This is a genomic window from Paraflavitalea pollutisoli (assembly GCF_029360705.1).
Classification (GTDB): Bacteria; Bacteroidota; Bacteroidia; order Chitinophagales; family Chitinophagaceae; genus Paraflavitalea; species Paraflavitalea pollutisoli.
In genome coordinates this window covers 57,672-288,357 of record NZ_JARKMX010000002.1, presented here as the reverse complement: position 1 = coordinate 288,357, position 230,686 = coordinate 57,672, and the positions used below count along the sequence as shown (strand labels likewise).

General features: G+C 50.4%; 180 protein-coding genes, 1 tRNA gene, 1 pseudogene and 1 riboswitch (2 of these 183 only partly in view). Of the genes and pseudogenes, 107 read left to right on the top strand and 75 right to left on the bottom strand.

Going from position 1 to position 230,686, the window contains the following annotated elements; all coding sequences use genetic code 11:
• From P2W70_RS05885 to P2W70_RS05830, 12 genes are all read left to right on the top strand, one after another.
• Nucleotides 1–70 carry the 3' portion of a heme ABC transporter ATP-binding protein gene (locus P2W70_RS05885; RefSeq protein WP_276480507.1) on the top strand. Its footprint begins 749 nt before the window's first position, so 70 of the gene's 819 nt are visible here — the last part of the coding sequence; its start codon lies off the left edge, out of view; the stop codon is at nt 68–70.
• A 6-nt stretch (nt 71–76) separates the two neighbouring features.
• Nucleotides 77–1,108, top strand: coding sequence for a hemin-degrading factor (locus P2W70_RS05880; protein WP_276480506.1), 1,032 nt, complete (start codon nt 77–79; stop codon nt 1,106–1,108).
• 25 nt (nt 1,109–1,133) lie between these two features.
• A complete protein-coding gene (locus P2W70_RS05875) occupies nt 1,134–1,472 on the top strand; it encodes a DUF6686 family protein (protein ID WP_276480505.1) in 339 nt (112 codons plus the stop codon).
• Nucleotides 1,473–1,812: 340 nt separating this feature from the next.
• Entirely contained in the window at nt 1,813–2,694 is an 882-nt protein-coding gene (locus P2W70_RS05870; protein ID WP_276480504.1) for a MerR family transcriptional regulator, read from the top strand.
• A 153-nt stretch (nt 2,695–2,847) separates the two neighbouring features.
• The gene (locus P2W70_RS05865; RefSeq protein ID WP_167286381.1) at nt 2,848–3,348 is read left to right on the top strand and encodes an RNA polymerase sigma factor; all 501 of its coding nucleotides are present in this window, start codon (nt 2,848–2,850) and stop codon (nt 3,346–3,348) included.
• 74 nt (nt 3,349–3,422) lie between these two features.
• Nucleotides 3,423–4,892 carry a phytoene desaturase family protein gene (locus tag P2W70_RS05860; protein ID WP_276480503.1) on the top strand — a complete coding sequence of 490 codons (1,470 nt, stop codon included), beginning with the start codon at nt 3,423–3,425 and terminating at the stop codon, nt 4,890–4,892.
• 61 nt (nt 4,893–4,953) lie between these two features.
• Nucleotides 4,954–5,790, top strand: a complete 837-nt coding sequence (locus P2W70_RS05855) for a phytoene/squalene synthase family protein (RefSeq protein ID WP_276480502.1) — start codon at nt 4,954–4,956, stop codon at nt 5,788–5,790.
• A 42-nt stretch (nt 5,791–5,832) separates the two neighbouring features.
• Nucleotides 5,833–6,369: an isopentenyl-diphosphate Delta-isomerase gene (gene idi / locus P2W70_RS05850; RefSeq protein ID WP_276480501.1), complete on the top strand. Its 537-nt coding sequence runs from the start codon at nt 5,833–5,835 to the stop codon at nt 6,367–6,369.
• A gap of 12 nt (nt 6,370–6,381) precedes the next feature.
• Complete coding sequence (locus P2W70_RS05845; RefSeq protein ID WP_276480500.1) at nt 6,382–6,864, top strand: sterol desaturase family protein; 483 nt, start codon at nt 6,382–6,384, stop codon at nt 6,862–6,864.
• Nucleotides 6,861–8,003: a lycopene cyclase family protein gene (locus tag P2W70_RS05840; RefSeq protein WP_276480499.1), complete on the top strand. Its 1,143-nt coding sequence runs from the start codon at nt 6,861–6,863 to the stop codon at nt 8,001–8,003. Before P2W70_RS05845 ends, P2W70_RS05840 begins: the two co-directional genes overlap by 4 nt.
• A 211-nt stretch (nt 8,004–8,214) precedes the next feature.
• The gene (locus tag P2W70_RS05835; protein ID WP_276480498.1) at nt 8,215–10,161 is read left to right on the top strand and encodes a T9SS type A sorting domain-containing protein; all 1,947 of its coding nucleotides are present in this window, start codon (nt 8,215–8,217) and stop codon (nt 10,159–10,161) included.
• A gap of 90 nt (nt 10,162–10,251) precedes the next feature.
• Complete coding sequence (locus P2W70_RS05830) at nt 10,252–11,601, top strand: sigma-54-dependent transcriptional regulator (protein WP_276480497.1); 1,350 nt, start codon at nt 10,252–10,254, stop codon at nt 11,599–11,601.
• A 113-nt stretch (nt 11,602–11,714) separates the two neighbouring features.
• Here P2W70_RS05830 and P2W70_RS05825 read toward each other — a convergent pair whose 3' ends face one another.
• Nucleotides 11,715–12,974, bottom strand: coding sequence for a dicarboxylate/amino acid:cation symporter (locus P2W70_RS05825; RefSeq protein WP_276480496.1), 1,260 nt, complete (start codon nt 12,972–12,974; stop codon nt 11,715–11,717).
• Between the two features lie 439 nt (nt 12,975–13,413).
• Between P2W70_RS05825 and kdpF the strand changes: the two genes are divergently transcribed.
• The 11 genes from kdpF to P2W70_RS05775 all read left to right on the top strand — a co-directional run bounded on the left by kdpF (nt 13,414) and on the right by P2W70_RS05775 (nt 24,610).
• The gene (gene kdpF / locus P2W70_RS34410) at nt 13,414–13,494 is read left to right on the top strand and encodes a K(+)-transporting ATPase subunit F (protein WP_420832387.1); all 81 of its coding nucleotides are present in this window, start codon (nt 13,414–13,416) and stop codon (nt 13,492–13,494) included.
• A gap of 18 nt (nt 13,495–13,512) precedes the next feature.
• The gene (gene kdpA / locus P2W70_RS05820) at nt 13,513–15,225 is read left to right on the top strand and encodes a potassium-transporting ATPase subunit KdpA (protein ID WP_276480495.1); all 1,713 of its coding nucleotides are present in this window, start codon (nt 13,513–13,515) and stop codon (nt 15,223–15,225) included.
• An 82-nt stretch (nt 15,226–15,307) separates the two neighbouring features.
• Entirely contained in the window at nt 15,308–17,356 is a 2,049-nt protein-coding gene (gene kdpB / locus P2W70_RS05815; protein ID WP_276480494.1) for a potassium-transporting ATPase subunit KdpB, read from the top strand.
• A gap of 19 nt (nt 17,357–17,375) precedes the next feature.
• Complete coding sequence (locus tag P2W70_RS05810) at nt 17,376–17,939, top strand: K(+)-transporting ATPase subunit C (RefSeq protein ID WP_276480493.1); 564 nt, start codon at nt 17,376–17,378, stop codon at nt 17,937–17,939.
• A gap of 80 nt (nt 17,940–18,019) precedes the next feature.
• Nucleotides 18,020–19,093, top strand: coding sequence for a porin (locus P2W70_RS05805; protein WP_276480492.1), 1,074 nt, complete (start codon nt 18,020–18,022; stop codon nt 19,091–19,093).
• A 255-nt stretch (nt 19,094–19,348) separates the two neighbouring features.
• On the top strand, nt 19,349–19,708 hold the full coding sequence (locus P2W70_RS05800; RefSeq protein ID WP_276480491.1) for a DUF7674 family protein: 360 nt from the start codon (nt 19,349–19,351) through the stop codon (nt 19,706–19,708).
• A gap of 18 nt (nt 19,709–19,726) precedes the next feature.
• Entirely contained in the window at nt 19,727–20,332 is a 606-nt protein-coding gene (locus tag P2W70_RS05795; RefSeq protein WP_276480490.1) for a GNAT family N-acetyltransferase, read from the top strand.
• Nucleotides 20,316–21,440 carry a universal stress protein gene (locus P2W70_RS05790; protein ID WP_276480489.1) on the top strand — a complete coding sequence of 375 codons (1,125 nt, stop codon included), beginning with the start codon at nt 20,316–20,318 and terminating at the stop codon, nt 21,438–21,440. Before P2W70_RS05795 ends, P2W70_RS05790 begins: the two co-directional genes overlap by 17 nt.
• Before the next feature lie 7 nt (nt 21,441–21,447).
• Nucleotides 21,448–23,148, top strand: a complete 1,701-nt coding sequence (locus tag P2W70_RS05785) for a sensor histidine kinase (RefSeq protein ID WP_276480488.1) — start codon at nt 21,448–21,450, stop codon at nt 23,146–23,148.
• Between the two features lie 53 nt (nt 23,149–23,201).
• Nucleotides 23,202–24,011 carry a helix-turn-helix domain-containing protein gene (locus P2W70_RS05780; RefSeq protein ID WP_276480487.1) on the top strand — a complete coding sequence of 270 codons (810 nt, stop codon included), beginning with the start codon at nt 23,202–23,204 and terminating at the stop codon, nt 24,009–24,011.
• Between the two features lie 110 nt (nt 24,012–24,121).
• The gene (locus P2W70_RS05775; protein WP_276480486.1) at nt 24,122–24,610 is read left to right on the top strand and encodes a DUF6265 family protein; all 489 of its coding nucleotides are present in this window, start codon (nt 24,122–24,124) and stop codon (nt 24,608–24,610) included.
• 295 nt (nt 24,611–24,905) lie between these two features.
• Here the strand turns inward: P2W70_RS05775 and P2W70_RS05770 are convergent, their stop codons facing one another.
• The 4 genes from P2W70_RS05770 to P2W70_RS05755 are packed head-to-tail and all read right to left on the bottom strand — an operon-like array spanning nt 24,906 to nt 32,014.
• Nucleotides 24,906–27,317, bottom strand: coding sequence for a hypothetical protein (locus tag P2W70_RS05770; RefSeq protein WP_276480485.1), 2,412 nt, complete (start codon nt 27,315–27,317; stop codon nt 24,906–24,908).
• Between the two features lie 33 nt (nt 27,318–27,350).
• The gene (locus tag P2W70_RS05765; protein WP_276480484.1) at nt 27,351–28,496 is read right to left on the bottom strand and encodes a DUF4249 domain-containing protein; all 1,146 of its coding nucleotides are present in this window, start codon (nt 28,494–28,496) and stop codon (nt 27,351–27,353) included.
• Nucleotides 28,497–28,506: 10 nt separating this feature from the next.
• Complete coding sequence (locus P2W70_RS05760) at nt 28,507–31,287, bottom strand: TonB-dependent receptor (protein ID WP_276480483.1); 2,781 nt, start codon at nt 31,285–31,287, stop codon at nt 28,507–28,509.
• 1 nt (nt 31,288) lies between these two features.
• On the bottom strand, nt 31,289–32,014 hold the full coding sequence (locus P2W70_RS05755) for a hypothetical protein (protein WP_276480482.1): 726 nt from the start codon (nt 32,012–32,014) through the stop codon (nt 31,289–31,291).
• Between the two features lie 228 nt (nt 32,015–32,242).
• Here P2W70_RS05755 and P2W70_RS05750 point away from each other — a divergent pair, with 228 nt between their 5' ends.
• Nucleotides 32,243–32,788, top strand: coding sequence for a hypothetical protein (locus tag P2W70_RS05750; protein WP_276480481.1), 546 nt, complete (start codon nt 32,243–32,245; stop codon nt 32,786–32,788).
• An 88-nt stretch (nt 32,789–32,876) separates the two neighbouring features.
• Complete coding sequence (locus P2W70_RS05745) at nt 32,877–34,076, top strand: DUF5009 domain-containing protein (protein WP_276480480.1); 1,200 nt, start codon at nt 32,877–32,879, stop codon at nt 34,074–34,076.
• Nucleotides 34,077–34,162: 86 nt separating this feature from the next.
• On the opposite strand, the gene P2W70_RS05740 is transcribed toward P2W70_RS05745, so the two are convergent.
• The 4 genes from P2W70_RS05740 to P2W70_RS05725 all read right to left on the bottom strand — a co-directional run bounded on the left by P2W70_RS05740 (nt 34,163) and on the right by P2W70_RS05725 (nt 38,544).
• Nucleotides 34,163–35,719, bottom strand: a complete 1,557-nt coding sequence (locus tag P2W70_RS05740; RefSeq protein ID WP_276480479.1) for a M20/M25/M40 family metallo-hydrolase — start codon at nt 35,717–35,719, stop codon at nt 34,163–34,165.
• A 118-nt stretch (nt 35,720–35,837) separates the two neighbouring features.
• A complete protein-coding gene (locus tag P2W70_RS05735) occupies nt 35,838–37,058 on the bottom strand; it encodes a hypothetical protein (protein WP_276480478.1) in 1,221 nt (406 codons plus the stop codon).
• Between the two features lie 10 nt (nt 37,059–37,068).
• Complete coding sequence (locus P2W70_RS05730) at nt 37,069–37,623, bottom strand: RNA polymerase sigma factor (protein ID WP_276480477.1); 555 nt, start codon at nt 37,621–37,623, stop codon at nt 37,069–37,071.
• A 162-nt stretch (nt 37,624–37,785) separates the two neighbouring features.
• A complete protein-coding gene (locus P2W70_RS05725; RefSeq protein ID WP_276480476.1) occupies nt 37,786–38,544 on the bottom strand; it encodes a rhamnogalacturonan acetylesterase in 759 nt (252 codons plus the stop codon).
• 169 nt (nt 38,545–38,713) lie between these two features.
• Here P2W70_RS05725 and P2W70_RS05720 point away from each other — a divergent pair, with 169 nt between their 5' ends.
• The 3 genes from P2W70_RS05720 (at nt 38,714) to P2W70_RS05710 (ending at nt 46,487) form a co-directional block, all read left to right on the top strand.
• Nucleotides 38,714–41,302 (top strand): T9SS type A sorting domain-containing protein, encoded by a 2,589-nt coding sequence (locus P2W70_RS05720; RefSeq protein ID WP_276480475.1) that lies wholly within the window; start codon nt 38,714–38,716, stop codon nt 41,300–41,302.
• Between the two features lie 202 nt (nt 41,303–41,504).
• Entirely contained in the window at nt 41,505–44,690 is a 3,186-nt protein-coding gene (locus P2W70_RS05715) for a SusC/RagA family TonB-linked outer membrane protein (RefSeq protein ID WP_276480474.1), read from the top strand.
• Between the two features lie 15 nt (nt 44,691–44,705).
• Nucleotides 44,706–46,487 (top strand): RagB/SusD family nutrient uptake outer membrane protein, encoded by a 1,782-nt coding sequence (locus tag P2W70_RS05710; protein ID WP_276480473.1) that lies wholly within the window; start codon nt 44,706–44,708, stop codon nt 46,485–46,487.
• Between the two features lie 153 nt (nt 46,488–46,640).
• Here the strand turns inward: P2W70_RS05710 and P2W70_RS05705 are convergent, their stop codons facing one another.
• Complete coding sequence (locus tag P2W70_RS05705; RefSeq protein WP_276480472.1) at nt 46,641–47,399, bottom strand: glucosamine-6-phosphate deaminase; 759 nt, start codon at nt 47,397–47,399, stop codon at nt 46,641–46,643.
• Between the two features lie 32 nt (nt 47,400–47,431).
• The gene (locus P2W70_RS05700; protein WP_276480471.1) at nt 47,432–48,844 is read right to left on the bottom strand and encodes a Gfo/Idh/MocA family oxidoreductase; all 1,413 of its coding nucleotides are present in this window, start codon (nt 48,842–48,844) and stop codon (nt 47,432–47,434) included.
• Nucleotides 48,845–49,029: 185 nt separating this feature from the next.
• Between P2W70_RS05700 and P2W70_RS05695 the strand changes: the two genes are divergently transcribed.
• From P2W70_RS05695 to P2W70_RS05685, 3 genes are read left to right on the top strand one after another with little or no spacing between them, the layout of a single operon-like run.
• Nucleotides 49,030–50,385, top strand: coding sequence for a sugar MFS transporter (locus P2W70_RS05695; protein WP_276480470.1), 1,356 nt, complete (start codon nt 49,030–49,032; stop codon nt 50,383–50,385).
• On the top strand, nt 50,372–51,568 hold the full coding sequence (gene nagA, locus P2W70_RS05690; RefSeq protein WP_276480469.1) for an N-acetylglucosamine-6-phosphate deacetylase: 1,197 nt from the start codon (nt 50,372–50,374) through the stop codon (nt 51,566–51,568). The genes P2W70_RS05695 and nagA overlap by 14 nt, the downstream gene beginning before the upstream one ends.
• Nucleotides 51,565–52,779 (top strand): Gfo/Idh/MocA family protein, encoded by a 1,215-nt coding sequence (locus P2W70_RS05685; RefSeq protein ID WP_276480468.1) that lies wholly within the window; start codon nt 51,565–51,567, stop codon nt 52,777–52,779. The genes nagA and P2W70_RS05685 overlap by 4 nt, the downstream gene beginning before the upstream one ends.
• Here P2W70_RS05685 and P2W70_RS05680 read toward each other — a convergent pair.
• On the bottom strand, nt 52,763–53,776 hold the full coding sequence (locus P2W70_RS05680) for a LacI family DNA-binding transcriptional regulator (RefSeq protein WP_276480467.1): 1,014 nt from the start codon (nt 53,774–53,776) through the stop codon (nt 52,763–52,765). The genes P2W70_RS05685 and P2W70_RS05680 overlap by 17 nt on opposite strands.
• A 164-nt stretch (nt 53,777–53,940) precedes the next feature.
• On the opposite strand from P2W70_RS05680, the gene P2W70_RS05675 reads away from it, so the two are divergent.
• Nucleotides 53,941–55,449 (top strand): serine hydrolase, encoded by a 1,509-nt coding sequence (locus P2W70_RS05675; RefSeq protein ID WP_276480466.1) that lies wholly within the window; start codon nt 53,941–53,943, stop codon nt 55,447–55,449.
• 577 nt (nt 55,450–56,026) lie between these two features.
• Here P2W70_RS05675 and P2W70_RS05670 read toward each other — a convergent pair.
• From P2W70_RS05670 to P2W70_RS05650, 5 genes are all read right to left on the bottom strand, one after another.
• Nucleotides 56,027–57,034 (bottom strand): bestrophin family protein, encoded by a 1,008-nt coding sequence (locus P2W70_RS05670; protein ID WP_276480465.1) that lies wholly within the window; start codon nt 57,032–57,034, stop codon nt 56,027–56,029.
• Nucleotides 57,034–57,585 carry a DsbA family protein gene (locus P2W70_RS05665; RefSeq protein WP_276480464.1) on the bottom strand — a complete coding sequence of 184 codons (552 nt, stop codon included), beginning with the start codon at nt 57,583–57,585 and terminating at the stop codon, nt 57,034–57,036. The genes P2W70_RS05670 and P2W70_RS05665 overlap by 1 nt, the downstream gene beginning before the upstream one ends.
• A complete protein-coding gene (locus P2W70_RS05660) occupies nt 57,582–58,052 on the bottom strand; it encodes a redoxin domain-containing protein (protein ID WP_276480463.1) in 471 nt (156 codons plus the stop codon). The genes P2W70_RS05665 and P2W70_RS05660 overlap by 4 nt, the downstream gene beginning before the upstream one ends.
• 295 nt (nt 58,053–58,347) lie before the next feature.
• Nucleotides 58,348–59,112, bottom strand: a complete 765-nt coding sequence (locus P2W70_RS05655; RefSeq protein WP_276480462.1) for a CBS domain-containing protein — start codon at nt 59,110–59,112, stop codon at nt 58,348–58,350.
• An 11-nt stretch (nt 59,113–59,123) separates the two neighbouring features.
• Nucleotides 59,124–60,830, bottom strand: a complete 1,707-nt coding sequence (locus tag P2W70_RS05650; RefSeq protein WP_276480461.1) for an amidohydrolase family protein — start codon at nt 60,828–60,830, stop codon at nt 59,124–59,126.
• Between the two features lie 145 nt (nt 60,831–60,975).
• Here P2W70_RS05650 and P2W70_RS05645 point away from each other — a divergent pair, with 145 nt between their 5' ends.
• The 4 genes from P2W70_RS05645 (at nt 60,976) to P2W70_RS05630 (ending at nt 68,513) form a co-directional block, all read left to right on the top strand.
• Nucleotides 60,976–62,652 carry a glycoside hydrolase family 32 protein gene (locus P2W70_RS05645; protein ID WP_276480460.1) on the top strand — a complete coding sequence of 559 codons (1,677 nt, stop codon included), beginning with the start codon at nt 60,976–60,978 and terminating at the stop codon, nt 62,650–62,652.
• A 208-nt stretch (nt 62,653–62,860) separates the two neighbouring features.
• A complete protein-coding gene (locus P2W70_RS05640; RefSeq protein WP_276480459.1) occupies nt 62,861–63,391 on the top strand; it encodes a hypothetical protein in 531 nt (176 codons plus the stop codon).
• Nucleotides 63,392–63,865: 474 nt separating this feature from the next.
• Nucleotides 63,866–67,030 (top strand): SusC/RagA family TonB-linked outer membrane protein, encoded by a 3,165-nt coding sequence (locus P2W70_RS05635; protein WP_276480458.1) that lies wholly within the window; start codon nt 63,866–63,868, stop codon nt 67,028–67,030.
• Nucleotides 67,031–67,049: 19 nt separating this feature from the next.
• Nucleotides 67,050–68,513, top strand: coding sequence for a RagB/SusD family nutrient uptake outer membrane protein (locus P2W70_RS05630; protein ID WP_276480457.1), 1,464 nt, complete (start codon nt 67,050–67,052; stop codon nt 68,511–68,513).
• A 145-nt stretch (nt 68,514–68,658) separates the two neighbouring features.
• Here P2W70_RS05630 and P2W70_RS05625 read toward each other — a convergent pair whose 3' ends face one another.
• The 13 genes from P2W70_RS05625 to P2W70_RS05565 all read right to left on the bottom strand — a co-directional run bounded on the left by P2W70_RS05625 (nt 68,659) and on the right by P2W70_RS05565 (nt 82,411).
• Nucleotides 68,659–70,593 (bottom strand): tetratricopeptide repeat-containing sensor histidine kinase, encoded by a 1,935-nt coding sequence (locus tag P2W70_RS05625; protein ID WP_276480456.1) that lies wholly within the window; start codon nt 70,591–70,593, stop codon nt 68,659–68,661.
• 263 nt (nt 70,594–70,856) lie between these two features.
• A tRNA-Arg gene (locus P2W70_RS05620) sits at nt 70,857–70,931 on the bottom strand.
• A gap of 40 nt (nt 70,932–70,971) precedes the next feature.
• Nucleotides 70,972–71,550 (bottom strand): MarC family protein, encoded by a 579-nt coding sequence (locus P2W70_RS05615; RefSeq protein ID WP_276480455.1) that lies wholly within the window; start codon nt 71,548–71,550, stop codon nt 70,972–70,974.
• 97 nt (nt 71,551–71,647) lie between these two features.
• Nucleotides 71,648–72,253, bottom strand: coding sequence for an alpha-ribazole phosphatase (gene cobC, locus P2W70_RS05610; RefSeq protein ID WP_276480454.1), 606 nt, complete (start codon nt 72,251–72,253; stop codon nt 71,648–71,650).
• A gap of 32 nt (nt 72,254–72,285) precedes the next feature.
• Nucleotides 72,286–73,098, bottom strand: a complete 813-nt coding sequence (locus P2W70_RS05605; RefSeq protein WP_276480453.1) for an adenosylcobinamide-GDP ribazoletransferase — start codon at nt 73,096–73,098, stop codon at nt 72,286–72,288.
• Nucleotides 73,095–74,165, bottom strand: a complete 1,071-nt coding sequence (gene cobT, locus P2W70_RS05600) for a nicotinate-nucleotide--dimethylbenzimidazole phosphoribosyltransferase (RefSeq protein ID WP_276480452.1) — start codon at nt 74,163–74,165, stop codon at nt 73,095–73,097. The genes P2W70_RS05605 and cobT overlap by 4 nt, the downstream gene beginning before the upstream one ends.
• Complete coding sequence (locus tag P2W70_RS05595) at nt 74,162–74,878, bottom strand: Dph6-related ATP pyrophosphatase (RefSeq protein WP_276480451.1); 717 nt, start codon at nt 74,876–74,878, stop codon at nt 74,162–74,164. Before P2W70_RS05595 ends, cobT begins: the two co-directional genes overlap by 4 nt.
• 62 nt (nt 74,879–74,940) lie before the next feature.
• Nucleotides 74,941–75,471, bottom strand: coding sequence for a bifunctional adenosylcobinamide kinase/adenosylcobinamide-phosphate guanylyltransferase (cobU, locus tag P2W70_RS05590; RefSeq protein ID WP_276480450.1), 531 nt, complete (start codon nt 75,469–75,471; stop codon nt 74,941–74,943).
• Nucleotides 75,458–75,682 carry a cysteine-rich CWC family protein gene (locus P2W70_RS05585; protein WP_276480449.1) on the bottom strand — a complete coding sequence of 75 codons (225 nt, stop codon included), beginning with the start codon at nt 75,680–75,682 and terminating at the stop codon, nt 75,458–75,460. The genes cobU and P2W70_RS05585 overlap by 14 nt, the downstream gene beginning before the upstream one ends.
• Nucleotides 75,669–76,610: an ABC transporter substrate-binding protein gene (locus P2W70_RS05580; RefSeq protein ID WP_276480448.1), complete on the bottom strand. Its 942-nt coding sequence runs from the start codon at nt 76,608–76,610 to the stop codon at nt 75,669–75,671. Before P2W70_RS05580 ends, P2W70_RS05585 begins: the two co-directional genes overlap by 14 nt.
• Before the next feature lie 215 nt (nt 76,611–76,825).
• Entirely contained in the window at nt 76,826–77,416 is a 591-nt protein-coding gene (locus P2W70_RS05575) for a DUF6580 family putative transport protein (RefSeq protein ID WP_276480447.1), read from the bottom strand.
• A gap of 19 nt (nt 77,417–77,435) precedes the next feature.
• A complete protein-coding gene (locus P2W70_RS05570; protein ID WP_276480446.1) occupies nt 77,436–79,418 on the bottom strand; it encodes a TonB-dependent receptor plug domain-containing protein in 1,983 nt (660 codons plus the stop codon).
• Between the two features lie 125 nt (nt 79,419–79,543).
• A riboswitch (cobalamin riboswitch) is annotated at nt 79,544–79,784 on the bottom strand.
• A gap of 578 nt (nt 79,785–80,362) precedes the next feature.
• A complete protein-coding gene (locus P2W70_RS05565) occupies nt 80,363–82,411 on the bottom strand; it encodes a TonB-dependent receptor (protein ID WP_276480445.1) in 2,049 nt (682 codons plus the stop codon).
• Between the two features lie 129 nt (nt 82,412–82,540).
• Here P2W70_RS05565 and P2W70_RS05560 point away from each other — a divergent pair, with 129 nt between their 5' ends.
• The 5 genes from P2W70_RS05560 (at nt 82,541) to P2W70_RS05540 (ending at nt 89,371) form a co-directional block, all read left to right on the top strand.
• Complete coding sequence (locus tag P2W70_RS05560) at nt 82,541–83,878, top strand: APC family permease (RefSeq protein WP_276480444.1); 1,338 nt, start codon at nt 82,541–82,543, stop codon at nt 83,876–83,878.
• 2 nt (nt 83,879–83,880) lie between these two features.
• On the top strand, nt 83,881–85,059 hold the full coding sequence (locus tag P2W70_RS05555) for a trans-sulfuration enzyme family protein (RefSeq protein ID WP_276480443.1): 1,179 nt from the start codon (nt 83,881–83,883) through the stop codon (nt 85,057–85,059).
• Nucleotides 85,060–85,295: 236 nt separating this feature from the next.
• Nucleotides 85,296–86,759, top strand: coding sequence for a TolC family protein (locus tag P2W70_RS05550; RefSeq protein WP_276480442.1), 1,464 nt, complete (start codon nt 85,296–85,298; stop codon nt 86,757–86,759).
• Between the two features lie 66 nt (nt 86,760–86,825).
• Entirely contained in the window at nt 86,826–88,202 is a 1,377-nt protein-coding gene (locus P2W70_RS05545) for an efflux RND transporter periplasmic adaptor subunit (protein ID WP_276480441.1), read from the top strand.
• Between the two features lie 134 nt (nt 88,203–88,336).
• On the top strand, nt 88,337–89,371 hold the full coding sequence (locus P2W70_RS05540) for an NAD(P)H-dependent glycerol-3-phosphate dehydrogenase (protein WP_276480440.1): 1,035 nt from the start codon (nt 88,337–88,339) through the stop codon (nt 89,369–89,371).
• Between the two features lie 144 nt (nt 89,372–89,515).
• Here P2W70_RS05540 and hemW read toward each other — a convergent pair whose 3' ends face one another.
• Nucleotides 89,516–90,637 carry a radical SAM family heme chaperone HemW gene (gene hemW, locus P2W70_RS05535; RefSeq protein ID WP_276480439.1) on the bottom strand — a complete coding sequence of 374 codons (1,122 nt, stop codon included), beginning with the start codon at nt 90,635–90,637 and terminating at the stop codon, nt 89,516–89,518.
• A gap of 47 nt (nt 90,638–90,684) precedes the next feature.
• Here hemW and P2W70_RS05530 point away from each other — a divergent pair, with 47 nt between their 5' ends.
• From P2W70_RS05530 to porN, 8 genes are all read left to right on the top strand, one after another.
• On the top strand, nt 90,685–92,496 hold the full coding sequence (locus P2W70_RS05530; RefSeq protein ID WP_276480438.1) for a BamA/TamA family outer membrane protein: 1,812 nt from the start codon (nt 90,685–90,687) through the stop codon (nt 92,494–92,496).
• Nucleotides 92,497–92,626: 130 nt separating this feature from the next.
• Nucleotides 92,627–93,685, top strand: a complete 1,059-nt coding sequence (locus P2W70_RS05525) for a DUF4271 domain-containing protein (protein WP_276480437.1) — start codon at nt 92,627–92,629, stop codon at nt 93,683–93,685.
• 76 nt (nt 93,686–93,761) lie between these two features.
• On the top strand, nt 93,762–94,520 hold the full coding sequence (locus tag P2W70_RS05520) for a uroporphyrinogen-III synthase (RefSeq protein ID WP_276480436.1): 759 nt from the start codon (nt 93,762–93,764) through the stop codon (nt 94,518–94,520).
• A 99-nt stretch (nt 94,521–94,619) separates the two neighbouring features.
• Nucleotides 94,620–96,686 (top strand): thioredoxin domain-containing protein, encoded by a 2,067-nt coding sequence (locus tag P2W70_RS05515; protein ID WP_276480435.1) that lies wholly within the window; start codon nt 94,620–94,622, stop codon nt 96,684–96,686.
• Between the two features lie 102 nt (nt 96,687–96,788).
• Nucleotides 96,789–98,114 (top strand): T9SS ring complex lipoprotein PorK/GldK, encoded by a 1,326-nt coding sequence (porK, locus tag P2W70_RS05510; RefSeq protein ID WP_338119819.1) that lies wholly within the window; start codon nt 96,789–96,791, stop codon nt 98,112–98,114.
• A 142-nt stretch (nt 98,115–98,256) separates the two neighbouring features.
• Nucleotides 98,257–99,027 carry a type IX secretion system motor protein PorL/GldL gene (gene porL, locus P2W70_RS05505; RefSeq protein WP_276480434.1) on the top strand — a complete coding sequence of 257 codons (771 nt, stop codon included), beginning with the start codon at nt 98,257–98,259 and terminating at the stop codon, nt 99,025–99,027.
• Nucleotides 99,028–99,111: 84 nt separating this feature from the next.
• Entirely contained in the window at nt 99,112–100,695 is a 1,584-nt protein-coding gene (gene porM, locus P2W70_RS05500) for a type IX secretion system motor protein PorM/GldM (RefSeq protein ID WP_276480433.1), read from the top strand.
• A 23-nt stretch (nt 100,696–100,718) separates the two neighbouring features.
• A complete protein-coding gene (gene porN, locus P2W70_RS05495) occupies nt 100,719–101,753 on the top strand; it encodes a type IX secretion system ring subunit PorN/GldN (RefSeq protein WP_276480432.1) in 1,035 nt (344 codons plus the stop codon).
• A 328-nt stretch (nt 101,754–102,081) separates the two neighbouring features.
• On the opposite strand, the gene P2W70_RS05490 is transcribed toward porN, so the two are convergent.
• The 7 genes from P2W70_RS05490 to P2W70_RS05460 form a co-directional block, all read right to left on the bottom strand.
• The gene (locus P2W70_RS05490) at nt 102,082–102,819 is read right to left on the bottom strand and encodes an MBL fold metallo-hydrolase (protein WP_276480431.1); all 738 of its coding nucleotides are present in this window, start codon (nt 102,817–102,819) and stop codon (nt 102,082–102,084) included.
• A gap of 40 nt (nt 102,820–102,859) precedes the next feature.
• A complete protein-coding gene (gene mrdA / locus P2W70_RS05485) occupies nt 102,860–104,845 on the bottom strand; it encodes a penicillin-binding protein 2 (protein WP_276480430.1) in 1,986 nt (661 codons plus the stop codon).
• A gap of 6 nt (nt 104,846–104,851) precedes the next feature.
• Complete coding sequence (rodA, locus tag P2W70_RS05480; protein WP_276480429.1) at nt 104,852–106,189, bottom strand: rod shape-determining protein RodA; 1,338 nt, start codon at nt 106,187–106,189, stop codon at nt 104,852–104,854.
• An 8-nt stretch (nt 106,190–106,197) separates the two neighbouring features.
• On the bottom strand, nt 106,198–108,264 hold the full coding sequence (gene mrdA / locus P2W70_RS05475) for a penicillin-binding protein 2 (RefSeq protein WP_276480428.1): 2,067 nt from the start codon (nt 108,262–108,264) through the stop codon (nt 106,198–106,200).
• A 72-nt stretch (nt 108,265–108,336) separates the two neighbouring features.
• On the bottom strand, nt 108,337–108,873 hold the full coding sequence (locus P2W70_RS05470; RefSeq protein ID WP_276480427.1) for a rod shape-determining protein MreD: 537 nt from the start codon (nt 108,871–108,873) through the stop codon (nt 108,337–108,339).
• Nucleotides 108,866–109,717: a rod shape-determining protein MreC gene (gene mreC, locus P2W70_RS05465; RefSeq protein WP_276480426.1), complete on the bottom strand. Its 852-nt coding sequence runs from the start codon at nt 109,715–109,717 to the stop codon at nt 108,866–108,868. Before mreC ends, P2W70_RS05470 begins: the two co-directional genes overlap by 8 nt.
• 79 nt (nt 109,718–109,796) lie before the next feature.
• Entirely contained in the window at nt 109,797–110,822 is a 1,026-nt protein-coding gene (locus P2W70_RS05460) for a rod shape-determining protein (protein ID WP_119053129.1), read from the bottom strand.
• A gap of 613 nt (nt 110,823–111,435) precedes the next feature.
• Here P2W70_RS05460 and P2W70_RS05455 point away from each other — a divergent pair.
• From P2W70_RS05455 to P2W70_RS05445, 3 genes are read left to right on the top strand one after another with little or no spacing between them, the layout of a single operon-like run.
• The gene (locus tag P2W70_RS05455; protein ID WP_276480425.1) at nt 111,436–111,987 is read left to right on the top strand and encodes an RNA polymerase sigma factor; all 552 of its coding nucleotides are present in this window, start codon (nt 111,436–111,438) and stop codon (nt 111,985–111,987) included.
• 35 nt (nt 111,988–112,022) lie between these two features.
• Nucleotides 112,023–112,898, top strand: a complete 876-nt coding sequence (locus P2W70_RS05450; protein ID WP_276480424.1) for a hypothetical protein — start codon at nt 112,023–112,025, stop codon at nt 112,896–112,898.
• Nucleotides 112,899–112,911: 13 nt separating this feature from the next.
• A complete protein-coding gene (locus tag P2W70_RS05445) occupies nt 112,912–113,337 on the top strand; it encodes a hypothetical protein (RefSeq protein ID WP_276480423.1) in 426 nt (141 codons plus the stop codon).
• A 136-nt stretch (nt 113,338–113,473) separates the two neighbouring features.
• On the opposite strand, the gene uvrC is transcribed toward P2W70_RS05445, so the two are convergent.
• The 5 genes from uvrC to gpmI all read right to left on the bottom strand — a co-directional run bounded on the left by uvrC (nt 113,474) and on the right by gpmI (nt 120,625).
• Nucleotides 113,474–115,423: an excinuclease ABC subunit UvrC gene (gene uvrC, locus P2W70_RS05440; protein WP_276480422.1), complete on the bottom strand. Its 1,950-nt coding sequence runs from the start codon at nt 115,421–115,423 to the stop codon at nt 113,474–113,476.
• 124 nt (nt 115,424–115,547) lie between these two features.
• A complete protein-coding gene (locus P2W70_RS05435; protein WP_276480421.1) occupies nt 115,548–116,168 on the bottom strand; it encodes a hypothetical protein in 621 nt (206 codons plus the stop codon).
• A 105-nt stretch (nt 116,169–116,273) separates the two neighbouring features.
• Nucleotides 116,274–117,767, bottom strand: a complete 1,494-nt coding sequence (locus P2W70_RS05430; RefSeq protein ID WP_276480420.1) for an outer membrane beta-barrel protein — start codon at nt 117,765–117,767, stop codon at nt 116,274–116,276.
• Between the two features lie 72 nt (nt 117,768–117,839).
• Nucleotides 117,840–118,421 carry an RNA polymerase sigma factor gene (locus P2W70_RS05425; protein WP_276480419.1) on the bottom strand — a complete coding sequence of 194 codons (582 nt, stop codon included), beginning with the start codon at nt 118,419–118,421 and terminating at the stop codon, nt 117,840–117,842.
• 677 nt (nt 118,422–119,098) lie between these two features.
• Nucleotides 119,099–120,625 (bottom strand): 2,3-bisphosphoglycerate-independent phosphoglycerate mutase, encoded by a 1,527-nt coding sequence (gpmI, locus tag P2W70_RS05420; RefSeq protein WP_276480418.1) that lies wholly within the window; start codon nt 120,623–120,625, stop codon nt 119,099–119,101.
• Nucleotides 120,626–120,760: 135 nt separating this feature from the next.
• Here gpmI and P2W70_RS05415 point away from each other — a divergent pair, with 135 nt between their 5' ends.
• The 4 genes from P2W70_RS05415 to P2W70_RS05400 all read left to right on the top strand — a co-directional run bounded on the left by P2W70_RS05415 (nt 120,761) and on the right by P2W70_RS05400 (nt 122,763).
• Nucleotides 120,761–121,156: a DUF4783 domain-containing protein gene (locus tag P2W70_RS05415; RefSeq protein WP_276480417.1), complete on the top strand. Its 396-nt coding sequence runs from the start codon at nt 120,761–120,763 to the stop codon at nt 121,154–121,156.
• Between the two features lie 76 nt (nt 121,157–121,232).
• Nucleotides 121,233–122,087 carry a carboxylating nicotinate-nucleotide diphosphorylase gene (gene nadC / locus P2W70_RS05410; protein WP_276480416.1) on the top strand — a complete coding sequence of 285 codons (855 nt, stop codon included), beginning with the start codon at nt 121,233–121,235 and terminating at the stop codon, nt 122,085–122,087.
• A 98-nt stretch (nt 122,088–122,185) separates the two neighbouring features.
• Nucleotides 122,186–122,533: a translation initiation factor gene (locus tag P2W70_RS05405; RefSeq protein WP_276480415.1), complete on the top strand. Its 348-nt coding sequence runs from the start codon at nt 122,186–122,188 to the stop codon at nt 122,531–122,533.
• Nucleotides 122,534–122,535: 2 nt separating this feature from the next.
• Complete coding sequence (locus P2W70_RS05400; protein WP_276480414.1) at nt 122,536–122,763, top strand: hypothetical protein; 228 nt, start codon at nt 122,536–122,538, stop codon at nt 122,761–122,763.
• Nucleotides 122,764–122,840: 77 nt separating this feature from the next.
• Here the strand turns inward: P2W70_RS05400 and P2W70_RS05395 are convergent, their stop codons facing one another.
• The gene (locus tag P2W70_RS05395; RefSeq protein WP_276480413.1) at nt 122,841–123,302 is read right to left on the bottom strand and encodes a (4Fe-4S)-binding protein; all 462 of its coding nucleotides are present in this window, start codon (nt 123,300–123,302) and stop codon (nt 122,841–122,843) included.
• Nucleotides 123,303–123,499: 197 nt separating this feature from the next.
• Nucleotides 123,500–124,951, bottom strand: coding sequence for an NADP-dependent isocitrate dehydrogenase (locus P2W70_RS05390; RefSeq protein ID WP_276480412.1), 1,452 nt, complete (start codon nt 124,949–124,951; stop codon nt 123,500–123,502).
• 155 nt (nt 124,952–125,106) lie between these two features.
• Between P2W70_RS05390 and apaG the strand changes: the two genes are divergently transcribed.
• A complete protein-coding gene (apaG, locus tag P2W70_RS05385; protein ID WP_276480411.1) occupies nt 125,107–125,493 on the top strand; it encodes a Co2+/Mg2+ efflux protein ApaG in 387 nt (128 codons plus the stop codon).
• Between the two features lie 238 nt (nt 125,494–125,731).
• Here the strand turns inward: apaG and P2W70_RS05380 are convergent, their stop codons facing one another.
• Together P2W70_RS05380 and P2W70_RS05375 are read right to left on the bottom strand one after the other, a co-directional pair.
• Nucleotides 125,732–127,795 (bottom strand): OPT family oligopeptide transporter, encoded by a 2,064-nt coding sequence (locus P2W70_RS05380; RefSeq protein ID WP_276480410.1) that lies wholly within the window; start codon nt 127,793–127,795, stop codon nt 125,732–125,734.
• A 77-nt stretch (nt 127,796–127,872) separates the two neighbouring features.
• Nucleotides 127,873–129,594, bottom strand: coding sequence for a peptide MFS transporter (locus P2W70_RS05375; protein ID WP_276480409.1), 1,722 nt, complete (start codon nt 129,592–129,594; stop codon nt 127,873–127,875).
• A gap of 197 nt (nt 129,595–129,791) precedes the next feature.
• Between P2W70_RS05375 and purD the strand changes: the two genes are divergently transcribed.
• The gene (gene purD, locus P2W70_RS05370; protein ID WP_276480408.1) at nt 129,792–131,072 is read left to right on the top strand and encodes a phosphoribosylamine--glycine ligase; all 1,281 of its coding nucleotides are present in this window, start codon (nt 129,792–129,794) and stop codon (nt 131,070–131,072) included.
• Nucleotides 131,073–131,150: 78 nt separating this feature from the next.
• Complete coding sequence (locus P2W70_RS05365; RefSeq protein ID WP_276480407.1) at nt 131,151–132,149, top strand: tryptophan 2,3-dioxygenase; 999 nt, start codon at nt 131,151–131,153, stop codon at nt 132,147–132,149.
• Between the two features lie 90 nt (nt 132,150–132,239).
• Here P2W70_RS05365 and P2W70_RS05360 read toward each other — a convergent pair whose 3' ends face one another.
• The gene (locus P2W70_RS05360) at nt 132,240–133,301 is read right to left on the bottom strand and encodes a helix-turn-helix transcriptional regulator (protein WP_276480406.1); all 1,062 of its coding nucleotides are present in this window, start codon (nt 133,299–133,301) and stop codon (nt 132,240–132,242) included.
• Nucleotides 133,302–133,531: 230 nt separating this feature from the next.
• On the opposite strand from P2W70_RS05360, the gene P2W70_RS05355 reads away from it, so the two are divergent.
• Both P2W70_RS05355 and P2W70_RS05350 read left to right on the top strand, forming a co-directional pair.
• On the top strand, nt 133,532–136,561 hold the full coding sequence (locus tag P2W70_RS05355; protein ID WP_276480405.1) for a SusC/RagA family TonB-linked outer membrane protein: 3,030 nt from the start codon (nt 133,532–133,534) through the stop codon (nt 136,559–136,561).
• Between the two features lie 52 nt (nt 136,562–136,613).
• On the top strand, nt 136,614–138,134 hold the full coding sequence (locus P2W70_RS05350; RefSeq protein ID WP_276480404.1) for a SusD/RagB family nutrient-binding outer membrane lipoprotein: 1,521 nt from the start codon (nt 136,614–136,616) through the stop codon (nt 138,132–138,134).
• A gap of 88 nt (nt 138,135–138,222) precedes the next feature.
• Here the strand turns inward: P2W70_RS05350 and P2W70_RS05345 are convergent, their stop codons facing one another.
• The 5 genes from P2W70_RS05345 to P2W70_RS05325 form a co-directional block, all read right to left on the bottom strand.
• The gene (locus P2W70_RS05345) at nt 138,223–139,176 is read right to left on the bottom strand and encodes a transketolase family protein (protein WP_276480403.1); all 954 of its coding nucleotides are present in this window, start codon (nt 139,174–139,176) and stop codon (nt 138,223–138,225) included.
• Between the two features lie 38 nt (nt 139,177–139,214).
• A complete protein-coding gene (galE, locus tag P2W70_RS05340; RefSeq protein WP_276480402.1) occupies nt 139,215–140,270 on the bottom strand; it encodes a UDP-glucose 4-epimerase GalE in 1,056 nt (351 codons plus the stop codon).
• Between the two features lie 152 nt (nt 140,271–140,422).
• Nucleotides 140,423–141,295: a glucose-1-phosphate thymidylyltransferase RfbA gene (gene rfbA / locus P2W70_RS05335; RefSeq protein ID WP_276480401.1), complete on the bottom strand. Its 873-nt coding sequence runs from the start codon at nt 141,293–141,295 to the stop codon at nt 140,423–140,425.
• A gap of 188 nt (nt 141,296–141,483) precedes the next feature.
• Nucleotides 141,484–142,500 carry an inorganic phosphate transporter gene (locus tag P2W70_RS05330; protein ID WP_276480400.1) on the bottom strand — a complete coding sequence of 339 codons (1,017 nt, stop codon included), beginning with the start codon at nt 142,498–142,500 and terminating at the stop codon, nt 141,484–141,486.
• Nucleotides 142,501–142,576: 76 nt separating this feature from the next.
• Nucleotides 142,577–143,206, bottom strand: coding sequence for a DUF47 domain-containing protein (locus P2W70_RS05325; RefSeq protein WP_275824880.1), 630 nt, complete (start codon nt 143,204–143,206; stop codon nt 142,577–142,579).
• A 145-nt stretch (nt 143,207–143,351) separates the two neighbouring features.
• On the opposite strand from P2W70_RS05325, the gene P2W70_RS05320 reads away from it, so the two are divergent.
• The 3 genes from P2W70_RS05320 (at nt 143,352) to P2W70_RS05310 (ending at nt 149,173) form a co-directional block, all read left to right on the top strand.
• On the top strand, nt 143,352–144,665 hold the full coding sequence (locus tag P2W70_RS05320; protein ID WP_276480399.1) for a porin: 1,314 nt from the start codon (nt 143,352–143,354) through the stop codon (nt 144,663–144,665).
• 207 nt (nt 144,666–144,872) lie between these two features.
• On the top strand, nt 144,873–147,674 hold the full coding sequence (locus tag P2W70_RS05315) for a TonB-dependent receptor (protein WP_276480398.1): 2,802 nt from the start codon (nt 144,873–144,875) through the stop codon (nt 147,672–147,674).
• Between the two features lie 26 nt (nt 147,675–147,700).
• A complete protein-coding gene (locus P2W70_RS05310; protein ID WP_276480397.1) occupies nt 147,701–149,173 on the top strand; it encodes a hypothetical protein in 1,473 nt (490 codons plus the stop codon).
• 63 nt (nt 149,174–149,236) lie between these two features.
• Here the strand turns inward: P2W70_RS05310 and P2W70_RS05305 are convergent, their stop codons facing one another.
• Nucleotides 149,237–150,439 carry a hypothetical protein gene (locus P2W70_RS05305; RefSeq protein ID WP_276480396.1) on the bottom strand — a complete coding sequence of 401 codons (1,203 nt, stop codon included), beginning with the start codon at nt 150,437–150,439 and terminating at the stop codon, nt 149,237–149,239.
• 871 nt (nt 150,440–151,310) lie between these two features.
• Between P2W70_RS05305 and P2W70_RS05300 the strand changes: the two genes are divergently transcribed.
• Nucleotides 151,311–151,499 (top strand): hypothetical protein, encoded by a 189-nt coding sequence (locus P2W70_RS05300; RefSeq protein WP_276480395.1) that lies wholly within the window; start codon nt 151,311–151,313, stop codon nt 151,497–151,499.
• 80 nt (nt 151,500–151,579) lie between these two features.
• Here P2W70_RS05300 and P2W70_RS05295 read toward each other — a convergent pair whose 3' ends face one another.
• Nucleotides 151,580–152,614, bottom strand: a complete 1,035-nt coding sequence (locus tag P2W70_RS05295; protein WP_276480394.1) for a glycosyltransferase family protein — start codon at nt 152,612–152,614, stop codon at nt 151,580–151,582.
• 15 nt (nt 152,615–152,629) lie between these two features.
• Complete coding sequence (locus P2W70_RS05290; protein ID WP_276480393.1) at nt 152,630–153,466, bottom strand: UDP-2,3-diacylglucosamine diphosphatase; 837 nt, start codon at nt 153,464–153,466, stop codon at nt 152,630–152,632.
• A gap of 197 nt (nt 153,467–153,663) precedes the next feature.
• Here P2W70_RS05290 and P2W70_RS05285 point away from each other — a divergent pair, with 197 nt between their 5' ends.
• From P2W70_RS05285 to P2W70_RS05250, 8 genes are all read left to right on the top strand, one after another.
• Nucleotides 153,664–154,233 carry a helix-turn-helix domain-containing protein gene (locus P2W70_RS05285; RefSeq protein ID WP_276480392.1) on the top strand — a complete coding sequence of 190 codons (570 nt, stop codon included), beginning with the start codon at nt 153,664–153,666 and terminating at the stop codon, nt 154,231–154,233.
• Nucleotides 154,234–154,464: 231 nt separating this feature from the next.
• Nucleotides 154,465–157,611, top strand: coding sequence for a SusC/RagA family TonB-linked outer membrane protein (locus P2W70_RS05280; protein ID WP_276480391.1), 3,147 nt, complete (start codon nt 154,465–154,467; stop codon nt 157,609–157,611).
• A 23-nt stretch (nt 157,612–157,634) separates the two neighbouring features.
• Entirely contained in the window at nt 157,635–159,209 is a 1,575-nt protein-coding gene (locus tag P2W70_RS05275; protein WP_276480390.1) for a SusD/RagB family nutrient-binding outer membrane lipoprotein, read from the top strand.
• A gap of 224 nt (nt 159,210–159,433) precedes the next feature.
• The gene (locus P2W70_RS05270; RefSeq protein WP_276480389.1) at nt 159,434–160,513 is read left to right on the top strand and encodes a sulfatase-like hydrolase/transferase; all 1,080 of its coding nucleotides are present in this window, start codon (nt 159,434–159,436) and stop codon (nt 160,511–160,513) included.
• Between the two features lie 5 nt (nt 160,514–160,518).
• The gene (locus P2W70_RS05265) at nt 160,519–161,103 is read left to right on the top strand and encodes an HD domain-containing protein (RefSeq protein WP_276480388.1); all 585 of its coding nucleotides are present in this window, start codon (nt 160,519–160,521) and stop codon (nt 161,101–161,103) included.
• A gap of 56 nt (nt 161,104–161,159) precedes the next feature.
• Nucleotides 161,160–162,443: a DUF5690 family protein gene (locus P2W70_RS05260; RefSeq protein ID WP_276480387.1), complete on the top strand. Its 1,284-nt coding sequence runs from the start codon at nt 161,160–161,162 to the stop codon at nt 162,441–162,443.
• Entirely contained in the window at nt 162,443–163,567 is a 1,125-nt protein-coding gene (locus tag P2W70_RS05255; protein WP_276480386.1) for a TIGR03364 family FAD-dependent oxidoreductase, read from the top strand. Before P2W70_RS05260 ends, P2W70_RS05255 begins: the two co-directional genes overlap by 1 nt.
• 124 nt (nt 163,568–163,691) lie before the next feature.
• On the top strand, nt 163,692–164,480 hold the full coding sequence (locus tag P2W70_RS05250; protein ID WP_276480385.1) for a mechanosensitive ion channel family protein: 789 nt from the start codon (nt 163,692–163,694) through the stop codon (nt 164,478–164,480).
• Here P2W70_RS05250 and P2W70_RS05245 read toward each other — a convergent pair.
• Complete coding sequence (locus tag P2W70_RS05245) at nt 164,477–165,532, bottom strand: sensor histidine kinase (protein ID WP_276480384.1); 1,056 nt, start codon at nt 165,530–165,532, stop codon at nt 164,477–164,479. The genes P2W70_RS05250 and P2W70_RS05245 overlap by 4 nt on opposite strands.
• Nucleotides 165,533–165,586: 54 nt before the next feature.
• Nucleotides 165,587–166,273: a response regulator gene (locus tag P2W70_RS05240; protein ID WP_276480383.1), complete on the bottom strand. Its 687-nt coding sequence runs from the start codon at nt 166,271–166,273 to the stop codon at nt 165,587–165,589.
• Between the two features lie 168 nt (nt 166,274–166,441).
• Between P2W70_RS05240 and P2W70_RS05235 the strand changes: the two genes are divergently transcribed.
• From P2W70_RS05235 to P2W70_RS05195, 9 genes are all read left to right on the top strand, one after another.
• The gene (locus tag P2W70_RS05235) at nt 166,442–168,655 is read left to right on the top strand and encodes a hypothetical protein (protein WP_276480382.1); all 2,214 of its coding nucleotides are present in this window, start codon (nt 166,442–166,444) and stop codon (nt 168,653–168,655) included.
• A 59-nt stretch (nt 168,656–168,714) separates the two neighbouring features.
• Entirely contained in the window at nt 168,715–170,526 is a 1,812-nt protein-coding gene (locus tag P2W70_RS05230; protein WP_276480381.1) for an ABC transporter ATP-binding protein, read from the top strand.
• Between the two features lie 120 nt (nt 170,527–170,646).
• The gene (gene atpB / locus P2W70_RS05225; protein ID WP_276480380.1) at nt 170,647–171,738 is read left to right on the top strand and encodes a F0F1 ATP synthase subunit A; all 1,092 of its coding nucleotides are present in this window, start codon (nt 170,647–170,649) and stop codon (nt 171,736–171,738) included.
• 51 nt (nt 171,739–171,789) lie between these two features.
• Nucleotides 171,790–172,032, top strand: a complete 243-nt coding sequence (gene atpE / locus P2W70_RS05220) for an ATP synthase F0 subunit C (RefSeq protein ID WP_275824903.1) — start codon at nt 171,790–171,792, stop codon at nt 172,030–172,032.
• A gap of 95 nt (nt 172,033–172,127) precedes the next feature.
• Nucleotides 172,128–172,622 carry a F0F1 ATP synthase subunit B gene (gene atpF, locus P2W70_RS05215; RefSeq protein WP_276480379.1) on the top strand — a complete coding sequence of 165 codons (495 nt, stop codon included), beginning with the start codon at nt 172,128–172,130 and terminating at the stop codon, nt 172,620–172,622.
• A 96-nt stretch (nt 172,623–172,718) separates the two neighbouring features.
• The gene (gene atpH, locus P2W70_RS05210) at nt 172,719–173,282 is read left to right on the top strand and encodes an ATP synthase F1 subunit delta (protein ID WP_276480378.1); all 564 of its coding nucleotides are present in this window, start codon (nt 172,719–172,721) and stop codon (nt 173,280–173,282) included.
• 88 nt (nt 173,283–173,370) lie between these two features.
• Nucleotides 173,371–174,948, top strand: coding sequence for a F0F1 ATP synthase subunit alpha (gene atpA, locus P2W70_RS05205; protein WP_276480377.1), 1,578 nt, complete (start codon nt 173,371–173,373; stop codon nt 174,946–174,948).
• Between the two features lie 352 nt (nt 174,949–175,300).
• Nucleotides 175,301–175,966, top strand: coding sequence for a T9SS type A sorting domain-containing protein (locus P2W70_RS05200; protein ID WP_276480376.1), 666 nt, complete (start codon nt 175,301–175,303; stop codon nt 175,964–175,966).
• Between the two features lie 775 nt (nt 175,967–176,741).
• Nucleotides 176,742–177,686, top strand: coding sequence for a hypothetical protein (locus P2W70_RS05195; RefSeq protein WP_276480375.1), 945 nt, complete (start codon nt 176,742–176,744; stop codon nt 177,684–177,686).
• A gap of 110 nt (nt 177,687–177,796) precedes the next feature.
• On the opposite strand, the gene mfd is transcribed toward P2W70_RS05195, so the two are convergent.
• Nucleotides 177,797–181,294, bottom strand: a complete 3,498-nt coding sequence (mfd, locus tag P2W70_RS05190) for a transcription-repair coupling factor (RefSeq protein ID WP_276480374.1) — start codon at nt 181,292–181,294, stop codon at nt 177,797–177,799.
• A gap of 629 nt (nt 181,295–181,923) precedes the next feature.
• On the opposite strand from mfd, the gene P2W70_RS05185 reads away from it, so the two are divergent.
• Nucleotides 181,924–182,682, top strand: coding sequence for a ferredoxin--NADP reductase (locus tag P2W70_RS05185; RefSeq protein WP_276480373.1), 759 nt, complete (start codon nt 181,924–181,926; stop codon nt 182,680–182,682).
• Nucleotides 182,683–182,775: 93 nt separating this feature from the next.
• On the opposite strand, the gene P2W70_RS05180 is transcribed toward P2W70_RS05185, so the two are convergent.
• Both P2W70_RS05180 and P2W70_RS05175 read right to left on the bottom strand, forming a co-directional pair.
• A complete protein-coding gene (locus P2W70_RS05180; RefSeq protein ID WP_276480372.1) occupies nt 182,776–183,054 on the bottom strand; it encodes a hypothetical protein in 279 nt (92 codons plus the stop codon).
• A 275-nt stretch (nt 183,055–183,329) separates the two neighbouring features.
• A complete protein-coding gene (locus tag P2W70_RS05175; RefSeq protein ID WP_276480371.1) occupies nt 183,330–184,769 on the bottom strand; it encodes a glycine--tRNA ligase in 1,440 nt (479 codons plus the stop codon).
• A 193-nt stretch (nt 184,770–184,962) separates the two neighbouring features.
• Between P2W70_RS05175 and P2W70_RS05170 the strand changes: the two genes are divergently transcribed.
• Complete coding sequence (locus P2W70_RS05170; protein ID WP_276480370.1) at nt 184,963–185,295, top strand: hypothetical protein; 333 nt, start codon at nt 184,963–184,965, stop codon at nt 185,293–185,295.
• A gap of 251 nt (nt 185,296–185,546) precedes the next feature.
• Here P2W70_RS05170 and P2W70_RS05165 read toward each other — a convergent pair whose 3' ends face one another.
• From P2W70_RS05165 to dtd, 3 genes and pseudogenes are all read right to left on the bottom strand, one after another.
• A complete protein-coding gene (locus P2W70_RS05165; RefSeq protein WP_276480369.1) occupies nt 185,547–186,554 on the bottom strand; it encodes a hypothetical protein in 1,008 nt (335 codons plus the stop codon).
• A 14-nt stretch (nt 186,555–186,568) separates the two neighbouring features.
• Complete coding sequence (locus P2W70_RS05160) at nt 186,569–186,901, bottom strand: nucleotide pyrophosphohydrolase (protein WP_276480368.1); 333 nt, start codon at nt 186,899–186,901, stop codon at nt 186,569–186,571.
• 23 nt (nt 186,902–186,924) lie between these two features.
• Nucleotides 186,925–187,376, bottom strand: a pseudogene (dtd, locus tag P2W70_RS05155) (D-aminoacyl-tRNA deacylase).
• A 62-nt stretch (nt 187,377–187,438) separates the two neighbouring features.
• Here dtd and arfB point away from each other — a divergent pair.
• From arfB to P2W70_RS05140, 3 genes are read left to right on the top strand one after another with little or no spacing between them, the layout of a single operon-like run.
• Nucleotides 187,439–187,849: an alternative ribosome rescue aminoacyl-tRNA hydrolase ArfB gene (arfB, locus tag P2W70_RS05150; protein WP_276480367.1), complete on the top strand. Its 411-nt coding sequence runs from the start codon at nt 187,439–187,441 to the stop codon at nt 187,847–187,849.
• 15 nt (nt 187,850–187,864) lie between these two features.
• Nucleotides 187,865–188,671 carry an MbnP family protein gene (locus P2W70_RS05145; protein WP_276480366.1) on the top strand — a complete coding sequence of 269 codons (807 nt, stop codon included), beginning with the start codon at nt 187,865–187,867 and terminating at the stop codon, nt 188,669–188,671.
• A gap of 2 nt (nt 188,672–188,673) precedes the next feature.
• Nucleotides 188,674–189,723, top strand: a complete 1,050-nt coding sequence (locus tag P2W70_RS05140; RefSeq protein WP_276480365.1) for a cytochrome-c peroxidase — start codon at nt 188,674–188,676, stop codon at nt 189,721–189,723.
• Between the two features lie 41 nt (nt 189,724–189,764).
• Here P2W70_RS05140 and mce read toward each other — a convergent pair whose 3' ends face one another.
• A complete protein-coding gene (gene mce / locus P2W70_RS05135; RefSeq protein WP_276480364.1) occupies nt 189,765–190,175 on the bottom strand; it encodes a methylmalonyl-CoA epimerase in 411 nt (136 codons plus the stop codon).
• Between the two features lie 80 nt (nt 190,176–190,255).
• Between mce and P2W70_RS05130 the strand changes: the two genes are divergently transcribed.
• Nucleotides 190,256–191,425 (top strand): IscS subfamily cysteine desulfurase, encoded by a 1,170-nt coding sequence (locus P2W70_RS05130; RefSeq protein ID WP_276480363.1) that lies wholly within the window; start codon nt 190,256–190,258, stop codon nt 191,423–191,425.
• Between the two features lie 20 nt (nt 191,426–191,445).
• Here P2W70_RS05130 and P2W70_RS05125 read toward each other — a convergent pair whose 3' ends face one another.
• A complete protein-coding gene (locus tag P2W70_RS05125; RefSeq protein ID WP_276480362.1) occupies nt 191,446–193,041 on the bottom strand; it encodes a c-type cytochrome in 1,596 nt (531 codons plus the stop codon).
• An 11-nt stretch (nt 193,042–193,052) separates the two neighbouring features.
• A complete protein-coding gene (locus P2W70_RS05120) occupies nt 193,053–193,412 on the bottom strand; it encodes a BlaI/MecI/CopY family transcriptional regulator (RefSeq protein ID WP_276480361.1) in 360 nt (119 codons plus the stop codon).
• Between the two features lie 709 nt (nt 193,413–194,121).
• Between P2W70_RS05120 and gldF the strand changes: the two genes are divergently transcribed.
• From gldF to P2W70_RS05090, 6 genes are all read left to right on the top strand, one after another.
• On the top strand, nt 194,122–194,844 hold the full coding sequence (gene gldF, locus P2W70_RS05115; RefSeq protein ID WP_276480360.1) for a gliding motility-associated ABC transporter permease subunit GldF: 723 nt from the start codon (nt 194,122–194,124) through the stop codon (nt 194,842–194,844).
• 69 nt (nt 194,845–194,913) lie between these two features.
• Complete coding sequence (gene gldG, locus P2W70_RS05110) at nt 194,914–196,626, top strand: gliding motility-associated ABC transporter substrate-binding protein GldG (RefSeq protein ID WP_276480359.1); 1,713 nt, start codon at nt 194,914–194,916, stop codon at nt 196,624–196,626.
• Between the two features lie 190 nt (nt 196,627–196,816).
• On the top strand, nt 196,817–197,779 hold the full coding sequence (locus P2W70_RS05105) for a TerC/Alx family metal homeostasis membrane protein (protein ID WP_276480358.1): 963 nt from the start codon (nt 196,817–196,819) through the stop codon (nt 197,777–197,779).
• 8 nt (nt 197,780–197,787) lie between these two features.
• Nucleotides 197,788–200,286 (top strand): bifunctional UDP-N-acetylmuramoyl-tripeptide:D-alanyl-D-alanine ligase/alanine racemase, encoded by a 2,499-nt coding sequence (locus tag P2W70_RS05100; protein ID WP_276480357.1) that lies wholly within the window; start codon nt 197,788–197,790, stop codon nt 200,284–200,286.
• A gap of 67 nt (nt 200,287–200,353) precedes the next feature.
• The gene (locus P2W70_RS05095) at nt 200,354–201,031 is read left to right on the top strand and encodes a lipoprotein signal peptidase (protein ID WP_276480863.1); all 678 of its coding nucleotides are present in this window, start codon (nt 200,354–200,356) and stop codon (nt 201,029–201,031) included.
• A gap of 120 nt (nt 201,032–201,151) precedes the next feature.
• Nucleotides 201,152–202,408: a hypothetical protein gene (locus tag P2W70_RS05090; protein ID WP_276480356.1), complete on the top strand. Its 1,257-nt coding sequence runs from the start codon at nt 201,152–201,154 to the stop codon at nt 202,406–202,408.
• An 84-nt stretch (nt 202,409–202,492) separates the two neighbouring features.
• On the opposite strand, the gene P2W70_RS05085 is transcribed toward P2W70_RS05090, so the two are convergent.
• On the bottom strand, nt 202,493–204,784 hold the full coding sequence (locus tag P2W70_RS05085; protein ID WP_276480355.1) for a T9SS type A sorting domain-containing protein: 2,292 nt from the start codon (nt 204,782–204,784) through the stop codon (nt 202,493–202,495).
• Nucleotides 204,785–204,967: 183 nt separating this feature from the next.
• Between P2W70_RS05085 and P2W70_RS05080 the strand changes: the two genes are divergently transcribed.
• Nucleotides 204,968–206,722, top strand: a complete 1,755-nt coding sequence (locus P2W70_RS05080; RefSeq protein ID WP_276480354.1) for a PQQ-dependent sugar dehydrogenase — start codon at nt 204,968–204,970, stop codon at nt 206,720–206,722.
• A 375-nt stretch (nt 206,723–207,097) separates the two neighbouring features.
• Nucleotides 207,098–209,521 carry a TonB-dependent receptor gene (locus P2W70_RS05075; RefSeq protein WP_276480353.1) on the top strand — a complete coding sequence of 808 codons (2,424 nt, stop codon included), beginning with the start codon at nt 207,098–207,100 and terminating at the stop codon, nt 209,519–209,521.
• A 143-nt stretch (nt 209,522–209,664) separates the two neighbouring features.
• Here P2W70_RS05075 and fumC read toward each other — a convergent pair whose 3' ends face one another.
• Complete coding sequence (gene fumC / locus P2W70_RS05070; protein ID WP_276480352.1) at nt 209,665–211,062, bottom strand: class II fumarate hydratase; 1,398 nt, start codon at nt 211,060–211,062, stop codon at nt 209,665–209,667.
• A 40-nt stretch (nt 211,063–211,102) separates the two neighbouring features.
• Complete coding sequence (locus tag P2W70_RS05065) at nt 211,103–212,116, bottom strand: LacI family DNA-binding transcriptional regulator (protein ID WP_276480351.1); 1,014 nt, start codon at nt 212,114–212,116, stop codon at nt 211,103–211,105.
• Nucleotides 212,117–212,239: 123 nt separating this feature from the next.
• On the opposite strand from P2W70_RS05065, the gene P2W70_RS05060 reads away from it, so the two are divergent.
• The 4 genes from P2W70_RS05060 (at nt 212,240) to P2W70_RS05045 (ending at nt 218,906) form a co-directional block, all read left to right on the top strand.
• Nucleotides 212,240–214,966: a DUF1553 domain-containing protein gene (locus P2W70_RS05060; protein WP_276480350.1), complete on the top strand. Its 2,727-nt coding sequence runs from the start codon at nt 212,240–212,242 to the stop codon at nt 214,964–214,966.
• Between the two features lie 16 nt (nt 214,967–214,982).
• Nucleotides 214,983–216,491: a DUF1501 domain-containing protein gene (locus tag P2W70_RS05055; protein WP_276480349.1), complete on the top strand. Its 1,509-nt coding sequence runs from the start codon at nt 214,983–214,985 to the stop codon at nt 216,489–216,491.
• A 79-nt stretch (nt 216,492–216,570) separates the two neighbouring features.
• Nucleotides 216,571–217,500: a sugar phosphate isomerase/epimerase family protein gene (locus P2W70_RS05050; protein WP_276480348.1), complete on the top strand. Its 930-nt coding sequence runs from the start codon at nt 216,571–216,573 to the stop codon at nt 217,498–217,500.
• On the top strand, nt 217,500–218,906 hold the full coding sequence (locus P2W70_RS05045; RefSeq protein ID WP_276480347.1) for a c-type cytochrome domain-containing protein: 1,407 nt from the start codon (nt 217,500–217,502) through the stop codon (nt 218,904–218,906). The genes P2W70_RS05050 and P2W70_RS05045 overlap by 1 nt, the downstream gene beginning before the upstream one ends.
• A gap of 1 nt (nt 218,907) precedes the next feature.
• On the opposite strand, the gene P2W70_RS05040 is transcribed toward P2W70_RS05045, so the two are convergent.
• On the bottom strand, nt 218,908–219,681 hold the full coding sequence (locus P2W70_RS05040) for an enoyl-CoA hydratase/isomerase family protein (protein WP_276480346.1): 774 nt from the start codon (nt 219,679–219,681) through the stop codon (nt 218,908–218,910).
• A 19-nt stretch (nt 219,682–219,700) separates the two neighbouring features.
• Nucleotides 219,701–220,198, bottom strand: coding sequence for a hypothetical protein (locus tag P2W70_RS05035; RefSeq protein ID WP_276480345.1), 498 nt, complete (start codon nt 220,196–220,198; stop codon nt 219,701–219,703).
• Between the two features lie 362 nt (nt 220,199–220,560).
• Here P2W70_RS05035 and P2W70_RS05030 point away from each other — a divergent pair, with 362 nt between their 5' ends.
• From P2W70_RS05030 to P2W70_RS05010, 5 genes are all read left to right on the top strand, one after another.
• On the top strand, nt 220,561–221,334 hold the full coding sequence (locus P2W70_RS05030; RefSeq protein WP_276480344.1) for a hypothetical protein: 774 nt from the start codon (nt 220,561–220,563) through the stop codon (nt 221,332–221,334).
• 28 nt (nt 221,335–221,362) lie between these two features.
• The gene (locus P2W70_RS05025; protein WP_276480343.1) at nt 221,363–221,683 is read left to right on the top strand and encodes a hypothetical protein; all 321 of its coding nucleotides are present in this window, start codon (nt 221,363–221,365) and stop codon (nt 221,681–221,683) included.
• A gap of 65 nt (nt 221,684–221,748) precedes the next feature.
• Nucleotides 221,749–222,219, top strand: a complete 471-nt coding sequence (locus P2W70_RS05020; protein WP_276480342.1) for a globin domain-containing protein — start codon at nt 221,749–221,751, stop codon at nt 222,217–222,219.
• A gap of 39 nt (nt 222,220–222,258) precedes the next feature.
• Nucleotides 222,259–225,339: a sensor histidine kinase gene (locus tag P2W70_RS05015; protein ID WP_276480341.1), complete on the top strand. Its 3,081-nt coding sequence runs from the start codon at nt 222,259–222,261 to the stop codon at nt 225,337–225,339.
• Between the two features lie 24 nt (nt 225,340–225,363).
• Nucleotides 225,364–226,134, top strand: a complete 771-nt coding sequence (locus tag P2W70_RS05010) for a LytR/AlgR family response regulator transcription factor (RefSeq protein ID WP_276480340.1) — start codon at nt 225,364–225,366, stop codon at nt 226,132–226,134.
• Nucleotides 226,135–226,189: 55 nt separating this feature from the next.
• Here the strand turns inward: P2W70_RS05010 and P2W70_RS05005 are convergent, their stop codons facing one another.
• Together P2W70_RS05005 and gltX are read right to left on the bottom strand one after the other, a co-directional pair.
• Complete coding sequence (locus tag P2W70_RS05005) at nt 226,190–226,609, bottom strand: cobalamin B12-binding domain-containing protein (RefSeq protein ID WP_276480339.1); 420 nt, start codon at nt 226,607–226,609, stop codon at nt 226,190–226,192.
• A 72-nt stretch (nt 226,610–226,681) separates the two neighbouring features.
• Entirely contained in the window at nt 226,682–228,208 is a 1,527-nt protein-coding gene (gltX, locus tag P2W70_RS05000; protein WP_276480338.1) for a glutamate--tRNA ligase, read from the bottom strand.
• A 93-nt stretch (nt 228,209–228,301) separates the two neighbouring features.
• Between gltX and P2W70_RS04995 the strand changes: the two genes are divergently transcribed.
• Both P2W70_RS04995 and P2W70_RS04990 read left to right on the top strand, forming a co-directional pair.
• Nucleotides 228,302–229,252 carry an ARPP-1 family domain-containing protein gene (locus P2W70_RS04995; protein ID WP_276480337.1) on the top strand — a complete coding sequence of 317 codons (951 nt, stop codon included), beginning with the start codon at nt 228,302–228,304 and terminating at the stop codon, nt 229,250–229,252.
• Nucleotides 229,253–229,274: 22 nt separating this feature from the next.
• On the top strand, nt 229,275–229,919 hold the full coding sequence (locus P2W70_RS04990) for a polysaccharide deacetylase family protein (protein ID WP_276480336.1): 645 nt from the start codon (nt 229,275–229,277) through the stop codon (nt 229,917–229,919).
• A 151-nt stretch (nt 229,920–230,070) separates the two neighbouring features.
• Here the strand turns inward: P2W70_RS04990 and P2W70_RS04985 are convergent, their stop codons facing one another.
• Nucleotides 230,071–230,686, bottom strand: partial view of a hypothetical protein gene (locus P2W70_RS04985; RefSeq protein ID WP_276480335.1) — the 3' portion only. Its footprint extends 299 nt past the window's final position; only the last 616 of its 915 coding nucleotides appear in the window; its start codon lies off the right edge, out of view — the gene reads right to left on this strand; it ends in the stop codon at nt 230,071–230,073.

Here is a 230,686-nt window from a genome sequence, read left to right as displayed (position 1 = left end):
ATACGATTTCCCGATTCTCGTGCCGGCCGCGCATATCAGTAAACCCGTATTAATCAGATCAATAAAATAAGTAATCATGAGCATCGCTGTCAATAATAATGTGAAAGAGAAGTGGATCGCCTTCCGCAAAGAGAACCTCCGTGTTCGTATCCGTGATGCGGCGAAACAATTGGAAACTACCGAAGCGGAGATACTCGCGGCTTTTGCCGGTAGCAGTGTTATCCGGCTCAATGCCGAATACCAGGAGCTTTGGAAGCGCCTGCCCGAACTGGGCAAAGTAATGGTGCTGACACGCAATGAGGCCTGTGTGCACGAGCGGAAAGGCATCTTTGAAGAGGTAAATGTCAACAGCAAACACGTAGGTATTGTAGTGGGCAAAGACATCGATCTGCGTATGTTCTTCAGCAGTTGGGCTTTTGCTTTTGCAGTGTTCGAGAACGAAGAAGCTGGCTTCAAGAAATCACTCCAGATCTTCGACTACCAGGGGGTAGCCATCATCAAGATCTACCTGCAGGCCGACAGCGACGAAACGGCCTTCGATCATATTGTGCGCGACTTCCAGGAGTCGGTACAGGCAACGGAACTGGCCATCCGGCCCGCGCCACAACCACCGGTCTATGCCAATGCGCAGGCCGATATTCCTGCTTTTGTAAAGTCGTGGAGTGAACTGCGTGATACGCATGATTTCTTTCCGCTGCTGCGGAAGTTCAATATCTCCCGCCATTATGCACTGCAGGTGGCTGGTGACTTTGCCCGCAAGGTGAGCAATGACAGTGTCACGAAAATGCTGCAGCATGCTGCCGAAACGGGGCTGGAGATCATGGTGTTCGTTTCGAACCACGGCAATATCCAGATCCATACCGGGCCCGTTCATAAGATCGTGGAGATACCAGGCTGGATCAACGTGATGGACCCCGATTTCAACCTCCACTTGAAGCTGGAGCCGATTGCAGAGACCTGGGTGGTGAAAAAGCCTACCGATGATGGCGTCGTGCATTCTATGGAGTTGTTCGATGCAGCAGGTGAACTCATCGTGCAGTTCTTCGGTAAGCGCAAGCCCGGCAATCCGGAGCTGGCAGCCTGGACCGACTACGTCAATGCCTTATAAGTTGTGAACTATAAATCCGAATATTATGTGTCAGTACCAAACCTTGTTTTATGATGATAAGATAGGATACGTGATCCGTTGTTTGCATTGTGAGAATTTTCAGATTGGATATGGGAATGTATTGATCAACCTGGCCACGCCCGATTTCTATGATTTCGTAGAGTGGATCCGTGACTGCCCGATCGATGATTATGGCGCTACTGACCCTTCGATCAAGTCTATCATCATTCCCACGCCCTGCGATGGTTTGAAGTTGTACCTCAGTCAGCGTGAGCTGAAAGAACTGCACAACATGCTCGAATCGGCCGATTCGGAGTGGAAGTCGCAGGAAATGCTCCAGTTGTTTACCAACCGTCCGGCCTAATCCATCCCCCCCACATTTACCCGCCCCCGATAAACAGCTTGCTGCCAGACGTGAGTGCTGGCAGCAATGCCTCTTTTATAGCACTTTTGTACCAAAAGTTGTACGGCTTTATATTTTTGAGCAACCTCAAAATCTGACATGGTCATTATTACCGTACATTCATTGTATTGATTTCCAATTGCTCGTTGCACCGATCGTTACTTGCTCTCCCAAACAACAAGGTTAAATCATTGTATTTGTAAAGGCTTGGTTAATAGCATTTTTTGGCTTAATATTTATTATATTTGATTAGTAGTTTAAGATTAGGGTATTCAAGCTTAAACAAATTACCTGTAGATATATGATAAATGCGTTTACCATCAAAGACCTGGAAAACCTGTCGGGTATCAAGGCTCATACGATCAGAATATGGGAACAACGTTATTCTTTTCTCAAGCCGCGTCGTACGCAAACGAATATCAGGTATTACAACAACGATGAGCTGAAGGCTATTTTGAACATTGCCTTGCTGAACAAATACGGGTATAAGATCTCGCACATCGATAAGATGAATGCGGATGAAGTAAGGCAGAAGATAGTTTCGCTCTCTCACGTAGAAGCTCAGCAGGAGCGACTGGTCAATGACATGCTGCAATGCATGGTCGATCTTAACATCGATAGGTTTGAAGACATCCTGAATGATTATATCAAGGCCAGGGGTATTGACCGGGCAATCAGTTACCTGATCTTTCCCTTCCTGGATAAGATCGGTATTCTCTGGTTGACCAATCATATCAATCCTGCGCAGGAACACCTGGTATCAAATGTCATCCGGCAAAAGCTGATCGTGGGTATTGAAAGCACTACTTCACATATGGTGCTCGATAAAACGGTGATCCTGTTTCTACCCGAAGGCGAACACCATGAGCTTGGCTTGCTGTACATGTATTACCTGTTGAAGAACCGGGGTGTGCAGGTTATCTATCTCGGCGCAAATGTACCGATCCGGGACCTGGAGTTCATCACTAACCTCAAACAACCAGACTACCTGTATACGCATTTGACTTCTGCAGTAGGCAGCACCAATGTGGAAAAGTTCTTTCATCAGATACACCATAAAATGCCACAGATGCCCGTGGTCATTTCCGGGCAGCTGGCCCCCACCAGGTTCAAAAAAATACCCCCGGGGGTGCACCTGAAGAAGTCCCTGACGGAGGTTTTGGAGTATGTTTCGGCGTCATGATTGCGTACCATATAGAAAATACTGCTTCTGTAATTGCTTGTCGTTCCGTTGTTTGTGATTTTAACATATCGTAATCAACAATGATATCGCCCGGAATTAAACAATTGTTTAAATTTGGGGTGGATTTAATTTAACCGAGTAAATTAAGAAGCCATGTCGACGATAGAATTTAATCAAATGCTGGTGAACAATGCAGAGTTTTTGAAACCTTTTGCTATTACGCTTACGCGTGATACGGAAGCTGCGAAAGACTTGTTCCAGGAAACTTTATTCAGGGCGTTAGCCAATAAAGATAAGTACAACGTTGGTACCAACATCAAAGCATGGTTGTATACCATCATGCGCAATATCTTTATCAACAACTATCGCAGAAAAGCGAAGCAGAATACGATATTCGACAGTACGCCCAATGATTTCCTGCTCAATCACAACCAGGCGGTAACCGCCAATGAAGCAGAAAGTAACCTGCGGTTGAAAGACATTCAGCACGCGATACACAACCTGCCCGAGATCTTCAGGAATCCGTTCCTGTTGTACTTCGACGGTTTCAAGTATCACGAGATCGCTGAAATGCTCGATGAACCACTGGGTACCATCAAGAGCCGCATTCACTTTGCGCGCAAATTGTTGAAAACACAAATGCACAGGTTCTAAGCAGCATACCTAAAAGTTTCAAAGGGTGGGCATCCTTCAATGGGTGACCCACCCTTTTTGCGTAATTTAAGGGCGTGGGAAAAAAAGTTATTGTAATCGGTAGTGGATTTGCCGGCTTGTCGGCCGCCTCTTTTATGGCCAAAGCTGGTTGGGATGTGACTGTGCTGGAGAAGCAGGCAGGCCCGGGTGGTCGTGCCCGGCAACTACAGGCCGACGGTTTTACGTTCGATATGGGCCCCAGCTGGTACTGGATGCCCGATGTATTTGAAAGATATTTCAACCAGTTTGGCAAGTCGGTGAAAGACTACTACAGCCTGCAACGGCTCGATCCCTCTTACCGCATTTATTGGCAGAACGACTTCACGGATCTGCCGGCCAACCTCGATGCTTTCAAACAAATGCTGGAAGGGTGGGAGCCCGGTGCCGCCGGCAAGCTCGATCATTTTCTGCGAGAAGCAGCTTATAAATACCGCACTGGTATGCAGAAGCTGGTTTTCAAACCAGGGCAATCTCTTATCGAATTCTTAGATGCAGACGTGATGAAGGGGCTTTTTCGGCTCGATCTGCTTTCTTCCATCAGGAAGCACGTCCATAAACATTTTAAGCACCCGCGCATCCGACAGATACTGGAGTTTCCCATTCTCTTTCTGGGGGCATTACCCGAAAATACGCCTGCACTGTACAGCTTGATGAATTATGCGGATATCGTGGGCGGCACCTGGTATCCGCAGGGAGGTATGTACAGCATCGTTGCTGCTATGCACCAGCTGGCCACGGAGCTTGGTGTGCAGTTCTGTTTCGGGGAAAATGTACAGCAGATCATCGTAGAGGCCAATGCCGCTAAAAAGGTAGTCACGGATCGGCAGGTGCGTGATGCCGATGTGGTGATTGGTGCTGCCGATTACCAGTTCATCGAATCGCGGCTGTTGACGGCCAGTCATCGTTCTTACAGCGAAAACTACTGGGACCAGCGGCTCCTCGCGCCTTCGTCTTTATTATATTATGTGGGGCTCAACAAACGGCTGGATCATATCCGCCACCATATGTTGTTCTTCGACGCGCCATTTGAGCAACATGCGCAGCAGATCTATACGACCAAAGAGTGGCCTACCCATCCGCTGTTTTATGTGTGCGCCCCGTCAGTAACCGATGCTACAGTGGCGCCACCGGGCTGTGAAAACCTCTTCTTTCTTATACCAGTTGCGGCCGGACTTACCGGCGACGATGAAGCCCTGCGCAACCGCTACTTCAACGAAGTGGTCGGGCGTTTTGAACAACATATCGGGCAGTCTGTCGCAAATTCTATCATCTTCCGGCAATCTTTTGCCAATAGTAATTTCGTACATGAATACAACTCCTACAAAGGCAATGCTTACGGATTGGCCAACACGCTGGGGCAAACGGCCATTCTGAAGCCCTCGTGCAGGAGTAAAAAAGTTGGCAACCTTTTTTATACAGGACAATTGACTGTGCCCGGACCAGGCGTACCACCTTCATTAATCAGTGGAGAAGTGGTTGCCGGCGAAGTGTTGAAGCGTTTCTAAGGCTATTAACACAAAAGCGTAACAGACCGTGTTCAGTCATCAAAGATTGTAAATTGTAATCATGATGGAACTATTTCATAAGGTTAGTGACCGGTGCAATCAGCTCACTGCTGCTGCTTATAGCACTTCCTTTTATTCAGCCATCAGGTTATTGCATCCCGATCTGCGCCCAGCCATCTGTAATATTTATGGATTTGTGCGCTTTGCAGATGAAATCGTAGACACCTTTCACGATTATAAGCGGGCCGAGCTACTGGCCCGGTTCAAAGACGATACTTACCGGGCTATCGAAGAAGGCATCAGCCTGAATCCTATCCTGCATGGTTTTCAACGCACCGTGCGTCAATACCAGATCGATCTTGACCTGGTAGCCGCCTTTTTCCGGAGTATGGAAGCCGATATCGATCCGCAACAGCACGATTGCGCCAGTTACGAACAGTACATCTATGGCAGTGCCGAGGTGGTAGGGCTGATGTGCCTGTACGTGTTCTGCAACGGTAATAGCGAGTTGTACAAAAAACTGGAGGCGCCAGCCCGCTCATTGGGCGCTGCCTTTCAGAAAGTGAATTTTCTGCGGGATATGAACGCAGATTATACACAACTCAACAGGCGCTATTTTCCCGAGGTGGATTTCAATAACTTTACTCCCCGGATGAAGCAGGAAATAGAGGCCGATATCGCCCATGACCTTCAACTCGCCTATGTAGGCATATTGCGGCTTCCCGTGAAAGCAAGATTTGGCGTATATGTAGCTTATAAATATTATAATTCCCTGTTCTCCAAAATAAGAAAAACCAAGCCTGCCATTATTTTAACGCGGCGTATCAGGATTCCCAATTACCGGAAGGCCCTGATCGTGATGCGGGCGGGGGTAAAAAATCGACTAAATTTGATCTAGCAACCAGGCTTTTCGGGCCGGTTTTTTCAAAAAGGATATTGTATGGAAAGCAGGTTACAGGTTATACTAGTCAACGAACAGGATGAAGCAGTGGGTGTTATGGAGAAATTGGAAGCGCACCAGAAAGCCGTTTTACACAGGGCCTTCAGTGTTTTTATATTCAATAGCCGGGGCGAAATGCTGTTGCAGCAACGGGCTTTTTCAAAATACCACAGCGGCGGCCTCTGGACCAATGCCTGCTGTGGCCATCCTTCCCCCGGCGAGCAGACGGCCGATGCGGCCGCCCGTCGATTGGGAGAAGAGATGGGCTTTACTACGCAACTCGACGAATTGTTCGATTTTATCTATCGGTCGGAATTGGACAATGGCCTTACGGAATATGAGCTGGATCATGTATTCGCTGGTACCTGGGATGCGCCGGTTTATCCTGTGAAGGAAGAAGTGAATGATTTTTGCTACCTGAGCCTGGACGAGATCAAGCAACGCCTGGACAGCAACCCGCAGCAGTATACTGTTTGGTTCAGGATCATTTTCCCCCGGGTAGAGGCCTGGGCCCGCAAATCCGTATTGACCGCTTAAAGATTACAACACATGCAATGGTTATTATATATAGGTGTTCTGGTCGCTACCTTTCTCCTTATGGAAGGCATCACCTGGCTTACCCACAAGTATGTCATGCATGGCTTTCTTTGGTACCTGCATGAAGACCATCACCAGCCACAACCAGGCTTCTTCGAAAAGAACGACGCCTTCTTCGTGATCTTTGCCATCCCCAGCTTCCTGTGCATCCTGTTCGGCACCTTACAAGAAATGTACTGGCTGCAGGCCATTGGCTTTGGCATCATGGCCTATGGGTTCGCGTATTTCCTGGTGCACGATGTGATCATCCACCAACGGTTCAAGTGGTTTACCCGGTCCAACAATACCTACGTGCGTACCATCCGCTGGGCACATAAAATGCACCACCGCCACCTCAATAAAGAACACGGCGAATCGTTTGGGATGCTGTACGTGCACAAGAAATACTGGGATAAAGTGCGAAACGATAAAAAACGCGCAGCCGCCAACAAGTGACCCACTACGACTATATCATCGCTGGTGCGGGATGCGCCGGCCTCAGCTTCCTGGTTCGTTTGCTCCAAACGGAACGCTTCTCCGACAAAAAGATCCTGCTGATCGACCGGCAGCCGAAGACCTCGAATGACCGTACCTGGTGTTTCTGGGAAAAAGAAACCGGTTACTTCGACGAAGTTGTGTACAAGCGCTGGCAACAATTGAGGTTTGCACACCCCAATTATACAACCCAATATGAGATTTTTCCGTACACCTACAAGATGATACGGGCAATTGACTTTTATCAACATTGTTTTTCCATCGTACATAGATACCCGAATGTTGACATACGTTACGAGCCGGTAATGAGTATCGGGAACAATTTGTCAGGAGCCTGCGTGACGACCGATACAACCACCTACCAGGCCACACAGGTATTCAACAGCATTCAGTTACAACCACCGGTACTGGCGAAGAACCAATACTTTTTACTACAGCATTTCAAAGGGTGGTTCATCGAAACACCCACGCCGTCCTTCGATCCGGCTTGTGCAACATTGATGGACTTCAGGGTCGACCAGTCCCCGGGGACTTCCTTCGTCTATGTCATGCCCTTTACACCAACCACGGCCCTCGTCGAGTATACGGTCTTCTCTCCCAGTGTGCTCAGCCAGCCCGCATATGACGCAGGTCTTAAAGATTACCTTCAAAACATCATAAACATTGGGAATTATAAGATCTGCGAAGAAGAAACAGGTGCTATTCCGATGACCAACTACCGCTTTCCGCGCAACGACGGAGCCATCACCTGGTTGGGTACTGCGGGCGGACAAACCAAATCTTCCAGCGGGTATACCTTTCAGTTTATTCAAAAGCAGGCCGATCAATTGGTGCAGGCACTGCTGCAACAACAACCGCTTTCCCACCGGCAAACCTTTTCCGACAAACGCTTTGGTTGGTACGATGCTATACTGCTGAATATCCTTTCCCACAACACACTGCCAGGCGATGTCATCTTCAAAGATCTCTTCCTTAACAATAAGATAACCGACATCCTGCAATTCCTCGACAATGAAACTTCAGTACTGCAGGAAATGAAGATCGTATGGGGCTTGCCAAAAAAAGTTTTCCTGCGTGCAGCATGGCAACAACTATTATAGGTAGTGGCTGTGAGCATTCTGATTAACAGGGATTAAGTGTCTAACTGACATGCTTGTATCAGGTCAGACATTTATCAAATCCGCTCCCTGTGTGGGTTTCATAAGATCGCTAATTTGCACGTTTTCGTGTGAGAGGTACATTTTGGCAGAATAATTGTAGAATCTTCTCCTCGAGTAACAAAGTGTATTCATTAATCAGGAGCGAATTCTTATGAGAAACCTCTTTCTATGTGCCGTTGCATGGATATGCAGCCACACAGCCCTATTTGCGCAGGTCAACTTTACAGCCAACGACGTTGTTCCACCCTATTCTGAGTATTTTTATTATGGCACCAATGGTGGTTATTATTGGACCTGGGATAATACCAGCATTGCCGACATCGCCGCCGGAAACCGATCCAAAGGGATCGTCGGTATCGAGAGCCGCACTTTCCGGCCACCTATTCCTGCAGAGTTTGTCGCTTATTATAATAATTACAATATTAGTCTACCTGGTTTCCAGTACGCCTATGGATTGGGCGTACGGGAGATTACTGTGATCCTGAACTCACCGGCAGCCAATGAGCGCGATCCTACTTTTTACGACCAGAACAGTAAGCCCGCTTCTACCAATGCCTGCGGTCAGTCTTCCTGGTTATTCAAGAATATGTACACGCCCATCTGGGATGGAGGCTTGAACGGCACGCCGTACAACGATACCAACTATTGTGCGAAGTACATTTACGAGATCGTGAGCCGGTACAAAGGCTACACAAGGTTCTGGGAAATTGTGAACGAGCCCGACTACGATCAGTCGCAACTGGCCTGGCGTTTACGCGGTCAGGCAGGCAACTGGTGGGAGAACCTGCCCGATCCCTGCAGCCTCACGAACCTGCGCGCACCCGTTTTTCACTACATCCGCTGGCTGCGCATCGCGTATGATATCATCAAAACACTGGCGCCCGATACCTATGTATGTCCTGGGGGAATTGGGTATTTGTCCTTTGCCGATGTACTGTGCCGCTACACCGATAATCCGGTGGATGGTAGTGTGACGCCCGAATATCCATTGAGCGGTGCTGCTTACTTCGATGTACTCAGTTACCACAGCTACCCGCAATATGCTTTAGGGTATTGGAGCAACGCCAACGGTGGCGGGTTCGTTTACGAAAGGCATTCTGATAAGGCGGCCGAGAAGTATATCGAGGGAAAGATCCTGTATGACAGCCTCTTCGCCCTGTATGGATACGATGGGGTACAGAAACCAAAGAAGAAGTATATCTGCACAGAAGTGAATATCCCATCGGCCTCTTTCGACAATATGATCGGATCCGATCTCGCGCAAGCCAACTTTGTGCCCAAGGCCTTTGTATTGAGCCAAAAGAATGATATTCTCCAGACCTATTTCTTCGTATTGGGCGACGATCACCCGAATGGACCTGCTACCAGTTCCTTCCAGGTCATGGGCATGTATGAGAACCTGACCAATAATGGTCCCGTCAACAATGGGCCAGGCTACCGTCATGTATTGAAGAATTCGGGCAAGGCCTTTAAAACGATCGCTAACCTGTTGTACAAAGCAAGGTATGATGCGGCAAAGACGACGGCCATGAACCTGCCTTCGAATATTGAAGGAGGGGCCTTCAGGGACACGCTCGGTAAGTATATCTATGTATTGTGGGCAAAGACCAACACCGATTTCAGCGAAACAGCCAATGCCACGTACAGTTTTCCGGCTGCCATGAATGTTACGCCCGAGTTGGACCTGCGTCGGTTCGACTGGAGTGTAACACAGACGGTGAGCCGTATTGCCCCTACCAATATCGCCTTGACCAGTTCACCGATTTATTTGTCGGAAGACCTGGATATATTGCCGATTGACGACGATAAGCCCGGGCCTCCACCGCCCACCAACAATACCTTTGCGGTCAACGTGTATCCCAATCCGGCAACAGCTGCCACCACCCTTACGTTCACCATACAGGGCAAGGCCACGGTGAATGTGAAGATCTTCAATGCAGAAGGTCAGCTGGTTAAAACGGTGGTATCGGGCAAAGCCTATGCCGCAGGCACCCACATCGTGCCGCTGCCCATCACCAGTTTACCCAGCGGCGCTTATTACTGCCGGTGGGAGAGTGACAAGATCCAGGAGATGCGGAAGTTTGTCGTGAGTAAATAAACCACTCGATACCAGGATGAGCTGGCCTCCCGGGATAACCGGGACCAGCTCATTTTCTTTTACGTAGCTTTGACCCCATAAAGCACACCTATGCCCGGTACCATATTGCTCATCGACGACGAAGAAAAGCTGCGCGGACTGCTGAAGCGTATCATCACCCTCGAAGGGTTTACGACCCTGGAAGCAGCAGCCCTGAAGCCAGCCTTGAAACTGCTGGATAAAGAGCCGGTCGATGTCATACTGTGTGATGTGAAATTACCCGATGGCAGCGGGGTAGACTTTGTAAAAGAAGTGAAAGCCAAATATCCTGCCACGGAAATCATCCTGTTGACGGCCTATGGCAATATTCCCGATGGCGTACAGGCCATGAAAAATGGAGCCTTCGACTACATCACCAAAGGTGATGACAACGACAAAATTATTCCCCTGCTGATGCGGGCCATGGAGAAGGGGCAGCTGCAAAAACGCATCGAACAACTGGAGCAGCAGGTAGGAAAGAAATACAACTTCGACAATATTCTTGGCCAGTCGACCGCCATCAAAGAGGCAATTACCCTGGCGCGTAAGGTAGCAGCCACCGATGCCACCGTGCTATTGCTGGGAGAAACCGGCACCGGAAAAGAAGTCTTTGCGCAGGCCATTCACGCCGGCAGCAAGCGGGCGGGCAAGCCCTTTATCGCCCTCAACTGTGGGGCCTTCAGCAAAGAACTGCTCGAAAGTGAATTGTTTGGCTATCGTGCAGGTGCTTTCACGAGTGCTGTGAAAGACAAAAAAGGATTGATCGAAGAAGCCAACAACGGTACCCTCTTTCTGGATGAGATCGGTGAAATGCACATCGACCTGCAGAGCAAGCTGCTGCGGGTACTCGAAACCAGTGAGTTCATAAAAGTAGGCGATACCAAAACCACCCGCGTGAATGTGCGTATCATCGCAGCCACCAACCGGCATCTGCAGGAAGAGGTGGACGCGGGAAAATTCCGGGAAGACCTTTATTACCGGTTGAATGTATTCATCATCTCCCTCCCGGCCCTTCGGGACCGCAAAAAGGATATACCGGCGCTGGCCAATTACTTCATGCAGGTGGTGGCCAGAAAGTCGAACCAGCGCATCACAGCGATGAGCACTGCGTTTGTAGAACAATTGGAGCGTCATGCCTGGAAGGGGAATATCCGGGAATTAAAGAACATCATCGAGCGTTCGGTGATCATGTCCGACGGGCCGGAGCTACAGTTGACCGACCTGCCCCTCGAGCTGCAGCAGCAACCCGCCTTGGGTGCCAATGGCCATACGCTGTCAGCCTTTTCACTGGCCAGCATGGAAAAGCTGCATATACAACGCGTACTTAATCACACCCATGGTAATAAAACAGAAGCCGCCCGGCTGCTGGACATCGGTCTCACTACCTTATACAGAAAAATAGAAGAATACAAGTTGAACTAAGTGATCACAGCAAGTTGAAGGAGAAACCGGCAAGGGTAACCATCAATGGTAGGAGATCTCTCGCAGATCATCGTCTGCTGGCACCCATCGAATGCGCTGCGGAAGGGTCAGCCCTATTGCAACAATTCCCGGGCTTTCTCTTTGTCCAGTTCCTTCTCCCAGTTCGATACGAAGATGGTCGCCACCGCATTGCCGATGATATTGGTGAGCGCGCGTGCTTCACTCATAAAGCGGTCGATGCCCAGGATGAGGGCAAGACCTGCTACAGGAATATTGCCCGCTGCCGGTAACGTGGCGGCCAGGGTGATGAAGCCACTGCCGGTAACGCCCGCCGCCCCTTTGGAGGTAACCATCAATACCACCAGTAGCGTAAGTTGCTGGCCAAGGTCCATCGGGGTATTGGTAGCTTGCGCAATAAAGATAGCGGCCATCGTGAGGTAGATGGAGGTACCATCCAGGTTGAAAGAATAACCGGTGGGTACCACCAGGCCTACTACCGATTTGGAGCAGCCGGCATTTTCAAGTTTCTCCATGAGCGTTGGCAGTGCCGATTCGCTCGAAGAGGTGCCCAACACCACCAGCAATTCTTCCTTGAGGTAGGCCAGCAGTTTGAAGATATTGAGGCGCATGCTATACATGATAGCACCGAGTACCACTACGATAAACACGATACAGGTGAGATAGAAAGTGCCCATCAGTTTGGCCAGCGACTGCAGGCTGCCTGCCCCGTACTTACCAATGGTAAAGGCCATGGCGCCCAGCGCGCCCAGTGGCGCCACCCGCATGATAATATGAATAATGCCAAACAGGATGTCCGAAAACCCTTTGATGAAGGTCATGACGGGCTGCACCCGGCTGCCAAGGCGCAGGGCAGCGGAGCCAAACAATACAGAGAACAACAGTATCTGCAACAGATCTCCTTTGGCAAAAGCCTCGACGATCGTGTGGGGGATAATATTCAGGAGGAACTCAACCGTCGTTTGAGGTTTCTGCACCACGGCAATGTCTTTCAGGGCCGAAGGGTCGAGTTTGGTGACGTCGACATTCATGCCCTCACCCGGGCGCAGGATATTGATGGCGACCAGTCCGATCAGCAAGGCGATAGTCGTAAGTACTTCAAAATAGAGCAATGCTTTGACGCCCACCGTTCCTGCCCGCTTCATATCGTCCATGCCCGTCATACCGGTCACGATCGTACAGAAGATGACGGGGCCGATCAGCATTTTTACCAGGCGGATAAAACCATCCCCCAGGGGTTTAAACTGCACCGCAAAATTGGGATAAAAATGGCCGAGCAGAATGCCGATGACGATGGCTACAATGACCTGGAAATATAGGGTTTTATAGAACTTTTTCTTGCCTTGGGGGATCATGCCGAAAAGATAAAGAAATTAATTGTATCCCCTTCGCTTTCCATTATGGAAAGCCACCCTTTCATTTTGAAAGGGTCGATGATTACCGGTATGCTGCCGTTTCATATCCCTTCTCCTTCTAATGGATTAGTAATCAGTTCTTAAGTGGTAATTTAAAATTAAGCCTCGTCGTCGGTATGCCCTTTGTCAATTGCTATGTCAAAAACAGCTATGAAAGCAACCAAAAAAGCATTCGCCGATAAACTCAAAATGCACATCGTAGTACCTGTACTGTATGTAGCGGTATTGATTGCCTTGCTGGTATCGTCAATCATCAATTAATACAATAGATATGTTAACCCTCATTTTGTTCCTGGCTGGTATTGTCAGCTTCGCGCTCTTTTTTAAATGTGTAGACTTTTTCGAAAAAGTGTAACCCAAACCAGAAAACACACAAGTTATGATGAATGTACTATTTGCAGTGTCCATCCTCGTATTCATATACCTGGTATACGTACTGCTGAAACCCGAAAAATTTTAACGCTAAACTGTTTGGACAATGAATACAGAATTAACCGGCGTCGTCGTGACCTTCCTGCTCAGCGTGTTGCTGGCATTCCCATTGGGAAGGTATATCGCCAAAGTATTCCGCGGCGATAGAACGATCACCGACTTCATGAACCCGATCGAAAAGTTCATCTACCGTATCTGCGGTATCGATCCTGCAAGGAAGATGAACTGGAAGGAATTCCTCAAAGCCATGCTGACCATCAATATGCTGTGGTTCGTATACGCTTTGTTTCTCCTCATCTTCCAGGACAAATTGCCGCTCAACCCCGATGGCAATCCCGGGCAAACGCCCGACCTGGCTTTTAACACCGCCATCAGCTTCCTGGTCAACTGCGACCTGCAGCACTATTCCGGTGAGTCGGGCGTCACCTACCTGACCCAATTGCTGGTGATGAACTTCCTGATGTTCGTCAGTGCCGCCACCGGTATTGCAGCGCTGGTGGGTGTGCTCAATGGGTTGAAAGAAAAGACCACCAATAGCCTGGGCAATTTCTGGAGCATCTTCACCAAAACCATTACCCATATACTGTTGCCGCTCTCTATCGTTACGGCACTGATCCTGGTGTTCAATGGTACCCCCGCCAGCTTCGACGGAAAAGATACGATCACCACTTTGCAGGGAGATACGGTACAGGTATCACGTGGACCCGCAGCTGGTATGATCGCCATCAAACACCTCGGCACCAACGGTGGTGGTTGGTTTGGCGCCAACTCGGCCCACCCACTCGAGAACCCCAACTACTTTACCAATATGGTAGAGATGATTGCGCAATTGATCATACCCATCGCCATGATCTTCGCACTTGGTTTTTACATCAATCGAAAGAAAATGGCCTGGGTGATCTTCGGTGTCATGACAGTAGGGATGCTGTTGTTGCTGATACCGACCCTGAACTGGGAAATAGGGGGTAGCCCGGCCATTGCGAAATTGGGCGTAGCGCAGCCAATGGGGGCGATGGAGGGTAAGGAAGTGCGGTTTGGGCCAGCAGCTTCTGGTTTTTGGAGTATTATGACCACCATCATCTCTACAGGGTCAGTCAATTCGATGCACGACAGTTCTATGCCATTGTCGGGCATGATGCAAATGCTCGGCATGATGATCAATGCCTTCTATGGCGGTTGTGGGGTAGGTATACTCAACTATCTTATATACATCATCATCGCAGTATTCATTGCCGGACTGATGGTGGGTCGTACGCCTGAGTTCATGGGCCATAAAGTAGAAGCACGGGAGGTGAAGATCGCCGCCATCGTGACGCTCTTCTCGGCCTTCCTGTTGAAGGCGGGTGTTGCCCTGGCGGCCTATTATGTAGCTCATCATCCGGAAATGGATTGGGCAGTAAAACCCGGCAGCTGGCTAAATAATCCTGGCTATCACGGATTCTCGGAAATGCTGTACGAATTCACGTCTGCCAATGCCAACAATGGTAGTGGTTTCGAAGGGCTGGGTGACAACAATATCTTCTGGAACGTATCGACCGGTATCGTGTTGATCCTGTCGCGGTTTATTCCCATCATTGGTCCGGTGGCCATCATCGGCTTACTGGCCAACAAGAAATACATACCAGCATCACCCGGTACCCTGCGCACCGACTCGATGACCTTTGGTATGATGACATTCGCTGTAATCATCATCATTAATGCCTTATCCTTCTTCCCGGCGTTGACGCTGGGACCACTGGCCGAATACTTCAGCCTGTAGTGATGCGACCGGAAGTGGCAGGGCCCTATACCTGCCACTTACCCCTCGCAGGCATTTCGTAGCAACTAAATGACTATACACAATGAAAAATAATAAAACAGCTTTATTTCCCCGGGATATGGTGGTGGCTGCCCTGAAGCAGTCATTCGTAAAGCTCAATCCCCGCACCATGTTCCGCAACCCGGTCATGTTTACCGTAGAGCTGGGTACTATCGTCATGCTGGGCGTATGTATCTGGATCGCCGCCGGCGAAACATCACAGGGTAGCCTCGCCTACAATGCATTCATCACGGCCATTCTTTTCGTTACCGTACTCTTTGGCAATTTTGCCGAGGCCATCGCTGAAGCACGTGGTAAAGCACAGGCCGATAGCCTGCGCAAGACACGGGAAGAAACACCGGCCAAAAAGATCTTTCCGGTAGGGGAGATCTATACCAACGAAGTCAAGGTGGTGCCTTCCTCTCAATTACGCAAAGGTGATATGTTTGTGTGTGAAGCCGGTGATATGATCCCCATGGATGGGGAGATCATCGAAGGGCTCGCCACGATCGATGAATCGGCCATCACCGGCGAGTCGGCCCCCGTGATCCGGGAGTCGGGTGGTGATAAATCATCCGTCACCGGTGGTACTAAAGTACTCTCCGACAGAATTGTGGTGAAAGTGACGACGGATCCCGGCGAAAGTTTCCTCGACAAAATGATCGCACTGGTAGAAGGCGCCTCCCGCCAGAAAACACCTAATGAGATCGCCCTGACGATCCTGCTCGCCAGTTTCACGCTCATCTTTATCATCGTATGTGTAACCCTGAAACCTTTTGCCGATTACGCCAATACCTCTATCACCATCGCGGCCTTCATTTCTTTGTTCGTATGTCTCATTCCTACCACCATTGGCGGACTGCTTTCCGCCATCGGTATAGCCGGTATGGACAGGGCCTTGCGCGCCAACGTCATCACCAAAAGTGGTAAGGCCGTTGAAACAGCCGGCGACCTCGATACCCTGTTGCTCGATAAAACAGGTACCATCACCATCGGTAACCGCAAGGCCACCCATTTCTGGCCATCGGGTAATGTACGCGAGCAGGATTTTATCGAAGCCTGTGTGATGGCTTCCCTGGCAGATGAAACTCCGGAAGGTAAGTCCATCATCGAGCTGGCGGCCAACAAGAACATAAAACATACGCCCTCGGCCAACGGTATCAAGTTCATCCCGTTCACGGCTGAAACGAGAAGCAGCGGCGTCGATCTGCACGATGGTACCCGCATCCGCAAGGGCGCTTCCGATGCCATCAAAACCATGGTCAAAAAGAATGGCAATGGCTTTCCCGTAGAAACGGAAGACAGGGTGAAAGAGATCGCGCAGAACGGTGGTACGCCGCTGGTGGTAAGCCGCAATGAAGCCGTGCTGGGTGTCATAGAGCTGCAGGACATCATCAAACCCGGTATCCAGGAACGTTTCGAACGCCTGCGTAAGATGGGTGTGAAAACGGTGATGGTAACGGGTGATAACCCGCTCACGGCAAAATACATCGCCCAGAAAGCCGGTGTAGATGATTTCATCGCCGAGGCCAAGCCCGAGGATAAGATGAACTACATCAAACGCGAGCAACAGGGTGGTAAGCTGGTAGCGATGATGGGTGATGGTACCAATGATGCGCCTGCCCTGGCACAAGCCGATGTCGGTGTAGCCATGAACAGTGGTACGCAGGCAGCCAAAGAAGCGGGTAACATGGTGGACCTCGACAACGACCCCACCAAGCTCATCGAGATTGTCGAGATTGGTAAACAATTGCTGATGACACGTGGTACGCTCACCACGTTCTCCATCGCCAACGATGTGGCCAAATACTTTGCCATCGTGCCGGCACTCTTCATTACTTCGATACCCGCCTTACAGGCGCTTAACATCATGCACCTGCAAAGTCCGGAAAGTGCGATCCTGTCGGCCGTGATCTTCAATGCCATCATTATCCCGGTATTGATCCCGCTCGCGCTGCGTGGCGTAACGTACAAGCCCATCGGTGCCAGTGCCCTGTTGCGCAGAAACCTGTTCATCTATGGCCTGGGTGGTATCATCGTACCATTCATCGGTATCAAGCTCATCGATATGCTCCTCGCATTATTCTTATAATTCAATAAAAAGTAACAAGATGAAAAAGTATATATTGCCCTCCCTCAAATTGACGATCGTGATGGTCGTATTGCTGGCGGTGATCTACCCGATCCTGATCGCAGCGGTGGGCAAAATGGCACCTGGTGAAGGTGCCGGTCAAAAACTGGTGGTGGATGGTAAAGTGGTAGGCTATGCGCTGGTAGGACAAAAGTTCACCGACGACAAATACTTCCAGGGACGGCCCTCTGCAGTAGACTACAATGCTGCTGGTTCCGCCGGTTCCAACAAAGGGCCTTCCAATCCCGACTACCTGCAGGTAGTGCAGGACAGGATCGATAGTTTCCTGGTACACAATCCGGGTGTAAAAAAAGAAGAGATCCCGGCGGAACTGGTAACGGCTTCCGGTAGTGGCCTTGATCCCGATTTATCGCCTGCCGCCGCCAAAGTACAGGTAAAGCGTATCGCCGCCATCCGGAGTTTGGATGCCGCGAAGCTCACCGCCCTGGTGGATCAGCAAACGGCAGGCCCCTTCCTGGGCATGTTTGGTCCGGCAAAGGTCAACGTACTTCAACTCAACATCGCCCTTGATAAATTAAAGTAATCCCTCCCGGCGTGCCCGGTTGCCGGGCACGCTTTCCATCGCATTCTTAACAACAAGCACCTATAAACAAAGAACGAAAGATGAAAAAGCTTTTGGCAGGAGCCCTCATGCTTACCGGTATCGGCGCTATGGCGCAGGATACCAAACCTTCACCACTCACGATCAGTGGATATGCAGAAGTGTACTATACCTATGATTTCAACAAGCCGCTCGACAACAACCGACCCGGGTTCATTTACAGCCACAACAGGAACAATGAGTTCAACCTCAACCTCGGTTTCCTCAAAGCGGCTTACAGTACTGAGTATGTACGGGCCAACCTGGCGATCGCTGCCGGTACCTACATGAATGCAAATTATGCAGCAGAGCCTGGTGTATTGAAGAACATCTATGAAGCCAATGCAGGGGTAAAGCTGTCGAAGAAAGCAAACCTGTGGTTGGATGCCGGCATCTTCGGATCACATATTGGATTCGAAAGCGCCATCTCCAAGGATTGCTGGACACTCACCAGGAGTATACTGGCCGATAACTCACCCTACTATGAGGCGGGTGCCAAACTGACCTATACCAGCAACAACAACAAGTGGATACTGAGTGCAATGGCCCTCAATGGCTGGCAGCGCATCAAAAGAGTGGATGGTAACTCCCTCATGAGCTGGGGTACCCAGGTGCAATTCAAACCCAACAGTACCACCACTTTTAATTACAGCACCTTCATCGGCACCGACAAACCAGATAGTGCCCGCCTGATGCGCTATTTTCATAACCTCTATGCCATCTTCAACCTGAGCCCCAAACTGGGTGTCACAGCAGGCTTTGATATCGGCACCGAGCAAAAGACCAAAGGCAGCAGCGACATGAATACCTGGTACTCACCCGTCGTGATCCTGAAGTACGCCATCAACGACAAATGGGCCATCGCCGCCCGCGGAGAGTACTATGAAGATAAACAAGGAGTGATCATTGCCACCGGCACTACCAACGGTTTCAAAACAACTGGCTATTCCCTCAACATCGACTATGCCCCCGTATCCAATATCCTAATACGACTGGAAGGCAGGAACCTGAGCAGCAAAGACGCTATTTTCACCAAAGCGCAAACCACACAAAAGAACAATGCTTTTGTTACTGCGTCCGTCGCGGTAAGCTTCTAAACTGTGCTTATTCCTTTCTAAGCAAGCGCTCCTTTCCCCCGCGGGAAGGAGTTTTGCTTTTTCTGGCAGCCCCCCTGTCAAAACGAAAGCCACCCTACCAAAATGAAAAGGTTCGACCGGGACGGTTTTCATTCCTAAAAAGAGACAGCTCGCCAAAGGCCCGCCCCTGTTGCATTGCAGCGGTAGATCGCCAAAACGGCCAGGATTGGAATGCCGTTTGGCATACAGACGGTGTTCATCAAAACAAGGAGCTATATGATCACACAATACGAAGTGCCTTCCCTGCTGAAAGCCGAGTTGCCCAAGATCACCGGCGATGAGTATCCCGCCCGCTTTACGATGGATATCTACAAATCGGTACAGTGCTTCTCGGAGTTCACCAAAGCAGCAGTACTTGGTCACAATCTCACCTTGGCCCGGAAATGCTTTGCAGTAGCAGAGAAACTGTATCGCCAGGGCGATAACATCGTCCGCAATACGATCGAAAACACCTTCATATTTTCCTTCACTGCCTTCATGCCCAAAGACCGGGTAGAAAAGCTGATCCTTTGTTCGCTGATACCCGCACCCCTGTATGCGGCTTATCTTAAACAGGTAATGGGTACAGGTTGCTAACCCTATAAAAGAAACACCATGGACACAGATAGTAAAACCGAACCAGATAGTATTATCGTCCGCGTAGCGGACATTTATGACGGGCAATATGCCCAGGAGATCGTTGATGAAATGGAAAGCTCTGCCAGGAAAAGAGGTACCGGTATCTCCAAACGATCGCCTGCTTCGATCGTAGACAAAATGAAAGACGGTAAAGCCGTGATTGCCCTCACCAGCGGTGGACAATGGGTGGGCTTCTCCTATGTCGAAGTGTGGGCCAATGGCGAGTTCGTATCCAATTCTGGCCTCATCGTCAACCCCGCTTACCGGGAGATGGGCGTAGCCCGGACCATCAAAGAAAAGATATTCGAACTGTCGCGGGAAAAATACCCCAACGCCAAGTTGTTCAGTATCACCACCAGCGCGGCCATCATGAAAATGAATACCCGCCTGGGCTTCGAACCGGTCACCTTCGACCAGATCGTGCACGACGAGGCCTTCTGGAAAGGTTGCCAAAGCTGTGTGAACTATGATATCCTGCGCCAAAAGCAGCACAAAGTATGTCTTTGTACGGCCATGCTGTTTAGTCCCGTACAGAAAAAAGTTAACTTAGAATCCAATCTGTCGTATGCCCGATCGAGATAAGAATGTGGAACATTTTATCGAGCTCATCCGCCAGTCGCGGCGGGGCAAGTTCAAAATATACATTGGCATGAGTGCCGGTGTCGGCAAAACCTACCGCATGCTGCAGGAGGCACATACCCTCCTGCGCAATGGGGTCGATGTCAAGATCGGATACATCGAAACCCATATGCGGCGGGAAACCCATGCCTTACTCGATGGGCTGCCCATCATTCCCCGCCGCAAGCTTTTCTACAAAGGCAAGGAACTGGAAGAGCTGGATGTGCAGGCCATCCTCAACCTGCACCCGGAGGTGGTGATCGTCGATGAGCTGGCCCATACCAATATAGAAGGTAGTAAAAATGAAAAGCGCTGGCAGGATGTGATGGACATACTCGATGCCGGTATCAATGTGGTCAGTGCCGTCAATATACAACACATCGAAAGCCTTAACGAGGAAGTCAAAGGGATCACCGGCATTGAAGTGGCCGAGCGGATTCCGGACAGCATTCTCAAACAGGCCGACGAAGTGGTCAACATCGACCTGACCGCCGATGAACTGGTCACCCGCCTGCGGGAAGGAAAGATCTATGCGCCCGATAAAGTGGAAACCGCGCTGCGTAACTTCTTTCAGTCGGAGAAGATCCTCCAGTTGCGCGAACTGGCCCTCAAAGAGGTGGCCAGCCAGGTAGAGCGAAAGATCGAGCATGTGTTGCCCCGCAATGCCAATGCCCGGCAGGAGCGATTCATGGCCTGCATCAGCAGCAACCACGAAATAGCGAAGAAGGTGATCCGGAAAACCGCCCGCCTTTCCAGCTATTACAATTCCAAATGGTACCTGCTGTACGTGCAAACGCCCCGGGAAGACGGTGACAAGATCGGACTGGCAGCCCAGCGTCACCTCATCAACAACTTCAAACTGGCTACCGAGTTGGGGGGAGAGGTCATTAAGATCAAACACAGTAATATTGCCAAAGGGATCATCGAGGTGGCGGAGCAACGCAAGGTAACAACCATCTGTGTAGGCAAACCCCACCTCAACCTGTTCAGTGTGATATTGAGCACGGCCGTATTCAACCAGCTCCTGAACAAGCTGTCGGCCGCCGATATCGACATCGTCATCCTTTCATAATACAATTATGGCTGTCCGTTTAAAAACAAAACTATCCCTGGGTCTCGGATTTCTCTTCCTGGTCATTCTCACCTTTGGGATATTGAGTCTATACTATGTGCACCGCCTCAGCGGCGATGCCGAGCAGATATTGAAAAACAACTACGAGTCGTTGGTGTATTCCAACAACATGTTGAAGGCCCTGGAAGACCTGCCCAGTGACACCAGTGCCTTTACCCGCTTCGAAGCCAACCTGCGCAACCAGGAAGTCAACGTGACCGAGATGGGAGAGCGGGAAATGACGGAGACACTGCGCAAAGACTTCAAAGAGTTACGTTCCATGCCTACCGATTCATCCAATTATGCACAGCTGCGCACCACCATCAGAATGGTCAACGAGATCAACCAGCAGGCCATCCTCCGGAAAAATGCCATTGCCGGCCTTACGGCTGATAAAGCACAATTGTGGCTCACCGTCATCTTTACCAGCCTGATCCTGATCGTCATCACCTTCATCTATAACTTCCCCGGCATCATTGCGGAGCCCGTGGCCAAACTGGCAGAAGGTATCCGGGAAATCGCCAACAAGAATTACAGTAAGCGTATTTATCTCAAGCAGGAAGATGAGTTTGGCGAGCTGGCGAATGCTTTCAACAGCATGGCCAGTAAACTCGATGAATACGAGAACAGTAACCTGGCCAAGCTGACTTTCGAAAAGAAGCGCATAGAGACCATCATCAATCAAATGCGGGATGGTATTATCGGTCTCGATGAAAACCGGCATATCCTGTTCCTGAATGCCGTAGCAGAGAAACTGCTGGGCCTGCGGGAAAAAGAGATGATCGGTAAATATGCACCCGACCTAGCCTTGAAGAATGACCTTATGCGTACCCTTCTGCAGGAAGACAATAGCAAAAAGGAATTGAAGATCTTTGCCGACGAAAAGGAAAGCTATTTCAGTAAGGATGTGCTGGATGTGCTAAACAATGGCGCCATGGCGGGGCAGGTGATCGTGCTGCGGAACATTACCCCTTTTCATGAGCTCAATGAAGCCAAGACCAATTTTATCGCTACCGTATCGCACGAATTAAAGACACCCATCTCGTCGATCAAGATGAGTGCACGACTACTGACCGATAACCGTATAGGCCCCTTCAATGCAGAACAGCTGGAGCTGACGAAAGGAATTTCCGAAGACGCCGACCGGCTGTTGAACATCACCAGCGGATTGCTCAATATGTCGCAGGTAGAGACAGGGAACATTCAACTCAAGCTGCAGCCCGCTGCGCCGCAGTCGATCGTAGATCAGGCTGTACAGGCCGTTCAGTTTCAGGCCGTGCAGAAGAATATCGTCTTACAGTCCAACCTGCCTGCCAACCTGCCGGCTGTATTGGCCGATACGGAAAAGACCTCCTGGGTACTGATCAATTTTCTGACCAACGCTATACGCTATTCTCCAGACGCCACCAGTATCGATATAGCGGTGGTGCCACAGGGCAACCGATTGGCATTTACCGTAACCGATCATGGCAGGGGCATCGATGAGAAATACCTGCCCCGCTTGTTCGATCGTTACTTCAAAGTGCCGGGTACCCACGAACGCAGCGGTACCGGCCTTGGCCTGGCCATCTCCAAAGAATTTATTGAAGCACAGGGGGGCAATATTTGGGTCAAAAGCCGCATCGGTGAAGGCAGCCTCTTTGGTTTCGATCTGCTCGTAGCTAAATGAGCTGGTAAGGCGAAGATTCCCGAAGCGTCTGCACTTTTCGGTAACTTCAGGGCATGATCTTCAAACGGATTGCTCCGGCCAAAGGCCTGGAAAAATGGATCGAGTGTTATTGGGTCATCGAAAACGATGATCCACAACCCGTCCGGCAAAAGATCTTGCCCGATGGGTTCCCGGAGATCATTTTTCATTACGGCGACCATTATCGCATTTGTCTGCAAAATACCTGGGAGCAACAAAGCCGGCAATTACTGGCCGGTCAGATCAGCACGCATTTTCTGTTGGAGAATACCGGACGGTCGGGGGTGTTGGGAATTAAAACAAGGCCAACGATGCTGCATCACTTCTTCCAGCTGGATATGCAACAATACACCGATCGGGTGGTAGACCTGGAGCAGGCAATAGGCCAGGGCTTACAAACACTTTGCCCGTTGACAGATGAAGCCGTCGACCATGACCGCTGGATCGACCAGTGTAATGATAAATTGCTACAGCTGCTGCAGCAGCTGCACATACAAGGATCGCCCGTCGATGACGCCGTTGACATGATCCTCGCACGCAATGGCATGGTAGCCGTCAGTGATATCAGGGAAAATCTGGGCATGGGCGAAAGGCAGCTGGAACGGTTGTTTAAGAAACAGGTAGGGCTGACGCCGAAATACTTTGCACGTATCATACGATTCAGTACCATATTTCGCCTGATCGAAAAAGGGGATTCCAGCTGGGCAGGCCTGGCTTACGAATCAGGCTATTACGACCAGGCACATTTTATCCGCAATTTCCAGGCATTCACCGGAGAAGATCCTTCCCGCTATGGGTTTGATGAAAAAACAATGGCTAACTTTTTCTTGAAGAAAAAGAGCTGATGGCCATCGCCGGTCGCTCCCGTCTATAAGCAGGCTGCTTTAACCGGTGCTGTCGGTTTCGTACAATACCAGGCCAACGATTGCTACTATTTTTGTGCAAAACCAGTTGTATGAACAGTAAACAACATTGTTTAGCAGCCCTCTTTATAATGGCCATCGGCATGGCAATGGCCCAGGATACCCCTTCGCAAAAGCTCACGGCAGAAAAACAATTGCAGCAGCTCACCTGGCTGGAGGGTTATTGGACCCGCCTTGATATGAAGCCTGGACGTACCGCACACGAGCGCTGGGAGCGAACAGGTGAAAAGTCGATGCGTGGATGGGGTGTCACCTTACAGGAAAAAGATACGGTCTTCGTCGAAAAACTGCAATGGGTGATTAAAGATGATAGTCTGTGGTATGTAGCCGATGTGACTGAAAACAAAGAGCCGGTTTGGTTTAAATGCACAGCAGTCACACCGGATGGATTTACGGTTGAAAACCGGGCACATGACTTCCCGAAAATGATCACCTACCGGAAAGACGGCGAAAAATTACTGGCAACTATTTCGGGAAATGGTCGTTCGATGGACTTCCATTTCATGCGGAAGACACCATAAGGATATAATATCCTTGTTGTGTATATTATATCCCCAACATGGGTAGGGATGCCTTTTGAATGGTACTATCTTTAGGTGACCTGAGCCCAACCAATCAATCATCCTGCTCTCCTGACTCCTTTTTGACATGATCATGTAGGCAAGAAACTCACCTGGGATTCCCTGTTTTCTATGAAGCTATCCAATGAAGGCGGCTGTTCTTCCAACAACGTTTTGTGTAAAGTCGGCGTATAGTAAGCTAAAAAAAGGGCTCCACTGCATGGGAGCCCTTTGTTGTATGGTAGCAAACCGGTGCTTATTTTACCTCAAACGAAAAACTAGTACTGCCGGCGTGGCCGGTATTGTCCATACCCTGCAGCACCACTGCGTAACGACCTTTCAGGTCGGAAGAGAAAAAGTGCAATTTTGCTTTGCCGCTGGCATCTGTTACCACATCTGGCGACCAGTACAGCAGGTTCCTGAAATCGGGCAGCCGGCTAGCCGACTTCTCCGGGGTTTCATAGCTGGGTGAATAGAACTCCCTTTGCAACTGCAAGCCATCATAGTCGATGATAACCGCTTTATTGTCGAGCTTCAATTCGGTAAGATCACCATGGTAGGTAGAAAAGCTGATGATGCCGTCGAACGTAAACTCACCGGTAACATAACGATCGGTGACTACCTGAAGTTGGCGAAGCTTCATAGGGTCATAGGTCATGATCTTTTGAATGCTCACAGGTACACCATCCAGCAGTACCAGTGGGCTGCCGCGGTAATGTCTTTCGATCTCCCAATTGAAAATGTAAAGCTGGAATTCACCGCCGCTTTTGCGTACCGCCACATCCGGCACATACTCACGCAGGATCTCTTCTGTCGTGGTAAACCGTACATAGTCGTCCATCAGGTATTTGGGATAACCGTTGCCATAAAAAGGCATCGTGTCGATGCGGGGTAGCCCAAACTGTGTCAGGCGGTCGCTGTAATAAGCATTTTGTACCTGCATGTTGATGCTGCCTTCTGTCAGGGCACCCTGTAGGGATGGCGACAGGTAAAAAGGCGCCGGCTGGTAGTCGGAATATTTATCGAAATACGGATTCTTGATATCTACATGAAAGTTGCTGTCGGTCTGGTCTTCGGCCTGCACAATGATCTCGCCAGGACCATAATAATTACGTACGTCGAATTGTACTTCCCCCTGGGCTCCACTCATCACCGGGTAAAAATGCAGTTTCGTGCCAGCGATCGAAAGAAAGGCTTTCGAATTGGCTACAGGCTGACCGGTATTGGCATGCGATAATTTACCAACGATCTGGTGTCCTGCGTATTCAGGGGCAAATTGAAAAGCGGGAGCGTCGTTGCCAAGCACCTGTTTCCAGTCAAACCTTCTCCAGCCGTGTACCAGCATCAGGTTGTCGAGGGCTGCCAGTACTTCTGGTGTTTGCGCCGAGAAATAATATCCGGGCGATTCGATCTGTCCCTTCAGGTCCGAGCTGAGCCAGAGATAGCTGAGGATATCATCCTGCTCATGACCGGGTAAGGAATCGATCCGGTATACGGAAACGGACAGGTTGGAAGGGATGGTTTTTCCCGAGGCGAAGTTGTATGTCTGCAGCGACAGGTCGACTGCAGAGCGCCTATTGTATTCGCCTTTGTTGCCTGCCGTATTGATCGTGAGTTTTTCTTTTACAGGTTTAAAGTACAGCCGCTCACAAACAGGTTGCCGGCGATCGTTGAAGACGGTAAGCTGAGACACACCTTCGCTCAGTTTGTTTTTATCGATCGTAAACCGGCCCTCACCGTTCTGCAGGGCTTTCTTAACGGCCGCCTTGACCTCTTCATGTCCTTGCACAAACAGGAAGATTTCCTCGCCCGAAGCCGCGCCCGGCATATTGGATTGTACAATTACCTGCAGCTGATCATTGCCCGCATCTTCTACCCGCAACACATAGCCCTGGTCAAAAACGCCAGGCAATTCGCGGGTAACCGTTTTACCGTCATCGGTAGTAATATTGGCCGTGTAGCTGTCACCGGCAGCTGGCACAAAACTGAAATGTCCAATGCCAAACCGGCTAGGCGCAAAGCTCAGGATGGTTTCATTCCGCTGGTTGGTGAGCGTGCCGGTAAAGGCATGTCCTTTGCCATACTGGTCGGTTACCTGGAAAGCAACCTTGCTGGTAAGACCTTTGACCAGGTTGCCGCCCTCCGGGAAAAAACGGGCGGTGTACCGGGTAGTCGTATCGACGGCCTGTGCCGGTAAAGGCTTGAGCGAATTGACAACGGTCACCGGTTGTTCATAGAAGCCGTCGGCGCCGAAGTTCTTCATCCAGTTGGTATAGGTGCGCAGCGTGTAATTACCGGCGCTGACGGAAGAAGGCAGGTAAAAAGAGCCGCTGCCATAACCTTCGGTCAAAGCCACCTTGCCTTGCATCACCGGGCGATGATCTTTGTCCAGTAACTCGACATAGGCAATCTTACTCAGGTTGGTGGGTTTGTTGTTGTTGCCATTGACGTAATACAGCTTGAACCACAATATTTCACCGGCGAGGTAAAAGGTCTTGTCCGTATGCATGAAAAGCTTTTCAGACAGGGCCTTGGAACGGTAATTGTCGAATTTGGCCTGGATGGCACTGCCAGGGTCTTGCGACCGCAACGCAAGCGGGTTCAGCAAGCAACAGCAGGCCATTGCCAGCAAAGCCAGTCTGTTGATATAGTTGGATGCACGGTACATCAGTATGAATTTAAGTTGTACAGGTTAGTGTTGTTAAGGCCAGAAAGGAGGTTTCAGGTGAACGCCCCGCATGGTGCAGAGTACACAGATCGGGTCTGCAGCATAGAAGGACTTTATAGCCCCCATACCAGTATACTCGGCAACATTCGTGGGCTGCAGGTAACTGTTCGCCAGAATGCTGTCGGGATGGTTCTGAACCGTCGTCTCCTGGCAAGGGCTGCGGAAGCCCCATTGCTTCAGCTCAGACGGTCTGATAAATATTCTCTTTTCCTGTTTGTCCGCCGCTTCCACAAATCCGATGATGATCTCGTTGGGATCGCTCTTGGAGTGAACGTTGCCGACCAGCTCCGACGGTTGAGCGTCGAACAGGGTACCGGTCTGCTCCGTATTCTTTTTCATCCGTTGCAGGAATTCATACCCTTTTTTGCTGACGGCATACTGCTTCACGAGCAAGCTATACAATACCGTGATCTTCTCCGATCGCTGCAATACTTTATGAATGGGAAGATCTATGCTGTCCTGCGATAATTTAATCGAAGATCCGAACAGCAGGTTGGTAGAGGCTTCCGTCCGCCAGCAGATATAATTGGTGGTATCATGATTCCGGTCAGGATACAGGTAATCGATGCCGGTCGCTTCCCCGCGGGAGTTTTTTACGTACTTAAGCGTCGTGGTATACGCCGAGTGAAATTCCCAGGTCTCTTCCCAGTCCCATCGGTAATAACGGGTATTGTTTTGTGGATCATGCGTATTGATGAACAACTGCAGGTCGTTGGGCTGCTCCCAGCGAATATTGTCGATCGCCGGTGTTTTGATCGGGGTCGCAAAATCGGAAGTATATTCTTTCCCCTCGGTAGTCCTGATGTACAACCGGTATTTTACATTGCTGTTGAGGTTCAGCTGCGGCGATGAATACACACCTGCCCCGGTTTCGCTAAGGGGGTAATTGCTGTTGTTCTCGCCTTCTACCCGCACCACCGCATTACGTTCATATTTTACCAGGCTGGTATCGGAAAGACCGATGGCCCGGGATATCCGGAAACTGGTAGGGCCCACGCCGCTATTGATGACACCGTCAATCACCAGGTAGCCGTTCTTAGGGGCTGCCACCGGAGGTTCAAACCGCTGCTTGCAGGACCAGGCCAGCAAAACAAAGTACACATACAAAAGCTTTTTCATAACGCGGTATTTAGAAACGAATGTTGTAATTGATAAAGGGAATGATATTGCCGAAGATCGACAGCCTGTAGCCGTTCACGCGGCCATTCTCCGACGTGAAATACACCGAATACGGGTTCTTCCGGCCGGTGATATTGTACAGGCCGATGGTCCAGGAGTTGTGAAACTTCTGGTGCACCTTGTGGTTACCATCGATGATCATGGCAAAGTCGGTCCGGAAATAATCAGGGATCCGGTAAGCATTACGGTCGGCATACAATGCCCTCCAGGAACCACCATAGTAATAACGTCCAATCGGCAGCGTCACGGGACGGCCGGTACTGTACGTCGCATTCAGTGAAATGCTGAAGCGGTGCGTAAACCGGTAATTGCTTACCATGGTCACATCGTGCGGCTTGTCGTAGTTGGCCGGATATTCCTCACCCCGGTTGATCTGCTCGCCCGATGTGGGATCATCCATCTTCAATAAAATACGTGAATAGGTATAGCTGATCCACCCGTTCAACTTACCATTCTGCTTTTTGATCATCAGCTCCAGTCCGTATGCACGACCTCGCGTGCCGATCACATCCGTTTCGATATGATCATTCATGATCAGGTTAGCGCCGCTCTTGTAATCCAGGTAGTCCTTGATATTTTTATAATAGACCTCCACCGAAGTTTCAATAGAGTTGGAGCGCAGGTTCTTATAGAGGCCGAAAGAGACCTGGTCGCCAAACTGGGGTTTGATGTTGGGATCACTCAGCTTCCAGATATCCGTAGGAGATATGGCTGTCGTATTCGAAAGCATGTGGATGTATTGACGCTGCGTATTGTATCCGGCCTTGACCGAAAACGTCGGCGTAATACTGTAGCGGGCCGATACGCGCCACTCCGGACCATGGTAGGTCTTGATCACATCGCCTTTGCCATAAGTTCCCACGCCGGTGATGTTGTCTTCGGTTTTGGGAATCCCGGGAGCATATTGGTTGATATTGCCAGGGCCCAGGTATTGATAGAACGAATAACGGGCACCTGCCTGGATCGACAATTCAGGTGTCACATTCCAGCGTTCCGACAAATAAATGGCGCTTTCCTGCGCCTGCTCGGTGGGCACCTTATCCGGCATGATCATGGATGTTTTGTCCAGTGGCTCGTAGTTGCCGGGATTGAGCTTGTAACGGATCGTACTGGCGCCAAAATCGATCGTATGTTCGGGGCTCAGGTACCAGGTAAAGTCGGCCTTGGCATTCAGCTGATTGATGTCGAAGCCCAGTTTATAGGCGTTGAGCTTATTTTTTTCGCTTTGGATATGGTAGGCATACCGGTCATAACCTGCCGTCAGGAAACCGGTCAGCTTGTTGTTGAAGATATGCTTCCACTTCAGCACCACGTTGCCGTTGTTGTACCCATAGGTGGTGTCGTTGTTCAGATTGAAGCGGTCACCGCTGATATACCCCGTGGCATACAGGTAATCTTTCTTATTGTCAAACTGGTGGCTGATATTGAGATTCACGTCGTAGAAAGACGCCTTGCTGTTCTCGTATTCATCGGGCAGCAGGTTCAGCAGCCATCCGGCATAAGTAGTGCGCGCCCCAAGGATAAAAGATGTTTTGTCTTTTTGGATCGGACCTTCAATATTGAAGCGGCTGGTGATCAGACCGATACCTGCACTGCCGGTGAACTCTTTTTTGTTCCCTTCACGACTCGATATATCCAGCACGGATGCCAGGCGACCACCATATTTGGCAGGTATACTGCTCTTGTACAATTCCACATCTTTCACGATATCGGGGTTGAAGGCCGAGAAGAATCCGAAGAAGTGCGAAGGATTGTAGATCGTAGCATCGTTGAACAGGATGAGGTTCTGGTCGGCAGAGCCGCCGCGCACGTTGAAGCCCGTGCTCGCCTCGCCCACCGATTTTACACCGGGCAAGGTCAACACAGCCTTGATGATGTCGGCCTCACCGAAAGCGGTGGGTATTTGCTTGATGGCACGGATCGTCAGGCGCTCGGTACCCATTTGCACATTACGTACGTTAGCTACCTTGGCGGCCGATACGATCACTTCCTTCAGGGAGGTGACCCGCTCGTCCATCTCGATGTTGAGGTTGCCAGCGGTATACAATACTACCTGGCGTTTGGTGTCTTTCATGCCAAGACCCTGCACGCTGAATACATAGCGCCCTTTTGGAATGGTCAGCGAGTAATAGCCGTATTGGTCGGTAGCGGTGGCAATGGATGTATTGGGAATGGCAATGGTTGCGCCTACCACAGGTTCGCCGGTTTTTACATTGCGTACCACCCCCGCCAGCGTCACGTTGCCGGGAGCCGGGTTGTTCTTATTGCCGATCTCAAAAAGCCGGTTTTCGACAGAGGCATCGACCCGTACTTTTTTCTTATCGCCGAAGTCTGGTACACCTGCCACCTCACGGATGGTAGTATCCCGGGCAGCTTTGGCAAAGAAATTCTCCGGTAGCGAGGTCTTGATACTGACCCCTTTGGTGATAAAAACAGATTGCCGATCGGCCATGATCGTGAAGTGGAACTGCGTATTCTCAAAGGTTTGTTCCAGCGCTTTCTGCAGCGGTTGGTTGCTGATCACAATGCTGAATCGCAGGCTGTCGAACTGCGCCCGATCGTAGTAGAAATGATATCCGGATTGTTTTTCAAACTCCTGGAGGATCACGTCGATGGTGGTATCGTTTAAGATCAGGTTCACCGGTTTGGGAGCAGGCTGTTGGGCAGCGAGTCGGCCGCAACACAACAACAGGAAAAGGCCCGTTGCCAGCAATAAAGGCAGTCGTCTCATATCAGTGTTTTAAAGAATCGTAATGAATGGCGGCTTGAACGATCGCGTTCTCTTTATCTTTTCTGAACTTGATCTTGTTTTTCCGCAGATGTTGTTTGACCTCACGGGCATGGTCCTTTAGTAAGGAAAGCAGTCCCTTTTGTGTTCTGACGGTATGGTAGCTGCCATCCTTGAAAACGTAATAGGAGTACTGTTCCAGGAATTTCCGTTCAAGCGTTTCTTTAACTGTCTCTTCGATGATCTTACTACGTTTGGATAATACACTGGTAGGGCCGGTATACAACTGGTCATAGAAGCCGGTTGTCAACGGAGACCTGCGCAGGCTGTCACGTTCTATCCGGATAAACTGATGTCCCATTACGGAAAAGGATTGCACCTTGTCGCTAAACAGAGACACGCGGAAGAAATTGTTGAAGTGAAGAATGACGACGCGGTCTTTGACGATATCATACATCATTTGGACGGTGTCGAAGGTGATGCCGTCATACACGATTCGGCCTCGCTGCCAGGTATTCTCGAGGTAATAGGGGATGCCCTCGATCTTGGGCGAATAACCGAAGAACTCAACGCCATTGAACAACCGGGATTGTCTGTCCGTGTAATGGTGATAGTTCGTTACCGCATTGTGCATCGCGACTTGGTTGAAACTGGTGTCGGCAGGTGTGTTCTGGGCTACTGCAGCATAGCCCGTTAAGGCAAGAAAAAGTAGAAGCAGTTGTTTGGGCATTAGTTTTAATATGAAGGTTAACTGGTTTGCCAATTTACGTGATTTCCGGGGAGTCATCACCGTTTTTTGATGATCGTATATATGCAGGTATTAATGATTTTTTAATCTCCCGCAACGTTTGGCAGACCAGGGCTGTCATACGACAGTTCAACCCCGTAAATAGCCGGTTGTGCAACAATGCCGGCGGGATTCATCCCTACGGTATTTATCTTTCCTGAAATAGATGGTATGAAAAAAATAATGCTGCTCGGGTGTCTGGTGTTCAGCGAAATGCTCGCCAGCGCACAGTATAAGACCTTCCGTAGTCCATTGACCATCGGGGTCGACCTGGGTATCCCGGCCTATACAGCGGTTGGCGATATGACCGGCGTGCTAACGGGTATGCATATCAAAAAGGAATGGAGGGCAAGCACACACTTTGCAGCATCGCTCAGCGCCGGCTATAATTATTTCAGTGGTAAAGTGAGGTCGTTCGATGACAAAGAAGTGCAGCATTTTTCCATTCTGCCTGTACTGGCTGGGGTAAAATATTACGGCTGGAAGAAATATTTCCTGGGCTTTGAAACAGGACTCAACATTGGGCTTGATGCCAATACCTCCACCAGACTGGCACTGGTACCCTCCCTGGGAGCCATGTTGCCTGTCGGTAAAAAACAGCTCGAGGTCGCCCTGCGCTACAGCGGCACCAAATTAGGATCAACTTTTCCTGAGGCATCGTTGCTGAACCGGGGAGGCTATAGCTTTCTCGCGATCAGACTGGGCTGGCAGCTATAAAGTATACCATTAACGGAGGGGGTTGATGTTCCTGCGCGGAAAATCAGTTGCTTCATTGTATATTTAGCACAACCCAACAATCTCCTGCATGAAGTACAATACGTTGACAACGGAACGTATTCTTTCCATCGATGTATTCCGCGGCATTACTATCCTTGTCATGATTTTTGTCAATGACGTCGCAGGCGTCGGCGGTATCCCCCAGTGGATGAAACATATGCCGGCCGATGCAGATGCCATGACCTTTGTAGATGTCGTCTTTCCCGCTTTTCTGTTCATCGTCGGTATGTCCCTTCCCTTTGCGATCAATAACCGGCTTGCCAAAGGAGATTTCTTCTGGCAGCTGCAGCAGCACATTGTGTGGCGTACCGTCGGATTGCTGGTACTCGGTGTTTTTATGGTCAATGGAGAAGGCGGGTACAATGAAGAAGCGATGGGTATGTCCATACATGTATGGTCGCTGCTGTTCTACGGGAGCGCGATCCTCGTCTGGAACAATTATCCCTTCCGCCAAAAATCATTGACCTGGGCATTGAAAGGAGCCGGGATGGTCGGATTGATCATATTGGGGTTCCTGTATCGGGGCGGCGAAGCCGGTGAGCATGGCCTTACCACCCAGTGGTGGGGAATACTGGGCCTGATCGGATGGGCCTACCTGATTGCCTGCGTCATTTATCAATTGGTCGGCGGAAGCCGGTTTGGATTGATGGTGGCCATCACAATGTGCGTGCTCTGGTATATATTGGGTCGCCTGCCTGCCTTGCAGGCCTACGGCATTTTCCAGTGGATGGGCGCACAGGCCGGCCATATGTCGCATGTCAGCATTGTGCTCAGTGGCATCGTATTGTCCCTGATATTTTTTGAGCGCAAAGGTATTCGTACCAATACCCAGCGCTTCATGCAGGCCATCGTGCTCACGGTCATTGCTGCCACCGCTGCCTGGTTACTACGCCCCATGCACGGTATATCGAAGATCTATGCTACGCCTCCCTGGTGCCTCTTCTGTGTCGCCATTTGCTGTATCTTGTTCAGCCTGCTGTATTGGTTTACCGATGTCAAAAAGATCAGCGGCTGGACCGCCTTCCTCAAACCCGCCGCTGCCAACCCCTTGCTGATCTATATATTGCCCGCCATCCTGTACCATATTCAATCGGTACTGGGCTGGTACTTTATGCCGCATGCCTTCCACCATGGCTGGCTGGGCGTTGCCTGGTCACTCTGTTATGCCGTGATCATCATGGGCATTGCCATCCTGCTCAACAAAGCGAAGATCAAATTGCAGTTGTAGTTTCCACCTGATCACCACCTGCACAACAATAAAAAGGGCTGTTCACTTCATTGTGAACAGCCCTCTTACGATCAGGTTACCCGATATTAATTCACGCCACCCTTCCTGGTTGGTTTCACAGGAGCAGGCCAGATGCCGGGAGCGCCGGTACGTGGATTGTTGGGCAGTACACTTTTTTCGTTGGAAGTCTTGACGGGATCTTCCGAAGCCATATAAGCCAGGATAGCCGTCAGGATAGCATTGCTGCGTACATCGTCGAATACGATCTTGTCATACGTGTCGCGGTTGGTATGCCAGGTATAGTTGCCATACGACCAGCTGGTAGAGCTGAGCGAAAATGCAGGCGCACCAGCTGCTACAAAAGAAGCGAAGTCCGACCCGCCGGCACCAGGAGCACCGGGCCACCGCGTTTCAATCTGGCTGCGGATATCGTTGGGTACCGCACCCAGCCAGCGGCCGAGGTATTCATAAGCACGCAGAAAGCCCTGGCCCGAAAGATTCACTACGCGGCCGGTGCCATTATCCTGGTTAAACAATACCTGGATATTCTTCACGATCTCCGGATGATCTTCTACAAAAGCCCGGGAGCCGTTGAGGCCCTGTTCTTCACTACCCCAGTGACCCACCAGGATGGTGCGTTTGGGATTGGGATATACTTTTTTGAGGATGCGCATAGCTTCCATCATGGTCAGCGTGCCAGTACCATTATCGGTAGCGCCGGTCCCGCCATCCCAGGAGTCGAAGTGAGCAGAAAGGATCACGTACTCATTGGGCTTTTCAGAGCCTTTGATCTCGGCAATCGTATTGAAAGTTGGCACCATACCCAGTTCTTTCGAATCGGCGCGTACACTGATCTTTGGTTTCTGACCACCTTCAGTAAGGCGATACAGCAGGCCATAATCTTCCAGGGCAATATCGATCGTAGGCACCTTGGTGGTATTGGCGCCGAAGATCTTGTTGACACCAAATCCATTAGACCAGTAAGACATGACCACACCAGCAGCACCGGCTTTTTCCAGGGCTACAGGTAAGGTACGGGCCGTCAATCCGGTTTTAGTGATGCGGTTGCGCCAGGCATCCGTCTGGGCAGCACGCTCTTTCTTCATTTTTTCAAACGATTCCTTGGTGGCATACTCTTCCCAGTTATAATCGGGACGGCCGGTTGGCTGGTTCATCGAGATCATGACGAACTTGCCTTTCACCGACGGCAGCCATTGTTGAAAGGCTACCGAATCGGCCAGATCGGCCAGGATGATCACTTCGCCGGTAACCGTCTTGCCGCCGGTAGAAGGGCTCCAGGCCAGTTGCATACCTTCCAGCGATTTTACACGAGGGTACACCATGTCGATATGGGTTACACCTCTTTCCCAGCCGCGCCATTCGCCCCACTGTTCATTTTTAGCAGCAATGCCCCATCCCTGGTATTTCGCGACGGCCCAGTCATTGGCCTGCTTCATCTGAGGACTGCCCACCAGCCGGGGGCCGATGCCATCCATCAATTCACGACCCAGGGTCTGGAGTTGTGAGCGTTGAGTAGCTTCTTCAATAATGCTTTTTACCATCAGGGAGTCTTTGGATTGAGCAAAGACTCCGTTCCCTGCCAACAGAAGGGCAAGGGCCAATAAGGTCGGGTTTCTTCTCATAATGAACGATTAGGTTGAGCTTGAACCCCCGAAAATATTAAGGATTGCAAGAAAACCCATTCCGTTCATAATTAAAATTCGGTAAGTCGGTAGGTGGCGATCGTATCGGCGAAGGGATTTATTGGAAGTCGGAGGCGGATTGCCACAACTGGTAGCGTACACCAACGCGGCTCCAAACCATCAGCTTGCCCGTATTGCCAGTCCCAAACGGCGATTCTACCTGCAGCATACCTTGCCAACGGCCGGTGGCATAAGCCACCTGAATAGTAGCGCCAATAGCCGCGGGGCGGAAAGGCTCGCCCTGAAGCGCTATGGGGGAAAGATTGACCTTTGGCGGAGCAGGATAGTTTTCCAAAGAAGCAATACCTTTTCGCCATACGGAGCCCACGATACTGGCGCCCAACCACCAATGCGCATCGATCCGGTACGAATAGCCAAGACCTGCCTGCATGCCGAATACCTTTACGAGTGAACGGCCCTCGAGATTCGTTGAGTCCAGTTGATCATGACCCGGCAACAGTGCGTGGGAAAAAGGTTTAAGTTCCAATAGCAACCGGTGCCGTCCTTTGGTAACACTCGCCCAGGCACCTGGAATAAAGGGGATATAAAAGCGCTCCCGCAACTGGAGATCGGTAAAGTAGACATAGGGCGAGGCTACGGGCAGCGATAATTCCGTTTGCAATCCCACCGCCCATTGATAGCGGCGGGAAGGGAATACCTCGCAAAGGGCATTCAGCGGCTGTGGGATCTGTAGCCAGCCATAGGCCATCGGGCGAGGGCTAAGCACCCGGATGGGAGAACCATAATTTGAACGGGAAACCGACGCTAACTGGATAGGTTTTGATACGGTTGCGGCCCTGCCAGTCTGCTCGGCAGTAGTGGCGGGTAGCTCCTCTCTGCGGGCAATCGGATAGTTGATCCGGGATGCTTTGGGAAGGGCCCGATGTCCCAAACTGTGTTGACGGGTAACTGGTCTTGTCGATGACTGGGCAGCCTGCCCGGATACAGCCACGCCTGGATTTACAGGTTCGTTGATATTTTTTATTGGTTCAGTAGCAGCGGTGAGTGAATCAGGCGAAACGACGGGCTGTTTTTCAGTAACAGCGGGCGGAGCAGATTGGGTCATCCACCAAATGCCGGCACCACTACCCACCAGCAGGAACAGCAGCGCTGCGCAACCTACCGGCGACAACCAGAACGTTCCCCGCCGTTTCCTGCCCGCAGCAGCCTGTGCATCGAGGCGGGCACGCATCGAACGCCAGGCGTCAGCAGGTGGCACTGGCGGCACCGGGCTATCGTCGTTGGTGAAGAAAGGAGAGGATGGTCGTTCTTGTTTCACAGTATAACCTTTAAATGGTGAAATGCTTTTTAAGTACGGGATGCAGCAGCCTTCTGCCTTCGCTCAGTTGCCATTTGACCGTGCCTGGAGCGATCTGCAACTGTTTGGTAATGGCAGAGATATTGAAATGCTCCAGGTAAAAAAGGCTGAATACGGCCCTGGTGGCAGGGGGCAGCAGGTCGAGGTAATGATATACATCACGCCACTCCAGGTCTTCCAGGATATTGCCGGTGGGTATCTCCACCTCTTCTTCACTCACGGCAGCGACCGGTACTTTCACCGAAGTTTTTAGTTTATCCAGCGCGGTATTGCGCACCACCGTATATACCCAGTTGAACAAAGCACCTTTGTCGGGATGATAGTCTTTTAACCGGTTGAAAACTTTGAGCATGCCGTCATTCACCGCTTCCAGCACGGCATGGTCATCCTGGAAGAATTTTTTGCACAGGCAGAACATGGAAGGATAGAAGTGCCGGTAAAATTTCTCCTGCGCCAGGCGGTCGTCGCGCATACATCGTTCTATGATCTCATACTGATCCTCCAACACGAAATGATTTTTTGACAAGGTGTCGTTAATGATCGTACGCTCACACAGGGTGGAAGGTCCATCATCACCTGGTACCCATAAAAAAGACCGGGCAATGAGGTTCAGGCAAAAAGCCCTACATCAATGAACGGTCATACAACCAGGAAGGGTTGGGTAGATCGGAAAATAAATAGGCCGGGACTATTGGTCGGTATTGATTACGTAGGAAGAAAGGGGCAGTCGCAGGCTTTTGATGCTTTTGGCGGCCAGGCGGGCATATTGTTCGGCGCCGTATACGCACAAATGCGTATCGTCCTGTTTTCCCTCCGGCAATTTGGGAGTGACACCGGGTTGTACGTAGAGGTACAACTTTTTAGAGTCTTCCACACCCATTTTTTCCACCAGCTGGCCGGTAAGCTGCGTCATATCCACCAACGGAATATGCAGGCTGTCGGCCAGGGCCCGTACCACCGTTACATAATCACCATGGGTATCCTTCAGTTTGCCATCGGAACCAAAACTGCGACGAACAATCGAGGTAAAAAGAATAGGAAAAGCACCGCGGGCTTTCGTCTCTTTAGTATAGCGAATAAGATTGGCTTTGAACGAACTGTTGGCATCCGTATGCCTGGCGGTGTCGGGCTTCTGGTCGTTATGCCCAAATTGGATAAATACAAAATCTCCGGCTTCTATTTTCTGAAGGGCTTTATCCCAATGCCCCTCCGAACGAAAACTTTTCGAGCTCCTGCCGCTGCGGGCAAAATTATAAATCTCCACATCGTTCGAATAGTACGGGCGAGCCAACTGCATCCACCCTCTGCCCGGATAATTGTCTGCCGGTGAAGCCTCCGCCATGGTAGAGTCGCCAATGGAAATGATCCTGGTTTTCTTACCGGGCGCGATGAATGCAGCCAGTGCTACAAAAACAACAGCAAAAAGCAGGCAGGTAGCAATACGCATACGAAACAGTTTTCAGCAAGATAGGGGTACCCGTGTTAAAATGATCCATAAAAGTCCGGCAACGTTCTCGGCACCATTTCGAGAACGCTACCGGAGATAAACCCCTGTCCGGTGTATCGGAAAACAGAAATAAGGGCGTAGACTTGAAGGAACCAAAAAAAGACTGGTTATGGTTCAGGTTAAGGCATTGCTATTATCGCTGGCAACAGCGATCGGATACCACCATGCTTCCGCACAGGCTACCGCGTCCTGGCCGTTGACGGCGACCCAGCAGTCAACGGTCTCCGGCCAACTCTCAGCCGGTGCACAAACACTCACCGGACTTGTCGTTAACAATTACCTCTCCGCCAATGGAGGGCAACGCATACTGCCCGATGGCACCGGCGCGTGGCCTGCCGAAACGGGCTTCAACAACAGTCGCTACGTGGAATATACCGTAGCCCCCAACGGCGTAGCCAATTACTACATCAATACGATCGGCCTGTCACTAAGCTTCAATTCTTCTTCTGCAGGCCGGGCCCGTATCTGCTGGTCGGTAAATGGTACCACATTCAATGACCTGGCCGCCGCACAAACCCTGGTGTCTGGTAGCGTTCCCTCGGCACTTACCTACAGCGGACTGAATATCGCAGTGCCAGCCGGCAATACCTTTCGCCTGCGGGTATATCCCTGGACGACCACCGCGTTGACAGGCCGATACCTCGTTTCGAAAGATGTACAGATTGCCGGCATGACGGCTGATTCGCTGCAGGTCGCCTTCCCGGGTGCAGAAGGGGGCGGCCGTCATAGCAGTGGCGGCAGAGGAGGCAGCATTTACTATGTGACCAACCTCAACAACAGTGGCGCCGGCAGCTTACGCGATGCCGTGAGCCAGCCCAATCGTACCATTCTCTTCAAAGTGTCTGGTACCATCAACCTGCTATCGCCCCTTACAATGCAGCGCGACAATATCACCATTGCCGGGCAAACAGCCCCGGGAGATGGCATCTGCCTCGCCAACTATGGCGTACGCATCATGGCCAATAATATCATCATCCGTTATCTGCGCAGTCGTCCGGGTGATATCATCATCAATCCCGGCGATACGACCAAAGTGGTCGACGCGATGTACAACAGCTTCGGCAGTCCGGCCAGTAACCCCTACCGCAACATCATCATCGATCATTGTTCGCTGAGTTGGTCGACCGATGAGTTGGGGTCGTTCTATGCCATTGCCGATTTTACCCTGCAATGGAGCATGCTCAGCGAAGCCTTGTACCAATCCATTCACGACAAAGCCACACCGCACGGCTACGGAGGTATCTGGGGTGGACAAAATGCCTCCTTCCACCACAACCTCATTGCCCACAATGGCAACCGCAATCCGCGTTTCTCTGGCAGCGCAGCTACCGGGCAGCCGGAAAAAGAATACGTCGACTTCCGCAACAACGTCGTCTACAATTGGGTAGGCTCCGCCTACGGTGGCACAGGTGGTCAGCACAATATGGTCAATAATTATTACAAACCCGGGCCAGCTACCACCGGCAGTAGCAGTTGCGCTACGTCCAATCGCCGGCATCGGATCCTCTTGTACACAACCTATACCGTAACCGGTGGCGATACCACCCGAGGCGGTAAGTTTTACATCAAAGGGAATTACGTCGATGGCTATAGCTGTGTCATTGAAACCACCGACACGGCCACCAATAACTGGCGTTTTGGTGTACACCCCGATAGTTCGCCCGGTGCCGCGGTGGCCCTGGCCGCTGGCAAATCCGATACGGCCTTCCACATCGCACCCGTAATTACAGAAACAGCAGTGGCCGCTTTTGAATCCGTCACGGCCACTGCCGGCGCTTCCCTGCCACGCCGCGATACCGTCGACCGACGCATCATACACGAAACCCGTACCGGCACTGCTACCTATGGCGACAGCAGCTACCAGGCAGCAGGGATGGGTACCCCTTCCGGCATGATCGACAGCCAGAACAGCGTAGGGGGATGGCCGGTATTGTCGTCGACCACTTACGCCGACGATACCGATAACGATGGGCTTCCCAACTGGTGGGAAGCCATGGTTAAAGGCAACAACGATACACTCGGGGTCAATGCGAATGACTGGGCCATAAATGGATTTACACAATTGGAGAACTACCTAAATGGCGTTCAATCGCCCGATCAGCCCGTGGCATTCACAACCGTACAGGCTGCCATCGTGGGGGCAGACAGTGTTCGCCTGACAGTTCAGACCGATTGGGCCAAAGACCAGTTCCGGTTGGCCCTTTACCGTTCAACAGACAATGTGAACTTCACCAAACTCAGCGAGACGGATGCCAACATCAATACGGTGCGATATGCATTCGACGATTATGCAGCTCCTGCACAACAGCTCTATTACAAGATCGGCAGCCAGCGCATCGATGGTACGGGTAGCACGGTATTCAGCGCTACGCAATCGGTGAACAACGCCCACGAATTGCTTACCACAAAACCGGTACTGCAATCCGCTGTACACGCAGTTGCCGGCGAGGCGGCGATACCGGCACTCACCGTTTATCCCAATCCTGCCGGGAAACAGTTGTTTGTAAAGCACCAACCCGCTGCCGTACAGGCCCGCATCCGTATCTTCACCATCACCGGTAACCAGGTAGCTGAGCAAGCAGTGCCTGCAGGCCGTGATCGCACCAGCATCAACATAGACCAGTTGTTGCAAGGGACCTATGTACTTATTTTCCGGAATGGACAACAGCAGGAAAAAACCGTGTTCGTCAGACAATAATGGCAGCCTGAAATACCGAGAACGTTACCGCGAATAAACCAGGCCATTCTACCTCCTCCTATTGAATATCTGATTAAACTTGTTATTCACCACTAACTCTTGAATTATGAGGTATTTGGAACATTATGCCTGCGTACGAATGCTTGCTTGCCACCGGTGGTTAAGTGGTGTCCTGTTACTGCTTGCCTGCTTGCTCCACCCAATGCTTACCATCGCGCAAACGCCAACGACCGTTAAAGGCGTTGTTACATCCGCCGAAGACAATAAACCCATCGCTGGTGTCACCGTGAAAATCAAGGGCGGCACGACCTCCGCACTAACCGATCAGCAAGGCGCCTTCACCATCAAGGCGGATGGAACCAACACCGTACTGGTATTTTCGCACGCGGGTTTTACCACCCTGGAAGAAGCGGTAAAAGGAAGAACGGAACTCTCCATCCAATTGGCCATCGATATCAAAGAGATTGAGGATGTGGTGGTAATAGGTTATACCACCGTGAAAAGAAAAGACCTCACTGGTGCCGTCTCCTCCGTCGGGGCCAAACAGCTGCGCGATGTACCCGTCAATTCCGTAGCCGAAGCCCTGACCGGTCGCCTCGCCGGTGTTCGCATCACCAGTGCGGAAGGACAGCCCGGTTCCGATTTTTCCATCAGGATCCGTGGCGGCGGCTCCATTACTCAAGACAATTCGCCACTCTATATCATCGACGGCGTACAGGTAGAAGATGGCTTTGCCGGCTTGTCACCGCAAGACATAGAATCAGTCGATGTTTTGAAAGATGTTGCGTCTACAGCCATCTATGGCGCACGCGGCGCCAATGGCGTGGTGATCATCACCACCAAAAGTGGAAAAGAGGGCAAAACAAAATTGACCTACAATGGCATGGCGGGCATCCGCCAGTTGCCCCGGTCGCTCAAACTCCTGAGTCCTTCCGATTTTATCAGCTACCAGTTTGAACGCAGCCGGTTTACCAACGAAGAAACCAATGCTTTCACCACCCTGTATGGCGATGATCTGGAACGCTACAAAACAATACCAGCCGTAGATTGGCAGGATAAAATATTCGGCCGCAACGCCCTCATGCAAACCCACAATGTGGGGCTGTCGGGCGGCAACAAAACAACACAGTTCAACCTCAGCTTTACGCACAATGAGGAAGATGGTATTATGATCAACTCGGGCCTCAAGCGAACCCTGTTCAACTTCAAGCTCGATCACAAGGCAAATAATAAATTACGCGTAGGACTAAACTTTCGCTATAGCCGCGAAAACATCACCGGGGCCGGCTCTTCCGACGAAGGCGGATCTACCTACAATGGATTGCGTCATACGGTCAAGTACCGTCCTTTCATGCTGGAAGAAGGCAATGTCGAGGTGGTAGATGACGAAGATTACTACGATGCTACCAATACCGGCAATGGGCTGGGCATCATCAACCCCATCCTGCTCAACAATGCACAGTGGCGCGAAAGAAGGACCGAGGTAGTAAACATTGGCGGATACCTCAACTACGCCATCAGCAAGCAGTTCTCCTTCCGGTCAACGGTTGGGGTAGACCGAAATACGCAAGACAGACGCTCTTTCGACGGTAGCATTACCTCCAATGCACGCCTCAACGGAGCCTCACTGCCCCTGATCTCGATGATCGAGTTGCCCCGCACCTCCTTCAACAATTCAAACGTACTGACCTTCAAACATACAGCGGGCAACTCCCGACTCTCTGTAATGGCGGGACAGGAACTGTATACCACCAACACCCACAGGGAAGAAAGCAGGCTGCGCTATTTCCCCGAATCGGTGACCCCGGAAAAAGCCTTTGGCCAGTTGAGTCTGGGATCAACGGTGCCACTGTATCCACAGTCGCGTATTACAGAAAGCGCCCTGCTGTCTTTCTTCTCCCGGGCTGATTATGATTTTGACGGGAAATATATTGCGAGTGTCAGCATCCGGGCAGATGGTTCCTCCAAATTTGCCGAAGACCAGCGTTGGGGATATTTCCCCTCGGCTTCGCTCGCCTGGCGCATCTCCAAAGAATCCTTTATGGATAAAATGACCTGGCTGTCCGATCTCAAACTGCGGGCGAGCTACGGACAGGCAGGAAATAACCGCATCGATGATTACCTCTACCTCAATACCTATTCAGCCACGGTGCAATATCCGCTCAATGAAGGACTCAATCCCGGCTATGTAGCCAATAGTTTGGCCAACAGCCGCCTCAAATGGGAAACCACTGTGTCGAGGAACATTGGCCTCGATGTCGCCCTCTTCAACAACCGCATCCAGTTAACGGCAGACGCCTACAAGAATACCGTGCATGATCTGCTCATTCCGATTCGCATCCCAGTCAGTTCCGGACAGATCGAACAATTGCAGAATGTAGGAACCACCTCCAATACAGGAATTGAACTCAACCTTAGTGCAGCCATCGTGCAGGCAAAGAGTTTTTCCTGGAACAGCAATTTCAATATCGCCTTCAACCGCAACAAAGTGGAGAAACTGACAGGTTATCTCGATTACTTCTATGCCAGTTCGGGTTTTGGTATTTCGGGCCAGCCGGCAGATTTTATCGTGAAAACAGGGTCCCCGGTAGGCTCCATGTATGGGTATGTAAATGATGGTTTCTACACCGTCAATGACTTCGATTACGATGTGGCTACCACTACCTATACCCTGAAGAAAGGGGTGACCGATGTCGGCGGAGCAATCGGGATCGCCCAACCCGGCTGGATGAAGCTCAAAGACCTCGATGGCAACGGCATCATCGATGAGAGCGATAAGACCATCATTGGTAATGCTACGCCCAAATTCGAAGGAGGCTGGTTGAACCAGTTCAATTACAAAAACTTCGACCTCAGCATATTCGTCAACTTTGTATATGGAAATACCATCTACAACGCCAACAAGATTGAGTTTACCAACGCTTATTCCCGCCACACCAATATGCTCGAGATCATGAAGGACCGCTGGCGTACCGTGGATGACGCGGGTGATATCGTACAGCGCGTAACGACAGTTGGTGGCAAACAAGTGGTGACCGGCGTGGCGCCCGACCTACTGGCGGAACTGAACAAGAATGCACAGATCTGGCAACCCATCGCCGGTGCTGGGGCCTTCTATCCGACCTCCTGGGTCATGGAAGACGGCTCCTTCCTGCGCCTCAACAACATTACCCTCGGATATGCCTTCCCGCAAAGCCTTTTGAAGAAAGCAAAGATGGGTAACCTGCGTGCTTATGTCACGGTCAATAACATTGCCGTACTTACCGGCTACAGTGGCTACGATCCGGAAGTGAATGCACGAAGGCAAACACCGCTAACGCCTGGTGTCGATTATTCGGCCTATCCAAGAAGCCGTGCCTTCTTCTTCGGTCTCAATCTTTCCTTATAATGCAAATCTGAACCAATGAACACACTTTCCCTATATCGCACTGCAGCAGCCTGGATCACCGCCGGTGCCTGCTTGTTCATCACCACCACCTCCTGCAAGAAGCTGCTCAACAAAGAACCTAAGTCGGCCTTTGATGAAGAATATGTATTCAATAGTGTAGCCAATGCTACGTCGGCGGTAATGGGCGCCTATGAAGCCGTTACCGGGTTGCAGGGCTATGGCAGCCGTCTGAGCCTCATGTATCCCTACGATACCGACGAAATGATCGGGGTGACCAATACCTCGGCGCCCGACAACAGTTCACGCGATCTCTCCCGGTACAACTACCGGTCAACGAATGCACAACTACCCGGCCCTTTCCAGCTGCTCTATGTGGGCATCGAACGCGCCAATACCTGCATCAAGAACATCCCGGGTATGCAGCAGTACACGGGTGGCAGCGCGCTGGAACAGCAACAACTAAAACGCCTGCAGGGTGAAGCGCTGACACTGCGCGCCTTGTATTACCTCGAACTGATCCGCAACTGGGGCGATGTGCCGGCACAGTTTGAACCTTCCATCGACCAGGTCGACCTGTTCCTGCCCAAAGCAGACAGGGACAGTATTTACGATCGGCTACTCGCTGATCTCAAAACGGCTGCGGACCTCGTGCCCTGGCGCAATGAAGCCGGTGTGAACATCGATGAGCGGATCACGAAAGCGGCGGTGAAAGGATTGCGTGCCCGTATTGCGCTCTTCCGGGGTGGTTACTCGTTACGCCGTGGTTCCAACCAAATGGAACGGCGGTCCGACTTCCCGACTTATTATAAGATCGCCCGCGATGAATGCTTCGATATCATGCAGCGCCGCGATATTCATACCCTCAATCCCAGCTTTCAGTCAGTCTTCAAAGATGGTCTCGACTCGTACAAAATAGACCCCTTCGGCGAGGTGATCTTTGAACTGGCCATGGCCAAGGGACTTACGGGTAATCTTGGATATTACGATGGGCCACGCTTCTATGTAGAAGGTAATTCTGGTCAGCTCGGCAATAGTTCTATCCGGATCGTGCCTACGTATTTTTATTCCTTTGATTCGCTCGACCAGCGCCGCGATGTGACGACGGCGCCCTATTACAACAACGCCGATAAAACCAAGACCTTGCAGACGCTGGTCAACATGACCAGTGGAAAGTTTCGGGCCGACTGGATCAATCCGGCGCCCACCTCTACTACCCAGCAACTGGGCATCAACTGGCCTTTGCTGCGTTTCTCGGATGTGTTGCTGATGTTCGCGGAAGCGGAGAATGAATTAAACAATGGGCCTACCCCCGCTGCCACAGCGGCCTATGAAGAAGTCAGGAAGAGAGGGTTTGGGGCCAATGCGGGTAACATCGGTGCCACACCCACCGATAAGGCTGCCTTCTTTACGGCTATTGTAAACGAGCGGTTCTGGGAATTTGGCGGAGAAGGGATTCGTAAATACGATCTCATCCGCTGGAACCTGCTCGCACAGAAGATCGAAGAGACCAGGGCCAACTATACGAAGCTATTGAACCGGCAGGCACCCTATGATAAAGTGCCCCAGCACATGTTTTACAAGACGGGCTCCGCCACCATCGTCTATGGTAATTCGTTGTACAAAGCATCACCATCGGCGATCAGTGGATTTACCCGCATCAACTGGGTAGCGTCTATTACCAGCGCCTGGGTCACCAATGTGGCGCAATTGTTTACGCCCAATAAAGGAGAGCTGATGCCCATACCGCAATCGGCCATCGAGTCCAACTACCGTCTTTCGCAAGACTACGGATATTAAGATCTGTCACTACCGAAAACGAAGACGGCCGTCCAAACTGGGCGGCCGTTGATTTTTTGCAGGTGGTTCTCCTGTGCATTTGTCATCAAACGGGTACTTATGACCAACAGTGAACCGGCCCACACCTGATCGGTACAGGCCAGTCCTTAAAAACTACAATACTTTTTCGCCCGCTGGCTGCAGCAACGAAGCTGAAGCGCTATCGAGATAGTACGCGCAATCCGCATGTTCGCGCAGAATACTGGCCGGGAATTGATTACTGATCTCACGCTCGAGGCAGTTGCGTACCGCAGTAGCCTTTCTTTCATCCGGTACAGAACAGATGATCGCTTTCGACTTCATGATCTGGCGTACCGACATGCTGATCGCTTGTTTCGGAACGTCATCGATCGTCGCAAACCAACCTTCGGCAAATTGCTGGTTGCGGCATTGGGCGTCGAGGTTCACGACGATATAAGGAGCAGGAGTAGCGAAGTCGGCGGGAGGATCGTTGAAGGCCAGGTGTCCATTTTCGCCAACACCGACCAGCGCTATATCGATGGGGTGTTCGGTGATCAGCTTGCCCAGGCGGTTGCACTCTGCCTCGATATCGGCCGCCTCGCCGTTCACGAGATAAGCGGCTTTCAGCGGAGCTACCTTGTCCAGGAAACGCTCCTGCAGGTATTTGCGGAAACTGGCGGGGGCCGTCACCGGCAGTCCTATGTATTCGTCGAGGTGAAACATCACCACCTTACTCCAATCGATATCGGTTTGATCGATCAGGTAACGCAGGGTTTCAAACTGACTCGTACCGGTGGCCAGGATCACATTGGCCTGTCCTTTTTCGGCGATCACCGTTCGGATACGGTCAGCAGCATCCTTTCCCGCGGCTGCGCCAAGCGCTGCCGGAGTTTCTTTTACAACAATCTTCATGTTACGCGGAGATTATAGGTTTAATAATTGTTTTAAACGATCACTTTGGTACTGCCGGCTTGGGTGAGTAAAATGTCTACCGGATTATTGGTTTTCCAGGCGCCCCGGGTAAAATCAGGTACATCGATCGAGTTGGAACGATGGGCTACCGACCATTCACTCAGCGGGCCGATGCAGCTCCATGCCGCCGCATCATATACATCCATGTCCACGGGCAGACCGTTGCGCAGGCAGTCGATGGTACGCCAGTCCATCAGGAAGTCCATGCCGCCGTGCCCACCAAACTTGCGGGCAATATCACCCATTAAGTTGGTGATGGCCGGTTGGAATTTTTTCTTCAGTTCATCCAGTTCGGCTTCCTTCATCCAGTCATCACCTACGGCAATGCGTTCGGGCAACGGATATTTCTGGGCCATCGCTTTTGTGCCGCTTACGAGGTGCAGGCGGGAGTAGGGCCGTGGTGTGGTCACATCATGTTGTATCATGATCGAGCGGCCCTTGGCGGTCTTCACTACGCTGGTATTCATATTGCCCCGGAAATGTCGGTTGGCGTAGGGAGCATAGGTAGCCTTGTCTTTTTCCAGCAGTTCCTTTTCCATCGCACCCATCATGAAATCATTGCTCTGCAGCGACACCAGGTAATCCATCTTGTCGCCGCGGTTCAGGTTCATGATCTGACTTACAGGCCCAAGACCATGGGTAGGGTAGAGATTGCCATTGCGTTTGCTGTTCTCTTCCAGTCGCCAGAGCTTATAGTATTTGTCTTTCGAGAAATTGCCGGCTGCCAGATCATGGATATACGCGCCTTCGCAATGCACGATATCCCCAAAGAAACCCTGACGGGCCATATTGAGGGTCAGCATCTCGAAGAAGTCATAACAGCAATTCTCGAGGATAATGCAATGTTTCTTCGTTTTTTCAGACGTGTTCACCAACTGCCAGCATTCCTCGATGGTCTTGGCAGCAGGTACTTCCACGCACACATGTTTGCCATGCTGCATCGCATACACGGCCATCGGCGTGTGCAGCGCCCAGGGCGTAGCAATGTAGATGAGGTCGATATCGTTGCGGTCGCACATTTTCTTCCAGGCATCCTCCTGGTCTGTGTAAAAGGTGGGCTGATGACCCGGGCGCATATCTTTGGCCGCACCCTGGGCTTTTTCCGGCCGCAGGTCGCAGATACCTTTTACCTCCACGCCTTCGATAAATGACATACGACGTACCGCAGCCTTTCCCCGGTTGCCCGTACCGATAAAACCAATGCGGACAGTATCCAGTTTGGGCGCCGCAAACCCACACATATTGAAGACGGCTGGTTGGCCCTCCTCGGCATAAAACGTGTCGATCGCCTGCTCTGCACCCAGTACGCCCGAAAAGCCGCCGCTGGCCAGCCCGGCACCCAGGGCGCCTGATAGTTTGAGAAAATTCCTGCGCGTATTGTTCATCAGTAAGTCATTTAACCTCCAAATGTATCAATTCACACCGTCGGAAGGACGGGCAACAGCGAATAAATGACCGATAACGTTCTCGCTTATTTATCGGGTCCGCAGGGCTGGCAACAGCCCGATAATCCATAATTTAGAAATCGGCACAATAACAGGTTTCGATCCCCAAAAACGTACTCATCAACATGCAACAACAGGCTACTGGCGATATTGCTTTGCTCTCCCGGCGCGACACCATGATCTCCATGCTCATCATCGGTGTGCTCTTCTTTATTTTTGGTTTCGTTTCCTGGATCAACGCTATCCTCATCCCCTATTTCAAGATCGCCTGCGAGCTGACCAACTTTCAATCCTACCTCGTCGCCTTTGCCTTTTACATATCGTATTTGCTCATTTCCGTTCCGTCTTCTTTTCTGCTCAAAAAGATCGGGTTCAAGAAAGGCATTATGATTGGCTTCTGGATCATGGCCGTCGGCGCCTTCATTTTTGTGCCCGCCGCTTTTTTCCGTACCTACTGGATCTTCCTGGTAGGCTTGTTCTCACTGGGCGCCGGGTTGGCAGTACTGCAAACGGCTGCCAATCCCTACATCACCATCCTGGGTCCAATAGAGAAGGCGACACAACGATTCAGCATCATGGGCATCTGCAACAAAGGCGCGGGCATCATTGCGCCGATCATCTTTGCAGCCATTATCCTGCGCTCGACCGATGCGGAGCTGTTTAAAAGTATTCCGTTGATGGCAGAGGCCGAACGGGCCCAGACCCTCGACCAGCTGATCAGAAGGGTAGTGGTACCCTATTCCATTGTTGGCAGTGTGTTATTCCTCCTCGGCGTGATGGTGCGTTATTCACCCCTGCCCGAGATCGATACGGAAAAAGAATCGGCCTCGGTGGCCGAGCAGAACCAGGGTAAGACCAGCATCTTCCAGTTCCCCTACCTCATACTGGGCGCCATTGCCATCTTTGTGCACGTAGGTACACAGGTCATCGCCATCGATACCATCATTGGTTATGCCGGTTCCATGGGGCTCACCTTGCTCGAAGCCAAAACATTTCCTTCCTATACTTTATTCGCCACCATCACCGGGTATTTCATCGGCATCTGGATCGTGCCCCGGTTCGTAAGCCAGCTCACCGCCTTCCGTTTTTGTGTGATCCTCGGACTGGTACTTACCTGTTTCATTGTGCTGACCCACGGCAAGGTGAATATCCTTGGTCACGAAACGGATATCTCTATCTGGTTTGTTGTATTGCTGGGCCTGGCCAATTCACTCGTATGGCCAGGTATCTGGTCGCAGGCCCTGCGGGAGTTGGGGCGCTTTACCAAACTAGGTGGCTCCATCATGGTCATGGGCCTCTGTGGCAATGCCATCCTGCCCCTGCTCTACGGTTATTTTGCCGATAAATTTCACGTACGTGACGCCTATTGGGTACTGGCTCCCTGCTATGCCTACCTTATTTTTTATGCATTCCGTGGATACCGGTTGAAAAAGTGGAACTTTAAACAGACAAACGGGAATGCCCCCTATGCAAAAGCTTAAAATATTCAACGGCACAGTGCTGACGCCCCGCGGCCGGCTTCGAGATGGTATCGTGTATGTCGAAAACGGGAAGATCGTGGAGGTGAGCGACCGGCATACAGACGCAGCGGATTATACATCAGTCGACGCAGCCGGTAAGTATATTACGCCCGGCTTTATCGATATACACGTGCACGGTGGCGGCAATGCGGATTTCATGGATGCCACCCCCGAAGCCTTTATACAGATAGCTGCTACCCATGCACGCCATGGTACCACGAGCATGACGCCCACCACCCTCACGGCCGAAGCAAGCGGACTCTACAAGACGCTCGACGCGTACGACATGGTAAAGGGGATGCAGTACCTGGGAGCTGATCTCATCGGTATGCACCTCGAAGGTCCTTACTTCGCGCTCAACCAGCGTGGTGCCCAGGATCCGAGATACATCCGGAATCCTGATCCCGCCGAATACCGCGCTATACTCGATTATTCACCGCATATTGTACGCTGGAGCGCTGCGCCTGAACTGCCGGGAGCCATCGAGTTTGGACGATATATCAAAGAGCGCGGCATCTTGCCCGCCATCGCCCATACAGATGCCTTGTACGACGATGTGGTAAAGGCACGCGCAGTAGGTTATACCCTGGCTACACATTTTTATTCGGCCATGTCGGGCGTTACGCGCAAAGACATGCGCCGTTATGCCGGCGTGATCGAATCGGTATACCTCCTGGATGATATCGATGCAGAGATCATAGCAGATGGTGTACACCTGCCCGCCGCCCTGCTGCAACTTATCATCAAGGTGAAAGGGATCGCACATACCGTCCTCATCACTGATGCCATGCGGGCGGCGGGGATGCCGCCCGGCAAAAGCATACTGGGGCCGCTGGAGGGCGGATTGGAAGTGCTCGTAGATGAAGAGGTGGCCATGTTGCCCGATAGAACCTCCTTTGCCGGCAGCATCGCCACCGCCGACCGCCTGATACGTACCATGCTCCGCCTGGCCGGTGTCTCATTGGAGGATGCCGTAAAAATGATGACAGAAAATCCTGCCCGCGTAATGGGGATAGCCGATACAAAGGGTGCGCTCACAAAAGACCGCGACGCAGATATCATTATCTTCGACGACAACATCAACATCGATACAACGATCGTAAAGGGACACACCGTCTACACCACACAAACCGCAGCAGTATGAAACCATATACAAGAAGAGCCTTTCTCGGAACCGGTGCGCTGGCCCTGACCGGTACAGCCTTAGCAGCGGGCATGCCGGCCTGGATGCAAGCCGGTGCAGCAACACCCGTTAAAATAGGATTGATCGGCTGCGGCACCCGTGGTGGCGGTATTGCCCGCCTGCTGAAGAACGTGCCCGGCTTGCAACTCGTTGCCTGCTGCGATACCTATGAGCCCAGCCTTACCAAAACAATGGCTCTGGCTGCACCTGGCGCCCAATCCTACAAAGACCACAAAGCCCTGCTCGCGAATAAGGAGATAGAAGCAGTGATCATCGCCACTCCGCTGTACCTGCATTATCCCATGGCCATCGATGCACTCAATGCCGGCAAGCATGTATACCTCGAAAAGTCGATGACCTACTCCATACCACAGGCTATTGAACTGGAGAAAGCTGTCAGAAAGCAAAAGAAAGTATTGCAGGTCGGCCACCAGTACCGGTACTACGCGCTCTACCACCGGGCAAAGGAAGTGATCGACGCGGGATGGCTGGGGGAAGTCACACAGTTTGAATGTCAGTATCACCGCAACTCCAACTGGCGTTTCCCCGTACCCGAACCGTCGATGGAGCGGGCCGTGAACTGGCGTATGTATAAACAATATTCCGGTGGACTGATGGCCGAGCTCTGCGCGCACCAACTCGACATGGTCAACTATATGCTCGATAAACATCCCCTCAAAGTAATAGGTATGGGCGGTATCGACTACTGGAAGGATGGACGGGAGACCTGGGACAATATCCGTACGATCTTTCAATACCCCGGTGGCGTAAAAGCTACTTTCTCTTCCATATTGTCCAACGCGTTCCGTGGTTATTCCATTCGTGTGCTCGGCACTAAAGCCACCCTCGAGATACAACGGGAAGAAGCATTCCTGTATGCCGAAGGGGCGAAGAAAGCAACAGGCGTGGTCGATGGCGTTACCGGTGCTACCGTGTCCAACTGGTCGCAGGGTGATGCCGTGCCCTTGAAGTTCGACAACAAAGGCATCGATGAACCTACCACCTCGGCCCTGATTGATTTCGCGGTTTGTATCCGGGAGGGCAAACAGCCAGCCTCCAACGTGACCACCGGTAAAATAGCCGCCATTGGTGTACACATGGCCAATAAGGCCATCGAAACAGGTACTACGCAAATATGGAAACCTGAGTATGGTATTAACCCCTCTTTGTAGAATCTCCGATAAATAAAGTGCCGGGAAGAGTAATCTCTTCGGGGATAAAATTTTTCTTGCCAATATGCTTGAGCAGCAGCTCACAGCTTTTTCGCCCGATCTCGAAGGCGGGCTCTGCCATCGTAGTCAGCGTTGGCGTGATGAGTTTAGAAACCGGGTCACCCGTAAAGCCAGCTACACCGATCTCAGGACCGATGGCAATACCATGCTTTTTGAGGGTAAGCATACAGCCGATGGCTTTGCGGTCATTGGCGGCAAAGATAGCATCTGGTCTTTCAGGTAAAGCCAGCAGGCGTTCAGCATCCTGCTCACCTTCCTCCTGCGAAAAGCCGGAAAAAAGTACCCATTCTTCCCGGATGGGCAACTGGTGTTTTTCCAGCGCTGCGAAATAGCCCCGCAGTCGTTGGGCGCTCATGGCCAGTCCCACTGGCCCGGATACATGGGCGATCTTCCGGTAGCCTTGCTCGATCAGGTGTTCAACAGTCGCAAAAGCGCCATTGAAATCATCCTGCATCACTTTAGAAGTATAAATATTGGTCGCCACCCGGTCAAAGAAAACGACGGGCACCCCCTCTTTGATCACTTCCTGGAAATGAGCAGACGTTTCAGCCGCAGACGAAGTAGAGACCAATAAACCATCCACACTGGTCAGCGACAGGTTGTGCAGAATATCCAGTTCCCGTTCGGGCGAATCATCCGTCAGGTAGAGGATGATATGATAACCTTTCTCCAGGGCTACCTGCTGAATACCGGTAATGGCAGTAGAGAAATAATAGTTGGTAACGCGGGGCAGCAGGATGCCGATATTATGGGTGCTGCCCTTGGCAAGACCCGTCGCGTTGAAATTAGGCTTGTAATGCAGTTTGGCCGCCATGGCCAGCACTTTATCCCTGGTCTCTTTACTTACATCATAGGTGTCACGCATCGCCCGGGAAACGGTAGATACGGATATGTTGAGTTCACGTGCAATGTCCTTGATCGTCACAAAGTGTGGCATGAAGCGCTGATTTGACAAACCCACCCTCAGGGGCAGAAAAACTAAAGATAGGAATTGTTATATTTAGGACAGTCGAAACGGGTGTGCTTTGTTTCCGGGACCTTGGGGAACCCGCTAAAGTGACATCACCAGTGAACTGACTCGCACAGCCAAATCTTCAAGCCATGAATAAAACAAAACTCTTGCTCCTGCTTGCTTGCCTACCCATGTCTCTGTGGGCCCAGGCCGACAGATCCACACAGCTTAAAAACAGGTTAAAAGGGATTGATACGCTCGTGCAGCGTGTGATGAGCGATTGGAAAGTTCCGGGTATTGCCATCGCCGTCGTATATAAAGACCAGCTCTTATATACGCAGGGATTTGGTTACCGCGATCTGGAAAACAAGTTGCCCGTTACGCCACACACCGTTTTTCACATAGCATCCTGTTCAAAAGCATTCACCGCCATGTTGGTGGGCATGGCTGCCGATCAGCAGCTACTCGATATCGGCAAGCCGGTGCGGGACTATTTTCCGGAGCTGGCATTTTATACACCGCAGCTTACCAGCGATGTCACGGCAAAAGACATGTTGCTGCACCGCACCGGCCTCCCCCGACACGATTGGGCCACCCATGCCAAAGATCCCTTGCCGATGGATACAGTGATCCGTCGGATCCGCTACCTGCCGCCTTCCAAAACCTTTCGCGACGAAGTACAATACAACAACCTGCTGTATATGGCACTCGGCGAACTAACCAGTAAAGTCACCGGAAAATCCTGGGAAAGCCTGATACAGGAAAAGATATTCATACCCCTGCAGATGGAGGAAAGCAGTGCCGCTTTCAATAAACTATACGACAGCAAGGAATACAGCAAGGGCTACACGCTACGCGCCGATACATTCGCTACCTGGGGGCCACCAAAGGAGGGAGCCAATGCAGCTGGAAGCCTCAATGCATCGGTATGGGACATGAGTCATTGGTTGATGGCATGGATTAACAACGGTGTCTACAAGGGTTTGCAGGTACTACCGGCCAGGTTTGTACGCGAAGCATCGATGCCGCAGATGAGTACACCGTCACGGCCCAATCCCAACTTTCCGGCCTACCCCGATCATCTCTTCGGTGATCTCGGTTATGGATGGAATATACATGCCTATAGAGGTCATTTCCAGGTAGAGCACAGTGGAGACCTGCCCTTGTTTTCCAGCAATACGGCCTTTTACCCCACAGATAGCATCGGTATAGTAGTGCTCGCCAATAAATTCAATGCAACCGTGCCGGAACTGATCAGTTATAGCCTTGCCGACCGGCTGCTGGAATTACCCTACAAAGATTGGAATGGTTTGTTGTGGCGGCGGCAACATCCGGTCACCACACAAAATGCGCAAGCTGCATCCGCCAGCCCCGCACCGGCACCTGCCATGACATGGCCCCTGCAATCTTATGCCGGCACTTACTACCACCCTGGCTATGGATTTATCAAGCTTGCCCTGGTGGATGGAAAACTGGTGGCCACCCACAATGAAGCAACGTTTACCTGCAAACCCGCCGGCAACAATACCTTCAAAGCCGACGTGCCCGGCGGCACACTGACAGCTACCGAAGATGCACAAGGGCGTGTCATCGCCTTAAGCGGTTTGTTTTATGACGTGCCGGAACGCATCGTATTTGTGCGCCAGCCCGGCAAATAAAGCGTGGTGCCTGTTGCCTGTCTTGCCCTTTCCCGTACCGGGTAAGCGCTTAACCGCAACCCTTTGCAACAGGGCGACAAATGTCATGACATTTTATGCAGTAGTTGGAAAAGGCCTGGTGGTGACCGTACATTTGCACCGTTTCAACCTGGTTGTGCAGGTGCCGTACCCCAGGCGTTCCCGTACCCATCCCGTACCGTTCCCGTATCGAACCCGTATAGATAGCTCAATGTTTAAAACGAGTCCATTTTCACTAAAAACGGACGGGGTAGATATGCCGGGTTACAACGGGAAAGGACAAAAACAAGTAGTTGAGCATGGCCGGAAGGGTGCCGCTCCCTACTCGCTTCCGTACCGCTCCCATGGCGCTCCCATGGCGCTCCCATGGAAGTGTAATGAAAATAGCACAACTTTTCTAAATCAATCTCTTGCACCAAAAGCGATAGGGCGGCTCGTGTAAGTTCCATCAATAGTGATTCATCACAACCGGTAGAAGCCTTGTTCGTAGCATAGGATCGTCACGACACGATAGGTGCTGCCGGTAGTATTGCCCGGGGTGGACACTCACATGCCCGGGTTACAACACGATATTGTTGCGTGGTTGCAGGGCCGGTGGCAGGTCGGTTTCACCCAGCATCTCCAGCATATCGATCTCTGCCGCACGGCTCATTTGAGAAATAGGAATGCTGTTCGCGCTGCCCTCAAAAGGGTTCTCGGTACTCGCACCTACCTGTTCCAGGGATGTATAGACCCAGGAGATCAGCGCACTGAAAGGGATCGCCAGCCAAACCATATGACCTTTCAGCAGGCCCGTTACATGTTGATCCAGCGCCGCGAATTCTTCCAGCAAGGCAAAGGGCAACAGCAAGGCAAAGAGTTGCACGAAGAGCCGGTTGATGGTCGCATATTGACGGGGATAAGGAAAGTTCTTGATGCGCTCGCTTTTACCCTGGTGACCGGTGAATTCCCGCAGCGCCGCATGCATGTCGAGAAACCGGAAATGTTCGAGATAACCTTGTTCATTGAACTCCTTCAGCCTTTCACCTTGCAGGCTCAGCAATTGGGTAGCCCGGTTGTTACCCGACCATATCCGCGCAAGGTCGGCAGGTGAAAGGTATTTCGCCAGTTCCTGCTCCAGGGGTGTCTCATTTTCAGGAACCGTAAAGCGTTGCTGGTATTCTTTGTTGTACGATTTGTTCGAGCTTTCCCAGCCGCGGTGCGAGCGCAATTGGTAGCGCAGGGCCGTAAGCCAGGCCAGTTGGCGATAGATCAATTCCCTGCTCAAGGCTGGATCGTGCAGCAAATCCCGGCTCATCATAGCCCATGCGCGGCAGGCGCCGACGGCGCCACCCCATATCTGTCGGGCTTCCCAGGTACGGCTATACGATTGCGCATTTTTAAAGCCGACGATAAAAGCGGTGGCCGTGCCCAGCATGGCCACGACGGGCCAGGGTACCGTCAGCCAGTGCAGCCCAAACACCTCGTAGAGAACGGTCGGGATGGTGCCGATCAGCAACAGCCAACCAATACTTCGGCGGGTCCAATGGAGGAATTCAGCAAGCCCGTATGATTTGCCGGTATGCATTACAGCTGACCATTTAAGCGGTGGGGTAATTGATTTTTCAGGTATTCCAGCAATACGACGCCCTGCCAGTCGCCGGTGTACAGGTTGCCGTTGATGAAGAAGGAGGGCGTTCTGTTCACGCCACTCCGTACGCCACTTTCAAAATCGCTTTTCACTTTTCCGATAACGGCCGGCAATTGCAGGTCTTCTTTAAACCGATCCGTGTTCAATCCGATGGATCGGGCAAGCTGAACGATATTGCCCAACTCGAGCGAGTGCTGGTTTTCGAAAATGATATCGTGCATCTCCCAGAATTTACCCTGAAGCGCAGCCGCTTCCGCGGCAACAGCGGCGTCAAAGGCGTTGGGGTGCACCTTCGATAAAGGGAAATTCCGGAACCCGAAACGAAGGGCAGACCCCAATTGCTCCTGAATGTTTTTAATGATCGGGTACGCGCGCCCACAGTAGGGACATTGATAATCGCCATACTCAACCAGTTCGATGACGGCGTTTTCGTTGCCGTATACATGATCTTGCGGGCCTATCGATGGGGTAAGGAAGCTACTACTCATGGTTGGTTGTTTGTATGGATGGTTTCTAAAGCGGTCAGGATACCGTCGGCGCCGGGGTTGATGCCGATGGGGGAGAGATAGCTCCAGCGGATGATGCCGTCGCCATCGATCACGTAGAGCGCGCGCCGGCACTCACCGGTGCTTTCGTCGAAGGCATCGTACAGTTTGCTCACGGCGCCTTTCGGTTCGAAGTCGGCCAGTAAGGGGAAATAGAATCCGTGCTGTTCGCTGTAGGCGGCGTGGCTCCAGCGGCTGTCGACGGAGATGCCGATCAGTTGCGCCTGTTGCCGCGTGAAGAAAGTTTCCATCTCATTGTACAAACTCATCTGGTCACCGCATACCGGGCTCCAGTCGGCGGGATAAAAAGCTAGAATGACATTCTTACCACGCAGGTTGCTTAAACGCAGTCGGCTGTCGGGTGTCTGGTAAAGTTCAAAATCGGGAGCGGCAATGCCTGTAGTTAACATGTAAGCGTATTTAGCCTAAGGAAAGGCAAGCTATACGCCAAACAGTAAGATGCTAGGAATGAGTTGTTTAGATGACTTCTGGCAAGGTTAGGCTCACTGTATTTCGTGAATTTCTGAGTGGATGCACTAAATATCGTGTAGGCGGGTTGGTGGGCCTGCCGTAAGGTATGCATATCATAGGACAGCGGCAGTCTGGTCCGGTTCCTGTGGCATGCTTCAGCGATGAACTCTACCTGGTAGCGTTACAACAGAGGGGCATGATGCCGGCCCTTCCAGCATGTTTGATCGTTAACGGTTAGCCCTGTTTGTTGTCGTAATCTTTCAGAACGGCGTCTGCTAGTGCCTTTTGAAGACTGGTTTCTGTAGCATACCCTACAAATGTCATCTCCTTATTTACAACTGCAATAAATGGATGTACAGATCTGTGGAGCAGCCTCAGCGTATCTATTACGGTTTCTGTTTCCGGAACGTATTCTTTTGAATAGGAAAAATTGAAGTTTGTTAAGCTGTTTTCTTCGATCATCCTGAGGAATGAAGAAATGAATTGATCTTTCCTACTCTTTTCTCCATTTTCTGGGAGTGGAACTAGTGCGATGAACTCATGATTTTGGTCTACAACCGCGAAATATTTGACGTTAGGGAGCTTTCGTAGATATTCTTTCACCACTTGCAATTTGTAGTAGTCAAATTTGCCCAGCACGAAGGTTAGTACAGTTACTTTCTGTTTGCTTACTTCCGGAATGTTTTCTAAAGCTTCGATGCCCAGTTTTTCCATTACGCCTGTTGGTTCTATAGACTCTACATTTTTCTTGATTGACTGGCTGCTGATAATTGGTTTTGCTGCCTCCGCAGCCACCGAGAGCTCCACCCCAAACCCCTTGAATCCATGGATAAACCGCCCCACCACCAACGCGATCAGGATCGGCAGCGCAGCCACCACCAACCATTTTACGTCGATATCCAGCAATGTCGGCTGGTACAGACGCATAGCAAATAAAGCCACCAGTAGGGTCAGCGAGAGTATACAGCCATAAAACAAATAAAGTCGGTTGGTGCTCATGGGTATTATTTTTATTGAGCTGCTAGTATGCGGTCTTCGAAATCGTCCAGGTCCTGCTCCAGCTTTTTCAGCAGACTGGCTTTCAAAGCAGGCTCTTTGATAAAGCTGTATTCAATGCTGTTTACGATGAATTGTCTGATATCACTGTACCGGAACGAAGGATAACGCAGCGCCAGCAGCACAAACTGTTCCGTGTGATTGGTCCTTAAGATGCCCGCGTCGTCTGTACTGATGACGATCGGTACGCCGTGGTCTGCGTAAAGCGTTACCGGGTGACGCTGGCCCTTTACCTTCAGAATAAATTCATTGCTGACCAGGTTGATCTCCACAGCGATCTTTTTATCACGCATATGCTTCAGCAACGCCAGGTTGTCTCGCTCATAAGCGATATCTACCCCGTGGCCAATGCGACGGGCGCCCGCGGTATACACCGCGTCACTGATATGCCAGCTCAGGTCTTCCGGCTTTACCGTGCCCATTGTAAGCTCTCCGGCGTGCATGCTATAGCGCACCGCAGGGTAGATGGTATGCATGTATTGAAACATCTTCATGTGCAGGGCATAGTCGCGCATGGAGAGTGGTCCGTCTTCCCGGTTAACGATGTTGACGCCTACTACCAGCGAATCCTGGCTGGCGGCTTCAAATACTGCGATCAGGTCCCTGAATACTTCCACCGGGCGTTTCTCCCGGCGTATATTGGCCTGGTAGCGCATCGTGAAATCGGAGTCATCGATGCCTGCATGAAACCGCCGGAGTTGCCGGCAGTACTTTCTTGCTGAGTCTGCCGTACTATCACACAAAGCCACATAAAGCTTTGTGAAAAGCGTGTCAAGGCGGGCCATATCTTGTAGGCGCATCGCGAGCATTAACAGGCTATCCTCTGGTAAATACTCGCGGGTAGCATATTGTTTGCCAGGTATACTCCACGTCATCAGTTCGATATATTGCACGTGTTCTTTCTTTGCCCGTTCTTTCAGTTCCCAAAGCCCTTTCGCCTCAGGCATGCTCGGGAACTTACCAAACGCATCAAAGAAGTGCTTGTCCGAAGGACTGAAGGCATCATAATAATCTTTCACACTCCACTCCAGCATCAGGCGTTGGCGCAGCCAGCTATATTCCTTTTTGTTGACAAGCGTGTCCAGTCGAAGTACGTTTGGGTCAGGTATGAAGCTATTCGCCTTGTTCTTTTTTTGGTCTTTTTGTTCCTTTTCCGGTTTCACCCTTATCTTAAAACTGTTGCTATCGCTATGCAATTTAAAGGTGACTATATTAATCCAGAGATGCTGCCTGATCGCCTCCTCGATCAACGTTTCCGTGTAAATGGCACCGGTAAAATGACTATGCAGATCACCCCCTTTTGGCATTTGGGAAAAGAAAGCGGTGAGCGCGGCCTCGTTGCTGCGGATCTTTTCAAAATAGCCATCCATTCCAAAAGATAGCTGCCGGTTAGTGGTTCCCCGGGCAGGTGCCAGCAATTGGAAGATCCAGTAAATCAAGGAGATCGACGCGATGAGGAATAGTATCAGATGTGCCCAGGTGCGAAAAGAAGGGTGGGTGGTGATCGTCATCTCCTTGGCAAGCATAAGCAGGCACAACAACAATAAGGCGGTGCCCAGCCCTGCATAGATAAAGCCGTTCCACGGAACAAAATAATGCAACACTACCAGCGATAGCAGCAGCGATAAGACGACAGTAGGAAGTAGCCGTAGTTGATACATAGTAAGTCGTTCGGCCAGACGATACCAGCCAGCACAGCCAAAACTAGAAAGCCGTCCTGTTGTCGTCTACCGTTAAAACACCTATTTTGTACCGACTGCCCCACGCTTTATCGCCACTTCACACAGTAGGGCAACAAACAACAGTATGACACAGTTACGACGATTCGCTTACGTGATTACCTTGCTCCTGGCAGGCGGTACCCTGGCCGCTCAACCCTCCTTCGATCAGTATTTTACCGCCGAAAAGAAGTTTCTCCAACTGCCCGTAAAGAATGGCGCACCCAAAAGAAACCTGGAGATCTGGAAAGACGGTGTGCGTGTACGCTTCTTCGATATGGAATTGGCAGAAGGCACCCCAGATTGGTACGCCTACCTCGATATCAGTGCGTGGAAAGGCAAGTCACTGGAAATACGGGTAGACAAACTACCGAAAGAAGCAAAGGCCTTCCGACCCATTCTGCAAAGCGATGAAGATGTCCTGGAAGGAACACCTTATGCCGAGCAATTTCGGGGACAGTTTCACTTTTCGCCCAAACGGGGATGGATGAATGATCCCAACGGATTGAGCTACTACAAGGGGCAATACCACCTGTTCTATCAACACAATCCCTACGGCCGCGAATGGGGCAATATGACCTGGGGGCATGCCGTCAGCAAGGATATGATCCACTGGAAAGAAATAGGCGATGCGATCCATCCGGATGGCTACGGACCCATGTTCAGTGGCTCGGCTATCGTAGATAGTCAGAATACCAGTGGCTTTGGCAAACCCGGCGATCCCGCCCTGGTGATGTTTTTTACAGGAGCAACCTGCTGGTGCCAGGGATTGGCCTGGACCAACGATGGTGTACATTTCAATAAACTCGACCGTGCAGCGGTACCGCGCATCAACAAGGATAACCGTGACCCGAAAGTGTTCTGGTACGAGCCAGGCAAGCATTGGGTCATGTTGTTCTGGGTAGAGCGGGAAGGTGGCTTGCATACGCAGCAATTCCTGCGTTCCGATAACCTGAAAGACTGGACACCGACCAGCATCGTAAAAGGCGGTACGGGCAACGATCGCTACCTGTTCGAATGCCCCGACTTTTTTGAATTACCCGTAGATGGTAATCCCGCCAATAAGAAATGGGTACTGTCGGCTGCGAATACAATGTATGCCATCGGCCGCTTCGATGGCAACACCTTTACCCCGGAGGAAGAGCGCTTGCTGGGCCAGTTCGGGCGAGACTACTATGCAGCACAAACCATCAGCAATGATCCTACCGGCCGGCGGATAGAGATTGGTTGGTGGAGAACGAATACCGCCAAAGAGAACATGAACTTCAACCAGAGTATGAGCATTCCCATGGAACTCAAACTGGTAACAACACCGGATGGTATCCGCATGACGCGCACCCCGGTGAAAGAACTGCAGTCCCTGCGGTCAAAGACCCTGATCACCGGAGTCCGGACACTGACAGAGAAGACGGTCAATCCACTAAAGGACATCAAAGAAGACGGGTTAGAGATACAAGCTACCCTCGAACCAGGTAAGGCCAGGCAGGTCACCATCCAGGTCAATGGGCTGGACCTGGTGTATGACGTCGTGGCGCAGCAACTGCGTGTAGACGGATTGAAGGCCACCCTGCCCCTGCAAAAAGGACAGCTGCAGTTGACCATCTATGTTGACCGCACAGGCATGGAGATCTTCGGCAACAATGGGCTGGTATTTATGCCGGTCAACAAGAACCTGACCACAAAGGAACTATCGGTTACTGCCAAAGGTGGTAAAGCCAGGTTTACGCAGTTGGACGTGTACAGCCTGCAAACAGCTTGGCAATAGCGACGGTAACTACCTGGCAATAAATGTTCAATACACCGCTGGCAATAGGGGCTCCGGATCAGGAAATGATCCGGAGCCTTTTTTGTTGATAGGATTTGCTGCGCACGCTAGTACATATCAGTAAGTTTTTGTACTCTTGACGGCGGCAGGGTATGCGCGATCATCCCGCCTTTAAAACTAATATAACCCAACTCTACAATCCAATCTTATGAACATCGAAGAGTACGAACAACAGGAACGACAGGAAAAAGCCCAACGCAAAAAGAAGATCCTTTCCTGGGTCGTGATCCTGGTTCCGATTCTCACCGTTGCTACCTGCAATTTCTACATCAACACACACCAGGAAAATGCCATCATCGAAAACCCCGAGCCGGGCGATTACTTCGTGTTCAGGGGCCTGATCGGTGACGGCGACCAGCCGTTCAAACTAAAGGCCATCGACAACGATTCCATGGAGTTTTATGTACCTAAGTACGAGCTCATGAACTTCAAATTCGGCAAGTCCGAATCCAAAGTATACGAGATGGAAAAGAAAGGAGAGTTGTACGAAGAAGGGCTCACCATGAAGCTCGCCAGGGCTAAAGTGGATAGGCTGCGAAAAAACTCCGAAATAAGCGAGCGGATGGGCCACAACGGCCGGGATGTATACCTTAAAACCGTATTTGGCAGAAGCCGGGGCAATGCCGTAGAGTCTGCACTGGAGAAAGTGGCAGGCAAAGAAGGAGAAAAAGCAAAGTAAACAACGATCTATAATGTCATTGAGGAAGCCCGGGGCAAGCAAGCCCCGGGCTTTTTTTATATGGGTGCCGGTTCCAGCCACATGCGTTTCAAACCGCCGAACAGCCAATAGTACCTCCTCAACTGTCGGGAATAATGCCCCAACGCACGGACTACCGGGTGCATCACCCGTCAAGCCATTTCCTCCGCTGCAACTTTCTCTGTGTTTATTGCAGTAAAACAGAATTACATGTGAGCGTTTTGCAGGTTTTTGCGGGTAGAATAAATGGTTAGGTGTGCATTTTTTAGTTAAGTTTACCTGACTCAGGATTTTCGGACAAGTTGTGATTTATTCTCATATTACTGTAAAGCAGCAGTTTTCGACACAAATACGCAAGCTCAGGTGTTGTGCAGAGGCTGGTCCGGGTCCTGTGTAGCATGCATCTGATCGCATAGGAACCTTTCGTAAAAACATTAATTAACCAAAACGCTAGCTATGAACAAACAAATGCTGGTCCTATTGTTTGTACTCGTAACGGGGAGTCTTACAACTTTTGCCCAAACCAGTATCAGAGGTGTCGTTACTGATAACACCACCAAGAGCCCGGTTCCATCAGCCACAGTACAGGTCAAAGGAACGTCAACAGCCGTCATTACCCGTACGGATGGCAGTTATGAAATCACCCTTCCTGCTCAAGCTACCACCCTGGTATTTATGGTGACCGGTTATATTCCAAAAGAAGTGACTGTTGGTGGCCGTACCGAGATCAATGTTGCCCTGGAAACAGACTGGAGCTCGCTAGACGAAGTAATGGTAGTCGCTTATGGTACTGCCAAAAAAGGTACCTATACAGGCTCTGCTAACGTGATCAAGGGAAGCGAGATCAAAGATCCACCGAATACCTCCTTCCAGGGTGCCCTGGTGGGTAGAGTGCCCGGTGTGCAGGTAACGGCTCCAAGCGGTCAGGCCGGCGCCACACCCAGCATACGTATCCGGGGCATTGGGTCCATCAATGCCAGCAACGAGCCCTTATATGTGATCGATGGGGTTCCCATGATCTCTGGTGATCAGGGCAACCTGAGCGGCTCTTACATCGGTTCCAACAACATCATGAATACGCTGAATCCTGCCGATATTGAAACCATCACCATCCTGAAAGATGCGGCGGCCTCCTCCCTGTATGGATCCAGGGCAGCCAACGGTGTTGTGCTGATCACCACCAAGCGCGGTAAAAAAGGAAAACCTGTCGTACACCTGGCCTCATCAGTAGGTATCACCCCTTCATGGGCTACCGACAACTATGAAGTAGGCGGAGCGCAGGAGCAGATCAATATGTTGTATAGGATCTTATACGATAACAAAACGTCTGCCGGACAAACTGCCGCACAGGCCAATACCTATGCGCTCGGTCAGCTCAACTCCAAATTCAACAGACACGGTTATAAATTCTCTACCGCTGGTACGGCGCTGTCCGACAATGTGAACATTGCCGGTATGACCGACGGCCTGGTAAACCGTGAGGGTACTTACTTCGATTGGGACGATGCCTATTTTGGAACCGGTATCTACCAGACAAACGATCTGTCGGTAAGCGGCGGTGACCAGAATACCACCTATTATACCTCGCTGAACTATACCAAAGACCAGAATAGGGTCCGGATAAATAAGTTTGACCGTATTTCTGGTCGGGTCAATCTGTCGCAGAAGGTCGGTAAGTACCTGGAGTTTACCACCAATATCGGTATTGCCCGCAACAAGCAGGTAGGCTTCAATGATACCCGAAATACTGGTGCCAACTACTTCTTCCAGGTAAGAAACCTGCTTTGGCCCTTCTATTGGCCCACCGACTACAAAACAGGGCTGCCCTTTACCGCACGGTACGGAAGCCTGGCGCAGAACAACCTCTACTACAATGATCAATGGGACAACAGTTCTATTACCAAGCGTTTTTCTATCAACGAAACGGTGCAGCTAAATATCCTGCCGGAGTTGAACATCAAGTCGGTATTCTCCTTCGATAACTCCGAGATCAAGGATCATTTGTATTACAGCCCCACGCATTACAACGGCGTGGCAACGAATGGAACTATCTCGGAAACGGGTACCACGATTACAAAACTGGTATCCTCCAATACCGCCAATTATGCGAAGAACTTCGGACTACATAATGTGAGTGTATTGGGCGGTTTCGAGGTAGAGAAAAATAGAACGAACTTCCAAAACTCCATAGGAACCAACCTCCCCTCCAGCGTATTGACCACCTTGTCTCCGGCAGGTGCTTTTACGGCGAGTGGCTTTGAGTATGGTAATTCCATCGTGTCGCTCTTATCGCGGGTGGAGTACAACTACAACCAGAAATACTTCCTGTCCGGATCATACCGCCGGGATGGCTCCTCCAAACTGGCGCCTGAAACCCGCTGGGGTAATTTCTGGTCAGTGGCTGGCTCCTGGAAGATCAGCAACGAAGAATTCATGAAGAACATTACATTCCTCAGCAATTTAAGGCTGCGGGGTTCTTACGGTATCAATGGTACCTTGCCTACACAGAATTTTGGATGGAGATCATTGACCAGCTACACACTGCGCTACAATGGCAATGCAGGTGGTTTCCTGTCTACCAATGCCAACCCGGATCTTACCTGGGAAACAAACTATACCACCAACATCGCATTGGAGTTTGGTTTGTTCAAGCAACGTTTAACAGGTACCATTGAATATTTCAACCGCGATTCCAGAGATCTCTTACAGGATGTTCCAACCTCTACGACTACCGGCTTTTCCAGCAACCTGGCCAACGTAGGAGAGATCAACAACAAGGGTATCGAATTGGAGCTCGGTGGAGATATCATCGACAACAAAACGTTTAGGTGGAGCGCTTCGGTGAATGCTTCCTTCATTACCTCCAAAGTGACCAAATTGTATGGTGGTCGCGATATCATCTGGTACGATCCGACAGGGGGTGATTCCAGGGCACAGTTCATTTACCGGGAAGGTTCCTCTACCCTGAGCTACTATGGCTATGAGTGGGCAGGGGTCGATCCAAAGAATGGCAACAACGTGTGGTATGTGAACAATCCAACGGATGCAAAGGCAGGCGACTTCTTATACAATGACAGAGGCGCTACGTACACGTTCAACAAGGCCAACTATAAAATTATCGGCGATGCCATGCCCGATGTGTATGGGGGGTTGAATACAGATGTCTCCTACAAAGGAATTACACTGGGCTTCAACTTCATCTACAAAATTGGTGGCAAGTTGTACGACGGTGCCTTCAAGGATGTGGCAGATGATGGTTACTACTGGGAGCGGATCCGTGTGAAATCTTTGTATGGTGATATGTGGACACCCGAAAACACAGGCGGTACGATGCCCCTCCTCAGAGGTACCGATCTGACCGATCCCATGCAATACAGCACCCGGCAAATGTCCAGTGCCAGCTTCCTGCGGTTGAAAAATATCAACCTGTCGTACGACCTGCCCAGGAATGTGATTGGTAAAGTGGGCATTTCCACGGCAAGGGTATTCTTCAACGGAACTAATTTGCTGACGTTCTCAAAGTATAAAAATGCCGATCCGGAAGTAAATCAGTATGGAACCCGTGGCTGGGAAACGCCCTTCGGGAAAACCTACACCTTCGGGATCGAGCTTAATTTCTAATTATTAAATGCTTTAAAAGATGAAAAATATACTGAGAATATATATGTTCAGCGTGTTGGCAATGGGCTTGTTTGCCTGTAATAAAACACTCGATGTAGTACCTACCAACCAGGTAAACGCCGATGAATCCATTAAAACGCCTGCCGATGCCCAGATCATGATCAATGGTATTGTGCGCAGCATGGGCAGCGCCGATTACTACGGAAGGAATTTCCTGCTCTACGGTGATGCAAAGGGGGGTGATATGACCATCCCTTCACAGGGAAGGGGCAACGATGCCTTGTATACTTTCAACCACTCGGCTACCAGCGGCAGCTACTCCGGATACTGGTCACAGATTTATTTTTCCCTGCTGCAGGTGAATAACCTGCTGGAAAATATCGCCCGGTTGGAAGCCACGGGTGCTACCGGCTACAACAGTTTTAAAGGGCAAGCACTGACACTGCGTGCGATGATGTATTTTGACCTCGTACGGTTGTATGGAAAGACCTATGACCTGGACAAGAACGCCTTCGGTGTTCCCAACGTCACAACGCCCTTGAAGCCGTCGGCACAGCCGCTCAGAAATAAGGTGAATGAAAACTATACACAAGTTCTTTCCGATCTCACAGCTGCAGCTCCATTACTGGGGAAAACGAAAGCCAATGGCTTTATCAATTACTACGGTAACCTCGCATTGCAAGCCAGGGTCTATCTGTATATGAAAGACTACCCCAATGCCTTGAAAGCAGCGGAAGAGATCATTACGAGTAATGTGTATACATTGTACAGCAATGCGGCCTGGCTCGATTCCTGGAAAGCGCAATTTGGATCAGAGTCCATCTTTGAGATTGGTGTTTACCCCCTCGAAGGTGACCTGGGCGCGGGTTCTATCGGAGCCTACCACAGGAAGAAGGGAGATGGTGGCAGCACCATTTTGGGTTGGTTCATCGCCAGCGATTATTTCCTCGACAGGCTGAAACAAGATGCTACGGACGTACGATGGGGCGTGATGAATGATGACGAGCTCTCTACGACGACCAAGCCCAGAAAAGGGTCTTTGTATAAGTTTAGTGGAAACACGGCACTGGCGGGTGATGGTAAAGCAACGGCTACAGCAGTCAATCTGAAGTTGATCAGGTTGTCGGAGATCTACCTGATTGCTGCGGAAGCTGCCTTGCCGACCGATGCGTTGAAAGCAGCGACCTACCTCAATGCCATCCGCAAGCGTGCTCCTGCGCTGGCACCGGCCACTGCGCTGACCGTTTCGGTGGATATGATCCTCGATGAAAGAAGCAAAGAGCTGTATGGTGAAGGACAAAGGTTCTTTGATATGATCCGGCTAAACAAGTCGATCACCTTCAACGATGAGGTCATCGGCATCTCAGTAGCCACACGCCCTAAAACAATCGACAGAACATTCTATAAAACACTGTTGCCGATCTCGCAGGCAGAGATCAATGCCAACCCCGGCATTCAGGCACAGCAGAACCCCGATTATTAATAGATATACTATTGGCGATAAAATGCGAAGACCGGCGCTCCTGCGCCGGTCTTCGCATTTTATAGGTTGTCTGCCGCAAGGGCAAGTAATATTGAGTAGCGAGGGGTGTGACAACCGTTCGACGATATGCCAGCCTGTTGTGGGGTTACGCACCTGTATTAAACTCTATCCACACCGAAGTGCCCTTGCCGGGCTCAGACATTATATCCAGCTTCCCTTTCAGGTAGTCGACACGGCTTTGGATATTGCTCCAGCCCATGCCTCCCTGGTACGAGAGGGTTTTTGTATCGAACCCTTTGCCATCATCCTCTACGGTCAAAGACACTATGTCTTCATTGTCTGATACCTGCACCAGGGCGTTTTGGGCGCCCGCATGTTTGATGATGTTGTTCAGTAGTTCCTGTACGATACGGTACACATTGATGGCCGTGGTTTGATCCGGCTCCTTATAGTGCGTGCCGATATACTGGTAGTTTACCTGCAAGGCGCCGCTTTGGTTGATGTCATGGCAAAAGTCCTTCAGTGCTGCATCGAGCCCATATTTGACGAGGATCTCAGGCATCATGTTGTGCGCTACGCGACGCATCTCCAGGATGGAGCTGTCGAGCATGTCTATACTGCGCTCCATAGCCTGTGCATGGTCTGGTGTCATCGTCAGGTTGGTTTTCAACGTACTTAAGGAGTGCTTGATGCTACTGAGCATACCGCCCAGGCCATCGTGCAGGTCCTTGGCCAGGCGGGTGCGTTCCTGCGCTTCGCCTTTGAGCACGGTTTCGGTGGCGGCCAGTTGCTTGTCGGCTTCGAGTTCTTCAATTTTCGCCTGCTGTAGTTTTTGCTTATGGTGATAGTTGCGGTATAGCAATAGTGAAATAACGACCAGCGTGGCGAGCCCCCAGAGGAGAAACCAGATCGTGAACTTTTTTTGCTGGATATCCTTTTCCTGTATGGCGAGGTAGGCTTCCTTCTTTTGTACCTGGTACCGGGCTTCCAGTTCCATCACCGTTTTCCGGTTGTTGCGTTCTTGTAAGGTATCATTCACGGCGAGCAGTTCGCGCAGGTATTGACTGCTTTCTGCCAGACTGCCGGTTTTCTCGAGCGCAAGGGAGAGGTCTTTCAAGGTGTAAAACAATACCTGGTTCAGGTCCAGGCGCCTGGCCAGTTCGGTCGCTTTTTTCAGGTGGCCGATCGCTCCTTCATAGTCCCCTTTTTTCAGGTAGAGATTGCCAAGATGTTGTAATACCAATGCCTGTTCAAAGGACAAACTGTAGCCGGTAAAGATGTCGAGCGCGGCACGGTAATGGCTCACGGCAGAATCGTAGCGGGTAATATCATCCGAATAATACTGGCCCAGCTGAGCATGAAACATACCCGTGGCGAAGGGCATGTTGAGGGTGGAGGCCATGGGCATGCCCGTTTGGGCGATCGACCACACACTATCTCTTTGCCCGGCCAGCACAAAGGCGTCGCCCAATACGATCAGGCTACGCAGCACGTATACGGGATTGTTGGTGGCAGCGGCAATGGAATGGGTTTGCCGGGCATAGGCAAGCGCCCGGCTGGTATCATTCAAATAGCGATAGATGCCGGATATATTGTAGTAGGCAATGATGCTCTTATCGGCATAGGTGGTAGCTGCCTGCAAATAATAGTAAATGGCCGAATCGGTGTTTTGATGCTGCTGAAACAGCCCGGCCTTCCGCATTAGCAGGGAGGCATACAGATCCCTGGACGCAGAGTCGGTTTTGCCGGCCAGCAAACCGGAAGCCTGCTCCATCAGCAGGCGGCTGCTGTCCAGTTTCATTTCGTAGAAGTACATGCTCGACCGAAGGAACTGCGACGAAGCCAGACCATAGTCATACCTCAGTTTGCGGGAGAGGTCGGCCGTCAGGTTCAGTATGGATATCGCGTTTTGCGGGGAAGCTGATTGGATGTTGCGTGCGTAATTGTTCAGTTGGTTTACCTTGGCTGTATCATCGGGCAAGCCCAGCAACCGAGATGCTTTTTGCTGGTCGTAATGTTCCTGCGCGCCGGAGTTCGTCGCCAGCAACATAAGCCATGATATGATAAGCGTATACTTCATACTACATAGTCTGGTATATCCGGCCGCCAGCCCGTTTACAGATCCGATATCAGTTCAGCTACTGTTTCGGCTGGTTCAGACTGGCCGGAAGGCAACTGAGCACCCCTCAAAAATCTATGTTTTACGGCAACTATGCAAGTCTTAATAAATACTGGATATGAAATCAGGGGAAAGCAGGGCTGGTGTTCGGATGAACAGCCAGGTAAGGAACCGGAAATTCCTTAAATAAGAAAACCCGCTACTTTGTAGCGGGTTTGTCAGGCTGGTGGCTTCGCCAGGAATCGAACCTGGATCTGGAGCTTCGGAAACTCTTATACTATCCATTGTACTACGAAGCCAAAAAAGATCGAAAGGGGTCTCAGAGAACGCTGTCGATCCTTATTTCAGCAGTCCTCCTACATTGCTCGCGAAGATCTTTACGGCAATGGCCAGCAAAATTACGCCAAAAAACTTTCTCACCGCTAACAATCCTGCTGGTCCCAAAAGCTTCGCAATATAGTTCAGGGATTTCAAAACCAGGAAAACAATTATGAGATTCAGCAAAATACCTATAAAAACAGTCCACTTGCTGTAGTTGGCCGATAGCGAGATGATCGTTGTGAGCGTACCCGAACCCGCAATGAGGGGAAAGGCAATCGGCACTACCGTGCCCGATTTATGATCCGCATCGCTCTTGATAAACTCCACGCCCAGCACCATCTCCAGGCCAAGGATAAAGATCACGATCGAGCCGCCCACCGCAAAGGAACCTACATCAAGTCCCAATACCTTTAAAAACTGCTCACCCGTCAGCAAGAAGAGCAACATTAAACCGCCTGAGATACCAGTCGCCTTGGCTTCATCGATGCCGCCCATCTTTTTCTTCAGACTGATCAGCAGGGGAATAGATCCCAGGATATCGATGATGGCAAACAACGTGAAAGTCACGGTGATCACATCGTCCAATCTTAATTCCATAGCCTTCGATTTATACAGCAATTGATGGTGCAAAGGTACGGGTCACCCGGCAAATGGGAAGCCTGGCCCCGGCGGGCAGATAAGGCGTGTTGCCACACTACTGCCGCGCACTCGGTTTGTGCTGTTCTTTGCCGGTAAAAATATTCGACAGCATCTCGTAGCGGAAACCCGCTCCGGCCCGGTCGATCTTTACCACGCAGCCATAGTGCAGCGAGAAGGCCCCGAATGAATCTTTCAGCGGTGTTTGCGTGATATGCGCCAGAATGCTTCGGATCACTCCGCCATGTGTAACAATCGCCGAGGGCACCCCACGGGCTGCCACGGCTTCAAAGCAACGGCGCACCCGCTCAAAAACGTCCACATAACTTTCGCCACCCGGAATACACACATTCACAAAATCATTCATCCACGGATCGACGACTTCGCGGGGTATATCGTCCCAGCGTTGCAGCTCCCACTCACCGCAATTGATCTCCTTCAGGTTGTCTTCATGGATGACATCGTAACTGGGAAACAGCTCGGCCGCCAGCCGGCTGCAGCGTTGCAGGGGGCTGCTGTACACCGCCTGCAGGTGTGGGGGAATATGCTGCCGGATAATGGCCGCCTCTTCCGCAAAAGCGTCCGTCACACCAATATCAGCCTGCCCATAGCAGGTGCCTTTCTCGATCAACGGTGTCGTATGACGGATCACGTAAATACTCATGGTACAATAATAAGGAATTCAATAGCCTACACTCAAAGTACAAAACGCCAGATGATCAGGGCCGACAGGTAAAAGGTCAATTCACTCACCTGCTGAATGGCGCCCAGGCAATCGCCCGTATACCCACCGATCCATTTCTTAAAATATCGGGCCAGTTGATAAGCCACTATAATCACAGGTACGATCGCGAGCGCAAAATGCCAGCTGAGGAAAACAACGGGCAGGCCCGCACACAACACCGCCACCAGGATCGTCACCACCGAAGGTCGCCGGGCAGTAACGGGCTTCGATTTGCTGCCATCCGGGTCGGTTACATAGTCAAACAGGGATATAGTGAATACACCCATCAACCGACTGATGGCATGCGCCGCTATTAACAGCAACAGGAAATGCCGGTAGTTGTAAAAGATATTGATCGATGGATTGGCGATATCAGGGGTAAACTTGGGCAGCTCTTTTAGCAGGAGGAATTTGGCCCCCAGGATACTGATCAGTCCGATCACACCATAAGTGCCCAGCCGGCTGTCTTTCATGATCAGCAAAATCTTTTCTTTTGTCCAGCCGCCCCCAAAGGCATCGCATACATCGGCAAAGCCATCTTCATGAAAGGCGCCGGTGGTCAGAATGCCGGCAATGATAGAGGCAAGAATAGCTATGTCTTCACCCACGTATTTGTTGAATACCAGAAAAGTCACGCCGCTGATGATTGCCACCATCCAGCCGATGAGGGGAAAGTAACGGGCCGATTTCTCCAGGTACTCCTGCGAATGATCGGTCATCTTCGGCACTGGCAGGCGCGTCAGGAACATCATAGCCGTAAAGAAGATGCGTATTTCTTTTTTCATATGCCCCCCTCCTTATTCGAAACCCCGGCCGATTCAAAAGAAGCCATCTCTTCGAGAAAAGCTGCCGCCGATTGGATCAAGGGGATCGCCAATGCCGCACCGGTACCTTCACCCAGCCGCATGCCCAGGTGCAACAGCGTATCGGCTTTCAGAAAAGCCAGCATTTTTTCATGACCCAACTCGCCACTGGTATGGGCAAAGAAGCAATAATTCATCACTGTCGGATCGAGCTGCCTGGTCAACAGCAGGGCGGCTGTCGTAATGAAGCCATCCACCACGATCACCAGCTGCCGGGCAGCCGCTTCGAGATAAGCGCCTGTCATCATCGCAATCTCAAAACCGCCCACTTTCGAGAGCAACGCAATGGGCTGGTTGTGCAGTTGGGTCAACTGATGCAGTGCGTGTACCTGTTCCAGTGTTTTGATCTTGGTATCGAGTTGCTCATTGTTGACGCCAGTGCCCCGGCCAACACAGGCTGCCACAGGAATGCCGGTTACAGCACTCATGATCAGCGAAGCCGAAGAGGTGTTGCCAATGCCCATCTCACCAAAGCCAATGCAATTGCTGCCCCGGTCGGCAATGGTGCGTACAATGGCGCGACCCTTGTCGATGGCCGACAGCACAGCAGCTTCCGGCATGGCAGGGCCTTCCAGGTAATTGTTGGTGCCTGGCCCCATGCTGGCGTTGATAAACACCGCTGGTTCTTTCAGTGCAGCGGCTGCCGCCGACAGGTCTGCATTCACACCGGCATCTACCACCTGCAGGGCGATCTGGTGTTGACGGCAGAATACATTGATGGCAGCACCACCCCGCAAAAAGTTGAGCACCATCTGGGCTGTTACCGCTTGCGGATAAGGATTTACCAGTCCCGTGGCGGCAATGCCATGGTCACCGGCAAACACTACGATATGCGGCGCACGGATGACCGGCGAGGTGGTTTGTTGTATTAGCCCCAACTGAAGCGCCAGCGTTTCCAACATGCCCAAGGCACCCAGTGGTTTGGTCTTGTTGTCGATCTTGTGCTGCAGAGCTGCCTGCAGCGATGTGGTAGCAATATTTGTTGTCATGGTAATAGATCACAAAAGTAAAAGCCATAGGAAGACGGTTGATCCATGGCATTGTTGGTTTGACTGGTTTGAGGGGCGTCGTACCGCCTGTAAACAGACTCTCCTTTGGTAAAAGGTATTGGTTGACGGAATATAGGTCCGTCGAATACAAACGAATGGTACTCGCCGTTCTCGCCACATACGTCAACATGGTCTGGTAGATCCTGTACAAAGGACGCATCGATCACCCGGCCACAGAAACTTTTATCGAGGTACTTTTCATTCACACACACGATGATGGCCTTGAAACCCAGCGACAGAAACTCCTGCATCAGTACATCCGTTGGGATCTGCCACAGCGGAAATACCGTTTCCAGGCCAATATCGGCCAGTTTTTGTTCGCGGTATATGCGGAGGTCTTCGAGAAAGATATCACCAAACGCGGCGTGGGTATAGCCATCTGCTTTCAACGACAATACCTGCTCCTGCATGGCCTGTTCGTATTCCGCCATGCCAGGCTGTTCGGGCAGCTCGATGGTGTGCAAGGGTAGGCCGATCGACCTCGCCTGCGCTTCCAGCAGCTCCCGGCGCACACCATGCATCGAAACTCGGTTGTGCACAGCATTGACACTGGTGAGCAGGCTACCCACAGCATGGCGATCATCCTGCAATATCCGGTGTAAGCACAGCGAAGAGTCTTTGCCTCCGCTCCAGTTCATGTATGATTTGAGCATGTTGTTTGTTGTTGGACAGCCATAGGCCGACCGCAAGTGCCTTTCCCGCAGCCTTGCTGTTATTATTGTTTGATCACCATCGGGATACCACTCACCATGAATACAACCTGGTGGGCCCTCGCTGCAATGAACTGGTTCATCCAGCCCTGCAGGTCGGTAAACTTACGCCCGATCTCCGTTTCGGCATGTACGCCCATGCCGATCTCGTTGCTGATGATGATAAAAGTGCCCGCTTGCTGCAGCAGATTTTCTATTTCCTGTTTGCAGTCGGCCAGGCAGGCCTCGATATCATATTGGTGATCGACAAAGAAATTGGTGAGCCACAGGGTTACACAATCGATCACCGCTACCTTGCCGGTTAGTGGCAGTTGGCTGATCTGTTTTTCTGCTTCAATGGATGTCCAGCGTTCATCGCGGTCGGCCTGGTGCCGGTCGATGCGTTGCTGAAATTCAGGGTCCCATTTACGGGCGGTGGCGATATAGGTAGGGGTGGGACTCAGTTGCAGCGCCAGTTCCTGCGCATAACGGCTTTTGCCACTGCGGGCGCCACCGGTTACGAAGATGATGCCGGGCTGCAGGTCATTTATTGGCATCCAATGAATATTTCTCGGTAAATAAAACAGGTTGCTGTTTCAGTTCCAGCAGGCATTTACGGCAAAGGCAATCCTGGTAGCGACCCTCGATATAGGCCTTTTCTTCCTCATTGAAGGAAATGCCGAAACACTGGCAATGCAGCACATCGCCCACCTTGCACTCAAATGGTTGCTGGCAGCGTGGACAGCTTTTGGGTTCATGCTTGCACATGGGTCATGGTTTTAGACAGCGGGGCACATTTGTGTTGCAAGTGAGCGGGCACATTGAACAAGGTTGGGTGAAACATCGCTGCCAGTACCTCGATACCATCCACCAGGGTGCTGGCGCTGGGTTGCGTGAATAGGTCATAGTCGGCAATATGTACTGCCTGTTGTTGTACCGCCGCCAGTCCCTGCCACTCGGGCTTGCTGGTCAGCAGGTGCAGTTCTTCCATCGTGCGTGATACGGTAAACCCACAAGGTGCAATCACCAGTACTTCCGGGTTGTACCGTACGATCTTTTCCCAGGGCGTCACGATGCTGTCGCCTGCCGGGTTAGACAGCATGTCGATACCGCCGGCATAAGCGACCTGGTACGGTATCCAGTGACCGCAGTTGTAAATAGGTTCTACCCACTCCATCACCATCACCCGTTTGGGCGGCGCTTTGTGGGCGCGTAAGGTATCGATGATCACATCGATGCGGGCCTGCAGGGCAGCGAGATAGGTGTAGGCCGCTTCTTCCTGCCCCAGGGCCGTAGCGATCGTGATGGCCGTTTCAAAAACATCCTGCAGGTTATTGGGGGTAAGGGCGATCAGTTCTGGCTGCTTGTCCAGTTTGGATACGGCAGCTGCGGTACAGGCGGTATCGATCTGACATACTTCACACACGTCCTGCGTAAAGATCACATCGGGACGAATGGATTGCAACAGCTCTTCATCGACGTAATACAGGCTCTTGCCCTGCGCCTTGGAGGCGGAGAAGATGCGGTCGATCTCGATGCTGCTGTATTGCTTGCCTTCCAGCACGCAGCGCACCACCTTGCTTTTTTCAGCCAGGGCGGTCGGCGGGCATTCAAAGGTGATGCCGTGCAACAGGTGCTGCAGGTTCATATCATAAATCATCTGGGTAGCGGCCGGTAAAAAAGAACAGGCAATCATGCGGTCAAATTGTTTGGTGAAGAGAACCTTTTTCTCTGATCGGGTATTTGCCGGCGATGGGTGGTGAAAAACTCTCAGCATTGTCAACCTACTGAAATACCAATTTCGATGGCGGCGTATCAAAAGCGGTAATGCTTACATGAAGAAAGCCAGTGGAAAGTGGCCTGCCGCGCTTCGCTGCCAACCACCCGCCACCGGCTTCCGCTTATTGTAGATTAAGCTTTTGGCTGAGCGATCTGCAACAGCGAATATCTTTTCTGCAACAGTTCAAAACCACCAAACAGGATACCGCTATACACGGCTGTGCCTACCAGGAAATTCCTTTCGTAAGGAATAGCTGCCCAAAGGCTGGTAAAATAACCGCCCCATGTTTTAGGATAGATCGAGTTTTCTACCATAAAGCAGCCCGGACTGGTACCGATCCAGTGGATCAGCGTGGCCACAAAAGCAGCCAGCACGATATTGGTAATGTTCACCTTCTTGATGATCCAGGGAGCTACCAGGGCCATCAGGGCAAAAGAGCCATAGGTCCAGTAGAAACCTTCATAGAAGAAACGCCATTCGCCATAGTACACCATCCGGTTGAGGAAGATGTCGCTGAGCCACAGCGTGAGCAGGGGGAAAAGCACGGCTTTATAGCTTTTGCTGAAATACGTGCCGCCAAACAGGGCCATGGCACCGAGTGGGGTAAACGTGGCCAGCGGGCTCATCGTGGCTTCCTTCGACAGGAATATCCGCCAGGCAGCTACTACCAGCATAAAAGCCAGCAGGATCAGCATGCGGGGATTGAATTGCTTCAGAGACATATCTTGTTGATTTACTGATTTACAAACGTACGGATAATCCTGCATTGAAGTTACGTCCAAGTGTGTTATAACCAAGCACCTCGTTGTAGGAAGTATTGGTAATATTCTTCACATCGACGAATAACTTCAATTGTCTGATAACCTGGTATTCTGCGTAGAAATTGACCAGGGTGTACGCCTTCATATCGGCGATGGAGCTGGGCGTAGTGCTGAAGTCGATGTCCTGACGTTTGCCAAAACTTTGTACACCGGCACTCGCAAACAGCTTTTTCGTGATATGATAGTTCAGGGTAGCACCAAAACTGCTTTTGGGTCTGCGCAGCAGGTTGAAGTAGGTTGTATCCTTCGCGCCATTTTTGGTAGTCACTTCACCATCTACATACGAATAGGAGAGGATCAGCTTGATCTTATCCTTGAAGTTGATCGTCGGCTCGATTTCGAAACCCCAGTCATTCTGTTTGTCCTGGTTGATGTAATAGCTGGCCCAGGTGGTGGGGTTGCTATAGAACACGATCGCATCTTTCACATCGCGTTTGAACACAGCCACCCGTGCATTGACCAGGTTATTGGTGGAGAAATACTGCACGCCACCTTCGTAGGTGATGGCTTTCTCTGGTTTCAGGTCTGTATAAGGGTTCTGGTACTCCGAGTACAACTGGTACAGGGTCGGTACTTTGTAGGCAGATGAGAAATTGGCAAATACCTTGAACTGGCGGTTGATCAGGTACGAAGGGTTGAAGTTGAAAACGCCATTGCTGCCATACACCGAATGATGGTTGAATCGGCCACCGGCTTCCACATTAAAACCACCTTTGCTGTAGTTGAAAGCACCGTAAATGCCTACCTGGTTTTGCTTCGCCGAATCTGCGTCGATGGTGCTGCCGTAAGTACCGGTTTGGATGACACCCTGGTCCATGTATTTGTAGGCACCTGTTGTTTGGACGTCGATCAGGCTGCTGCGAAAATCAGCGCCGCCGGTAAAGCTAAGGCCACCAGCGATAGGCAGGTGTACATAGGCGTCGACGAATTGCTCGTTGCTTTTGTAGAACCCGCTGAGGTAACCATCGAAGGGCGATTCCTTGATCGTAGAGTCGTCGAGGAAGTTTCTTTCAGTACGGGTATAGTTGTACAGCAGGTTCAGTTTGGCCCTGCCGATATTGAACTCGCCGCGTAAACCGGTTTGCAGGTTATCCTGGTTATAGGTGTAATCCTGGTCATCGGCGAAAGCCCCGGCATCCAGCTGGCTGTTGAACTTGCTGTAGCGCAGGTAGGGGGATATTTTGCCAAAGTTGGGAATGCTGAAACCGAAGTTGGCCAGCACGGAGTTTTGTTCATACCCATCCTTGTCAAACTTACCGGTATTGCCGGCATCGGTCGCTTCGCTGATCCCATTGGTCTTGAAATGGGTGAGGCCTACATTATAGGTAAAGATGCCCGCGCCGCCATTGGCACCTGCATTGATCTTGCGGGTCTCGTAGCTGCCGTAAGTAGCAGTTGCGTAGGGTGATACCACCTTTTGACCACCGCCCTGGCGGGTAATGATATTGATAACGCCAGCCATCGCATCGGAGCCGTAGAGGGTAGATTGGCTGCCTTTCAATATTTCGATGCGCTCGATGTTGTCGATGGGCATCATGCGAAGGTCAAAATTGCTGGTGGTACCTGTTGCGTCGTACACCGGTACCCCATCCACCATGATCAGGGTATAATCGGCCTTGGCTCCACGCAGGTATACTGCCTTGTCTTTGCCGGGGTTGCTGTTGGCACCGTTGACGTAGATGCCAGCTTGCTCGTTCAGCAGTTGCGAGAGGTCTTTGCCAGCGCTGCGATCCAGTTGCGCCCGCGTGATCACAGTGATCACTTTACCAGTTTCGGAGGTCTTTTTGGGATACTTGGAGCCAGTAACGACAACTTCGTCCATCGACTTTGTTGTTGTAGAATCCTGCGCCTGTGCGGCCATGGCAGCCAGCAGGGCAGTAAGAGAGAGTAACCTTTTTGTCATGCTCATAGTTTGTTTGAAATGATGAACTATGAACCTTCGGAATAAAAAATAGAACACAAACAGAAATGAAAAGTCTGTAGCAATAAGACCCTTTCATCCCGGCTTTTCACCCGAAAGCTCGTCGATGTCGATGCGTATAACTGGCAGGTCTTCTGGCTCGTTTCACCGTTCAACACCTTCCCATCGCACGCGACAGTGGTTTGAAGATTGAACGTATAGGAGATCGTTGTCCAAGGCGGCATAACCCGCCAGGCAACAGTTCCTCCAAAACTTACAGCTACGGGGATAGCACCGGATTTACACCGGTTTCCCTTTTAATCCACGCCACCCATGGGGTGCGTAGAAACCAATTACGGCGGCAAATGTAATAAAGAGTTTTAATGCCTGCTAATTATGAATGCCTGTTATCGGTATCGCGGCGGGGTGCCTGTATGCGATCAATTGAGCATGCCAAACAAGGGGATTGGTTCTAACTAAACAATTTCTGCCGCCGGAGGAGGTTCCAGTTGCAGATCAAAAGACTCCAAACAGGGTAGAATTTTTATGCCTGCTTTTTGCTAAATCGCACCTCAAGCAGATACATAATCAAATATTTATAATTGTTTAAATATCGTTATATTTTATTTACTGCCGAGCTATTGCCGAGCTCATGCCGAGGTACTGCCGAGCTGGTCCCGGGCTTTAGATCCTCGATAGGTTCTCGGTAGGTCGTCGATGGGTCCTCTAAATATCCTCTGGGCCCAGCCACCACTCCGCCTACAACTTGCCCTATAGAAAGACGGGGTTTAGGCAATAACCAGAGAAGTTGTAGAACAGTCGCTGCCGGGTGGTGGAGCATCGCGGGTGGGAGGTAGGTCCATCGCCGTACAGGTAAGGAACGAAGGGCATAAAAAAGGGGCCGGCTGGCGGTCCCTGTATTCGTTGATCTCGGGTGTATCCTATATCTATTTTACATACTTGAGGATGATGCCACCATAAAAATTGGCGGCTGCAGCCGCATTGTAATAGCGGCCGGCGGCGGCATTGATATCATTGCCCAGGCTGTAACGAACATCGAAGAGGTTATCGGCACCGGCAAAGAAGTCGGCTGCCAGGCCGCCGGCCAGCCGGGTACGCCAGCCAATGCGGCCGCCCGATAGCTGATACGATGAAGCTATCTCCGTATTGGCATCATTGAGCGCAATAGGGTCATTGTAATACCAGGTGAGGTTGGCATACAGGCCGGGGCGTGTGGTGATATCCAGGCCCGCCGCCACGACATGCGGCGCCACGCTCGGCAATTGCTTACCCGAAAAATCAGTACTGCCCTGTTTGAAATCGTTGTATTCAAACTGGCTCCAGGTATGGCTTACCCACAGGCGGGCTGCAGAAACAAATCCGCCCCGGCCGGGTAGCAGTTGATAATAAGCCTGCGATTCGATACCGAATTGTTTGGTAGACCCGGCATTGACAAAATAGTCTGCATTGCTGGCGTCGCGGCGCTGCACAATGGCATTGCGGAGGCGGTAGTCGAATACATTCACTTCAACATACAACCGTTGTTGCAGCCAACTGCTTTTGATGCCTGCTTCATAGCTCACGCCACGTTCCGCATTGAGGCCGGTACTGATCACCGAAGTAGAAGGCAGTACCTCCTGGGTGGTGGGCGGTGAGAAACCTTTCGCTACGCTGGCATACACCAGCAGTTCGGGGATCAGCTTTTTGGACAACGCCACCCGCGGTGCCCATTCGTTGCTATAAGTACGTTTGACCGGTACAAATGAAGGCACCGACAACCGGGTAATGGTAATGCTAGACTGGTTGAAGCTGGCGCCCGCATCGAGGCTCCAGTTGCCGGGCAGCCGTAACGAAGCCTGCGCGAAAACGGAATAGAGCCAGTTGTTGATATCGTCGTCGGTTAATACTGAGTCGGGGTTGCCGGCTTTGTTCTGGAAGGTCTTGGTATTGAAAAATCCTTTCTGGGCTTCGGCGCCGGCAGAGATCTTCAGGTGTGTACCCTTCCAATGCTGGTTCCAGTTGAATACGGTACGGCCGCCAAAATGTGGCTCCGTTCTCTTCTCGTAGTTGCGGAACGTCGGGTTTTTGATGACGGAGAAGGCGCCATAGACGACCGATTGGTTATCGAGTTGCTCGCTGATCCGGTACTGGTGCGAGAGACCGGCCAGAAAAGTTTGCTGGTAAATCGCCGCCTTGAGTGCATCGGCGTTGGGACGGGTACCCCGTGGGTTGTTCTGAAATTCGGTTTTCGTCAAACCACCGGGCGTTTGATAAAAAAGATCGCCATAGAGCACGCTGGCTTGCAGGGTTTGCCGGTCGTTGATCTTGAGGCTGGTTTCCCAGGTGGCCACATCGCGCCGCATATTGGTATGGTCACGGTACCCATCGCTGGTCTGGTGGGTGAAGCCAAAGCTATTGCGGTTGTCGTCACCGCCCACGCGCACCTGCGCATTGAGGTTGTTAAGGTTGTAACTGCCATGAATATAGCCGACATCGACCCCGCGGGTCCAGGTGTCGGGCTGGCTGTTGAGCAATACTGCCCCGCCCGTTCCGGCGCCATACAGGCTGCCGGCCGGTCCTTTGATCACTTCGATGGAGTTGAGGTTGTAGTAGCTGAGTTGATTGAGGTAGGTATTGCCGCCGGGATCGGTAAAAGGAATACCATTCCAGTAAATCTTGATGTTGCGAACGCCGAAGGGCGAGCGCAAGGTGCTTCCGCGTATGTTGAGGCGGAAACTGCCGGGCGACCGTTCTTCCATGTGCACACCAGGCGTACTGTTCAGGGCGGGCAACAGGCTGGTATTATTGAACCGTTCCAGCTGGGGTTTGCCGATATAATTGATGGCGCCGGATACTTCCTTCAATTGCCGGTTTTGTTCGTAGGCTTTTACGGTAACGGATTGCAGGTTGCCGGCCGTGTCGGTTGCCGGCGTTTGTTGCGCAGTAGTGGCCATGGCCGTCAATACAGTCAGCAGCAATAGTACGATGTTCTTCATCAGAGGGTTTGCATGTATTTGTAGGGTAAAAATACACAAAAACAGCAGCTGGATACTAACTAATACCTGTAACGGATCAGGTTGAAAATGGAAGGGGTAAAGATCAACAGTTTTCTTTATCTTCCGCGGATGAAGGCCAAACTAAGCCTGTTCGATCTCACCATGATCGTCATTGGACTGGTGATCGGTATGGGTATCTTCCGAACTGCTTCGAACTCTGCTAAAGACGCTTTAACCCCGACTGTATTTTTTGCAGCCTGGATTGTAGGTGGGCTGGTGGCGCTCTGTGGCGCCCTTACCTATGCCGAAATAGGGTCTCGGCATCCGGCCACCGGTGGTTACTATCGCATCTTTTCTTATGCTTATCACCCCTCACTGGCTTTTTCCATCAACTGCCTCATCCTGGTATCCAATGCCGGCTCCTTATCGGGCGTGGCCTTGATCGGAGCGGGGTATATCAGCAAGGTGATCTTTTCCGGACCGGTATCTGACCTGACCAAGGTAGGGATTGCCGCCGTGGGGGTGATCATCTTTTATGGGGTCAACCTGCTGGGGTTGCGGATGAGTGCAAAAACCCAGAATGTGCTTATGGTGATCAAGATCGGGATGGTCCTGATGCTGATCGCGGCTTTGTTTTTCCCTGCGCTGTACCACGACAACAGCACCACCATCGTGGCGCCGCCGGTCGATGCGGGCTGGGACCAATACATCAAATCATTTGGCCTGAGCCTGGTGGCAGTCTCGTTTACCTACGGAGGCTACCAGCAGACGATCAATTTCGGGCATGAGGTGAACAATGCTTCGCGCAATATTCCCCGGGGTATTTTCATCGGTATTACGGCCATCATCGCGTTGTACCTCGCTGTCAATTATAGTTACTATAAGATCGTTGGTTTTGAGAACCTGAAAAATACCAATGAGATTGCTTCGGTGATCGCCGGCAAACTCTTCGGCCAGGATGGTGCCGATGTTTTTTCCGGACTGCTGTTCCTGTCAGTGCTGGCGTATGTGAATGTAAACCTGTTAAGTAATCCCCGGGTGATGCTGGCGATGAGTGAAGATGGGGTATTGCCGGCTGTGTTCAAGAAGAAGTCATCGCAAAACGAAGTGGCTGTGATGTCGCTCACGGTCTTTACGGTGATCTGTATCATTGTACTGTTTTTTGCCAAGACCTTCGATGAGATCCTGAGCTTTACCATCTTCCTCGATTGTTTCGGGATGGCCCTGTCTGCCGGGTCGATCTTCATGTTGAGGAAACGCACCAGGCACCTCGACGGCACGGGTATCTATTCCATGAAGCTGTATCCTTTGCAACCCCTCATTTTCATCGCAGCCTATATATTCGTCAGCATCAGTATCATCATCAACAAACCCATGACTGCCCTGATCGGTGTGACGGTGCTGGCCGGATTTATGTTGCTCTATTTTTTAATGCCGAAAAGAAGCCCAACGAAAACTGAAAACTAGTTATGCTACCAGAACATGACCTGTCGTACATTTTGAATGAACTCGGAGAAGACCGCGACCAGTATTTTCGTGCGATTGCGCCTCCCATCATGCAAACCAGCAATTTCGCTTTCAAGAAAGTGGATGACCTGCGCAAGGTATTTGAAGACGAATACAGCAATTATCTCTATACAAGGGGGCTGAACCCTACGGTCGATATCCTGCGGAAAAAGCTGGCTGCCCTCGACGGGGCAGAAGATTGCCTCGTATTCAACAGCGGCGCCTCTGCCATTTTCGCTTCGGTATTTGCCAACGTGCAATCGGGCGACCACATCGTGTCGGTCAACAAGCCCTATACCTGGGCGCAGAAGATGTTTGACAATACATTGCCCCGCTTTCAGGTGTCAACAACCTATGTGGACGGCACAAATATCGACAACTTCGAACGGGCCATTCAACCCAATACCAAAGTCATTTACCTCGAATCGCCCAATAGCTGGGATTATGCCATCCAGGACCTGAAAGCGGTGGCCCAGCTGGCGCGCTCGAAGGGCATCGTGACCATCGTCGACAACAGCTATTGCACACCGCTTTACCAGAAGCCTATCGAACTGGGCATCGACATGGTGCTGCAGTCTGCCACCAAATACATCGGGGGGCACAGCGATGTGGTAGCCGGCGTATTGACCGGCTCCAACGCCATGATGAAAAAGATCTTCGACAACGAACTGCTCAATATGGGCAATGGGGTCACGCCCTTCAATGCCTGGCTGCTGATCAGGGGCCTGCGTACCCTGCCGGCGCGCCTGGAGCGGATCACGGCCACCACGCACAAGGTGATCGCTCACCTTCAACAGCATCCGTTGGTAGAGGAGGTGGTCTTCCCGCTCGATCCGGGTTTTGCCCAATATGACCTGGCCCGTTCCCAAATGAAAGGGGCCTGTGGCCTGCTGACGATCGTTCTGCAAGCAAAAAAGATGCAGGAAATTGTAACCTTCTGTGAATCACTGCGACATATTATGATGGCCGTCAGCTGGGGTGGATACGAAAGCCTGATCATTCCCAAGTGTGCTTCTTTGCAACCGGAGGCCTTTGATCCTGCTGTTAGGGACCACCGCATGCTTCGGATCTATGTAGGTCTCGAAGAGCCGGAATACCTGATCGCCGATCTCGATCAGGCATTGGCTGCCGTCGGCCGCTAGTGTCTGATACTGCTGATAGCAACCCGTAGACTGGCCATCGCCGATGGTCAGTTCAAGTCATTTCAGCAGGAGGAAATGGCTGGTCATCGCCTTCAGGGCCATACCGTGCATCAATTTTAACGGGATTTTTTTTCCTGCTTTGGCACCCATGCAGTATTTTGTGGGGTTAGACTCGCTGTTAATCTGCCTGTGAAGTACCCTGCAACTGTAAAAACTATTAATTACTGATTTGTTCTATGAGAAAACAGATTCTATTACCCGTTTTACTGCAATTAGGACTGGTGGGTACGGCTGCGGCACAGGAAAAGTGGGGCCTGCAACGTTGCGTGGAGTATGCGTGGGCCAATAACATTACGATCAAGCAGAGTACGATCGACAAGGAAATTGCCGATGTCGACCTGAAGCAAAGCAAATGGCAGCAGTACCCCGGGGTCGATTTCAATACGAGTACGGGTGTGCAGTGGGGCCGCTCGATCGATCGTACCACCAACGTATATACCAACGTCTCCAATGTATTCCAGAGCTTTAATGCGAGTGCCGGTGTAACTGTCTTCAACTGGCTGCGCATCAAGAATAACATTCTCGCTACCCGTCAACTCAACAGCGCCGCCCAGATGGATGTGGAGAAATCCAAAAATGATGTGGCGTTGAATGTGGCCACTTATTTCCTCCAGGTATTACTGGCGCGTAAGCAAATGGAAATTACCCGCGTAACCATGGAGCAGACCAAGAGCCAGATCGATTTTACCCGCAAACGGGTAGAAGCGGGTACGGTACCAGAGCTGGACGCGTTGACACTGGAAGGCCAGTATGCTACCGATAGCTCCGCCTATATCGGGGCTATGGCCAATATTGACCAGGCGATGCTGACGCTGAAAGTGGCGCTGAATATCGATGCGGGTGCTCCGTTCGATATCGAGAATCCCGCTGTAGAGGATATTCCGGTTGATCCGATCCTTCAATTGCAGCCGGAGTCGGTTTTCAATATTGCGACGAAAAGTCAACCGGCCCAGAAGGCGATCGCCTTCAGGATTCAGTCGATGGAGACCTCCCTCAAGGTAGCGCGTGCGGCGACCTATCCTACCATTTCTGTTTTTGGAGGCCTGGGTACCAACTTCGCCAGTCCCACCAAAACAGTGGTTGGCGATCCCGTTCTCGCGGGCGCCGATTTGATTGGTTATGCGCAACAGAGCCCCACCGTTACCTATCCGGTATATGTGCCCAGGTTTACGCAGGCCACCGGACGTAAGTCGTTTGGCGATATCTGGAGTGGCTGGGGCAGCCAGCTCAACAACAACTTTGGTCAAAACCTCGGCTTTCAGATCGCCGTACCGATCCTGAGTGGCGGACAGGCCAGGTTCAATTACCAACGTGCCAAACTGAACCTGAAAGGGGCGCAGGTGACGAAGGAGCTGATCGATCAGACATTGAAAAATGATATCTATAAAGCCTATTACAGTGCCTCTGCGGCCCTGCAAAAGTTAAATGCCTCTAAAAAGTCGGTTGAGATCAACCAACGGACCTTTGATTTTGCCAACAAAAGATATGAAGTGGGCTTGTTGAATCCTTACGAGCTGCTGATCACCCAAAACAACCTGAACCGTGCCAAGGTCGACAAGGCTTCTGCCGAGTTTGACTATGTGTTTAAGATGAAAGTGCTGGAGTTCTATAAAGGAGAGGGCATCAGGTTGACGAAATAGACGCATCGCACCGGCAATCCGGTAAATGAGAAAAGACTGACTAACTGAACAACCAATAAACGTATTATGAAGAAGAAAAAACTCCTGTGGATCATTATTATCATCATTGCCCTGGTCCTGCTGTTGTTGGGCCTGAAGTCGGGTGGTGTGATCGGTAAGGAAGAAGGGATCAAGGTGTCTACAGAGAAGGTGGTAAAAAGAACAATCATAGAGACGGTCAATGCCAGTGGCAAAGTATATCCCGAAGTGGAAGTAAAGATCAGCCCGGATATTTCGGGGGAGATCGTGGAGTTGAACTATGATGAAGGTGATAGTGTAAAGAAAGGGGCCGTGCTGGCACGTATCTATGCCGATATCTATTCTTCACAACGTACGCAGGCTGCTGCTGTCGTTGATCAGCAACAGGCTACGGTGGCCAACAGCCAGGCGCAACTGGCCAGTCTGTTATCAGCACGCGATCTGGCCAAACGTACTTATGACAGACAAAAGCAACTGCGGGATGAAAAGGTGATCTCGGCGGCAGAATTCGACCAGGCGGAGAATGGTTTGCGTACGGCGCAGGCGAACTATGATGCAGCTTTGCAGAATATCCGTAGTGGCCAGGCGTCGATTGCCAGCGCCCGTGCCAGCCTCGAAAGAGCCGATAAAGACCTTAGCCGTACCGCCGTACTGGCTACCATGCATGGCGTGGTGTCGCTCATGAATGTGAAGAAAGGAGAGCGGGTAGTTGGTAATTCCATGATGGCAGGTACCGAAATGATGCGCATTGCAGACCTCAGCGTGATGGAAGTGCAGGTGGATGTAGGCGAGAACGATATCCCCAAGGTAAACCTGGGCGATTCGGCGCTGATCGAAGTGGATGCTTATAACAACCGTAAATTTAAAGGCATCGTCACCAAGATCGCCAGTAGCAATACGACTGCAGCCAGTGCTGCGGCCACTGCCACCAGCAATGACGTTACCAATTATAAGGTACATATCCGGATTCTGAAGGAGTCTTACCTGGACCTCATCGATCCTGCCAAGCCCAAGAAATTCCCTTTCCGCCCGGGTATGAACGCCAGTGCGGATATTCAGACACTCACCAAGACCAATGTGCTGGCTGCTGCCATCAATGCGGTAACCACGCGTGAGAAGGGTACCGATAAAGTGGCCAACAACCAGGCCGATAAGAAAGAGGAAGAAGGCATGCAGCAGGAAACGAAAGCCGGTTTGTCCAGCGACCTGGATGAAGTGGTATTCGTGATGCAGAAAGACGGTACTGTAAAGAAAACAAAGGTGCGCACCGGTATACAGGATATCAATTATATTGAAATTCTGGGCGGCTTAAAAGAAGGCGAGGAGATCGTAACGGCGCCTTATAACCTGATCAGTAAAACGCTAAAGGATGGCGCCAAGGTACAGGTAGTGCCGGCCGACAAATTGTTTGAAACGAAAAAGTAGCGGATGACGGCGGGCAGATGAACGCCGCCTGACGCACAAATAAATAATTTTCAAGAAGGTACAAGGCCCGGGCAATTGCCCGGGCCTTGTACCTTGCACCCGTTTGCTTACTTTTGAGGCAAATAACGATATCCATGAGAGTAGGAGTTATAGGCAGCGGAAGCTGGGCAACAGCGTTGGCAAAGATCCTGACCGACAATAAAAACGTGATCCAATGGTGGGTGCGTAAGGAAGAGATCGTCAGGCACCTGCAGCAACGGCACCACAATCCGCACTACCTGCACTCCGTATCGTTCGATACTTCCCTGTTACAGGTCAGCACCGATATCAATGCGGTGGTGGCTGCCAGCGACTGCCTGCTGCTGGCGGTGCCCTCCGCGTATATACTCGACACGCTCAAGCCTTTGGATAAAGGGGCGCTCAAGGGCAAAAAGGTGATCTCTGCCGTGAAAGGCATCATACCGCAAAAGAACCTGTTGCTGAATGATTACCTGGCTGCGGAGTATGACCACCCGCAAAGCGACTATTTTACCGTTATGGGTCCCTGCCATGCGGAGGAAGTAGCCGCCGAAAAACTCTCCTACCTGACTTTTTCGGGCGTGGATGTAACCGCCACCGAGGAAATCGCGTCTTATTTCAAGACGGAATACATCAATACGATTGTGAACCACGATGTGTATGGGGTGCAGTATGCGGCGATATTGAAGAATATCTACGCGCTGGGCGCCGGTGTGGCCCATGGCCTTGAGTATGGTGATAATTTTTTGAGTGTACTGATCGCCAACTGTGCCGATGAGATGGCCGGGTTTCTCAAAAAGGTGGGTATCCAGCACATAGAAGTGGGCAGCCACGAAGAAGACCCGGTTACGCATCGCCGGTCGGCCAATTACTCGGCTTCGGTGTACCTGGGCGACCTGCTGGTGACCTGTTATTCGCTGTACAGCCGCAACCGCACTTTTGGCAATATGATTGGGAAAGGGTATTCGGTGAAGGCTACGCAGTTGGAAATGAACATGGTGGCGGAGGGGTATTATGCCTGTAAGTGCATGTTTGACATCAATCAAACGGTGCTGGCGGATATGCCGATCGCTACGGCCGTGTACCGTATTTTATGGGAAAATGTTAAACCCGGGGTTGGATTTAAACAAATAGAACAGGGACTTGTCTAAATAATGTAACTTACATACAAGCTATGCCATTCTCTTACTCCACATATGGTCCTTTTGCCGTCCTGATCATTATTGGGATCCTCTCCATTGTAGAGCTGGTCAAGTACCTGAAGGGGCACAACAAATCTCATTAACCGATATTGATTATTGAAACAGGTCGCCGGCAATGCCGTCGGCAAATAGTTTACCCTGGCGGGTAAGTACAAGGCATCCATCGCTTTCTACCAGCCATTGTTTGTCGATAAACGACTGGCTTTCTTTCCGGACCACCCCCACTATTTTCTCTCCGCCCAATCGCTGCAATTGTTGCAGATCGAGGCCTTCTACCGTGCGCAGGCTGGTCATGATGTATTCGTTTACGCGCTGTTCGGGCGTTAGCACTTCTTCTTCAAAGGGCACCGTGTCTTTGGCCAGTGATTGTATATACAGGGCGTTGTTGGCAATATTCCATTGCCGGCCTCTGCCGTTGAAGCTATGCGCGGAAGGGCCAAGGCCCAGGTATTGTTTGCCCTGCCAGTAAGCACTGTTGTGGCGGCTGCGGTGGCCGGGCCGGGCGAAATTGGAGATCTCATAGTGTTCAAAACCTGCCGCGGCGGTCCATTCCATCAGCAGCAGGAATTGCCTGGCCTGGTCTTCGGGCTGTACATCGCTGAGCTTGTGTTGCCGGATCATTTTATCGAGCGCGGTTTTGGGCTCTACCGTCAAAGCATAACAGGAGAGGTGCGTAATGCCCAGTCCGATAGCCCGCATCACGTTTTCTTTCCAGCGTTCATCCGACAGGGTGGGGGTGCCGTAGATCAGGTCGATGGTGATGTTGTCGAAATGCTGCCGCGCCAGTTGCAGGTTGTCGATGGCCTGGCTGGCCGTATGGGCCCGGTTCATCCATTGCAGGTCTTCTTCGAAGAAGGATTGCACACCGATGCTGAGGCGGTTGATACCGGCGGCTTTCCATTGCAGGAGGGCGGTCTCGGTGATATCGTCGGGGTTGGCTTCGAGCGTGATCTCTGCACCTGGCGCTATCGTGAATTGTGCGGCGAGCGCGGCAAGAATTTGTTGCAGTTCTTCGATGGTCAGGAGGGAAGGGGTGCCACCGCCAAAATAGATGGTCTCCACCACCTCGCCGGCGAGGTAGGGTTGCTGTAGTGCAATCTCTTTCAATAAAGCCGTGACAAAATCGTTCTTGAGTCGTAGCGTTGTCGAAAAATGGAAATTACAATAATGACATGCATGTTTGCAAAAGGGTATGTGGAGATAGATGCCTGCCATTGGGTTCCGTATTTTTATCGGATATTACACGTCAATTGATGAAACGGATGAGGACAAAGGTAGCAGTATATCGGCAAATGTGCGGAGGGACCCTTTTCGTTGCCCTGCTGCTGTTGCCCTGCCTGCTCCGGGCGCAATACCAATTGAAGATCACTCCGGTAGATAAGGATACGTTATTCATTCACCAACTGAAGCTGCAGACCGATTTCAAGAACCGGGAAGGCTGTATCGGGTATGTGAATGCCCTGCCCGGGGTACTGAGCGGCAAGGGCTATCCAGGCGCTTCCATCGACAGTGTGCGGTATGACAGTTTATCTGCCGACCTGCAGTTGTACGTGGGGGAGCCCCTGGCCTGGACAAAGCTGCACATCGATTCGGCCGACCGGAAATTGCTGGACCAGGTCAACTGGTCAACGAAAAAGGGGGGCACTTCGAAGCCTGTCGATTTCGTGGCGCTGCAAAACCTGCAACAGAAGTTGCTCGATTACCTCGAAAACAACGGGTACCCATTTGCGAAGATCCAGCTGGACAGCATCCGCCTCGATGGGGAGACTTTTGAAGCCACGCTCAAGGTCGATAAGGGGCCCCTGTATAAGATCGACAGTATTTCCAACCTGGGCAATGCCAAGCTTACTTCCACTTTTCTGCAACATTACCTGGGTATTCCCAACGGCAGTATATTCCGCAAAGACCGGTTGCAGACGGTCAGTAAAAAGATTTTTGAGTTGCCTTACGTGCAGGAACAGCAGCCCTGGGATATGACCATGCTGGGCACCGGCTCCATCCTCAACGTGTACCTGGCTCCGAAAAAGAGTAGCCAGATCAACGTGCTGGTCGGGTTTCTACCGGCCAATGACCAGCTTCTCAACAACAAATTGCTGGTGACGGGCGAGGCTACCATCAACCTAAAAAATTCGCTGGGGGCTGGAGAAACGATTGGGCTCAACTGGCAGCAGATCCAGGTAAAATCGCCGCGGCTCGATATTTCGTTCGCCTATCCTTATCTTTTCAATTCGCCTTTTGGGATCAATTTTGGGTTCAACCTGTTCAAGAAGGATTCTTCTTTCATCAACATCAGCCTGTTGTTGGGCATGCAATATGCCCTGGCCTCCAATCATAGCGGGAGTGTCTATATTCAGAACCTGACTTCCAACCTGCTCTCTGTAGATACCAATGCGGTGAAGTTCACCCGGCGACTGCCGGTGGAAGCGGATGTGCGGTCGGTGAACATTGGGGTGAATTACGAATGGTTCAATACGGATTACCGCTTTAATCCACGAAGGGGAAATGAGCTTATGATCAATACGTCGGCGGGTACCAAAACCGTCAACAAGAATAGTGCGATCGTGAAGTTGCACGACGCCGGTGATCCTTCGTTTGATTTCAACAGTCTTTATGATACGGTGAAGCTAAAAGGTTACCAGTTCAGGGTAAAACTGGCGGCTGCCCATTTTTTCCGGCTATCCCGGGCATCTACGTTCAAGCTGGGACTGAATGGCGGCTGGTTCGAGAGTCCGAATATCTTCCGCAACGAATTGTTTCAGATTGGTGGTTACCGCCTGTTGCGTGGTTTCGATGAAGAGAGCATTTTCGCCTCTCAATATGGTGTGGCAACGCTGGAATACCGATACCTGATCGGACAGAATTCTTTCTTCTTCGGGTTCAGCGATCTTGGATGGGCGAAAAATTCAGTGCCGACCGTAGCCCTGAGCAATACATATCTCGGGGTAGGGGTGGGGATGGCCTTCGAAACCAAGGCGGGTATCTTCAACATCTCTTATGCGGCCGGTAAACGGGATGATGCCAAATTCAATTTGCGTCAATCGAAGATCCATTTTGGTTATGTAAACTACTTTTAGCGTCCGGCAGGCGGGTTATTCCTGTTATTGTGCCATTTTGCGTAAACTTCTTGCTACTTCAAATAATGAATTGATCCACTTTGTCGTTCTCCAGAGATTCTTAATACTTTTGCACACCCAATTATTGCTGGTGAAAAAAATTGTACTACTTGTTGTTGGCTGTATCCTGTGTTCGGTGCTATCCTTTGCTCAAGACCAGGATACGACGGCGCGTCCTCCGCAAGTGACGGCGCCGGTGCCGGCAATCAGGGATACGGGCGTCCGCAAGGCGCCGGTAGTACGTAAAAAGAACGATTCACTGGTAAGGGTGGCCCAGGCATTGGCGGCGGCTCGCCGTGATTCGCTGCAGCGCGACTCGTTGGCGCTGGTGGCTGCCAGGCAACGCGACAGTGCCATGACAGCGCAAATGCAGGGGGCGGCGCCCCATCCGGTGGAAAACACCCTGGCGGGCTTTCAGGCCACTGTACGCAATCATCCTTATTATAATACCAAGCCTGGTAACCGGGTGCTGCTACTGAAAGATTCCGGTCCGTTCAATACCGATGGCATCTTTTATTTTCTGTTGGGACTGGTCTTTTATTTTGCGATCGTTCGCCTGTTCTACCATAAGTACTTGCATGATATCATGACCCTGTTTTTTCGCGCCAGTATGCGGCAGCAGCAACTGCGTGAGCAATTGTCGCAAATGCCGTTGCCTTCGCTTTTCCTGAATATCCTTTTCTTTTGTGCGGGGGGGATGTTCCTGGCCTTCGTGGCGCTGCATTACCAACTAGTGCCGGAGCCAAATCTGTGGTTGTTGTGGGGGTATTGTTGCGGTCTGGTACTGGCGGTATACCTGGGAAAGTTTATTATCCTGAAGGTAGTGGGGTGGATATTCAACGTCAGCAATGCAACCGATACCTACATCTTTGTCATCTTTATGGTCAACAAGATGATCGGCATTTTATTGCTGCCCGTGTTGTTCATGATAGCGTTCCCCTATCAGCAGTTTTTACCGGTAATTCTTACCCTGGCATTCATTACACTTGGGTTGGCATTGGTCTATAGATTCATAATAGCTTATAAACCAATTAGAAACGAAATAAAGGTAAGCCGGTTCCATTTTTTTATATACCTTTGCGCCTTCGAAATAGCACCCCTATTGCTGATTTACAAGGTGTTATTGAATTTTGTGGAAAGAAGTTATTAATTTTGCAAATCCATACGGCACAAATATGGTAAAAAACGGGGCTAAACACGTAGCAACTGATCTTAATTCGATTAGTGTGATTAAAAAAATATTGATCACCCAACCCAGACCAGAGACCGACAAATCACCGTACTTCGAGCTTGCGAAGAAGTATAGTGTGGACTTGCAGTTTCATCCTTTCATCCGTGTCGACGGTATTCCTGCCAAGGAATTCCGCCGCCAGAAAATTGAAATTGCCCAGTTCTCTGCTGTGATCTTCACCAGCCGCAACGCTATTGACCATTTTTTTCGCATCTGTGAAGAAATGAAGGTTAGTGTCTCTCAGGACACCAAGTACTTCTGCATCACCGAAGCTGTTGCTTTATACCTCCAGAAATTCATCCTCTACCGCAAACGCAAAGTGTTTTATGGTGCCGACGGTACCAACAAGAGCATGTTCGATGTGGTCAACAAACACAAAGAGAACGAGAAGTTCCTCTACCCCTGCTCCGAAAATCAGCAGGACAATGAGATCGTGAACTGGCTCAAGAACAACAATTGCGGGTTTGCCACTCCCTTCATGTACCGCACGATCAGCAACGATGTAAAGGAAGTACTTGATCAGACCGAATTTGATATCATCTGTTTCTTTACCCCCAGTGGTGTAAAGAGCCTGTTTGACAACTGTCCCAAGTTCAAACAGAATGGCACGCGCATCGGCGCTTTTGGTAGCAATACTGGTAAAGCGATCGAAGAGGCTGGCCTGACGCTGGATATCAAAGCTCCTCAACCGCAGGCTCCTTCGATGGTGGCAGCCCTCGAACAATACCTCGCCGGTCTGTTGAAGAAGAAATAACTTTACGCTGATTAACAGCATGTAGTGATCTTGTCGTGAGCGAGCAGCCTATTAATGCCCGTAACCGACCTGGCACGATCATGTTATCAACAGCGTACCATGAGTAAGTTCACCAACCGGTTATTCGAGGAAAGTAGTCCGTATTTATTGCAGCATGCTCACAACCCGGTGGATTGGTATCCCTGGGGGGAGGAGGCCCTTGGTCGTGCCCGCGCCGAAAACAAGCCAATCCTCGTCAGTATTGGCTATGCCGCCTGTCATTGGTGTCATGTGATGGAGAAGGAGAGCTTTGAAGACGAAGCTACAGCCGCCATAATGAATGAGCATTTCATCAACATCAAGATCGACCGCGAAGAGCGCCCCGATCTGGATCACATCTACATGGATGCCGTGCAAACGATGACGGGGAGTGGGGGCTGGCCGCTCAATGTCTTTCTCACACCTGCCGGCAAGCCTTTTTATGGCGGCACTTATTTTCCACCCAAAGCAGTGTACAACCGGCCTTCCTGGACGGAAGTGCTGCACGGAGTGATCAATGCTTACCGCGACAAACAGGACGCCATCGAGGCCCAGGCCGATAACCTCACCCAGCACCTCGTCCGCTCCAATGAATTTGGGTTGCAATCCGTGCAGGAACTTGGCGAAGACTTCGAAGCTCATTTCACGAAGGAGAAAGCCCGCCTGTTGTTTACCAACGTCATGAAAAATGCCGATCGGGAGGAGGGCGGCTTCGGACAGGCGCCCAAGTTTCCGCAAACCTTTACCATCCGGTTTTTACTCCATCATTACTTCTATACGAAGAACGAGGACGCCCTGCGGCAGGCTCGTCTGAGCCTGGATAAGATGATCCAGGGCGGTATCTACGACCAGCTGGGAGGTGGCTTTGCCCGTTATGCTACCGACGGTGCCTGGCTGGTGCCCCATTTTGAAAAGATGCTGTATGACAATGCTTTACTGGTGACGGTACTCTGTGAAGCCTTTCAGCTGACGGGTGATCCGCTGTACGAGCGAACGATCAGGCAAACCTTGTCGTTTGTGGAGCGGGAGCTGCTGTCGCCGGAATATGGCTTTTATTCGGCCCTGGATGCCGATAGTGAGGGGGAGGAAGGAAAGTATTATGTATGGGATAAAGCGACGGTAGATGCCCTGCTGGGCGAAGAATCGACCTTATTCTGTGCCTTCTACGACGTGACGACGGAAGGCAACTGGGAGCATAAGAATATCCTGAATTGCCCGGTAGCACCCGCTGCGTTTGCTGCTGCACAAGGGATTACGCTGGAGGAGTTGTGGCGGCGTATGGACAGTTGCCGGGGGAAATTAATGCAGGTGCGGAACCGGCGTATCCGGCCTTTGCTCGATGACAAACAGTTACTGGGGTGGAATGCCCTGATGAACCTGGCCTTCAGCCAGGCGGCGGGGGCCCTGGGCAGCGAGCATTACCGGGATGTGGCGGTGCGCAATATGGCTTTCCTGCTAAGCCGATTCAACCAGGCGGATGGCGCTTTTCATCATACATACAAAGAAGGTGTAGCACGGTATCCGGCCTTCCTGGACGACTATTCTGCCCTGATTCAGGCATTGTTGCAGCTACAGGAGGTGACCAGTGATACCGGGTATTTGCATACGGCCAAGGCCCTGGCCAGCCGGGTAATTGACCACTTTAGTGAGCCAGAAACAGGTTTTTTCTTCTTTACACCAACCGGACAGGCCGATATTATCGTACGTAAGAAAGAAGTGTACGATGGGGCAGTACCCTCGGGTAATGCGGTGATGGCCATTAATCTCTATTCCCTGGGTATCATTTTTGATGTGCCGGCCTGGCGGGAACGAAGTGTAAGGATCTGCAGCCTGTTGCAGCAGACGGTCAGCCGGTATCCTGGTTCGTTTGGAGTATGGGCTACGATGATCCAGGCACTCATTTATACGATCCCGGAGATAGCGATTATTGGCGGGGATTTTGCAATGCATCGCGAGGATGTTTTACGCCGGTTTCTGCCTATCCACGTACTTCAATCCGCTCCCACTGGACCCACAAACCAGGATTTTCCCATGCTGGTAAACAAGCCTGATTCGTCGGACACGGCCATTTTCCTGTGTCGGGATTATGCTTGTCAACAGCCTGTAAATGAGGTAGATATGTTGATGCGGCAGATAGATAATGTGTAAAACTTAATCTTTTTTGGGATACAATAATAAGGTTTCGGACGTCGTTTATTCCTACGCTGGAGTTCTGTATTGCAGTTCTAAAAAATAAATTCTAAACTTGTGATGAAGTCGGTAAAACATTATTTTTGCCCAATACCCTTTAATATGATGAAAATGAAAAACCTATCCGCCTTAACAGCTGTGGTGGCACTGGTTTCTTTTGCCACAGGTTGTAAGTTCGGAGGCAAGTCTAAAGGTTTGCCAGATGATGGCCAGCTTCATGGTGTATCGCCGGCAAGCAAGTACAACCTGTCAAAACCGCCCGGGATGGTATATGTCCCACCAGGAACTTTCCATATGGGCCCCAGCGACGAGGATGTTAACTACGCTTACACTGCAAAAAATAAGCAAGTGTCTATCAACGGTTTCTGGATGGACGCTACAGAAATCACCAACAACGAGTATCGTCAGTTCGTACAATGGGTTCGTGACTCCATTGGTGCCGTAAGACTGCAATACGGTAAAGAAGTAGACGGTGTCTTCGTGATCGACTGGAAGAAAGCCAAGACGATCAAGTGGAATGACAAGGCCACTGTTGAAAAGATCGACCAGATGATCCTGACGCCCGAAAACCGGGTGTTTGGTAAAAAAGATCTGGATCCCGCCAAGATCATCTATCACTCCGAGATATTCAACCTGAAAGAAGCAGCTCGCCGCGAGAATGCCAATGTTCCCCGCTCCAAGTTCATCGTAAAGAAAGACGAGAAAGTCTATCCCGATACGCTGATCTGGATCCGCGACTTCAGCTACTCGTACAACGAGCCGATGACCAAGCGTTATTTCTCGCACCCTGCATTCGGAAACTATCCTGTTGTAGGTGTTAGCTGGAAGCAGGCTACTGCCTTCTGCGAGTGGAGAACGCAATACCTGAACTCACACCTGGAGCGTAAAAAGCAGCCTACCGAGTCTGACTTCCGTCTGCCTACCGAGGCTGAGTGGGAGTACGCTGCCCGCGGTGGTCGTTCACAATCGATGTTCCCCTGGGGTAACTATTACCTGAGAAATAAGAAAGGATGTCTGCTGGCCAACTTCAAACCTGGTCGTGGTAACTATCCTGAAGATGGTGGTTTCTATACCGTACGTGCCGATGCTTACTGGCCCAACGACTTCGGTCTGTATTGCATGGCGGGTAACGTTGCGGAATGGACCTCATCGATGTATTACGAAGGTGCCTATAACTTCCAACACGATATGAACCCCGACGTTCGCTTCAATGCGAATGACGCCGATCCCCCCCGTATGAAACGTAAAGTTATTCGTGGTGGTAGCTGGAAAGATGTAGGATATTTCCTGCAAACCAGCACACGTAGCTACGAATACATGGACACTGCAAAGTCTTACATTGGTTTCCGTTGTGTAATTGACTTACCTCCTATGCAGAGAAAATAATTCTGCTTACGGGTACTTTACTGGCTGCTTAAGACGTTAATTGATGCTGGTGCGCAGGCACAGAATCAACATTATAAAGTATTGTTTTCACTAGTTTAACCCTATAAAATCCGTTTTCTAACCATTTAAACAATTTAAAATTATGGCTGGAGTTTCTAAATCAACCGAAAGAGTGGTGAATGTAGTAGTTTGTATGGGCGCTGCTATCGTAATCTTTGGTGCCTGGCAAAAAATTACTCACCAGGCGCTTGCTGACTTCTTCTTAACAGCCGGCCTTATAACTGAAGCTGTTATCTTCATCGTGTACGCTATCCTGCCCCCTCCCGGAAATGATATGCATGCACTGGCTGAAGCGTTACCTAAATTGGCCGGAGGCGCTGGCTCTGCCGGTAATCCTGCACTCGAAAAGATGGACAAAATGCTGCAGGATGCTGATATCACGCCTGCGAACCTCGCTAAGTTGAGCGATGGCTTCAAGAAACTCGGTACTTCTGTACACAACATCGCCGAAGTTTCTGACGTGGTAAAAGCTACCAACGACTATTCCAAGAAAACTTCAGAAGCTGCTGCAGCGTTGGACTCTATGAAGAATGCTTATCAGGGAGCTACCGCTACCATTACGCACTTCAACCACGCTGCCGACAGCACTAAACAATTCCATGAGCAGGTTCAGGTACTGACCAAGAACTTAGGTTCGCTGAATGCGATCTATGAGCTTGAGCTGCAGGACACCAACAACCACCTGAAAGCAATGAACAGCTTCTACAGCAATCTGGCTGAAGCATCTCAAACCATGAAAGGTAGCGTAGATGATGCCAAGAAAGCGCATGAGCAAATTGCCAAGCTGAGCAACAACCTGAGCAGTCTGAACACTGTGTACGGCAACATGCTCAATGCTATGCAAGGTCGTTAATTGTTAAATGGTGATTCAAGTCCGATATCCATGAATCAAAGAAGCTCCATTAAAAGAATTGTTTAAACTGAAAAACCTAAATCTATGGGTTTACCCAAAGAGCCCCGGCAGAAAATGGTCAATATGATGTACCTGGTGCTTACAGCGATGTTGGCACTGAACGTATCATCTGAGATCCTTAACGCTTTCAAAGTAGTCAATGTCAGTATCGCCAACTCGAACGCGGTGATCACTGAAAAGAATAACTCCACTTATGCTTCTTTTGCTGAAAAGTTGAAAGACGATCAGACAAAAGCAAAGGCCGCCATCTGGGCGCCTAAAGCAGAGGAGGTGAAAAAAATGTCTGCTGACCTGTTCAATTACATCGAGAACCTCAAGACGGAAATGAAAAAACGTTCCAAGCTGGAGATCAAAGATGGTGTTGAACATTATGCAGAAGATAACCTGGATGCTCCTACGGCCATGATGGACAAGGAGAGCAAGGGTAAAGAACTGTACGACAAACTGGTCGCTTATCGCAAGAATGTGATCGGTGTGCTGAAACCCGAAGAATTTGCCGACAATCCCAAGTTTCAGGCTGACCTGAAAAAAGAGATCGAAGCATTCAATAAGAATCTTCCCATCAACGTGAATGTGCCCAAGAGCCAGAGCGGTAAAGAGTACAGCAATGATGCGAAGGGTTGGACGACCAACTACTTCCACATGACGCCTACTGTAGCTGCCATGACCATCCTGAGCAAGTTCCAGAATGATGTTAAGAGCTCTGAGGCGCAAATGGTAGATTATCTCCATTCTCAGATCGGTACTGTAAAGATCGTGTATGACCAGTTCCAGGCTATTGCGCAGGCTAACACCAGCTATGCGATGCCCGGTGATGCGATCGAGATCACAGCCGGTGTAGGCGCCTTCAGTGCAGCTGCGCAGCCTAAGATCTTCATCAATGGTGCCGCTCAAACGTTGAACCCTGATGGTACTGCCAAGTGGAAAACAACCGCTGGTGGAGCCGGTGACCACGCTGTAGACGTGCGAATCGAGTACGCAAAACCTGATGGTTCTGTGGCTACTGTTAACAAGAAAGTAAATTATACTGTAGGTCTTCCTTCAGGTGCCTCTGTGTTCCTCGAGAAGATGAACGTACTGTACGTAGGTGTCGATAACCCCCTCACCGTTTCCGGTGGTAGCGTAGGTCGCGAGAAGGTGAAAGTATCTTTCTCTGGCGGCGTGCCTGTAACGAACAAGGGTGGTGACAGCTACTCCATCAAGCCAACGGCCCCCGGTCAGGCGAAGGTGATCGTAAGTGCTGACGGTAAGCCTTATGAGTTCCCCATGCGGGTTAAATTCCTGCCTCCTCCCACGGCTTTCGTAGGAGCCAAGAAATCCGGTACCATCTCCTCTGCCGAGCTGAAAGCGATCGGTGCGGTGATTGCCAAACTTGACTCTGACTTCGAAGCTCCCTACAAAGTAGTTAGCTACAAAGTAGGTGCGGTCGGTGGTCCTATCCAGATCTATGCTGAAGCAGTAAACAACGGTAACCGTTGGTCTGGCCCTGCTGAATCACTGATCAGCCGTTCTGGTCCTGGTACACGCCTCTTCTTCGATGCGATCCAGGTGGTAGGTCCTGATGGAAGGCAACAGGAAATTCCAAGCATGGTGTTCCAGCTTAAATAATCATATTTTAAATAATTGGGATAATGAAGAACCGTATTATCAAATTGTGTTTGCTGCTTACAGTGATGGCATTTGCAACTGTCGAGGCCGACGCTCAGGCAAAGCCTAAACGTACCGCTACCAAGCGGCCTGCAAAGAAGGGTACTACTGCCAACAGGAATGCTGCGGCCGCCAATCCGGCTGCCATTGCGCCACCCCCTGTTGATACTGTAAAGCCCGCTCCTGTGCTGGCTGATATTAAGTTACCTACGATCAAAAGGTCATTGCGGAATGACAATGCCATCGAGCGGAACCTGGTCAAAGACCGGATACCGCTGACTTATGAGCACATTCGCGAAGATGATGCGGCTTACATGCAACGTGTATGGAGAGAGATCGATGTACACGAAAAGATCAACCTGCCTTTTGTTTACAAGGCAGATGATGATCAGGGTAACCAACGGTTCATCAATATCCTGCTGGGCGCTATCAAAAACGATAGCATTACAGCGTTCTCTGCCGAAGATGATCGTTTTACCACGCCATTTACTTATGCTCAGATCTCTGAGCAGCTGGTCTCCAAGCCCAAGGTAATTTCTGTGCCCGACCTGGCACAGGATCCAGATGGCTCTAAAGGCCTGATGCGTGACACGACCATCACCGAAGAGTTCAATCCTGATAAAGTCGAAAGATACTGGATCAAAGAAGACTGGGTATTCGACAGAGAGTCTTCCAGGATGCACGTTCGTATCCTCGGTATCGCTCCCCTGAAGACGATCACGAACGATGACGGATCTTTCCGCGACGTGACGCCTGTATTCTGGGTGTATTACCCCGATCTGCGGCCTGTATTTGCCAAACACGAAGTGTACAACGGTAAAAACTACGGAGCCCGCATGAGCTGGGAGGAGCTGTTCGAAAGCCGCATGTTTGCGAGCCGGATCATCAAATCGACTATCAGTAATCCCAACGATGAGTTCATTAAAGGGTACATTAAAGACCCGATCCTTGCCTTATTGGAAGGAGAGAACGTCCGGGAAAAGATCTTTAATTATGAACAGGATCTCTGGTCCTATTAAGATTAATGATAATACTAAAAGAAGGCACCGTAGTTTTACGGTGCCTTTTCTTTTTTATTTCAGGAACTACGTAATGAGCTAAAAATGAGGAGAATTGCACCCGGATAGCGGGAAGATTTTTTTTTAAAATACCCAGTATCAGGTATTGTTTTGTGGGTTTGATTCACTATTTTTACAATGGTTTTTCATAGGATATTGGATTTTAAAAACGGGGCTGGATTTCTATCCGGGCCCCTTTTTTATTATATCCATTTATGATATGAGGCACGGAGATCTACGTTGATGAATTGCGGAATTCGCTATACCCGGCTACGGGTATTTACTAGCCCTAAAACCGGTAAACGGGGTTTTGTACGTCATGATAGAACAAAAACGTCCACTTTTCCGCCTCTCCCTGCTTCCACCATTCCTGCCTTAACTCCATGCATTTCTTCCCATCATAGTCATACTTAGCTACAAACCGGCTGCGCATTTGCTGCAGTTGAGGGGCATCGTCACCGCCTAAAAACACCTTTTCGCCGCCATCCACGATCCAGAATACCTGGTGCCAGGGGCTATGGGCCGCGGTAATCTCATACTTGATATAGCCATCGATCACCCCATTGCCATCGAGCCAAACCACCTGCGGTGCATTGCGCAATGCTTCCAGCTCTTCCGGTATATAGGAGGGAAAACCTTTTTCGAAGGCGAATTCAAACTCTTTGCGTTGTACGTAGTATTTAGCCTGCGAAAAACTCAACTGGCCGGAGGTGAGGTCGGGGTTGCTTACACCACCCGCATGGTCTTTATGGAGATGGGTCATCAATACCTTGGTGATCTCTGATGGATTGATGCCATTATCGATGAGGTTCTGGTGCAGCTGTGATCTGCCTTCGGGCGTCTTGAAGCCGAGCCCCGTATCCAGCAACAATACATCTTCTGAAGTGATCACCACAAAGGGCTGTACTTCTACCAGCAAACTGCCTACTGGTCTTTGCTGTAATTCATCTTTGGATGCATCAAAGGGTACGAACAGCTTGGACTTATCGATCGTGAAACTGCCTTCGCTGAGTGGAATGATTTTCATCCTGCAAAATTGCAGGTTATTTCGTTATGACCATCGCGTTTTAGCTTTTACGGCGGGCTACATACTTTTTGATGTAGGCGCTATCGTGGGTCAGGTTGAACCATTGAATAGCCCGGACGGAATCGGCCTTATACTGCAGCCGCGGCAGGTGGGCGGGCATCAGGTTGAGTTGTGCGATGCGATCCACTTCGGGCAGGCGTGCTGTACGCAGGGTGTCATTGATGTATTTCTCGACCATCAGGGAGGCGATCGGTGCAGCTGCCGTTGCTCCTGTACCACCATTTTCGATCACGACGGCGATGGCAATAACAGGGTTCTCCCGGGGAGCAAAACATACAAACATGGAGTTGTCTTTCAGTTCGATCACGCGCCCGTCGAGCACTGTTTTGTTCTGTGCGGTACCGGTCTTAGCGCAGATATTGATGCCGGGTATTTTCGCCACCCGGGCCGTTCCCTGGTCTACTACATCCTGCATGCCACTGATGACTACTTCATACAGTTCATTGGAGATATGGGTGAGCACTTCATGTTTCCGGGTGTAAGGATTGAGCAGGGCGGTGTCGGCATCGGTGTTTCCATCTACCGACCTTACAAAATGCGGAACGTAATAGAATCCTTTGTTGGCCACGATGCAGATGGCATTGGCGATCTGCAGTGGTGTGGCTGTCATTTTATCCTGGCCGATGCCGAGGCCACCACCAGTCATGGTGCAGCTGTTCCAGGAGCGGCGATATTCTTTGTCGTAGGCGCTCGTGTCGGGAATGTTGCCGGCATCTTCGCTGGGGAGGTCTACTCCAATACGGTGGCCGAGTCCGAAGGCCGTCATGTATTGTTTCCATTGCATCAGCCCTTTCCGCGGGTCGTGGTACTTGGGATTATCAATGGTGTGTTTCAAAACATCGGAGAAGAAGGCATTGCAGGACCAGGCGATGGCCTGGCGCAGGTTGGTAGCATGGCCGGCCCATTTTTCCATACACTTCACAGGTCTGTTGCAGCCGAAATAAGCGCCATGGCAATCATAATCACTGGCTGGCGTGATGAGTCCTTCTTCCAGCGCAACTAGCGCTCCCAGCGGCTTATAGGTAGAGCCTGGCGGGTATTGGCCGCGAATGCTGCGGTTGAACAGGGGGCGGGCCACATCGAGCGCGAGGTGGCCATAGTTCTTTGGCTTATTGGAGCCGGTGAGGTCATTGGGGTCGTAGTAAGGGGCGGATGTCATGGCCAGGATACCGCCGGTTTTGGGATCGAGGGCGACGATGGCCCCGACCTTGTTGCTGATCAGTTTTTCGGCCAGCTGCTGCAATTCGATGTCGAGGTAAGTATGCAGGTTGCGACCGGCGATGGCCAGCGTATCGTACAGGCCGTTCTCGTAACTGCCTACGAGGCGGTTGTGGTTATCCTTGAGCATATACTGTACGCCCCGTTGCCCCATCAGCACCCGTTCGTAGTAAGCTTCGAGGCCGGTGATGCCGGTATAGTCACCCAGGCGGTAATAACCGTTCGAGCGGCGGATCATGTTCGAGTCGGCCTCCCCGATATAGCCGAGGATATGCGCTGCTGCATGGTAGGGATATACGCGAACCGGCCGTTCTTCCAGGGCAAAGCCGGGAAAACGGTGGATGTTCTCTTCAAGTTGTGCGTGCATATCTGGCGGCAGCAGGTCTTCGAACACGGAAGGCCGGTAGGGGCCATTCTTGAGCCGAGCTTCCAGCATCCGTTTTTTGAACTCTGTACTATCGATGTTCAGGAGCTGGCAGAGGCCGGCGATATCTGTTTGCCTGGCTTCGCTGGGTGTTACCACCAGGTCATATAGGATGGTGTTGTTGAGAATGGCGCGTTCGTGCCGGTCGAAGATGATACCCCGGTCGGGATACCGCACTTTGGCCGACAGGGCATTGCGTTTGGCCTCCAGATCGTATTTGCCGGAAAATACCTGAAGGTTCAATAGTTGAAAGGCGATGATAACGAAAATGACAAGGAAGGCAACTTTGATAACGTTGCCGCGCGACTGGTTAAAAAGGGCCATAAAATATTATCGTAACACCATCTGCCTGTCTGCATCCAACCGGATCAGGATAAACAGCATGGTAGAAAACGTCAGCAGGGAAGTTCCGCCGTAGCTGATGAAGGGGAGCGGGATCCCGATCACCGGCGCCAGACCGACCGTCATACACACATTGATCGCAATGTGGAAGAAGAATACGGAGGCTACCCCATAGGCGTAACAGCGGCTGAACACACTTCGTTGTCGCTCGGCGATGTTCACGATCCGCAGTAGCAGGAAGAGATAAATGCCCAGCACCAGCGCACAGCCGATAAAGCCGAAGCCCTCTCCAATGGTACAGAAGATGAAGTCGGTTCGCTGCTCGGGTACGAAGTCGAAACGGGTTTGCGTGCCTTTGAGCAAGCCCTTTCCGGTAACACCTCCGGAGCCGATCGCGATCTTACTTTGACGAACGTTGTAGTCAGTATCTTTCTTGACGGCAGCAGGCGCTTCTTCCCCTTCTACCGTATTGAGTTTTGCATAAGGATTCTCCTTACCGATGAGCGAGAAGATCCGCTCTACCTGGTGTTTCTGCAACACTTTGGTAAAGAGGAAGGGTACCACAAACACGATGGTGATGATACTTAGCCCCCATATCGCAACGATGGACAGCAGCAATCTTCTTTTACGCTTGATCTGCTTACGCATGAAATAGATCATGGCTACGCCGATACCGGAGAGCACCAGTGCCAAAATGATCTTATCGATGAGCAGGGTTGCCACTACCAGTACACCGATCGAGAATCCGGCAATGAGGTAGCCGGCGGGGAAGCCTTCGCGGAACATGACCAGGAAGAAGGCGAAGAACACGAGTGCCAGCCCCGTTTCCTTTTGCGCAATGGTGATGGCAGCCGGTGAAAGAATGATGGCTGTGGCAATGAGGTGCGAGCGGGGTGTCGAGAAATCCGTTTCTACCCGCGACAGGAATTTGGCCAGCGCGAGGTTTACAAACACTTTACAAAGCTCGGCCGGTTGCAGGTTGAAGCCCCCGAGCCGGATGATCGACTCGGTTCCTTTTACTTCCGTGTGAAAGGGGAATACCAGCAGTAAGAGGAATATCCCGACGGCGTACCAGATATTGGCCGTCGCGGTAAAGAACTTACTGTCGGTGAGCAGTATGAACAGGCCCAGCACGACCGAGGCGATGAAGAAATAGAATTGCTTGCTGTAATCGGTCTTGAAGCCGAGGAAGCTCTGGATCACACTGTCGCCATCCCGGTAGGTTACCGAAAAGATGCTCAGCAGGCCGATGGCTACGAGGGCCAGGTACAGCCAGATCAGGACCCAGTCAACTCCTTTGGAAATAGCAGGATTACGTTGGCTCATAAGACGGTTTAAGCAAGGATATTTTTATTGAACAATCTGGGGTCGGGTACTACGAATGCGTGCGACGTTTTCACTTTCTCCCTGGAGCGGGGGAATGGTGGTTTGCTGCGTTCACGCAGGAACTTTTTCAGTATCGAGCTGTCCTTGTAACGCTGCAACCAGTTGGCGGCTCTGGAGGAGTCTTCTATGTATTGCAGGTAGGGGATGTAGGAGGGCAGCAGACTGGAGTGGTGTATCCGGTCTACTTCTTTCAGTCTGTCGACCGATAAGCTGTCTTTGAGGTAACGCTCCATCATCAGGCCGGCGATCGGCGCCGCCCAGGTGTTACCGAATCCGCTATTCTCCACCACGACCGCCAACGCGATCTGCGGGTTTTCGCGGGGGGCAAAACAAACGAATACGGAGTTGTCTTCGAGCTTGATCCGCTTGCCCTGGATGATACGGTACTTTTCGGCGGTACCGGTTTTACCACACACGTTGACGCCGGGGATCTTGGCCCTCGACGAAGTTCCATCGATCACCTGCTGCATACCGGCGTGTACGGCTTCGTAGGCATCATCGGAGATATTGGTGAGTACGGCGTGCTTCACCTTGAACTTGTTCAGGATGGTATCGGCGTCGTTTTGCCCGTCGATATCCCGTACAAAGTGTGGTGTAAAGTAGGAGCCTTTATTAGCGATGATGCACATGGCATTGGCCAGCTGCAGCGGTGTGGAGTTCATCATATCCTGCCCGATGCCCAGGGTAAGGTTGGTACAGGAGTTCCAGGAACCGCGGTATACGGTATTGTAGCGGCTGGTGTCGGGTATCAGTCCGGGCGCTTCGCTGGTGAGGTCGACGCCGGTACGTTGGCCGAGGCCAAAGGCGTTGAGGTAGTCGCGCCATTTCTCGTAACCCTTCTTTACGCCTCTGTACTGTGGGTTATCGACCGAGTTGCGGTATACCTGTACAAAATACGAGTTGCAGGAATTGGCGATGGCCAGCCGCAGGTTGGCTGCGTGGCCCGGGTTGCTGTGTGTACAGGCGGGTTTGCCGTGTCCACAACCAAAATAACGGCCTCCGCAGGGGTAGCCATAGGAAGGAGTGATCACGCCTTCATCGAGGGCGATGAGGGCCCCGAGCGGCTTGAAGGTAGAGCCTGGTTCGTAGTTACCCTGGATGGCCCTGTTGAGCAGTGGACCGGCGACATCGAGTGCGAGGGCGCCGTAGTTCTTTTGTTTATTGGGACCGGTGAGGCTGTTGGGATCGTAGTTGGGACCCGATGCCATAGCCAGGATGCCGCCTGTTTTGGGATCGATGGCGACAATGGCACCTACTTTATTGGTGATGAGCTTTTCGGCAAGCTGCTGCAGGTCCATGTCGATGGAGGTGCGCAGGTTGCGACCGGCGATGGCGGCGGTATCGAACCGGCCGTTCTCGTAACTGCCTACCAGGCGGTTGCGATTGTCTTTGATCATGTATTGCACCCCGCGGGTACCCATGAGTATGGATTCGTAATAGGCTTCGAGGCCACTGCGGCCTACGTAATCCCCCATGCGGTAGAAACCCCTGGATCTTTTGATGATGCCGGAGTCGGCCTCCCCGATATAACCCAGGATATGGGCGGCAGCGTTGAAGGGGTATACCCGCACCGGACGCTCAACAAGGGCGAAGCCCGGAAACTTCCAGATATTTTCATCCAGGCGGGCATGCAGCTCGGGTGTCAACAGATCTTCAAATATGGAGGGGCGGTAAGGGCCGTTCTTGAAACGGGCGTCCAGCATTCTCTTTTTGTACTCGGCGGTATCGATGCCGAGGATATCGCAGAGACTGAAGGTGTCGGTCAGCTTCGATTCGGAGGGGGTCACCACCAGGTCGTACATGATGGTGTTGTTGAGGATCGCCCGGTTCTTGCGGTCGAAGATGATACCACGGTCGGGGTACTTAACTTTCGGGAATACGGCATTGTTGAAGGCAGCTTCTATGTACTTGCCGGAGAATACCTGCAGGTTGAGGAGCTGCACCAATATGATGAGAAATAATCCGAGAAAGATAAGCCGGATGATATTGCCGCGGGACTGGTTAAATAGCGCCATAGGACATAGTACAATAATCTTAGATCAATGTACAAAATTAAAGATGAGAATGTTATTAAATTATCGGACTGGCTATGCTGTGTTCGTTCTGAACTTCTCTTTACGATAGAACAGCAGTTCCGTTACCAATATTAACAGCAAACTGATGCCGGATGTTGCGAGTACTTTGCCCAGGAAGAACCAAAAGTTGCCGCTTACATTGATCCATTCCAGCAATACCAGCCAGATGTTGTGAACGAGGGTCAGGATGAGGATGTAGGTTGCATACGGTGCCAGGCCCATGCTGGTGATGGAAGGTGACTTGTAGTTCTGCTCGGCTCCTTCCTGGGGTATCAGGATATTGATGAGGAAGGGGCGCAGGTAGGCGATCATGGTACAGGCTGCGGCGTGTAAACCGGGGGATACGGTAAAAAAGTCGAGGGTAAGTCCAAAGAGGAAACCTACCAGTGTGAGGGTTACCCGGGGAATACGGAAGGGCAACCAGAGGATGTACAGGAAATAGATATAGGGTATCACAAACCGGTGCAGTGGCTGTATCTGGAAAAGCACAAACACCTGGATGAAGATGAACAAGGCGAATCGGATGATATTTTTAACAAGATCACTCATTGGTTTTAATCGAGTCCTCCAGCTTTTTTTGCTCGTCTCTGAATAGATTCTGCACGATATTGGCGTGCTCCAGGTTATAGAAGTCTGTCGCTGTCTTTATTTTCAGCGTGTAGAAATTACTGGATTTGTCGTCGACCACTTCTGCCACGGTGCCTACCATTACTCCTTGCGGGTAGCGGGTGGAGTATTGGGAAGTAACGATGGTGTCGCCTTTGTTCACGGGCATGCTTTTGGGCAGGTTGATCATGGTAACGTACGAGGCGTTCTTGCCATCCCAGAATACAGCGCCGGTTTCCCCGCTCTTTTTGAGCTTGGCACTAAGGCGGAACTGGATGTTGAGCATGCTCATGACGATCGCCATGTTTTCGCTGGTATTGATGACGGTACCTGCGACACCGGAGGGGCTCATGACACCCATTTCTTTCCGGATGCCGTGTTTGGAGCCGAGGTTGATGGTGAAGTAGTTGTTCTGGAAGTTGACGGAGTTGCTGATGACCTTGGCCGAGAGGTAGGCCCATTTGCGGAAATGCCCGAGAGAGTCGAAAGCGACGGTATCCCGGAACATTTTGAGGGCGGTATCGGGTACGTCGAAGTTCTCGTGTAACCGGTTGCGCAGCTCTTCGTTTTCCTTGACAAGGGCTTCGTTGGCTTTTTTGAGCTTGAAGTAGTACTCGATGTTGTTGTACTTCTCATTTACCTTTCCGGTGACCTTGCTGGCCACACCCAAAAAGGCCGCTTCATGGAAGCGGTTGAAGTGGAACAGCATATAGAGTGCCACCAGTTGCATCACCATGAAGAACAGGAAGTTGAAGTATCTTCTGATGAAAAGGAAAATATTACGCACCTGCGGTCAAATTTTATAATTCAGTTCCTGCATTCAAAAAGCGTACCTATGGGTAAGTACGCTGATGATCCAGTTTGGTTTATCGCATTACGAAGGGATAGTGCTCGTAGTTCTTCAGCGCCAGTCCGGTACCGCGTACTACGCTTTTCAGCGGATCGTCGGCCACGTGAACGGGCAGCTTGATCTTTTGGCTGAGGCGTTTGTCGAGACCTCTCAGCAGGGCACCACCACCGGTCAGGTAAAGGCCACGGCGGTAAATATCGGCTGCGAGCTCGGGCGGTGTCATTTCCAGTGCTTTCAGGATGGCTTCTTCGATCTTGAAGATGCTCTTGTCGAGGGCTTCGGCGATTTCCTGGTAGCTGACCATGATCTGCTTGGGAATACCGGTTACGAGGTCACGACCGTTTACGGGGATATCATCAGGCGGGTTGTCGAGATCTTTCATGGCGGCGCCGATATTGATCTTGATCTGCTCGGCGGTACGCTCACCGATCAACAGGCTGTGGTAGCGGCGGAGGGCTTCCATGATGTCGGCGGTGAACTCGTCACCGGCGATACGGATACTCTGGTCACACACGATACCTGCCAGGGCGATCACGGTAATACCTGTAGTACCACCACCGATGTCGATGATCATGTTACCTACAGGCTCTTCTACATCGATACCGATACCCAGCGCCGCTGCCATCGGCTCATGAAGCAGGTATACTTCCTTCGCGCCGGCTTGTTCAGCACTGTCGCGTACGGCACGTTTTTCTACTTCGGTGATACTGGAAGGGATGCAGATCATCATTCTCCAACTGGGTGGGAACAACGGTTTTTTGGGATAGATCATTTTGATCATCTCCCGTATCATGAGTTCGGCTGCGTTAAAGTCGGCGATCACTCCGTCCTTCAATGGGCGCACCGTACGGATGCTCTCATGCGTCTTCTCGTGCATCATCAATGCGCGCTTTCCTACGGCCAGTACGGTTTTGGGGTTATTGCGATCCAGGGCAACGATGCTTGGTTCATTTACTACAACTTCATCGTTATGGATAATGAGGGTATTGGCTGTACCCAGGTCTATGGCAATCTCCTGGGTAAAAAAGTTGAATAAGCCCATTTTAAAAGGTCAGATTTTTGGATATGAATATAATGCCTGCAAAATTGATGCAAATAATCCGAATTAACAAAGTGTAACCCTTACCAGAACAGTATTTTTTCAACATCTGTGAATTCTAGTGCAGCTGCGTTTGTACTACTTTGGCGGCGATCGTTCTTTTGCGAATGCGGTTGCCTACTGTTGCACTAACGCCCGATGTCACCGATAATTGTTTTGTGCTGTTCATTTCAGGTACTTTTTTACAAACGCGCGTGTCGACAGGGTTTGCAGCGATACTGATCTGCATCAGTGATCGTTCCGTTCTCATCGGCACGACAACGCAAAGCAAAAAAGAAGCCAAAGCAAATCCGTGTTGTTGCTATCTTGCCGATGTTATAACAACCGGTTAACTGTACTTGTTGAAAAGGTGATCCGCAGTCGCTGCGGGCGTCATTCGCAAGGAGGGATGGTCGGCCGGAAGTCGCGCCCGGTGTGCGTTGTGTCCGTACCGGTTGTTGATGCGCAAGTACGCACCGGCATTTGCCAATACTTTCTTAAAGTGCCGGAACGTTTTAAACCAATTTGGCTAATTTTATTCGAATCGACATTACTAACCAACCGTAAATGCTAACCTATGGCGGTTACTACGCAAGACAGCGAGTTGCTGGTCAGGTTCCGTGACCCTGCTACCAAAGAAAGTGCCTATACCTCCATCATCCGGAAGTACCAGGAAAAACTATACTGGCATATCCGCCGTATGGTGGTTGAACATGAGGATGCCAATGATGTGCTGCAGAATGTTTTCATTCGGGTATGGAACGCGCTGGAGAATTTCCGGGAAGATGCACAACTGTACACCTGGTTGTACCGGATCGCTACCAATGAAAGCCTCACCTTTCTGGAGCAACAAAAGAAGCGGTCAGCTGTACCGCTGGGCGATGTGGAAAGTGGACTGGAAAACAAGATCAAAGCAGACAAGGATTTCGATGCCAACAAGCTGGAGTGGAAGTTGCAGCTGGCTATCCAGCAATTGCCTGACAAGCAGCGTGTTGTATTTACTTTACGGTATTACGATGAGATGCCTTACGAGCAGATGTCCAAAGTACTGGAAACCTCTGAAGGTGCCTTGAAAGCCTCTTATCACCATGCCGTGAAAAAAATAGAAGATTATATACTGAACCATTAAACTTCCCTTAACAGTAAGGGTCTTATACATAGTTCATGAAGCACAGTGTCAACATATTAAACGAGTTGCAGGAAATTAGTCCGCAAGTGGCCGAATTAGGGTGTAGCAATCCCTACTCCGTTCCAGCCGGCTATTTTTCCACGCTACCTGACCTGATACTTAGCAGGATCCGATCGGAGGAAGAAGCGCTGCCACCTGTTCTGCAGGAAGCTGCGGGGCCAACCTATTCGGTGCCTGCCGGCTATTTCGATCAGCTGGCAGCTACGATCCTGCAGCGTGTAAAAGCCGAAGACGATGGTTTGAGTGCTGAAGAAGAGCTGTCGGTATTGTCGCCGCTCCTGAGCGGTATCGGTAAAAAAATGCCCTTTGGGGCGCCTCCCGGTTATTTTGCCGGGCTGGAAGACAATGTGGTGTCTGGCGCGCGGGCGCTCGATGCCGTGAACGAAGAGCTGGAAAACCTGCCTGCTGTATTGGTTGGTTTGCAGGATATGCCTACTTACCAGGTGTCTGCCGGTTATTTTGAGCAGTTGCCGGCAAGGGTACTGGAGCAGGTAAAACCCGTGGCGACACCTGCCAAAGTAGTATCTTTCCCGGTGCGTCGTTTTGTGCGGTATGCAGCTGCGGCTGTGGTGGCCGGGGTGATCGCGGTAGGTGCGTGGTGGTATGCCGGTTCATCCGGTGTTGCGCCCACCGATGTAGCTAACAAGGTAGAGAAGTTGTCGACAGACGAATTGCAGAGCTACCTGGAAACTCAATCGGCGCCGATGCCTGCTTCGGATCTGCTGGCTGTACACAACAGGCCCGAGATCGAATCGGGTGACCTGAGTGGTCTGCTGGAAAATGTATCCGACGAGGAGATCCAACGATACCTGGAGCAAAACCTGCTTACCCAACAAACTGCTACCAACTAATTCCCCTACGATCATGAAAAAGTTATTACTGATAGTTTCGCTGTTTTTGACCCTGGCATCGGCTGTCGTGGCGCAAAGCGACGATGACGATAAGAAAACGCCGGGTGGACGGGTAGAGGCGCTGAAGATCGCCTATCTCACCCAGAAGCTGAACCTCTCTCCCGATGAAGCGCAGAAGTTCTGGCCTATTTACAACAAATATGCGGCAGAGATCCGTAAAGTGCGGATCGATGGCCGGGTGAATAAGGAAACGGAGATCGAGATCGAAGAGAAGATGCTGGCCATCCGCAAGAAGTATAACAGTGAGTTTACCAAGGCGCTCTCTCCGGAAAAGGTCAATGCCTTCTTCAAAGCCGAAAAGGATTTCGGAACGGTGCTGCAGAAAGAGTTGATGGAACGTCGCCAGCAGCGGCAGGATGCGAAGCGAAATGGTAATTAACAATCATCGCTCCGGCATAGCGGCCAGTGGCACCTGGCTTATTCAATAGTCCAATCGCACACTTAGGTGTTTTTCATAGGTTAGCATGGGCGGCTCTTTCCAGGGCAGGCCCTTTTTGCGGGATAGGGGTAGGTGGTCAATCATTGTCGACTGTGGAGTCGATATCTTCTTCCATCCCGCCCTCATTTTCTTTTTCCTGCGACAACATCTCCTCTGCTGAAGCATTCTGCGACGATGATTTTGCGCCTGAAACAAGCGAACTATTGCCGTCTGCACCTTCGTTCCCCTCCGCAAAATGCGCGCGGATCAGTTTGGCTTTGGAAGCCCCGATGGTATTGATCAGCTCTTCTTCGGGCAATTCCTTGATCTTCTTAACGGATTTAAACGTCTTCAGCAGCAGGTCGATGGTGCTCTTACCGACGCCTTTGATCTGCTCCAGCTCGTTCTTGAAGGTGCCTTTGCTGCGTTTTTGCCGGTGGAAGGTGATACCAAAGCGGTGTACCTCATCGCGAATGCGGCGGATCAGTTTGAGGCTTTCGCTTTGGTAGGGCAATTTGACCGACTCCTGGTCGCCGGGGAAGAAGATCTCTTCTTCGTTCTTTGCCAGGCCGACGACCGTCATGGTGCCCTGCAGGCCCAGTTCTTCAATGCTTTCCAGTGCGGCGCCCAGTTGCCCTTTACCTCCATCAATGATGACGAGCTGGGGGAATTCCTGGTTTTCGTCGCGCAGGCGTTTGTAGCGCCGGTATACGACCTCTTTCATGGTGGCAAAGTCGTTGATCCCTTTTACGGTCTTCACATTATAATGACGGTAATCTTTCTTACTGGGCACGCCATCTCTGAAGCATACCATGGCCGATACGGGATAGCTGCCCTGGAAGTTGGAGTTATCGAAACACTCGATGTGCAGTGGCGCCAGGGGCAGTTGCAGGTCTTCCTGTAACTGGTATAGTATTTCCTTTCGTTCCGAATCGTCTTTGCCTTCCAGCTTCAGCATCTTACGGCGCTTGAGTTCTTCCCGGAAATAGTTGACGTTCTTCTCTGACAGCTCTAGCAGCTTCTTTTTATCCCCCCCTTTGGGAATGGTCATGAGTACATTGGCCTCCGTGTAGTCGACCTCGAAGGGGACGACGATCTCCATGGCCAGACTGTTGAAAGTGCTGCGTAGCTGGGCAATCGCAAAGCTGAGCACTTCTTCATCGGGCTCGTCGAGGTGGGTTTCGAGCTGGGAAGTATGTGTTTGTACAATGGTGCCGTTTTGCACCATCAGGTAATTGACATAGGCCTGGTCACCATCGCGCAGCAGTGAAAAGACATCCACGTTCATGAGGCGGTTGGTGGTGATGATGGATTTGGCCTGGTATTGTTCCAGGTGTTCCAGCTTCTTGCGGATGATCTCGGCTTTTTCGAAGGCGAGGTCTGCTGCGGCTTCTTTCATCTCTTCTTTGAAATGACCGATGACCGGTGACAGGTTACCTTTTAATATATCCCGAATCTGTTGCAGACCATCGCGGTAGTCCTCGTGGGTTTGCAGGCCTTCGCAGGGGCCCTTGCAATTGCCCAGGTGGTATTCCAGGCAGACCTTGAATTTCTTGCGCTGGATATTGTTGTCGGTCAGGTTGAGCTTGCAGGTGCGCAGCGGAATATTGTTGCGGATAAAGGCCAGCAGTTCGCGTACCCGGCCTACCGATGTGAAGGGGCCAAGGTATTCGGACCCGTCGGGGATGACCGAGCGGGTGAGGAAGATACGCGGGTATGGTTCTTTTTTGATGACGATATAAGGGTAGGTCTTATCGTCTTTCAGGTTGATGTTGAACCGGGGCTGGAACTGCTTGATGAGCGAGTTTTCCAGCAGAAAGGCATCCTGCTCCGAATCTACGATGGTGAATTCGATGTGGTGGATGCGCTGCACCAGTTCGTGCGTCTTGTACGAAGTAAATGTCTTTACGAAGTAAGAGCTTACCCTTTTGCGCAGGCTCTTGGCTTTCCCCACGTAGAGCAGGGTATTCTGACTGTCGTAATATTTATATATACCGGGATTGACCGGAATGGTATGTGCTATATTTTGAAACTCCTGTGCCGTCATGTCTTATTGCTCCTCATCCCTCCGGGAGGTAAGGTGCAATGTACGAATCCTGTGGCACTCGTACGAACCGGGAGGGTTGGTCAGGCGATGGAATGCTGTATTTGGGTATGTGGGGCGCGGATGACTACTGTCCAAACTGCTCCGGATCCCAGATGTATTTGTCTACCAGGGTAATGGCGGGACCGGTTGCGGGTTGTTTGACGGTTATGATGTAGCAGTACTGATGGGTTTTCCAGGTAAATTTCTGGTCGATGGCGGTATCGCCTGCGCGGTAGGATCGTTCGTAGTAGAAACGACTGATCTGGTCGCCGTTGGGGGTGCGGGTGATATAGGCCACCACGTTGCGCAGCGATTGGGCGGCGTTTTTGGGGGTGTAGATAAACTGTATCTGGTCTACCGACTCATCCATGAACGAACTTTCGGTAAAGGAGTGTCGGAAGGTGTCGGCTTCCAGTTCGGGGATGAGGAAGGCTGCTGCGGCCTGGTGAAAGGCTTTTGGTTTTATAAAAGCCGAGTCCATTTTCCCGTTGATGGTAGACTTGCGCAGGATGCCGCCTGCAAAGGAATCGACGTGGCGGATGTCTTCCCGGATGAGGTCCTGGATGGGGAGAAAGGTGCCTCCGGTATCTGCCGCCAGTTTGCTTGAATCGACGCCGATGGTTTCGGGCTCGTTAGCAGGATGGGCAGGTTGGTCTTTACAGGCTACAATGATCAGCAGGATCAGGAATACCGGAATGAACTTCATGATGGGAAGATAGATAATAAATTAAAGGCTGCTGTGGGATATAACGGCAGCTGTCGGGCATAATTGTGTGGTAAGTAGAATACGGCGTGCTTGAGGGGTGATTGGTTAGCGGATTGCTTTCGTAACACCGATCTTGAGACCATATTCCATCAGGTATTCGCGGATGGGATATTTGTCGACATAGCTGGAGAACAGCTGGTAGCGGAACTGTGGGCCGATCTGCCATTTGAGATCGCCTGATTTATAGGCGAGGTAGATCTCTGCGCCGGCATTGACATTCCACCTTCTTACGAGCGATGGTTCCTGGGTGTAGTTCTTATAATCGGTGGTGATGAGGTAGCTCTGCCGGTTGATCAGGAAGGTGGGCTGGATGGTGCTGGCCAGGCCTATCTGTAATTTACCGGCACTAAGCACTTTATAATCGAAGCCTACGGGCAGTGACAGTTGGAAATACTGATTCTGCAGGTTCTCCGATACGTCGCCGGCGACATTGCTGATGCGGGTTTGTTTGGTAAGGGAATCAAAGGTGTAGCCGTTGGAACTGCTGTTGAGTGCGATGGTGGCTTCCTCAGACGCATTCGATCCATAAGCCTGGATGGCGTAGCGGGAGTAGTTGAACTGTGCGCCGGCCCGGATCTGCAGGTTTTTGGTCAGGGCATATTGGAAATGGGAGCCCAGTTCAAATCCGAGTGCTGGCTTGTGGTTCACCAGTTTATTGGGATCGCCGGCTACATTTTGTTTGACGGGCAGGTTCTTGATGTCGTTGGGTATGGAGGCATCGTTGCTGGTCAGTTTACGATAGTTCATGGTAGGTGCAAACGAGAGCTGCCAGCTGAGGCGCTTGAGTTTAGGCACTTTCAGGTTGTATACGGCATACTGCTGCATCCAGTTGATGCGCTGTTCATCTGCTTCGAGTCCGGCGTCGGTCAGCTTGGGGGGTACTACTTCGGGGGCCGGCGTAGCTTCTGGTTCCAGCGGAGGCGCGGACAGGTCTTTAAAGAGCATCAGCCTGTTGAGTTCGATGGGCGTATTGATGTCTTTGTCGCTAGCAGACAGGATGGCGAGGCGGTCGGCAAGGGACGGTTTGCCTGACTTGGGCTTACCGGTGTTGGTTGTGCCCGCTTCCGCCATCGATTCATTGGTGTTGGAGGCCGGATCGTTGCCGGTCATAGGGATCGGCGGAATGATGATCCGTGTGGGACCGACGAATGTATTGTCGGGATTGGTGACAAAGGACCTTGGTGTGCCGGCCGGATCATTGCGTTGCCCTTTCTGGATAATTGCGCCGAGGAAAGGGATGGCGGCTGTTTGGCGGCGTGCTTTTTCACGGTCTGCCACAGCGTCGGTGGTGGTATGATCGGTGGCAGATTTATTAACGGAAGCTTGTTGTTTGTTGTTGGAGGGGGTAATAAGCTGGTCGATGGCGTAATAACCGATGCCGGAAATGAAGAGGAGGAAACCGAGCCAGTACCATTTTTTGCGGGTATGCAATGAGCGGTTGATGCCCTTCCACACCTGTTCGGAAGGATACATCCTGTATTGATCAGCTTTCTGTTTTAACAGTTCTTCAAATTCATCATTGTAGAAACCGCGCTCCATAATCGTTGGTGTTTGTACGGGTATGCATTTTTCAAAGGATTAGTTTCATAGCAACAATCAGGTTTCTCTCCGTTACTGTCCCGCGGTCATCCCAAGCCAGCTGATCTTTTCTTTTGGCTTTTGAATGATTTTCTTCTTAACCAGAATATCTTCCAGCATCTGCCTGGCCCTGGTGTACTGTGAGCGGCTGGTGCTTTCTTCGATGTCCAACATTTCGGCGATCTCCTTGTGCGAATAACCTTCTACGGCGTACAGGTTCAATACGGTCCGGTATCCGATGGGCAGCAGGCGAATGCATTCAACGATCTGCTTGGCCTGTACGATCGACGGAACGGACTCTTCCCGTACCTGAATTGTCGTAGCGTGTATGATGTCTACGCTTTCATTAAACTTCTTGTTTTTCTTCAAATGGTTGATGCAGGTATGAACGATGATCCGGCGAATCCAGCCTTCAAACGCGCCTTTATTCTGGAAGGTGTGTATTTGTGAAAATACTTTGATGAACCCTTCCTGCAACATATCCTCTGCATCTTCCCGGTTGTGGGCAAACCGATAACAAACTGACAGCATTTTGGGACTATACCGTTGGTATAATTCCCGTTGGGCAGTCGTGTTGTTTTGTAAACAGCCTTGTAAAATGGCTTCTTCGGTCATATAAACCGTTTGGTTGCCCTGTAATTTAGACAATTTCCCGCAGTAAAAGCTGCGCGCCGTCGAAAAATAATGCCCGTCAAGTTGCCGTGATGGGGGTGGGAGGAAGGCAGGAAGAAAGGCACCGAGGCATCTGAGGGAAAAGCAGCAAGGCGACTGGGGGGAAGGCGAAAGGCATGGCGGAAAGGCTGTGAAAGTCATTGCTGTAGCAGGGACACTCGGGGCCCTATCGCTTTTGGTGTAAGTGATTGATTTAGAAAAGTTGTGCTATTTTCATTACACTTCCATGGGAGCGCCATGGGAGCGGTATGGAAGCGAGTAGGGAGCGGCACCCTTTAGACCGCTGCAAATGTACAATCCCAACCAGGGGCATTCCAAGTTTTGAGAAAAATGTCATGACATTAGCATGGCGATAGGGCGAATAGTGTACTTGTACTGTATGCCGAATGTATGCGGACTACTCTGCAAATGCCCGGCAATAGCTCGGGTACCCTATCGGGACTATACAGGGTTTTAGTGCTTTCCGCGTACTCTCCCCGAGCACTACCAGTGCTATCCCTGAACTGGAGGCACCCATTCGGCGTACATGCTGAATAAGACCCGTGTATAGGATCCGGGAGGGCAAAAAAAAGCCGCCACGATGGTATTCGTGGCGGCCAGGTTATGCTAATCAGGTTGAATTATCCGATCAGTACGTTGCCGGTCATTTCTGCCGGAATGGGCAGGCCCATTTTCGTGAGGATCGTAGGTGCCAGGTCGCCCAGTTTTCCAGGCTTTACGGTGCCTTTCCAGTCCTTGTCGATCACGAACAGGGGAACCAGGTTGAGCGAATGCGCTGTATTGGGGGTTCCGTCGCTGTTGACCATGAAGTCGGCATTGCCGTGGTCGGCGGTCAGGAATACGGTATAGCCGTGTGCCAGGGCAGCTGTTACCACGCGTTCTACGCATTTGTCTACCGTTTCTACTGCTTTCACTACTGCCGGGAATACGCCCGTGTGGCCTACCATGTCGGCATTGGCATAGTTGAGGCAGATGAAATCTACGCTTTCACTTTCGATCTCCGGTACGATGGCATCGGTCAGTTCGATCGCGCTCATCTCGGGTTGCAGATCGTAGGTTGCCACCTTGGGGGAGGGCACCATGATACGCCGTTCTCCATCGAAGGGCACTTCACGGCCACCGCTGAAGAAGAAAGATACGTGGGGGTATTTTTCTGTTTCGGCGATGCGGATCTGCGTCATACCGTTTTGCGCCAGTATTTCACCCAGGGTGTTGTTGAGGTTGTCGTTTTCGAATACGACATGTACATCCTGGAAGGTCTTATCGTAATCCGTCATGGTTGTATAGTTCAGCTTCAGCTTCTTCATACCATGATCGGGCATATCGGTTTGCGTGAGTACCTGGGTGATCTCGCGGCAACGGTCTGTGCGGAAATTGAAGCAGATGGCTGCATCGCCTTCCTGGATGGTGGCGAGGGGCAATTGGTCTGCACCTACGATCACGGTAGGTTTGATGAACTCGTCGGTGATGTTGTGCGCGTAAGCCTGCTCTACGGCGGCGAGGCCGTCGGTAGCTTTTTCTCCTACGCCTTTTACGAGCGCATCATAGGCCAGTTGCACCCGCTCCCAGCGTTTGTCGCGGTCCATGGCATAGTAACGACCACTGACGGTGGCGATCTTACCAGTTGTTTTATTGAGGTGCTCCTGCAGGTCTTTCAGGTAGCCTAGACCGCTTTTGGGATCGGTGTCACGGCCATCTGTGAAGGCATGGATAAACACGTTTTTCAATCCTTTGCTGGCTGCCAGCGATACCAGGGCTTTGAGGTGGAGGGTATGCGAGTGTACACCACCATCGCTGACGAGTCCGAGCAGGTGCAGGGGCTTGTTATTGGTCAGGGCGTACTGGATGGCATCGAGCAGTACGGGGTTTTCGTTGAATGAACCGTCGCGTACGGCTACATTGATGCGCTGCAGTTCCTGGTACACAATGCGACCGGCGCCCAGGTTGAGGTGACCGACCTCGCTATTGCCCATTTGTCCGTCAGGCAATCCCACGGCTTCTCCGCAGGTTACCAGCGTGGTGTTTGGGTATTTTGCATAGAGGGAGCTGACGAAAGGTACGTTGGCGTTCTGGATGGCGTCGGCGGTTTTCACCTGTCCGAGGCCCCAGCCGTCCATGATCACTAAAATTGCTTTGCTGGTTGGCATATAACGATATGATTATGTTAGATTTGTCTTGGTTCCGGGTGGCAAAGGTAAGTAATACACAGGGATTAGTATTTTTTCAACGTATTCTTACTTTGGCATGGATTTAGCGCTTTTTGTACCAGAAAAATTGCACTTATGAATAACAAAGGGAGGCTGGCGACAATAGTCTTTGCACTATTCCTGGTCTCATTCACTTCGTACTACTATTCAATTGACGATGTTGTATCTGCTATGCGTAGCGGCAATGCCAATCAATTGTCACGGTATTTCGACAGCAGAGTGGATATATCCCTTCCCGGCAAGAGTGATAATTACAGCAAAAGTCAGGCTGAAATGATCCTGAAGGACTTCTTCTCCAACAACAAGGTGAAGAACTTCCAGATCAAGCACCGGGGAGAGAATAAAGATGGATCCTTGTTTTGTGTAGGCACTTTGCAAACCACCAATGGCAACTATCGTACAAAATTCTTTATGAAGCAGAAGGGAGAGCAGCAAGTGGTGCAGGAAATGGGCTTCGAACAAGTTGAATAGATTCATTGATCCTTAGAAACACCTCCAGACCCATGGCCAACGCCATGGGTCTTTTTATTTATTTTATCTTTGCCGCATGCTAACTTTCGACGAGCAACTGGATATATTGATCAAAGCTGCACTGGCAGAAGATATTGGCGATGGCGATCATTCTACCTTAAGTAGTATCCCGGCCGATGCGGCAGGGAAAGCAATCCTTAAAATCAAACAAGACGGCATCCTTGCAGGGATGGAAGTGGCCGCTGCCGTTTTCCGGTACAAAGAACCTTCCTCGGTATTTACGCCTTTCAAGAAAGATGGGGAGGCCATGCAGGCCGGTGAGGTGGCTTTTGAAGTGGAGGCTTCTGTGCATACCATCCTGCAATGCGAGCGGCTGGTGTTGAATTGTATGCAACGCATGAGTGGCATTGCGACGCTTACGCATAGCTACAGCGATCGTATCAAAGGCTACAAGACCAAAGTGCTGGATACCCGTAAAACCACGCCTAACTTCCGGTTGCTGGAGAAAGAGGCGGTACGAATCGGCGGTGGACACAATCACCGGATGGGTTTGTACGATATGATCATGCTGAAGGATAATCACATCGATTATTGTGGTGGTCTGGAAAAAGCCATCGACCGGGCCTGGACCTATGTACAGGAAGTTAACCCAGCGCTGAAGATAGAAGTGGAAACCCGCAACCTCGATGAAGTGAAGCGGGTGGTCGCGTTTGGAAAGGTGAACCGCATTATGCTGGATAATTTCACACCTGAGCAGTTGGTGGAGGCCCTGCAGATCGTGGATGGAAAGCTCGAAACGGAAGCCAGTGGCGGGATCAATATCGACAATATTGAAACCTATGCGAAGACGGGCGTCGATTATATCAGCGTGGGCGCTTTGATCCATCAGGCAAAAAGCCTGGACCTGAGTTTGAAGGCGGCGATCAAATAAGGACAGATCTTTTGATTGGTATTGGTTGCGGTGATCCAATGAGTTGTTTTATCTGAACCTCTTTGTTAACTTTCTCCAGAACATTAATACGCATTGCCATGAGCAAGAAGAATAAACCCGATAGCCAGGGATTTGTATACAGCACCGATCCCAATTTCCGGTTCGAAGAAGAAGCGCGTGAACATGCGGCGACCCTGCCGCCTGCGCAGCAACCGTTGCGAGTACGGCTCGATACGAAGAACCGCGGCGGTAAAGCCGTGACTTTAATACAGCAGTTTGTAGGTACTGACGCGGACCTGGAAGAGCTGGGCAAAAAGATCAAGAATTTTTGCGGTACCGGTGGCGCAGTGAAGGATGGTGAAGTGATCATTCAGGGCGACCAGCGCGATAAGGTGATGCAGTTTATGGTGAAGAACGGGTACACCAAGGCTAAGAAAATCGGATAATTATGGGCGACGCCATTTTCGGAACGCTCATGGCTGTTGTGGTCAGCGTGATCCTGCTGATCCCATTTGGGCTCGCCAGCCTTTTCCTGTTTGTATCCTTGCGGCAGCTGATGATCGGTTCGCAGGAGCGGGCGGCCTTCAAGATCAAAGGCAGTTTGTTGCCGCTGGTTTTGTCCTTCATTGTATGGCTGGTGATACTCTTCGTATTGTTGTGGATCTGGATACTGTAAGTTGATTATTTCTCCAGACCGGCTCTTAGTCGACTCTTCCGGTAATTGTCAGGTACCTTCGTTGTCTCGCTGCTGTCTCATCCCACAAAATTAATCTGCTTATGTCTGCCGTCGCAGTAAGGTTTGTTGTTGGAGGCGCCGCAGCGGCAGAGTGCCACTGTTCCCTGTTTTAGTTCTTCCCGGCCATCGGGGTATTTGATCATGCATTGTGTATTGATGAGGTAGGGGCCATTGAGGCTCACGGCTACTTCTGTGGCGTGGGCGGCAGCAGCTTCCTGCGCGGGCTCCTGCAGTGCGGTATCTTCTGCTGCCTGTGGCTCCGCTGTATTCATGTAATAACTCAATGCTCCGCTGGGACAACGTTTTACCTGCTCCACGATCTTGTCGGTGGTGGCGCCTTCTATATTCACCCAAGGACGTTTGAACGGGTCAAACACTTCACGCAGGTGTGTCCAGCATACCTTGGAGTGGATGCATTGCTCAGGCTTCCATAAAACGGTGACTTCGTTGTTGGTGTACTGGCGGTGTTTTTCTGACATACGCTCTCTTTTTACTGTTTGAAATGGCAGGCCGGCATGAAGGTCGTGCAGTCGTTGTCGATGGCAGGCAGGTGGCCTCGCCGGCAATTTACGAAAATGTTACCCAACAACGTGCAGGTGGTATAGAAGGCAACAGCCCACACCGGTCAGGTGTGGGCTGTGTAATATGAATACGCAGGTGACGCCCGCGTGTTGTGTTATTGTCCTTGTGCCAGGCTGTAGGCTTTTTTATCGCCCCACATGTTGAGCAACTCGGAAGAACAGATCTTGAAGTTGCCGCTGAGGCTTACATACAGACCGAGGATATCCTGTTGGTTGAGCGGTTCGCCATCCAGCGACTCGAAACGTACGTTGTAGACGTTGACGAGGTTGGTATACACGGAACCGGTGGGCCATACCTGCGTACCACGGTTGCTGATGTTGACGAGCTTGAACTTTACGCCCGCGTGACGCTGACATTTGGTTGCGATGGAGAGGGGTTGTTCGTTGCTCTCGATGAACATATCTACGCCTACGATATTTTCCTGTACGCCTTCCTTGGATTCCATCATCGCATTCTCTTTTAGTTTGAATGGAGTGGGGGTACCTGGCTGGTTGGGCGTTACTTCTTTGGGATTGTGTGCGGGCTGCTTACCAAAGTTGCTGATGATGGCATCGGCGAACTGGGTGGTATTGGCATTAGCCGTCGATTTATCACCAAAGTCGCCGGTGTGTACACCGCTTTCGAGGGTATACAGCAGGGCGTTTTCGATCACTGCGGCATTCTCGGTGAGGCCGAGGTGACGGAGCATGGAGATACCACTCAACAGCAGTGCAGTTGGGTTGGCAATGTTCTTTCCGGCAATATCCGGAGCGGTACCGTGTACAGCTTCGAAGATGGAGATGTGGTCACCTACGTTGGCGGAAGGTGCAAACCCCAGGCCACCTACGAGACCGGCACAAAGGTCGGATACGATGTCGCCCTGCAGGTTGGTGAGTACTACTACATCGAAGGTATCGGGACGTGTAACGAGCTTCATACAAAGGTCGTCTACGATGATATCGTCAGCTTTCAGTTCGGGGTATTCTTTGGCTACTTCATAAAAGCATTCGAGGAACAGGCCGTCGGTGAGCTTCATGATGTTGGCTTTGTGACCGCAGGTGATGCGGGATGCTTTCTTTTGCTTGGCCATTTCAAAAGCGTAGCGGATTACCTGTAAACTACCAGGTTTGGTGATGAAGCGGCGGCTAAGTGCTACGTCGTGGGTGAGCATGTGCTCGATACCACCATAAGTATCTTCAATATTTTCACGAACTACTGTGATGTCGATGGGGATACCGGCTTTGGAGAATACGGTATCTACGCCGTGCAGGGTTTGGAATACACGTTTGTTGGCGAATGTATTCCAGGTTTTACGGGCAGTTACGTTTACGCTTTTTACGCCTTTGCCTTTGGGTGTTTCCATGGGCCCTTTGAAGAGCATACCCAATGACTCGATCGCGTTTTGCGCTTCGGGGGTCATACCATTGGAGAAACCTTTATCGAATACCCATTTACCCATTTCAATTACTTCATACTCGAGGGGGACTTTGTTGGCTTCAAAGATCTTCAATACTGCGTCCATTATTTCTGGTCCGATTCCATCACCTTTAGCTACTGCTATTTTCATAAGTGAAATATTTAATGTAAGTGGGTAATTCTGCGGGAAAACTGCTTTAAGGCGGGGCAAAATTAGCATCTGAATCCAATAAATACCATTAAATCTTCCCTAATACTACCCCTGGTTTTTATTTTTGTTTACCTTTAAACGGGTAAACAGATCGTATGGTATCCAAAATCTCCGAAGGCATAGAAATAAGCGTTGAGACTTTCTATCAGCCGGATTACTCCAATCCGGTGTCTGGAGAATATATGTTTGCCTACCGCATAACGATTGAAAATCACAACAATTTCCCTGTAAAATTACATCGCCGGCACTGGTACATTGTAGATAGCAATGGCAGTAACCGGGAGGTAGAGGGAGAAGGTGTTGTGGGGGTGCAACCTACTTTGCAACCTGGCGAGCGGTATCAGTATGTGAGTGGCTGCAACCTGCGCAGCGAAATGGGTAAGATGTATGGCACTTACCAAATGGAAAATCTCCACAACAAATCGATGTTCGATGTGAACATTCCCATCTTCGAGATGATCGTTCCGTTTAAGATGAATTAGGGTTTGGTTGCGAATCGTGCAACATGGCTGCATAGCTTCCGACATCGGATATCCATGTCGTTGCCAGGTATGTCGTAATGGGCCAGGCGCGGGCGTAGTGCGTTGGGGCGGATAGCTGTACGGGTCTAGCGTTGCCGATCGCCGTCTATCGACAGCTGGCATGAATGACGGTACAAAAAAAGCCACGGTCCTGAGACCGTGGCTGTATAGCCTATGCTAAAGTGTTACGTTGTTAACATCAATGAATGGACGTGAGGTCTTCTTTGTTCTTTTGCATGCCTACCCGATACAGGATAAAGCCCATTAAAACGAAAAAGGCAACACCCAGGCCAAAATAGCCGTCACGGCCAAGGCTCTCTGTGAGACCATGCTCCAGATTGATCTTTTGCAATCCTTCGCTGATATTGTCACTGGCACTGAGGAAAGCCACTATTACGCCGGCCAACGCACCACCGGCCACGAGACCTGTGGCAAAGAGATTACCCTTGCGAAGATCTTCTTCTTCTGCAGGCGCAGTAGGATCTGCTTTCTTTTTATGTCTCCAGTCAACGATGCCGCGGATGGCGCCACCGATAAAGATGGGCAGGGTAGTTGCCAATGGCAGGTAGATACCGATGGCGAAGGACAGCGCCTTGATTCCACACAGCTCCATCATGATCGCGATAGCTACGCCGACCAGTACAAACTGCCAGTCGAGGTTGAAGGAAAGAATGCCTTTGATGAGGGTAGCCATCAGTGTTCCCTGTGGTGCGGGGTATTTATCGGTACCGATCGCGTGGGTGATGCCTTGTGCGATCATGTCGCGTGTTGGCGTATCGAGGATCTTTACGGTAAGACCAATAGCTACCGAAGAAACGATGGCGCCGATAAACAGGGATATCTGCTGGTATTTAGGCGTAGCGCCTACGAGATAACCTGTCTTAAGGTCTTGTGAGGTGGCACCGGCATTGGCCGCTGCGATACAGATGAGGCCACCTACAACGAGGGCCATGGGCTCATATACCTTGCCGGTCCAGCCTACAGCGATAAACACCAGGCAGGTACCCATGAGGGTAGCGATCGTCATACCGCTGATCGGGTTGTTGGAAGAACCAATGAGGCCCACAATGCGCGATGATACGGTTACGAAGAAAGCGCCAAACAGTACCACCAGGATACCGATCAGCAGTTTGCTGCCGAAGCCGGTTCCTGGCAACTGGGGAAGTACAGAAATCAGCAGGATCATGGCCAGGCTACCAAAACCCACCACCTTCATAGAGAGATCGCGATCGGTACGCTTTACATTTTCTGTAGCGGCGCCGCCTTTCAGGGAGCCGAGGCTACCCTTGAAGGATGAAATGATCGTGGGTATGGTTTTGATCAGTGTGATGAAACCACCTGCTGCAACGGCTCCCGCACCCACCTGGCGTACATAGGCACGGTAAAGTGCTGTTGGCAGGTCTGCAAAAGTGTGGGTGGCAGGATCCCAGCCACCGGGACCACCTGCCGTTGCTATGGAATCGAGGTAACCGAGCTTGGCCAATTGGGCTGCTACTACATCACCGGGTACCAAGGTAGCCAGGAAGGGTATGAATACATACCAGCACAATACGCTACCAGCCACCAGTACGCCGCCGATCTTAGGACCAACGATATATCCCACACCGAGGTATTCGGGCGTGATCTCGGCGCTGGTACGCGCTGCCGGGAAAAACTTATGGGTGGCTTTGGTAATGTAGGTGGGTGTTTCTGCTATCAGGTGCAATATCTTTTGCAGGAAGGCATAGGCAAAAGCGACGCCGAGGCCGAGGAAGGCCGTTTTGGCAAAGTCGCCGCCTTTTTCACCAGCCTTCAATACGGAGGCACAGGCGGTGCCTTCGGGGTAAGGCAGGGTTTCGTGTTCTTTGACGATGAGCGGTTTCCTGAGGGGGATCATCATGAGGGTACCAAGGATACCGCCGAAGATGGCCAGGATGAGAATGGTGAAATAATTGAAGTAATCGGCGCTGCCCTTTTCGCTTAAGAAAAGAAAGCCGGGGAGGGTGAATACCACGCCCGCAGCGATACTTTCGCCGGCACTACCGGTTGTCTGGATGATATTGTTCTCCAGGATGGTGGTGCGCAGGAACAGGCGACTGAGCGTGATTGCCATTACCGCGATGGGGATGGACGCCGATACGGTGAGACCGGCTTTGAGGGCCAGGTAAACCGTTGCAGCGCCAAAAATAATTCCGAAGGCCGACCCTACGAGCACCGATTTGACCGTAAACTCGGCCATGTTGGTTTCGGGCGACACAAAAGGCTGAAACTTCTTTTCCGCCATAACAAGCTGTTTTTAAATCATGTAGTTTTTGTAGTATAAAAGAAGAACCCACGCAAGTTACGTGGGCTCCGGCAATTTTATTTTTCTGTACCCATGCGTTTCTCCATCCATCCCGACAAGAGGAACAAGAGGATAGAAGCCACACCGCTCAGTACTACGAATACCATGAAGAAGTCGTACAGGTTGTTGATCGTGTATCCCACAAACTTGGTAGGACCCTGGCTGGGGAGCAAGGCGCCGAGCTTTCCGCCAAATTTATTGGCGACCGCATTCGACAGGAACCATACGCCCATGAGGATAGACGTAAAGCGTGCAGGCGCCAGGCGGTTAACGAGCGAAAGGCCAATGGGAGAGAGGCACAATTCACCGACAGTATGCATAAAATACATGGCCAGCAACCAGATCATGCTGGCCGCATCGGTACGGTCTTTTACGCCATACGCGATGAGCAGGTAGCCACCTGCCAGGAACATCAGACCAATGGCCTGTTTCTTGGGCGAAGAAGGTTCTACGTTCTTTCTTCCCAGCCATGACCACAATTGCGACAGGAACGGGGCCACCAGGATCAGCCACATCGAGTTCACACTGTTGAACCAGCTGGATGGAATTTCGGTCAGGTTATAGGGCGTGCCCTGAATATAATGGTAAACTGCCAGGATCACTGCCCCGATACCCAATACGGCAAAGATCCTTTTCAGCTCTACGGGTATTTCCATGATCCTTTGCAGGAAGAAGTACAGCAAAACGGCTACTGCCAGAATGCCGAGGATCATGGTGCCCAGTTTTGTATTCAACAGGAAACTGCGGTTGGTATTACGTTCTGCGAAGAGCGTCAGAGAAGAGCCTGCCTGTTCGAAGGCTGACCAGAAGAAGATCACAAAGAAAGCCGACAGGAAGATCACCATTACCCTACCTCTTTCGGAAGGCGTGAGGGTTTTATCGGTAATGATGAGACCAGCTACGCCGATGGCTACGCCAAAGATGAAACAACCAATCCAGTCGAAGTCGAGCAGGAACCGGAAGCCCAGTATACAAGCGAGGGTTATTATGGCCCAGGTAGCGACGTGTTTCAAAGACGTGGCGGTGGTTTCTTTACCGGTTTCGGTTTCCTTCTTCATGGCGATATTGGGTACAATGCCCAGACCTTGACCGGTGGGACTTACGATGTACTTATTCTTTAGCCAGATGAAAGCGAATGTACCAACGAGCATCGCCACGCCGGCGGATGCGAAACCCCATTTGAAGGCTTCTTTCACGGCAGCCCCGTTTTCATCGTATTGGTTGCCGAGCCCACCGCAAACGAGTGGCCCGATAAAGGCACCCAGGTTGATGCCCATATAAAATACGGTGTAGGCTGCGTCCAGCCTTTTATCGTTCTCGGGATACAATTGACCCACCAGCGTGGAGATATTGGGTTTGAACAGACCAAACCCCAGCATCATAAATACCAGTGCCACCCACATGATGGTGTGTGCCATCGGAATATTATCATACGACGAAGCGCTGAAGAACATGAGGAACTGGCCGATGGCCATCAGGAAGCCTCCGGTGATCACGGAGCGGCGATTGCCCCACAGCCGGTCTGCTACGTAGCCACCCAGCAGGGTGGTGAGGTATACCAGGCCGGTGTAACTACCGTATACATCGTCCTGGGCATACTTGTCGCTCATCATCAAAACGTTGACGACGTAGAGTACGAGCAGGGCGCGGTTGCCGTAGTAGCTGAAACGTTCCCACATTTCGGTGAAGAACAATACGAATAGACCTTTAGGATGTTTGCCGCTTTGAGGCTGCGTCATATTATAAGTGGGGGTTGATTTCTCAAAAATGAATGTAGGGATAAGATCAACGGGGGCTGCAACCTGCTGGGGTGACCAGACCCATAGCGGGCTAAAATAGCGATAAATTCTAAACCCAAACCCCAAACATCAATTAAAATTCGCCAATACCCGCGAAAGCCCGAAATTCGCACCGGTTAAAAAGTCCCATGAACGCTATGAATATTCTTCTCCTTGGCTCTGGAGGCCGCGAGCATGCGCTGGCCTGGAAAATGGTGCAAAGTCCGATGTGTCAACAGTTATACATCGCTCCCGGTAATGCAGGTACTGCATTGTGCGGAACGAATATTAACATGTCTGTTACAGATTTTGATGCAATTAAACAGTTTGTGCTCGACAAGGAAATTGGCCTGGTGTTGGTCGGTCCTGAGGAGCCGTTAGTAAAAGGTATTGTAGACCTGTTTCGCAAGGATGTGTCACTGCAACACGTTTCGATCATCGGTCCTGCCCAATATGGTGCCCAATTAGAAGGCAGCAAGGCCTTTGCCAAGCAGTTCATGATGCGTCACAACATCCCTACTGCCCGCTACCGTGAGTTCGATGCCTCTAATTATGAGGAAGGTATTCCTTATTTACAAGCGCACGCACTGCCGATCGTGCTGAAAGCCGATGGCCTGGCCGCCGGCAAAGGTGTACTGATCTGCCAGTCGCATGTAGAGGCGATTGCGGAGTTTGAACTGATGTTGCAGCAGAGCAAGTTTGGTGAGGCCAGCAAAAGAGTGGTGGTGGAAGAGTTTCTGGATGGCATCGAGATGAGTGCTTTTGTGCTGACGGATGGTAAGAATTATGTATTGCTGCCCGAAGCCAAAGATTACAAGCGTATCGGTGTAGGTGATACCGGCCTCAATACCGGCGGTATGGGTGCGGTGAGTCCTGTACCTTTTGCTGATGACGCCTTTATGAAAAAGGTGATCGAAAAGGTAGTTGAACCCACCGTTAAAGGTCTTGAAAAGGAAAATATCGATTATAAAGGTTTTGTGTTTGTTGGTTTGATCAAGGTAGGTGATGAGCCGATGGTGATCGAATACAACTGCCGCATGGGCGATCCGGAAACTGAAGTGGTGATGCCACGCCTGCAATCGGACCTGGTAGAATTGTTGCTGGCTACGGCCAATGGCAGGCTCGACACTTTCAAGATCGAGCAAGACCCCCGTGCTGCTTGTACGGTAGTTGCGGTGAGCGGTGGTTACCCTGGTTCTTACGAAAAGGGCTATCCCATCACTGGTCTCGATGCGGCAGTTCCTGCCGATAGCATCGTGTTCCATGCCGGCACTACTACCAAGGATGGTGAAGTAGTGACCAGTGGCGGTCGCGTATTGTGCGTTACGTCTTATGGCGACAGCATCAGCAACGCGGTGGCCAAATCGAAGGAGGTGCTGAAGCAGATCAGTTATGAAGACATGTATTTCCGCCGGGATATCGGTTATGAGTTTGAGTAAGGGAGGAAAGGCAAAAAGGTATCGAGGCAACTAGGCAACGAGGAGGAAAGGCAAAGAGGAAATAAATACATTTTATTCATGGCAGACGGAGTTCACTATAGCGACTATTTACAACTGGAGAAGATTCTGGATGCACAGCAGCTCGAAAGCGACAAGCATGAGCAGCATGCTCATGATGAAATGCTGTTCATCGTCATTCACCAGACCTACGAACTGTGGTTCAAGCAAATGTTGTTTGAAGTAGATTCGGCGGCGGCGATCATGAAGAAGCCGGCTGTCAACGACAACTCGCCCGAACTGCAAACCATTGTGCACCGCCTCTCGCGCGTGGTGCAGATCATGAAGGTACTCGTTCACCAGATCGATATCATGGAGACCATGACGCCCATGGATTTCCTGGACTTCCGGGATATGCTGCGGCCTGCCTCTGGTTTCCAAAGCTGGCAATTCAAAATCCTCGAAGCTAAGTTGGGACTGAAGTTTCAGCACCGCTTTGGCCAGGAATATTATATCTCACAGCTGCGACCTGCCCAGGTCGACCTGATCAAGCAGGTAGAACAGGAAAGGTCTTTTATCGAACTGCTCAACGACTGGCTCGAACGAATGCCCTTCGTGGACGAGATCGACAATTTCTGGAACAACTACCGCACTATTTATGTCAGAAGTCTGGCCACGGCTGAAGCCGACAATCAGGCCTTCTTTGATTCGGTATTTGATGACAACGCCGCCAACCAGGATCGGCACCTGAGCCCACGGGCATGCCGGGCTGCACTGTTTATCATGCTGTACCGTGGCTATCCTATTTTACAATTGCCTTTTCAGTTACTCAATAGCCTGCTCGAGATCGACGAGCAATTGAGCACCTGGCGCTACCGTCACATGAATATGGTGCACCGCATCATCGGTAGCCGAATTGGTACCGGTGGCAGCACAGGGCGCGACTACCTGAAAGGTGCGTTGGATAAACATTACATCTTTGCCGAGATCGCGCGACTGACCAGTTTCCTCATCGAGCGCAGGAAACTGCCTTCCCTGGATTCTGCTGTAGAGAAGCGGCTGGGATTTGTACAAGGGTAATAAAAAAGTATTAAATAGCTGAGCTGTATGAGGCGCATGATGTAATTGCGTTTCATACAGCTTTTTCTTTTGCGGTAGCCTTATGTAGGCTTAACCCCATTCGCCCTCGAAGAGGTAGGCGTACTGCAGGCAACTTTGCAGGAAGGAAAGGATGCCCAGTTTCAACTTCATGGGTGAGTAGCCAAAGAACTTCTTAAAAGCGGTCACAAAATGATTTACATGTTTGTAGCCGGAGACGGTAGCGATCTTACGTATGTCTTCCTCCTGCAATAGCATGGTGCGTGCCTGTTGCATCCGCATCTCGTGTATATATCCGTACACCGTATTTCCAAAGACGAGTTTGAAGTGTTTCTTCAGGTAATTCTCATTGGTGCCTACCTGGTGTGCGAGGTCGATCAGCGAACAGGGGTTTTGCAAATTGTTGTGCAGCAACTGCCGGGCCTGCTGCATCTTCTTTAATTCTGATTGTCGCAAGCCATGTGCGGCATAGGTTGTCTGGTATTGCTCCGACTGGTGCATCAGGATGGCCAGTAGCTCGATCACTTTACCCCGCATATACAATCGCTTGTAGTGATTCTCCAACGGACAATTGAGCATGTCAAACAAGATGGTGGTGATCTGTGGCGTCAGTGGCAGGTTCTGTTCATTGAACTTTACTACCTTGCCATGTCCTTTATGCCGTATGATGTCGAGGAAGAGGTGTCCGGGCGGTAGGTGTTTTTCCAGTAGTTCGGGAACTATATTGAGTTCGAAGGTCTCTGTGTATTCCTGTGGCTGCCATTCTATTTCTGCTTCCTGTGCGGGAAAGTACAAGGCATTGTATTCGTAGTTACCGAAGCTGGCGATAGTAGTGCCTTGCTTTGCCGATCGATAAATGCTGTTGCTACGTATGCTGAATTGGAGATGGATGAACGGCTGTGGGTTTTCTACCCTTATCTGTTTTGTTTCATTGCTGGCTGCATGGCAATACCAAAAGTAAATGCCATCTGGTAGTAACAGTTCATACAGCCTGTCCTGCATGCGGGTACCTGCTATTTTCTTCTCGTGTATTTGTTCGTGTTCCGACTCCTGCAGTTCGAAATAGTAATAGTCCGGAATGTGGATGTTCTCTCCGGTGAATGCAGGGGTGGTTTCGGGACGTTCAGGGTTCATAATACACAGTTGCAGTCCACGAAATTAACCGGGCTTGATTCCCGGGCATTTACTATATCGGGAAAATAAAATCCGCATGACGGTGTAATGACGCTAAAAGGCCATATTCTAATGCGGCTCTTATCTGGCGGGCTTGTTTTCCTTTCTGCGTAGTTATTTCTCCTTTGTACAAAACGCGCTGCCTTGAATTTTGCGGTCGGAAAAAAATGACCAAATAATAAAAGGCAATTATGTACAAGATCTACTTGAGTATGTTGTTCTGTATGGCTTCCTCCTTATGGGTATCGGCCCAGGAGAGAACCATTACGGGATTGGTGAAAGATGCTACCGGCGACGCCTTTCTGCAAGGTGCCAGTGTTGGTATCAAAAATAAGAAGCAAACAGCCCTTACACAAACGGATGGCAGGTTTGCCATTGCTGCGGCAACGGGCGATGTACTGATCGTATCCTTTGTAGGTTATCTGACGCTGGAAGTAAAAGCGGCTGATAACCTCGTGATCCTGCTGAAACCTACCGGTGAACAATTGTCGGAGGTGATCGTGACGGGCGCATTGGGTATCAAGCGTTCTGCACGGGAGCTGGGTACTGCCAGTCAGAACATCCGTACGCAGGAACTCAACCAGGCTAGACCAGTCAACCCGATCCTGGGTTTGGCGAGTAAGGTGTCTGGTTTGCGGATCAATATGTTTGACAGTAAAGTGGATCCCGATGTGCAGGTGAACCTGCGTGGTATCCGCTCGCACAATGGTAACAACGCGCCTTTGTACGTGGTGGATGGTGTGCCGGTTCCGGATATCAACCGCATCAACCCCAATGATATTGAAAGCATCAACGTGCTAAAGGGCGCCAATGCCGCTGCGGTGTATGGTTCTGATGGGGTGAATGGTGCATTGATGATCACTACCAAGAAGGGGCGTAATGGCCGTCAGGTGATCAATTACACCAATACTACTTTGTTCGAGTCGGTCATGCGCCTGCCCGACCAGCAAAATGAATATGGCATGGGACTCAACGGTGTTTACAATCCCACGCAATACCAATCGTGGGGACCTACATACGATGGCTCTATGAAGAATGTGGGTGGTGCGCTGCCCGACGGCTCTCAATGGCAGCTGCCGTATGAGGGGATCAAGGATGGCCGCAAAGATTTCTTTGATGTGGGCATGACCACTCAAAACGATATCTCTCTGTCTGGTGGTGACGAGCGTTCTACTTTCTTCCTGTCTGCGCAAGATGTCTATACCAAGGGGATTGTTCCGGGCGATAAGAACCGCCGGACAGGTGCCCGCTTCAATGGTACCCGCAAATTTGGCAAGCTGCAGGCTGCTTACAATATCAACTATGTATTGAACAAGAACGATATCACGCCCAGCGAACCCTGGTCTACCGTGTACAGGCTGCCCTCCAATATTCCTTATGGTGCAGTAGAAGACTGGCAGAATAATTTGTATGCGAACCCGAATTACTGGTTCAGCACCAATCAACCCAACCCTTACTTCAATGCTGCCAACCAGCGCACCGAAACGAAGCAGCAAACGCTGAATGCGAATGTGGAGCTGAGCTATCGTTTTGCACCCTGGCTCAATGCGATCTATCGGGTAGGGCTTTACAACCGCAATGCCCAGTCAAGGGCTACGGTTGGTAAGTTTACCTATACCACGGCCGGCCGTACGAATATCGCGGGCAGTGTCAACGATGGTTCCAACGATTTCCGTCGCCTCAACAGTGACCTGATCCTGAATTTCGAGAAAACTTTTGGCAAATTCTCTACGCGTTTGCTGGTAGGTAATAATATCCGTACTGACGAAACGAAGGCTGTCAACTTAAGCGCTTCTGCCCTCGTGGTACCTGACCTCTTCAATCCCGGCAATCGTACCGGTGAATTGGGTGGTTCCTCTTCTATTACCCGGTACCGCCAGGTAGCCGCGTATGGGGAGTTTACAGCTGGCTACGATAACTTTCTGTTTGTGACGCTGACCGGGCGCAACGAGTGGGTGTCTGTGTTGAATCCCGACAACCAGTCTTATTTCTATCCTGGTGTCAGCACGTCATTCATCTTCACCGATGCGATCAAAGCATTGAAGGAAAGCAAGTCGATTTCGTATGGTAAGGTATATGCGTCTTACAACAGAACGGGTAACGTCGGTGGCCTGTCGCCTTATGCGCTGCAGAACACCTATAGCCAGACCAACGGGTTCCCGTTTGGCAACCAACCGGGTTATACCCTGGGCACTACTTATCCCAATGCCAACCTCAAGCCTGAGTTTGTAACTTCTTTCGAAATAGGGACACAACTGGCCTTCTTCAACAATCGCCTGAACGTAGAGGCTGCCTATGTACACTCCAACTCATCAGACGGTATCATTCAAACTACGGTCCCCGGATCGACTGGTTATGCGGAGGCCTGGGCCAATGCCTTCAAGGTGAGCAACCGGGTGATCGAGCTGAACGTGAACGGTGATGTGATCAGCAAGCGCAACCTGCGTTGGAATATTGGTATTACTGCTACCAACCTGGTGAGCGAGGTGAAAGAGATCTACGGTGAACTCGACCGGCTGTTTATTTTCCGCCAGAACTACCTGGTGAAAGGCCAGCCTTATAACCTTTACCTGTTTACTGACTACAGACGTGATCCGCAAGGCCGGGTGATCGTGGATAAAACAACCGGCAATCCCGTGGCTACTACCGAACTGTATAATGGCGGTACGGGCACGCCGCCCTGGCAGCTGGGCTTCCACACGGCTTTTGATTTCAAAGGCTTTCATGTAGGCGCTCAGTTTGACTGGCGTATGGGTGCGATCATGTATTCTGAAGCTGCCAATCGTATGATCAGCGACGGTACGAGCCCGTTGACTACGCAATACGATCGTCAGTCTTTCGTGATCCCCAACTCGGTGATCGAGACGACAGATGGCAAGTTTGAACCAAACACCACGGTAAAGACCAATGGCGACCGTAACTATTGGGCCAACTTTGTGGGCCCTGTACAATCCAACTATGCGGTGAGTGCCGACTTCTTTAAGTTACGTGAGCTGAACATTGGTTATTCCATTCCAGCGAGGTGGCTGAGTGGCCAACAGATCGTGAAGAACGCAACTGTTGGACTGATCGGGCGTAACCTGTTCAGCATCTGGAACAAGGCTAATATTTACAACGATCCTGAGTTCATTTACCAGGGTGGTAATGGAGAAGGTTACCTGAGCTGGCGTCACCTGCCACCTACCCGCATGGTGGGTTTCAACGTGCAGGTTGGTTTCTAAGCCGCAGCATAGCTTTAACAGTTTTCATCAGAACATTCATTGAAAGAAGATCATGAAAAAGATATATCAAATCATAATAGTTGCTTTTACGGCCTTGTCGCTTACCTCCTGCAAAAAGTTCCTGGATGTGAATGATAACCCGAATGCCCCGGTCAACGTGCCGGTAGAACAATTGCTTCCCAATGCACTGGTTAGCTCGGTCAATATCGAGAATGGCTCTCTGAACCAGCTGGGGGCGGTATGGACGGGTTATTGGGCCAAGGCGGTAGATGGACCTTCTACGGTCAGTTTGTTTCGCCTGGAAGAAACCTATGGTGTGGAAGCCATGTCTTTCGACCGGGATGGCCGCCCTTTCTGGGAGGATATTTATAAGATCATCACCAACTACCGCGATATCGAGTTGAAAGCTACCGCGGGCGGTGATGCTGCTTATGCCGGCATCGCGCGAATCATGCAGGGGTGGCATTTCATGCGCCTGGTGGATTTGTACAACAATATTCCTTTCGACGACGCGGTGCAGGGAACCGTACATTCCACTCCTCGTTTTGAGGAAGGTCAGCAGGTTTACCAGAAGTCTATCGAGTTGATCACGACCGGTATTGTGGATATTCAAGGTGCGGCGGTATTGTCGAAAAAGCCGGGCACTGATGATGTGCTGTTTAAAGGTACGCTGGCCAGCTGGATCAAGTTTGCCAATACCATTAAGTTGCGCGCCCTATTGCGCCTGAGTGAAACCGGTAATACCGCCTATGTGACGGCGGAGATCGCGAAGATCAATGCACAGGGTAGTGGCTACCTGGATGCCAATGCGGTGGTGAATCCCGGCTACCTGCTTACGGCTGGCAAGCAAAATCCTTTCTGGGACAGTTACTACAAGAATCCACAAGGTGCATTGACGGCGGGTTACAATACCCTGCGACCGACTGCCTTTGTCGTGAATACCTATAAAGCATTGGGTGATCCCCGCCTGGCGAAGCTCTATGCAAAGCCTAAATCGGGTGGAGACTACACCGGTGTTCCTTTAGGATCCGATGATGATGTATACAGCATGAACAATACGTCTCCCTTATTGGGGCCCGGTGAGAATGGCAACCAGGCAGGCGCTATTTTCAAGTCGGCTACTGCGGGTACTTTACTGATGGGTTATGCGGAAAGTTTGTTTCTGCAGGCGGAGGCCGCCGCGCGTGGCTGGACGAATGGAACTGCGAAGGCTTTGTATGAAACTGGTATCCAGGAGTCGTTCAAATACTTTGAGACACCTGTGACCGGCTTTGCGGTTTACAATGCGCAGCCTGCGGTCAACTATGATCTGGCGACCAACAAGGTCGAACGCATCATAGAGCAAAAATGGCTGGCGCTCAACAGCATCAGCAGCATCGAGGCCTGGAACGACTATCGTCGACTGGGTTTTCCCACTGCCCTGCCACAATCTTTGGCGAGTCCGAATGCTGATCCAGCTTATCGCCCCAAACGCCTGACCTACCGCCAGTCCGAGATCTCCGGTAATGGTGAGGAAGTGGCCAAGCAGGGTACGATCAATCCTTTTCAATCGCTGGTATTCTGGGATAAGTAACAGAACAACTGTCTTGGTATAGACTAAATAAGAAAGCCTCCTTTTTTCGAAAAGGAGGCTTTCTCTTGTGCTATCAGCACTATGGAAATTATTTTCTCTTCATTACTTTTTCTGCTGCTGCTACGATGTGTGGGGTATCCAGACCGTATTTAACCAGCAGCTGGGTGGGAGTGCCACTCTCGCCGAAGGTATCGTTGGTGCCAACGTATTCGATGGGAATGGGCAGGTGCTTTGCAGCCACTTGCGCTACAGAGTCTCCGAGACCACCGATGATGTTGTGTTCTTCAACAGTAACGGCACATTTGGTCTTGGAAATAGATTTCAGTACAGCCTCTTCGTCGAAAGGCTTGATGGTGTGGATGTTGATCACTTCTACACTGATGCCCTTTTCCTGGAGGATAACACCTGCTTCGATGGCTTTCCATACCATGTGTCCGCAAGCGAAGATGGATACGTCTGTACCTTCGGAGAATACCTGGGCTTTACCGATCACAAAATCTTCTACTTTGGTGAAGATAGGCCATACGGGACGGCCGAAACGGAGGTAAACAGGGCCCTGATAGTCGGCAATGGCGAGGGTTGCAGCCTTGGTCTGGTTGTAATCGCAGGGAACGATCACTGTCATACCGGGCAGCATCTTCATCATACCGATGTCTTCGAGGATCTGGTGGGTAGCACCGTCTTCACCGAGTGTAAGACCGGCGTGGGAGGCACATATCTTCACGTTCTTACCAGAATAGGCTACGGACTGACGGATCTGGTCATATACGCGGCCGGTGGAGAAGTTGGCGAAGGTTGTTGTATAAGGAATCTTGCCACCGATGGTAAGGCCAGCAGCGATACCGATCATGTTGGCTTCTGCGATACCGCATTGTACGAAGCGCTCGGGAAATTCTTTGATGAACTGGTTCAGCTTCAAAGACCCTGCGAGGTCGGCTGTCAGCGCTACGATGTTGGGATTCTTACGCGCAGCTTCGGCAATACCGTCGCCAAATCCGCTTCTTGTATCTTTTTGCCCGGTGGGCTGTATATCTTTCAGCATGGTCAAAATTTGATGGTGCAAATATATATCCTTCCTAATTAATTCAGGTCGGCCGGCTTGCTCTGGTAGAATTTTTCGTCTGATTTGAGACGCTGCTCCCATTTCCAGGCAGTGAGCAACATGTCTTCCAGCGAGTATTTCAACTTCCAGCCAAGGGTTTTTACGGCAAAGTCGTTGTTGGCGTAAATGGCTATCACATCACCAGGACGGCGGGGGCCGATCACATAGTTCAGGTTTACGCCACTGACTTTTTCGAAGGTCTTGATAGTTTCAAGCACGGTGAATCCATTGCCGCTGCCCAGGTTGAATACTTCGCAGCGTTTGCTGTTCTTACCAGCTTCGAGGAACTGGATGGCCAGGGTGTGGGCGTGTGCGATATCGCTTACATGGATGAAGTCGCGCACACAGGAGCCGTCACGTGTATCGTAATCGTCGCCGAACACCTGCATCAGGGGCAGCTTGCCGATAGCCGTTTGTGTAATGGCAGGCACCAGGTTGGCAGGCCGTCCGATGGGCAATTCTCCGATCAGGATAGAAGGGTGTGCACCTACGGGGTTGAAGTAGCGCAACAGTACGCACTGGCTGCTGTTGGCTTTGGAAAATTCGTTGATGATCTGCTCGCCCATTTGTTTGGTGTAACCATACGGGGACTCAGCAGGTTTTGGGGGCGTCAATTCAGTAACCGGGATCTTATCGGGGTTACCGTATACGGTACAGGAAGACGAGAATACGAAATTGGGAATATTGAACTCCTGCACACATTTCAGCAGGTTGATCAGCGACACCAGGTTGTTTTCGAAATACATCAGGGGCTGTTCTACCGATTCGCCGACGGCCTTGTAGGCTGCGAAATGGATGATACCGGTGATGTCTTCGTTTTCCTGGAAGATCGCGAAAGTGTCGTCGAAATTGCAGAGGTCGACTTTATAGTTTTTGATCTTTTTGCCGGTGATCTTTTCGATGCCTTCAAATATGCGGGGGGAGGAGCGGGAGTTATTGTCTACCGAAATAACCTCGTATCCATTTTCCACCAGGTCTACTATGGTATGCGAACCGATATAGCCACATCCGCCTGTAACAAGAATTTTGCTCATCTTATGCTGAATGGTGAGTGGTCTGCGATGACCAGTTTGAATATTTGTGTTTTAACCAGTTATATTAACTGCTGTAAGGGGTACGGTATTGTTCGGGTATAGTACAATGCGCAAATTAGCACTAATCAGGCAATCTACCGCCTGGGTTGGCCCTATTCGGCTTTCTCTTTCAAAACGTTCATCAGGTATTGGCCGTAACCGCTTTTCAGCAGTGGCTGTGCCATTGCTTCGAGTTGTTCTTTGGTTATAAAGCCTTTGCGGTAGGCGATCTCTTCGATACAGGCTATTTTGATGCCCTGTCTTTGTTCGATCACCTGTACAAACTGGGAGGCCTGCATGAGGGAGTCGAAGGTGCCGGTGTCGAGCCAGGCGGTACCCCTGTCGAGAATGGAAACCGTCAATTGTTTGCGGGATAGGTATTCTTTGTTGACATCGGTTATCTCGTATTCGCCACGGGGGCTGGGCTGCAGGTCGCGGGCAATCTGGACCACGTCGTTGTCGTAGAAATAGAGGCCTGGTACGGCATAGTTGCTTTTGGGTTGCAGTGGTTTTTCTTCGATGGAGAGTACCTGCTTTTGTTTGTCGAACTCCACTACGCCATAACGTTCGGGATCGCTGACATGGTAGGCGTATACGATGCCTCCATTGGGATTGGTATTCTTTTCGAGTTGAGCGCCGAGTCCGGCACCATAAAATATATTGTCGCCCAGTACGAGTGCTACGGGGTCGTTACCAATAAAGTCAGCGCCTATTACGAATGCCTGGGCCAGGCCATTGGGCACGGCTTGTTCGGCATAGGAGAATTTTAAGCCCAGTTTGGAACCATCGCCAAGCAACCGGCTGAATTGTGGCAGGTCGTAGGGGGTGGAAATAATGAGTATTTCACGGATGCCGGCGAGCATCAGGGTAGACAGGGGGTAATAGATCATGGGTTTGTCGTAGATGGGCATGATCTGTTTGGAAATGGCGTACGTAATGGGATGTAACCTTGTTCCTGATCCGCCAGCGAGGATAATTCCTTTCATTAGATGAGTTTATGGATGCGCAAAAGTCATTGATTATTTGCCAAAATACCAAAAAAAGAACACTCGTGTACCAATTTCAGGCCTAAGACGACGCAAGATGGCAACATATGGTATAAAACGAACATCGGCCGATCGCATTGCGATCGGCCGATGTTATTCGTTAAAAGTTTATTGTATTGGTGCGGATCTTACACGAAAAGCCGTACTATATAATATACGATGGCTGCGAGCAGGGCGCTGACCGGAATGGTCAGGATCCATGCCCAGAGCAGGTTGATGGTGACTCCCCAACGTACGGCGGAGAGACGCTTGGTGGCTCCTACACCCATGATGGCACCGGTGATGGTGTGGGTGGTGCTGACGGGAATGCCGAGGTGTTCTGTCAAAAACAGGGTGGCCGCACCGGCTGTTTCGGCGGCAACGCCTTCCAGTGGGGTCACTTTGGTGATGCGGGAGCCCATGGTCTTTACGATCTTCCAGCCGCCACTCATGGTACCCAAACCGATTGCGGTGAAACAAGCCAGGGGAACCCAGTCGGGTATATGTGCTACGTTGTCGAGTTTGCCACCAGCGACCATGGCGGCGGCGATGAGGCCCAATACCTTTTGGGCGTCGTTGCTACCGTGGCCAAGGCTGAAGAGGGCGGACGATACGAGCTGCAGGCGGCGGAACCAGCTTTCTGCTTTATACGGATTGGCCTTTCGGCAAAGGTTGACAATGATAAGTGTAATGACCAGGGCTACGAACATACCGATGAGTGGGGCACCGAATATGAAACCGAAGATGGGTAATACTACTTTGTAATTAATGACGGTGAAGCCTCCTTCTGAAAAACCACCTACGTGTGCCAGTGCGGCGCCCATGAAACCTCCCAGCAGGGTGTGTGAGGATGACGATGGGATACCAAACCACCAGGTGAGCAGGTTCCAGGCGATGGCTGCTACCAGTGCCGAGAAGATGACCGGTAGGGTGATGAAATGCTCGTTGATCGATTTGGCGAATGACATACCGATCTTGAATTCTCCGATCCAGTATTTGGCAATGAAGAAGGCGGCGAAGTTGAATACCGCTGCCCAGATGACTGCCTGAAAGGGTGTCAGTACCTTGGTGGATACGATGGTCGCAATGGAGTTGGCGGCATCGTGAAATCCATTGATATAGTCGAATACCAGTGCTAGTATGATAATGATAACCAGAAAAGTCATAGAGAGTGCATTTGAAAACCTAAATTGGGTGCTGTTGACAATAGCTTCGGGGCTAAATCTTTGATTTTCAAATATTCTACGCGTATTTGATGATAATGGATTCGATCACGTTGCCGGCATCTTCGCATTTGTCGGTCACGATCTCCATTACCTGGTAGATCTCTCTCTTCTTGATTACTTCCTTGGCATCGGGTTCGGTTTCGAACAGCCGGTCGATGCTCATATCGAAGATGTCATCAGCCTGGTTTTCAATACTGTTTACCTTTACCAGCGCATCTGTGATCTGCCGCATGTTGCGCATGTTGCGGAGTTCGAAGACGGCATTTTTGATCTGTTCGGACGCTTGTTCGATCAGGTCGGCCATTTTCTGAATGCCCTGGTCGTTGGGGTTTACCTTATAAAAGTTGATCTTTTTGGCAGAAGCGAAGATGTAATCAGCGATATCATCGAGGGCTGTAGCGAGGTAGTGGATGTCTTCCCGATCGAAGGGGGTGATGAAGTTGCGGCCGAGCTCGGTAAAGATCTTATGGGTGTAGTCGTCATTCACATGCTCCATATCCTCGATCTGGGCGATAATGGCAGCCCTTTTATCGTAGTCTGGCTCGGTTACTACATCTTTCATCAATTTGCCCATCTGTGCCACTGTTACAGCAACCTGTTCAAACAGTGAGTAGAAGATCTTGTCTTTCGGCATGAAAATCTTCATTATTGAGTTTAAACCCATATCCCATTATAATTTGGTGGCAAAAATAGAACTAATACCCTACGGTTAAAGTGGAGCTAAATTGGTAATAATTTCTTAACAATAGTAGTTTTTTCCGAAACTACCTTTGCTGCAATGTTATGAAAGTATGAAGATATTGTTAAGTGCCCGCTTTTTGTTGATGTTTCCTATCATTTTACTGACTGCGAAAATAGCTGAAGCTCAGTTCTTAATGGACATGATCGACACCACTTCCGAAGTAGGTAAAGGATTGCTGTATTTGTACAAGAAATTTGACCGGGTTAACATCAGCGGATACATGCAGCCGCAGTTCCAGGCGGCTGACCGGAAAGGTGTCAGCACCTACAATGGTGGTGATTTTGCACCCCAGTCGAATAACCGGTTTATGTTGCGCCGGGGGCGGATACGGATCGACTATACCCGCTTTAACGACAAAAGCCAGCCTGGTGTTCAGTTTGTGTTTCAGTTCGATGGAACTGAACGGGGCGTGGTGATCAGGGATTTCTGGGGGCGTTTTTTCGAGAACAAGTGGCAGTTGATGCAGTTGACGGTGGGTATGTTTCCCCGCCCTTTCGGGTTTGAGGTGAACGTTTCTTCTGTTGATCGTGAGTCGCCTGAAAGAGGTAGGATGTCGCAGATCCTGATGCGCAATGAACGAGACCTGGGCGCGATGGCGAGTTTCGACGCACGGGTGAAGAATCACCCTTTACGTTATTTCAAACTGGACATTGGTTTATTCAACGGGCAGGGACTTACGGGGCCCAATGAATTTGACAGCTACAAAGATCTGATCGGACGATTATCGCTTAAGCCGGTGCCTTTGACCTCCCGGTTGTCTCTTTCTGCCGGGGTGTCGGTGCTCGATGGCGGCCTTATTCAGAATACCAAGTATGAGTACTTCACCCGTACACGGCCGAATGGGACAAAATATTTTGCCGTTGATTCTTCTGAAACCAACCTGCATGCCAAAGCTCCGCGCAAATACCATGGCGCTGATCTGCAATTGAAACTAAAACACAAGTGGGGCCTTACTGAGTTGCGGGGCGAATATTGGTGGGGAACACAAACGGCTACTGCCAACGAAACGGCTACTCCGGGATTGTTATTGGATGTGCCGTATTATATAAGAAAGTTTGACGGGGCCTTTATTTACTTTCTCCAAAATATCGTCAATAGAAAACACCAGGTAGGTGTCAAGTATGATTGGTACGATCCTAACACCGAAGTGAAAGCGACAGAGATTGGCGGTCCGGATAACAACTTAAATGCCGCTGATATTCGCTACGACACCTGGAGCTTTGGCTACAATTATTACCTGAACGATCACCTCAAGTTCATGCTTTGGTACGATATCGTGAACAATGAGCGTACCCGGACGGCAGGTTTTATCAACAACCTGCAGTCAAATGTTTTCACCTGCAGGATGCAATACAGGTTTTAGTATTCTCCTACCAAAAAACGGACAATTCTTCTGATTCAAGGCTTCTTTGACCAATTGGTAACATTAAGGAAACATTGCCTTCATGCTGGGGTAATATTGCGTTAACATTGGGCCTGCAGAAAGGCGCAGTTAATGATTCCTTAACATTGCAGTAATACAGCGATAATATGGTGCTGATACTTTTGCCCCCACATTAAATAAGCTGTTGTGAGCAAAAAGTACACCCTGTTAGTGGTCTTTCTATTTGTAGCTTTAGTTTCTTTTGCGCAAACGGGTAAGATCTCCGGTAAAGTCCTGAACAGTAAAAATGAACCCCTCCAGGGTGTATCTATCAAGATCACCGGTGCCACCGGAGGAACCACTTCAGATGTGGAAGGACGTTTCACACTCACTCTCTCTACTGGCAAAAAATACGAATTGACTTTTACGGCTGTAGGTTACGCCGCCAAGGTAGTGAACGACGTTGAAGTTACCGCCAACCAGGTCAATGACCTGTCCATCATGATGGAGCGTGGCGGTGCTGAATTAGGTGCAGTTACTGTTACCAGTCGTCGTACCTCTGCCCGTATGGAGTCTGTGAATGCGGTGATCGCCTTCCAAAAGAACACGGGTACGGTAGCCTCCGTGGTTTCTGCAGAAACGATCCGCCGTTCACCCGACCGTAATACAGGTGACGTATTGAAAAGAACACCCGGTGCGAGCTTGCAGGATGGTAAATTCCTGGTCGTTCGTGGTTTGGCCGACCGCTACAACCAGGCGATGCTGAACGGTATCCTGCTGACCAGCACAGAGCCCGATCGTAAGACTTTCTCTTTTGACCTGATCCCCGCGCCGATGATCGATAACATCGTTATCAACAAAGCCTTTGTTCCAGAGTATCCTGGTGAGTGGGCGGGTGGTTTGATCCAGGTGAATACCAAGGACATTCCTTCTCAAAACTTCCTGAACGTCCAGATCGGTACCGGATTCAACACGCAAACGATCGGTAAGGATTTTTATAAAGCCAAAGGCGGCAAATGGGATTGGCTGGGTATCGACGATGGTACCAGGGGGTTGCCTCCGGGTTATACGACCAAGTCGAATTTCGACATCCTGACACCAGCAGAGAAAACGGCGATGGGTAAGCAAATGGGCAACAACTGGACCGCTACTTCCCAGAATGCTCCTCTCGATATCTCTTTCCAGGCCAATGGCGGATTTACTACCAAGGTCTTTAACAATAAGACCCTGGGTGGTTCTTTCGGTGTTACCTATAATAAAAGGAATCGATTTGTGGACATGATGAACCAGCGCGTGAGCATCATGGGCTCGGCTGTTTCGAAAAACTATACTTACGATGATGATCGCTATACACAGGAAGTGTTGGCGGGTGCCATCGGTAGCCTTAGCCTGCAGATCGATCCACGTAATAAGGTGTCAGTAAAATCGATTGTAAACGTCAATTCTTCCAATTACTTTACCAGCCGTAGTGGTCAGGATTTCGATCGGACCAACGACGTGATCGGATCTGAGATCAACTTCAAGCAAAACACTTTCTGGACGACACAGTTGGCCGGCGAGCACAGCATCCTGCCATCGCTCCGGTTCAAATGGTATGGCTCCTTCAACATTCTGGATGGTTATATTCCTGATCAACGCCGTATCGTGTATACCCGTAACACGGGAACTACCAATCCATACAGCCTGCTGACGGGTAACTCTCTTTCTCAGGAAAGTGGCAGCCGCATCTTCCAGAACCTGAGCGACTATATTTATACAGCCGGCGGCGATCTGTCGTACAACTTCGATCTGTTTGGCCAACGCCAGACGGTGAAAGGGGGTTACATGCTGCAGATCAAGGATCGTTTGTATGATGCCAAACTGTTTGCCAACTATCTTCCCCGCGATAATGCTTCTCTACGTCTTTTACCTGCAGATAAGATATTCGCTCCGGAGAATTTTGGAGATGGTTCTCCTATCAGCAACCTGTTTGCTTTCGATGCGATCAAGGGTAACTCGTTCCGCTACCTCGCCAATACCATCCTCAATGCAGGGTTTATTCAGTTCGATAATCTGTTGACTGAAAAGCTTCGGGTGGTTTGGGGTGTTCGTGTGGAGAACTACGATCAGTTGATCGGCAGTGTGAAGAAATACGATCCCCGTCATACGCATAGCGAAGTATTGGATTGGTTGCCTGGTCTGAATGCTACCTACAAACTCAATGACAAGACGAATATCCGCCTGTCGGGTTCACAGACCGTGATCAGGCCTGAGTTGCGTGAGTTGTCTTTCCTCAACCTGTACGATTTCGAATTGAACGCTTCTGTACAGGGTAATCCTGATCTGCAACGTACGAAGGCCACCAATGCCGACCTGCGTTACGAATTGTATCCAAGAGCTGGAGAGGCCATTACATTTGGTGTATTCTACAAAAACTTCGACAACGCCATCGAACAGATCTATAACGAAGGGAGTGGCGGTGCGAGCACCTTCAACTTCCAGAACACGGATAAGGCCCATTCTTATGGTGCTGAAGTGGAACTCCGTAAAAAGCTCGATTTTATTTCCGGTCTGAAAAATTTTACCCTTTCGGCCAATGCGGCCTATATCAAAAGCCGGGTTCAGGCCAATATTGCTGGTATCGACATTGACCGTCCTATGCAGGGCCAGTCTCCTTATCTGATCAATCTGGGGTTGAACTACGACCTGCAAAAGCATGGGCTGAACGCTACTTTGTTGTTTAACCAGATCGGCGAGCGTATCTATCTGGTAGGTGATAAGTCGGCGGGTGCAGGTTCTCCGGATATCTTTGAAGCTCCCCGTGCTGTACTTGATTTTCAGGTGGCCAAGAAACTGTTGAAGAATAAGGGCGAAGTACGGTTGAACGTAACTGACATTCTGAATCAGACACAATACTTCTATCAAAATGCCGGTGGTAAAGACAGCTTTCAGAAAGGCAGCGATCCTTTCCGCTTTACGCGCCGCTTTGGCTCTTCCTTCAGTGTGAACTTTAACTACTCAATATTATAATCTCTTTAAAATACAAATAACAGAATATGAAAAAGAAGATTTTTTTCCTCGCCGCATTTTCGGCACTTCTTATCACAGGATGCCGTAAAATCGAGATGGACGGAGAAAAAGAAGTGATCATTGTGCCGGGTGGTGGCAATGGTGGTACTGGTGGCACAACTTATACCCTGAAGGGCCGTATCGATGCCGATACTATACTTCGCAAAGGCAATACTTATATTCTGAGTGATAAAGTATATGTGGTGGGTAATCACACGATGACCATCGAGCCAGGTGTTACGATCAAAGGTGCTTATTCAGGTTCTGAAGTAGCTGTATTGGTAATTAGCCGTGGTTCCAAACTGGTGGCCAACGGTACTGTTGACCAGCCGATCGTATTTACTTCCAATTCTCCCAACCCTGCTTCGGGCGACTGGGGTGGTATTGTGCTCTGTGGTAAAGCCAGCGTTAATACTGCATTCGCAGGTACTGGTGGTGGACAAGGTATCATGGAAGTAGAAGGTGGTATCAACAATGCCAACGGCGATGCACTGGCCGGTGGTGGTACTGCTCCTGATGACAACGATAGCTCTGGCGTATTGCGCTATGTTCGTATCGAATATGCCGGTTATGCGTTCCAACCCGACAAAGAGGTGAATAGCCTTACCATGGCTGCTGTAGGTCGAAAAACGGTGATCGATCACGTTCAGGTTACTTATGCCAAGGACGATGCCTTTGAGTGGTTTGGTGGTACAGTAAACTGTAAATACCTGATCGCTTACAAAACACAAGATGATGATTTCGATTCTGACAATGGCTACAGCGGAACCGTTCAGTTTGGTCTGATCGTTCGTGACTCAGCTATTGCCGATATCTCAAAGTCTGAAGCATGGGAAAGCGATAACAATGCTACCGGTCAGAATATCACCCCCCAAACTAAAGCAGTGTTCTGTAACGTTTCTGCTTTCGGACCTCTGGCTTCCTTAAACAATGTTGGTAACAGCAACTACCTGGGTTCTGCCGCACAGATCAGAAGAAACTCTTCTATCTCTATCTTCAATACCGCTATCGTAGGCTGGCCTTCTGGTATCGAAATCAGTGCAGCATTGGGTACCGCTACCGACAAAAACATCACTGCCGGTACACTTCAGTTGAGCGGTATCGTGATCGCTGGTTGCCGCAAGCCGATCGTGTATGTGCCTAGCACCACCAATGGTGAGATCACTGGCGCTACCGAAGCAACGATGACTGCCTGGTTCAATGAAACAGCCCGCAAAAACCAGGTATTGACCAATGTAGATGATATTCGTTACACACGTCCGTTCGACTACAACAATCCGGATTGGGTACCTTTCGGTAACTCTACATTGGTGCTGGGTACTTCAAGCAAACCTAATACTTACTTCGAAGATCCGATCCTGACGGCTCGTATGCCTTTCATCGAGAAGGTTGACTTCCTGGGTGGTATTGCTCCTTCTGGAGCTTATGCCAACTGGCACAAAGGCTGGACTAAGTTCTAAGATCCCATTCATACTGATTATACAATGGCCGCATCTTTATGGTGCGGCCTTTTCTTTTACAAGTTACCGGGGAGCGTAGTGGTATACGACCTCGTAGGGGACCTTTCGGAGGCCGGCGATGGTTTTGCCGATGGGCAGGTCTTCTTTTTGGGGGGTGGGCTCGCAAACGGAGTATTTGCTGCCATTGTATTCGATAGTTTTGCCACGCGGTTTATCGAACTGAACGGCGATGGTGACGTGTTTGGGATAGGCCAATACGATCATAGGAAGGTTGTAAATCTCTTTGACGAGGTAGAAGAACAGGGCGACCCGGTCTTCACAGTCGCTTTGGTCGTATAACAGGGTTTGCTCCGGAGACAGTCTTTTTTCCCCACCAAAACTGCGACTGTCCACCTCAAAGAGGAAGGCATACCGGGTGAACCGCATGAGGTAGTCGACCCCGTCTTTGGTAGACATGCCTTTGATATTCGTCTTCAGCAGTGGGATCAGCGATCCGTACGTTTCCTTACTCAACGGGATATTTAATTGTGCTTCATATCCCACCGCCGGATAATTGTTGAATAGTGCGATGATCTGTGGATTGAGTTTGACCTTAAAATGGTAGTCATTGTTATAATAGTTGAAGCTTAGGTCTTTTTCCTGGTAATATTGGGTGGGGAATTCCGGTAAGTTGGTGATCTTATATGAAAATGACTTGTTTGCGCCCGGACGGGACACCAGTAGCGGCGTAAACTGGGTCCGGGAGAAATCGATGGTCCCGTAGTCGTGGTAGTTGAGGCAGACGTACTGCTGACCGTCTCTGGTACGCGTGGGGATATTGTATACTTCTTCGTCGCTGCGGACATAGAAGAGGATGCGGTCGCCCGACAGGGTGACCATGGCATCATACCCTGTCTGCAACAGCAGAAACCATTTATAGAGTGTGTAACGCGTATAATCGTCGGCCTTGGGGCTGATTAGCTGAGCGGTTTTCCGGATAAGCTGGTAAAACAGCCAATCGGCAGGCTGATGCTCCTTTTTATAGGTTAGTAATGCATCCACCACAGGTTGATACCGGCCATCGCTGGCTTCTTCATAGAAATCGATAATGTTTTGCCCGGAAGGCGTGCAGGGGACTGACCTTGTATCAGTGGGGTTGAAGGAGAAATGCAATGGGGTGCCGCAGAAGTCGAAATAGGTGGTGGTTACGCCTGACTTTTGCTGCGATAGGAGTGGTTGGGTGCTGGTGACCAGGACCAACCATACTATGATAGTCCTGCTAAACAAAGGCAATCGCTTGTATTCTAATTTACTGAAAAATGAATAATTGTTAGCGGATTATTTGTAATGTGTTGAAATGGATATAGTTGGACTCTGGAAGTGTGGCGGGCGGCTCGTAAATTAACGGTAGGGTAAAGATGTGGTAAAACAAGGGTAACAAGCTGGCTATACCTTGCAGGCATTACTACAACACACCATTTTTACCATATTCTACAATTTTAAGCGTAGATTTTTCTCATGTGAATGTAGCCGTACGATGTCCATCGCGACGGCTTTTTTTATGTATATCAGCTATGGTTCAAGAGAGGTAATGTCTATGAAAAGCGTGTGCTATTCGAGAGCTTGCTCAACAGTTTTTACGGTTGTGTTGGTGGTCAAAAGGACGTGCTGATGCATTTGTGGCGTCTTCATGCGGAGCTCTTATGATGTTCTTAACAGTTCAGGTGTTTAGCCGCAGCATATAAACTGTTCGTGATAATAATGGTGGTTATTTAATGTTGGCGATGGTTAGAGATTCCAGAGATGCAATTTTCCCGCCTATAATATTATCATGATTTAAAAATATTTTCTCATAACACCAAGTCCTTAGGATATGAACTTACCTTTGTGATTCAAGTAGCTTAGTACAACTCTTTATAAGTGAGAGGAATTCTCTCATGTGACTGACGCCGTTCGATTTCTATCGTGACGGCTTTTTTTATTATTGGCCTGGAGGCATCAGTTTTATAGACTACTCGTAAACGTTGATTATTTTCCCCGCATTGAGGAAGGCTTGTGTTTGATCGACATACTTCGTGCGCGTTGCGTATTCATTAAATTTTAATTGGTACAGTGCTTGTTATATATAGACCAATACAAACACTTAAAAAGATTATCTATGAAAACATTACTTATCGCAAGCGCAGCGCTGCTCGTTACCGTTTCTATCAGTGCATTGGATACAGGTCGTGTTATGCCACCCTCCGAGGATGGTTACACTGCTAACTATCAAGATACCACTAAGAAAGACAAGAAGAAAAAAGACACAACCAAGAGGGACACTTCTTACGTTATGTATCGTCGATAAAAAACGGTGTATTATGAAGCAAAAGAAAAGTCGTACAGGCTGTAAGCTGTGTACGACTTTCTTTTTTTGATACAATGCTCTTAGTTGAAGATCAGGTCCGGGTAGGGGATATCTAGTTCATGTTTGATGTTGGCACAGCGGAACATCAGGATGTTGATAATGGCTTCTGTGCTATATTGGTAGGAGATGGTTGGCGTCACAGGATCATTTACCCAATTGTCGAAGACATCCGGAAAGTCGTCATCGATTTTGTCCAGTGTTTTAATACCAATCTTTTTGAGTGCTGCCGCATTGCATTTTTGTTCGTATTGCCCCTGGATGGGAATTGCAATCATCTTCTTCTTTAAGTGGATGGCCTCGGCTGGTGTTTCAAATCCAGCACCGCAGATGATACCATGGCAGCTGATCAAGCTACGGTTGAAATTGGTTTTATCGACTGGCGTGAAGGTAATATTTCCTATTGTCCTGGGGGCTTTTGTCTGCCGGGAGAATACTTCAAAACGATGGTCTTTGAATGGCGCCAGCATTTTCATCAGCTCATTATCGCAATAGGAAGGAAGGTATACCGTGATATGGCCATCATTGGTCGGCTCTGCCTGTAGAATTTCTGTCTTAATGACGGGCGAAAAGATGAAGTCGTCGTAGGACTCGAAATGGAGCCCGATGTATTGCGTCGCTTTCGCATAATTCTGCAGAACCCATTCGCCCACCTTGCTGGGTTTATCGGGGCGGGGTGTTTTGTCTGACAGAAAACTTGCCTGGTGGCCAAAATTGACGGAAGGCACTTTCTTTTTGGCGCAGGCGATGGAAGTGATACAATCAAAATCATTCAACACCAGGTCATACTTTTCTACCGGTAGGTCGCGGGCTTCTTTCATGATCCGCATGGGAGATATGCTGCGGGCCAACTTCCAGTAGTCGAGCGATCCGCTACAGGTATAAAACAGGCTCAGGCCATTGCTCCTATATTTAATGGGGGCATCCAGTGGCAATGTGCTGTTTGCACCACTCAAAAAAAGGTCAACGGTGCCATATTTCTGTATAAAAGGTAGCAGTTCCATGGCCCGGCTAATATGCCCATTGCCAGTAGCCTGCAAGGCGTAGAGTATTTTCATGTGTATGTTTGCTGATTAAATTGCCAGGGAATTGATATAGAAGTTAATCTCATCGGTGACTACACTGATCTTTCTGCTGAGGTCGGTAGCAGGAATGTGCTGGAAGTCTTTTTCATCGTAGGTGAAGATCTTCCACTCATTTTGACTGTACTCCAGTGCGGTGAGGTGCTCGACCCAATCGCCCGAGTTGAGGTAGGTGACTTTGCCGTTTGCATTTTCCACCACTCTTTTCTGGGGTTGATGAATATGACCACAGATCACATAGTCGTATTTCTTCTCGATAGCCAGCTCGGCAGCAATCATCTCGAAGTCGTTGATCTTGGTGACTGCTTTGTTGACCTCCGCCATTACTTTTTTGGAAATGGACAATTTTTCACGGCCAAACAATTTGAGCACGAAGTTGACGAAGCGGTTGAACAGGATCAGCATGCCGTATCCGCTGCTGCCCAGTTTGGCCAGGAATTTAGCGCCCCCTTTGGTGGTATTGTCGAATACATCTCCGTGGAAGATCCAGGTCATCTTGTTGTCGATCTCTAGTACGAGTTTATCGGTAAGGGTAAAGTTGCTGAGCTGGAAGTCGGCATATTTCCGGAGTAGTTCGTCGTGATTTCCTGTGATATAGAACACGCGGGTCCCCTTGGTCATCAGGTTTAGAATTTCCTTGATGACAGCCATGTGTGCGGATGGGAAGTAACGCTTGGAGAATTGCCAACCATCGATAATGTCACCATTCAGGATGAGAATATTCGGTGCGATACTTTTCAGGTATGCTACCAGTTCGCGGGCATGACAACCATAGGTGCCCAGGTGAACATCGGATATGACAACTACATCTACAGGACGCTTTTCCATGGAGTGTGGGTTTTGCAAATTTCCCATGGTAGTATTACCCATAGTTTAACGGGAGGTTAAGTAATTGTTTCCCAATATGCCCGGACTATTGAAAGCTCCTTGTTTTAATTACAGTTTAATTGGAATGATCCGGGCATGTCCGTCGCAGTTGTATTATTTGTCTAATATTGTGCTCCATCCAACGATCTAACATTATCATGCAGGAAGATCTCATATTGCTCATCGGAGAAAAGCTGAAGTCGAAACGTACCCAAAAGAATATTACCCTCGAGGAGCTTGCCAACCGGGCTGGTGTCACCAAGGGGTTGATCTCCCAGGTGGAAAATAACCGAACCGTTCCTTCCTTACCGGTCCTCTTCAATCTTATCCACTCCCTGGGAGATGACCTGAAAAGCTTTTTCGAAGACATGCACGAGCATTTTGTGAACGGCCACGTTTTGATCGTACGCAAGGGCGAGGAGAAGCCTTTTGAGAAAGAACCTGTCAAAGGGTTTTCCTATAAACGTATTCTTACCAAAAGCATCGTGGCCCAGGCGATCGACATTGCTGTGCTGGACCTGAAGAAGGGCGCCGCCCGGAAACAGATGATACAAACGGATGCTTTTGAATGTAAATACATATTGAAAGGCAGTGTAGAATACCAAATCGAACGGGAGAAGTTTACCCTGCATGAAGGTGATACCCTGTTTTTTGATGGCCGGGCCAAGCACCGTTTACGCAATATCGGGTCGGCGGAAGCGTCGATTCTGGTAGCCTATTTATTCTAATCGCCTGGGTGTCATTGTACCCGGCAGCCATACCTACACTTTTATAAATACTTAACTCAAGTTTAGTATTTATAAACAATTAATGCTTTGTTAAAACAGGCATAACCTTTCCTTTACACGCTCCGTCTATTTTCGCATCACAATTATCATCGCTCTCACTCCATCAAAAATTTACTGTTTATGCGTAAATGCTACCTTATTACAAGCGTGGTAACGGCATGTCTATTGCTCATGCTACCACTACTCTCACTTGCTCAAAAGCCGGTTTCCGGTAGGGTATTATCGATCAAAGACCAGCAGGCCATACCGGGTGTATCGGTAATGGTTAAAGGTTCTACTGCAGGTGCTTCTACTTCTTTAGATGGTGCTTTTTCACTCGATGCCAAGGCTGGTGATGTATTGGTCTTTAGTGGCGTTGGTATCATTACCAAAGAGTTGGTGGCTACCGGCAATAATATGGAAGTATTGCTGGAGCAGGATTCCCGTGCCCTGAATGAGGTGGTGGTGACGGCGCTGGGTATTAAGAAGGAAAAGAAGAAGCTGGGATATGCGGTGCAGGAAGTTAAAGGCGAAGACCTGGTGAAAGCGCGTGAACCAAATCCAATTAATTCATTGGTCGGCAAGGTGGCAGGTCTTACGGTGGGTGCTTCTGCCGAAATGCTGGCTGCGCCTCAATTGGTGCTACGCGGCCGGGGTATCAGCCTTTTTGTAGTGGATGGTATACCCATTAATTCCGATACCTGGAATATCAGCCCCGATGATATCGAGTCTTATACCGTTCTGAAAGGTGCAACGGCTTCTGCGCTTTATGGCTCCCGTGGTTTGAATGGCGCTATCATGATCACCACCAAACGTGGTACTCGTGACAGACGTGGTTATTCCGTGGAGTTCAATTCTACCACCATGTTTGAGAAAGGCTATAATGCCATTCCCAAAGTACAGGACGAATACGGCCCTGGTGACCATGGAAAATATGCCTTTAAAGATGGAAAGGGTGGTGGTACCAACGACGGTGACTATGACGTGTGGGGACCCCGATTCGAAGGTCAGCTGATCCCTCAATACGACGGCCCTGCTGATCCGGTAACGGGAGTTCGTCAGGGTACGCCCTGGATTGCCCGTGGCAAAAACAACCTGAAGCGTTTCCTCGAAACCGGGTTACTGTCCACCAACAATGTGGCTGTATCGGCACGTAGCGACCGCTACGACCTCCGCTTCTCTTTGTCGCATACACACCAAAAGGCGATGGTACCCAACATGAAAGTGAATATCACCAACTTCAATATTTCTGCCGGGTATAAGTTTTCCGAAAAGGTGCGTATGGAGGGTTATCTCAATTACAACCGACAGTATTCACCCAACTTTCCCGATGTTAACTACGGCCCCAACAGTTTGATCTACAATGTGGTGATCTGGGCCGGTGCCGACTGGGATGTAGACCAGATGCGCAACTACTGGCAACCAGGCAAAGAAGGTGTTCAAAGTATCTACGCCGAATACCAACGTTATCACAACCCCTGGTTTGTGGTAAAAGAGTGGTTGCGCGGACATTATAAAACCGATATGAACGGGTATGCCAAACTGGTATACGAACCGGTGAAGCATGTGGAACTGATGGCCCGTACGCAGGTTACGACCTATGACCTGTTCCGCAACGAAAAGATGCCGTTCTCTGCGCACCCTTACGGTCGTGAAGAGGGGCGTGGCGATTACCGGGAAGACAAACGAACGCTGTTTGAGAACAATACCGATTTCCTCGCAACCTATACCAATCGTTTCAAAGGAGACATCGACGTTAAAGGATCTGTGGGAGGCAATATCCGGAACTTCAAATACAACTCAAGCTTTGTTACCACCGATTACCTCAACGTGCCAGGTTGGTATAATTTCAATAACAGCCGCAATCCTTTGCGGGCTTCGAGTTATGCCGCCGATATGTTGACGCTGAGCGGTTATGGCTACCTCGACGTTTCCTTGAGCAAATACGCCAATATTTCGTTGACTGGCCGCTTCGATAAGCTGTCTGCCCTGCCTGAAAGCAAAAACGTTTACTTCTATCCCTCTGCAGCTGTAAGCTCCGTATTGAGCGATTACCTGCAGTTGCCCGGGTTTATTTCGATGTTGAAAGTCCGTGGTTCTTACGCCAATGTAAAAGGTGGATTGACGGCAGCTACGATCGGCGCAACGCCGCAAGCTAGTTATCCCCTGGGTTATGGCTCTGAGTATTATTCTACATATGACGGCCCGTCTTATGAGAATTCAGCTGCTTATACGACACCTCCGGTCTATAACAACCAGCCTGGCGCCTACTATACCAGCACGCTGGATAATCCTGAGATCAAGCCATTCTCCAGTACTGTTTATGAAGCAGGTGCAGATATCCGTTTCCTCAACAACAAGTTAGGTATTGATGTCACTTACTTTACCACCAAAGATGGTCCCCGGATCTTCACGGCGCCACTTTCGCAAACCACAGGCTATACCGGTGCTTTGCAAAATGGTATTACGACCCGGAAAACAGGCTGGGAAGTGTCTGTGAATGCTATACCCGTAAGTGTCCGCAATTTTACCTGGAACACGATGGTAAACTGGTCTACTTTTAAAGAAGTATATACCAAGTTTTATGGCGATCTGAAGCAACTGGATATCTATACCAAGATTGGTGACCGCGTTGATAATTTCGTGGGCTCTGCTTTTGTAAAGACGCCCGACGGGAAGATCATCAATGACGCTGGTGGCCGTCCCATCCGGAATCCGGTCAACCAGATACAGGGTTATACCAACCCCGATTGGGTGTGGAGCTTCATTAATAATGTTAGCTATAAGAACTTTAAGCTTGGCTTTCAATTCGACGGACGCGTGGGTGGTAACATGATCAATTATATTCAGCAGCAAACTTACCGTGGTGGCCGTCACATCAATACCGTACAGGGTAAGATGGGCGAAGCAAGGATTCAGGATTATAAAGGCGTGAAATCGTGGGTTGGTGAAGGCGTAGTAGTCAGCAACAATACGGCACTTGAATTCGATAACCTGGGCAATGTTACCAATTATGGTAAGCTCCAATATGCTCCCAATGCCACCCCGACCTATCTGCAAGACTATATCAGCTTCTACTATAATACCAACGAAGCGAACCTGATCGATAAGACCTTTGCCAAGTTGCGTGAGGTAATGCTGACCTACAGTGTGCCTGCCAGGGTATTGGGTAAAGGCTTTCTGAAACAGGCCAGCATTTCATTGGTAGGTCGTAACCTGCTGTATTTCTCGAAGTACAAGGATTTGGATATCGACCAGTACGCTGGTAGCCAAGGAAGCTCGAGCCTGCAGACGCCGACAGCGAAACGCTATGGTGTGAATATCAATATCACGTTTTAATCCTTCAACAGTAAACTACAAGTATGAAACTAAGAAACTTAATAATAATTGGTTCACTGGCTGCTGTTACCACCAGTGGTTGCCAGAAGAAATATGACGAGTATACGGACAATCCGAATAAACCTACGTCCGTTCCACCCAACCTGGTGTTGACGGGCATCCTGTCCGACATGAATGTAGACGATCCCTGGAGCCTGGTTACACGTTGGTGTCAATTCGATTGCTGTAATTATAACTATTATGGCGATCAACGGTATGACTGGACGGGTGCCGGCCTGAATTATTCCACCTTGAACAATGTGGTGAGGATGGAAGCGGAGGCGAAGCGGGTGGGAGAGGCTGAACAGAACGCCTATGCTACACTGGGAAAAGTGTTCCGCGCTTTCTTTTTCTACCGGATGACCAATCTGGTGGGTAATCTTCCCATGAAGGATGCGTTGAAAGGAGCTGCCACACCCACCCCGGCTTACGATAGTCAGAAGGAGATCTTTGTTCAGATCCTGAAATGGCTGGAAGAGGCCAATACAGAGATGGCTGCACTCATCGCCAAATCAGGTGATGGTAAGATCGATGGTGATTTCTATTATGCCAGCAAATCGTCCTGGCAGCGTGCGATCAATGCCTTTCGCCTACGGGTGTTGATTGCTTTGAGCAAAAAAGCCGGTGATGCTGATCTTAAAATAGCGCAGACCTTTGCCGATATTCTGGCGGATTCCGGTAAGAACCCGCTGTTCCGTAACAACGCAGACAACCTGCAGTACATCTATTCCAATTTTAATAAATACCCGAGCAATCCGGATAACCTGGGTTTCGATGCTACCCGATACAATATGTCGGCCACCTATCTGAATACGCTGGTGTCGCTCAAAGACCCTCGCGCCTATGTTACGGCTGAGCCGGCGACCAAACAACTGACTGGTGGAAAGACCCCCGCAGATATTACCGCGTATGTAGGCGCCCCTTCTGGTGAAGATCTTGCCGCCATGTCGTCGAAGATGTCGGATGTTGAAAAAGCAGAATATTCTGTACGAAGCCGTAGTCGCTACTACGCTAATTACGATGCAGAACCTGGTGTACAGATCGGCTATGCGGAAATGTGTTTCAATATTGCGGAGGCGATCAACAGGGGTTGGGCAACTGGCAATGCAGAGGACTGGTACAAAAGCGGTATCAAGGCCTCAATCGGAAGCTACGGTATTCCTGTTGATGCCCCAGGTACTTTCAGTAAGGTATATCCTTTCGGCGCTACCAATGCTGTCACTTATCCGATCAACTTCGATTTCCAGAACAGTTATTACCAGCAAACAGCTATCAAGTATGCGGGTAACAATGCCAATGGCCTGCAGCAGATCCTGCAGCAGAAGTACCTGGCCTTCTTCCAGAATTCGGGCTGGGAAGCTTACTTCAACTGGAGAAGGACCGGCGTGCCTACCTTCAATACGGGTACAGGTACTGGTAATAGTGGCCGTATCCCCAAACGATTCCAGTATCCAACAGCTGAGCGCACTTCCAACGCGGCCAATTGGGAAAAAGCCGTGAAGGATCAGTTTGGTGGAACGACCGACGATATCAACGGAGATATGTGGCTGATTAAGTAATAATTCCTTAATCAAGGAAAAAGCAGCACCTAAGAGTTCTTTATTAGTTTTGAAACGGGTTTTAGCTATTGCATTTTTGGGGGGCTATATCCCGGTGCGAGCGAGACCTCTCCTTACAAGATTAGTATTCTACAAATAATAAGCAATCGTAGCAGTTTCTTAATGTTGACGGCGAAGCTTTTCTAAGTTTCGCCCTTTTTTTCTCCCACTCCAAATTTTTTGTCATGAAGAAATCAATCTCTTTACTACTATTAATGATAGTTGTTGTAACGTCTATCGCTCAGCAACGTAAAACGGAAAACCTGATCATTGTAACCCTGGACGGCATGCGCTGGCAGGAAGTATTCAAAGGTGTTGATCCTGTATTGATGGCAGATAGCACTTATAACCGTGACCGCGACGGAGTAAAGGAGCGCTTTTGGGCAGCTGATGAAGCAGGTCGTCGTCGTAAATTGTTTCCTTTCTTTTGGAGTACCATTTCGGAAAAAGGGCAATTGTATGGCAATAGGCAATATGATAACAAGGTCGACAATGCGAATCCCCATTGGTTCTCTTATCCGGGTTACAATGAGATCTTTACGGGTTTTCCCGATACTGCCGTGAATTCGAACGATAAGATTTGGAACAAGCACGAGAATGTACTCGAGTATATCAACAAACAGCAGGGCTACAAGGGTAAGGTCGCTGCCTTTTCAACCTGGGATGCGTTCCCTTATATTCTGAACGAACCGCGCAGTGGGGTGTATGTGAATGCCGATGTGGACACCATCACCTTTCGGGCGCCTGGCCTGCAATTGCTGAACGATATGCAGTTCCTGACGACCCGGCCGATCGGTGTGCGACCAGATATCATAACTTATATGGCGGCCAGGGAATATCTGAAGGTTTACAAGCCAAAAGTGCTGTATATTGCTTTTGACGAGACCGATGATTTTGCGCATGCTGGGATGTATGATCAATACTTAGGGAGTGCCTTTGCCGCTGATGCCATGATCCGGGATATCTGGAATACCGTACAATCCATGCCTGGTTACAAAGACAAGACGACGCTTGTTGTGACGGTAGACCATGGCCGGGGCGATAAAGTGAAAGATAACTGGAAGCACCATGGCGCTAAAATCGAAGATGCTCACGAGATCTGGTTGGCTATTCTGGGGCCAGATACAAAACCCGAGGGCGAGATGAAAGTGCCGATGCAGCTTTACCAAAAACAGATTGCCGCTACCCTTGCCCGCCTGCTGGGATTGACCTTTACTGCGAACCACCCGGTGGCCGAACCTATTTCTTCAGTATCTTCAAAATAACGATCATGACAACAGACCAGGCCAAGACTATTGCGACAGCTATTATTGCTTTGTATGAGCAACATGGTGGGGATGAATATGCAGGTGAGAAAGTAAGTCAAACGGAACATATGGTGCAGGCTGCTTTGCTGGCCGAGCAGCAAGGGTATGATGAAGAAGTGATTTTAGCTGCTTTTCTGCACGACGTGGGTCATATCTGCGTATCGGCGGAGGGCGACAATGAAATGGATGGTTTTGGTATTAAAGATCACGAAGAAGTGGGCGGCGTTTTCCTGCAGGAAAAAGGATTCTCCAAACGGCTTATCAGGCTGGTGGAAGCGCACGTGGAGGCTAAGCGCTACCTGACCTGGAAGTCGCCGGCGTATTATGAGCAGCTGTCCGATGCCAGCAAAAGAACCCTGGAGTTTCAGGGCGGGCGGATGACAGATGACGAGGCGCATGCTTTTGAACAGTACCCGTTGTTTGATCTAATCATCCGCATGCGATTGTGGGATGAGGAAGCCAAAGTGAAAGGAAAGCCAATTCCTAACCTGGATAAATACCGGGATATGATGGTGAGGCACCTGGAGACGAACGCTGCCGGGGCGTAATTATAAACTGTGCAGGAAATAAACGCGATACATTCAATCCATTAATACATTCTCTTTTGTCAACCATTACTGCCGATGCTGCTACCCTCACCCGAAAGAGGATCCTGACGGCCATTTATGCCGCCACCGTTGCCTTTCTTACCTATGCCTCCGTGTATGCCTATCGAAAGCCTTTTACGGTGGGTACCTATGGTGGTGTCAGTTTCTGGGGTATTGATTACAAGGAATTGCTGGTCATCACCCAGGGCCTTGGTTATATGTTCAGTAAATTTTATGGTATCCGGTTTATTGCCGAATTGAAACGGATAGGCCGGTGGAAGACGAGCGCCATATTAGTTGGGACATCCTGGCTTTGTATGCTCGTATTTGCCCTTGTGCCGGCCCCCTGGGGCATGCTGTGTTTATTTGTGAATGGATTTATGCTGGGGTTTATGTGGGGGATCATATTCAGCTATGTGGAAGGTCGGAAGGCTACTGATTTTATTGGTGCTGCCATGGCGGTCAGTTTCATTTTTGCGGGCGGGTTTACGCGATCTGTGGCGTTGTGGTTGCGCGACAGCTGGCAGGTGCCTGATAATTGGCTGGCTTTTATGACGGGGCTTGTGTTTGCTTTGCCGCTGATCGTTTTCCTTTACCTGATGGAAAAGGTCCCTGCGCCAACTGCAGAAGACGTCGAGGAGAGAACAGCTAGACTACCTATGTCCAAAGAGCAACGTTTAAAATTTCTGCGCACATTTGGCGTAGGTACCGTAGCGATTATCATTACCTACCTGTTCCTGACCATCATGCGGGATGTGCGGGATAATTTTATGTCCAATCTTTGGTCCGAACTAGGTTATGGAGAAAAACCGGCCATGTTCACCCGCACTGAAACCATTACTTCTATCGTGATCTTGGTCATGATCAGCCTGCTGGTGGGCATTCGTAAAAACATCCGTGCCTTCAGGCTTGTACATATCATGGTATTGGTGGGGTTTCTATTGGCCGGTATTTCTTCTGCCTTATTTCTGACAGGATATATGCGTGGAGATATCTGGATGCAACTGGTTGGTCTCGGTTTGTATATGGGCTATATTCCATTCAACTGTATCTTTTTTGAAAGGCTGATCGCAACGTTCCGGATTGCCGGCAACGTGGGCTTTCTGATCTATCTCGTGGATGCCTATGGGTATCTCGGAAGTAGCGTCGTCATACTATCTCGACGAATATTTCAAATTAATTTAACCTGGTCTCAGTTCTACCCTGCCGGTGTAGTAATATTTTCGGTAATAGGAATCGCCGCTACGATCTATTCTTTGTATTATTTCAACCGGAAATTTGAATCGTTAAAACCTGTTTGATGAGCAAGCCGTCTGCCGTTGTCATTGGTGCCGGTATCGTGGGATTGGCCACTGCCCGGGCGCTCGCATTAAAAGGATATGCCGTAAAAGTGTTTGATCGTACCCACAAAGCGGTGGGTGCATCCATAAGGAATTTTGGCATGGTGTGGCCAATCGGTCAGCCTGGTAAACTGTACGACCGGGCGATGCGTAGTCGTGAGATCTGGAAGGAGATTGGCGATGACGGCGCTTTCTGGTATGATCCGGTAGGGAGTTTGCATGTGGCTTATCACCCCGACGAGTGGGATGTATTGCAGGAGCTACACGCGGCATTCAGCGATGAACGTCCGGTGGAATTGTTGTCTGCGCAGGATGTAGCCGACAGATCGGGTGCAGTTGTACAGCAGGGTTTATTGGGCGGTCTTTACAGTGCCAATGAGTTGATCGTAGATCCCCGCGAGGCCATCGGTGCTTTGCCGGGCTATCTGCAGGAAAAATATGGCGTTGAGTTTTTCTGGGGCCGTTGCGTAAGTTATATATCAGAGAATACGGTGTATGTGGGTAATGATGAAGCGTACGATGGCGATGTGATCTTTATTTGCAGTGGGGCCGATTTTGAGACCCTATATCCGGAAGCCTATGCTGCCTATCCATTGACGAAGTGCAAATTGCAAATGATGCGGATAGCTGCGCAGCCTGATGGCTGGCGGATCGGTCCTGCCTTGTGTGGCGGACTGTCGCTGATTCACTACAAGAGTTTTAGTGCGTCGGCCTCCCTGCAGCAATTGAAGAAACGATACGAGGCGGAAATGAGCGAATACCTGGACTGGGGTATCCATGTCATGGTGTCGCAAAACGGCCGCGGCGAGTTGACGATCGGCGACTCGCACGAATACGGACTTACCCACGATCCTTTCGATAAGGACTTTATCAATACGATGATCCTTCAATACCTACGCAGTTTTGCACAGTTTAAGGATAGCAGGATCATTGAATCGTGGAATGGGATTTATCCCAAATTGACGAATGGCGACTCAGACCTGTTCTTTTCTCCGGAGCCGGCAGTATACGTACTGAACGGTCTCAGTGGTGCAGGAATGACCCTGTCGTTTGGGCTCGCGGAAGAGGCGACTTCGTTCCTGTAAGGGGTAAGTTTGTGTGAATACCTCACGTTATTCCACGCAATGGGGGCGTCTTTGGGGGCCTGGCATGCCTTTTTAATTCAGGGAGTTGGCAGCATGCCAGGTATAAAATGCTGCTCACCTGATTATGAATCTAGACAAATTTTATGAAAAGGCGATGGACTGGATCCTGGTCATGGGGCCCAGGATTCTGATAGCTATTCTAGTCCTATTCGCCGGATTGTGGGTTATCCGCATTTTGAAAAAGTGGACACGCAAACGTATTCAGAAACGGGCGATCTCTTCCACGCTGGCTCCTTTTCTGCAAAGTCTCATCATTACCATTCTGTACATATTACTGATACTGCTGCTCATGCAGATACTGGGTATCCAGATGACCCTGTTTGCTGCCATCATCGGCGGTGTTACCGTGGCGCTCGGTCTTGCGTTGTCGGGTACTATGCAAAATTTCGCGAGTGGCATCCTGATCCTCCTCCTGAAACCTTTCCGCATTGGCGATAACATCGTGACACAGGGACAGGAGGGGACCGTTACCGCCATTGAGATATTTTATACCGTGATCACCACGTTCGATAATAAGATCGTGATCGTGCCCAACAGCAAGTTGTCGAACGAGATCATCATCAATACGAGCCGGGAAGGTAAACGAAGAATGGATATCGAATTTAAGGTGAATTATGGCATCGATATCGAGAAGGTGCGCTACATTATCGCGGGGATTGTTAAAGAAGATAAAGATATCCTGAGTGAGCCTGAACCTCGAATAGGTATATCGACCCTTGAACCAGATGGCTATAAAGTCATGGTCAATGCCTGGGTAAAGCCCCATGGGTTTGTGGATGAGCGCATGGGCTTGCAGGAGAAGATCATCGATGGTATTAAAAAAGCCGGGATCAAATTGCCGGGGATGGCCTAGGCATTGTCACGTTTGGCTTCCAGCGAAAAGCCGATGGTAGTACCTACATCGGGGGTGCTGCGGGCGTGAATACTTTGTCCGTGCGCTTCGACGATGTGTTTGCAAATAGCAAGGCCCAGCCCAGTACCGCCTTTATCTCTGCTGCGGGCGGTATCGGTGCGGTAGAAGCGTTCGAAGATGCGGTGCAGGTGCTCCGGTTCGATGCCAATCCCGTCATCACCGATTTCAACAAGTACATGTTTGTCATCTGTCTTGTATACACTGGCAACAATGGTGCCGTTTGGACGTCCGTATTTGGTAGCGTTGCCAATAAGGTTGATCAACACCTGTTTGATCTTTTCTTTATCGGCAAAAACGGTGATGGGCGCTTCACAACCTTTTTTGATGGTGGTCTTGATATGCTTTTCGTGGATCTTGATAGACAGCGAGTCAAAGATCTCCCGGATCACGTCCTGAATGATGAAGTTCTGTTTAAACAACAGCTGTTCACCGCTTTCCAGGCGGGATATCTCGTCCAGGTCATTGACCAGGTTTACCAGGCGGTCAACATTTTTAGAGGTCTTTTCCAGGAACTTTTGGCGGATCGCTTCTTCGTTCATGGCGCCGTCCAACAAGGTGTCGATATAACCCTGAATGGCGAATATGGGAGTTTTGATCTCGTGGGCCAGGTTCTGCAGAAACTCTTTCCGGTAGGCCTCATTTTTTTGTAGTAGTTCTATTTCTTTGTTTCTTCTTTCGCCCCAGGCTTCCACATCGGCCCGTACTTCGTCGATACTCTTCTGGGGAAGGATGTATTTAAAGTATACTTCCTCTTTTTTGGTCGCCTTAGTTTGGTAGATGAGCTTGTAGATCAGCTTGATCTTACGGTAAATGAACTTTTCGAGGGTGAAAATGATCAGTGCATAGCTGCCGGCAAAAACAAGGGCAAGCGAAGCCAGTCCTACGCGCCAGTCGAAGGTAAACAGGAAGATACCGATGGCAATCGGTACGGACAGGATAGCTGCCGTAAATGCGGCTAACTGCTTTGGCGATAGATTTTTAGTGGAGAACATGCCCCTTTGCGCTTACTTGCTTTTTTGGTGAGGTACGAATGTAGGAAGCAGTCGCTATATGTCAAACTTATACCCGACGCCTTTTACGGTCGTAATGCAGTCGATGCCTAGTTTTTGCCTTACTTTCCGGATATGCACGTCGATGGTGCGGTCGCCAACAATAACATCATTGCCCCATACCTGGTTCAGTATTTCATTGCGGAGAAACACGCGGCCAGGCTTGGAGGCCAGGAGATACAGCAGTTCGAACTCCTTTTTGGCCAAAACGACAGACTTTCCGTCTACCTTGGCTTCAAACTTGACAGGATCGATCTCGAGGTTGTCGATGCGGATCACTTTTTCTCCTTCCGGCTCCTTGACGGCTGTCCGGCGAAATAGGGCATTGACCCTGCTAACCAATATTTTAGGACTTACAGGTTTGCTTATATAGTCATCTGCACCGGTTTCCAACCCCTTTACATGGGAACCTTCATCGCTCAAGGCGGTCAGGAAAAGGATCAGGGTATCCTTAAAAGAAGGTTGTGCACGCAGGATCTCGCATACTTCCACGCCATTCTTCTTGGGCATCATAATATCCAACACGATCAGGTCCGGGTTGTTGGAGCGGGCTTTGGTCAGGGCTTCGTCGCCATCCTTCGCCGTTACCACATCATACCCTTCTTTTTGCAGGTTGTATTGTATGATTTCCAGGATATCGGGCTCATCATCAGCTATCAGGATCTTCTTGCCTTTAGAATCCATGTTAACAATAAATTTACGCAAAGTTAATTTTCCAAAGCACGCGACAAGGGGTGCACCAATTATGAAATTGTTAACTGATGTTATACCGCAGATGTTGATTTTCTGTTCTATACAACCAATTGGTAGTATTTTTGCTCTTGTAATTGATGCAGATAGCTGAATTTCCTTATGAAACCATATTTACTTTTTTCATCTCTTTTATTGTGTTTATCGGTGGCCGGCCAGGGCCAAACGTCTGCCTACCCGTTTAAGATCGCCATGCAGCGTGTGCTATGGCATGAAAACATTGATAAACAACAAGTAAAGTTATTAGCGAGCACTACCAAAGGGGTGGCTGACGAGACGATCCAGCTGCAGATTACCGACGCTTTGGGCCGGCGGATCGATGAACTCCAGGAAGCCCTGGAATCGGATTCCCTGCTGACCAATATGGCCAAGATCAAGTACCTGCGGAATGTAGAATCCACGCTACAGCAATATGCCACCCATCGCACCCAAAAGGATTTTCCTGCTTCTGCCGCACCGGCATTGATCAAGGGGCTAACGGACTGCATCGCCCTGGACAGAAAAGGAGAGAGCTTCGAATCCATTATAGACGCCAATGAGTATGGCGTCGGTAGGATGCTGGTAGACGGAATGGCTTATTCTACCGATAACCCGGGTATGGCCGCGTCAAAGATTACGTTGATCCGAAAATATATAGGATTACACCCTGACGAGATTCTCCAGGAGTTACGCAAGAATCCGAATGTGCCTTTTGCCGACAGTTTGCTGAAAGTGGCTGCACACCGGGATATCCGTAAGTTTTATGACTACGCACAGGCTAAAGGTACATTGAGTAAGCGTATAGCGAGCCACCCGGATACCTTGGTACGCACGATTGGTCAAATGGCCGGTAGCCGCAACGGCCAACTCTATTTCCCTTTCCTCGATAACTTGATCCGCGGTCGGATCAGCCTCAATGAAATTGATAGCGTCAAGGATAATGATTTCAGCTATTTCAGGCTGCTGGTAAAGACACGTATCGAATATGCGGGACGGCTATTGCCGCCGGTACGCGATACTGCCACCGAGCTGAATGCGCTGACAGAAATGATGGCCCGTAAAGCGAGGCAGCTGTTTGTGCGGGAGATCAATGCGCTGCACGACGTAAATGATCCTAATGTGAGGTTCCGCGCGTTAAACAACCTTACTCCACAGGAGCTATACTATGTAGCGGTGCTGAGTGAAGACGAGATCTATACGTCGAGTTATGTGAGTGGGGTATATCCGCGTATATTTCAGCGAATGAAGAATCCACGGGGCGATAGTTTATTGATGAGTGTGAATGGCGACTATTTCAGGAAGTTCATTAAAATGGCAGCGGGCTACAATACACTCAATAACTTTCTCAGCACTATGGGTAAGGAAGAAGCTGAGACTTTGATGAAAGCTTTTGTGATTGGTCTGGAGCGTAAGAAAGGTGATCGAAGCGATGACCTGGAAGATGCGGTGGATGTAGCCGATTCCTACAGCAGCATCATGGATAAGAACAAAGAGCTGGCTAGTTTTATCCTCAACGAAGTGTCGTGGAATTATGACAAGAATGTGCAGGATAATAACAAGCGTGGGGTGGTTATTTACAAGTTGTTAAAAATACTATTCGAGTCGGCCGATACCACCCGCAAAATGGATTTGTCGACCATGCTGGGCATACCTTCTATTTATGCGCAGGATTACCGATCACTAACGGACGACAGCGGTCGTGTAATACAGCAGGTATTCTTTTACGGAGATGAAGACAAGGATGGTCAGAATTCCTTTGTCAACTTCATGGGTATGTTCAGGGGCCGTGCTGAATGGAAGATAGAAGACAAACCGGAATGGGTGTCTATCCGCTCTGTGAAAGGAAAGCCGGTGTTTATTTACGCCAACAAACCTCTGTACAATCCTAAAGTAGAAGAGGATCTCGATGAGAAGGCACAGTTGAAGCTGATGGAATACCTGGATAAAAAGAACCTGCGTCCCACAGTGGTCGTGCACAGGGGGCATAGTTATCACCTGCCCTATACCTTGAAGAAGCTGGCACCCACGGCGCATATCGTGGTATTGGGTTCCTGTGGTGGCTACAACAACCTCAATGAGGTATTGACCATCTGCCGGGATGCTCATATCATTTCTTCCAAACAGGTGGGTACCAAAACGGTGAATGAGCCGATCCTGGAAGCCATCAATGCGAACCTGGTGGCTGGTCGCAACATCGATTGGATCAATATGTGGAAGGAGTTGGGCGGGAAATTCAAGTCGGGACCAGCCAAGGAAAAGTTTGACGATTATATCCCTCCGTATAAAAATCTTGGTGCCATTTTCATCAAAGCGTACCGCAAGGCTATGGATGAGTAAACAATTCTGTGGCGCGGGTGTAGTATTTCCTATTTGGGCTATCTTTGCCCGCTTCCATTATGTCAGCAAAAGTCTCCAACAAGAAAATATTTGATTTCAGTCTGTTGCGCCGGGTGTTCCGGTTCGCGGCGCCCTATAAAAAGAAATTTTACATCTCTTTGGGGCTGGCGATCCTGCTGGCGATCCTGTCACCTATTCGTCCATGGCTGATCCAGGAAACGATCAACAACTGGGTACCCAAAGGGGCGGCTGCCGAACTGGTGGCCAAGACTAAATTTATCGAGGTCGTGATCTGGATCACCGTCATCCAGGTGGGATTGTTGATCGTGGAAGTCTTTTTCCGGTTCTATTTCTCTTTCCTGACCGCCTGGCTGGGGCAAACGGTGGTGAAAGATCTGCGGGTTAAGGTATACCGGAAGGTACTGGGGTTGAACCTGTCTCAATTTGATACCACGCCCATTGGTACCCTCACCACACGTACTATCAACGACATTGAAGCCATCAACGATATTTTTGCGGAAGGGCTAATTCCTATTATTGCGGATCTCCTGTCCATCATCGCTATCCTGGTATTCATGTTCTGGGTGGACTGGCGGTTGACGCTGATCAGCCTGGCGCCATTCCCGTTCCTGATCATTGCCACCTATTACTTTAAAGAAAGCGTTAATAAGTCATTTATTCGCGTGCGGAATGCCGTTTCCAGCCTGAATGCTTTTGTACAAGAGCATATTACCGGCATGGGCATCGTGCAGGCGTTTGCTGCGGAAGATAAAGAGTTTGCGAAGTTCAGGAATATCAATAAGGAGCACCGCAACGCCAACATCAAAGCCATTTTCGCTTACTCCGTTTTTTTCCCCCTGGTGGAGATCGTGTTGGCGGTAGGCACTGGCCTGATGGTGTGGTGGGCCGCCACCCATGCCTTGAAACTGGAGGGGGTGGAAGCTCAAAGCCTGATCGGCAAAATGATCTCTTTTTATCTCTGTCTCAACCTGTTATTCCGTCCGCTGCGGGTAATTGCCGATAAGTTCAATGTTTTGCAAATGGGGATGGTGGCCAGCGAAAGGGTGTTTAAAGTGCTGGACAATGATGATTATATTAAAACGGAAGGTAGCTATGCACCCACCCAGGTAAAAGGTAAGATCCAGTTTGATCATGTGTCTTTTGCTTATGTGGAAGACAGGTATGTATTGAAGGATATTTCTTTTACAGCCAATCCAGGTGAAACCATTGCGATCGTGGGGCATACCGGCAGTGGTAAGACGTCCATCATCAGCCTGCTCAACCGGCTGTATCATATTCAACAAGGGGCCCTGACCATCGACGATGTAAAGATTGAGGATTATCAGCTTGCCGCGCTTCGAAAAAATATTGGGGTTGTGCTGCAGGACGTTTTCCTGTTTTCTGGTTCTGTCATGGAAAATATTACCCTACGCAATCCTGCAATCAGCCGGGAGCAGGTGGTAGAAGCTGCCAAAATGATTGATATGCATGACTTTATCATGCAACTGCCTGGAGGGTACGATTATAACGTGATGGAGCGGGGTAGTAGTCTTTCGCTGGGACAGCGCCAGTTGCTATCCTTTATCCGGGCACTTTTGTATAACCCTTCTATATTGATCCTCGATGAGGCCACTTCTTCGGTGGATACGGAAAGCGAGCTGTTGATACAACATGCGATCGATAAGTTGATTGCAGGCCGTACTTCCATTGTGATCGCCCATCGCCTCTCTACGATCCGCAAGGCCAGCAAGATCATCGTGTTGGACAAGGGGGAGATCAAAGAGATCGGGAACCATGAAGAGCTAATGAAAAATCAGGGTTTTTACTACAAATTGCACCAAATGCAGTTTGAAAAACAAGGAGTTATCTAGCAAAGGGAGCCCCTTTGCCTACCTCCCGTTTACCATATCCGGTAAATCTTCAAAATACTTCTTAACGACGATGGATTTTGACACCCCATGCTTATCTTTGCGCCAAATTTCAGGAACAGTATGGCTTTCAAACGTTTCAAATCCTTATCAGTAGCGGTTTTCAGCCTTTTTTTAGTGCTTTTTTCCGGGTCAGCGATGGCCAATGAAGGAGAGGGTGCTGAGAAGAAGTTCGACCCAGGTAAGGAGATGTTGGATCACATTGCAGACGCGCACGAGTTTCACTTTTTTACTATTGAGCACGAAGGTGGCCACGATTTTCATGCTACCCTCCCGCTTCCGGTCATCCTGTATTCTCCTCAAAGGGGCTTGAGTGTATTTATGTCTTCCGCTTTCCATCATGGCGAAGAGATCCATGAGGGATACAAACTGGTAGGTCATGATATCATTGCCGTTAAAGAAGACGGTACTGCTGACGAGACTGTTAAGGTGTTCGATTTCTCACTGACCAAGAACGTGGTACAGATGTTCCTGGCTTTGATCGTTCTTTACCTGATCCTGACGAATATCGCCAAGAAATATAAGTCTGGTCAGGGCCTCACCTCTGCTCCCAAAGGTTTGCAGAATGCAGTAGAGCCTGTGATCCTGTTTGTACGGGATGATGTTGCCAAGCCCAACCTGCACGGCAAGGCGGAAAAATACCTGCCTTACCTCCTTACTTTGTTCTTTTTCATTCTGATCAATAACCTGTTTGGTTTGCTGCCAGGCAGTGCCAACGTAACTGGTAATATCGCCTTTACGATGGTATTGGGCATCATTTCGCTGATTGTTATCCTGTTCAGCACCAATGCACATTTCTGGGGGCACATTTTCTGGTATCCTGGTGTTCCCGTAGGTGTTAAATTCCTGATGCTGCCGGTTGAGTTGATGGGTGTTTTCACCAAGCCTTTCGCCCTGATCATTCGTCTGTTTGCGAACATGACAGCTGGTCACATCATCATCCTTAGCTTCGTGAGCCTGATCTTTATCTTCTCCGAAATGACCAAGGTAGCTGGTATCGCATTCACGCCAGTGTCTATCGCTTTCGCGGTGTTCATCTATGTGATCGAAGTACTGGTAGCCTTTATCCAGGCTTACATCTTTACGAACCTGACAGCGGTATTTATCAGCCAGGCGATCGGGGATCATCATTTCGAAGAAGATCCTCACCACTAATCGGTAAATAAAATTCTTTATTAATAATAAACAATCAGAATCATGGATTTAATGAACATCATGTTGGAAGTTTCTGGTAGCTGGTCACACTTCGGTGGAGCTGTTGGTGCTGGTCTCGCTGCAATCGGTGCAGGTATCGGTATCGGCCAGATCGGTAAAGGCGCTACTGAGGCTATTGCCCGTCAGCCAGAAGCTGCAAACGACATCCGTGGTGGTATGATCCTGACAGCTGCCTTCGTAGAAGGTGTTGCGCTGTTCGCAGTAATCGCTGGTCTGCTGGCGGTTCTGAGCTAGTCGTATCTCACAAACCTTAGTACTGCACCTGAAGCACAGGGCGGAGGGTGCAGTTACTTTCAACCACTGAATTAAAGCTTTATAATATTTTTTCTATGAGTTTGTTAACTCCTCATCTTGGTTTTTTTGTCTGGACGCTGATTGCCTTTATTGTTCTCTTATTGTTATTGAAGAAGTTTGCCTGGACTCCCATCCTGAAATCTTTGAAGGATCGTGAAACAGGTATCGCAGAGTCGCTCGCTTCTGCTGAAAAAGTAAAAGCTGAAATGGCTCAATTGAAGAATGAAAATGAAGCCCTGCTGGCCAAGGCACGTGAAGAAAGAGCGCAGCTCCTGAAAGAAGCTCGCGACACCAAAGACCGGATCATCAACGAAGCCAAAGAACAGGCTAAGGTAGAAGCGAATAAGATCATTACTGAAGCACAAGCTGCCATCCAGAACCAGAAGATGGCTGCCATTACCGAAGTGAAGAACCAGGTTGGTGCATTGGTGATCGAAGTTGCCGAGAAAGTACTGCGCCGCGAGCTGGCTGGTAAAGGCGAACAGGAGTCCTTTATCAAACAACTGACGAACGAAGTAAAGTTGAACTAATTGGATAGTTTGAAAATGAGCTGATTTGAACACGATCAGCCGGATTAGTACAGATATTATCAAGTTTTCAAATTACCCAATTCTCAAATTAATAAGATGCTTAATCCACGGTTAGCAGGCAGGTACGCCAAGAGTTTGATTGATCTGGCTATCGAGCGCAATCAACTGGAAGTTATATATAATGATATGCTGTTGCTGCAGGCTATTTGCAAGAGCAGCCGCGAGTTCGTGACTTTGCTCAAAAGCCCGGTTGTTTCTGCCGATAAGAAAGAAGCTATTCTGAAAGCACTGACAGCAGGTAAGGTAAGCGAGATCACTACTGCGTTCAATAATTTGCTGGTCAATAAAGGCCGTGAAGCTGGTTTGCCTGAGATCATCACTGCTTTCATCGAGCAATACAAGAAATACAAAGGAGTTCATGTGGTGAAGCTGACTACCGCTGCACCGGTTGGTGAGGATGTCAAGCAACTGATGATCGCCAAGATCCAGGAGCAAACAGCTATCAAGAATATCGAACTGGAAACTGCCGTGAAGGAAGAACTGATCGGTGGTTTTGTACTGGAGCTGGGAGATACCCTGGTAGACGGTAGCATCGCTTACGATCTGAACAAGATCAAAGCGCAGTTCATGAACAATGACTTTATCTATAAGATAAGATAGTAGGTGTGGCCGCGGAAAGCCGCCGGTCAACTTTAAACCTGACAGACGACGCAAACAAAAACAAACAAAAAACTATAAACAGTTAGATATGGTAGACATTAAGCCTGATGAAATATCAGCGATATTACGCCAGCAGCTGAGCAACTTCAATGCGGCAGCCGATCTCGAAGAGGTTGGTACCGTACTGCAAGTGGGCGATGGTATTGCCCGTGTTTACGGGTTGAACAATGTAAGTTCTGGTGAACTGGTGGAGTTCGAGAACGGTGTTCGTGCAATTGCCCTTAACCTGGAAGAAGACAACGTGGGTGTGGTATTGATGGGTGAGAGCGGAAATATCAAGGAAGGCGCGAAAGTGCGTCGTACTGGTAAGATCGCCTCTATCAATGTAGGTGAAGGCATGCTGGGTCGCGTGGTAAACACATTGGGTGAGCCTATCGACGGTAAAGGTCCTCTCGCTGGCGAAAAGTATGAGATGCCCCTGGAGCGTAAAGCGCCTGGTGTAATCTTCCGTGAGCCGGTAAAAGAGCCCCTCCAAACCGGTCTGAAAGCGATCGACGCTATGATTCCCGTAGGTCGTGGTCAGCGTGAGTTGATCATCGGTGACCGTCAAACTGGTAAGACCGCTATCGCGATCGATACCATCATCAACCAAAAAGAGTTCTTCGAAGCTGGCAAGCCAGTTTATTGTATATATGTTGCGATCGGCCAGAAAGCATCTACCATTGCTGGTGTGATGAAGACTCTGGAAGACGCTGGTGCTATGGCTTTCACCACCATCGTAGCGGCTTCTGCTTCTGATCCTGCTCCTTTGCAGTTCTACGCGCCTTTCGCGGGTGCTGCCATCGGAGAGTTCTTCCGTGATACCGGTCGTCCTGCCCTGATCATTTATGATGATCTGTCCAAGCAAGCAGTGGCTTACCGTGAGGTGTCGCTGCTGCTGCGTCGCCCCCCAGGCCGTGAGGCTTATCCTGGTGACGTATTCTATCTGCACAGCCGTCTCCTCGAGCGTGCTGCCAAGGTTATCAATGACGACAGCGTAGCCAAGAACATGAACGACCTTCCTGAGTCTATCAGGCACCTGGTAAAAGGTGGTGGTTCATTGACGGCGCTCCCCATCATCGAAACACAGGCTGGTGACGTATCTGCATATATCCCAACCAACGTAATCTCGATCACCGACGGTCAGATCTTCCTGGAAGGTAACCTCTTCAACAGTGGTATCCGTCCGGCGATCAACGTAGGTATCTCTGTAAGCCGCGTAGGTGGTAACGCACAGATCAAGTCGATGAAGAAAGTAGCAGGTACCCTGAAACTCGATCAGGCCCTCTACCGTGAAATGGAAGCCTTCTCTAAGTTCGGTGGTGACCTCGATGCTGCTACCAAGCTGGTACTTGACAAGGGTGCCCGTAACGTGGAGATCCTGAAACAGCCTCAGTACACGCCATTCGCAGTAGAAAAACAAGTAGCGATCATCTACCTCGGTACGCAAGGTTTGCTGCGTGAAGTAGCCGTTAAGCGTGTCAGAGAGTTTGAAGACCACTTCCTGATGGAGATGGAGAACAAGCTGCCTGATGTATTGGCTCAGTTCAAGAAAGGCAATCTGCCAGAAGATGGCGTTAAGAAAATGGTTGAGCTCGCTAAGTCAATCATGCCTCAGTATAAGTAATCAATTTATTACTATAGAAAAGTCCCTTCGTGTTTTTACGAAGGGACTTTTTTTGTTATTGTAAATCAATGCGCAAGCATTTATTGCTCGATATAAGTCAAAAAAAATTAGCCTCGCCTATTGCATCTGTCAAATTTTGTTTCAATCTTTGACTCACGATCAACAACAACGATCTCCCTCCAATTCCCATCATAACCGTACCCAATCTCCCAGTTAAACCGTACCTGAATCACTTATTTTATTGCAGCGTTGTAAGCTGACAGTTATATCCCCCAATACTTACGAAAAAGACCGGTTCGTTTCCAAGCTCCTGTGGACATTACATAGTTTATCCGTCCCTAATAAATAAGTTATGAAAACGTACCACTATCTCTCTGCCGACCAACAACCCATTATTCTACAACATATTTTCAGGTGGATATTGTTGCCCCTGATGTTCATAGTCTCCGCGCTGTCCGGCGTTGCACAGCAAGGAAAATCAAGTGCTGGTAAGAAAGTAGTATTGAACTGGTCTACTTCGGTAGATGATCAGTACAGTCATTTTGTGATCGAACGCAGCCTGGATAATACAGCCTTTAGTGAAGTGGGTTATTTGTTTACAGGAGAAGATGAATCTACTGGCTTCAAGAAAAGCTATAGCTTTTCCGACGACGTGAAGAATGTCCCTAAAGGATTTGTTTATTATCGTATCAATATGGTTGATATGAAAGGTAAGGTGCAGAAATCGATTAAGCATACAGTATATACTGTAGACCACAAAGCTACACCGGTTGTGAAAGTATCGCCCAATCCGGTTGTAAGTGACTTAAAGGTTTCGCTACCTGCAGAATGGAAGGGGAAGTTTGTTTCGCTGGAAGTGATCAATAACCTCAATGGTCAGCCCGTGAGGACCGAACTCAGACAAGAGGCTGCGCTGAACGAAACGCTGGCACTCAACGATCTTGCTGAAGGCATTTATATCCTCCGTGTATCAAATGGCACAGATACGATCATCCAACGGATCATTAAGTCTAAATAAGATATTCACCGATTTTTAAAGGGTACGATCAACAAACGCCGTCCCGATTCCTCGGGATGGCCCTTTCTGAAGCTTTAACAGCAATTTTTATCACCGACAATAGGGTTATGAGAGATTGGATTGTCTTACTGAAAGTGGTGATGGCATTAAAGACCCGGCGGGCAAGGAAAGGCAGTACCTGGTAACAAAGGATCATTAGTATATCAAGATATTATAAGAGTTTATTTTAAAGGGTACGATCAACAAACGCCGTCCCGATTCTTCGGGATGGCTCTTCTAAAACGCCGTGATGATACATTCCGGCAACTTACCCAAACCAACTGCTTATCAACTTATTGAAGAATTTTTAAAGGGTACGATCAACAAACGCCGTCCCGATTCCTCGGGATGGCTCTTTTAAAACTGCGCAATTGGTAACAGCTGCAGTGATTAAACCCCGGAAGTTCTTTATCAAAGCATTCAAGTTTTTTAAAGGGTACGATCAACAAACGCCGTCCCGATTCCTCGGGATGGCTCTTTTCAAAAACTGCACAACACGTACCAGGTTGCAGTCGACAGACCCGATAAACTACTTATTACCGCATTCATGATTTTTTAAAGGGTACGATCAACAAACGGCCAGGCTTTTCTAAGCCAGGCCTTTATTTTTTAAGGGTATGGAAGGATGGTTGGAACGGCGCGCGAAATAACCTGGTGTATGCTTATAGCGGCGCTTGGCAGTTCACGATGGAAAACTGTTCATTAACTCGGCGGGATCGGCTAAGTTTGCAGTACTATGCGCAGAATGATGTATACCCTTTGGGCACTTTGTTTGTTTTTGCAGGTTGCTACGATTGCTGAAGCTCAATTGTCCCCTTCACAACGAGTACCATTGGTGGGTGAAAAGGTCGATCTCAATGCTTTGGTACATGTGCAGCATGGAAAACCTGCTTATTGGAGCGCTCAATTTTCGGCAGACGGCTCGCTTACAAACCAACTGGATTCATTGCAGCGGATTGGCTTCGCCAATCTGGACCTGCGTGGCAAAACCACTTATGCGATCATCGTGTTGAAGACAGGTGATAAGGCAGCAGCAGTGCAGCAATTGGAAGCCTTGTATACACTACATCCCGACGACTATGCGATCGCGGCTCATCTTGCCTGGGGGTACGAGTTTACCGGTAAAATTGATAAAGCACTGGAAACGGTGCGTAAAGCACAGGCCATCACACGGCAGGGTAACTATGGTTCCGATTGGATTCAGGAACGAATACTCGAAGAAAAGTTAGGTAAGCAACAGTTTGATAAAGTCATCAACCTTGGTTTCAAGGACTATGGTCAGTGGGTCATCGATAAACAATATGTCTTTGTGCGTAATCCAGATTCGCTGAAGGTACAGATTGCCTATCAGTTGCATGAACGAACCGGTTATATGTCGCCACCTGATCAGGTGGTTGGCCAACTGGCACTCGATTTTGCCGACATCGTAGCGAAGACAGATTCCAGAGGGGAAGCCATTCCATTTTATGATTATGCAGCCTTGTATGAGCCCTCTTTAAAAAAGACCGTAGATGCCCGTCACGAAGCGATTAAAGCCGAGCAGCAAGAAGTGCAGGGTACTTTCCGTTGGGCAAGTGTAGTATGGGCCATTCCTTTATTGGCCTTCTTCGCCATTCTCTTTTCATGGCTAAGGGTCATGCGCAAGCAGAAGAAAGAAGCTGGCCGCCAGGTAGACCGATAGGCACTGCTTTGGCAGCTCGCTGCCATGCGGATACTCCTTATAACGAATAAAGTGGCCTGGGATTTTTGCGCTAATTTACCTGATTCCCTTTTAATGAATAGGAAACCACATTATGCTTTGGTGGGGAAGCCTGCTTCCGTTGCGCTCTTTACAAAGTTGCGCATGCGGCTGAGGAATTGTGTAAGTACCTGCATGTCTTTGATGTTTTCCGCTACCAACAAGAAGTTTTTGCCGGTTTGCTTCAGTTTCGCATTGTTGGTATGCTTCTGAATATAAGTGAGTATCTCGCGGAAGGTATCCGACTCGAAATAGGGAGAGTCATTTTTGTTGATGAAGAAACACTTCAATGTTTCGTCCCGTAGCAACATCTTTTCAAAACCAAGTTCTACCGCCAGTTTACGACTACGCACGGTGTCGAACAGGTCTTCTACCTGCTTGGGGATGGGGCCAAAACGGTCGGCCAGTTCGCGGGAGAATTCCTGCAGAGAAGCTTCGTCTTCGCAATTGTCGAGACGCGTGTATAGCGTTAGCCTTTCCGTGATGCTTTCTACATAGCTGTCGGGTATCAGGATCTCCAGGTCCGTATCGATGGTACAATCCTGTACAAAGTCTTCCTGTTTAGAGATCTCCTCTTTGAACAGCGCACGGAATTCGGTACGCTTCAATTCTTTGATGGCCTCGTCGAGGATCTTCTGGTACATCTCGAAACCGATCTCAGCCATAAAACCACTTTGTTCGCCGCCCAGCATATTACCGGCACCGCGGATATCGAGGTCGCGCATGGCGATCTGGAAACCACTACCCAGTTCACTGTGCTGCTCCAGGGTTTGCAGGCGCTTACGCGAGTCGGTGGGCAGGGTACTCATCGGTGGGGCCATCAGGTAACAGAAGGCTTTTTTATTACTTCTGCCTACACGGCCGCGCAGCTGGTGCAGATCGCTAAGGCCAAACTGGTGTGCGTTGTTAACGATGATCGTATTGACGTTTGGAATGTCCACACCGCTTTCCACGATATTGGTACATACCAGCACGTCATATTTCTTGTCGATGAAATCAAGGATACGTTCTTCGAGGATATGACCTTCCATTTGTCCGTGCGCAGTGCCAATGCTCAAGTCGGGACAAAGTCCCTGAATAAGTCCGGCCATTTCACCCAGTCCCATCACCCGGTTGTGGATGAAGAATACCTGACCGCCACGTTCTGTTTCGAAGTAGATGGAGTCGCGGATCATGTCTTCGTTAAACACCGCTACTTCAGTCTGGATGGGCTGCCGGTTAGGAGGTGGCGTATTGATGATACTGAGGTCACGGGCGCCCATCAAGCTGAACTGAAGGGTGCGCGGAATGGGCGTAGCCGTCAGCGTAAGACAGTCCACGTTGGTGCGGAGTGTCTTGATCTTTTCCTTGTGCGCAACGCCAAACTTTTGCTCTTCATCGATGACCAACAGTCCCAGGTCTTTGAATTTAACTTCTTTACCGAGTATGCCGTGGGTGCCGATCAGGATATCGATCTTGCCTTCTTCCAGGCGTTTCATCGTTTCTTTCTTCTCTTTCGACGACTTGAAGCGGTTGATATAGTCAACGGTTACCGGGAAGTCCTTCAACCGTTCTTTGAATGTTTTATAATGCTGGAAGGCCAGGATGGTCGTGGGAACCAATACGGCAGCCTGTTTGCCATCGCAGCAGGTCTTGAAGGCTGCTCGGACGGCTACTTCCGTCTTACCGAATCCTACGTCACCACACACCAGGCGGTCCATGGGAGAAGGTTGTTCCATGTCTTTCTTCACATCGGCAGAAGCCTTGCTTTGGTCGGGCGTGTCTTCGTATATGAACGATGCCTCCAGCTCGGTCTGCATGTAGTTGTCGGGCGAATGCTGGAAGCCCTGTTGTGCTTTCCGTTGTGCGTAGAGTTTGATCAGGTCGAAGGCGATTAACTTGACCTTGACTTTGGTTTTTTCCTTCAGTTTGCTCCAGGCGTCACTGCCCAGCTTATTAACCTTGGGTACGGTGCCTTCTTTGCCCGTGTACTTGGATATCTTGTGCAGTGAGTTGATGTTCACATACAGGATATCGCTGTCTTTATAGAGAATGCGTACCGCCTCCTGCATTTTGCCATTCACTTCCAATTTCTGCAAGCCGCTGAAAGTCCCCACACCATGATCGATGTGTGTGACGTAGTCGCCGGGTTGCAGTTCACGAAGTGTACGCAGCGTAAGGGCCTTGTTCTTGTTGTAGGCCTGCTTCACCTTGTACTTATGGTAACGCTGGAAGATCTGGTGATCGGTATAGCAAACGACTTTAGAGTCTTCGTCGATAAAGCCCTGGTGAATGGAAGTAGGTACAGGGGTAAACTGTATCTCTGCTTTCAGGTCTTCGAAGATGCTGTTGAGCCTTTCGAGCTGTCGCGGGTTTTCGGCGAAGAGGTACAGGCTGAATCCTTTGCCCAGCCACTGCTTCAGGTCGCGGATCAACATGTCGAACTGGCGGTTGAAGGCCGGCTGATCTTTGGTGTTGAACACGATGGTGTGCGCCTCGCCCCCGGTAAAGAAAGGGAAGGAGCCTTCATGCCCAAACTCGACGATATGTCTTTGCTGTAATTGTAGTTCAAGCATGTCGGCCGGCACAAAATCGTCAGGCTTCACGCTGGCTTTCACCAGCCGGGTCTCGTCTTCATCCCATTCCTTTTCTCGTGCTGCGCGGGCTTCCCGGCTTTTGGGATTGGCAGCCAGGCTGGCGGCTGTTTCCTGTTCCAGGTTGATGAACATCCCGAGGTCTTCTTCCTGGGTAATGATCTTTTCTTTGGTCAGGGCCCAATCCTGTATCCACACCACGGTATTGTCGGGGAGGAAGTCGAAGAGAGAGGTCTTCTCATCGCTGTCGAACTGGGTTTCCACATTGGGAATGATGGTGACCTGCAGCAGCTTGCGTTCGCTGAGCTGGGTTTCCGGATCGAAGATGCGGATGGAGTCTACATCATTACCAAAAAGCTCTACCCGGTAAGGCTTTTCGTTGCCAAAAGAGTAAATGTCGAGGATACCACCGCGCAGGGCGAACTGGCCGGGCTCGTACACGAAGTCGGTACGCTGGAAGCCATAACTCACCATCTGCTCCAAAAGCCCGTCGACGTTGATGCTGTCGCCGGTCTTGAGGTAAATGATATTGCCAGACAGGGAGTCGGGTAATACGACTTTCTCAAACAGCGCTTCGGGGTAGGTGACCAATAATCCGGTGCGGTTGCCTTTGCCGGCAGCCTGGGCCGCAAAGCGGGTGAGCGCTTCGGTGCGCAACATCACGTGCGAAGAGTTGAGCAGCTTGAAATTCTTCCTGTTTTTGAACGATGAGGGGAAGAAGTATACATTCAGTGCATTGGTGAGGTTCTCCAGGGTATTCTGCAGATAGGCTGCAGATTCGGAGTCCTCGCAGATCACGACGTGGTTGAGCTGACTATTGGCCGGATGCTGAAAAATGGTGCTGATCACGAAGGCGGCGGAGCTGCCGCGGAGGTGGCTGCAGTAAATGTGTTGCGGTTGGGAATAAGAAAGCCTGTCCGCCAATTGAAAAAGGCGGGGGTTATTCTTGTAGGTATCCAGCAACGTCTGCAGATTCATATCAACGGGCGCAAAGATACAAAAAAGCGGGGAGTGGGAGCGTTGTGGTTCGTTACGGGTATGCTAAAACATTTTAGCATTGATTGCCGTCAAGTAGTCTGAAAGACTAAGGTTTCTCCTTGATAATCAGAAATTTATTAATACACGGAAGTGGAAATAAAAGTGGGCTGAAAAAGTTTGTCGGATGGAAAAATGGGCTACTTTAGCACCCGACTCGATTGCTTGCCATTAAGGCATACAGGAGCAGCAGCGCTGCTCCTTTTTTTATGGATAACCGCCCCGCAGCGGGAGTTGGATAACGGCCGCCAAACATGGGATCGTTATGGATAACCTTCCTGCAGCGTAAAATTGAAAACGGACCGAAACCAATGGATCAGTGGATAAACGCCCAACCAATGGATCGGTATCGATAGCCGCCCCAAACCAAGGCATCAGCCATTTAAAGCCCTCCCTTGCCAGCCGCACCGTTGTAAGTCGCCTGGCCTATAATCGCAAACTACCGCTACCTACCCGTCCATGCTTCCGTTCGCATCAAAGCCATTCATTTCAAAGGGAATATGGGCCGTTTCGCCGGAATGGCCAATGGGGCTGCACCCGAAATTTCGTATATTTAAGTAAACACAGACCCAATGTTGCAGCCCTGGCGAACTGGTAAGGTGATACGCATTACCGACGAAACGCCCAGTACTAAACGGTTCTGGATACAGGTTCCGGAATTGGCGTCTTTTGATTTTACGCCAGGCCAGTTTGTGACGTTAGATCTTCCCATACACGAGAAGCCCAATAAGCGCTGGCGTAGCTATTCCATCGCCTCCTGGCCCGATAGCTCCAATGTATTTGAGCTGGTGATCGTACTACTCGATGGTGGAGCTGGTACACATTACCTGTTTCATGAAATTAAAGAAGGTTCTGAGCTAACCCTCCGTGGGCCACAAGGCGTATTTGTATTGCCGGAACTGGTAGACCGTGACCTGTTCTTCATTTGTACAGGTACAGGCATTGCGCCTTTTCGATCTATGTGCCACCACATACTCAATCACGGGGTACCCCATCAATCTATCTATTTGTTGTTTGGCTGTCGATTGTTTAAAGATGCCTTGTATGCCGATGAGCTGAGGGCGCTGGAATCGAAAGTCACCAGCTTGAGGTACATTCCAACCTACTCACGGGAAGCACCGGGCGACTATCATACTGGTTATGTGCACAGCCTGTATGAACAGATCTGTAAGGAGAATAGAATTCCTGCACCGGATAATTCCAGCGAGTGGCTGCCGAAGCCTGCTTATTTTTTCCTATGTGGTTGGAAGGATATGATCGACGAGGCCCGCCAACGGATACAAAACCTGGGGTATGATCGAAAAATGATCCACCAGGAACTATACGGTTAGTAGCTGTCTCTACGATTGGATTTTAGGGTTGGCAACAAATATTCATCTAATAGGAAAGATGAAGGGGGACTAGTTGCCGGCGAAGCAGTGGAATTAGTGCTGATTGCCGCTTTTACGCTTACTGCTGTCGTCTTTGGAAGTGATGGATATAACAGGAATGTGGTGTTCTTTCAGTTTTTGCTCAAGAAGCGCTTTTTCTTTCTGCAAGTCGAGGATATCAGCATGGTTGCTCAACATCTCATTCTCCAACTCAAGAACCTTTGTTTTCATTTTTTTCAACTGACCTTTCCGGGTGAGAAAGCCAGCTACAAATGCGAATAGTATCAAGCCGCCAAACAAGAATACATTCACAGGAATTACGATTGCAAGCATATACAGCTTTTTAAAGTAAAGAACCGGTTTACGAAACAGCAGTCCTTTATAGGGGTTTCTACCTTTGTGACACGGTCAAAATACTTGATCAATGTCAATACGGCAGTTATCCTATAACGGATAGCTCATGGAAATATTATAAGCTACTAAATCAAATAGAGCCTAACTGGGAAGTTTGGTTTTCAAAAGGACACATTGTTCGCTTTCAAAAAGGAGAGAGGTTTTATCAGGAATTTGATCTACCTGAGTCGATTACGCAAGTGACAAATTTAGAATTAAATAATCTGTTTTTGAACAATTTCCAATATTTTATTTATCGGAATGCGTTCCTGCTGCATGGTATCGCGATACCTGATTGTCACCGTATTATCTTCCTTGGTTTGGTGGTCGACGGTTACGCAGAAAGGGGTCCCAATAGCATCCATGCGACGGTAGCGTTTACCGATGGCGTCTTTTTCTTCGTAGAAGCAATAAAAGCTTGATTTGCAATCGTTCATGATCTGCCGACCAATTTCTGGCAAGCCATCTTTTTTCGTTAATGGTAAAATGGCCAGCTTGATGGGGGCCAGTTTGGGCGGAAATTTCAGTACCACCCGGCTATCCTGTTTTTCAGGTGTACTCAGGTCTTCTTCCACATAGGCTTCGCTGAGGATCAGCAATACCGTTCTATCGAGACCAATAGAGGTTTCGATCACATACGGCACATAGTTCTGATTGATCTCAGCATCAAAGTATTGCATTTTCTTTTTGCTATAGGTCTGATGCTGGGTAAGGTCAAAATCGCCGCGTGAGTGAATACCTTCTACTTCCTTGAAGCCAATGGGAAATTCGTACTCGATATCACAAGCCGCTTTGGCATAATGGGCCAGCTTTACGTGGTCGTGGTAACGGTATCTTTCCGGTGAAATACCCAGGCTCAGGTGCCATTTCAGACGCTCTGCTTTCCAGTACTCATACCATTGGTCTTCTGTGCCAGGGCGAATAAAGAATTGCATCTCCATCTGTTCGAATTCGCGCATACGAAATACGAACTGGCGGGCAACGATCTCGTTTCTAAAGGCCTTACCGATCTGGGCAATACCAAAAGGTATCTTCATCCGGCCGGTCTTCTGCACATTGAGGAAGTTGACGAAGATACCCTGGGCCGTTTCCGGGCGCAGGTAGATCTCGCTGGCTTCGTCGGCTACGCTACCCAGCTGGGTAGAGAACATCAAGTTGAACTGACGTACGTCGGTCCAGTTGGACGTGCCGCTGACCGTACATTTTATCTTGTTGTCTTCGATTAAGGTTTTGAGACCAGCCAGGTCGTCTTTTCCCAGCAAAGCTTCCATCGTTGCGAGCAGTGCATCTGCTTCTGCTTTTTTGCCTTCTTTTTCCAGGATGTCGGCATGGGCTTCGATCAGGTGGTCGACCCGGTAGCGTTTGTTGCTGTCCTTGTTGTCGATCATGGGATCGCTGAAATTGTCCACGTGACCACTGGCTTTCCAGGTAGTGGGGTGCATGAAGATAGCAGCATCGATACCGACGATGTTCTCGTGCATTTGGGTCATGCTCTTCCACCAGTAATCGCGGATGTTCTTTTTCAGTTCACTGCCCCATTGGCCGTAATCGTAAACTGCTGCTAACCCATCATAGATCTCACTGGATTGGAAAATGAAACCGTATTCTTTGCAATGCGAGACGATCGCCTGAAACTTATTATCGTTTGTTGCCATAGCGGGCAAAGATAAGACGGGCTAATATTATCTATCTCAATAGAATGAAAAAATAGTACGCATATAATTTTTGCCAGCCGGATGCATCAATCAGCTGGCAAATAATTGGTTTACAGGCCTGGATGCTTAAAAATATTCAGCTATTGCGATTGCGCGGCCGCGCGCTTACTTTTAGCTCCATAAATCCGTACCCATGGCAAACAATGAAACCCTCCAGCTGGAAATCGACAAACAGATCGCTGCAGGCTTCTCGCTCGATGAGATCCGAAAGAACCTCCTCAATCAGCAGTTCTCCACCGATGAAGTCAACAGCGCCCTGAAGCGAAATAATGTCGCCAGTCGCGCCAAATCCTCTCAGGGCATCGGGATCATGTCGATGCTCGTATCCGTTTACTTTATTTTTAGTGGTATCATGAAAATGAGCAAATATCAGTCTGGTAGCGGCCTGTACATATTTGGCCTCGTCATGATGCTCGTCGGTATTGGTGGTTTGATCTACAAACTGGTAGATATTTCTCGCAGATAATCCGTAGTGCGACTTTAAAAAAGGATACCCTGCCGGAGCGCTTCCGCAAGAGCTGCTGTGGCAGGGTTATACCGTAAATATCATAAAGGAGGCTTTTACGCCCCGCTGGGCGTGGAGTGATCCCACCCAGGGGTTGGGCGTACAACAATTGGTTGGGCCGGCGATCTTCGTATGTGCCGGGCTCGTGCGTAAGGTCGTCAACCATTTCTGGCAAATGGGGACAGGCACCACTCTTACCGGCATCTGTACGATTACGATCTATTGGCTGCACCGTATCGAACGACAAGCTCCTGCCGGCTTTTCAACACCTGGCAAAAAAGCACCACTACCGCAATAAATTCGATTAGCATAAACCCCAATAGGCCCCATCGGGCTTGCGCTTTGTTTTTTTCATAAATGGACGTGTTTCGTTGGGCCAGGTCCAGGTAAGGTTTCCCTTCTTTTATTATGTTGTAGATTCGGATCTTGTGCGATTCATACCGGTCCCTGATCAGCGGCTCCTCTTTCCGGTCGTACACGATCTGCACGGTATCATTGGCAAATACGTCGCGGATGGAGTAGTTGGGGTGCCCATCCTGGCTTAAATCATCCGGCAGCTGGTATACCTGCGGATCTTCGTAAAAGGAAAAGGCATAACCATACTGCGGATTTTTTCCGTCAGCTATTTTCACCCAATAGGGCTGATGGTATATTTTTTTAGGATCACTGGTGTCCAGTGCGTTGAGGTTGAGCATACCCTGATCGGTGAGATATTGGAAGGATGCCACTACCAGGAGAAAGATGCCCATAGGTAACAACTTCCAGGCATGCCATAACATAGCTTCCCGCTCTCCGATGAAAAAAAGGCGGGGCCGATCGATAAATGGTTGGTATCTCTTCTCCTGCCAGATTCCCGTCACCTTGATCATTGCGCCTGCAGCTACCAATATGGCTACCACCGCGATCACGATGAGGATGATGCCTGCAGCGCTTTCTCGTATCGCATTTCCCAGGAGTAAATAAGTGGTAAAGGCAAGCAGCGCAATCCCTGCTGATGCCAATACGATAAGGTTGTAACGGCAGATCGTTCGCTCATAGATCCTATTGTATTGCTGCCGCATCTGGGAATAAGCCTGTGCGGCCTCTTCCTGCGTGAGCCGAAAGAGGGATTTGATTTCGTGCACGATGCTGTCTGCGTCGCCATGCCCGGCTACCTGCGGCAGCGCATACGCCACCGCTTTTTTGATCCGTTCTTCGACGGATAATTCTTCATCGTTCATATGGATCGAAAACCTTATTGCAACTTCTCATTATCCAGGTGGCGGCGGGCATCTCGGATATTTTTCTTCTCGAAATTCTTTTGGAGCGCCTCCGTCAGGTTCACACCCGTCTGGTTGGCCAGGCAGATCAGCACCCACAATACATCGGCCATCTCATCCGACAATAGCTTGTTCTTGTCACTTTCCTTAAACGACTGCTCGCCATAGGTACGCACCATCAAGCGCGACAGTTCGCCAACCTCTTCCATCAGGATACCCAGGTTGGTGAGTTCATTGAAATATCGCACGCCCACCGTTTTAATCCAGTGGTCGACCTGGTCCTGGGCTTCATTCAATGTGATTTCCATATTAGCTTTTTTGTGTTTTGAGGCTATTCTTTGTTTTTCGTGTCTATGATGATCGTGACAGGGCCATCGTTGAGCAAACTCACTTTCATGTCTGCCCCAAATTCACCGGTACCGATGCCCTTACCCAGGTCCTGCTCCAGCCGGGCGATCATTTTTTCATACAGGGGCACGGCGATATCGGGTTTACTGGCCCGGATATAAGAGGGCCGGTTGCCCTTTTTAGTGGCGGATGCAGCGTAAACTGGCTCACCAGGATGATATCGCCACCGTTTTCCCTGACCGAAACATTCATGACCCCGTTGTCATCATTAAAAATGCGTAGGTTGATGATCTTGTTGCTGAGCCATTCTACGTCTTCGGGGGTGTCTGCATCTTCAATTCCTACCAACACCAACAAACCATTTCCGATGGATGAGCGTATTACATCATTGATCGTTACACTGGCCTGACTGACGCGCTGTATTACTGCCCGCATATTTATAGGTTAGTTTGTAAATTTATGGGAGAATTGGGCAACCGGCAAAATGCCCGCGTATTATGAGTAATATAGATATAACCAAAGAGATCGTCTTTAAAACGGCCCGCAGCGGCGGTAAAGGCGGACAGAACGTCAATAAGGTAGAGTCGATGGTGGAAGGGTACTTTCATATCGGCAATTCGTTGGTATTGAGCGATCAACAGAAAGAACGTTTGCAATTAAAGCTGGCTTCCCGGGTGAATTCGGAAGGATTTTTGCAAGTGAAAAGCCAGGTACACCGGTCGCAATTGGAGAACAAGCTGGAAGTACTGGAAAAGATGCACGCGCTGATCGAACAGGCCCTCAAAAAAGAAAAGAAGCGTGTTGCCACCAAACCTTCCAAAGCCTCCAAAGAAAAGCGGCTGGACTCTAAAAAGAAGCAGTCCGGGCAAAAACAACACCGGCAAAAGATCAGGCCTTCCGATCTCTGACCTAAAACCGTGCACATGACCAAACAGCGACACATTACTCCCATACTGACCCATACCATCAGCCTTTGCCTGCTGGCATTATTCTTTGTAGCCTGTCAGAAAGAACTGAAAATGGACGGGATCGACGAGCCCGACCACAACATCGTGATCAACTTCAGGCCCGTGGTGCAGTTTGATAACCAACCTATGTATTTCGATACGGTTACCTACAAAAATGAATTCAACGAGTCGTTCAAGGTAAGTGCCTTCAAATTCTACATTCACGGCATCGAGTTGATGAATACCGACTCCAACAAGATCTACCGGGCCGGCGACCAGGATTATTACCTCATTGATTTCGCCGATTCCAACAGCACCACCATCAAGCTGAATGTTCTTCCTTATAAGTACAACCGCATCGCCTTTACCATGGGAGTAGACAGTGTGCTCAACGTAAGCGGCGCCCAGGATGGTGTACTCGATCCTGCCCAAGGCATGTTCTGGGAATGGAATACCGGTTATATCATGGCCAAGCTGGAGGGTACTTCACCCGCTTCTACCGCGCCCGCCAATACCTTCAAGTATCATATTGGCGGTTTCCGGCAGTCGGAATCCGTGATTAAAAAGATCATCCTGCTATTCCCAATGAACAACGATATAGATATGAAATCGAAGGGGAAAACAGACTTGACCATCTCGGCCGATGTATACGACTGGTTCAGCAACCCCCACGATATACGCATCAGTGCCAATGCGGGTGTGATGATGCCTGGCGCCCTGGCACAGCAGATCGCAGACAACTATTCGAAGATGTTTACAGTGGTAGAGGTCACCAATAATTAACCGTGACAATACGATGGACGATACGGATCCTTTTATTGCTCATCCTGGGCACTGTATGGATACAGGCCTGTAAGAAAGGAGGAGATGGCAGCAAAAGCGGTCCCACGCCGCTCACCTTCACGGTACCGCCAGGTTTCCCCGCTCCGCATTATACGTTTACCAACAATCCGCTGACGGAAGAAGGCTTTGAACTCGGTCGCAAATTGTTTTACGATGGCCGTCTCTCAAAAGATGGCAATATCCCTTGCGCTTCCTGCCATCAGCAGTTTGCCGCATTCGCCACCTTCGACCACAACTTCAGCCATGGTTTCGATAATCAATTTACCACACGCAACGCACCACCCCTGTTTAACCTGGTATGGCAACAGCAAACACATTGGGATGGGGGTATCGTCAACCTGGAGGTGCAGCCCCTGGCACCGCTCACCGCACCCAATGAAATGGCCGAGGACCTCAACAATGTATTGAAGAAACTTGGGCAGGATGGGACGTACAAATCCCTGTTCAAAGCTGCTTTTGGCGATGAGACCATCAACAGCCAGCGCATGCTGTATGCCTTGACGCAGTTTACAGGCTCGATGGTCTCGGCCAATTCAAAATACGACCAGGTGAAAAAAGGCCTGACCAATTTCAATGCCCAGGAGCAGATGGGGTATGCGATCTTCCAGGCGAAGTGTAATAGCTGTCATGCCGAGCCTTTATTTACCGACAATAGTTTTCGCAATACCGGCCTGTCGGTCGATCCTACGATCAAAGACTATGGCCGTATGCGCATCACCAACAATAAAGCCGACTCACTCAAGTTCAAGGTGCCCAGCCTGCGCAATCTGTATGTGAGTTTTCCTTACGCCCACGATGGAAGGTTCATTTCGGTCAACCAGGCATTGGAACATTACAACAGCGGGGTACAGGTCAGTGCTACCGTCGATCCGTTGGTGAGAAACGGGATTCCGCTTACCAACAACGACAAGACTTACTTACAATTCTTTCTGCGCACGTTGACCGACTCTTCCTTTATCAAAGACCCGCGCTTTGGCCCTCCGGGAAACTAGGGGCGGGGCTAGCGATGCCGCTTTTGTTTGAGCGTACCAGTCTACTCTCCGGGTTTGATCTCCTGGCACAGCTCGATCAATACACCATTGGTTCCTTTGGGATGCAGAAAGCAGATACGTTTGTTATCGGCGCCTAATTTGGGGGTGGGGTTGAGGAGGGTGAATCCCTCGTTCTGCAGGCGCTGCATCTCGACTTCGAGGTCGGCCACCTCAAAAGCGATATGGTGCATGCCTTCTCCCTTTTTGTCGATAAACTTTGCGATCACTCCTTCGGGAGAGCTGCTTTCCAGTAGTTCGATCTTCGTGTCGCCCTGGCGAAAGAAGGCGGTGGTGACCTGCTCACTCGCTACCGATTCGGTTTTGTAACAGGGCGTATTGAGCAGTTTCTCGAAGAGCGGGATGGATTGTGCCAGGTCTTTTACAGCAATACCAATATGTTCTACTTTCAGCATATCGTTTGGATTTGAAGTCTCCAAAGATACCGGGGAATGCGAATCAACCAATTGAGGTAGATTTGTGTTAGGAAAAATATATGCTGCAGTTTCCCATATACCTCGATTACAATGCCACTACCCCTTGCGATCCACAGGTGGTGGAGGCCATGTTGCCCTATTTTACCACACAGTTTGGCAACGCAGCCAGCCGGCAGCATGCGCTTGGCTGGCAGGCAGAAGAAGCGGTCGACTATGCCCGCCAACAGGTGGCAGCCCTGATTGGTGCCGATCCTACAGAGATCGTTTTCACCTCTGGTGCTACGGAAAGCAATAACCTGGCGTTGAAAGGGGTAGCGGAAATGTACGCTGCCAAAGGCAATCACCTCATCACTTGTGTCACCGAGCACAAGGCCGTACTGGATGCCTGCAAACACCTCGAAAAGCAGGGTGCGTCTGTCACCTACCTGCCGGTGAATAGCGAGGGCCTTATCGACCTGCAACAGTTGGAAGCGGCGATCACACCGGCTACGATACTCATTGCGATCATGTACGCCAACAATGAAACCGGCGTAATACAGCCCGTGCAGGCCATCGGCCGCATCGCCAAAAAACACAACGTTATCTTCTTCAGCGATGCGACCCAGGCGGTGGGAAAGATTCCCGTACAAGTGATTAGCGACGAAATCGACCTGATGAGTTTCTCCGCCCACAAGCTGTATGGCCCGAAAGGGGTAGGGGCGCTGTATATCAGGCGCAAGAACCCACGCGTACGGCTCACTGCCCAGATCGATGGCGGTGGTCATGAACGCGGTATGCGCAGTGGTACACTCAATGTACCCGGTATCGTAGGATTGGGTAAGGCAGCTGAGCTCTGCCGGTTGACATTGGAGCATGAACGTATCCGGATGGCCCACCTGCGCGACCAATTGGAAAATGCCTTGCTGCAATTAAAGGGGGTACAGGTAAATGGCAACCGGCAACATCGTCTGCCGCAAGTAAGTAACCTCGCGTTTGCCCAGGTGGAGGGCAATGCACTCATGCTCGGCTTCAATAAGCAAATTGCAGTAGCTACCGGCTCTGCCTGTACGTCGGCTTCGATGGAGCCCAGCTTTGTACTTAAAGCCCTGGGATTGCAGGACGAAATGGCCCGCAGTTCACTTCGTTTTAGCCTGGGCCGCTTTACTACAGAAGAAGAAATTACTTATACGATCGAAAAGGTGACTGAAACGGTACAATCTCTTCGCGCACTCAATCCTTTTGTGGGCTAGTCATCGCTCAATCAGCTAACCTATTGCTGTACCGGCGGAAGCAGTACCGCCGTGCGCTGACTCGACCGGATATAAGCGAGTATGGACTCGATCTGCTCATCTGTCAACGCGGGAAACACACTCATAGGTGTTTTATTCCAGTCATTGTATACTTTAAGGGCGGCACTATCGCCCGATGCCAGCACTTCCTGGTTGTTGCGGATAAACCGGTGGAGCCATTCTTTGGACCGGCGGCTTTCAATGCCCGCCAGTGCCGGGCCGGTTATGTCTTTGTCGATCATATGGCAGGCTCCACAGTTGGCCACAAACAGTTCCTTACCCGCTGCTACCTGTGCCTTATCGTAGCGGGGCGCAGCGCGATTCATGGCATCCCGGTTAATGGCCAGCAGTTGTACGATCCCCGTTTGTTTATCGACCGAACATTCGATCACCTGGTGCTGTTGCAGCAATTGGGCTACATCGAATCTTTCCATCACATCCCCGCGGCTGCTAAGGATGAAGCCCACTTGTTGGGTAGGTCCAGTGGTTTGTGATTGTGTTAAGCCGTTGATGGAAGCTTTGAATTGGCCGAAGCGCTTACCCACTTCCGTAAACTCCCCTTTGTACAGAAAACGATGGTAATCTTCCAGCCGTTGTACTTTCTCCGGGTACAATATATAGCGGAACTCATCGGCCGTTTCCTGAAACACGCCAAACTCACCAGCGGAACTCGTCATATCCTCCGTGTTCGCTGGCGTATCGACGGGTCTGCTGCAGTAAAGGCCGGTCAACAATATGCAGGGAATGATCAGCAGGTATACCAACTTCAGGGCGCGGCCCGACCTTTTGGCAAACAACATTTTCACCCGTTGACCAATGCCGGAAGCACTATAGGCATTGACGAGCGCAGGAGTGGTTTTGCTTTGTATCTTAATCAGCAGGTGCGCATACGATTTCTTATTGGTGGCCTGGGCCGTTTCCTGGTCTACCTCAAACTCATGCGCCTGCAGCAGCAATTGCTTGTAATGGTATACGGCCGGATGAAACCACAGCAGTATTTTAAAGCATTCCAACAGCAGCATGTCGAGGGTATGGTAGCGGCGGGCATGCACATCTTCGTGGAGGATGACGGTATAGGCCTCTTCTTCTGTCAACTGTGGTTGTAAAAAAATATAGCCGAAGAAGGAGGCGTTGGCGGTGATGTGTTCGTTGCGAATGATGTGATAGCCATGCAGGCGGGGACTGCGTGGTTGCGTCCTGATCATACGCCATACTTTCAGCAAGCCGGCCAGCAGACTGGTAGTGGCGATGAGGACGCCGGCGCTATAGATGATCAGGAAGATCATTTGCCAATCGATGGCGGTGGTGGCGGTGGTAGCCAGTGGCGTTATTGACGGTACACTGATGGGCGCAGTGACGGGTGCCACAGGAAGCGTAGGCATAGGTGCTGGCAGCACATAGGTATGGCTACTGCCCACAGGTATCAGTGGTACCAGGGCACTGATCAACAGCGAGAAAAGAATATACCAGCGATTCCAGTTGAAGAAAGTGAGCCGGCGCAGCCAGAAAAAATACAGGACATAAAAGGGCAACAGGCCGAGCGATACGTTCAGCAGGTATTGAAGAAGGCCGTTCATGGTAAAAGGTTTTATTGTTGGTCAATGAATTTCTTCAACTGTTCGATGTCTGCATCGCTCAGTTTTTCGTCCTCCAGCATAAAGGAGAGCACTTTTTCGGGTTTGCCGGCAAAGTATTCCCGGAACATACGTTTAAAGCTGAATTTGCCGAATTCTTCCCGGGAGATGACGGGGAAGTATTCATGGGTTTTGCCATAGGCTTTATGGCCTACAAAGCCTTTGTTTTCGAGAATGCGTACCACCGAGGAAATGGTGGTATAGGGAGGCTTGGGATCATCGTCGAGCCGGTCAATAATATCCTTCACGAAACATTTCTCCAGCTGCCAGATGATCTGCATAATACGCTCTTCGGTCTTGGTCAGATCTTCCATACTGCGGTGTTTAACGGAATAAATAGTTTTGTAACGTAAATATAAGTTGATCTACTGAAATGTCAGTAGATATGAGGCCTGTTTATTTTTGAAAAGATTGCCGGGGCGCTTATTGCATTGCATATCAATCATTTAGGAGCGAGTAGGGATACTGCTTGCCGACTGTCCACCTAATGTGCTGAATAATGTAGGCAGTTATAGAGGATACAGCGTAGATACAGCGCCTCTGATAGGGGCGCTGTATCCCTGGTTTATGCAGGCTGTAATTTGGGTGTGTTCGTGCTATAGGAATACCATCTGCAGACAATCGGGCTACCTTCAAGGTACTACAACCAGTACTTCGGCCTGGCTATTGGGCTGGTAGCAGGCTGCTGTAGGCATGAGTAGGGAGTAGTAGGAAGCTGACAAGGAGCTAAGTCTGTATAAGGTCTCTATAAGGTCCCGATAAGGTCTCTATAAGGTCTCGAAAAGGGGTGGGAAGGTTATAAACGCAAAAACTCTCCGGGCGGAGAGCTTTTGTTGCAGTAGGTTATGGTTATCTGTGTAAAATATATGTATGGCAAAAGCCGTTAATTACTACGGATAGGTTTTGCGATAGGAGATGGATTATTTGGATTGGAAGAAAGCGAATATAGGGAAATCCCTTTTTCGTACATCACTATCTACTGCATTTCTTTTTATATAGGTATAATCTCTTATTTTCGTACGCATGTGGTCTGTTTGTAAAAAAGAATTTCGCCAATTCTTCAGCAGTTTGACCGGTTATATTGCCATTGTGGTGTTCCTGCTGTTGAATGGTTTGTTCCTGTTCGTTTTCCCTGATACCAATATCCTTGATTTTGGGTACGCTACGCTTGATAAATTTTTTGAATTGGCGCCCTGGATCCTGCTCCTGCTGATCCCGGCCATTACCATGCGGAGCTTCGCCGACGAGTTTAAAGGTGGTACTTTCGAGATTCTCCAAACTAAACCGCTCAGCCGCTGGCAGGTGGTAGGCGGTAAATATTTCGGGGCCCTGCTCGTGGTACTCATCGCCATCTTGCCCACGATCATTTACATCTTCACCATCCTGCAATTGTCCGAGACCGGCTCCATCGATACCGGCGCCATCATCGGCTCTTATATCGGCCTTTGTTTCCTGGTCGCTGTATTTGTGGCCATCGGCGTATGCTGCAGCAGCCTCACCAACAACGCGGTGGTAGCCTTTATCGCCAGCGCTTTTGCCTGTTTTCTGTTGTACAGCGGCTTCAATGCCATCAGCCGTATTCCCGCTTTACAGTCGGGTGCCGACTATTACGTAGAGATGGCGGGCATCGATTTCCATTACCGCAGCGTAAGCCGTGGGGTGGTGGATAGCCGCGATATCATCTATTTTGTGGGTATCATTGGCTTCTTTTTGCTGTTTACGGCGCGAAACTTACTGAAACGATAAATCATACAAGGGCATCGCGTCGTAACGACCAGCTGCCCGATTGCAATTCCCGGAAGATCATCATCGACTATGAAAAAACTGTTCGCTTCGAAATATTGGTGGCTCTATGCGTTGATCGTACTGGTGGGGGTAAATTACCTCGCCGCGCAAATTCATTTCCGGCTCGACCTCACACAGGAAAAGCGCTTTACCTTGTCGACCCCTACCAAAAGAATGCTGTCGCAACTGAAAGGTGAAGTGGTGGTCACTGTTTTCCTCGACGGCGATATGCCGGCTGGTTTCAAGCGCCTGGCCAACAGCACACGCGAGCTGCTGCAGGAATTTAAAGAAGCGGGTGGTTCCCATGTATTGTTCCGTTTTCAACGTCCCGGCTCCGATCCTGCCGATTCTACAGAAGGCGTGCTGACCATGGATTCCCTGATGAGCCTGGGCCTCAAGCCCACCAATGTGCGGGTAAAAGCGAAAGAAGGAGAAGGGGAGGAGCAACGCTACCTGTTTCCTGGGGCACTCATTGCCTACCGCGACCGTGTGCTGCCCATCGATTTTCTGCAAGGTTCCAAAGTGTCTGATGGTGACCCCTTCAGCACCCTCAACAATGCCGAAGCCCTGCTCGAATTCAAACTGGCACATGCCATCCAGAAGATCACGGCCGAATCGGCGCCTTCCGTCGGTTACCTGCTGGGTAATGGCGAGCCGATCACGTATAATGTATATGACCTCATTGAAGGGGCACTGAAGGCCAATTACGGCTTTGGTTGGGTACCTATCGATAGTGTGCCCGTCATTCCGCAGCAGTTCGATGCGATGGTGGTGATGAAGCCCACCAAGCCCTTTACCAGCGAGCAAAAGCTGAAACTGGACCAGTACATCATGAACGGCGGAAAGGTGATCTGGCTGCTGGATAAACTCGATGCCAGCCTGGATAGCCTGATGCGGAAGCAAAGCGATTTCGTGGCCTTCGACTTTGGCCTCAACCTCGACGATCAGCTCTTTAAATACGGGGTGCGCATCAATCCCGACCTGGTGCAAGACCTCAATTGCGATCGCCTGCCGCTGGTGGTAGGCAATATGGGCGACAAACCCCAGATGGAATTGCAAAGCTGGCCTTATTTCCCGTTGCTGGGCTCCTATTCCGATAATCCGATCTCGAAAAATATGGACCAGGTGCTGTCGATGTTCCCCAACTCGATCGACACGGTAAAGGCGCCGGGTATACGCAAAACGGTATTGCTGGCTACTTCGGCCAATTCCCGTACGCTGAATACACCGGCCATCGTATCGCTCAACAGCATCAAGACGGAGGAAGATATGAAGACCTTCAACAAAGCCAATATTCCGGTGGCGGTGCTGCTCGAAGGTCGTTTTTCCTCGCTGTTCACCAACCGGCTGTCGCAGGCCGCCATGGATACGCTGGCTGGGTTGTACAAACAGCCCTTCCGCGCTACCAGCACGGAAGAGAACAAAATGATCGTTATCTCCGATGCTGATATTGCCACCAATGTATTCTCGCAGGCCCAGGGGCCGCTGCCAATGGGCTTCAACCAGTTTACCAACTACCAGTACGCCAATAAAGATTTTATCCTGAACGCCATCGAATACCTCGTCAATCCCTCGGGTATCCTCGAAACCCGGTCAAAGGATTACACCCTTCGCCTGCTCGATCCGGAAAAAGTAGCCAGCGAAAGAACTACCTGGCAGGTGATCAATATCGCGGTACCTGTTTTGCTGGTTATTCTCTTTGGATTTATTTACCAGGCAATGCGGAAAAGGAAATACCAGTAGGCGCGCTGACCGGCTAAACCTTAACTTTCTTTTAATCTGTAGCACCGGGCGCCGGTGCACAGACCTGTGATCGGGAGGCTGACTGTTTTTTCAGGCAACAATCGTCCCGTTCTATACAATTTCCTGCGGGGATTAGCGGTGGTCGTTTACCACTTGTGGCCCCTATCTTTGTTGCCATCAACAATCAAGCATGACAAGGGATCAAATCACTTACCTGGTCTTTGGGATCGTATTGGTACTGGCGATCATCATCGACCTCGGACTTTTCAGCAAGCGGTCGACTCATGTATCTTTAAAAAAGGCATTTTGGGTAAGTGTGTTTTGGGTAGCCCTGGGCCTCAGCTTCGGCGTCTTCATCTGGTACGAGCTGGGCAAGGGGATGGCATTGGAATATGTGAGTGCCTACCTGATGGAGAAGAGTCTGAGTATCGACAATATCTTCGTGTTCATCTTGCTCTTTAATTTCTTTTACGTCAAAGACGAGTATTATGCCCGCGTGCTGCTGATCGGCATCCTCATGGCCATCGTATTCCGCGTATTGTTCATTACAGTGGGCGTGGGACTGGTCAACCGTTTTGAATGGATACTGTATATATTCGGCGCCTTCCTGGTGTGGACGGGCTATAAAATGTTTACCCACGACAAAAACGTCGAGTACAATCCGGCCGATAGCCCGGTCTACAAATGGCTGCGGAAGATATTGCCGGTGACCATGGAAGACCATGGCGGCCGTCTGATCGTGAAGGTCGATGGCAAGCGGATGTACACCTCGCTGTTTGTGGTGGTGGTTATGCTGGCGACGACGGATATTGTATTCGCGGTCGATTCGATACCCGCTGTAATGGGCGTATCCAAACATCCGCTGATCATCTATACGAGCAATATTTTTGCCATCCTGGGGCTACGTTCGCTGTTCTTTTTGCTGAAAGGGGCGGTCGATAAGTTCAGCCACCTGCAGCAAGGGATTGCTTTTGTGCTCATTTTCATAGGTCTCAAAATGCTGGCAGAGATCTTCCATGTGGAGGTGCCCATCTGGGTGTCGCTGCTGGTGATCCTGGTGAGCATCGCGGCGTCGATGGTTTATTCCATCGCGCTGGCCAACCGCGCCAAAAATGGCACGCATGATGCAGGACATAGCAGGGACCTTCACTAATCAACGACATGAAGTATTTTATCGAGGATATAGCCGGCATTGTAAAAGGTAAGCTGGTACAGCAAACCGACAATGCCCTGATCGAACAGTTGCTGATCGACAGCCGCAAGCTGATCTTTCCGGCCAGCTCCCTGTTCTTTGCCATGAAAGGGCCGCGCCGGGACGGCCATGGTTTTCTGCCCGCGCTTTATGAGCGTGGCGTGCGCAATTTTGTAGTGAGTGAGGAGGTCGATACCGCACCGATGCCGGCAGCGAACATCCTGCAGGTAAAAGATGTGTTGCAGGCCATGCAGCTGTTGGCGGCCCATCACCGCAAGCAGTTTTCCATTCCTGTGATCGGCATTACGGGCAGCAATGGAAAGACGATCGTGAAGGAATGGTTGAATCAGCTGCTGGATGACCGGTATTCGATTATCCGCAGTCCACGTAGTTACAACTCGCAGATCGGTGTGCCGCTGAGTGTATGGCCAATGAATGAGTCGCATGAGCTGGGCATCTTCGAAGCAGGCATTTCGCAAAGTGGGGAGATGGACAAACTGCAAAAGATCATACAGCCTACGATCGGTGTGTTTACGAATATTGGTGAAGCGCACAGTGAAGGATTTTTGAACGGGCGGCAGAAGGTGAATGAAAAACTGCGCCTGTTTACCCATGTGAAAGCATTGGTCTATTGCAAGGATGCGCCGGAGATCAATGAAGGGGTGGCTGCTTTGTACCAGCAGATCAACAAGGGCGGTCAGGGGGCTTTTGACATATTCAACTGGAGTACGGTGACCGAAGCGACGCTGCAGATACTGACGATCTACAAGGAGGCCGGCACTACCCTGATCACGGCTTTGTACAAAGACCAAACTATTTCGGTACGGATACCTTTTACCGATGATGCGTCGGTAGAAAATGCCATCCATTGCTGGTGTGTGTTGTTGCACCTGGGGGTGGATGCAAAGACTATCGATAAAAAGATGATACAGCTGGGGCCGGTGGCCATGCGGCTGGAGTTGAAGAAGGGCACCAACAATTGTTCGATCATCAATGACAGTTACAGTGCCGACCTTAGCTCGTTCAATATAGCGCTCGACTTCCTGGCGCAGCAAAGTCAGCATGACCGTAAAACGGTGATCCTGTCGGATATCTTACAGAGCGGCCGCCATGAAAAAGAGTTGTACCGCGAAGTGGCGCAGGCGCTGGCGCAACGGGGCATTGCCCGCCTGATCGGCATCGGCGACAAGATGATGCAGCACCAGGCCAACTTCCGGCTATCGGCCATTCCAGAACTAGCCTTTTACCCTTCGGTAGAGTCTTTTATACATGATTTTCATCACCTGGTATTCCGCGATGAAACCATTTTGCTGAAAGGAGCGAGGGTATTCGAGCTGGAGCAGATCGATCGTTTGCTGGAGCAAAAGGTGCATCAAACGGTATTGGAGATCGACCTCAATGCGCTGGGCCATAACCTGCGGCAGTACCAGCAATTGCTACAGCCTGCTACCAAACTGATGGCGATGGTAAAAGCGTTTTCTTATGGCAGCGGCAGTTACGAGATTGCCAATGCCCTGCAGTTTCATAAGGTGGATTACCTGGCGGTAGCTTATGCCGATGAAGGCGTGGAGCTTCGCCGTGGGGGCATCAATCTGCCGATCATGGTGATGAACGCCGATCCGTCGACCTTCGATGTATTGGTGCAATATAACCTGGAGCCAGACCTGTATTCGCCAGGCCTGTTACGGGCGTTCGAAGCATTCCTGAAGCGCCAGGGCATCCGGCAGTTTCCGGTGCACATCGAGTTTGAAACGGGGATGAACCGGTTGGGTTTTTCGACCGAAGAACTGGAATCGGTACTGGACGTGCTGAAAACGGATGTGTTTACGGTAAAGAGTGTGTTCAGTCACCTGGCGGCCAGTGAGGATGCACAGCATGATGCTTTCACCCGGCAACAAGCCAGTCTTTTTCTAAGCATGATAGCTACGCTGCAAGAGGTAGTAGCCTATCCGTTCCTGCGCCATATCGCCAATACAGCCGGGATTGCGCGGCATCCTGATCTGCAACTCGACATGGTACGCCTGGGCATCGGCTTATATGGCATCGATAGTGCCAATACGCACAAGCTGGAGTTGAAAGAAGTGTCCACGCTCATTGCTACCATTGCGCAGATCAAACACCTGAAGGCGGGTGAAACGGTGAGTTATGGCCGACGTGGTGTGGTGACACATGATACGACGGTGGCTACGATCCGCATCGGTTATGCGGATGGTTATCCGCGCAACCTGAGTAATGGCATTGGTAAAATGTGGGTGAAAGGACAGCTCGCACCCGTGATGGGAACAGTATGTATGGACATGGTGATGATCGATATTACCGGTATTCCGCATGTGCAGGAGGGTGATGAAGTTATACTGTTTGGCAGGGAGCTACCTGTGCAACAGGTAGCCCATTGGGCCCAAACCATTCCATACGAGATGCTTACGGGTATTTCTCAGCGGGTAAAAAGGGTCTATTTCGAGGAGTAAATTCAACGGTTTTGACGACGAAACTCCAATGTGAAAGCATTATCTTTGAAAACTAAATTTCTTGACGGTGAAGATCAGAACGGTCGCTTTAATAATTATCGGTATCATAGCTATAGACCAGATATTAAAGATCTGGGTGAAAACCTCCATGAACTATGGTGAGCAAATACCCTTGATTGGCAGATGGTTCCGCCTGTTCTTCATCGAAAACGAAGGCATGGCCTGGGGCTGGAAATTTGGCGGCGAATGGGGTAAACTCGCGCTCACGTTGTTCCGCCTGGTCGCTGTCATCTTCGGTGTGTTTTACATCCGCAGCATCGTCAAAAAACAATATCACCGTGGATTCATTATCTGCGTGGCCATGATCTTTGCCGGTGCCTTGGGTAACCTGATCGATAGCATGTTCTATGGTATGATCTTTGGACCCAGCGACGATGGTTTGCCCAAAGCAGTACTTTTCCCTTCGGGTGGTGGTTATGCCAGCTTCCTACATGGAAAGGTGGTTGACATGATCTATGCCCCCATCATTGAAAACAAAACCCTTCCTACCTGGATCCCGTTCTGGGGGGGTGAGCGGTTTACTTTCTTTTCACCGATCTTTAACATTGCCGACGCCTCAATTTCTGTAGGTGTTATCGTTATACTTTTGTTCCAACGCCGCTTCTTCAAGAAGCAACCCCACGAAGAATCCCGCACAACTGTAGAAACCAATTCTCCCGTAAACGACACGGTACAGGTATTGTAAATTGATCCTGACAGGTACGATGAGATGATTGGCCTTTACTTCCCTGGCGAAGTAACAGTGCTCGTATGGTAAATAACCTGTGGTATCAATAGCCTGTACCAGGCTGTTAAACACATGGTTATGAATCGAATATACAGTATTGGTCTCATTGTGCTCGTGTTGGCGGTGATCGCGCTGCCCGCCTGTAAGAAAGAAAAGAGTTTTGAATCGGGCGAAGCCCCGACAGGTGACCTGGCCTGGGAGTTTAAACAGGATGTGCATGCCTTTAAAGGGCCGCTCGATACTGCCTTTTACCAGAACAATGGCAGCGTGAATTCGCTGGTCATGGAAGGTTTTTCCAACGATCAGACAGGCAGTTTCCACCTGGAGATCATCGGCGCCAACATTATCGCCGGCATCTATGCCACACCTTCTGTCATTTTTGAATATTTCTCTAACGGAGACCTGTTGTACAGCAATGATCCCGCAGCGGCCGGTAAATTTACCGTGACGATCACCAGCATTGATTCTGCCCATGTGCTGGGTATTTTCTCCGGTGAAGTGATCGATTCGGCAGGGGCACTCGTGAACATCATCGATGGAAAGTTTTCAGCTGCCATCCGGGCCACCGACGTGGCGCCACCTACCAATCCTTCGGCCTGCCTGATCAGCAACCTGGCCAGTTATGACCTGCTCAATGGCGATAAGATCGGTACGATCACCACCACCTTCAACGATCAAAACCAGGTCACCAAAACGGAAGTGATCGACAGCTCTTCGCAAACGGGCGGCGTCATCACCAATACCTTCAACCTGGTATATTCAGCGACGCAAATCAAGGTAGATGCTACGCAGTTCTTCACCCTCGACGCCAATGGACGTATCAGTTCCTATACCGGTTATTTCAACCCGCTGGATGCTGCTTCGCCCGAGTTGGTGATCAAATACACGTATGATGGCAATGGCTACCTGTCGAAAGCGGAGGCAGCCCTGAAAGCCATTCCTTTTGTGACCATCGCGGAGTCGAGCTATACCTGGACCGCAGGCAACCTGACACAGGTAGAGGTGACCGGCGCGCTGCTGCCCAGCGGCACAAGGGTAACGTATGAATATGATGTGTCCAAAACAGCGAAAGAGTTTGTTGCCTTCCATCCCAATCCGGAAATACTGTTGTTCCAGAATGCCATCAACTATGGCAAAACCAATGCAAATATTCCGGTGAAGTCAACGCGGCAGGACCTGGATAGCGGTGGCAACCCGACTGGCACGCCCGCAGTGGCTGAATTCAAGAACTATGTATTCGATGCCAATGGCTATATAACCAGTTTCGAATCGTCGGGAGGAGAATCGGCGTACGGCGAGAACGTGAAGAATGTACTATCGTACAAGTGCCAATAAAAACAACCGGGCCACGAACAGGTCTTCCCCTGCTGTGGCCCGGTATGATTGTACAGAACGGCCCGCAGCGCGGGCCGTTTTATGTTATTCTCTTTTCAATTTCAGTACCTGTCTGTTGATCACCGCATCATGGTGCTTGATCTGTATGATGTAGGCCCCCGGCTGTATGTTGCCGAGCTCATAGAGTGTGATGGTATTATATCCCTTATTGACGACCGTATTCGTTTTTCGAATCAGGCGGCCATAAGCATCGAGCAGGGTGATCGTGATCGGCTTATTGTCGGGTGAGGTCATCTCCATACTTATTTTGTCGAGGAAGGGGTTGACGATCGATTTCACCGAGAAATCAACCGCGCCATTCGACAGCTGCAGGATACGGCTGTATTGCGAGCTCTTGCCATCGGTGAGTTTCAGGCGATAGAATTTTTTACCCGCAATGGCCTGTGGATCGGTGAAGTAATAGGTGTGACTGGGCAGTCCCGTACCCGGCACCGTGCCGATCTTCTGGAAGTGCAGGTTGTCGAAGCTGGCCTCCACCTCATAGCTCGTTCCTTCTCCTTCGTTGACGGTGGTCCATTGCAACCTGCCCAGCTCATTGACGACCTGGCCAGAGAAGTTCTGTATTTCACCTTGTACCAGTACGGAGCAATTCTGCGTCGTGATCGTGATCAGGGTGGTAGCCGTGAAGGAACAATCGTTGTCGTCGAGGTTTTCCGGTCGCGAGGCGATACGTATTCGATAGCGAACATTATTGAACGAAGATCCCGCCAGGAAGGTGGGGTAGGAGGCCCTGAATTCGTATTCGCCGTTGGTCAGCACCGGATTACCCGTACCACTCACGCCGGTATTGGTCCAGTTGGTGCCGTCATTGCTGCGTTCCCACCGCCAATAGATATAGTTGGGGAAGTAGCAACGGATATCGGCGTACATGTCGACAGCCTGCCCCGTACAAGCGGTAAGCGAAGGGGAAGGCCGCAGATCCAGGTTGGGTGTACAGGTGGCGAGGGTGACATCGTCGATCGCCCAGTCGTTACCGCCGCCACCTGCCGCATTGTTGCGGATGGTAATGGTGAAAGAGGTCTGGTTGGCGCCGGTCTTCACGATAAATCCTTTTTTCACCCATTGGCCGGTATAAGGAAGATTGCCCGTAGTATAGTAATCGACCCCGTCCACCATGAAGGTTAGGTTGGGGTTGACACCCGAAGAGTCGGCACCTCTGAAATTCGGGTTGGGAAAGAAGGTACTGCCTGATGAACCATAAGAGGGTTGCCCGGTAGTATCGCAGCCACAATACCTACAGATATTCCTGAACCAGGCCGAGAACTCATAATAGGTGTTGGGACAAAGCCCTCCAACCGTTTGTTGAATGGCGTTGCTATTGGCATAGGCTGCGTTGATGGCCACGAAGTAACCTCCATTGGCACCTGGTGCTACGGGTGCATTGCCCAATTGTGGATTGGTAGCACCTGTATGGTCACCCATGATATCCCAACGGCCGTGAACGCGGTTGGTATTGTTGGGAATGGGAGAGTTGGGATTGGTATTGCCCGAGGGGCTCAGGTTGTTGACGATGGAATAGTTACCATCGGCAGGCTGCCCAGTGGCAACGTTCTGAAAAACAAATCCCGGAATAATAGCAGAGGTAGCCCTGTTTTGTGTGGTGCCTGCACCAAAGGTGCCGCCATAATCGATCACCGCACTGGCGCCGATCGAGTTGGCACAGAGACCGGCATTTTCCTGCACCGCAATGCGCCAGGAAGCACAGGGGCTTACGGTATTGGTACCATTGTTCCTGAAATAGAAAGCACCTCCGGGCATGGTGATGAAACTGCCATAGGTTACCGAGGCATTTACGCGAATCCTGTAGGATGCCGAGATGATACACATGCCCTGGAAATAGGAGGGGCGGCCACTGGCGTGTACCAGGCCGCCGTTGGGTGCCGCCCAGGGGGCTACACTCGTGACATTGCCACCCAGGTCGGCCCCGGCATTGCCGGCGCTGCCCAGGTTGATGCGCAGCCTGCCGGCCGGATCAAAATAGGCCTGGTCATCACCGCTGCCGTCCGAAAAGGCGCGGAAGGTGATGCCCTCGTTGGTCATTGTTTTCAGGGAACCCGGAATGTACGTGGTATTGGCCGGGATGGTATCGACATAATGGGTATTGCTGATGGAGCGGCCGTCGAAATTGCCGACAGCGATCGTAGCCCGTATCTCGAGGATATCACCGGGTTCGATGGTTCCACCATTAACACCCTTGTTGACGTTGACGTAGCTTTTTCCGGCAAGCACCCTGGCTGACTGAGCAAACCCCTGGGTAGCTATACCGAATGCGCATACGCAGATCAGTAGTGGTTGTAGAAGTAGATTTATCTTCATAAGTATGGATTGGGTACATTACGTACCATGGGTAAGCGTAAATTTAGTTCGAACCTGTCAATTGTACAATCGTATATATACTAAGCCCAGCGCGGGTTTCAGCTATTGTTAGTTTTACCGGAATTTGTCAACTTAGTACTACCAAATAATCAATCGACCGTTATCCTTTAACCTATCCGGACTATGAAAAACCAACCCCTGTTTTTGAGTGTCCTCGTATTACTTTCTTTTTCTTCCCTTGCTCAAAATGAACCCTTTACACGCACTGTTTTGAATGAAAAACCAGGCGCTGGTGGTTATCGGCTGGCGCACCCGTTCGATGTGGTGTACGGTCCTGATAACCACCTTTTCATAACCGAAAAGATTGGCCGCGTGCTGCGGGTCGATACCGGTACCGGCGTACGGCAGATCTTACTCGATATTCAAAGCCAGGTCGTGTTTAATGCGAACAGGAATAATTTTGCCCCCTATGCTGCCACCAGTATTGGGCAGAATGGGATGCTGGGCCTCGCCCTGCACCCGGGATTCGGACAAAATACCAATGAGGATTCCATATTCGTGGCGTATAGTTATTCCTCCAGTGCGATCCGCATCGTGCGGTATAAGTACAACGCAGGGGCTAATCCCACATTGACCAATCCAACGGTATTGATACAGGGTATTCCTGCAGGTGGTGATCATAGTACAGGCCGTCTCATTGTGGGAGCAGATCGTAAACTGTATTATTCTTGTGGCGACCTGGGCAACAACCAATTCAACAACCGGTGTAATGAGATCCGCTCCCAGCAGTTGCCTACCCAAGCCAATATCAACGGTCAGGTGTATACCAACTATTCGGGAAAGATCCTGCGGTTGAATTTCGATGGCAGCATCCCTGCCGATAACCCGCTGTGGAATGGGGTACGCAGTCATATCTACACCATCGGTCACCGCAATCCGCAGGGACTGGTGTGGGAGAAAGATGCTTCGTCTGGGTTGTCGCCATTTACATTGACCACAGGCGGCAAGTTATTCAGCTCCGAACATGGTCCCAATACAGACGATGAGCTCAATGTGATCGAGAGTGGGCGCAACTATGGCTGGCCCTATATTGCCGGTGACTCGGATGAGGTGAATTACCAATACGTCAACTGGTCAACCGCCTCCAATTGCAACCAGGGCTTTGTGGAAAGCCCGTTTTATATACCCAATGGCGCCACGGTGATGCAGGAAAAAAGTGCACCGGCTAGTGTGAAAGCCAATTTTAAGAAGCCACTGGTGAAAGCCTACACGGAATGTACGCCGTTGCCCACCAGCAAATGCGAGATTGCCAACGGCTGGCTGAAGTACCCGACCATTGCGCCTTCTTCGATCGAATATTACAACCTCAACATGGGCCGGGGTATTCCCAACTGGTATCCGTCGCTGCTGGTGACGACGTTGCGCCGGGGTACTTTGTATCGATACCGACTGAATGCTACGCGGGATGCGATCATTGGTGATTCCATCGGTTATTTCAAATCGGTAAACCGCTACCGGGATATTGCCATGAGCCCCGATGGGAAGATCTTCATCATTACCGACAGTATTGGTTCTACGTCGGGGCCCAGCGGCTCCGATCAGTCGAACCTGGCCAACAAGGGGGCGATCCTGGTGTTTGAATACGGAGGTTCGCTGCTGCCAATAAGAGAGCAACCTGGCCCGCAACAAGTAACCTATACCACTAGTGTGTATCCTAATCCGGCAACTACGACCATCCAGGTGGAAGCAGAACCTGCAGTAGCCCGACCGGTACGTTATCGCCTGATCAATATGGCGGGCATACCTGTGCTGGAAGGCCTTTCCACCCGAAGCAGTTTCTCGCTGGTCGTAGGCGCCTTCCGGCGTGGCGTATATGTATTGAAATTGTACAATGGCTATGGTGTGGAGATCAGGACGGATAAGATGATATTACAATAGGTTTGTACCGACAAGGTTTTCCCCTTCAGTCCCAGGTGATTGCCATCCCTGAGGCTGCTGTATCTATTTGTCATAGCTACCCAACAGTTTCCTATATCGTAAGCCGATTTCCTGAAACCGTAACTACGAGTCTCCTACAATTCATTCCTTTGCAGCCGATTTTACATCCGGCCAGGTGATTTGCCATTCCTCCAGCCGGTTCATTTCCCGACCAGGTTCCTGTAAAAGATCTAAACTATTACCCGATCTGCCGGCTGGATAGCCTGGGCGGATTGGGATCTTTTGCGAAAAAGGCCAGCTGCAACAAGGGTTTCGCCAGCGGTATCCTCGATTGCCACCAAAATAGTTCACCCCGATACGTATAAATAAACGACGATGAAAAACAAGTTAGGCTCATTACTGTTCTTTTGTTTACTAACCCTGATCCACGCTGTATCCTATGCACAGGATGGCGGTATCCTGGTGGGTAAAGTATTGTCTTCCGATGGCCAGCCCGCCGAAGGTGTGACAGTAATATTGATCAATACCAAACATGCGACGGTGACCACTTCTTATGGTCAGTATAAGCTGGCTAATATCGCGCCTGGCGACTACACGGTCCGGGCATCTTCCGTAGAATTGAAGCCGGTTGAAAAGGCGGTATCCATTACGGCTGGCGAAACCGTCACCCTCGATTTCAACCTGACGGAAAACCACGCCTTCCTCGAAGAGATCGTGATCTCCGGCAGAAAGAATAAGTTCTATACCAAAGAAAGCCAGTCCATCGCCAAGATGCCGCTCCGTCGCCTGGAAAATCCCCAGGTATATTCTTCCATTCCAAAGAACCTGTTGCGCGAGCAGATGGTGATCGATTTCGGTAGTGCCTTGCGCAACGCGCCCGGTCTCTATAAGATTCAGGGCAGCCGTGCCATCAATTCAGATGGTGCCTCTTCCTATTCGCTGCGTGGATTCCGCACGGAAGCTGCCTTTGTAGATGGCGTACCTGGCCAAACCAACGGCGATTATGATCCCGCTTCCATCGAACGTATCGAAGTCATGAAAGGCCCTTCCGGTACTTTGTACGGCGGTGCGGTTACTTCCTTTGGAGGATTGATCAACATCGTTACCAAGAAACCGCTGGACACGCTGGGTGGTGAAGTGTCGTATACCACCGGCAGCTTCAACCTCAACCGGGTCAATGCCGATATCTACGGACCGCTCAATAAAGAGAAAACAGTATTGTTTCGTTTGAATGCCGCCTACCACCATCAGTTGAGTTGGCAGGATGCCGGATTCCGCAAAACGATCTTCCTGGCTCCTTCGCTCGAGCTGCGGGCAACGGAAAAGCTCCGCATCAACCTGAATGCCGACTTCTACAATGCAGAAGCAACCAGCCCCGCCTCCCTGTTCCTGAACCGTACCCGCCAGTATGTTGCGCATGAGCCGGAAGAATTGAAGTTCGACTGGAAGCGTTCTTATACCAGCAACGACCTGACGATGAAAACGCCCACCGTCAATGTTCGGGCGGTAGCTACTTACCAGTTTGCACCCAATTGGACGGCACAAACCATCGTGTCGAGCAATACCCGTAAATCGGAAGGATACTATCAATACCAGTTCATCCGCAAGGCCACCGATGATTCGCTGGAGCGCAACGTGTCGCTGCAAAACACCATCAATACGGCGATAGATATTCAGCAGAACTTTACCGGCGACTTCAGGGTGTTGGGCATCAGGAACCGCCTGGTAGTAGGCCTGGACTATGTGCGCTATAAGATCAACAATGACAACTCGCCCTATATCGTAGTCGACTTTGTGAACGGTACGCTCAACAATGATCCCAACTACGTGAAGATCTCGAAGTACCAGGTCGATCAAAAGCTGGCCGCCAGTACCCTGGCACCTACCCGCAACCATACTTCCACCTATATCTATAGCGCGTATGCGTCGGATGTGGTCAATATCACCAATAATTTAATGGCCATGCTCAGTTTGCGGGTAGACCGTTTCGACAGCAAGGGTACGATCAACCACGCCACCAATGCCCTGGTCGCCAACAGCAACTATGCACAAACCGCTGTATCGCCCAAGTTCGGATTGGTGTACGAAGTGCTGAAGAAACAGGTGTCGCTGTTTGCCAACTACATGAATGGCTTCGCCAACGTAGCACCGGTAACGCAGCCGATACCGGAAGTGTCTGGCACCTTCAAGCCACAAAAGGCCAACCAGAAAGAGGCGGGTGTAAAACTGGAGTTGTTCAACAATGCCTTGAACGTGACAGCCAGTGTGTACGACATCAAGGTGGAGAATGTTACCCGCCCCGATGTGTACAAGCTCAACGGTACCGATTACAACATCACCGTGCAGGACGGCACACAAACCAGCCGTGGTTTCGAGATCGAGGTCAATGCCAATCCTGTCGACGGATGGAATATCAATGCTGGCTATGCGCACAATGACAGCAAGTTTACCAAAACGACGGCTGCTTTGCAGGATCGCCGTCCGCCAGCTGCAGGTCCTGCCGACCTGGCCAACCTGTGGACAAGCTACACGTTCATCAAGGGTAAGCTGAAAGGCTGGGGCATTGGTGCCGGTGGAACCTACACAGGCGACCACATGACTGGTAACTCGGCCATTACAGGGGTATTTACCTTCCCGGCCTATACACTGGTGAATGCTTCCGTGTTTTATGAAACACGTCGCTACCGCCTCGGCTTGAAGGTAGATAACATCACCGATGAACGCTATTTCGTGGGTCAGGGTGTAGTGACCGCCCAAATGGGGCGCTGCGTGATGGCCAATGTAGCTGTTAAATTGTAAAGAAATATTCTCTGGTAACTGTTTATAAAGAGGGGCGGCGGGAACATTGGTTTCCGCCGCCCCTTGCTTTTGCCGCAGGGGCCGTAAATGAAAAATGCCGCTTCACGTCGAAGCGGCATTTGCAGTATGATTATACAACGGGTTTAGATCTTTCCTACCATGTTGGCAGGAATCACCCATTCGTCAAATTGTTCGGGAGTCACATAACCCAGCTTCACCGCCATTTCCTTCAGCGTCGTTCCTTCTTTGTGGGCTGTCTGGGCAATCTCTGCTGCTTTGTAATAACCGATCTTGGTGTTCAGGGCGGTTACCAGCATCAGAGAATTATCTACGTGTTTTTTGATGTTCTCTTCGATGGGGGCCAAACCTACTGCGCACTTGTTGTTGAAGCTTACGCAGCCATCGCCGATCAGGCGGGCGCTGTGCAGGAAGTTGTAGATCATCACGGGCTTGAACACGTTCAGTTCAAAGTGACCGGTAGCACCACCGATATTGATCGCCACATCGTTACCCAGTACCTGGGCAGCTATCATGGTGAGCGCCTCGCACTGGGTAGGGTTTACCTTACCAGGCATGATGGAAGAGCCGGGCTCGTTGTCGGGAATAAAGATCTCCCCGATACCGCTGCGGGGGCCGGAACTTAGCATACGAATATCGTTGGCAATCTTCATCAGGCTTACGGCCACTGTTTTTAAGGCACCATGGGCTTCTACGATCGCATCGTGGGCAGCCAGGGCTTCAAACTTGTTCTCTGCCGTAATGAAAGGCAGACCAGTCAGGTTAGCGATATGCTTGGCTACATTCACCGCATAGTCGGGTGGTGTATTGATGCCGGTACCTACCGCTGTACCACCCAGGGCCAGTTCGCTCAGGTGAGCCAATGTATTCTTGATCGCCTTCAGACCATGGTTCAGTTGAGATACATAACCACTGAACTCCTGTCCTACGGTGAGGGGAGTAGCGTCCATAAAGTGGGTGCGGCCGATCTTCACCACGTGCATGTACTCCTGGCTCTTGGCCTGGAGGGTGTCACGGAGCTTTTCGATGCCGGGGATGGTTACATCGAGCAGCATCTTGTACGCTGCGATGTGCATGGCCGTGGGGAAAGTATCGTTGGAAGACTGTGATTTATTGACGTCGTCGTTGGGGTGCAGAAATTTCTCCTTGTCGGTGAGCTTACCGCCTTGAATCACGTGACCACGGTAGGCTACTACCTCGTTCACGTTCATGTTGGACTGTGTGCCCGAACCGGTTTGCCATACGACCAGCGGGAAAGCATGGTCCAGTTTTCCTTCGAGGATCTCATCACACACCTGACCGATCAGATCACACTTTTCCTTGGGTAACACACCTGCATCGAAGTTGGTGAGGGCGGCTGCTTTTTTCAAATAGGCAAAGGCACGGATGATCTCTTTGGGCATTTTATTGATATCCTGCGCAATCTGGAAATTTTCTATGCTGCGTTGGGTCTGTGCGCCGTAAATGGCATCGGCTGGTACATGCACCTCGCCCATGGTATCTTTCTCAATACGATAATCCATAACAAAAAAAATTTGAGGGCAAAGGTAGTCGGAATACGCTTTAGTGCACGATTAATTCGCTTTTTAATACCACATTCTCATAAGGGATGTCCTGGCGATTCGTCTTGGTATCCAACAGTTTGAATAGCAGTTCGGCAGCGCGGGCGCCCTGGTCGTAGGGAAACTGCTCCACAGAGGCGATGGGTGGGTAATCGAGGTACCGGGTCACCGATACGTTCGCATAACTGACAAAACTAATATCCTTATCGATCTTTAATTTCTTTTGCCGCGCATAGTGGATGGCGTCGAGGGCTACATAGTCGTTGAATACCAGTACCGCAGTGGGTTTCTTCTTCTTACCCAGCAGGCTGTCGAGGGCCTCCTCCGTACTTTTGGTAGACAGGTCGGTGCTCACGATGAGCGACTCGTCGACTGGTATCTTGTGCTTTTTCAAGGCCTCGTAATAACCTGCCAGCCGCTCGTTCTTGATGCCCAGGGTAGAGGGCCCCTGCATATAGCCGATCGTCTTGTGGCCTTTGTTGATGAGGAACTCCACCGCTTCGATAGAGCTGTGGTAGAGATTGCAACTTACGGAATGCACATCCGGTACGTCGGGTACCCGGTCGAAAAATACCACCGGGATATCATAGCTCTTCATTTGCTCGAAATGGTCAAACTGGGTGGTGTTCTTGGAGATAGAAGCGAGGATACCATCCACCCGGTGCTTCTTCATGGTTTCCAGGATACGCTTCTCATTCTCGATGTCGTCGTGCGACTGACCGATCAGTACGATGTAGTTATTCTGCTGGGCAATCGTTTCGATGCCGTTGATCGCAGAGGAAAAAAACTCTTCCCGGAGATTGGGCAGTATGATGCCGATGGTAAAGGTTTTGCGCTGCTTGAAAAAGATAGCTGTTTGGTTGGGTTCATAGTTCAGCTCAGCTGCCATTTTCTTCACTGCCATCCGGGTGCGCAGACCAATGCTGGGGTGGTCGTGCAGGGCACGTGATACCGTAGAAATGGAAATATTCAGGCGCTGCGCGATCTCTTTAATGGTAGGAAGCTTTTTCTCCATATAAACGAAAATAAACCGGTAATATATTAAAAAATAGGCAAACGATTGCGCATTCCCACAAGGGGCAGGATGGAGGGGACCTTTTTATTGCTAACTTTAGTTGTCAGCCAAACGGTTCCATATATGATTGCTCCTGCTGTAAAGAAGACCTTCCTGGTCATTGGCGTATTGCTGGTGGCTGTACTGGTATTTACGTTCAGTACCCGCAGCCCGGCTGTAGACTTCAACACCGAAGTAAAACCTATTATCAATAAGAAATGCATTTCCTGCCATGGCGGCGTCAAGCGCCAGGGAGGGTTCAGCCTGCTCTTCCGCTCCGAAGCACTGGCCAATACCGAATCCGGTAAACCAGCCATCATTCCGGGCGATCCCGACCACAGTGAAATGATCCGCCGCCTCACCCTGCATGATGAAGAAGAAAGAATGCCTTACCATGAAGAACCATTAAGCGAAGCAGAGATCAAGACCTTACGTAACTGGGTAAAGCAAGGTGCTGTCTGGGGCGATCACTGGGCCTATGTGCCAGTGAAGCAGGTAGCCCTGCCCAACGTGGAGGGAAACATTCGCAACGACATCGACCGGTTCATTTACCAGCAACAGCAGGAGGCAGGATTGAAACCTGCTGTGGAAGCTGACCCCGCTACTTTGTTGCGCCGGGTAAGTCTTGACCTCATCGGTATGCCGGCCCCCGACAACTGGGCGCAGCAATACCTGACGAATCATGATGATAAAGGATACGAGACATTGGTAGACTCTTTACTGGCCTCGCCACACTTTGGCGAAAAATGGGCCTCCGTTTGGCTCGACCTGGCGCGGTATTCCGATACCAAGGGGTATGAGCGCGACAGTCATCGTTCCATCTGGCGCTACCGCGATTGGCTGATCGATGCCTTCAATGCCGACAAGCCCTATGATGTTTTCCTGACCGAGCAAATAGCGGGCGACCTGCTACCCAATCCTTCCGATGCCCAGTACATTGCCACCGCCTTTCACCGCAATACGATGACCAATGATGAAGGCGGTACAGACAATGAAGAGTTCCGCACATCAGCCGTACTGGATCGTGTGAATACGACCTGGGAAGGGATCATGGGAACCACCTTTGCCTGTGTACAATGTCATAGCCATCCCTACGATCCCTTTACCCACGATGAGTACTACAAGTTTGTCGCTTTCTTCAATGATACCCGTGATGATGATACCTATGAAGACTACCCACTGTTGCGCCACCTGACCGATTCGATGAAGACCGAACTGGCTACCACCGTTGCCTGGGCCCGTAAGTATGGCACCTCCGTAGAGGCTGATCGCTGGGAGCAATTCATCAAGACCTGGGAACCTTCTATTCATTCCCTGACGGCCGACGTGATTGCCAATGCCGCCCTCTCCGATACCAAATGGCTTGTATTGCGCAACCAGGGAGTGGCAGCACTGAAGCAGGTCAACCTGCAAGACAAAACACAATTACTGTTGCGTTACTCCACGGGGCTGAAAGATGGTGTGTTGCAACTGCGCCTGGATAGTGCCAAAGGCACGTTGTTAAGTGCGCTGCGGCCAGCGGCTACCAAGGGCTGGCAGATCCATCGTTTTTCCTTGCCGCCTACACCCGGAGTACATGATATTTACCTTGTATATAGCAGTGCCAGCCTGACGACGCCCGAGCAAAACGGGATGATGTTCGACTGGTTTCATTTCACCGCTCCTTTCCCGGGAGCCGCACAACCGGGTTATGCTGCGCAGGAAGCACGCTGGTGGGGATTGCTGAACAAAGGTGTGCCGACCACGCCGATCATGATGGACAACCCTGCCGATATGCACCGGCCCACACAGGTGTTTGAAAGAGGTAACTGGCTGGTAAAAGGCAAAACGGTGCAACCCGATGTGCCGCATTCGCTGAACCCGTTACCGGCACAGGCGCCGCGTAACCGACTGGGGCTGGCCATGTGGCTAACGCAAAAGGATAACCCCCTCACGGCGCGTACGATGGTCAACCGGGTATGGGAACAGTTCTTTGGTGCCGGACTGGCAGAAACGCTCGAAGACCTCGGCACACAAGGCATTCCGCCTACGCACCGCGCCCTGATGGACCACCTGGCCTGGCAGCTGATGAATACCGATGGCTGGAGCCTCAAGAAACTGATGCGCAAGATGGTGTTGTCAGCCACCTATCGCCAGGACTCGAAGGTGAGTAAAGAACTACTGGAAAAAGATCCTTACAATAAACTGTATGCAAGAGGCCCGCGGGTTCGCCTGTCGGCGGAGCAGGTGCGTGACCAGGCTCTATGTATCAGTGGGCTGATCAGCCCTGGTATGTATGGCCCGGCTGTATATCCTTACCAGCCCGACGGTATCTGGCTATCGCCCTGGAATGGCGCGGAATGGAAGAATGCCTTGGGGCCAGAAGCGCACCGGCGTGCGGTATACACGTATTGGAAACGTACGGCCCCCTATCCATCCATGATCACTTTCGATGGCGCACTGCGGGAAGTCTGTACCTCCCGGCGTATCCGTACCAATACACCTTTGCAAGCGCTGGTAACGCTCAATGACGAGGCCTACCTCGAGATGGCGCGGCAACTGGCCTACCGCATGCAAAAACTGGCGGGTAAAGATGTGCGGCAACAGATCAGCAAAGGATACGAACTGGCGCTGTACAAACCAATCTCTGCCAGCAGGCTCGATGTGCTCACCAAATTATACCAGCAGGCATTGCGGACTTATCAGCAGGATAGCGTGAAGACCTGCGAGATGATTGGCGTGATGGATGAGCACAACAACCCCGAGACGGCAGCATTGGTAGTAACCGCCAACGCCTTGCTGAACCTCGATGAACTGATCACTAAAAACTAGTACCAACCGATTTGATATGACCCAAAAAGAATTGCATAACCAGCGGCTGGTCAACGAAGCGAATGCCCGTGCCCTGCACCATTTAACCCGCCGGCACTTTCTCAAAGAAAGTGCGATGGGGTTGGGCGCGCTTGCCATGGGTGCCCTGCTGGGTGGTTGTGGCGGCGGAAAAGAAGAGTTGGCACAAACGCCGTTCGATGCGGCGCATCCCCTGGCGCCTAAACTGCCCCTGTTTCCCGGCAAAGCCAAATCGGTCATCTACCTGCACATGGCGGGTGCTCCCTCTCAGTTGGAGTTGTTTGACTATAAGCCCGCTTTGATGAAACTCGATGGGCAAGACTGTCCGCAGTCATTGCTGGAAGGGAAACGGTTTGCCTTTATACGCGGTGTACCCAAAATGCTGGGTCCGCAGGCTGCCTTCAAACAACGTGGCCAAAGTGGCGCCTGGGTATCGGACCATATGCCACACCTGGCATCGGTAGCCGACGAAGTGAGTTTCCTTAAAGCGGTGACCACCGATCAGTTTAACCACGGTCCGGCACAATTGCTGATGCATACCGGGTCGGCGCGATTGGGCAGGCCCAGTATCGGCTCCTGGGCTACTTATGGTTTGGGTACAGAAAACCAGAACCTGCCCGGCTTTGTGGTGCTGACATCGGGGGGTAAATTTCCCGATGCGGGTAAAAGCGTTTGGGGCAGCGGCTTTTTGCCGAGCGTGTACCAGGGGGTACAATGCCGCAGCGAAGGCGACCCGGTGTTGTTCATTCAGGATCCCGCCGGTATGGACCGCGACCTGCGCAAGGCTTCGATCGATGCGATCAATGAAGTCAACCGCCAGCAATATGCCGAGTACCAGGATCCTGAGATATTGTCACGCATCTCCCAATACGAGATGGCTTATAAGATGCAGATATCGGTGCCGGATGTCATGAACATCAATGACGAACCGCAGTATATTCATGATATGTATGGCACCCAGCCGGGCAAAAGCTGTTATGCCAACAATGTATTGCTGGCCCGCAAGCTGGTCGAAAAAGGCGTACGGTTCGTGCAGCTGTTCGACTGGGGATGGGATAGCCATGGCACCGATTCGAACCTGGCCATCGATGTAGGCTTCATCAATAAATGCCGGCAGGTAGATAAGGCTACCACGGCGCTGCTGCTGGACCTCAAACAGCGTGGCCTGCTCGAAGATACGCTGGTGGTGTGGGGCGGCGAATTTGGCCGTACGCCGATGATGGAAAACCGGGAGGGCAAACAGAATCCCTTCAAGGGCCGCGATCACCATGTGGAGGCCTTTACCATCTGGATGGCCGGTGGTGGCATCAAACGGGGTACCAGTTATGGTGAAACGGACGAGATCGGTTACAGCGCCATCAGCGGTAAAACAACCGCATTCGATATACAGGCTACGATACTGAACCAACTCGGTTTCGATCACGAGCAATTCACCTACCAGTTCCAGGGCAGACCATTCCGGTTAACGGATGTACATGGCCGCGTGATCGAAGAGATCATCGCATAAGGAGCTTCCGGGGAATAGCCGCTTCGAAAAGACGGCCAGCAACGCGATACACATACTTTAAAACAATCAAACCACCACGATGCCTTTAACCCGCAGGAAATTTTTCGGACTGGGAGCGTCTGCCACGACGGCGATGTTGTTGTCTTCATTAGACTCGATGGCTTTGGACAAGCCGGCCTTCAGCAGCCGTGCCGGCTTCTCCCTCAAGATCATGGCTACCAATTGGGGCTTCCGCGGCACTACGGATGAGTTCTGTGCCAAGGCCAAAAAAGAAGGCTATGATGGTATTGAAATGTGGTGGCCCGGCGACAAAGCGGGACAGGATGATTTGTTTTCCGCCTTGAAAAAGCACCAACTCGAAGTAGGTTTTCTGTGTGGCGGCTCTTCCAGCAATCCGACCGATCACCTGGCCGAGTTCAAAAAGGCCATCGACGCTGCCGCCAACAACACCGTGCAAAAGCCCCTCTACATCAACTGCCATGCAGGCCGGGACTATTTCACGTTCGAGCAAAACCAGTTGTTCATCGACCACACCACGCAGCTGTCGAAGAAAACAGGGATCATCATCATGCATGAAACACACCGGTCGCGTATCCTTTTTGCGGCATCGGTAGCCCGGCAATACATCGATAAAATACCAGACCTGCGATTGACGCTCGATATCTCACACTGGTGTACAGTGCACGAAAGCTTGCTGGGTGACCAACCGGAGAATGTGGCCCGGGCGCTCGACCGCACCGATCATATCCACGCGCGCGTAGGGCATCCCGAAGGGCCGCAGGTCAGCGATCCGCGCGCACCGGAATGGGAAGGTGCTGTGAAAGCGCATATCGCCTGGTGGGATACCATCGTGGAAAAGAAAAAGAAGGCGGGGCTGCCGCTGACGATCCTTACGGAGTTTGGTCCGCCCGATTATATGCCCACACTGCCCTACACCAGGCAGCCCCTGGCCGATCAATGGGCCATTAATGTTCACATGATGCAATTGCTCCGAAAAAGGTATTCATAATGTTTTCTATCGTAGGTCATTTTCACCCCGTATTCGTACACCTTCCGATCGGTATCCTCTTGTTGGCGTTTATCCTGCAATGGTGGCAACGGCGTAAGCCGGAAGCGCAGGTAGGGCAGGCGATCAATTTGTCCTTACTCGTAGGTATGATCAGTGCGATCGTTTCCTGTATTACGGGCTATTTCCTGTCGCGCAGCGATGATTACGATGAGGACATGGTCAACCAGCACCAATGGCTGGGCATTGCGGTAGCCGTATTGGCCATCGTCTTGTACTACCTGCGGGTGAAGCAACAGGGCGGTCGCTGGCACTGGCCGATGATGATCGTCCTCGTTGTTCTCGTGGCACTCACCGGGCACGTCGGCGGATCACTCACGCATGGCTCCGATTACCTGACACGCCCCTTTTCTGCCATCGGTAGCGGTGACGATACTGCGAAGCAGGTGATCATCACCAATGTACAGGAAGCTGCAGCGTACGCACAGGTAGTTCAGCCGGTACTGCAGGAAAAATGTTTCAGCTGTCACAACAAGAACAAGCAAAAAGGTGGCTTTCGCATGGACCAGCCCGACCTGTTGCTGAAAGGTGGCAAGACGGGCGTATCAATCGTTCCCGGCAATGCGGAAACAGGGGACCTGATGAAAAGACTACTCTTACCTAAAGAGCATGAAGACCATATGCCGCCCAAAGAGAAACCCCAGCTGACCGAGCAGGAGCTGGCATTGATCCACTGGTGGATTGCTTCCGGCGCTTCCTTCGATAAAAAAGTAAAGGACCTGCAACAGCCGGAGGCCATCAAATCCACCTTGCTGGCCCTGCAGGGCGCGCCTAAAAGCGAGGCGCCCAAACTACCGGATGCCATCCCGGCCGAGCCGGTCGGCAAGGCAAACGACAGTGCCCTAAAACGGATACGCGACCTGGGGGCCGTCATACTACCGGTATCACGCAACAGCAATTACCTCACCGTCAGTTTTATGAATGCCACTGGCCTGCGCAACCACGACCTGCAGTTGATACTGCCGTTGAAAGAGCAACTGACCTGGGTGCGGATGGGGCAGCCGGTGATCGATGATTCGGCGATGAGCTACCTGGTACAGTGTAAAAATATCCCCCGGCTGCAATTGGATCACACGGGGATCACCGATGCCGGTATGGCGCAACTAAAGCAGTTGACACAACTACAATACCTCAATATTGTGGGCACGAAGGTGACGGCGCAGGGCCTGCAACAGTTGAAAGGATTGACGGCACTACGGTCGGTATATTGCTACCAGACTTCTATTCGTAAGGCAGATATGGACGGTCTGCAACAGGCATTGCCGGGCGTAGCCATTGATACCGGCGGGTACCGGGTGCCACTGCTGGCAACCGATACGACCGAGGTAAAGCCGGCAAACAGTAAATAAGTTATTGACCTTTGAAGGCGGGTTTTCTTTTCTCCAGGAAGGCAGCGGCGCCTTCCTTCATATCTTCTGTGGCGAAGCAGTCGCCAAACAGTTTTACTTCGAGGTCGTATCCCTTTTGGGTGTGATCGAAACTATTGACGCAGGTGATGACATTGGAAATCGCAATAGGTGCCTTATCAATGATCGTCTGCAGTACCTCTTTTACCCTTATCAGCAGTTCGCCAGGCGTGACAACTTCCACGGCTACTCCATAGCTCAACGCTTCTTTGGCAGAAAACAGGCGACCACTCATCAGCAGTTCCATGGCGCGTCCTTTGCCGGCCACCTGTACCAGCCGCTGCGTACCACCATAGCCGGGTATCAGGCCCAGGTTCACTTCGGGTTGGCCAAACTTTGCATTGTCGGTAGCGATGATGAAATGACAGGCGAGGGCGAGTTCGCAGCCACCACCCAGGGCAAAGCCGTTCACGGCAGCAACGATGGGTTTGGGCGATCGTTCTATTTTGAAGAAGATATCATGTCCTTTCTGGGCCAATGCCGTGCCCTGCTCTTTAGTAAGACCCTGAAACTCGCTGATGTCGGCGCCGGCTACAAAGGCTTTGCCACCCGAGCCGGTGATGATCGCTGCTTTGATCGCGGGGTTGTTGTACACCTCATCGATGGCCTGGCCCAGTTCGCTCATCACGGTCTTGTTGATGGCGTTCAGTTTATCGGGCCGGTTGATGGTGATGGTACAGATGCTTTCTTCCGTGGTTACAAGCAAGGTTTCGTACATGACAAAGATTTTCTCAAATCTAAGGAATGTCCTCTATATAGGCCGTAAGCCGGTTTTCTAATTTGCCCTTGCCGTATTTATCCCAGAAGGTGACCACGATCTGGTATTCCTGTTGCCAGTCCATGGGTTTGCCGGTGTTGACGGTGCACTTCAGTTCAGTGGCCTTGTCTTTCTCCCACACATCGTTGCCCACAAAAAGATCGGGTTCGGCCATCAGCTTTTTGCCGCTGCTGTCGAGGATCGTGAGCGAGCAGCCCACCGATACTTTTCCATCCTTTACGGTGAGGCCTTCCACGCCCTGGTTGATCACGGCAAAACTTTCACCCAGCACCACCTGGTTGTGCGACACCCTTTCACCATTCATGATTCGTACTACCTGCTTGGGTTCCATATTGGTCCAGGCGGTGGTGATACCATTGGAAATATCTTTCTTGATGCCAAATTTCAATTGTCCTTTACAAGAGATTAAGATCAGGGCTGCGATCAGGAGAAGCGGCCATTTGTTCGAGCGTATCATAGTAAGGTTGTATTTGATACCGCAAAGTTGGGGTGCGAAAGGCCCGTCCACAAGAAGATTACAGCGGAATGCCGGATACATGGCATGAAGCGGTGATAATCCCGTGTAGAATGCAATTCAATCATATTTTCTGCAGGTTGTTGATTCAAAACGGCCAGTTACCCATTAGTACTTACGGGGCGCCGGTGATGCCCGTAGTTTTGCAGAAGGGAAAGTATAGCGAATAAACATTCCGGGTGGGGTTCTGCATCTTTCGATGAATGAATACAACGGGTCGTTCCGTAAAATTTCCTACAGCGAGGCAGATCATCGCAACTTTGCCTCGCAAACATCAAGTATCAATTAATCATTAAACCTGTTTTATGAAATGGCAGATCATGGCCAGTGTGGCTATCGTGTCTTTGTGTGGGTATGTGGCCTGTATACAAGCAAAAGTGCAACAGAAAAAGCCGGTCATTACCAAACGGCTGGTGCGTTGGCAATCTACGGGCGATAGTGCCTCGGCTACACAGTTGACAAAAGACACGGCAGGGCACATCACTCTGGTGGAGAACAACACAGAGATCAATACATTCCGGTATGTGGGGGATAGCATCCTGCTGACGGAATATGCAAAAGAAGCGGGCAGGGTGGTGTACAGTTTCCGCGGATTGACAGACTCGACAGGTAAGTTGTTGCAGGGAACGGCCATCGCCGCGTATGGTAGTTTTGCGCCCGATACCGTTTTGCACAGGTTCGAGTACAACAAAGAAGGGTATCTCGTTAGGGAGTCGCGCGAATATGGAGCTGCAGGTACGTATACCATCAGCTACGAATACGACGGGCGCGATGTGGTACGCATCCTGACCTGGTACAACAACGAACTGAACAATACGAAGGAGCTGGGTTATTACAGCGACAAGGCGAATACGACAGGCCTGGAAGACCTGAAGTTCCGTCACAACATCAACAACCTGGTAGGCCGTAACAGCGAACACTTGATCAAAACGATCAGCTCGGCCAACGGAAAAGGCAAGCTGAATTACGCATTTACGTACGAATACGAAACGGATGCTGAAGGCCTGCCGGTAAAACTGATCGCTAAAAAGGGAAAGCAGGTAAAGGCGGTAACGACCTACTACTATGCGGCCGGTTGATCGTGCCCTCCCATTATTCAATTAAAACATGGTAACCGTGAAACCCTGGTGGAATATCCTGCAACGTCGCCGTCAACGCAAACGAGTGATCGGTCAGCTACAACAGCAACGACTGTTGCTGCAACAAGGAGTAAGGGCCTACGCGCGCATCATCGAGATCGAAGAGCGACAGGAGTTGCTGAAAGGGTATATATCGCTCAAATTGTGGGTAATGATCCGGTTGCAGGAAAGACTGTTGTACCAACTGGTCAATACGCTGGTAGCGGAAGGGAAAATGCCGGTGATCGGCGAAGTGGTACCGATCCGGCTGCTGCCCGATCAGTCGGAGGATATCCTCATCCTCGCCTGACAGGCCCCAGCGATGCCACGGCGCCAGGCCCCCTGCCACGGTTCATTTGAAATTTCCTACACTTCATGTTGAAAAAAGAGGCCGGAACCGGCGCTGTCAGCAATTTTACCCTTGAATACCACAAAATGACTGTACAGCAACAAAGGCTCATACAATCCTCCTGGACGAGGATACAACCGCTGGCGCAGGAAGCCGGCGAGTTGTTTTACAGGCGGCTATTTGCCAGTGAGCCATTAATCCGGCACCTTTTTAAATCAGACGTAAAAGAACAGGCACGCAGGCTTACGACAATGCTGCACCACATCATTAGTAACCTGGAACGGCACGAAATGATTGCCCGGGATATCCAAAAGCTCGGGCAACGGCACAATGGTTATGGCGCGCAGCCAGAACACTATGCAGTAGTAGGCGAATGCCTGCTGCTGACGATGGCCGAGGGCATGGGTAATGGGTGGACGCCGGCCCTGAGCGAAGCCTGGCAGGAAATGCTCAATTGGTTGTTTCGCGAAATGATGCAGGGGCAGGGAATTGATTAAATTGAAGCCGATATGCCATTAAACCCCAAAACTTGCTGTTTGCTGATCCTGCTACTGACCGGCGCCCTATGCCGGATAACTGCACAGGATGCAGCCAATTTCAGCGTTACGCATTTCGGCGAAACAGAAGGCCTGCGCAGCAACAAGGTCACGACCATGCTACAGGATTCACGGGGCTATGCCTGGTTTGGAACCGTAAACGGACTTTATCGCTACGACGGCTATCACTTCAAAGTATACAGGCGGATCAAGGACGATGCCAACAGTCTGCCCGGCAATGCCGTGACAAAACTGGCAGAAGACCGTGATGGGAAAATATGGGTGGGTATGGTGCGGGCCGGTTTGAGTTGCTATGATCCCGCCGCTGGTACCTTCACCCATTACCCCATCCAGGCAACGGAAGGCCAGCAGGCCGCTACACCGGCCGTCAGCGCTTTGTACATCGATCAGGACAATACGGTGTGGGCAGGTGTTCAGCAAAAAGGGCTGTTCCGGTTGGATAGAAGCTCCGGCAAATACCAACAGTATAACATCATACCGGACAGCAGTACCCGGTACCCGATAGAAATACGACCGGTGTACAATTCCGTCTATGGAGTACACCAGGAGAAAAAAGGGGTATACTGGCTCGCCACCCACGACGGTCTTTACCGCTTTGAACCAGCCACGTGCTCCATGACCCCGGTGCGTACCACCTGGCCCGGTAATGCGGTATTACGGGATGACCTGTTTACTTCCATTGTGGCCGACGGGCAGGGATTGTGGTTGGGCTCCTGGGCGGGTGGCCTGAGTTATTATAATATCCAGTCAGGGCAATGGGAGAATTACAAGTTCAGCAAAAGGAATAAGAACATCGGTACCACCAACATCATCATGGATATCAAGGTGCGTAATGAGCAGGAGCTCTGGATCGCCAGTAATGATGCGGGGTTGGGTGTATTCAATAAGCAAACCAAGCGTTTTAATTTCTGGCCCGATGACAATGATGCCGGCATTCCCTCTAAGCTGGTGGAGCATATACTGTCTGATAACCAGCAAAATCTGTGGGCAGGGCATGTGGGAGGATTGTCGCGCATACGGGAGCGGGATAAGAAGTTCCTGTATACACCGGTCAAGGTGCAGCATACAGACAATGGCGCCTTCTATGCGATCACGTCGCTGCAGGACGATCGGGCAGGCAGGTACCAATACATGGGTACTGCCTTTGCCGACGGGCTTCATGCCATCGACAAGCAAACCGGCCAAACAATCACGTTGCCTTTTCAGCACATGCCGGGCGATGAAGCGGTATTGATCATCAATGATATCATTCAGGATAGCAAAGGTGTGGTGTGGGTACTTGCCCGCGACTATGTATACCAGTACGATCCGGTCAGGAAGATGCTGCTGATGCCGCCACAGCCACCCGCTTACTCGGCAGCCACGCCTTCCAATAATTTCATTACCCTGCGGGAAGATCCCCGCGGTCGCATCTGGATCGCTACAGAGCGGAATGGCTTGTTTTGTTATGATCCGCAAAAGCAGCAGTACCAGCATTATTTCAATGGACCGGGAAGTCCGTTGGCGCTGCCGTCGAACGTGATTCGCACCATTGCCATCGACCGCCGTGGCCGGGTTTGGATTGGCAACCGGCGGGGCTCATTTGGTTACCTGGATGATTCGTTGAAGCAGTTTGTGAATCCAGACACCAGAGGTGCCCTTTCGCAGGACGCGCGAAAGAACCATGTTTATGCCTTGTACGCCGATCGCGATGGCGATATCTGGGCCGGTACCGATGGAGGCGTGCTGCATTACAATGCTGCGGGTGAAAAGCCGGCATTGGCCAAAGTCTACAATGGCGACAATGGCTTGCAGGAAGAAGTAACTTTTGCCCTGCAGGGAGATGCGGAAGGAAATATCTGGACCATCTCGCCGCCCAACCTGTGCATGATCCATAAGAGTAATGGCAGTGTTACCACCTACGGTAAACCCGATGGCTTGGATAAAGTTGGATTGGCCAATGGCCTATCCCTGCTGCGCGACGGTAATATGGCGATCCTGACCGCCGGTGGTTACTACACCTTCAATCCGCAATCGTTCCCCAAGAAAAGTACGGTGGTGCCTTTGTTGATCACCACCTTCAAGGTCGATGATAAAGAGGTATACTGCGAGTACCTGCCGAAAGGTGCAAGTACCATTGAGGTACCACCCGGAGTGAATGTGATCTCGTTTGAGTACGCAGCACTCGACTACAACCGGCCCGATAAGCAGGAGTATGCCTATATGCTGGAAGGGTTTGATAAGGATTGGGTGATGGCGGGGCAACGCCGGTATGCCGGGTATGCCAATATCCCCGGGGGCGATTATGTATTCAAGGTGAAGGCCACGAATATGCCCGGCAACTGGCATACGCCGGAAGTATTGCTGGCCATTCATGTCAGGTCACCCTTTTACAAAACCTGGTGGTTTATGTTGGCAGTAGCGCTGACGCTGGCCACCTCGTTGTACGTCTTTTACAAGGCCAAGCTGGGGCAGCAACAGCAGATATTGCAATTAGAAACAAAGACCCAACAGCTGGAAAAGGAAAAGACACTGGTGATGTACGAAAACCTGAAGCAACACCTCAATCCGCATTTCCTGTTCAATTCATTGACCTCACTCAGCAGCTTAATACGCATCGATCAAAAAATGGCAGGCAATTTTCTCGATAAGATGTCCCGCATCTACCGGTATATCCTGAAAAACCGCGACAGCGAAGTAGTGCCGCTGCGCGACGAACTGAAATTCGTGCAGATGTACATTGAACTGCAGGTAACACGCTTTGACCAGGGGTTGCGCATCAACAATACCATCGGCGACGATTTTCTCGATCGGAAGATAGCGCCCGTGACCCTGCAAAACCTGGTAGAGAATGCCATCAAGCACAACCTGGTCGATACCGAGTCGCCATTGGTGATCGATATGTTTGTGGAGAACGACTACCTCGTGGTGCGTAACAACCTGCAGAAAAAGAACTTTGTAGAAACATCCAATAAACAAGGGCTTGCCAATATGCTGTCCCTGTATCGCTTCCTGTGCAATAAACCCATGATCATTGAAGAAGACGCCACCTGGTTTACGGTTAGAATTCCCTTGCTGTAAACCGCAGCAATAAAAAGTAAGCATATGAAAGCAGTTATCATCGAAGACGAACACCTCATTGCCAAAGAACTGGCAGCAAGGATCAAAAACGTTGCTCCCGATATTTCCATCGTGGAGACCCTACCCAGTATGAAAACAGCGTACAAATGGTTTATGGAGAATGCCGAACCAGATGTATTGTTCATGGATATTCAGTTGTCGGACGGGGTAAGCTTCGAGCTGCTGGAACGGTACGATATCAAATGTCCCATCGTATTCACGACGGCCTACGACGAGTACGCTATCCGGGCCTTTAAAGTAAATGGCGTGGATTACCTGCTGAAGCCGGTCGATGAGGAAGAGCTGCAGCGGGCAATTGCCAAATGCCGGGCCATCGTAGAAAGTCAGGCACGGTATCCGGCGCCTATGCAAAAGATGTTGCAATCCTTACTGGCCAATCAGTCGGCGGCACCTGCGTACAAGGAGAAGTTCATTGTGCACGTGCGGCACCAGTGGATACCGGTCAATACAAAAGACATTGCCTGTTTCCTCCGCGACAACCTTAATTACATTTATACATTCGCCGGCGAAAAGCATATCCTTGATTTTACGACCCTGGAAGAGGTGGAGGAGTTGTTGGACCCACAGGTATATTACCGGGCCAACCGCCAGGGAATTGTCCACATCGATGCCATCCAGAGCGTACGCCCCCACGAAAACCAGAAGTTGACGATCACGCTCAAAGCACCATTGAAGATAGACCTGGATATCAGCCGGGAAAAAGCCCCCGCATTTAAGAAATGGTTCGACAGATAGGGCGAAGCCAGGTAAAGGATAGGTAATGAAGAGGAGGCAGGAGCGAAATCCTGCGTTAAAAACTTCTGTGTTCTTTCACCCAATCGGTGATATAGCCAGCGATTTCCTGGGTAGTAGCGCCGGGCGCAAAGAGCCGGCCAACGCCCAGGGCATTGAGTTGTTGCATATCATCTTCTGGAATGATGCCACCTCCGGTGAGCAATACATCGTCCATACCTTTTTCTTTCATCAGCTGGATCAGCTTGGGGAAGATGGTCATATGGGCTCCTGATAGAATGCTGATGCCGATGGCATCCACGTCTTCCTGCAGGGCTGCGTTGACGACCATATCGGGGGTTTGGCGCAAACCGGTATAGATCACTTCCATGCCGGCATCGCGCAGCGCGGTGGCGATCACTTTGGCGCCACGGTCATGTCCATCCAATCCTACTTTGGCGACCAATACGCGTACCGGCCTGTTCAATTGTGCAGTCATATAGCTAGAGTATTACAGCAGGTTCAGCAAATCGTTATAAAGGCCTGCCGCATAGCGGCAGGCCTTGTTGTATTACAGTTGTTGTAAAGCGGCGTGAATGCGCTTCACTGTTTCTTCTTTTCCGATGAGCTCGGCGATATCGAATACGCCGGGTCCGAATTTACCACCTACGAGCATGATGCGTAAAGGCATCATCAGTTCGCCAGGTTTAATGTTCTTTTCGGTAGCCAGTGCCTTGAAGGCCGCTTCCTGGTCGGCGCCTTTCCAGTCGGCCGAAGCCATCATAGCGCTGGCGGCTGCTTCAAAGAAAGCTTTCTTATCGGCATTCCATTTTGGCTTTACAGCCTCCAGGTCCAGTTGCTGCGGTGTTTCGAACAGGAACTTCGACTGCTCGTAGAAGTCGGTAAGCAGGGTGCAACGATCTTTCACCATGTGGAGGGCCTTGTCGAGAAAAGCTTCGTCGGTAATGACAATACCTTTGCTTTCGAGGATCGTCTTCACCTGGTCGCGGTAATGAGCTACGGGCAGCTTCTTGATCCACTCATGGTTGAACCATTTGGCTTTCTCGTAGTCGAACTTCGCGCCGCCTTTATGAACACGGTCGATCGAGAACTTCTCTACCAGCTCTTCCAGTGTAAACAGCTCCTGGGCGGTACCGTCATTCCAGCCCAGCATCGCCAGCAGGTTCACGAAGGCTTCAGGCAGAAAGCCCAATTCACGGAAACCGGTAGTAAGGTCATTTGTTTTGGGATCCTTCCAGTTCATGGCAAACACCGGGAAGCCGAGACGGTCACCATCGCGCTTACTGAGTTTACCATTGCCATCGGGTTTCAGGATCAGCGGCAGGTGTGCCCATTGGGGCATATCGCTTTCCCAGCCCAGATATTTCCAAAGCAATACGTGTACAGGGGCGCTGGGCAGCCACTCTTCACCACGGAAGGCGTGGGTGATCTTCATCAGGTAATCGTCTACCACCACGGCAAGGTGATAGGTAGGCATACCATCTGCCTTCAGCAATACTTTATCATCGACGAGGCCGGTGTGGAAACTTACCTCTCCGCGGATCATGTCCGTGAAAGAAACCGTTTCGTTTTCTGGCATCCGTATGCGAATGACGTGCGGTACGCCGTCTTCGAGCAGGGTTTCCGTTTCCTCGAAGGTCAGCGAACAGGAGTTGCGCATTTCCAGGCGCACCTTGTGATCGTATTGGGGAGAGGGGTTTTCAGGTGTCTTGAACCTTTCACGCATGGATTCCAGCTCTTCGGGACGGTCAAAAGCGTAATAGGCATGGCCGGTCTGCACCAGGTGCTCGGCATACTGGCGGTAGATCGATTTTCGTTCGCTTTGGCGGTAAGGACCATATTCGCCACCCACATGCGGGCCTTCATCGGGCTTCAGTCCGCACCAGGTAAGGCAGTTGATAATGTATTCTTCCGCACCGGGCACAAAACGGCTTTGGTCGGTATCTTCAATGCGTAAAACGAAATCCCCACCCTGTTGACGGGCAAACAGGTAGTTGTATAAAACCGTGCGCACGCCGCCCAGGTGCAGGCCACCGGTCGGGCTGGGTGCAAATCGTACTCGTACTTTTTTTGCCATAGTGGGCAAAGATAAGGAGTAGCGCGAAGAAGGGAGGAGGTACCTGCGGGGTACAGAAGTACTATTTTAGGTCAGGGGGCGTTAATATTGCATATGTTCAAAGGCATCACCATACTGGTTCTGGTCCTTACAACATGGACTGCACAGGCGCAATTGACCTACAACAACCTGACGGTCGACTACGACAGCGTATGGCAATACAAGAACCTGAAGATAATTCCCATACGCCCGAAAGGGGGCGGTACCGGAGGTCCCAGAGGCATGCTGCAGGGGCCGGGCAGGCCGATCATCTCCCTGAGCCAGGCATTGAAGCGGGGATTGGTAAAGGTGAGTGAGCGGGGTACCGCAGCTACTGAAAATGTACATTACTTGCGCATCAACAACAGTTCCGATACCGCGGTATTCATAGCTTCCGGCGAGATCATCACCGGAGGGCGGCAAGACAGGATGGTCACGAAAGATACCGTCCTGGCTCCCAACAGGCGCGACCAGTACATAGATGTGATGTGTGTGGAAGAAGGACGCTGGAGCAATAAAGAGAAAGCCTTTGGCTACCATGGTTACGCCAATCCGGACCTGCGCAAGGTGCTCGACTCCTCGCGCAACCAGGTGCTGGTATGGAAGGAGATCTTTGGTCAGCTCGAAGGCAGTGGTGTAAAATCGCCCACACTGGCTTATACGGCGCGCCAGCAGGATAAGAAATACCGGTTGCAGGAGACCGAATACTTCCGTTTTTTTTACGAAAAGATAATACGTGACAGCAGCATTACGGGCTTCGTATGTGTGAGCGGCGACCGGGTGATCGGCACGGATATTTTTGCCGGCAACAACCTGTTTCAGGAAGAGCTGGAACCGTTGTTGCGCGGGTATATCGAGGAAGCATTGATCAAGGGAGCCCCCGTAGTGGCAAAGGATGATACGGTACGGAAGTATATGGACAAGGTGTTGACCGATGAACGGCAACAGGAGCAATACCTGAAGAAGAATGGCAAGATCTTTCGCTATGAGCAGAAGGTGTACCACCTGACCGGATACCGGGAATAATTCTTGTTATCTTTAGGGTACCATGTTCTATTTTGTAAAGACACCCTGGTTACTCAAACGGCTTTATCCACGTTGTACCTGGCATATACCTACCCGGGATAAGGTCATCTACCTCACCTTCGATGATGGTCCTCATCCCATCGCAACCCCCTTTGTACTCGATTTATTACAGCAATACCAGGCGAAGGCCACCTTCTTTTGCATCGGTAAAAACGTGGTGGAGCAGCCGGCTATCTACCGCCGTATCCTCGATGAAGGGCATCGTACGGCCAACCACACCCATAACCACGTTAACGGGTGGAAAGTAAAAAATGATCAGTACATTAACAACATCCTGGAGGCTGCCCGACATATAGACTCCAACCTATTCCGGCCGCCATACGGAAAGATTACGCAGTTTCAGGCGAAAGTGCTTACGGACACAGCGACGTATAAAAGCTCCGACCGAAGTTTTAAGGTCATTATGTGGGGTGTATTGAGCGGCGATTTCGATACGAAGTTGACTGCGGAGAATTGTTCCCTGAATGTGATCAATCATTCGAAGCCGGGTAGCATAATCGTATTTCACGATAGTGAAAAAGCGTTTCCGAGGATGCAGAAAGCGTTGCCGGATACATTGAAATATTTTAGTGAAAAAGGGTACCGCTTCGAGGCAATTCAATTGTAAAAAAACACTACTGTAAGACTGAAAATTTGTCGGTTGGGAGATTCCCAAAATTGGAGGAATGGGCTAAAATAATTTGGGCCTGGGTAGACACCCTGGCCCGTTTTTAATCCGTACCCTATGAAAACTGTTCTAAAGGTATACTATTTTTTAATTAAACCAAAGAAATTTCAAATACCACCCCATTAACCTGGAGGGCTGCTTTCCGGTCACATTGTCCGGTTCCGAAATCCAGGACGCCAATAATTTTCCCATCCCGGGAAATGGAGATAGTGCCCTGAGGGATAAAGGGACAGGTAAATTTCCGGATCAGCGGGGTGGTAATATCGGCTTGCCAGCTATAAGATTGGCTACCCAATTGGAGGGCGCCGGTAGCCTGACCGGTCACTTCAAATACATCATCGCTGAGGTTCAGAGGAGTAGATACGCCGGCTGTCTGGGTAAGGGTTCTGGTACTGCCCCAGGTATTGAAGTTGCCATTGGGCTTGGTCAGCTTGGCGCCAGTCACCTCGATCTTGAAGCTGCGTTTGTCCTGGGTGCTGGTATTGGTGGCTTTATGGGTGCCTTCTACCTTGAAGCTGTCGATGGAATAGCCGTCAAACGTAGTGGTGGCGCTGCTTCCGGGCAGCAGTAAATGCCCTGAGTATACGATGATTACCTTGCCTTTACGGGTATGTCCGTCTTTGCCTGTACACCCCGTGCCGAAGTCAATCGTGACCTGCAGCGGGAAAGCATTGGTGCCATTGAGTTTGGTGAAACTTGCTACAAAG

Excerpts from the sequence above, each read along its gene's own strand:
- P2W70_RS05125 (WP_276480362.1), bottom strand. The coding sequence starts at position 193,041 with ATGAACGGCCTTCTTCAATACCTGCTGAACGTATCGCTCGGCCTGTTG.
- uvrC (WP_276480422.1), bottom strand. The coding sequence starts at position 115,423 with ATGACGGCACAGGAGTTTCAAAATATAGCACATACCATTCCGGTCAAT.
- atpA (WP_276480377.1), top strand. The coding sequence starts at position 173,371 with ATGGTAGACATTAAGCCTGATGAAATATCAGCGATATTACGCCAGCAG.
- P2W70_RS05835 (WP_276480498.1), top strand. The coding sequence starts at position 8,215 with ATGAGAAACCTCTTTCTATGTGCCGTTGCATGGATATGCAGCCACACA.
- P2W70_RS05175 (WP_276480371.1), bottom strand. The coding sequence starts at position 184,769 with ATGGCAACAAACGATAATAAGTTTCAGGCGATCGTCTCGCATTGCAAA.
- apaG (WP_276480411.1), top strand. The coding sequence starts at position 125,107 with ATGGTATCCAAAATCTCCGAAGGCATAGAAATAAGCGTTGAGACTTTC.
- P2W70_RS05430 (WP_276480420.1), bottom strand. The coding sequence starts at position 117,767 with ATGGAGCGCGGTTTCTACAATGATGAATTTGAAGAACTGTTAAAACAG.
- P2W70_RS05880 (WP_276480506.1), top strand. The coding sequence starts at position 77 with ATGAGCATCGCTGTCAATAATAATGTGAAAGAGAAGTGGATCGCCTTC.
- P2W70_RS05320 (WP_276480399.1), top strand. The coding sequence starts at position 143,352 with ATGAAGATATTGTTAAGTGCCCGCTTTTTGTTGATGTTTCCTATCATT.
- porM (WP_276480433.1), top strand. The coding sequence starts at position 99,112 with ATGGGTTTACCCAAAGAGCCCCGGCAGAAAATGGTCAATATGATGTAC.
- P2W70_RS05365 (WP_276480407.1), top strand. The coding sequence starts at position 131,151 with ATGGCAGACGGAGTTCACTATAGCGACTATTTACAACTGGAGAAGATT.
- P2W70_RS05680 (WP_276480467.1), bottom strand. The coding sequence starts at position 53,776 with ATGCCACACTTTGTGACGATCAAGGACATTGCACGTGAACTCAACATA.
- nagA (WP_276480469.1), top strand. The coding sequence starts at position 50,372 with ATGCAAAAGCTTAAAATATTCAACGGCACAGTGCTGACGCCCCGCGGC.
- P2W70_RS05025 (WP_276480343.1), top strand. The coding sequence starts at position 221,363 with ATGGTAACCGTGAAACCCTGGTGGAATATCCTGCAACGTCGCCGTCAA.
- P2W70_RS05325 (WP_275824880.1), bottom strand. The coding sequence starts at position 143,206 with ATGAAGATTTTCATGCCGAAAGACAAGATCTTCTACTCACTGTTTGAA.
- P2W70_RS05715 (WP_276480474.1), top strand. The coding sequence starts at position 41,505 with ATGCTTACCATCGCGCAAACGCCAACGACCGTTAAAGGCGTTGTTACA.
- atpE (WP_275824903.1), top strand. The coding sequence starts at position 171,790 with ATGAACATCATGTTGGAAGTTTCTGGTAGCTGGTCACACTTCGGTGGA.
- P2W70_RS05825 (WP_276480496.1), bottom strand. The coding sequence starts at position 12,974 with ATGATCCCCCAAGGCAAGAAAAAGTTCTATAAAACCCTATATTTCCAG.
- P2W70_RS05645 (WP_276480460.1), top strand. The coding sequence starts at position 60,976 with ATGACACAGTTACGACGATTCGCTTACGTGATTACCTTGCTCCTGGCA.
- P2W70_RS05235 (WP_276480382.1), top strand. The coding sequence starts at position 166,442 with ATGAAACCATATTTACTTTTTTCATCTCTTTTATTGTGTTTATCGGTG.
- mfd (WP_276480374.1), bottom strand. The coding sequence starts at position 181,294 with ATGAATCTGCAGACGTTGCTGGATACCTACAAGAATAACCCCCGCCTT.
- P2W70_RS05665 (WP_276480464.1), bottom strand. The coding sequence starts at position 57,585 with ATGAGTAGTAGCTTCCTTACCCCATCGATAGGCCCGCAAGATCATGTA.
- P2W70_RS05540 (WP_276480440.1), top strand. The coding sequence starts at position 88,337 with ATGAGAGTAGGAGTTATAGGCAGCGGAAGCTGGGCAACAGCGTTGGCA.
- P2W70_RS05685 (WP_276480468.1), top strand. The coding sequence starts at position 51,565 with ATGAAACCATATACAAGAAGAGCCTTTCTCGGAACCGGTGCGCTGGCC.
- P2W70_RS05605 (WP_276480453.1), bottom strand. The coding sequence starts at position 73,098 with ATGAAAAAAGAAATACGCATCTTCTTTACGGCTATGATGTTCCTGACG.
- kdpB (WP_276480494.1), top strand. The coding sequence starts at position 15,308 with ATGAAAAATAATAAAACAGCTTTATTTCCCCGGGATATGGTGGTGGCT.
- P2W70_RS05130 (WP_276480363.1), top strand. The coding sequence starts at position 190,256 with ATGCTGCAGTTTCCCATATACCTCGATTACAATGCCACTACCCCTTGC.
- mce (WP_276480364.1), bottom strand. The coding sequence starts at position 190,175 with ATGCTGAAAGTAGAACATATTGGTATTGCTGTAAAAGACCTGGCACAA.
- P2W70_RS05060 (WP_276480350.1), top strand. The coding sequence starts at position 212,240 with ATGATTGCTCCTGCTGTAAAGAAGACCTTCCTGGTCATTGGCGTATTG.
- P2W70_RS05310 (WP_276480397.1), top strand. The coding sequence starts at position 147,701 with ATGAAAAAGAAGATTTTTTTCCTCGCCGCATTTTCGGCACTTCTTATC.
- P2W70_RS05285 (WP_276480392.1), top strand. The coding sequence starts at position 153,664 with ATGCAGGAAGATCTCATATTGCTCATCGGAGAAAAGCTGAAGTCGAAA.
- P2W70_RS05780 (WP_276480487.1), top strand. The coding sequence starts at position 23,202 with ATGATCTTCAAACGGATTGCTCCGGCCAAAGGCCTGGAAAAATGGATC.
- P2W70_RS05270 (WP_276480389.1), top strand. The coding sequence starts at position 159,434 with ATGAAGAAATCAATCTCTTTACTACTATTAATGATAGTTGTTGTAACG.
- P2W70_RS05230 (WP_276480381.1), top strand. The coding sequence starts at position 168,715 with ATGTCAGCAAAAGTCTCCAACAAGAAAATATTTGATTTCAGTCTGTTG.
- P2W70_RS05705 (WP_276480472.1), bottom strand. The coding sequence starts at position 47,399 with ATGAAGATTGTTGTAAAAGAAACTCCGGCAGCGCTTGGCGCAGCCGCG.
- nadC (WP_276480416.1), top strand. The coding sequence starts at position 121,233 with ATGCTAACTTTCGACGAGCAACTGGATATATTGATCAAAGCTGCACTG.
- P2W70_RS05625 (WP_276480456.1), bottom strand. The coding sequence starts at position 70,593 with ATGAAGTATACGCTTATCATATCATGGCTTATGTTGCTGGCGACGAAC.
- P2W70_RS05145 (WP_276480366.1), top strand. The coding sequence starts at position 187,865 with ATGACCAAACAGCGACACATTACTCCCATACTGACCCATACCATCAGC.
- P2W70_RS05490 (WP_276480431.1), bottom strand. The coding sequence starts at position 102,819 with ATGAAAATCATTCCACTCAGCGAAGGCAGTTTCACGATCGATAAGTCC.
- P2W70_RS05240 (WP_276480383.1), bottom strand. The coding sequence starts at position 166,273 with ATGGATTCTAAAGGCAAGAAGATCCTGATAGCTGATGATGAGCCCGAT.
- P2W70_RS05655 (WP_276480462.1), bottom strand. The coding sequence starts at position 59,112 with ATGAGCACCAACCGACTTTATTTGTTTTATGGCTGTATACTCTCGCTG.
- P2W70_RS05545 (WP_276480441.1), top strand. The coding sequence starts at position 86,826 with ATGAAGAAGAAAAAACTCCTGTGGATCATTATTATCATCATTGCCCTG.
- P2W70_RS05635 (WP_276480458.1), top strand. The coding sequence starts at position 63,866 with ATGAACAAACAAATGCTGGTCCTATTGTTTGTACTCGTAACGGGGAGT.
- P2W70_RS05785 (WP_276480488.1), top strand. The coding sequence starts at position 21,448 with ATGGCTGTCCGTTTAAAAACAAAACTATCCCTGGGTCTCGGATTTCTC.
- P2W70_RS05295 (WP_276480394.1), bottom strand. The coding sequence starts at position 152,614 with ATGAAAATACTCTACGCCTTGCAGGCTACTGGCAATGGGCATATTAGC.
- P2W70_RS05710 (WP_276480473.1), top strand. The coding sequence starts at position 44,706 with ATGAACACACTTTCCCTATATCGCACTGCAGCAGCCTGGATCACCGCC.
- P2W70_RS05565 (WP_276480445.1), bottom strand. The coding sequence starts at position 82,411 with ATGAAGAACATCGTACTATTGCTGCTGACTGTATTGACGGCCATGGCC.
- atpH (WP_276480378.1), top strand. The coding sequence starts at position 172,719 with ATGCTTAATCCACGGTTAGCAGGCAGGTACGCCAAGAGTTTGATTGAT.
- P2W70_RS05650 (WP_276480461.1), bottom strand. The coding sequence starts at position 60,830 with ATGTATCAACTACGGCTACTTCCTACTGTCGTCTTATCGCTGCTGCTA.
- P2W70_RS05030 (WP_276480344.1), top strand. The coding sequence starts at position 220,561 with ATGAAATGGCAGATCATGGCCAGTGTGGCTATCGTGTCTTTGTGTGGG.
- gldG (WP_276480359.1), top strand. The coding sequence starts at position 194,914 with ATGAAAAAACTGTTCGCTTCGAAATATTGGTGGCTCTATGCGTTGATC.
- P2W70_RS05245 (WP_276480384.1), bottom strand. The coding sequence starts at position 165,532 with ATGTTCTCCACTAAAAATCTATCGCCAAAGCAGTTAGCCGCATTTACG.
- P2W70_RS05350 (WP_276480404.1), top strand. The coding sequence starts at position 136,614 with ATGAAAAAGATATATCAAATCATAATAGTTGCTTTTACGGCCTTGTCG.
- P2W70_RS05830 (WP_276480497.1), top strand. The coding sequence starts at position 10,252 with ATGCCCGGTACCATATTGCTCATCGACGACGAAGAAAAGCTGCGCGGA.
- P2W70_RS05800 (WP_276480491.1), top strand. The coding sequence starts at position 19,349 with ATGATCACACAATACGAAGTGCCTTCCCTGCTGAAAGCCGAGTTGCCC.
- P2W70_RS05165 (WP_276480369.1), bottom strand. The coding sequence starts at position 186,554 with ATGAACGATGAAGAATTATCCGTCGAAGAACGGATCAAAAAAGCGGTG.
- P2W70_RS05345 (WP_276480403.1), bottom strand. The coding sequence starts at position 139,176 with ATGCTGAAAGATATACAGCCCACCGGGCAAAAAGATACAAGAAGCGGA.
- P2W70_RS05405 (WP_276480415.1), top strand. The coding sequence starts at position 122,186 with ATGAGCAAGAAGAATAAACCCGATAGCCAGGGATTTGTATACAGCACC.
- porK (WP_338119819.1), top strand. The coding sequence starts at position 96,789 with ATGAAGTCGGTAAAACATTATTTTTGCCCAATACCCTTTAATATGATG.
- P2W70_RS05550 (WP_276480442.1), top strand. The coding sequence starts at position 85,296 with ATGAGAAAACAGATTCTATTACCCGTTTTACTGCAATTAGGACTGGTG.
- gldF (WP_276480360.1), top strand. The coding sequence starts at position 194,122 with ATGTGGTCTGTTTGTAAAAAAGAATTTCGCCAATTCTTCAGCAGTTTG.
- P2W70_RS05280 (WP_276480391.1), top strand. The coding sequence starts at position 154,465 with ATGCTACCACTACTCTCACTTGCTCAAAAGCCGGTTTCCGGTAGGGTA.
- P2W70_RS05470 (WP_276480427.1), bottom strand. The coding sequence starts at position 108,873 with ATGAGTGATCTTGTTAAAAATATCATCCGATTCGCCTTGTTCATCTTC.
- P2W70_RS05455 (WP_276480425.1), top strand. The coding sequence starts at position 111,436 with ATGGCGGTTACTACGCAAGACAGCGAGTTGCTGGTCAGGTTCCGTGAC.
- P2W70_RS05865 (WP_167286381.1), top strand. The coding sequence starts at position 2,848 with ATGTCGACGATAGAATTTAATCAAATGCTGGTGAACAATGCAGAGTTT.
- P2W70_RS05555 (WP_276480443.1), top strand. The coding sequence starts at position 83,881 with ATGCTACCAGAACATGACCTGTCGTACATTTTGAATGAACTCGGAGAA.
- P2W70_RS05560 (WP_276480444.1), top strand. The coding sequence starts at position 82,541 with ATGAAGGCCAAACTAAGCCTGTTCGATCTCACCATGATCGTCATTGGA.
- P2W70_RS05425 (WP_276480419.1), bottom strand. The coding sequence starts at position 118,421 with ATGACCGAAGAAGCCATTTTACAAGGCTGTTTACAAAACAACACGACT.
- P2W70_RS05725 (WP_276480476.1), bottom strand. The coding sequence starts at position 38,544 with ATGCGTATTGCTACCTGCCTGCTTTTTGCTGTTGTTTTTGTAGCACTG.
- P2W70_RS05640 (WP_276480459.1), top strand. The coding sequence starts at position 62,861 with ATGAACATCGAAGAGTACGAACAACAGGAACGACAGGAAAAAGCCCAA.
- P2W70_RS05700 (WP_276480471.1), bottom strand. The coding sequence starts at position 48,844 with ATGAACAATACGCGCAGGAATTTTCTCAAACTATCAGGCGCCCTGGGT.
- mrdA (WP_276480428.1), bottom strand. The coding sequence starts at position 108,264 with ATGGCGCTATTTAACCAGTCCCGCGGCAATATCATCCGGCTTATCTTT.
- atpB (WP_276480380.1), top strand. The coding sequence starts at position 170,647 with ATGGCTTTCAAACGTTTCAAATCCTTATCAGTAGCGGTTTTCAGCCTT.
- P2W70_RS05595 (WP_276480451.1), bottom strand. The coding sequence starts at position 74,878 with ATGCTCAAATCATACATGAACTGGAGCGGAGGCAAAGACTCTTCGCTG.
- P2W70_RS05740 (WP_276480479.1), bottom strand. The coding sequence starts at position 35,719 with ATGAGAAGAAACCCGACCTTATTGGCCCTTGCCCTTCTGTTGGCAGGG.
- P2W70_RS05380 (WP_276480410.1), bottom strand. The coding sequence starts at position 127,795 with ATGGCGGAAAAGAAGTTTCAGCCTTTTGTGTCGCCCGAAACCAACATG.
- P2W70_RS05750 (WP_276480481.1), top strand. The coding sequence starts at position 32,243 with ATGAAAAAAATAATGCTGCTCGGGTGTCTGGTGTTCAGCGAAATGCTC.
- P2W70_RS05040 (WP_276480346.1), bottom strand. The coding sequence starts at position 219,681 with ATGTACGAAACCTTGCTTGTAACCACGGAAGAAAGCATCTGTACCATC.
- P2W70_RS04995 (WP_276480337.1), top strand. The coding sequence starts at position 228,302 with ATGTTCAAAGGCATCACCATACTGGTTCTGGTCCTTACAACATGGACT.
- cobU (WP_276480450.1), bottom strand. The coding sequence starts at position 75,471 with ATGCCAATAAATGACCTGCAGCCCGGCATCATCTTCGTAACCGGTGGC.
- P2W70_RS05695 (WP_276480470.1), top strand. The coding sequence starts at position 49,030 with ATGCAACAACAGGCTACTGGCGATATTGCTTTGCTCTCCCGGCGCGAC.
- kdpF (WP_420832387.1), top strand. The coding sequence starts at position 13,414 with ATGATGAATGTACTATTTGCAGTGTCCATCCTCGTATTCATATACCTG.
- P2W70_RS05810 (WP_276480493.1), top strand. The coding sequence starts at position 17,376 with ATGAAAAAGTATATATTGCCCTCCCTCAAATTGACGATCGTGATGGTC.
- atpF (WP_276480379.1), top strand. The coding sequence starts at position 172,128 with ATGAGTTTGTTAACTCCTCATCTTGGTTTTTTTGTCTGGACGCTGATT.
- P2W70_RS05375 (WP_276480409.1), bottom strand. The coding sequence starts at position 129,594 with ATGACGCAGCCTCAAAGCGGCAAACATCCTAAAGGTCTATTCGTATTG.
- P2W70_RS05120 (WP_276480361.1), bottom strand. The coding sequence starts at position 193,412 with ATGGAAGATCTGACCAAGACCGAAGAGCGTATTATGCAGATCATCTGG.
- P2W70_RS05400 (WP_276480414.1), top strand. The coding sequence starts at position 122,536 with ATGGGCGACGCCATTTTCGGAACGCTCATGGCTGTTGTGGTCAGCGTG.
- P2W70_RS05265 (WP_276480388.1), top strand. The coding sequence starts at position 160,519 with ATGACAACAGACCAGGCCAAGACTATTGCGACAGCTATTATTGCTTTG.
- P2W70_RS05090 (WP_276480356.1), top strand. The coding sequence starts at position 201,152 with ATGAATCGAATATACAGTATTGGTCTCATTGTGCTCGTGTTGGCGGTG.
- P2W70_RS05615 (WP_276480455.1), bottom strand. The coding sequence starts at position 71,550 with ATGGAATTAAGATTGGACGATGTGATCACCGTGACTTTCACGTTGTTT.
- purD (WP_276480408.1), top strand. The coding sequence starts at position 129,792 with ATGAATATTCTTCTCCTTGGCTCTGGAGGCCGCGAGCATGCGCTGGCC.
- P2W70_RS05775 (WP_276480486.1), top strand. The coding sequence starts at position 24,122 with ATGAACAGTAAACAACATTGTTTAGCAGCCCTCTTTATAATGGCCATC.
- P2W70_RS05185 (WP_276480373.1), top strand. The coding sequence starts at position 181,924 with ATGTTGCAGCCCTGGCGAACTGGTAAGGTGATACGCATTACCGACGAA.
- P2W70_RS05080 (WP_276480354.1), top strand. The coding sequence starts at position 204,968 with ATGAAAAACCAACCCCTGTTTTTGAGTGTCCTCGTATTACTTTCTTTT.
- P2W70_RS05795 (WP_276480490.1), top strand. The coding sequence starts at position 19,727 with ATGGACACAGATAGTAAAACCGAACCAGATAGTATTATCGTCCGCGTA.
- rodA (WP_276480429.1), bottom strand. The coding sequence starts at position 106,189 with ATGAGCCAACGTAATCCTGCTATTTCCAAAGGAGTTGACTGGGTCCTG.
- P2W70_RS05875 (WP_276480505.1), top strand. The coding sequence starts at position 1,134 with ATGTGTCAGTACCAAACCTTGTTTTATGATGATAAGATAGGATACGTG.
- P2W70_RS05300 (WP_276480395.1), top strand. The coding sequence starts at position 151,311 with ATGAAAACATTACTTATCGCAAGCGCAGCGCTGCTCGTTACCGTTTCT.
- P2W70_RS05445 (WP_276480423.1), top strand. The coding sequence starts at position 112,912 with ATGAAAAAGTTATTACTGATAGTTTCGCTGTTTTTGACCCTGGCATCG.
- P2W70_RS05085 (WP_276480355.1), bottom strand. The coding sequence starts at position 204,784 with ATGAAGATAAATCTACTTCTACAACCACTACTGATCTGCGTATGCGCA.
- P2W70_RS05745 (WP_276480480.1), top strand. The coding sequence starts at position 32,877 with ATGAAGTACAATACGTTGACAACGGAACGTATTCTTTCCATCGATGTA.
- P2W70_RS05005 (WP_276480339.1), bottom strand. The coding sequence starts at position 226,609 with ATGACTGCACAATTGAACAGGCCGGTACGCGTATTGGTCGCCAAAGTA.
- mrdA (WP_276480430.1), bottom strand. The coding sequence starts at position 104,845 with ATGGCCCTTTTTAACCAGTCGCGCGGCAACGTTATCAAAGTTGCCTTC.
- cobT (WP_276480452.1), bottom strand. The coding sequence starts at position 74,165 with ATGACAACAAATATTGCTACCACATCGCTGCAGGCAGCTCTGCAGCAC.
- P2W70_RS05415 (WP_276480417.1), top strand. The coding sequence starts at position 120,761 with ATGAATAACAAAGGGAGGCTGGCGACAATAGTCTTTGCACTATTCCTG.
- P2W70_RS05360 (WP_276480406.1), bottom strand. The coding sequence starts at position 133,301 with ATGAACCCTGAACGTCCCGAAACCACCCCTGCATTCACCGGAGAGAAC.
- P2W70_RS05035 (WP_276480345.1), bottom strand. The coding sequence starts at position 220,198 with ATGATACGCTCGAACAAATGGCCGCTTCTCCTGATCGCAGCCCTGATC.
- P2W70_RS05020 (WP_276480342.1), top strand. The coding sequence starts at position 221,749 with ATGTTGAAAAAAGAGGCCGGAACCGGCGCTGTCAGCAATTTTACCCTT.
- P2W70_RS05580 (WP_276480448.1), bottom strand. The coding sequence starts at position 76,610 with ATGATTGCCTGTTCTTTTTTACCGGCCGCTACCCAGATGATTTATGAT.
- P2W70_RS05670 (WP_276480465.1), bottom strand. The coding sequence starts at position 57,034 with ATGCATACCGGCAAATCATACGGGCTTGCTGAATTCCTCCATTGGACC.
- P2W70_RS05660 (WP_276480463.1), bottom strand. The coding sequence starts at position 58,052 with ATGTTAACTACAGGCATTGCCGCTCCCGATTTTGAACTTTACCAGACA.
- cobC (WP_276480454.1), bottom strand. The coding sequence starts at position 72,253 with ATGAGTATTTACGTGATCCGTCATACGACACCGTTGATCGAGAAAGGC.
- P2W70_RS05570 (WP_276480446.1), bottom strand. The coding sequence starts at position 79,418 with ATGACAAAAAGGTTACTCTCTCTTACTGCCCTGCTGGCTGCCATGGCC.
- porN (WP_276480432.1), top strand. The coding sequence starts at position 100,719 with ATGAAGAACCGTATTATCAAATTGTGTTTGCTGCTTACAGTGATGGCA.
- P2W70_RS05870 (WP_276480504.1), top strand. The coding sequence starts at position 1,813 with ATGATAAATGCGTTTACCATCAAAGACCTGGAAAACCTGTCGGGTATC.
- P2W70_RS05770 (WP_276480485.1), bottom strand. The coding sequence starts at position 27,317 with ATGTACCGTGCATCCAACTATATCAACAGACTGGCTTTGCTGGCAATG.
- P2W70_RS05255 (WP_276480386.1), top strand. The coding sequence starts at position 162,443 with ATGAGCAAGCCGTCTGCCGTTGTCATTGGTGCCGGTATCGTGGGATTG.
- P2W70_RS05790 (WP_276480489.1), top strand. The coding sequence starts at position 20,316 with ATGCCCGATCGAGATAAGAATGTGGAACATTTTATCGAGCTCATCCGC.
- P2W70_RS05675 (WP_276480466.1), top strand. The coding sequence starts at position 53,941 with ATGAATAAAACAAAACTCTTGCTCCTGCTTGCTTGCCTACCCATGTCT.
- porL (WP_276480434.1), top strand. The coding sequence starts at position 98,257 with ATGGCTGGAGTTTCTAAATCAACCGAAAGAGTGGTGAATGTAGTAGTT.
- P2W70_RS05845 (WP_276480500.1), top strand. The coding sequence starts at position 6,382 with ATGCAATGGTTATTATATATAGGTGTTCTGGTCGCTACCTTTCTCCTT.
- P2W70_RS05765 (WP_276480484.1), bottom strand. The coding sequence starts at position 28,496 with ATGAAAAAGCTTTTGTATGTGTACTTTGTTTTGCTGGCCTGGTCCTGC.
- P2W70_RS05575 (WP_276480447.1), bottom strand. The coding sequence starts at position 77,416 with ATGTCTCTGAAGCAATTCAATCCCCGCATGCTGATCCTGCTGGCTTTT.
- P2W70_RS05290 (WP_276480393.1), bottom strand. The coding sequence starts at position 153,466 with ATGGAAAAGCGTCCTGTAGATGTAGTTGTCATATCCGATGTTCACCTG.
- P2W70_RS05055 (WP_276480349.1), top strand. The coding sequence starts at position 214,983 with ATGACCCAAAAAGAATTGCATAACCAGCGGCTGGTCAACGAAGCGAAT.
- P2W70_RS05450 (WP_276480424.1), top strand. The coding sequence starts at position 112,023 with ATGAAGCACAGTGTCAACATATTAAACGAGTTGCAGGAAATTAGTCCG.
- arfB (WP_276480367.1), top strand. The coding sequence starts at position 187,439 with ATGAGTAATATAGATATAACCAAAGAGATCGTCTTTAAAACGGCCCGC.
- P2W70_RS05180 (WP_276480372.1), bottom strand. The coding sequence starts at position 183,054 with ATGCTTGCAATCGTAATTCCTGTGAATGTATTCTTGTTTGGCGGCTTG.
- P2W70_RS05075 (WP_276480353.1), top strand. The coding sequence starts at position 207,098 with ATGAAAAACAAGTTAGGCTCATTACTGTTCTTTTGTTTACTAACCCTG.
- P2W70_RS05355 (WP_276480405.1), top strand. The coding sequence starts at position 133,532 with ATGTACAAGATCTACTTGAGTATGTTGTTCTGTATGGCTTCCTCCTTA.
- P2W70_RS05435 (WP_276480421.1), bottom strand. The coding sequence starts at position 116,168 with ATGAAGTTCATTCCGGTATTCCTGATCCTGCTGATCATTGTAGCCTGT.
- gpmI (WP_276480418.1), bottom strand. The coding sequence starts at position 120,625 with ATGCCAACCAGCAAAGCAATTTTAGTGATCATGGACGGCTGGGGCCTC.
- P2W70_RS05195 (WP_276480375.1), top strand. The coding sequence starts at position 176,742 with ATGCGCAGAATGATGTATACCCTTTGGGCACTTTGTTTGTTTTTGCAG.
- P2W70_RS05050 (WP_276480348.1), top strand. The coding sequence starts at position 216,571 with ATGCCTTTAACCCGCAGGAAATTTTTCGGACTGGGAGCGTCTGCCACG.
- P2W70_RS05755 (WP_276480482.1), bottom strand. The coding sequence starts at position 32,014 with ATGCCCAAACAACTGCTTCTACTTTTTCTTGCCTTAACGGGCTATGCT.
- fumC (WP_276480352.1), bottom strand. The coding sequence starts at position 211,062 with ATGGATTATCGTATTGAGAAAGATACCATGGGCGAGGTGCATGTACCA.
- P2W70_RS05160 (WP_276480368.1), bottom strand. The coding sequence starts at position 186,901 with ATGGAAATCACATTGAATGAAGCCCAGGACCAGGTCGACCACTGGATT.
- P2W70_RS05805 (WP_276480492.1), top strand. The coding sequence starts at position 18,020 with ATGAAAAAGCTTTTGGCAGGAGCCCTCATGCTTACCGGTATCGGCGCT.
- P2W70_RS05460 (WP_119053129.1), bottom strand. The coding sequence starts at position 110,822 with ATGGGCTTATTCAACTTTTTTACCCAGGAGATTGCCATAGACCTGGGT.
- P2W70_RS05330 (WP_276480400.1), bottom strand. The coding sequence starts at position 142,500 with ATGACTTTTCTGGTTATCATTATCATACTAGCACTGGTATTCGACTAT.
- P2W70_RS05395 (WP_276480413.1), bottom strand. The coding sequence starts at position 123,302 with ATGTCAGAAAAACACCGCCAGTACACCAACAACGAAGTCACCGTTTTA.
- P2W70_RS05760 (WP_276480483.1), bottom strand. The coding sequence starts at position 31,287 with ATGAGACGACTGCCTTTATTGCTGGCAACGGGCCTTTTCCTGTTGTTG.
- P2W70_RS04990 (WP_276480336.1), top strand. The coding sequence starts at position 229,275 with ATGTTCTATTTTGTAAAGACACCCTGGTTACTCAAACGGCTTTATCCA.
- P2W70_RS05100 (WP_276480357.1), top strand. The coding sequence starts at position 197,788 with ATGAAGTATTTTATCGAGGATATAGCCGGCATTGTAAAAGGTAAGCTG.
- P2W70_RS05720 (WP_276480475.1), top strand. The coding sequence starts at position 38,714 with ATGGTTCAGGTTAAGGCATTGCTATTATCGCTGGCAACAGCGATCGGA.
- P2W70_RS05065 (WP_276480351.1), bottom strand. The coding sequence starts at position 212,116 with ATGGAGAAAAAGCTTCCTACCATTAAAGAGATCGCGCAGCGCCTGAAT.
- idi (WP_276480501.1), top strand. The coding sequence starts at position 5,833 with ATGGAAAGCAGGTTACAGGTTATACTAGTCAACGAACAGGATGAAGCA.
- P2W70_RS05855 (WP_276480502.1), top strand. The coding sequence starts at position 4,954 with ATGATGGAACTATTTCATAAGGTTAGTGACCGGTGCAATCAGCTCACT.
- P2W70_RS05275 (WP_276480390.1), top strand. The coding sequence starts at position 157,635 with ATGAAACTAAGAAACTTAATAATAATTGGTTCACTGGCTGCTGTTACC.
- gltX (WP_276480338.1), bottom strand. The coding sequence starts at position 228,208 with ATGGCAAAAAAAGTACGAGTACGATTTGCACCCAGCCCGACCGGTGGC.
- rfbA (WP_276480401.1), bottom strand. The coding sequence starts at position 141,295 with ATGAAAGGAATTATCCTCGCTGGCGGATCAGGAACAAGGTTACATCCC.
- galE (WP_276480402.1), bottom strand. The coding sequence starts at position 140,270 with ATGAGCAAAATTCTTGTTACAGGCGGATGTGGCTATATCGGTTCGCAT.
- P2W70_RS05250 (WP_276480385.1), top strand. The coding sequence starts at position 163,692 with ATGAATCTAGACAAATTTTATGAAAAGGCGATGGACTGGATCCTGGTC.
- P2W70_RS05585 (WP_276480449.1), bottom strand. The coding sequence starts at position 75,682 with ATGTGCAAGCATGAACCCAAAAGCTGTCCACGCTGCCAGCAACCATTT.
- P2W70_RS05630 (WP_276480457.1), top strand. The coding sequence starts at position 67,050 with ATGAAAAATATACTGAGAATATATATGTTCAGCGTGTTGGCAATGGGC.
- P2W70_RS05530 (WP_276480438.1), top strand. The coding sequence starts at position 90,685 with ATGAGGACAAAGGTAGCAGTATATCGGCAAATGTGCGGAGGGACCCTT.
- P2W70_RS05170 (WP_276480370.1), top strand. The coding sequence starts at position 184,963 with ATGGCAAACAATGAAACCCTCCAGCTGGAAATCGACAAACAGATCGCT.
- P2W70_RS05515 (WP_276480435.1), top strand. The coding sequence starts at position 94,620 with ATGAGTAAGTTCACCAACCGGTTATTCGAGGAAAGTAGTCCGTATTTA.
- P2W70_RS05105 (WP_276480358.1), top strand. The coding sequence starts at position 196,817 with ATGACAAGGGATCAAATCACTTACCTGGTCTTTGGGATCGTATTGGTA.
- kdpA (WP_276480495.1), top strand. The coding sequence starts at position 13,513 with ATGAATACAGAATTAACCGGCGTCGTCGTGACCTTCCTGCTCAGCGTG.
- P2W70_RS05010 (WP_276480340.1), top strand. The coding sequence starts at position 225,364 with ATGAAAGCAGTTATCATCGAAGACGAACACCTCATTGCCAAAGAACTG.
- P2W70_RS05045 (WP_276480347.1), top strand. The coding sequence starts at position 217,500 with ATGTTTTCTATCGTAGGTCATTTTCACCCCGTATTCGTACACCTTCCG.
- P2W70_RS05390 (WP_276480412.1), bottom strand. The coding sequence starts at position 124,951 with ATGAAAATAGCAGTAGCTAAAGGTGATGGAATCGGACCAGAAATAATG.
- P2W70_RS05200 (WP_276480376.1), top strand. The coding sequence starts at position 175,301 with ATGAAAACGTACCACTATCTCTCTGCCGACCAACAACCCATTATTCTA.
- hemW (WP_276480439.1), bottom strand. The coding sequence starts at position 90,637 with ATGGCAGGCATCTATCTCCACATACCCTTTTGCAAACATGCATGTCAT.